Origin of the sequence: Sphingopyxis indica, assembly GCF_032879645.1 — a bacterium.
Lineage (GTDB): Bacteria > Pseudomonadota > Alphaproteobacteria > Sphingomonadales > Sphingomonadaceae > Sphingopyxis > Sphingopyxis indica.
Genome location: NZ_CP076394.1, coordinates 1,683,169 through 1,907,222 on the forward strand (window position 1 = coordinate 1,683,169; position 224,054 = coordinate 1,907,222).

General features: G+C 66.1%; 214 protein-coding genes, 3 tRNA genes and 1 pseudogene (2 of these 218 only partly in view). 116 read left to right on the forward strand and 102 right to left on the reverse strand.

From position 1 onward, the window contains the following. The 5 genes in view from KNJ79_RS07905 to KNJ79_RS07925 are tightly spaced (at most 52 nt apart) and all read right to left on the reverse strand, a layout consistent with a single transcriptional unit that may run on beyond the window. A protein-coding gene (locus KNJ79_RS07905) for a pilus assembly protein CpaE (protein ID WP_089214247.1) crosses the window boundary here: on the reverse strand, positions 1-774 show its 5' portion. It extends 504 nt beyond the left edge of the window; 774 of the gene's 1,278 nt are visible here — the first part of the coding sequence; its start codon is at positions 772-774; the stop codon falls past the left edge of the window. Then, entirely contained in the window at positions 771-1,391 is a 621-nt protein-coding gene (locus KNJ79_RS07910) for a CpaD family pilus assembly protein (protein WP_317153491.1), read from the reverse strand. Before KNJ79_RS07910 ends, KNJ79_RS07905 begins: the two co-directional genes overlap by 4 nt. A gap of 52 nt (positions 1,392-1,443) precedes the next feature. Further along, entirely contained in the window at positions 1,444-2,922 is a 1,479-nt protein-coding gene (locus KNJ79_RS07915; RefSeq protein ID WP_317153492.1) for a type II and III secretion system protein family protein, read from the reverse strand. Position 2,923: 1 nt separating this feature from the next. Beyond that, positions 2,924-3,949: a Flp pilus assembly protein CpaB gene (cpaB, locus tag KNJ79_RS07920; RefSeq protein ID WP_089214250.1), complete on the reverse strand. Its 1,026-nt coding sequence runs from the start codon at positions 3,947-3,949 to the stop codon at positions 2,924-2,926. A gap of 48 nt (positions 3,950-3,997) precedes the next feature. Continuing rightward, positions 3,998-4,486: an A24 family peptidase gene (locus KNJ79_RS07925; RefSeq protein WP_317153493.1), complete on the reverse strand. Its 489-nt coding sequence runs from the start codon at positions 4,484-4,486 to the stop codon at positions 3,998-4,000. A gap of 317 nt (positions 4,487-4,803) precedes the next feature. On the opposite strand from KNJ79_RS07925, the gene KNJ79_RS07930 reads away from it, so the two are divergent. Then, positions 4,804-5,934, forward strand: coding sequence for an NAD(P)/FAD-dependent oxidoreductase (locus KNJ79_RS07930; protein WP_317153494.1), 1,131 nt, complete (start codon positions 4,804-4,806; stop codon positions 5,932-5,934). An 88-nt stretch (positions 5,935-6,022) separates the two neighbouring features. Further along, positions 6,023-6,199, forward strand: coding sequence for a YegP family protein (locus KNJ79_RS07935; RefSeq protein WP_089214252.1), 177 nt, complete (start codon positions 6,023-6,025; stop codon positions 6,197-6,199). A 188-nt stretch (positions 6,200-6,387) separates the two neighbouring features. Here the strand turns inward: KNJ79_RS07935 and rnhA are convergent, their stop codons facing one another. From rnhA to ispH, 3 genes are read right to left on the reverse strand one after another with little or no spacing between them, the layout of a single operon-like run. Continuing rightward, a complete protein-coding gene (gene rnhA / locus KNJ79_RS07940; protein WP_317153495.1) occupies positions 6,388-6,840 on the reverse strand; it encodes a ribonuclease HI in 453 nt (150 codons plus the stop codon). Further along, entirely contained in the window at positions 6,837-7,796 is a 960-nt protein-coding gene (thrB, locus tag KNJ79_RS07945; RefSeq protein ID WP_317153496.1) for a homoserine kinase, read from the reverse strand. The genes rnhA and thrB overlap by 4 nt, the downstream gene beginning before the upstream one ends. Positions 7,797-7,808: 12 nt before the next feature. Further along, positions 7,809-8,792: a 4-hydroxy-3-methylbut-2-enyl diphosphate reductase gene (gene ispH / locus KNJ79_RS07950; protein ID WP_245836437.1), complete on the reverse strand. Its 984-nt coding sequence runs from the start codon at positions 8,790-8,792 to the stop codon at positions 7,809-7,811. Positions 8,793-8,954: 162 nt separating this feature from the next. On the opposite strand from ispH, the gene KNJ79_RS07955 reads away from it, so the two are divergent. The 9 genes from KNJ79_RS07955 (at position 8,955) to tatC (ending at position 16,342) form a co-directional block, all read left to right on the forward strand. Beyond that, positions 8,955-9,593 (forward strand): hypothetical protein, encoded by a 639-nt coding sequence (locus KNJ79_RS07955; protein ID WP_317153497.1) that lies wholly within the window; start codon positions 8,955-8,957, stop codon positions 9,591-9,593. 278 nt (positions 9,594-9,871) lie between these two features. Continuing rightward, positions 9,872-11,599 (forward strand): arginine--tRNA ligase, encoded by a 1,728-nt coding sequence (gene argS / locus KNJ79_RS07960; protein ID WP_317153498.1) that lies wholly within the window; start codon positions 9,872-9,874, stop codon positions 11,597-11,599. Further along, positions 11,599-12,312, forward strand: coding sequence for an SPOR domain-containing protein (locus KNJ79_RS07965; protein WP_317153499.1), 714 nt, complete (start codon positions 11,599-11,601; stop codon positions 12,310-12,312). Before argS ends, KNJ79_RS07965 begins: the two co-directional genes overlap by 1 nt. Positions 12,313-12,420: 108 nt before the next feature. After that, positions 12,421-13,428 carry a beta-N-acetylhexosaminidase gene (gene nagZ, locus KNJ79_RS07970; protein WP_317153500.1) on the forward strand — a complete coding sequence of 336 codons (1,008 nt, stop codon included), beginning with the start codon at positions 12,421-12,423 and terminating at the stop codon, positions 13,426-13,428. 7 nt (positions 13,429-13,435) lie between these two features. Beyond that, a complete protein-coding gene (locus KNJ79_RS07975) occupies positions 13,436-14,212 on the forward strand; it encodes a segregation and condensation protein A (protein ID WP_089214258.1) in 777 nt (258 codons plus the stop codon). Then, positions 14,209-14,808, forward strand: coding sequence for an SMC-Scp complex subunit ScpB (gene scpB, locus KNJ79_RS07980; RefSeq protein ID WP_317153501.1), 600 nt, complete (start codon positions 14,209-14,211; stop codon positions 14,806-14,808). The genes KNJ79_RS07975 and scpB overlap by 4 nt, the downstream gene beginning before the upstream one ends. 69 nt (positions 14,809-14,877) lie before the next feature. Then, positions 14,878-15,123 carry a twin-arginine translocase TatA/TatE family subunit gene (locus KNJ79_RS07985; protein ID WP_089214260.1) on the forward strand — a complete coding sequence of 82 codons (246 nt, stop codon included), beginning with the start codon at positions 14,878-14,880 and terminating at the stop codon, positions 15,121-15,123. 32 nt (positions 15,124-15,155) lie between these two features. Beyond that, complete coding sequence (gene tatB / locus KNJ79_RS07990) at positions 15,156-15,557, forward strand: Sec-independent protein translocase protein TatB (RefSeq protein WP_317153502.1); 402 nt, start codon at positions 15,156-15,158, stop codon at positions 15,555-15,557. Positions 15,558-15,607: 50 nt separating this feature from the next. Next, positions 15,608-16,342, forward strand: coding sequence for a twin-arginine translocase subunit TatC (gene tatC / locus KNJ79_RS07995; protein WP_089214742.1), 735 nt, complete (start codon positions 15,608-15,610; stop codon positions 16,340-16,342). A gap of 390 nt (positions 16,343-16,732) precedes the next feature. On the opposite strand, the gene KNJ79_RS08000 is transcribed toward tatC, so the two are convergent. Together KNJ79_RS08000 and mgtE are read right to left on the reverse strand one after the other, a co-directional pair. Then, the gene (locus tag KNJ79_RS08000; RefSeq protein ID WP_089214262.1) at positions 16,733-16,861 is read right to left on the reverse strand and encodes an entericidin A/B family lipoprotein; all 129 of its coding nucleotides are present in this window, start codon (positions 16,859-16,861) and stop codon (positions 16,733-16,735) included. Between the two features lie 221 nt (positions 16,862-17,082). Continuing rightward, positions 17,083-18,534, reverse strand: a complete 1,452-nt coding sequence (mgtE, locus tag KNJ79_RS08005) for a magnesium transporter (RefSeq protein ID WP_089214263.1) — start codon at positions 18,532-18,534, stop codon at positions 17,083-17,085. A 169-nt stretch (positions 18,535-18,703) separates the two neighbouring features. Between mgtE and KNJ79_RS08010 the strand changes: the two genes are divergently transcribed. Beyond that, a complete protein-coding gene (locus KNJ79_RS08010) occupies positions 18,704-19,153 on the forward strand; it encodes a peptidylprolyl isomerase (protein ID WP_317153503.1) in 450 nt (149 codons plus the stop codon). 47 nt (positions 19,154-19,200) lie between these two features. On the opposite strand, the gene KNJ79_RS08015 is transcribed toward KNJ79_RS08010, so the two are convergent. Continuing rightward, positions 19,201-20,337: an NAD(P)H-dependent flavin oxidoreductase gene (locus KNJ79_RS08015; RefSeq protein ID WP_317153504.1), complete on the reverse strand. Its 1,137-nt coding sequence runs from the start codon at positions 20,335-20,337 to the stop codon at positions 19,201-19,203. A 208-nt stretch (positions 20,338-20,545) separates the two neighbouring features. Here KNJ79_RS08015 and nadC point away from each other — a divergent pair, with 208 nt between their 5' ends. From nadC to KNJ79_RS08030, 3 genes are all read left to right on the forward strand, one after another. Then, positions 20,546-21,391 (forward strand): carboxylating nicotinate-nucleotide diphosphorylase, encoded by an 846-nt coding sequence (gene nadC / locus KNJ79_RS08020; RefSeq protein WP_317153505.1) that lies wholly within the window; start codon positions 20,546-20,548, stop codon positions 21,389-21,391. 10 nt (positions 21,392-21,401) lie between these two features. Beyond that, positions 21,402-22,097, forward strand: coding sequence for a ribonuclease T2 family protein (locus tag KNJ79_RS08025; protein ID WP_317153506.1), 696 nt, complete (start codon positions 21,402-21,404; stop codon positions 22,095-22,097). A gap of 145 nt (positions 22,098-22,242) precedes the next feature. Further along, a complete protein-coding gene (locus KNJ79_RS08030) occupies positions 22,243-22,479 on the forward strand; it encodes a hypothetical protein (protein ID WP_089214267.1) in 237 nt (78 codons plus the stop codon). Between the two features lie 9 nt (positions 22,480-22,488). On the opposite strand, the gene KNJ79_RS08035 is transcribed toward KNJ79_RS08030, so the two are convergent. After that, a complete protein-coding gene (locus tag KNJ79_RS08035; protein WP_317153507.1) occupies positions 22,489-23,784 on the reverse strand; it encodes an MFS transporter in 1,296 nt (431 codons plus the stop codon). Positions 23,785-23,945: 161 nt separating this feature from the next. On the opposite strand from KNJ79_RS08035, the gene pgsA reads away from it, so the two are divergent. Genes pgsA through KNJ79_RS08050 form a run of 3 tightly spaced genes read left to right on the forward strand, consistent with a single transcriptional unit; the run spans position 23,946 to position 25,220 of the window. Then, positions 23,946-24,521 (forward strand): CDP-diacylglycerol--glycerol-3-phosphate 3-phosphatidyltransferase, encoded by a 576-nt coding sequence (gene pgsA / locus KNJ79_RS08040; protein ID WP_089214269.1) that lies wholly within the window; start codon positions 23,946-23,948, stop codon positions 24,519-24,521. Between the two features lie 4 nt (positions 24,522-24,525). Beyond that, positions 24,526-24,783, forward strand: coding sequence for a molybdopterin converting factor subunit 1 (gene moaD, locus KNJ79_RS08045; RefSeq protein ID WP_089214270.1), 258 nt, complete (start codon positions 24,526-24,528; stop codon positions 24,781-24,783). Then, complete coding sequence (locus tag KNJ79_RS08050) at positions 24,780-25,220, forward strand: molybdenum cofactor biosynthesis protein MoaE (protein ID WP_317153508.1); 441 nt, start codon at positions 24,780-24,782, stop codon at positions 25,218-25,220. The genes moaD and KNJ79_RS08050 overlap by 4 nt, the downstream gene beginning before the upstream one ends. Before the next feature lie 89 nt (positions 25,221-25,309). Here the strand turns inward: KNJ79_RS08050 and KNJ79_RS08055 are convergent, their stop codons facing one another. Then, positions 25,310-26,215 (reverse strand): hydrogen peroxide-inducible genes activator, encoded by a 906-nt coding sequence (locus KNJ79_RS08055; protein ID WP_317153509.1) that lies wholly within the window; start codon positions 26,213-26,215, stop codon positions 25,310-25,312. A 102-nt stretch (positions 26,216-26,317) separates the two neighbouring features. On the opposite strand from KNJ79_RS08055, the gene KNJ79_RS08060 reads away from it, so the two are divergent. After that, positions 26,318-26,785 carry an EF-hand domain-containing protein gene (locus KNJ79_RS08060; RefSeq protein ID WP_317153510.1) on the forward strand — a complete coding sequence of 156 codons (468 nt, stop codon included), beginning with the start codon at positions 26,318-26,320 and terminating at the stop codon, positions 26,783-26,785. A gap of 213 nt (positions 26,786-26,998) precedes the next feature. On the opposite strand, the gene trmFO is transcribed toward KNJ79_RS08060, so the two are convergent. Continuing rightward, a complete protein-coding gene (gene trmFO / locus KNJ79_RS08065; RefSeq protein ID WP_317153511.1) occupies positions 26,999-28,345 on the reverse strand; it encodes a methylenetetrahydrofolate--tRNA-(uracil(54)-C(5))-methyltransferase (FADH(2)-oxidizing) TrmFO in 1,347 nt (448 codons plus the stop codon). A gap of 75 nt (positions 28,346-28,420) precedes the next feature. Between trmFO and KNJ79_RS08070 the strand changes: the two genes are divergently transcribed. Beyond that, entirely contained in the window at positions 28,421-29,095 is a 675-nt protein-coding gene (locus tag KNJ79_RS08070) for a lysoplasmalogenase family protein (RefSeq protein WP_317153512.1), read from the forward strand. On the opposite strand, the gene KNJ79_RS08075 is transcribed toward KNJ79_RS08070, so the two are convergent. Continuing rightward, positions 29,092-29,562 carry a host attachment family protein gene (locus KNJ79_RS08075; RefSeq protein WP_317153513.1) on the reverse strand — a complete coding sequence of 157 codons (471 nt, stop codon included), beginning with the start codon at positions 29,560-29,562 and terminating at the stop codon, positions 29,092-29,094. The genes KNJ79_RS08070 and KNJ79_RS08075 overlap by 4 nt on opposite strands. A 153-nt stretch (positions 29,563-29,715) precedes the next feature. Between KNJ79_RS08075 and KNJ79_RS08080 the strand changes: the two genes are divergently transcribed. Continuing rightward, positions 29,716-30,030: a hypothetical protein gene (locus tag KNJ79_RS08080; protein WP_317153514.1), complete on the forward strand. Its 315-nt coding sequence runs from the start codon at positions 29,716-29,718 to the stop codon at positions 30,028-30,030. Between the two features lie 3 nt (positions 30,031-30,033). Here KNJ79_RS08080 and KNJ79_RS08085 read toward each other — a convergent pair whose 3' ends face one another. From KNJ79_RS08085 to KNJ79_RS08105, 5 genes are all read right to left on the reverse strand, one after another. After that, on the reverse strand, positions 30,034-30,894 hold the full coding sequence (locus tag KNJ79_RS08085) for a TauD/TfdA dioxygenase family protein (protein WP_317153515.1): 861 nt from the start codon (positions 30,892-30,894) through the stop codon (positions 30,034-30,036). Positions 30,895-30,965: 71 nt separating this feature from the next. After that, positions 30,966-31,865, reverse strand: coding sequence for a TraB/GumN family protein (locus tag KNJ79_RS08090; RefSeq protein ID WP_317153516.1), 900 nt, complete (start codon positions 31,863-31,865; stop codon positions 30,966-30,968). After that, the gene (locus KNJ79_RS08095; protein WP_317153517.1) at positions 31,862-32,812 is read right to left on the reverse strand and encodes a TraB/GumN family protein; all 951 of its coding nucleotides are present in this window, start codon (positions 32,810-32,812) and stop codon (positions 31,862-31,864) included. The genes KNJ79_RS08090 and KNJ79_RS08095 overlap by 4 nt, the downstream gene beginning before the upstream one ends. A gap of 54 nt (positions 32,813-32,866) precedes the next feature. Next, positions 32,867-33,496, reverse strand: a complete 630-nt coding sequence (locus KNJ79_RS08100; RefSeq protein WP_317153518.1) for a hypothetical protein — start codon at positions 33,494-33,496, stop codon at positions 32,867-32,869. Then, the gene (locus tag KNJ79_RS08105) at positions 33,486-33,701 is read right to left on the reverse strand and encodes a helix-turn-helix transcriptional regulator (protein ID WP_089214746.1); all 216 of its coding nucleotides are present in this window, start codon (positions 33,699-33,701) and stop codon (positions 33,486-33,488) included. Before KNJ79_RS08105 ends, KNJ79_RS08100 begins: the two co-directional genes overlap by 11 nt. A 250-nt stretch (positions 33,702-33,951) precedes the next feature. Between KNJ79_RS08105 and KNJ79_RS08110 the strand changes: the two genes are divergently transcribed. From KNJ79_RS08110 to KNJ79_RS08135, 6 genes are all read left to right on the forward strand, one after another. After that, positions 33,952-34,833, forward strand: coding sequence for a glycine--tRNA ligase subunit alpha (locus KNJ79_RS08110; RefSeq protein ID WP_317153882.1), 882 nt, complete (start codon positions 33,952-33,954; stop codon positions 34,831-34,833). Between the two features lie 116 nt (positions 34,834-34,949). Further along, a complete protein-coding gene (locus tag KNJ79_RS08115; protein WP_317153519.1) occupies positions 34,950-35,300 on the forward strand; it encodes an endonuclease domain-containing protein in 351 nt (116 codons plus the stop codon). Continuing rightward, on the forward strand, positions 35,300-37,600 hold the full coding sequence (gene glyS / locus KNJ79_RS08120) for a glycine--tRNA ligase subunit beta (RefSeq protein WP_317153520.1): 2,301 nt from the start codon (positions 35,300-35,302) through the stop codon (positions 37,598-37,600). The genes KNJ79_RS08115 and glyS overlap by 1 nt, the downstream gene beginning before the upstream one ends. Positions 37,601-37,633: 33 nt before the next feature. Next, the gene (locus KNJ79_RS08125; RefSeq protein ID WP_317153521.1) at positions 37,634-38,095 is read left to right on the forward strand and encodes a hypothetical protein; all 462 of its coding nucleotides are present in this window, start codon (positions 37,634-37,636) and stop codon (positions 38,093-38,095) included. Positions 38,096-38,183: 88 nt separating this feature from the next. Further along, a complete protein-coding gene (gene ppdK / locus KNJ79_RS08130) occupies positions 38,184-40,859 on the forward strand; it encodes a pyruvate, phosphate dikinase (RefSeq protein ID WP_394357158.1) in 2,676 nt (891 codons plus the stop codon). A 52-nt stretch (positions 40,860-40,911) separates the two neighbouring features. Further along, a tRNA-Arg gene (locus KNJ79_RS08135) sits at positions 40,912-40,988 on the forward strand. Here the strand turns inward: KNJ79_RS08135 and cobA (KNJ79_RS08140) are convergent. From cobA (KNJ79_RS08140) to KNJ79_RS08180, 9 genes are all read right to left on the reverse strand, one after another. Continuing rightward, a complete protein-coding gene (gene cobA, locus KNJ79_RS08140) occupies positions 40,944-41,768 on the reverse strand; it encodes a uroporphyrinogen-III C-methyltransferase (protein WP_317153884.1) in 825 nt (274 codons plus the stop codon). The genes KNJ79_RS08135 and cobA (KNJ79_RS08140) overlap by 45 nt on opposite strands. Beyond that, positions 41,758-44,355 carry a molybdopterin-dependent oxidoreductase gene (locus tag KNJ79_RS08145; protein WP_317153522.1) on the reverse strand — a complete coding sequence of 866 codons (2,598 nt, stop codon included), beginning with the start codon at positions 44,353-44,355 and terminating at the stop codon, positions 41,758-41,760. Before KNJ79_RS08145 ends, cobA (KNJ79_RS08140) begins: the two co-directional genes overlap by 11 nt. A gap of 160 nt (positions 44,356-44,515) precedes the next feature. Further along, the gene (gene nirD / locus KNJ79_RS08150) at positions 44,516-44,860 is read right to left on the reverse strand and encodes a nitrite reductase small subunit NirD (RefSeq protein ID WP_317153523.1); all 345 of its coding nucleotides are present in this window, start codon (positions 44,858-44,860) and stop codon (positions 44,516-44,518) included. Further along, positions 44,857-47,334: a nitrite reductase large subunit NirB gene (nirB, locus tag KNJ79_RS08155; RefSeq protein WP_317153524.1), complete on the reverse strand. Its 2,478-nt coding sequence runs from the start codon at positions 47,332-47,334 to the stop codon at positions 44,857-44,859. Before nirB ends, nirD begins: the two co-directional genes overlap by 4 nt. After that, a complete protein-coding gene (locus tag KNJ79_RS08160; protein ID WP_317153525.1) occupies positions 47,334-48,533 on the reverse strand; it encodes a hypothetical protein in 1,200 nt (399 codons plus the stop codon). The genes nirB and KNJ79_RS08160 overlap by 1 nt, the downstream gene beginning before the upstream one ends. A 1-nt stretch (position 48,534) precedes the next feature. Continuing rightward, positions 48,535-49,770 (reverse strand): nitrate/nitrite transporter, encoded by a 1,236-nt coding sequence (locus KNJ79_RS08165; RefSeq protein WP_317153526.1) that lies wholly within the window; start codon positions 49,768-49,770, stop codon positions 48,535-48,537. Positions 49,771-50,028: 258 nt separating this feature from the next. Next, the gene (locus KNJ79_RS08170) at positions 50,029-51,240 is read right to left on the reverse strand and encodes a CmpA/NrtA family ABC transporter substrate-binding protein (protein ID WP_089214288.1); all 1,212 of its coding nucleotides are present in this window, start codon (positions 51,238-51,240) and stop codon (positions 50,029-50,031) included. After that, positions 51,237-51,818, reverse strand: a complete 582-nt coding sequence (locus tag KNJ79_RS08175; protein ID WP_317153527.1) for an ANTAR domain-containing response regulator — start codon at positions 51,816-51,818, stop codon at positions 51,237-51,239. The genes KNJ79_RS08170 and KNJ79_RS08175 overlap by 4 nt, the downstream gene beginning before the upstream one ends. A 56-nt stretch (positions 51,819-51,874) precedes the next feature. After that, positions 51,875-52,990, reverse strand: coding sequence for an SPOR domain-containing protein (locus KNJ79_RS08180; RefSeq protein ID WP_317153528.1), 1,116 nt, complete (start codon positions 52,988-52,990; stop codon positions 51,875-51,877). A 268-nt stretch (positions 52,991-53,258) separates the two neighbouring features. On the opposite strand from KNJ79_RS08180, the gene KNJ79_RS08185 reads away from it, so the two are divergent. The 8 genes from KNJ79_RS08185 (at position 53,259) to KNJ79_RS08220 (ending at position 64,962) form a co-directional block, all read left to right on the forward strand. Next, entirely contained in the window at positions 53,259-53,981 is a 723-nt protein-coding gene (locus KNJ79_RS08185; RefSeq protein ID WP_095386229.1) for a ParA family protein, read from the forward strand. A gap of 14 nt (positions 53,982-53,995) precedes the next feature. Next, on the forward strand, positions 53,996-54,661 hold the full coding sequence (locus KNJ79_RS08190) for a hypothetical protein (protein WP_317153885.1): 666 nt from the start codon (positions 53,996-53,998) through the stop codon (positions 54,659-54,661). A 46-nt stretch (positions 54,662-54,707) separates the two neighbouring features. After that, complete coding sequence (locus KNJ79_RS08195) at positions 54,708-56,093, forward strand: SPOR domain-containing protein (RefSeq protein ID WP_317153886.1); 1,386 nt, start codon at positions 54,708-54,710, stop codon at positions 56,091-56,093. 631 nt (positions 56,094-56,724) lie between these two features. Continuing rightward, a complete protein-coding gene (locus KNJ79_RS08200; protein ID WP_317153529.1) occupies positions 56,725-57,975 on the forward strand; it encodes a lipoprotein-releasing ABC transporter permease subunit in 1,251 nt (416 codons plus the stop codon). Continuing rightward, positions 57,968-58,645, forward strand: a complete 678-nt coding sequence (locus KNJ79_RS08205) for an ABC transporter ATP-binding protein (protein WP_317153530.1) — start codon at positions 57,968-57,970, stop codon at positions 58,643-58,645. The genes KNJ79_RS08200 and KNJ79_RS08205 overlap by 8 nt, the downstream gene beginning before the upstream one ends. An 82-nt stretch (positions 58,646-58,727) precedes the next feature. Beyond that, complete coding sequence (locus KNJ79_RS08210) at positions 58,728-59,204, forward strand: glutathione peroxidase (protein ID WP_317153531.1); 477 nt, start codon at positions 58,728-58,730, stop codon at positions 59,202-59,204. Between the two features lie 65 nt (positions 59,205-59,269). Then, positions 59,270-62,761, forward strand: coding sequence for a DNA polymerase III subunit alpha (gene dnaE, locus KNJ79_RS08215; protein ID WP_317153532.1), 3,492 nt, complete (start codon positions 59,270-59,272; stop codon positions 62,759-62,761). 596 nt (positions 62,762-63,357) lie between these two features. Continuing rightward, on the forward strand, positions 63,358-64,962 hold the full coding sequence (locus tag KNJ79_RS08220; RefSeq protein WP_317153533.1) for a long-chain fatty acid--CoA ligase: 1,605 nt from the start codon (positions 63,358-63,360) through the stop codon (positions 64,960-64,962). Between the two features lie 242 nt (positions 64,963-65,204). On the opposite strand, the gene KNJ79_RS08225 is transcribed toward KNJ79_RS08220, so the two are convergent. The 4 genes from KNJ79_RS08225 to KNJ79_RS08240 form a co-directional block, all read right to left on the reverse strand. Next, on the reverse strand, positions 65,205-66,293 hold the full coding sequence (locus KNJ79_RS08225) for a PA0069 family radical SAM protein (protein ID WP_394357159.1): 1,089 nt from the start codon (positions 66,291-66,293) through the stop codon (positions 65,205-65,207). Between the two features lie 154 nt (positions 66,294-66,447). Then, positions 66,448-66,972: a molybdenum cofactor biosynthesis protein B gene (gene moaB / locus KNJ79_RS08230; protein WP_317153534.1), complete on the reverse strand. Its 525-nt coding sequence runs from the start codon at positions 66,970-66,972 to the stop codon at positions 66,448-66,450. After that, positions 66,962-68,734, reverse strand: a complete 1,773-nt coding sequence (locus KNJ79_RS08235) for a lytic transglycosylase domain-containing protein (protein WP_317153535.1) — start codon at positions 68,732-68,734, stop codon at positions 66,962-66,964. The genes moaB and KNJ79_RS08235 overlap by 11 nt, the downstream gene beginning before the upstream one ends. Before the next feature lie 3 nt (positions 68,735-68,737). Continuing rightward, the gene (locus KNJ79_RS08240; RefSeq protein WP_089214300.1) at positions 68,738-69,523 is read right to left on the reverse strand and encodes a uracil-DNA glycosylase family protein; all 786 of its coding nucleotides are present in this window, start codon (positions 69,521-69,523) and stop codon (positions 68,738-68,740) included. Positions 69,524-69,641: 118 nt separating this feature from the next. Between KNJ79_RS08240 and KNJ79_RS08245 the strand changes: the two genes are divergently transcribed. From KNJ79_RS08245 to KNJ79_RS08280, 8 genes are all read left to right on the forward strand, one after another. Continuing rightward, positions 69,642-71,297, forward strand: coding sequence for an electron transfer flavoprotein-ubiquinone oxidoreductase (locus KNJ79_RS08245; RefSeq protein WP_317153536.1), 1,656 nt, complete (start codon positions 69,642-69,644; stop codon positions 71,295-71,297). Positions 71,298-71,349: 52 nt separating this feature from the next. After that, entirely contained in the window at positions 71,350-72,960 is a 1,611-nt protein-coding gene (locus tag KNJ79_RS08250) for a tetratricopeptide repeat protein (protein WP_317153888.1), read from the forward strand. A 4-nt stretch (positions 72,961-72,964) separates the two neighbouring features. Further along, positions 72,965-73,813, forward strand: a complete 849-nt coding sequence (locus tag KNJ79_RS08255; RefSeq protein ID WP_317153537.1) for a 4-(cytidine 5'-diphospho)-2-C-methyl-D-erythritol kinase — start codon at positions 72,965-72,967, stop codon at positions 73,811-73,813. Next, complete coding sequence (locus tag KNJ79_RS08260; RefSeq protein ID WP_317153538.1) at positions 73,810-74,541, forward strand: N-formylglutamate amidohydrolase; 732 nt, start codon at positions 73,810-73,812, stop codon at positions 74,539-74,541. The genes KNJ79_RS08255 and KNJ79_RS08260 overlap by 4 nt, the downstream gene beginning before the upstream one ends. A gap of 327 nt (positions 74,542-74,868) precedes the next feature. Next, positions 74,869-76,731, forward strand: a complete 1,863-nt coding sequence (gene ilvD / locus KNJ79_RS08265; protein WP_317153539.1) for a dihydroxy-acid dehydratase — start codon at positions 74,869-74,871, stop codon at positions 76,729-76,731. Further along, positions 76,728-77,102 carry a hypothetical protein gene (locus KNJ79_RS08270; RefSeq protein WP_317153540.1) on the forward strand — a complete coding sequence of 125 codons (375 nt, stop codon included), beginning with the start codon at positions 76,728-76,730 and terminating at the stop codon, positions 77,100-77,102. Before ilvD ends, KNJ79_RS08270 begins: the two co-directional genes overlap by 4 nt. Before the next feature lie 36 nt (positions 77,103-77,138). Continuing rightward, entirely contained in the window at positions 77,139-78,485 is a 1,347-nt protein-coding gene (locus KNJ79_RS08275; RefSeq protein WP_317153541.1) for an NAD(P)H-hydrate epimerase, read from the forward strand. Position 78,486: 1 nt separating this feature from the next. Then, positions 78,487-79,686, forward strand: a complete 1,200-nt coding sequence (locus KNJ79_RS08280) for a class I SAM-dependent RNA methyltransferase (protein WP_317153542.1) — start codon at positions 78,487-78,489, stop codon at positions 79,684-79,686. Here the strand turns inward: KNJ79_RS08280 and KNJ79_RS08285 are convergent, their stop codons facing one another. From KNJ79_RS08285 to KNJ79_RS08315, 7 genes are all read right to left on the reverse strand, one after another. After that, on the reverse strand, positions 79,687-80,124 hold the full coding sequence (locus KNJ79_RS08285) for an MAPEG family protein (protein WP_089214306.1): 438 nt from the start codon (positions 80,122-80,124) through the stop codon (positions 79,687-79,689). A gap of 11 nt (positions 80,125-80,135) precedes the next feature. After that, complete coding sequence (locus KNJ79_RS08290; RefSeq protein WP_089214307.1) at positions 80,136-80,564, reverse strand: MAPEG family protein; 429 nt, start codon at positions 80,562-80,564, stop codon at positions 80,136-80,138. Positions 80,565-80,646: 82 nt separating this feature from the next. Then, positions 80,647-81,816 carry a CaiB/BaiF CoA transferase family protein gene (locus KNJ79_RS08295; protein ID WP_317153543.1) on the reverse strand — a complete coding sequence of 390 codons (1,170 nt, stop codon included), beginning with the start codon at positions 81,814-81,816 and terminating at the stop codon, positions 80,647-80,649. A 41-nt stretch (positions 81,817-81,857) separates the two neighbouring features. Then, positions 81,858-83,252, reverse strand: coding sequence for an alpha,alpha-trehalose-phosphate synthase (UDP-forming) (locus KNJ79_RS08300; RefSeq protein WP_317153544.1), 1,395 nt, complete (start codon positions 83,250-83,252; stop codon positions 81,858-81,860). Further along, the gene (locus KNJ79_RS08305) at positions 83,249-85,042 is read right to left on the reverse strand and encodes a glycoside hydrolase family 15 protein (RefSeq protein ID WP_317153545.1); all 1,794 of its coding nucleotides are present in this window, start codon (positions 85,040-85,042) and stop codon (positions 83,249-83,251) included. The genes KNJ79_RS08300 and KNJ79_RS08305 overlap by 4 nt, the downstream gene beginning before the upstream one ends. Further along, on the reverse strand, positions 85,027-85,758 hold the full coding sequence (gene otsB, locus KNJ79_RS08310) for a trehalose-phosphatase (protein WP_317153546.1): 732 nt from the start codon (positions 85,756-85,758) through the stop codon (positions 85,027-85,029). Before otsB ends, KNJ79_RS08305 begins: the two co-directional genes overlap by 16 nt. A 317-nt stretch (positions 85,759-86,075) precedes the next feature. Then, the gene (locus KNJ79_RS08315) at positions 86,076-87,272 is read right to left on the reverse strand and encodes a type III PLP-dependent enzyme (RefSeq protein ID WP_317153547.1); all 1,197 of its coding nucleotides are present in this window, start codon (positions 87,270-87,272) and stop codon (positions 86,076-86,078) included. Positions 87,273-87,502: 230 nt separating this feature from the next. Between KNJ79_RS08315 and KNJ79_RS08320 the strand changes: the two genes are divergently transcribed. Next, a complete protein-coding gene (locus tag KNJ79_RS08320; RefSeq protein WP_317153548.1) occupies positions 87,503-89,161 on the forward strand; it encodes an FAD-dependent oxidoreductase in 1,659 nt (552 codons plus the stop codon). Here KNJ79_RS08320 and KNJ79_RS08325 read toward each other — a convergent pair. The 3 genes from KNJ79_RS08325 to KNJ79_RS08335 all read right to left on the reverse strand — a co-directional run bounded on the left by KNJ79_RS08325 (position 89,142) and on the right by KNJ79_RS08335 (position 91,198). Beyond that, entirely contained in the window at positions 89,142-90,329 is a 1,188-nt protein-coding gene (locus KNJ79_RS08325; RefSeq protein ID WP_317153549.1) for a carboxynorspermidine decarboxylase, read from the reverse strand. The genes KNJ79_RS08320 and KNJ79_RS08325 overlap by 20 nt on opposite strands. Before the next feature lie 18 nt (positions 90,330-90,347). Then, positions 90,348-90,698, reverse strand: a complete 351-nt coding sequence (locus KNJ79_RS08330) for a DMT family protein (protein ID WP_089214314.1) — start codon at positions 90,696-90,698, stop codon at positions 90,348-90,350. A 131-nt stretch (positions 90,699-90,829) separates the two neighbouring features. After that, complete coding sequence (locus tag KNJ79_RS08335; protein WP_089214315.1) at positions 90,830-91,198, reverse strand: PilZ domain-containing protein; 369 nt, start codon at positions 91,196-91,198, stop codon at positions 90,830-90,832. A 106-nt stretch (positions 91,199-91,304) separates the two neighbouring features. Between KNJ79_RS08335 and KNJ79_RS08340 the strand changes: the two genes are divergently transcribed. The 3 genes from KNJ79_RS08340 to KNJ79_RS08350 are packed head-to-tail and all read left to right on the forward strand — an operon-like array spanning position 91,305 to position 93,882. After that, positions 91,305-92,906 (forward strand): lysine--tRNA ligase, encoded by a 1,602-nt coding sequence (locus KNJ79_RS08340; protein ID WP_317153550.1) that lies wholly within the window; start codon positions 91,305-91,307, stop codon positions 92,904-92,906. A gap of 11 nt (positions 92,907-92,917) precedes the next feature. Further along, positions 92,918-93,403, forward strand: a complete 486-nt coding sequence (locus KNJ79_RS08345) for a DUF3291 domain-containing protein (RefSeq protein ID WP_317153551.1) — start codon at positions 92,918-92,920, stop codon at positions 93,401-93,403. After that, on the forward strand, positions 93,400-93,882 hold the full coding sequence (locus KNJ79_RS08350) for an asparaginase domain-containing protein (protein WP_317153552.1): 483 nt from the start codon (positions 93,400-93,402) through the stop codon (positions 93,880-93,882). The genes KNJ79_RS08345 and KNJ79_RS08350 overlap by 4 nt, the downstream gene beginning before the upstream one ends. Before the next feature lie 2 nt (positions 93,883-93,884). Here the strand turns inward: KNJ79_RS08350 and KNJ79_RS08355 are convergent, their stop codons facing one another. Next, positions 93,885-94,913, reverse strand: coding sequence for a fatty acid desaturase family protein (locus KNJ79_RS08355; RefSeq protein WP_317153553.1), 1,029 nt, complete (start codon positions 94,911-94,913; stop codon positions 93,885-93,887). A 167-nt stretch (positions 94,914-95,080) separates the two neighbouring features. Here KNJ79_RS08355 and KNJ79_RS08360 point away from each other — a divergent pair, with 167 nt between their 5' ends. Further along, positions 95,081-97,705, forward strand: a complete 2,625-nt coding sequence (locus KNJ79_RS08360) for an EAL domain-containing protein (RefSeq protein WP_317153554.1) — start codon at positions 95,081-95,083, stop codon at positions 97,703-97,705. 272 nt (positions 97,706-97,977) lie between these two features. Here the strand turns inward: KNJ79_RS08360 and KNJ79_RS08365 are convergent, their stop codons facing one another. From KNJ79_RS08365 to KNJ79_RS08380, 4 genes are all read right to left on the reverse strand, one after another. After that, the gene (locus tag KNJ79_RS08365; protein ID WP_317153555.1) at positions 97,978-99,252 is read right to left on the reverse strand and encodes a metal-dependent hydrolase family protein; all 1,275 of its coding nucleotides are present in this window, start codon (positions 99,250-99,252) and stop codon (positions 97,978-97,980) included. Positions 99,253-99,370: 118 nt separating this feature from the next. Then, positions 99,371-100,252 (reverse strand): RcnB family protein, encoded by an 882-nt coding sequence (locus tag KNJ79_RS08370; RefSeq protein ID WP_317153556.1) that lies wholly within the window; start codon positions 100,250-100,252, stop codon positions 99,371-99,373. A 127-nt stretch (positions 100,253-100,379) separates the two neighbouring features. Then, entirely contained in the window at positions 100,380-100,925 is a 546-nt protein-coding gene (locus KNJ79_RS08375) for a (2Fe-2S)-binding protein (RefSeq protein WP_317153557.1), read from the reverse strand. Between the two features lie 27 nt (positions 100,926-100,952). Further along, on the reverse strand, positions 100,953-101,717 hold the full coding sequence (locus KNJ79_RS08380; RefSeq protein ID WP_317153558.1) for a class II aldolase/adducin family protein: 765 nt from the start codon (positions 101,715-101,717) through the stop codon (positions 100,953-100,955). A gap of 280 nt (positions 101,718-101,997) precedes the next feature. On the opposite strand from KNJ79_RS08380, the gene rpsU reads away from it, so the two are divergent. Beyond that, positions 101,998-102,204, forward strand: coding sequence for a 30S ribosomal protein S21 (rpsU, locus tag KNJ79_RS08385; protein ID WP_003047635.1), 207 nt, complete (start codon positions 101,998-102,000; stop codon positions 102,202-102,204). 379 nt (positions 102,205-102,583) lie between these two features. Beyond that, positions 102,584-103,108 carry an FKBP-type peptidyl-prolyl cis-trans isomerase gene (locus KNJ79_RS08390; protein WP_317153559.1) on the forward strand — a complete coding sequence of 175 codons (525 nt, stop codon included), beginning with the start codon at positions 102,584-102,586 and terminating at the stop codon, positions 103,106-103,108. Between the two features lie 39 nt (positions 103,109-103,147). On the opposite strand, the gene KNJ79_RS08395 is transcribed toward KNJ79_RS08390, so the two are convergent. From KNJ79_RS08395 to pyrE, 5 genes are all read right to left on the reverse strand, one after another. After that, the gene (locus tag KNJ79_RS08395) at positions 103,148-104,251 is read right to left on the reverse strand and encodes an AI-2E family transporter (RefSeq protein ID WP_317153560.1); all 1,104 of its coding nucleotides are present in this window, start codon (positions 104,249-104,251) and stop codon (positions 103,148-103,150) included. Between the two features lie 5 nt (positions 104,252-104,256). Next, positions 104,257-105,117, reverse strand: a complete 861-nt coding sequence (gene lepB / locus KNJ79_RS08400; protein WP_317153561.1) for a signal peptidase I — start codon at positions 105,115-105,117, stop codon at positions 104,257-104,259. Next, positions 105,114-105,518, reverse strand: a complete 405-nt coding sequence (gene acpS, locus KNJ79_RS08405) for a holo-ACP synthase (protein WP_089214760.1) — start codon at positions 105,516-105,518, stop codon at positions 105,114-105,116. Before acpS ends, lepB begins: the two co-directional genes overlap by 4 nt. 160 nt (positions 105,519-105,678) lie before the next feature. Next, positions 105,679-106,425, reverse strand: a complete 747-nt coding sequence (locus KNJ79_RS08410; protein WP_317153562.1) for a pyridoxine 5'-phosphate synthase — start codon at positions 106,423-106,425, stop codon at positions 105,679-105,681. Then, entirely contained in the window at positions 106,422-107,009 is a 588-nt protein-coding gene (gene pyrE / locus KNJ79_RS08415; RefSeq protein WP_317153563.1) for an orotate phosphoribosyltransferase, read from the reverse strand. Before pyrE ends, KNJ79_RS08410 begins: the two co-directional genes overlap by 4 nt. Before the next feature lie 230 nt (positions 107,010-107,239). On the opposite strand from pyrE, the gene coxB reads away from it, so the two are divergent. The 10 genes from coxB (at position 107,240) to KNJ79_RS08465 (ending at position 116,102) form a co-directional block, all read left to right on the forward strand. Then, complete coding sequence (coxB, locus tag KNJ79_RS08420; RefSeq protein WP_317153564.1) at positions 107,240-108,310, forward strand: cytochrome c oxidase subunit II; 1,071 nt, start codon at positions 107,240-107,242, stop codon at positions 108,308-108,310. 19 nt (positions 108,311-108,329) lie between these two features. Further along, entirely contained in the window at positions 108,330-109,994 is a 1,665-nt protein-coding gene (gene ctaD, locus KNJ79_RS08425) for a cytochrome c oxidase subunit I (protein ID WP_089214326.1), read from the forward strand. A gap of 193 nt (positions 109,995-110,187) precedes the next feature. Then, positions 110,188-111,099 (forward strand): heme o synthase, encoded by a 912-nt coding sequence (locus KNJ79_RS08430; protein WP_317153565.1) that lies wholly within the window; start codon positions 110,188-110,190, stop codon positions 111,097-111,099. Next, positions 111,096-111,245 carry a hypothetical protein gene (locus KNJ79_RS08435; protein WP_317153566.1) on the forward strand — a complete coding sequence of 50 codons (150 nt, stop codon included), beginning with the start codon at positions 111,096-111,098 and terminating at the stop codon, positions 111,243-111,245. The genes KNJ79_RS08430 and KNJ79_RS08435 overlap by 4 nt, the downstream gene beginning before the upstream one ends. Then, positions 111,242-111,808, forward strand: a complete 567-nt coding sequence (locus tag KNJ79_RS08440; protein ID WP_317153567.1) for a cytochrome c oxidase assembly protein — start codon at positions 111,242-111,244, stop codon at positions 111,806-111,808. The genes KNJ79_RS08435 and KNJ79_RS08440 overlap by 4 nt, the downstream gene beginning before the upstream one ends. Before the next feature lie 77 nt (positions 111,809-111,885). After that, positions 111,886-112,761 (forward strand): cytochrome c oxidase subunit 3, encoded by an 876-nt coding sequence (locus KNJ79_RS08445; protein WP_089214329.1) that lies wholly within the window; start codon positions 111,886-111,888, stop codon positions 112,759-112,761. A 1-nt stretch (position 112,762) separates the two neighbouring features. Continuing rightward, a complete protein-coding gene (locus KNJ79_RS08450) occupies positions 112,763-113,161 on the forward strand; it encodes a DUF983 domain-containing protein (RefSeq protein WP_317153568.1) in 399 nt (132 codons plus the stop codon). Further along, positions 113,154-113,795 carry an SURF1 family protein gene (locus KNJ79_RS08455; RefSeq protein WP_317153569.1) on the forward strand — a complete coding sequence of 214 codons (642 nt, stop codon included), beginning with the start codon at positions 113,154-113,156 and terminating at the stop codon, positions 113,793-113,795. Before KNJ79_RS08450 ends, KNJ79_RS08455 begins: the two co-directional genes overlap by 8 nt. 26 nt (positions 113,796-113,821) lie before the next feature. Then, positions 113,822-115,219: a threonine synthase gene (gene thrC, locus KNJ79_RS08460; protein WP_317153570.1), complete on the forward strand. Its 1,398-nt coding sequence runs from the start codon at positions 113,822-113,824 to the stop codon at positions 115,217-115,219. After that, positions 115,212-116,102 carry a class I SAM-dependent methyltransferase gene (locus tag KNJ79_RS08465; RefSeq protein WP_317153571.1) on the forward strand — a complete coding sequence of 297 codons (891 nt, stop codon included), beginning with the start codon at positions 115,212-115,214 and terminating at the stop codon, positions 116,100-116,102. Before thrC ends, KNJ79_RS08465 begins: the two co-directional genes overlap by 8 nt. Here the strand turns inward: KNJ79_RS08465 and KNJ79_RS08470 are convergent. Then, on the reverse strand, positions 116,099-117,799 hold the full coding sequence (locus tag KNJ79_RS08470; protein WP_317153572.1) for a sulfatase-like hydrolase/transferase: 1,701 nt from the start codon (positions 117,797-117,799) through the stop codon (positions 116,099-116,101). The two genes, KNJ79_RS08465 and KNJ79_RS08470, sit on opposite strands and share 4 nt — an antisense overlap. A 73-nt stretch (positions 117,800-117,872) precedes the next feature. Continuing rightward, a complete protein-coding gene (locus tag KNJ79_RS08475) occupies positions 117,873-120,218 on the reverse strand; it encodes a TonB-dependent receptor (RefSeq protein WP_317153573.1) in 2,346 nt (781 codons plus the stop codon). Between the two features lie 293 nt (positions 120,219-120,511). Here KNJ79_RS08475 and leuC point away from each other — a divergent pair, with 293 nt between their 5' ends. Continuing rightward, positions 120,512-121,939 (forward strand): 3-isopropylmalate dehydratase large subunit, encoded by a 1,428-nt coding sequence (gene leuC, locus KNJ79_RS08480; protein ID WP_317153574.1) that lies wholly within the window; start codon positions 120,512-120,514, stop codon positions 121,937-121,939. A 178-nt stretch (positions 121,940-122,117) separates the two neighbouring features. On the opposite strand, the gene leuD is transcribed toward leuC, so the two are convergent. Continuing rightward, entirely contained in the window at positions 122,118-122,702 is a 585-nt protein-coding gene (leuD, locus tag KNJ79_RS08485) for a 3-isopropylmalate dehydratase small subunit (RefSeq protein WP_317153575.1), read from the reverse strand. 187 nt (positions 122,703-122,889) lie between these two features. Here leuD and KNJ79_RS08490 point away from each other — a divergent pair, with 187 nt between their 5' ends. Both KNJ79_RS08490 and KNJ79_RS08495 read left to right on the forward strand, forming a co-directional pair. Then, a complete protein-coding gene (locus tag KNJ79_RS08490) occupies positions 122,890-123,396 on the forward strand; it encodes a MarR family winged helix-turn-helix transcriptional regulator (protein WP_089214336.1) in 507 nt (168 codons plus the stop codon). A 71-nt stretch (positions 123,397-123,467) separates the two neighbouring features. After that, entirely contained in the window at positions 123,468-124,043 is a 576-nt protein-coding gene (locus KNJ79_RS08495; protein ID WP_089214337.1) for an NADPH-dependent FMN reductase, read from the forward strand. Here the strand turns inward: KNJ79_RS08495 and KNJ79_RS08500 are convergent. Further along, complete coding sequence (locus tag KNJ79_RS08500) at positions 124,040-124,498, reverse strand: MarR family winged helix-turn-helix transcriptional regulator (RefSeq protein ID WP_317153576.1); 459 nt, start codon at positions 124,496-124,498, stop codon at positions 124,040-124,042. The two genes, KNJ79_RS08495 and KNJ79_RS08500, sit on opposite strands and share 4 nt — an antisense overlap. A 177-nt stretch (positions 124,499-124,675) precedes the next feature. On the opposite strand from KNJ79_RS08500, the gene KNJ79_RS08505 reads away from it, so the two are divergent. The 6 genes from KNJ79_RS08505 (at position 124,676) to KNJ79_RS08530 (ending at position 131,476) form a co-directional block, all read left to right on the forward strand. Next, positions 124,676-126,310 carry a long-chain-fatty-acid--CoA ligase gene (locus KNJ79_RS08505; protein WP_317153577.1) on the forward strand — a complete coding sequence of 545 codons (1,635 nt, stop codon included), beginning with the start codon at positions 124,676-124,678 and terminating at the stop codon, positions 126,308-126,310. A gap of 43 nt (positions 126,311-126,353) precedes the next feature. Further along, positions 126,354-127,481, forward strand: a complete 1,128-nt coding sequence (locus tag KNJ79_RS08510; protein WP_317153578.1) for an alpha/beta hydrolase — start codon at positions 126,354-126,356, stop codon at positions 127,479-127,481. Beyond that, a complete protein-coding gene (locus KNJ79_RS08515) occupies positions 127,482-128,462 on the forward strand; it encodes a phosphotransferase family protein (protein WP_317153579.1) in 981 nt (326 codons plus the stop codon). Further along, positions 128,459-129,757, forward strand: coding sequence for a phosphopyruvate hydratase (eno, locus tag KNJ79_RS08520; protein ID WP_317153580.1), 1,299 nt, complete (start codon positions 128,459-128,461; stop codon positions 129,755-129,757). Before KNJ79_RS08515 ends, eno begins: the two co-directional genes overlap by 4 nt. After that, complete coding sequence (locus tag KNJ79_RS08525) at positions 129,754-130,674, forward strand: NAD(P)-dependent oxidoreductase (protein WP_317153581.1); 921 nt, start codon at positions 129,754-129,756, stop codon at positions 130,672-130,674. The genes eno and KNJ79_RS08525 overlap by 4 nt, the downstream gene beginning before the upstream one ends. A gap of 109 nt (positions 130,675-130,783) precedes the next feature. Next, positions 130,784-131,476, forward strand: a complete 693-nt coding sequence (locus KNJ79_RS08530; protein ID WP_317153582.1) for an alpha/beta fold hydrolase — start codon at positions 130,784-130,786, stop codon at positions 131,474-131,476. A gap of 102 nt (positions 131,477-131,578) precedes the next feature. Here the strand turns inward: KNJ79_RS08530 and KNJ79_RS08535 are convergent, their stop codons facing one another. Beyond that, the gene (locus KNJ79_RS08535) at positions 131,579-132,667 is read right to left on the reverse strand and encodes a 5-methyltetrahydropteroyltriglutamate--homocysteine methyltransferase (RefSeq protein WP_394357160.1); all 1,089 of its coding nucleotides are present in this window, start codon (positions 132,665-132,667) and stop codon (positions 131,579-131,581) included. Positions 132,668-132,718: 51 nt separating this feature from the next. Here KNJ79_RS08535 and KNJ79_RS08540 point away from each other — a divergent pair, with 51 nt between their 5' ends. After that, the gene (locus KNJ79_RS08540; protein WP_317153584.1) at positions 132,719-134,284 is read left to right on the forward strand and encodes a long-chain-fatty-acid--CoA ligase; all 1,566 of its coding nucleotides are present in this window, start codon (positions 132,719-132,721) and stop codon (positions 134,282-134,284) included. Positions 134,285-134,608: 324 nt separating this feature from the next. On the opposite strand, the gene KNJ79_RS08545 is transcribed toward KNJ79_RS08540, so the two are convergent. The 5 genes from KNJ79_RS08545 to KNJ79_RS08565 all read right to left on the reverse strand — a co-directional run bounded on the left by KNJ79_RS08545 (position 134,609) and on the right by KNJ79_RS08565 (position 138,291). Then, positions 134,609-135,202: a VOC family protein gene (locus KNJ79_RS08545; RefSeq protein ID WP_089214347.1), complete on the reverse strand. Its 594-nt coding sequence runs from the start codon at positions 135,200-135,202 to the stop codon at positions 134,609-134,611. A 19-nt stretch (positions 135,203-135,221) separates the two neighbouring features. Further along, a complete protein-coding gene (locus KNJ79_RS08550) occupies positions 135,222-135,845 on the reverse strand; it encodes a glutathione S-transferase family protein (RefSeq protein ID WP_317153585.1) in 624 nt (207 codons plus the stop codon). A gap of 67 nt (positions 135,846-135,912) precedes the next feature. Then, a complete protein-coding gene (locus KNJ79_RS08555; RefSeq protein WP_317153586.1) occupies positions 135,913-136,560 on the reverse strand; it encodes a carboxymuconolactone decarboxylase family protein in 648 nt (215 codons plus the stop codon). 11 nt (positions 136,561-136,571) lie between these two features. Continuing rightward, entirely contained in the window at positions 136,572-136,967 is a 396-nt protein-coding gene (locus tag KNJ79_RS08560; protein WP_317153587.1) for a nuclear transport factor 2 family protein, read from the reverse strand. A 28-nt stretch (positions 136,968-136,995) separates the two neighbouring features. Then, complete coding sequence (locus KNJ79_RS08565) at positions 136,996-138,291, reverse strand: spinster family MFS transporter (protein ID WP_317153588.1); 1,296 nt, start codon at positions 138,289-138,291, stop codon at positions 136,996-136,998. A 108-nt stretch (positions 138,292-138,399) separates the two neighbouring features. Between KNJ79_RS08565 and KNJ79_RS08570 the strand changes: the two genes are divergently transcribed. After that, on the forward strand, positions 138,400-139,167 hold the full coding sequence (locus KNJ79_RS08570) for an SDR family NAD(P)-dependent oxidoreductase (RefSeq protein WP_317153589.1): 768 nt from the start codon (positions 138,400-138,402) through the stop codon (positions 139,165-139,167). 21 nt (positions 139,168-139,188) lie between these two features. Here KNJ79_RS08570 and KNJ79_RS08575 read toward each other — a convergent pair whose 3' ends face one another. After that, positions 139,189-139,920: a glutathione S-transferase N-terminal domain-containing protein gene (locus tag KNJ79_RS08575; protein ID WP_317153590.1), complete on the reverse strand. Its 732-nt coding sequence runs from the start codon at positions 139,918-139,920 to the stop codon at positions 139,189-139,191. Positions 139,921-139,922: 2 nt separating this feature from the next. Beyond that, on the reverse strand, positions 139,923-142,160 hold the full coding sequence (locus tag KNJ79_RS08580; RefSeq protein ID WP_317153591.1) for a TonB-dependent receptor: 2,238 nt from the start codon (positions 142,158-142,160) through the stop codon (positions 139,923-139,925). A gap of 126 nt (positions 142,161-142,286) precedes the next feature. Between KNJ79_RS08580 and KNJ79_RS08585 the strand changes: the two genes are divergently transcribed. The 5 genes from KNJ79_RS08585 (at position 142,287) to KNJ79_RS08605 (ending at position 147,429) form a co-directional block, all read left to right on the forward strand. Beyond that, positions 142,287-142,793, forward strand: coding sequence for a DUF3237 domain-containing protein (locus KNJ79_RS08585; protein ID WP_317153592.1), 507 nt, complete (start codon positions 142,287-142,289; stop codon positions 142,791-142,793). A 111-nt stretch (positions 142,794-142,904) separates the two neighbouring features. Beyond that, positions 142,905-143,327: a preprotein translocase subunit SecG gene (gene secG / locus KNJ79_RS08590; RefSeq protein ID WP_089214354.1), complete on the forward strand. Its 423-nt coding sequence runs from the start codon at positions 142,905-142,907 to the stop codon at positions 143,325-143,327. A 108-nt stretch (positions 143,328-143,435) separates the two neighbouring features. After that, positions 143,436-145,070: a CTP synthase gene (locus KNJ79_RS08595; protein WP_089214355.1), complete on the forward strand. Its 1,635-nt coding sequence runs from the start codon at positions 143,436-143,438 to the stop codon at positions 145,068-145,070. 24 nt (positions 145,071-145,094) lie between these two features. Continuing rightward, positions 145,095-145,778, forward strand: coding sequence for a Crp/Fnr family transcriptional regulator (locus tag KNJ79_RS08600; protein ID WP_089214356.1), 684 nt, complete (start codon positions 145,095-145,097; stop codon positions 145,776-145,778). 52 nt (positions 145,779-145,830) lie between these two features. Further along, on the forward strand, positions 145,831-147,429 hold the full coding sequence (locus tag KNJ79_RS08605; RefSeq protein ID WP_317153593.1) for a peptide chain release factor 3: 1,599 nt from the start codon (positions 145,831-145,833) through the stop codon (positions 147,427-147,429). A 241-nt stretch (positions 147,430-147,670) separates the two neighbouring features. On the opposite strand, the gene dinB is transcribed toward KNJ79_RS08605, so the two are convergent. After that, the gene (gene dinB / locus KNJ79_RS08610) at positions 147,671-148,723 is read right to left on the reverse strand and encodes a DNA polymerase IV (RefSeq protein WP_317153889.1); all 1,053 of its coding nucleotides are present in this window, start codon (positions 148,721-148,723) and stop codon (positions 147,671-147,673) included. A 169-nt stretch (positions 148,724-148,892) separates the two neighbouring features. On the opposite strand from dinB, the gene KNJ79_RS08615 reads away from it, so the two are divergent. From KNJ79_RS08615 to KNJ79_RS08640, 6 genes are all read left to right on the forward strand, one after another. Next, positions 148,893-148,966, forward strand: a tRNA-Gly gene (locus KNJ79_RS08615). A 126-nt stretch (positions 148,967-149,092) separates the two neighbouring features. Beyond that, positions 149,093-150,013 carry an HAD family hydrolase gene (locus KNJ79_RS08620; protein WP_317153594.1) on the forward strand — a complete coding sequence of 307 codons (921 nt, stop codon included), beginning with the start codon at positions 149,093-149,095 and terminating at the stop codon, positions 150,011-150,013. 131 nt (positions 150,014-150,144) lie between these two features. Continuing rightward, complete coding sequence (locus tag KNJ79_RS08625; protein WP_317153595.1) at positions 150,145-151,353, forward strand: hypothetical protein; 1,209 nt, start codon at positions 150,145-150,147, stop codon at positions 151,351-151,353. Between the two features lie 171 nt (positions 151,354-151,524). Continuing rightward, the gene (locus KNJ79_RS08630) at positions 151,525-152,136 is read left to right on the forward strand and encodes an EF-hand domain-containing protein (RefSeq protein WP_317153596.1); all 612 of its coding nucleotides are present in this window, start codon (positions 151,525-151,527) and stop codon (positions 152,134-152,136) included. Between the two features lie 139 nt (positions 152,137-152,275). Continuing rightward, positions 152,276-153,010, forward strand: a complete 735-nt coding sequence (locus tag KNJ79_RS08635) for a response regulator (protein WP_317153597.1) — start codon at positions 152,276-152,278, stop codon at positions 153,008-153,010. Continuing rightward, on the forward strand, positions 153,007-154,350 hold the full coding sequence (locus KNJ79_RS08640) for a sensor histidine kinase (protein ID WP_317153598.1): 1,344 nt from the start codon (positions 153,007-153,009) through the stop codon (positions 154,348-154,350). The genes KNJ79_RS08635 and KNJ79_RS08640 overlap by 4 nt, the downstream gene beginning before the upstream one ends. Here the strand turns inward: KNJ79_RS08640 and KNJ79_RS08645 are convergent. The 7 genes from KNJ79_RS08645 to KNJ79_RS08675 all read right to left on the reverse strand — a co-directional run bounded on the left by KNJ79_RS08645 (position 154,341) and on the right by KNJ79_RS08675 (position 161,066). After that, positions 154,341-155,141: an acyl-CoA thioesterase gene (locus KNJ79_RS08645; RefSeq protein ID WP_317153599.1), complete on the reverse strand. Its 801-nt coding sequence runs from the start codon at positions 155,139-155,141 to the stop codon at positions 154,341-154,343. The genes KNJ79_RS08640 and KNJ79_RS08645 overlap by 10 nt on opposite strands. 7 nt (positions 155,142-155,148) lie before the next feature. Further along, complete coding sequence (locus KNJ79_RS08650; RefSeq protein ID WP_317153600.1) at positions 155,149-156,321, reverse strand: saccharopine dehydrogenase family protein; 1,173 nt, start codon at positions 156,319-156,321, stop codon at positions 155,149-155,151. Between the two features lie 73 nt (positions 156,322-156,394). Continuing rightward, positions 156,395-158,116, reverse strand: a complete 1,722-nt coding sequence (locus KNJ79_RS08655; protein WP_317153601.1) for a cellulase family glycosylhydrolase — start codon at positions 158,114-158,116, stop codon at positions 156,395-156,397. 163 nt (positions 158,117-158,279) lie between these two features. Beyond that, a complete protein-coding gene (dcd, locus tag KNJ79_RS08660; RefSeq protein WP_089214363.1) occupies positions 158,280-158,834 on the reverse strand; it encodes a dCTP deaminase in 555 nt (184 codons plus the stop codon). A 528-nt stretch (positions 158,835-159,362) separates the two neighbouring features. Beyond that, on the reverse strand, positions 159,363-159,818 hold the full coding sequence (locus KNJ79_RS08665) for a cytidine deaminase (protein WP_317153602.1): 456 nt from the start codon (positions 159,816-159,818) through the stop codon (positions 159,363-159,365). Next, positions 159,805-160,536 carry a glycoside hydrolase family 25 protein gene (locus KNJ79_RS08670; protein ID WP_317153603.1) on the reverse strand — a complete coding sequence of 244 codons (732 nt, stop codon included), beginning with the start codon at positions 160,534-160,536 and terminating at the stop codon, positions 159,805-159,807. The genes KNJ79_RS08665 and KNJ79_RS08670 overlap by 14 nt, the downstream gene beginning before the upstream one ends. A gap of 32 nt (positions 160,537-160,568) precedes the next feature. After that, a complete protein-coding gene (locus KNJ79_RS08675) occupies positions 160,569-161,066 on the reverse strand; it encodes a UPF0262 family protein (RefSeq protein ID WP_317153604.1) in 498 nt (165 codons plus the stop codon). A 129-nt stretch (positions 161,067-161,195) separates the two neighbouring features. On the opposite strand from KNJ79_RS08675, the gene KNJ79_RS08680 reads away from it, so the two are divergent. Both KNJ79_RS08680 and KNJ79_RS08685 read left to right on the forward strand, forming a co-directional pair. Further along, positions 161,196-162,707: a replicative DNA helicase gene (locus KNJ79_RS08680; RefSeq protein WP_317153605.1), complete on the forward strand. Its 1,512-nt coding sequence runs from the start codon at positions 161,196-161,198 to the stop codon at positions 162,705-162,707. Positions 162,708-162,821: 114 nt separating this feature from the next. Further along, positions 162,822-163,112 (forward strand): GIY-YIG nuclease family protein, encoded by a 291-nt coding sequence (locus KNJ79_RS08685; protein WP_089214368.1) that lies wholly within the window; start codon positions 162,822-162,824, stop codon positions 163,110-163,112. 282 nt (positions 163,113-163,394) lie between these two features. Here the strand turns inward: KNJ79_RS08685 and KNJ79_RS08690 are convergent, their stop codons facing one another. The 6 genes from KNJ79_RS08690 to astD all read right to left on the reverse strand — a co-directional run bounded on the left by KNJ79_RS08690 (position 163,395) and on the right by astD (position 169,198). Further along, positions 163,395-164,303 (reverse strand): phosphoadenylyl-sulfate reductase, encoded by a 909-nt coding sequence (locus KNJ79_RS08690; RefSeq protein WP_317153606.1) that lies wholly within the window; start codon positions 164,301-164,303, stop codon positions 163,395-163,397. Next, the gene (locus tag KNJ79_RS08695; protein ID WP_089214369.1) at positions 164,296-164,724 is read right to left on the reverse strand and encodes a DUF934 domain-containing protein; all 429 of its coding nucleotides are present in this window, start codon (positions 164,722-164,724) and stop codon (positions 164,296-164,298) included. The genes KNJ79_RS08690 and KNJ79_RS08695 overlap by 8 nt, the downstream gene beginning before the upstream one ends. Continuing rightward, positions 164,717-166,351, reverse strand: a complete 1,635-nt coding sequence (locus tag KNJ79_RS08700) for a nitrite/sulfite reductase (RefSeq protein WP_317153607.1) — start codon at positions 166,349-166,351, stop codon at positions 164,717-164,719. Before KNJ79_RS08700 ends, KNJ79_RS08695 begins: the two co-directional genes overlap by 8 nt. A 117-nt stretch (positions 166,352-166,468) precedes the next feature. Beyond that, a complete protein-coding gene (locus KNJ79_RS08705; RefSeq protein ID WP_089214371.1) occupies positions 166,469-166,765 on the reverse strand; it encodes a DUF2849 domain-containing protein in 297 nt (98 codons plus the stop codon). Next, complete coding sequence (cobA, locus tag KNJ79_RS08710; RefSeq protein WP_317153608.1) at positions 166,753-167,559, reverse strand: uroporphyrinogen-III C-methyltransferase; 807 nt, start codon at positions 167,557-167,559, stop codon at positions 166,753-166,755. Before cobA (KNJ79_RS08710) ends, KNJ79_RS08705 begins: the two co-directional genes overlap by 13 nt. Positions 167,560-167,746: 187 nt before the next feature. Continuing rightward, positions 167,747-169,198, reverse strand: coding sequence for a succinylglutamate-semialdehyde dehydrogenase (gene astD / locus KNJ79_RS08715; protein WP_317153609.1), 1,452 nt, complete (start codon positions 169,196-169,198; stop codon positions 167,747-167,749). 162 nt (positions 169,199-169,360) lie between these two features. Between astD and KNJ79_RS08720 the strand changes: the two genes are divergently transcribed. The 3 genes from KNJ79_RS08720 (at position 169,361) to KNJ79_RS08730 (ending at position 172,956) form a co-directional block, all read left to right on the forward strand. After that, positions 169,361-170,290, forward strand: a complete 930-nt coding sequence (locus tag KNJ79_RS08720) for an alpha/beta fold hydrolase (protein ID WP_089214373.1) — start codon at positions 169,361-169,363, stop codon at positions 170,288-170,290. Next, the gene (locus tag KNJ79_RS08725; RefSeq protein WP_317153610.1) at positions 170,287-171,468 is read left to right on the forward strand and encodes a glycosyltransferase; all 1,182 of its coding nucleotides are present in this window, start codon (positions 170,287-170,289) and stop codon (positions 171,466-171,468) included. The genes KNJ79_RS08720 and KNJ79_RS08725 overlap by 4 nt, the downstream gene beginning before the upstream one ends. Positions 171,469-171,552: 84 nt before the next feature. Next, positions 171,553-172,956 carry an NAD(P)H-dependent flavin oxidoreductase gene (locus KNJ79_RS08730; protein ID WP_089214374.1) on the forward strand — a complete coding sequence of 468 codons (1,404 nt, stop codon included), beginning with the start codon at positions 171,553-171,555 and terminating at the stop codon, positions 172,954-172,956. A gap of 4 nt (positions 172,957-172,960) precedes the next feature. Here KNJ79_RS08730 and KNJ79_RS08735 read toward each other — a convergent pair whose 3' ends face one another. Continuing rightward, complete coding sequence (locus tag KNJ79_RS08735; RefSeq protein WP_317153611.1) at positions 172,961-173,377, reverse strand: hypothetical protein; 417 nt, start codon at positions 173,375-173,377, stop codon at positions 172,961-172,963. Position 173,378: 1 nt separating this feature from the next. After that, complete coding sequence (locus tag KNJ79_RS08740) at positions 173,379-174,377, reverse strand: 2-hydroxyacid dehydrogenase (RefSeq protein WP_089214376.1); 999 nt, start codon at positions 174,375-174,377, stop codon at positions 173,379-173,381. Positions 174,378-174,791: 414 nt separating this feature from the next. On the opposite strand from KNJ79_RS08740, the gene KNJ79_RS08745 reads away from it, so the two are divergent. Beyond that, on the forward strand, positions 174,792-175,289 hold the full coding sequence (locus KNJ79_RS08745) for an SH3 domain-containing protein (protein ID WP_317153612.1): 498 nt from the start codon (positions 174,792-174,794) through the stop codon (positions 175,287-175,289). 60 nt (positions 175,290-175,349) lie between these two features. Here the strand turns inward: KNJ79_RS08745 and KNJ79_RS08750 are convergent, their stop codons facing one another. Next, positions 175,350-175,811 carry an RcnB family protein gene (locus tag KNJ79_RS08750; RefSeq protein ID WP_317153613.1) on the reverse strand — a complete coding sequence of 154 codons (462 nt, stop codon included), beginning with the start codon at positions 175,809-175,811 and terminating at the stop codon, positions 175,350-175,352. Positions 175,812-175,961: 150 nt separating this feature from the next. Next, positions 175,962-177,149: an acetyl-CoA C-acyltransferase gene (locus KNJ79_RS08755; protein ID WP_317153614.1), complete on the reverse strand. Its 1,188-nt coding sequence runs from the start codon at positions 177,147-177,149 to the stop codon at positions 175,962-175,964. Between the two features lie 155 nt (positions 177,150-177,304). On the opposite strand from KNJ79_RS08755, the gene KNJ79_RS08760 reads away from it, so the two are divergent. Both KNJ79_RS08760 and KNJ79_RS08765 read left to right on the forward strand, forming a co-directional pair. Continuing rightward, positions 177,305-178,756 (forward strand): coniferyl aldehyde dehydrogenase, encoded by a 1,452-nt coding sequence (locus tag KNJ79_RS08760; RefSeq protein WP_317153615.1) that lies wholly within the window; start codon positions 177,305-177,307, stop codon positions 178,754-178,756. A gap of 417 nt (positions 178,757-179,173) precedes the next feature. Next, positions 179,174-179,257, forward strand: a tRNA-Leu gene (locus KNJ79_RS08765). A 7-nt stretch (positions 179,258-179,264) separates the two neighbouring features. Here the strand turns inward: KNJ79_RS08765 and KNJ79_RS08770 are convergent. Further along, positions 179,265-179,501, reverse strand: coding sequence for a helix-turn-helix domain-containing protein (locus KNJ79_RS08770; RefSeq protein ID WP_317153616.1), 237 nt, complete (start codon positions 179,499-179,501; stop codon positions 179,265-179,267). Positions 179,502-180,241: 740 nt separating this feature from the next. Here KNJ79_RS08770 and KNJ79_RS08775 point away from each other — a divergent pair. Further along, complete coding sequence (locus KNJ79_RS08775; RefSeq protein ID WP_317153890.1) at positions 180,242-180,937, forward strand: TetR/AcrR family transcriptional regulator; 696 nt, start codon at positions 180,242-180,244, stop codon at positions 180,935-180,937. Here the strand turns inward: KNJ79_RS08775 and KNJ79_RS22505 are convergent. Next, positions 180,824-181,566: pseudogene (locus KNJ79_RS22505) on the reverse strand (IS5 family transposase); the annotation flags it as partial. The gene KNJ79_RS08775 and the pseudogene KNJ79_RS22505 sit on opposite strands and share 114 nt — an antisense overlap. A gap of 73 nt (positions 181,567-181,639) precedes the next feature. Here KNJ79_RS22505 and KNJ79_RS08790 point away from each other — a divergent pair. Next, positions 181,640-181,909, forward strand: coding sequence for a hypothetical protein (locus KNJ79_RS08790; protein ID WP_317153618.1), 270 nt, complete (start codon positions 181,640-181,642; stop codon positions 181,907-181,909). 180 nt (positions 181,910-182,089) lie between these two features. Here the strand turns inward: KNJ79_RS08790 and KNJ79_RS08795 are convergent, their stop codons facing one another. Further along, positions 182,090-183,067: a LysR family transcriptional regulator gene (locus tag KNJ79_RS08795; RefSeq protein ID WP_317153619.1), complete on the reverse strand. Its 978-nt coding sequence runs from the start codon at positions 183,065-183,067 to the stop codon at positions 182,090-182,092. Between the two features lie 156 nt (positions 183,068-183,223). Here KNJ79_RS08795 and KNJ79_RS08800 point away from each other — a divergent pair, with 156 nt between their 5' ends. The 4 genes from KNJ79_RS08800 (at position 183,224) to KNJ79_RS08815 (ending at position 189,367) form a co-directional block, all read left to right on the forward strand. Further along, entirely contained in the window at positions 183,224-184,336 is a 1,113-nt protein-coding gene (locus KNJ79_RS08800; RefSeq protein ID WP_317153620.1) for an HlyD family secretion protein, read from the forward strand. Next, entirely contained in the window at positions 184,333-185,859 is a 1,527-nt protein-coding gene (locus KNJ79_RS08805; RefSeq protein ID WP_317153621.1) for a DHA2 family efflux MFS transporter permease subunit, read from the forward strand. The genes KNJ79_RS08800 and KNJ79_RS08805 overlap by 4 nt, the downstream gene beginning before the upstream one ends. Before the next feature lie 4 nt (positions 185,860-185,863). Further along, complete coding sequence (locus KNJ79_RS08810; protein ID WP_317153622.1) at positions 185,864-187,312, forward strand: efflux transporter outer membrane subunit; 1,449 nt, start codon at positions 185,864-185,866, stop codon at positions 187,310-187,312. Between the two features lie 444 nt (positions 187,313-187,756). Beyond that, positions 187,757-189,367: an FMN-binding glutamate synthase family protein gene (locus tag KNJ79_RS08815; protein ID WP_394357161.1), complete on the forward strand. Its 1,611-nt coding sequence runs from the start codon at positions 187,757-187,759 to the stop codon at positions 189,365-189,367. Positions 189,368-189,458: 91 nt separating this feature from the next. Here the strand turns inward: KNJ79_RS08815 and KNJ79_RS08820 are convergent, their stop codons facing one another. Beyond that, complete coding sequence (locus tag KNJ79_RS08820) at positions 189,459-190,106, reverse strand: TetR/AcrR family transcriptional regulator (protein ID WP_317153623.1); 648 nt, start codon at positions 190,104-190,106, stop codon at positions 189,459-189,461. A 492-nt stretch (positions 190,107-190,598) separates the two neighbouring features. Between KNJ79_RS08820 and KNJ79_RS08825 the strand changes: the two genes are divergently transcribed. The 5 genes from KNJ79_RS08825 (at position 190,599) to KNJ79_RS08845 (ending at position 198,719) form a co-directional block, all read left to right on the forward strand. Then, positions 190,599-191,771, forward strand: coding sequence for an efflux RND transporter periplasmic adaptor subunit (locus KNJ79_RS08825; protein WP_317153624.1), 1,173 nt, complete (start codon positions 190,599-190,601; stop codon positions 191,769-191,771). Between the two features lie 6 nt (positions 191,772-191,777). Continuing rightward, positions 191,778-194,942: an efflux RND transporter permease subunit gene (locus KNJ79_RS08830; protein WP_317153625.1), complete on the forward strand. Its 3,165-nt coding sequence runs from the start codon at positions 191,778-191,780 to the stop codon at positions 194,940-194,942. A 3-nt stretch (positions 194,943-194,945) separates the two neighbouring features. Beyond that, on the forward strand, positions 194,946-196,361 hold the full coding sequence (locus KNJ79_RS08835) for an efflux transporter outer membrane subunit (RefSeq protein ID WP_317153626.1): 1,416 nt from the start codon (positions 194,946-194,948) through the stop codon (positions 196,359-196,361). 229 nt (positions 196,362-196,590) lie between these two features. Then, positions 196,591-197,802 carry an IS256 family transposase gene (locus KNJ79_RS08840; RefSeq protein WP_317153627.1) on the forward strand — a complete coding sequence of 404 codons (1,212 nt, stop codon included), beginning with the start codon at positions 196,591-196,593 and terminating at the stop codon, positions 197,800-197,802. 323 nt (positions 197,803-198,125) lie between these two features. After that, complete coding sequence (locus tag KNJ79_RS08845) at positions 198,126-198,719, forward strand: outer membrane protein (RefSeq protein ID WP_317153628.1); 594 nt, start codon at positions 198,126-198,128, stop codon at positions 198,717-198,719. Between the two features lie 191 nt (positions 198,720-198,910). On the opposite strand, the gene KNJ79_RS08850 is transcribed toward KNJ79_RS08845, so the two are convergent. Continuing rightward, on the reverse strand, positions 198,911-199,474 hold the full coding sequence (locus KNJ79_RS08850) for an AAA family ATPase (protein ID WP_317153629.1): 564 nt from the start codon (positions 199,472-199,474) through the stop codon (positions 198,911-198,913). Positions 199,475-199,768: 294 nt separating this feature from the next. On the opposite strand from KNJ79_RS08850, the gene KNJ79_RS08855 reads away from it, so the two are divergent. The 3 genes from KNJ79_RS08855 (at position 199,769) to KNJ79_RS08865 (ending at position 201,122) form a co-directional block, all read left to right on the forward strand. Beyond that, positions 199,769-200,002 carry an OsmC family protein gene (locus tag KNJ79_RS08855; protein WP_317153630.1) on the forward strand — a complete coding sequence of 78 codons (234 nt, stop codon included), beginning with the start codon at positions 199,769-199,771 and terminating at the stop codon, positions 200,000-200,002. A gap of 25 nt (positions 200,003-200,027) precedes the next feature. Beyond that, positions 200,028-200,474: a MarR family winged helix-turn-helix transcriptional regulator gene (locus tag KNJ79_RS08860; RefSeq protein ID WP_317153631.1), complete on the forward strand. Its 447-nt coding sequence runs from the start codon at positions 200,028-200,030 to the stop codon at positions 200,472-200,474. A gap of 168 nt (positions 200,475-200,642) precedes the next feature. Then, complete coding sequence (locus KNJ79_RS08865) at positions 200,643-201,122, forward strand: glutathione peroxidase (RefSeq protein ID WP_317153632.1); 480 nt, start codon at positions 200,643-200,645, stop codon at positions 201,120-201,122. Between the two features lie 135 nt (positions 201,123-201,257). On the opposite strand, the gene KNJ79_RS08870 is transcribed toward KNJ79_RS08865, so the two are convergent. From KNJ79_RS08870 to KNJ79_RS08890, 5 genes are read right to left on the reverse strand one after another with little or no spacing between them, the layout of a single operon-like run. After that, positions 201,258-202,193, reverse strand: a complete 936-nt coding sequence (locus KNJ79_RS08870; protein ID WP_317153633.1) for a copper resistance protein B — start codon at positions 202,191-202,193, stop codon at positions 201,258-201,260. Then, entirely contained in the window at positions 202,190-203,938 is a 1,749-nt protein-coding gene (locus KNJ79_RS08875; protein ID WP_317153634.1) for a copper resistance system multicopper oxidase, read from the reverse strand. The genes KNJ79_RS08870 and KNJ79_RS08875 overlap by 4 nt, the downstream gene beginning before the upstream one ends. Positions 203,939-203,983: 45 nt before the next feature. Next, on the reverse strand, positions 203,984-204,547 hold the full coding sequence (locus KNJ79_RS08880; RefSeq protein ID WP_317153635.1) for an RNA polymerase sigma factor: 564 nt from the start codon (positions 204,545-204,547) through the stop codon (positions 203,984-203,986). Then, positions 204,544-204,984 carry a periplasmic heavy metal sensor gene (locus tag KNJ79_RS08885; protein ID WP_317153636.1) on the reverse strand — a complete coding sequence of 147 codons (441 nt, stop codon included), beginning with the start codon at positions 204,982-204,984 and terminating at the stop codon, positions 204,544-204,546. Before KNJ79_RS08885 ends, KNJ79_RS08880 begins: the two co-directional genes overlap by 4 nt. Further along, positions 204,981-205,259, reverse strand: coding sequence for a hypothetical protein (locus tag KNJ79_RS08890; RefSeq protein WP_317153637.1), 279 nt, complete (start codon positions 205,257-205,259; stop codon positions 204,981-204,983). The genes KNJ79_RS08885 and KNJ79_RS08890 overlap by 4 nt, the downstream gene beginning before the upstream one ends. 119 nt (positions 205,260-205,378) lie before the next feature. On the opposite strand from KNJ79_RS08890, the gene copC reads away from it, so the two are divergent. Both copC and copD read left to right on the forward strand, forming a co-directional pair. Then, entirely contained in the window at positions 205,379-205,756 is a 378-nt protein-coding gene (gene copC, locus KNJ79_RS08895) for a copper homeostasis periplasmic binding protein CopC (protein ID WP_317153638.1), read from the forward strand. Between the two features lie 4 nt (positions 205,757-205,760). Next, positions 205,761-206,687 carry a copper homeostasis membrane protein CopD gene (copD, locus tag KNJ79_RS08900; protein ID WP_317153639.1) on the forward strand — a complete coding sequence of 309 codons (927 nt, stop codon included), beginning with the start codon at positions 205,761-205,763 and terminating at the stop codon, positions 206,685-206,687. Between the two features lie 15 nt (positions 206,688-206,702). Here copD and ftsH read toward each other — a convergent pair whose 3' ends face one another. Genes ftsH through KNJ79_RS08930 form a run of 6 tightly spaced genes read right to left on the reverse strand, consistent with a single transcriptional unit; the run spans position 206,703 to position 210,812 of the window. Next, complete coding sequence (gene ftsH / locus KNJ79_RS08905) at positions 206,703-208,598, reverse strand: ATP-dependent zinc metalloprotease FtsH (protein WP_317153640.1); 1,896 nt, start codon at positions 208,596-208,598, stop codon at positions 206,703-206,705. A gap of 37 nt (positions 208,599-208,635) precedes the next feature. After that, positions 208,636-208,932, reverse strand: coding sequence for a DUF5676 family membrane protein (locus tag KNJ79_RS08910; RefSeq protein WP_317153641.1), 297 nt, complete (start codon positions 208,930-208,932; stop codon positions 208,636-208,638). Further along, on the reverse strand, positions 208,919-209,242 hold the full coding sequence (locus KNJ79_RS08915; RefSeq protein WP_317153642.1) for a YHS domain-containing protein: 324 nt from the start codon (positions 209,240-209,242) through the stop codon (positions 208,919-208,921). The genes KNJ79_RS08910 and KNJ79_RS08915 overlap by 14 nt, the downstream gene beginning before the upstream one ends. Positions 209,243-209,244: 2 nt before the next feature. Next, positions 209,245-209,850, reverse strand: a complete 606-nt coding sequence (locus KNJ79_RS08920; protein WP_317153643.1) for a Spy/CpxP family protein refolding chaperone — start codon at positions 209,848-209,850, stop codon at positions 209,245-209,247. A gap of 21 nt (positions 209,851-209,871) precedes the next feature. Next, positions 209,872-210,537, reverse strand: coding sequence for a methyltransferase family protein (locus KNJ79_RS08925; RefSeq protein WP_317153644.1), 666 nt, complete (start codon positions 210,535-210,537; stop codon positions 209,872-209,874). Further along, a complete protein-coding gene (locus KNJ79_RS08930; RefSeq protein WP_394357162.1) occupies positions 210,534-210,812 on the reverse strand; it encodes a DUF2933 domain-containing protein in 279 nt (92 codons plus the stop codon). The genes KNJ79_RS08925 and KNJ79_RS08930 overlap by 4 nt, the downstream gene beginning before the upstream one ends. A gap of 141 nt (positions 210,813-210,953) precedes the next feature. Here KNJ79_RS08930 and KNJ79_RS08935 point away from each other — a divergent pair, with 141 nt between their 5' ends. Then, positions 210,954-213,173, forward strand: coding sequence for a copper-transporting P-type ATPase (locus KNJ79_RS08935; protein WP_317153645.1), 2,220 nt, complete (start codon positions 210,954-210,956; stop codon positions 213,171-213,173). A gap of 368 nt (positions 213,174-213,541) precedes the next feature. On the opposite strand, the gene KNJ79_RS08940 is transcribed toward KNJ79_RS08935, so the two are convergent. Further along, entirely contained in the window at positions 213,542-214,120 is a 579-nt protein-coding gene (locus tag KNJ79_RS08940; RefSeq protein WP_317153646.1) for a TetR/AcrR family transcriptional regulator, read from the reverse strand. Between the two features lie 172 nt (positions 214,121-214,292). Here KNJ79_RS08940 and KNJ79_RS08945 point away from each other — a divergent pair, with 172 nt between their 5' ends. Then, positions 214,293-215,021, forward strand: coding sequence for a hypothetical protein (locus KNJ79_RS08945; protein ID WP_317153647.1), 729 nt, complete (start codon positions 214,293-214,295; stop codon positions 215,019-215,021). Between the two features lie 110 nt (positions 215,022-215,131). Here KNJ79_RS08945 and KNJ79_RS08950 read toward each other — a convergent pair whose 3' ends face one another. Both KNJ79_RS08950 and KNJ79_RS08955 read right to left on the reverse strand, forming a co-directional pair. Further along, complete coding sequence (locus KNJ79_RS08950) at positions 215,132-216,124, reverse strand: aldo/keto reductase (RefSeq protein WP_317153648.1); 993 nt, start codon at positions 216,122-216,124, stop codon at positions 215,132-215,134. A 71-nt stretch (positions 216,125-216,195) separates the two neighbouring features. Continuing rightward, the gene (locus KNJ79_RS08955) at positions 216,196-217,221 is read right to left on the reverse strand and encodes an LLM class flavin-dependent oxidoreductase (RefSeq protein ID WP_317153649.1); all 1,026 of its coding nucleotides are present in this window, start codon (positions 217,219-217,221) and stop codon (positions 216,196-216,198) included. A 189-nt stretch (positions 217,222-217,410) separates the two neighbouring features. Between KNJ79_RS08955 and KNJ79_RS08960 the strand changes: the two genes are divergently transcribed. From KNJ79_RS08960 to KNJ79_RS08995, 8 genes are all read left to right on the forward strand, one after another. Then, positions 217,411-218,046: a TetR/AcrR family transcriptional regulator gene (locus KNJ79_RS08960; protein WP_317153650.1), complete on the forward strand. Its 636-nt coding sequence runs from the start codon at positions 217,411-217,413 to the stop codon at positions 218,044-218,046. Continuing rightward, on the forward strand, positions 218,043-218,762 hold the full coding sequence (locus KNJ79_RS08965; protein ID WP_317153651.1) for a dienelactone hydrolase family protein: 720 nt from the start codon (positions 218,043-218,045) through the stop codon (positions 218,760-218,762). Before KNJ79_RS08960 ends, KNJ79_RS08965 begins: the two co-directional genes overlap by 4 nt. A gap of 131 nt (positions 218,763-218,893) precedes the next feature. Next, positions 218,894-219,319, forward strand: a complete 426-nt coding sequence (locus KNJ79_RS08970; protein ID WP_317153652.1) for an organic hydroperoxide resistance protein — start codon at positions 218,894-218,896, stop codon at positions 219,317-219,319. Next, positions 219,291-219,785, forward strand: a complete 495-nt coding sequence (locus KNJ79_RS08975; RefSeq protein WP_317153653.1) for a MarR family winged helix-turn-helix transcriptional regulator — start codon at positions 219,291-219,293, stop codon at positions 219,783-219,785. Before KNJ79_RS08970 ends, KNJ79_RS08975 begins: the two co-directional genes overlap by 29 nt. A 28-nt stretch (positions 219,786-219,813) precedes the next feature. Further along, positions 219,814-220,431 carry a glutathione S-transferase family protein gene (locus tag KNJ79_RS08980; protein WP_317153654.1) on the forward strand — a complete coding sequence of 206 codons (618 nt, stop codon included), beginning with the start codon at positions 219,814-219,816 and terminating at the stop codon, positions 220,429-220,431. A 212-nt stretch (positions 220,432-220,643) separates the two neighbouring features. Beyond that, complete coding sequence (locus KNJ79_RS08985; protein ID WP_317153655.1) at positions 220,644-221,690, forward strand: zinc-dependent alcohol dehydrogenase family protein; 1,047 nt, start codon at positions 220,644-220,646, stop codon at positions 221,688-221,690. A gap of 102 nt (positions 221,691-221,792) precedes the next feature. Continuing rightward, complete coding sequence (locus KNJ79_RS08990; protein ID WP_317153656.1) at positions 221,793-222,878, forward strand: cytochrome-c peroxidase; 1,086 nt, start codon at positions 221,793-221,795, stop codon at positions 222,876-222,878. A gap of 137 nt (positions 222,879-223,015) precedes the next feature. Then, positions 223,016-224,054, forward strand: the start of a protein-coding gene (locus tag KNJ79_RS08995; protein WP_317153657.1) for a cation-translocating P-type ATPase. It continues 1,547 nt past the right edge of the window; the window shows 1,039 of its 2,586 coding nt (coding positions 1-1,039); the start codon lies at positions 223,016-223,018; its stop codon lies off the right edge, out of view.

Sequence of the window (224,054 nt, forward strand, 5' to 3'; positions counted from 1 at the left end):
GCGCAGCTCTTCCTCGAGCTGGAAGAAGGCCGAGCCGTCGGTCATCACCGGCTGGTGGATCGGTGCTTCGGCCGAGAGCAGGCTGAGCCTGTCCGAGGCGCGCACCATCGCGCGCTCGATGAACAGCCCGTCGATGCGGCTCGGATTGTCGATCGCGTCGATCAGCCCGCGGCCGGGCTCGAGGTCGAGCGTCAGCGCGCCGGTGCCGAAGTGGACGTCAAGGTCGAGCAATGCGGTCTGGCGGCCGGCCTGGTCGCTGATCGCCCAGGCGAGCGAGGTCGCGACCATCGAGGCGCCGACGCCGCCGCGCACCCCGACGACCGCCATCATATGGTGCGGCTTGTCGTCGTGGCCGTCGGCGTGTTTCGGCGCCGACAGCATGGCTTGCGCCATGGTCAGCGATTCGCGCACCTGATCGAGCGACAGCGGTTTCAGGAGATAGTCCTGAATGCCGCTCGACAAGAGATCGCGATAGAGGCGGACGTCGTTGACCTGGCCCGCCGCGATGACGACCGTGCCCGGTTCGCATACTTCGGCGAGGGCGTTGATGTCGTTGATCGGATCGCCCGATTCGGACATGTCGACGAACAGGATGTTCGGGCTCGCCGAGACCGAGAGCGACTGGACCGCATTGCGCAGCCCGCCCTTGTGGCATTTTTCGACCGGCCAGCCCATGTCGCCGGCGGCGACGCGGATCAGCTCCAGCGTATCCTCGTCGCAGACGAAGGCGTTGAAGGGTTCACGCAGCCCGGCTGCTTTGAAAGGAGCGTTCACTTGCCGCCTCCACTGCTGGTTTCTTGACTCTTCAGCTCGCCGGCACCCGTCGGCGGCTTTTCGCGATAGGTCTTGATCGCGCGGATCGCGGTGCTCGGGTCCTGGCGATCGGCGCTCGCCCCCTTGATCAGGTCATTGGGGTCGGCGATCATCGCGGCGAGATTGCTGTTCGACGCGCAGCCATAGTTCGACGAGGTCGCATTGTTGAAATTGATCGAATATTTGCTCGACCAGTCGGGGCAGCCGGGGACATAGGCCGAGCTTCGCGTGACCACGACGCGCAGGCTGCCCGCGGGGACGTCGCCGGTAGTGACCGGAACGCCTTCGCTGACGAGCAGGCCGCGGCGCTCGACCATCGAGCGGATCGTCGCCTGTGCCGCGCTGTTGCCATAGGTCGAAGGATCGTCGATCGCGATGCGGTCGCCATAGGCGACGTTCATCGCGTCGAGCCAGCCCTGGAGGCGGCCCTGCTCGCTCGGCGGCAGCTCGCCGTTCGCGGTGGCGACATCGAACTGGTAGATGGCGTTGCGCACGACCGGCTGGTGGACCGATTCGAGGCTGCGGTTGCTGCTCGCGGTGCCGGTGCTGCACCCCGCGAGGGCGGTTGTCAGAGCCACGGCTGTCCAAGTTGCGATATATTTCATCACTTTGCTCCCGAAAAGCCGTGCATCACTGGAGGTTGAAGCCGGGCGAGACCTCGTCGCCGCCGCGCAGGCGGTCGGCGTCGCCGGGCGTCGTTTCGAGCCGCGGCTTCGGTCGTTCGCCGCCGGTGACGCCATCGGCCGACTGGCCGAGGAACAGGCGCGCGGCGTCGTTCGGCGCCAGGAAGGCGTCGGTCGGCAGCTTGATCTGGTCGGCCGAGACCGGCTTGACGAGATAGGGCGTCACGACGATCACCAGTTCGGTTTCGCCGCGGCGGAAGCTGTCCGACTTGAACAGCGTGCCGAGGATCGGAATGTCGCCCGCGCCCGGCATCTTGTCGATCGCGCCGACCGATCGGTTGTTCATCAGCCCGGCGATCATGAAGCTTTCGCCCGAGCCGAGCTCGACGGTGGTTTCGGCGCGCCGCACGGTCAGCGCGGGCACCTGGAAACCGTCGATCTGGATCGCGCCGTCGGTGGTCAGCTCCGATACCTCGGGTCGCACGCGCAGGCTGATGCGGCCGTTCGACAGCACCGTCGGCGTGTAGGCTAGGCTGACGCCATATTTGCGATATTCGATCGTCGTCCCGGCGAAATTGCCGGGGATCGGAACCGGATATTCGCCGCCCGCGAGGAAGTCGGCGGTTTCGCCCGAGAGCGCGGTCAGATTCGGCTGCGCGAGGGTGAGCACCATGCCCGAGCGTTCGCCGAGGTCGAGCGAGGCCATGATGTCCATGCCGAACAGATGGCCGGCCGCGCCGATGCTGTTCGTTCCGTCGGGCTGTGCGAATTCATAGGTCGTCGATCCGTCGGGGCCATAGGTGATCTTGCCCGCGGGACGGCCGCGGAAGACGCTGCCGAGGAAGCCGTTGCCCATCGGACCGTCGCGGTCGCTGGTGAGGATGTTGCCGCTGATCTCCTTGAGCAGCGAACGGTTCACCTCGGCGATGCGGACCTGCAGATTGACCTGCAGCGGCGTTGCCGTGCGCAGGCGCGACATGACCTTGGTCGTGTCGCCGACGAAGGCCTGCACCAGCCGTTCGGCCTCGGCGGCGTCGTCGGGCGACTGGACCGTGCCGGTGAGCAGCACGAAGCCGTTCATCGTGTTCGCCGCGATCTTCGCCTCGGGCATCGCGAGCGAAAGCATCTGGTCGATGGTCTCGATGTTGTTGCCGACGTGCGCGACGGTCGAATAGACGACGCGGCCGCTGGCGTCGGTCGCATAGATGCTGGTTTCGCCCGGCGCCTTGCCGAAGATATAGAGCTGGCGGCTCGAGCGCACCTGGACGTCGGCGACCTTGTCGTCGGCGACGAACAGGTCGGTCATCGCGGCGGGCAGGCTGACGAGGCGGCCGCGGCCGACCGACAGGTCGATGCTGCTGCTCGCATTCTGGGTCGCCTGCGCCGATACCGGTTGCGACGGCGCGGCGGAGAGCGTGGCTGCAACGAGGCCGATGGCCAGGGTGCGCGCGATCGCCGCGGCCTTGAGTGTGGCTTTGCTGTTCATCTTATTTACCCCCAACCGGAACCACGGTGGTCGCGCCGCCGCGGTTCACGCGCACGACCGGCCCCTGCGGAACCCCCACATAGCTGGCCCCCGATGCGCCGGACGCCGCCGCATAATTGGTCGGCTGGCGCGGCGCGGAGACGCGGCCGCTCACCGGAACCCAGAAGCGCGAGACGTCGCCGCCCGTCGTTGCCGACGCGCGGCTCGCGGTCGGGCGCGCAGCGGCGGCGGCGAGCATCTTCTTTTCGTCGGCGCCGTTCGCGGGCACGTCGACGTCGCCCGATGCGATCGCTTCCTCGAGCTCGCCCGCGCTTTCGGCGAGCGGACGCAGTGCGAGCGACAGCGTGCCCATGCTCTGCGCGACCGCGATCTTTTCCGCGATGTCGGGGGTTGCCTCGAGCGTCACCGAACCGAAGGTGCGCACCGGCGTCTTGCCGGTTTCGTCCTCGGCATCGTAGCGCTGGTCGGTCGCGAGCACGCGCACGTTGCGGACGATCGTTTCGGCGGTGAACAGTTCGGAATCGGGATAGGAGCTGCCTTCCTCGACCTTCAGCTTCTGCGACAGCAGCACGTCGACGCGGTCGCCCGGAAAGACGAAGCCGGCGACGCCTTCTTCCTTCGACACCTTGACGGTCACGGCGCGCATACCCGGGCCGAGCGCCGCGGCGAGGAAGCCCCGGTCGTCGGGATGGACGAGCGCACCCTGCGTCAGCGGCTGGCCCGCGGTGATCGGATAGCGCACCACCGTGCCGACGAGGCTGTTCGCATCGGTCTTTTCCTTCAGGAAATAGGCCTGCTCGACCAGCTCCTTCGGCCAGGGCTGAAAGCGGAAGCTGTCCGGGCCGATGATCGTGCCGACCGGCAGCTGCCGGGTCGCGACGAGGATCATGGGACCGGTGATCTCCGGTGCTGCGGCAGCGCGCGCCTGCGGAGCCGAGGCGCCGCGCATCATCTGGTTGACCCCGAACGCCGCACCGATCGCAATGACCAGCGCGCCGACGATCAGCATAATCTTTCGCGTATCCATGACGATTCTTCGCCCTCCTGCACCCACCAGAGACGGCAGTGCTTACCCTCAGGTCGATCCGATAAACTGAAACTGGTTAAGATAGTGTTGGTGAAGCGCCCAAAGTCCGGCGGCCGCAATCGCGACTCCGTAAGGAACCTCGACCGGCGTTTCGCGCGGGCGGATTTTCATGTGAATCAACATGATCGCCGACAATATGCCGCCGGCGACCGCCATCACGGTCAAGGTCGGCATCAACAGCGGCAGCGGGATCCACAGCATCACCGCGCCGATCATCTTGACATCGCCGCCGCCCATCGCGCCGAGCGCGAACAGGGCGACGAAGACCAGAAACACTGCGAGCGCCGCCCCGAGCTGAAGCGGGATATCGGGCCACGCCGCGAGGCCGGTCGCAATCCAGAAGGGGATTGCGAGCAGCGCGATCGCAGCATTCAGCCGGTTCGAAATCGTCCGCGTCCGCACGTCGCTGATCGCGGCGGCGATCATCAGGGCGGCAAGCAGGGCCATCAGGCCGAGGGCGAACGGGCTGGTCTCCATAGGATTTGCTGTAGGGTGGATGGCTTACCAAAGCGTAACCATGTTGGGCGGCGGCGCGTCGGCTTTGGGGTGGGGAGCGGACATAGACCAACCCCTCCTCTTCAGAGAAGGGGCAGCGAGACTTGGGCGCTCTGCGCCCTAGTCGCAGCGGGGTGGTGCATGGCGTCTTGCGCGCTATCGCGCGCCACCACCCCAACCCCTCCTCTGAAGAGGAGGGGCTTAAGAATGTCCGCTACCGCCCGAACTCGGCGGTCGTTCGCGCGAGCACCATCGCCACCCCGCTTGCATTCGCGCCGTCAGGCGATATGCGCCGCGGCATGACCGGCAACCTTCCCTCGACCACCGATGTGCTGATCGTCGGCGCGGGGATCGCGGGGGCGAGCCTTGCGGCGGCGCTCGCGTCCTATCGTTCGGTGCTGATGATCGAGGCCGAGGAGCAGCCGGGCTATCACGCGACCGGGCGCTCGGCGGCTTTCTGGCACGAAAGCTATGGCGGCGCGGGGGTGCAGCCGCTGTCGAGCGCATCCTTTGCGGCGCTCGCCGACCCTGCGGCGGAATTTTCCGAGCGCCCCTTTCTGTCGCCGCGCACCGCGCTGACGATCGGGCGCGCGGCGGATGCCGGGGCGGTCGATGCGTTCGTGGCCGAATTCGCCGCGAAGGGCGTCGAGGTCGCGCGGCTGTCGGGTGCGGCGGTCGCGGACAAGGTGCCCGGACTGCGCCCCGAATGGAGCGAGGCGGCCTATGAACCCGCGTGCAGCGACATCGACGTCGCCGCGCTGCACGCCGCCTATCTGCGCGCGGCGAAGCGCGCTGGGGCGGCGCTCGCGGTGCAGGCGCCGCTGCGCGCCGCGCGCCGCGAGGGGGAGCGCTGGCGGGTCGAGACGGGGCAGGGGACGGTCGAAGCCACGACGATCGTCAACGCCGCCGGGGCGTGGGCCGATCGGGTCGCCGCCGCCTGCGGCATCGCGCCGGTCGGCATTCAGCCTTATCGGCGCACGATGCTGCAGGTGCGGCTGGACGCGCCGGTTCCTGCGGCGCTGCCGCTGGTGCTCGACGTCGGCGGCGGCTTTTATTTCAAGGGCGAGAGCGCGGGCCGCATCTGGCTGACCCCGCATGACGAAACGCCGATGGCGCCGGGCGATGTCGCACCCGACGAGATCGACGTCGCGGTGGCGATCGACCGGCTGCAATCGGCCGTCGACTGGCCGGTTGCGGCGATCGAGCGCAAATGGGCGGGGCTGCGCAGCTTCGCGCCCGACCGGCGCCCGGTGTTCGGCGCCGACCGCCACGAGCCGGCGTTCGTCTGGTGCGCGGGGCAGGGGGGCTTCGGCATCCAGACCTCGCCAGCGATTTCGGCGCTGCTCGCCGCAGAGCTCGGCGCGCCCGCGCCCGGCGGCGCGATCGGCGCGGTCGATCCCATGCCCTATTCGCCGCAGCGCTTCGCCTGATCGGCGAACGGGTTGCGCTATGCGCGCGCCGGCTTAACATGGACCAAGCGCCTGCTTCCCGGGCGCCCGATCTTAGCGGAGGATTGCAATGGCGCATTATTTCGAGATCAAGAAGAACAAGGCGGGCGAGTTCGTCGCCTATTTCAAATATAACAGCGAAACCATCTTCTGGACCGAAGGCTATACGAGCAAGGCCTCGGCGAAAAATGCGATCGAATCGATCAAAACCAACGGGCCGGGTGCCGATACGCGCGAAGCCGAATGATCTAGCGCGACCGGAAACGGGCGATAGGCGACGATCAGCATTTCATAACCTTGTCATTCCCGCGAAAGCGGGAATCCAGAGCGTGCGTCGGCTGACCCCGCACTGGATTCCCGCTTTCGCGGGAATGACAAACAGAGAGTGACGGCCGCTCCCCACCCCATATCGGCCCTTCCGCGTGCCTTTGCGTCCTATCGCCCCCGCGCCGCCGCCAGCGCGGCGTCGCTCGCGAGCTGGTCGGCGAGTTCGTTGTCGCCGTGGCCTGCGTGGCCCTTGACCCACAGCCATTCGATCTGGTGGCGCCCCGCCTCGGCGATCAGGCGCTGCCAGAGGTCGGCGTTGGCGACGGGCTTTTTCGCGGCGGTCTTCCAGCCGTTGCGCTGCCAGCCGTGGACCCATTTGGTGATGCCGTCGCGGACATAGACGCTGTCGGTCGACAGCTCGACGCGGCACGGGCGTTTGAGCGCCGCGAGCGCCTCGATCGCGCCCGTCAGCTCCATGCGGTTGTTCGTCGTCTCGGCCTCGCCGCCCGACAGCGTCTTCACCGCGTCGCCCCAGCGCAGCACCGCGCCCCAGCCGCCGGGGCCGGGGTTACCCTTGCACGCGCCGTCGGTCGCGACGATCACCGTCCGCCCTTCGCTCATACGGCGAACAGAGCCGCGGCATCGTCCGCGCGGTAGCGGCGCAGCCGTTCGAGGAAGGGCGAGGGGTCCTTGCGCGTGACGAGCGCGCCCGCCGGCGTGTGGATCCAGTCGTGCGCGCGGGTGAGGAGAAAGCGCAGCGAGGCGCCGCGCGCGAGCAGCGGCAGCGCGGCGATTTCGGCGTCCGAGAGCGCGACTTCGCCGAGATAGCCGCGCATCAGCGCCGACGCGCGACCCTGATCGCAGCGCTTGCCGTCGTCCGAAAAGCACCAGGAGGCGTGGGTGATCGCGACGTCATAGGCGCGAAAGTCGGTTGCGGCGAAATAGAAGTCGATGAGGCCGGTCACCGTCTCGCCGAGCATCAGCACATTGTCGGGGAACAGGTCGGCGTGGATGACATGGCGCGGCAGGCCGGCGGGCCAATGCGCGTCGAGCCAGTCGAGTTCGGTATCGACCTCGGCCTGGAGACCGGGAAGCACGCTGTCGAGGTCGCCGGCGCCGGCGGCGATCGCGCGCCAGTGATGCTGCCCCATGCTGTTGTCGCGCGCGCCCGAATAGCCGGCGAGCGCGCGGTGCATCGCGCCCAGCGCACCTCCCGCCGCGGCGCACTGGCCGGGGGTCGGATGGGTCAGCGAAATGCCGGGGAGAAACTGGATGACGCACGCCGAGCGGCCGGCGATGCGCTGGATCGCGGCGCCTTCGCGGTCGTGGATCATCGCCGGCACCGCGCAGCCCGCGCGCGCGAGATGGTCGAGCAGATCGACGAAGAAGGGCAGGTCGTCCGCCTTCACCCGCTTTTCATAGAGGGTGAGGATGAAACGCCCGCCCGTGGTTTCGAGCAGGAAATTGCTGTTCTCCACCCCTTCCGCGATGCCCTTGCACGACACAACCGTGCCGATGTCGTAGCGCGCGACGAGCGCGGCGAGTTCGTCGGGATCGACGTGGGTGTAAACGGCCATTTCGCGCGGGTCCTATGCGGCCGGTTCGAGGCCGCGCGGCAGCTTGAACACCATATTTTCCTGAGCGGTCACGACGACCTCCTCGGCGATCGGGCGGTGGGCGGCGATCGCGTCGATCACTTCGCGCACCAGCGTCTCGGGCGCGCTCGCCCCGGCGGTGACGCCGAGCGCCGCGATGCCGGACAGCCATTCGGCGCGGATGTCGGCGCCGCGCTGCACCAGATGCGCGGGGGTGCCGAGCCGTTCGGCGACCTCGACAAGGCGCAGGCTGTTCGAACTGTTCGGCGCGCCGATCACGACGACGAGGTCGCACTGGCCGGCGATCGCCTTCACCGCCTGTTGCCGGTTCGATGTCGCGTAGCAGATATCCTCGCCGCGCGGTCCCTGGATTGCGGGGAAGCGATGCTGCAGCGCCGTCACGATGTCGCGCGTGTCGTCGACCGACAATGTCGTTTGGGTGAGGAACGACAGATTGTCGGGGTCGGCGGGCGCGAGCGCGGCGACATCGTCGACCGATTCGACGAGCGTCATCGCGCCATCGGGTAGCTGGCCGAGCGTGCCGACGACCTCGGGATGACCGGCATGGCCGATGAAGACGATATGGCGCCCGGCATTGTTCGCGCGTTCGGCCTGGCGATGCACCTTCGAGACGAGCGGACAGGTCGCGTCGATATAGTCGAGCCCGCGCGCCTCGGCCTTTGCCGGGACCGCCTTGGGGACGCCGTGGGCGCTGAACACCACGGGGACGCCGTCGGGCACTTGGTCGAGCGATTCGACGAAAATCGCGCCCTTCGCCTTCAGATCGTCGACGACATAGCGGTTGTGGACGATTTCGTGGCGGACATAAACCGGCGCGCCGAAGCGATCGAGCGCCAGCTCGACGATGCGGATCGCGCGATCGACGCCGGCGCAGAAACCGCGCGGCGCGGCGATCAGGACGCGCAGCTCGGTCGAAGCCGTGCCGGGAGCCGGTGCCATCTTTTGCGGAGCGTTCATGATGCGGTGCCCTAGCGCAAGCGGCCGTATTCGGTAAAGCTCCCCGTTGCGCCCCGTTCATCGCACCGATAAGAAGCGGCGCGCATGAGGTGGGACATCCCGCCAAAGCAAAAGGAAAGTCCGATCATCATGAAGCCTGTTTCGCCATCGCCCCGTAAGACAATGACCCTGCTCTGCGGAGCGGCGGTGCTGGCGACGGCTTCGGCGTGCAGCCGCGACAATGAACTCGATATTTCGGCGGGCGTCGGGGTCACCCAGACGCGCAACAAATGTCCGGCGGTCGCGGTGCCGCTGCACACCGGCGACATCACCCTGTTCGACCCGGCGACCAGCCGCGATGCGAGCGCGATCGACGTCGTCGCGACGATCACCAACCTGACCCCGCAGTGCAACGATACCGGAGAGAAAATATACCAGCTCGCCAGTTTCGACGTGGTCGCGATGCGGCGCGAGGCCGGACCGGCGCGCACGGTGACGCTGCCCTATTTCGCGACCGTCGTGCAGGGCGGCACCGCGGTGGTGGCGAAGCGGCTGGGGCAGGTGAGCGTGACTTTCCCCGAAGGCCAGATTCGTGGCACCGGCCACGGCGAGGCGTCGGCCTATGTCGATGCCGCGGCGGCGACGCTGCCCGCCGACATCCAGGAACAGATCATGCGCAAGCGCAAGCCGGGGGACGCCGACGCCGCGGTCGACCCGCTGAGCCTGCCCGAAGTCAAGGCCGCGGTGCAGCGCGCGAGTTTCGAACTGCTCGTGGGCTTTCAGCTGACGCAGGACCAGCTCGAATATAACGTGCGACGATAGACGCGGGGGCGACGCCGCCCTCGCATCCCGTTCGACCCTGCGGCGTCGTGGACGCACGGTTTGCGTCGCCAGCCAGAGCGATTTGCCGGGAATCCGAACTAGCCCGCTTCCCCGAGCGAAGACGAGGGGCCATGCCGAGCGAAGTCGAGGCAGCGACGGTGCGGGTTCTCGCTTCGCTCGAACGAGCCCCTCGTCTTCGCTCGGGGAAGCGGTTTATGTTTCCGGCTCGATGTCTTAAGGCGCGCCCCGACCCGTTGATCCAAGATAGGACCGATCCCGTGACCCTGTTCAGCCGCTTTTCCGATCATATCGACGCCGCGCTCGACGCGCTGGTCGCGCGAGGCGCCCTGCCCGCGGGGCTCGATCGCGGCGCGATCAGCGTCGAACCGCCGCGCGACCCGGCGCACGGCGACATCGCGACCAACGCCGCGATGGTGCTCGCCAAGCCCGCGGGGACGAATCCGCGCGCGCTCGCCGAACTGCTCGTCGCCGAACTGGGCGCGCTTGCCGAGGTGACCGAAGCGTCGGTGGCGGGGCCGGGCTTCATCAACATGCGGCTCGCCGACCAGAGCTGGCGCGACGAGCTGGGACTGATCCACGCCGCCGGGTCCGACTACGGACGCTCGACCATGGGGCAGGGTCGCCGTGTAAACGTCGAATATGTCTCGGCAAATCCGACCGGCCCGATGCACGTCGGCCATTGCCGCGGTGCGGTGGTCGGCGACGCGCTCGCCGCGCTGCTCGAATATGCGGGGCACCGCGTCACGCGCGAATATTATGTCAACGATGCCGGCGCGCAGGTCGATGTGCTCGCGCGCTCGGCGCATCTGCGCTATCGCGAGGCGCTTGGCGAGGATATCGGCGCGATCCCCGAGGGGCTGTATCCCGGCGACTATCTGAAGCCCGTCGGCGAGGCGCTCGCCGCCGAATATGGCGACAAATATGTCGGCGCGCCCGAAAGCGAATGGCTCGTCCCCTTCCGCACGGTCGCGGTCGCGGCGATGATGGACATGATCCGCGCCGACCTCGGCAAGCTCGGCATCCAGCATGCGGTGTTCGCTTCCGAGGCCGAATTGCAGGCGGAGGGCAAGCCCGAGGCGGCGGAAAAATGGCTGCGCGCGCACGACCTCGTCTATGACGGGATGCTCGAGGCGCCGAAGGGCGAGACGCCCGAGGATTGGGAGCCGGTCGAGCTGCCGCTCTTCCGCTCGACGCGGTTCGGCGACGACCAGGACCGACCGATCAGGAAATCGGACGGCAGCTGGACCTATTTCGGCGCCGACCTCGCCTATCATTTCCAGAAGAGCCAGGATGCCGACGAGCTGATCGACATCTGGGGCGCCGACCATGCGGGCACCGTCAAGCGGATCAAGGCCGCCGTCGCGGCGCTGACCGGCGGAAAGACCCGTTTCGACGTCAAGCTGGTGCAGATGGTGCGGCTGCTCAAAAATGGCGAGCCGTTCAAGATGTCGAAGCGCGCGGGCAATTTCGTCACGCTCGCCGACATCGTCGACGAGGTCGGCAAGGATGCTGTGCGCTTCACCATGCTGACGCGCAAGGCCGACGCGCAGATGGATTTCGACTTTGCGAAAGTGGTCGAGGCGTCGCGCGACAATCCGGTTTTCTATGTCCAATATGCCCATGCGCGGATCGCGTCGCTGAAGCGCAAGCTCGCCGAAGCGGGAATGTTCGAGGCGACGCCGGCGCTCGCGCGGCTCGACGCCTATGAGCTGGGACTCGTCAAGCTGCTCGCGCAATTCCCGCGCGTCGTCGAGGCGGCCGCGTCGGCACGCGAGCCGCACCGCATCGCTTTCTATCTCGGCGAGGTCGCCGCGGCCTTCCACGCCTGGTGGAATCTCGGCAACGATCGCCCCGAGGCGCGGGTCATCGTCGCGAATGACGCCGAACTGACTGCAACGCGGCTTTATCTGGCCGACGGAATCGGGCAGATTATCCGCAACGGGCTGCACCTGATGGGGGTCGAGGCGCTCGAGGAGATGCTGTGATGAGCGAGGGGACGCGCGCCGATGAAAACGGCGGTCTGGGGTTCGGGGATGAGGATCGCCTGCCCTGGCTCGAGGCCGCCGACGATTATGACGACGATGGCGAAGTGTCGCCGACGCGGCTGCTCGTGCTCGTGCTCGGCGGCTTGCTGCTGATCGGCGCGGTGCTCGGCGGGCTCTGGTGGCTCCAGAACGGCGGCGCGCGCGGCCGCGGCGAGCTGATCGCCGCCGATGCCGGCGATTACAAGTTCCGGCCCAAGGACGACGCCGCCAAGGTCTTCGAAGGCGAGGGCGATGCGAGCTTCGCGGCGAGCGAAGGCGTCGTCGCGGGCGGCGAGGTCGATCCCGGCCGGATGCCCGAGGAACCGGCGGTGACGCCCGCCGAACGCGCGGCGGCCAAGGCCGAGGCGCCCAAGGCTGTGACCCCAAAGCCGGCGCCGGCGGATAAGCCCGAGGTCGCGCCCGCGGCGAACGACGGCGGCAGCAACGTGATCCAGCTCGGCGCGTTCAGCAGCGAAAGCGCGGCGAACAGCGCATGGGCGAGCCTGTCGAAGCGCTTTGCCTATCTGTCCGAACTCAACCGTTCGGTGGCGCCGACCGAGGTCGGCGGCAACAAGCTCTACCGGTTGCGCGTGTTCGCGGGATCGCCGGCCAACGCTCAGGCCTTGTGCGGAAAATTGCGCGTCGCCGGCGAAAATTGCGTCATCGTCCGCTGATTCGCGTCTGTTCGCCGCAGTTGCATTTGGTGGAGCGGCCACGATATGGCATGTTATGGCCTTTGGTTGCCGCGTGGGGGAGCGCCGACCGATGGAGGTTGACGCACGATGATACCCGCGATTTTCGGCCTGTCGGGTCCGACCCTCACCGACGATGAGCGCGATTTCTTTCGCGACAGCGACCCCGCGGGCTATATTTTGTTCGGCCGCAACATCGAAAATCGCGAGCAGCTTCGCCGCCTGACCGACGAGCTGCGCAGCCTCGACGGGCGGGCGCAGCTGCCGATCCTGATCGACCAGGAGGGCGGGCGCGTCGCGCGGATGAAGGCGCCCGAATGGCCCGCTTTTCCGAGCGGCGCGGCGTTCGACGCGCTCTATGAACGTGCGCCGGCGAGCGCGATCGAGGCGGCGCGGCTCAATGCGATGGCGCTCGCGCTGATGCTCGCCGAGGTCGGGATCACGGTCGACTGCCTGCCTTTGCTCGACGTGCGCCAGCCCGGCGCGAGCGACGTGATCGGCGACCGCGCGCTCGGCAGCGAGCCGATGCGCGTCGCGGCGCTGGGCCGCGCGATCCTCTCGGGATTGCAGGACGGCGGGGTCGTCGGCATCGTCAAGCATATCCCGGGGCACGGGCGCGCGATGCTCGATTCGCACGAGCAATTGCCCGTCGTGTCGGCGACCGATCGCGATTTGCAGACCGATCTCGCGCCCTTTGCGGCGCTGCGCGACGCGGCGATGGCGATGACCTGTCATGTCGTGTTCGAGGCGTGGGATGCCGACCGGCCCGCGACGCTGTCGCCGGTGATCATCGACAGCGTGATCCGCCAGCGTATCGGTTTTCACGGGCTGCTTTTGAGCGACGACCTCGACATGAAGGCGCTGTCGGGCGACGTGCCCGCGCGCGCCGCGGGCGCGGTGGCCGCGGGGTGCGACATCGCGCTCAACTGCTGGGGCAAGATGGACGATATGATCGGCATCGCCTACGCGCTGGACCCGATCCGCGAAATTTCGCTCGCGCGGCTCGAAGGCGCGATGGACCGCATCGCGGGCGCGCACGAGGCGCGCGAATTCGCGACGCTCGTCGACCAGCGCGACGCGCTGCTGGCGATCGCCTGAGCCGCCGATGGACGAGGATCTGCCGCTCGACTTCGAAATTGCCCCGGCGGCGGCAGAGCGCGACGAAGCGCTGCAAATCAGCCTCGAAAGCTGGGAAGGGCCGCTCGACCTGCTGCTGACGCTCGCGCGCGGGCAGAAGGTCGATCTTCGGCAGATTTCGATCCTCGCACTCGTCGAGCAATATCTGGCCTTCATTGCCGAGATGCGCGCGCTGAAGCTCGAGGTAGCGGCCGATTATCTGGTGATGGCGGCGTGGCTCGCTTACCTCAAATCGGCGCTGTTGCTGCCCAAGGACCCCGAGGCCGAGCCGTCGCCCGACGAGCTCGCGCTGCGGCTGCAACTCAGGCTCCAGCGGCTCGCGGCGATGCGCGAGGCGGCGGCGCGGCTCCTCGCGCGCGACCGCCTCGGCCGCGACGTGTTCGCGCGCCCGAAGCCCGAAGGTCTGCACGAGGTTCGCGTGCGGCGCTGGGACGCGAGCCTTTACGACCTTCTCTCGGCCTATGGGCGGGTCAAGCTGCGCACCGAGCCGGTGATCCATATGGTGTCGCGGCGTCCGGTTGTGACGCTCGATGCCGCGCTGCATCATCTCGAGCGGCTGATCGGGGTGAAGCTCGACTGGACCGAACTTTCCGCTTTCCTGCCGTCCGATTACGACGGCCCGCTGCGCCGCTCGGCGATCGCGTCGAGCTTCCTCGCCGCGCTCGAACTCGCGCGGCAGGGGCGGGTCGAGCTGAAACAGGACGGTGCATTCGAACCGCTCTATCTGAAGGCGCCTTCCGCATGACCCCGATCGACGACACCGAACGCGCCATCGAGGCAATGCTGTTCGCGAGCGACGAACCGCTTGACGCACGCCAGGTCGCGGCGCGGCTCGGCGATACGATGACGCCGGGGGACGTCCGCGCGATCATTCAGGCGATCGCCGCGCGCCACGCGGGGAGCGGGATCGAACTCGTCGAGCGCGGCGGGCACTGGCATTTCCAGACCCCTGCCGATCTGGCGCATCTGCTGCGCAGGGAGCGCGACGATCCGCGCAAGCTGTCGCGCGCGGCGTCGGAGGTGCTCGCGATTATCGCCTATCACGAGCCGGTGAGCCGCGCCGAGATCGAGGCGATCCGCGGGGTGCAGACCTCGAAGGGAACGCTCGACGTGCTGATGGAGGCCGAATGGATCGCGCCCGCGGGGCGGCGCGAGGTGCCGGGGCGGCCGCTGATCTATAAGACCACCGACGCTTTTTTGCAGCATTTCGGCCTTACCAGCCGCAAGGATTTGCCGGGAATCGAGGATCTGCGGGCCGCCGGCCTGCTCGACCCGGTCGATCTCGCCTTCGAAGAGGCGATGGGCGAGCTGGAGTTGGTCAAGGACGGCGAAGAAGAATAGTTATTTCGCCAGCTCGCGCGTGCAATCGCGATCGTCTGCCCCTATATGGGCGGCGCAAGGAGATAATTGATGGGTGGTTTGAGCATCTGGCACTGGCTGATCGTCGGGATCCTCGTCCTGCTGCTGTTCGGCAAGGGACGCTTTTCCGACATGATGGGCGACGTCGCCAAGGGTATCAAAAGCTTCAAGAAGGGCATGTCGGAAGACGAGGAGACGCCCCCGTCGCCCGCACCGCGGCAGATCGAGGGGCAGCGTGCGCCGGACGTCCCGCCGGCCGCGACTCCGGCCCCGACCGCCGAGACGGATCGCCGCTGAGCCCCGTTCCGTCCGCAAGCACAGGTTGAAGCATGTTCGATGTCGCGCCGACCGAGTTGCTGCTCGTCGTGGTAGTGGCGCTGGTCGTCATCGGTCCCAAGGATCTGCCCAAGGCGATGCGCTTCGTCGGCAAATGGGTCGGCAAGGCGCGCGGCATGGCGCGCCACTTCCGCGCCGGGCTCGACACGATGATGCGCGAGGCCGAGCTCGAGGAGCTCGAAAAGCAGTGGCGCGAACAGAATGAGGCGATCATGCGCGAATTTCCGCGCATCGACGAGGCCGACAATCCGGCGATGATTCCCGCGACGACCCCGCCGCAGGACAGCAAGCCCGCCGAGGGCGAGGTGCCGGCGGAGGCAAGCGGGGACGAGGCGCCTGCCGAACCCGCGCCCGAAACGCACGCCGTGCCGCCGAAGGACGGGCCGCTGCCGTGACCGACGACACGATAGCAACCACCGAGGACGAGGACGGTGCCGGCGGCAAGATGCCGCTGCTCGACCATCTGATCGAGCTGCGCTCGCGCCTGCTGAAGTCACTGGTCGCGATCGCGCTCTGCTTTGGCGTGTGTCTCTATTTCGCGCGGCCGATTTTCGGCATTCTCGTCCACCCGCTGCTCGCGGCGGGGCAGGGCAAGCTCATCTATACGCAATTGTTCGAGGCCTTTTTCGTCGAGATCAAGGTCGCGCTGTTCGCGGCGATGATGCTCGCCTTTCCGGTGATTGCGAACCAGCTGTGGAAATTCGTCGCGCCCGGCCTCTATCGCAAGGAACGGCGCGCGCTGCTGCCCTTTCTCTTCGCGACGCCGGTGCTGTTCGCGATCGGCGCCTGTTTCGCTTATTTCATCACCGTGCCGCTCGCGCTCAAATTCCTGCTCGGCTATCAGGGCGAGGTCGGCGGAGTGACGCAGGAGGCGCTGCCTTCGGTCGGCAATTATCTGAGCTTCATCATGCAGTTCATCATGGCGTTCGGCATCGCTTTCCTGCTGCCGATCCTGCTGATGCTGATCGAGCGCGCGGGACTGGTATCGCGCGAACAGCTGATTTCGGCGCGCCGCTATATGATCGTCGCCGCCTTCGCGATCGCCGCGGTCGCGACGCCGCCCGACATTTTGAGCCAGTTCCTGCTCGCGGTGCCGCTGATCCTGCTCTACGAAATGTCGATATTCGCCATCTGGTTCACGCGGCGGCGCGAAAAGCGGGTGGCCGAAGCCGCCGAATAGGCGGCCAGGCAGAGGCGATCCTATCCGTTGCGATACGGGTGCATTTCGGACGGGGGAGGACGCCTCCTCTCCTTGCCGTCATGCTGAACTCCTTTGGCGATTATTCCCTTCGCATCCGTATTCCGGATTTCGTCATTGCGAGCGAAGCGAAGCAATCCAGAGTATGCGTAAACCGCTCTGGATTGCTTCGCTTCGCTCGCAATGACGGGGCATATGGATGCAATAGAGATAATCGCCAAACAAGTTCAGCGTGACGAAGACTGTGAGCACTGCCTCCGGTCGAAAGCGCTCGCGTTTTGAAAGACCATGCCCCCCCCAAACAAAACAGGCGCCCGGAGAGGAGCGCCTGTCGAACCTCGCGAAGAGGTATAGGGTAAGAACGTATCGCGATCAGTGAATCGCGTCGCTTCCCGCCTGACCGACCGACTCGATGTCGCGACCGGCACCTTTGACGGTGTTGCAAGCCGTAACCAGAAAGCTTGCCATCAGGGCGAGCAGAATTACGCGGAAACTCGTCATCTTTCACCTCTCACAGGAATTTTTAGCAAAATGGCCCGGCTCGCTTCGAGGGGGGGAGGGAATGCGGGCCGGGCCAATGTTGCTGAGCAGCGCTGCGGGGGGGCGATGACCGCTGCTCGAAGGGGAAACACCTCTGCACGCCGATAAGTTCCCGAAAAAAATTCGAGTGATGCATTTTTTTTGAGAATCTTTTGAATCGCTTGGAATCAGGAGCTTTATTTTCAGAGGCTGGTGAGGCCGCTGGCCACTGCGAGCCCCAGAAAGGCGAGGAAACCCATCGAATCGGTGGTCATCGTCACGAAGATCGAACTGGCGACCGCGGGGTCCTGGTCGAGCCGGTCGAGGAGGAGCGGGATCGCGACTCCGGCGACCCCCGCGACGAAGATATTGACGATCATCGCCGCGGCAATCACCCCGCCGAGTCCGGGATTGGCGAACCAGAGCGCGGTGCCGCTGCCGGCGATCAGCGCGATCGTGCCGCCGTTCAGCAGCGCGATCTTCATTTCGCGCCACACCGCGCGCCAGCTGTTCGAATCGGTGAGCTGGTTCATCGCGAGCGCGCGCACGGTGACCGCCAGCGTCTGCGTTCCCGCATTGCCGCCGACCCCCGCGACGATCGGCATCAGCGCGGCGAGCGCGACCATATGCTCGATCGCGCCGCCGAACAGCCCGACGATCGTCGAGGCGACGAGCGCGGTGCCGAGATTGGCGACGAGCCAGCGCACGCGCGCGCTGTATGTTTCGCGGATCGGCTCGTTTATGTCGCCGTCGCCGGCACCCGACAGGCGGAGGATGTCCTCGCCCGCCTCTTCCTGAATGATGTGGACGATGTCGTCGACCGTGATCATGCCGACGAGCCGCCCCGCCTTGTCGACCACCGCGGCCGAGATCAGCGCATATTTCTGAAAGCGCAGCGCAACCTCTTCCTGATCCATGTCGACCGGGATCAGCGTCTGTTCGCGCTGCATCACGTCGCTGATCGCGATGTCGCGCGGGGTGCGCAATATCCAGCTGAGCTGGCAGGTGCCGATCGGGCGGTGCATCGGATCGACGACGAAGATTTCCCAGAAATCGGGGGTCAGATCCTGATCTTCGCGCAGCCGGTCGATGACGTCGCCGACGGTGACATGTTCGGGCACCGCGACATATTCGCGCTGCATCAGGCGCCCGGCGGTCTCCTCGGGAAAGGAGAGGGCGTCCTGAATCGCCGCGCGGTCCTCGGGGTCGAGCGCGTCGAGGACCGCCTGCTGCTCGTCCTCCTCCATATCCTCGATGATCGCGACGGCGTCGTCGGTATCGAGTTCGGAGGCGATTTCGGCGACCTGTTCGGGCGCGAGCAGGTCGATCAGCCGCTCGCGCACATAATCGTTCATCTCGGCGAGCACGTCGGGCGAGAGGAGGTCGCCGAGCACCGAGGCGAGGAGCGGACGGTCCTCGTCCGAGACGAGTTCGAAGAGGTCGGCGATGTCGGCGGGGTGGAGGCGGCCGACGCGTTCGCGCGCCGCCTCATGCTCGCCGGCTTCGGCAAGGTCGATCACGTCGCGGACGAATTCGGGCTTCAGCCGGTCGTCCTCGTCGAGTTCGGTGTCGGGGGGCGCGGCGTCGCGCTCATGATCGAAATCCTCGTCGACCATAAGCTCTTCGGGGGGCAGGGAATCTTCGCGTTTGTCCATCGCGGACCTCCCTGTCGTGGCCGGCGAACCGGCCTGCTGAACCCACCTCTCCCCTAGTCGTGCCGCCCGGGCTTGGCAACGCTCCGCCGCTCGGCGCGGGCAATTAATGCGTGGCTTTGGCGCCCGGCGCGGCTATGGCACCGGCAAATCCAACCAGAGGAGCTTTCCCATGTCCGACCAGACCCTGACCCTGTCGCTGTCGACGGGCGACGTCGTCATCCGCCTGCGCCCCGACCTCGCGCCCCAGCATGTCGAGCGCATCACCACGCTCGCGAGGGACGGCTTTTACGACGGCGTCATCTTTCACCGCGTGATCGACGGCTTCATGGCGCAGGGCGGCGACCCGACGGGCACCGGCATGGGCGGCAGCCAGCTTCCCGACCTTGCCGCCGAATTCAACAGCGAGCCGCACGTGCGCGGCGTCTGTTCGATGGCGCGCGCGATGAACCCGAACAGCGCGAACAGCCAGTTCTTCATCTGCTTCGACGACGCGCGCTTCCTCGACAATCAATATACCGTCTGGGGCGAGGTGATCGAAGGCATGGAAAATGTCGACGCGCTGCCCAAGGGCGAGCCGCCGGCGAACCCGGGGAAGATCGTGAAAGCGACGGTTTCGTAAAGGGCCGATTACCCCCTCCTCTGAAGAGGAGGGGCTTTATTGTCCGCTCACTCCCCCACAAACCCGTTCAACCGCTCGCAGGCGGCGATCCAGTCTTCCTTGAAGGCCTGAACGACCTGTCCGGCGCCCATTGCCTCGTTCATCAGGCCGACGCCCTGGCCGACCCAATAGGTTGCGAGCGCCTTGGCGCCTTCGTGGCCGCCTTCGGAGAGCTTGTCGACCTTGCGCAGCGCGGGTTCGCTGACCAGCGATTGCAGCGGCATCGGCAGCGGTTTGGGCGCACCCTCGGCTTCCCACGCGTCGGTCCAGGGCGAGCGGAGCTGGCGCGAGGGCTTGCCGGTGCGGCTCTTCGAGCGCACCGTGTCGCGCGCGCTCGCGGCGAGCATCTTGTCTTTCACGACCGGGTTGGTCTCGGCCTCGGCGGTGGTCAGCCAGACCGATCCGCACCAGGCGCCGTGCGCGCCCATCGCCATGGCGGCAGCCATCTGGCGTCCGGTGACGATGCCGCCCGCGGCAAGGATCGGGGTGGCGTCGCCGATCGCGTCGAGCGCCGCGGCGACTTCGGGGACGAGCACCATCGTCGCGACCTCGCCGCAATGGCCCCCCGCTTCGCCGCCCGCGACGACGAGGATGTCGACTCCGGCGCGGACCTGCGCGAGCGCGTGGTCGCGCGTGCCGACGAGCGCCGCGACGGGGACATTATGCCGCTTGCCGAGGTCGAGCATCAGCGGCGGCGGGACGCCGAGCGCGTTGGCGATCAGCTTGATCGGGTGGCGGAAGGCGACTTCGAGCAGCTTGGCCGCGCCTTCCTCGTGCATATTGTCGCCAAAGCTCTGCCGCGCCGCCATCGCGTCGTCGAGCCCTTCGGCATCGACGCCGAATTTTTCGAGCACGCCGGCAGCGAAGCCACGGTGCGTTTCGGGAATCTGCGGCGTGCCCGCAGCGGGCGCCTCGCCCTTGCCCGCGAAGCTGTTGGGGACGATCAGGTCGACGCCATAGGGGCGCCCGCCGATATGGCCGTCGATCCACGCCAGCTCTTCCTCGAGCCGCTCGGGCGGCAGTGCGGCGGCGCCGAACACACCCATGCCGCCCGCCTTCGACACCGCGACAACGACGTCGCGGCAGTGCGAAAAGGCGAGCAGCGGAAATTCGATGCCGAGCATGGCACAGATGGGCGATTGCATAGTTCGTCTCCCGTTTCCCCAGCTCGTCATTGCGAACCCGGCAAAGCCGGGTGAAGCAATCCAGAGCGGTTTACGCGCACTCTGGATTGCCGCGTCGTCTTCGGCTCCTCGCAACGACGAAGGCTGGGCTTGTTTCGGCAGCCATGTCAGCGACAGTTGACGTAAACGTCAAGTTGATTTGCGCCGGCCAGCCTTTATCGCGGGGGCCATGACCGACTTCACGCTTCCGGGCTTCGATCTCGACGCCTTCGTCCGCGCCACGCTTGCCGAGGATCTCGGCAGCGGCGGCGATATCACGTCGCTGGCGGTGATCCCCGCCGATGCGCGGTTCGAGGGGGTGATGGACAGCCGCGACGCGATCACCGTCGCGGGGCTGCCGATCGCCGAGCGTTTCTTTCGCGCGCTCGACCCGGCGATGGCGATCGAGATTTTGGTCGAGGAAGGCGAGGGGGTGGCCGCAGGCACCGACCTGATGCGCCTGTCGGGCAATGCGCGCGCGATGCTGACCGCCGAACGCTCGGCGCTCAACACGGTGCAGCATCTGTCGGGAATCGCGACGCTGACGCGCCGCTATGTCGACGCGCTGGGCGGCGCGGCGACCCTGCTCGACACGCGCAAGACGATTCCGGGTCTGCGCGTTCTGGAAAAATATGCGACGCGGATGGGCGGCGCGACCAATCACCGCATGGGGCTTTGGGACGCGGCGATGATCAAGGACAATCATGTCGCGGTCGCAGGATCGGTCGAGGAAGCCGCGCGGCGCGCGGTCGCGGCGGGGATCGAGACTATCATCGTAGAGGTCGACCGCGTCGATCAGGTCGAACCCGCGCTCGGTGCCGGGGCGACGCATCTGCTGCTCGACAATATGGGGCTCGACGATCTGCGCGCCTCGGTCGCCATCGTCGCGGGCCGCGTGCCGGTCGAAGCGTCGGGCGGCGTGACGCTCGAGACGATCGGCGCGATCGGGGCTACGGGCGTGACCTATGTTTCGGTCGGACGATTGACGCAATCGGCGCCGGCCGCCGACATCGGGCTCGATTTTGCGCTGGCCTAGCCTCGCCGCATTGGCGCTGCTGCTTGCGCCCACCGCCGCCCACGCGCAGGCGCTGGCGTGCAAGGCGCCCGAGCGGATGCCGGTGCCGCGCACCGAAAAGCCGCCGCGCGGCGAATCGGCGCGCAAGACGAAGATCGGCGGCTATCTGCTCGCCATGAGCTGGTCGCCGCAGCATTGCGCGAGCGTGCGCGATCCGAAGGGTGCGCGCGATCGCTTCCAATGTTCGGGCGAGGATGGTCGCTTCGGCTGGGTGCTGCACGGGCTATGGCCCGAGGCCGACGGCCCCGCCTATCCGCAGTGGTGCCGTCCGGCGAAGATCGTTCCCGCGCCGGTGCTGCGGCAGCATATGTGCATGACGCCGTCGGCGCAGCTGTTGCAGCACGAATGGGCGAAGCACGGCACCTGCATGAGTCCGCATCCCGCCGCTTATTTCCGCGCCGCCGAAATATTGTTCGGCGCGGTGCGCTTTCCCGACATGAAGGCGCTCGCGGCGTCGCCGCAGACCGCCGGGTCGATCCGCCGCGCCTTTGCCGAGGTCAATCCGGGCGTCGCGGCGCCGATGATCGCGGTCGCGGTCGACCGCAAGGGCTGGCTCGACGAAGTGCGCCTGTGTCTCGGCGCGCGGATGCGGCCGCAGCGCTGCAAGCCCTTTCAGGCCGGCGCCGGCGATCGCCGCCCCGTCCGGGTGCGCCCGATGCCGCGTTAGAGCAGTTTTCGACCAATCACGGTGACCCAGATTGGTCGAAAACTGCTCTAAGCCGCCCCGCGCCAGGCGTCCCGCACCGGGACAGCCGCCGCATTAACGATTTTCTAACCTTACCACTTCGTAAAGACGCGCCTAGCTTTGGGGCATGGATGGACTCGACCCCGAAGACCGCGTCGACATTCGTGGACTGATACGCGCGCACGGCGCCCGCCAGCTCGCGATCGCCCGGCTGAGCGCCCCCGCCGACTGGGCCGGCGAACTCCGCCGCAAACTCGCCGAAGAGCGAAAGCCGCAGCCGATGTTCGCGAGTAGCAGCGACATCCGCCTGTTCGCCGAGAGTTTCGCGATCTTCTTTACCGCGACGATGATGTTTTTGCTCTGACCGCGGGCGTCAATCGCAGGCGCGGTGGAGCTGGACCGCGAGCCAGGCCGAGATCACGCACATCACGGCGCTCATCAACAGCTGGTCGACGACGCCGATGCCGGCGATGCTGAGCCCGAGCGCGAGCAGCGAGCCCGCGACCATCGCGCCCGAATTGACGATATTGTTCGCCGCGACCGTGCGCGCGGTCTGGTCCTTCGGCACCGTCGTGGTGAGGAAGGCATAGAGCGGCACCACGAACATGCCGCCGCTGACCGCGATGCCGAGCAGCGCCGCGAGCAACGGGACGACGTCGGCGTGGCCCAGAAAGCCGCCGATGCCGTACATCGCGCCCGTCGGGTCATGCTCCCAGCCGCGGCATACCCAATAGAAGGCAAGCACGAACAGCCCCATCACGATCACGCTCGCGGGGCTGTAGCGCGCCGACACTTCGCCCTTGAGCAGCCGGTTGACCGCGACCGAGCCGATCGCGATCCCGATCGAAAAGACCGCGAGGAACAGGCTCGCGACGCTCTTGTCGGCGTGGAGGATATTCTTGACGAGCGGGGGGAACTGGATGAACAGCACCGCGCCGATCGTCCAGAAGAAGCTGATCGACAGGATTGCGAGATAGAGGCGCGGAATGTGCATCGTCGCGCGGACGAGCGTGATCGACGAACGGATGATGTGCCAGTCGATTCCCGTTTCTTCATGCTCGGGCGGCGCGGGGGGAACCTGCCGGCCGGTCCAATAGCCCGCAGCGGCGACGAGGACGACGCCGAGCGCCGCCCATTCGACGTCGATCACGCCCGCGAGAATGGTCCCGGCGAGGATGGCGATATAGGTTCCCGCCTCGACCAGCCCGGTGCCCGCGAGCACCTCATCCTTGTGCAGATGCTGCGGCAGAATCGCATATTTGATCGGGCCGAAGAAGGTCGAATGGACGCCCATCGCGAACAGCGCGAGCATCATCAGCGGGATCGCGGCCAGATGCACCGCCCAGCCCATCCACGCGAGAATCAGTCCCCCGCCGCCGACGAGCATGATCAATATCTCGCAGAATTTGATGATGCGGATGATCCGCGCCTTGTCGCGCGTGTCGGCGAGCTGTCCCGAAAGCGCCGACAGCAGGAAGAAGGGCAGGATGAAGAGCGCGGTCGCGACGGCGCTGAACAGCGTTTCCGAAGCCTCGTCGTTGAAGACGCCATAGACCACGAACAGCACCATCGCATTCTTGAACAGATTGTCGTTGAACGCGCCGAGAAGCTGGGTGACGAACAGCGGCAGGAAGCGGCGGCGGCCCAGCAGCGAAAAGGAGCCGGTCATCCGCGGTCCACTCGGTTCAGATACATTCGGTCACCATGCTAGGCTGAAGGTCCATGGACCCTAAGGCAATTCGGTTGTCGCCCGGGGGGCTTATCGGCTAGGGCAGATGGGGTCAAAGCCCATTTGGGGCCAAAAATGCCGCATCGCGGGAATCAGGGGTCATGCTGAGCCTTCCGAATATTTTGACGCTGTCGCGAATCCTGGCGGTGCCGATCCTGCTCTTCCTCCTTTGGCCCGGCGCGGTGGAGAGCCCGGGGCACCAGCCGCTGCCGATCGACTATGCCGTCGCCTTTGCGCTTTACTGCCTGATGGGGATTACCGATTATTTCGACGGCTATGTCGCGCGCGCGCGCGGCACCGTGTCGCGGCTCGGCATCTTTCTCGACCCGATCGCCGACAAGATCATGATCGCGGCGGTGATCCTGCTGCTCGTCTTCACGCGCGACATTGACGGCTGGCATGTGATTGCCGCACTGGTCATTCTGCTGCGCGAGATCATCGTGTCGGGCCTGCGCGAATTCCTCGCGACCTTGCAGGTCTCGATGCCGGTGACGCAGCTTGCCAAATGGAAGACGACCTTTCAGCTCGTCGCGTTCGGTGCGCTGATCCTCGCAGGCGCGCTGCCCGCGATGGCGTGGATCAAGACCGTCGGCCTCGCCTCGCTGTGGGGCGCGGCGGTGCTGACGCTGGTCACCGGCTGGGACTATCTGCGCGTCGGCCTGAAACATATGGATTGATCCGATGGCGCTCGAAATCGTCTATTTCGCCTGGGTCCGCGAGCGCATGGGGATGGCGGCGGAAACGGTCGAGCTGCCGGCGGGGGTCGCGACGGTCGGCGATCTGGTGCGCTGGCTCGCGGCGCGCGACGAACGCGGCGCGCGCGCCTTTGCCGAGCCGCAGCGGATACGCGCGGCGATGGGCGGCGCGATGGTCGGGCCCGATGCGGCGATCGGCGATGCCGGCGAGGTCGCGCTGTTCCCGCCGGTGACGGGCGGATGATCCGCGTTTCGGTCGGGGCGGCGGCGATCGACGTCGCGGCCGAATATGCCGCGCACGACTCCGGCGGGCATGGTGCGAGCGCGAGCTTCGTCGGGCGCGTGCGCGGCGACGGCGGGCTGGTCGAACTGTTCCTCGAACATCATCCGCGGCTCACCGAGCGCGGGCTGGTCGCGCTCGCCGGCGAGGCGGCGGCGCGCTGGAACCTTGCCGCGCTGACGCTGATCCACCGCGTCGGTGCGATGGTGCCGGGCGACACGATCGTTCTTGTCCTCGCGAGCAGCCGCCACCGCGCCGAGGCGCTGGCGGCGTGCGAATTTCTGATCGACCGGCTGAAGACCGACGTGATGCTGTGGAAGCGCGAGACCTTCGCGGACGGGCGCGTGGTCTGGGTCGAGGAACGCGGCAGCGACCGCGCGCGGGCCGAGCGGTGGGACTGAACCTCCCGTCATTGCGAGCGAAGCGAAGCAATCCAGAGTGGTTTGCGCTACGCTGGATTGCTTCGCTTCGCTCGCAATGACGAGCTTTGCTAATTCGCCCGATGCTTCCTGAAAATATCGGCGAGCATTTTGAATTCGTCGGCGCGCGGGCTGCCCTTGCGCCAGACGAGCGCGATCGTGCGCCAGTCATGGTCCGAATCGAGCGGGCGCGTGTCGATGTCGGTATGATCGAGGATGCCCGCCTCGATCGCCATTTGCGGCAGCATGGTGATGCCGAGGCCGTTGTCGACCATCTGGACGAGCGTGTGGAGCGAGGTGCCCATCATCCGCGCCCCGGCGCGCAGCTCGGGACGGTTGCACGCCGCGAGCGCATGATCCTTCAGGCAATGCCCATCCTCGAGCATCAGCATCTGCGCGGGATCGAGCTGGTCGGCGCTGACCATCGCGGGCAGGTCTTCGGATTGCTCGCCGGGAAAGGCGACAAAGAGCGCGTCGTCGAACAGATTTTCGGCCTCGACGTCGCCGCACGCATAGGGAAGCGCGAGGAGCACGCAGTCGACCTGGCCGTGGTGGAGCGATTCGCACGCCTGCGCACTCGGCTCTTCGCGCAGGAAGAGCTTGAGCGACGGGCGCTCCTTGCGCAGCCGCGGCAAGAGGTCGGGGAGGAGGAAGGGGGCGATCGTCGGGATCACGCTCATACGCAGTTCGCCGACGAGCGGCGCGGCGGCGGCCGCCGCCATGTCGGCAAGCTCCTCGGCCTCGCGCAGCACGCGATGCGCCTTTTCGACGATCGCATTGCCGAGCGTCGTGAAGCGCACGACCCGCCGCGTGCGCTCGACGAGCGTCTGGCCGAGTAATGTCTCAAGCTCGCGGATGCCCGCCGACAAGGTCGACTGGGTGACGTTGCACGCATCGGCGGCGCGGCCGAAATGACCATGTTCGTGCAGCGCGACGAGATATTGCATCTGCTTCAGGGACGGGAGGTAGTTGTGCATTGATCGGATATAGCAATCATACGGGTGTATTTGAATAACCCCGTCGATAAGAATCTTGGCGGAAGCCCACCACGCATGTAACGTCACACGAAGGGGGGCGATATGGCGGTTTCGCGATTTCTGATCGGCGGCGTGGCAAGCGCGCTGCTGCTGACCGGCGGCGTGTTCCTGTGGCAGGGTCTGAGCCGCGATGCCGAGGTGCGCGCGATGCCCGAACCGCCGCCCGCCTTGCCCGAAATCCCGGTCGCGGGGGCGAATGCGCCGAAGCGCGGGGCGCCGCCGCCCGAGCTTCCCGAGGCCAGGGCCGAGACGCGCGAGGAGCGGCGCTTCAACCGCTATGACCGCGACCGCAACGAGCGGATCAGCCGCGTCGAGATGCTGTCGACGCGCACCGCGGCCTTTCGCAAGCTCGACAAGAATGGCGACAATCTGCTGAGCTTCGAGGAATGGGCGGTGACGACGAGCGACCGCTTTGCGGGCGCCGACACCGACAAGTCGGGCGACCTGACCCGCGCCGAGTTTGCAACGACTGCGCCGAAGCGGACGGTTAAGCCGAAGTGTAGCTGTTGAGGAAGTGGGGCTCGGGCGGAGTGGCTGGAAACGACCGATAGCGACGATCGGCATTTCATAACCTTGTCATTCCCGCGAAAGCGGGAATCCAGAGCGTGCGTCGGCTGGCTCCACACTGGATTCTCGCTTTCGCGGGAATGACAAAGAGAGAGGGAGGGCCGCTCTCCGCCCCAAAACGGCCGTCCGAGGCGTGCCGGCCCCGGCAGCCCACCCCTAGGCCGCCACCCCGTCCGCGACCCTCGCCCATTCCGCGAGCGCCCGACCCGCGCGCTGCGTGTAGCCCAGCTTGCGATCCTTTTTGCGGACATCGTCGGCGAGCGGGGGAAAGAGGCCGAAATTGACGTTCATCGGCTGATAGCTCGCGGCGTCGGCGCCGCCGGTGATGTGGCCGAGCAGCGCGCCGAGGGCGGTTTCGGGCGGCGGCGGGGGCAGGGGGCGGCCCGCGAGTTCGGCGGCGGCGAAGCGCGCGGCGACGAGGCCGATCGCGGCGCTTTCGACATAGCCTTCGCAGCCGGTGATCTGACCCGCAAAGCGGATATGCGGCGCCGATTTGAGGCGGAGCTGCTCGTCGAGCAATTCGGGCGAGCGGATGAAGCTGTTGCGGTGGAGCCCGCCGAGCCGCGCGAACTCGGCCTTTTCGAGGCCGGGGATGGTGCGGAACAGCTCGACCTGCGCGCCGTGCTTCAGCTTGGTCTGGAAACCGACCATGTTCCACAATGTCCCGAGCGCATTATCCTGCCGCAGCTGGACGACCGCATAGGGCCAGCGCCCGGTGCGCGGATTGTCGAGGCCGACGCCCTTCATCGGCCCGAAGCGCAGCGTTTCGACCCCGCGCTCGGCCATCACCTCGATCGGCATGCAGCCCTCGAAATAGGGGGTGTCCTTTTCCCAGTCCTTGAAGTCGGTCTTTTCGCCGTCGATCAGGCCTTGGACAAAAGCGTGATATTGGTCCTTGTCCATCGGGCAGTTGATATAATCCTTGCCGTCGCCGATCGGCCCGACCTTGTCCCAGCGGCTCGCCATCCACGCGACGTCCATGTCGATGCTGTCGCGATAGACGATCGGCGCGATGGCGTCGAAAAAGGCGAGCGAATCCTTGCCCGTCGCGGCGCCGATGCTCTCTGCAAGGCTTGCGGCGGTGAGGGGGCCGGTGGCGACGATCGTCAGGCCCTCGGCGGGCAGCGTGTCGATGCGTTCGCGCACGATGGTGACGTTGGGGTGCTCGGCGAGCGCGCGGGTGACGCCGCCCGAGAAGAGGTCGCGGTCGACCGCGAGCGCCGAGCCCGCGGGCACCTTGGTCGCGTCGGCCTCGCGCATGATCAGCGAGCCGAGCGTCCGCATCTCGCGGTGGAGAAGGCCGACGGCATTGCTGTCGCCGTCGTCGCTGCGAAAGCTGTTCGAGCAGACCATCTCGGCGAGCGTGTCGCCCTGATGCGCCGGGGTGCTGTCGCCGCCGCCGCGCATTTCGGACAGGCGCACGCGAAAGCCCGCTTCGGCAAGCTGCCACGCGGCCTCGGACCCCGCGAGCCCGCCGCCGATGATATGGATGTCGTGCGTCATTTACCCTAACCGTTGACTTGCGCTTGATCCGCCGCGCACTAGGCCGGTTGCAGGCAAGATGCAAAGGGGCGGTGGATGAGCGGGGATCGCAATTGGGATAGGGCGCGCTGGTTGTGGCCGCTCGCGCTGGTCGGCGGGATCAGTTTTTTCGCGGCGGTGCTGGGGCGATGGGACGGCCCGGCGATCTGGGCGTGGAAGGCGAGCGGCGTCGGCCTGCTCGCGCTGTGGGCGGCGGCCAATGCACGGGGGCGCTTCGGCTGGATGATCGCCGTGGTGATGGCGCTCGGCGCGCTCGGCGACTGGCTGCTCGACGCAGCCGGGATGATGGCGGGGGCGACGGCCTTTGCCGCGGGGCATCTGGTCGCGATCGCGCTCTACCTCGGCAACCGGCGGCCGCGGCTCGGTGGGTCGCAGATGTTGCTCGCCCTCGTCACCGTGCCGCTCGCGCTGCTGATCGCTTGGGGGCTGACGCGCGGGGTCGAGGGCAGCGGCGCGGCGATCGGCTATACCGCAGTGGTCGCGGCGATGGCGGCGAGTGCGTGGGTCAGCCGCTTTCCGCGCTATCGCACCGGCATCGGCGCGATGCTGTTCCTTGCGAGCGACCTGTTCATCTTTGCCGGCGAAGGCGGCGCGCTGTCGCACGACATCACGCGCTGGCTCGTCTGGCCGCTCTACTTCACCGGACAGGCGCTGATCGCATGGGGCGTCGTCGCGACGTTGAGCCGCGAAGCTGTTGCGCCGGTCAGCTAGCCGCCGCCCGAGGGCGGCGCGGCGTCGCCCGCCAGCAGCGCCTCGATATCGGCAACCGGGCGGTCGGTCATCTCCTTGACATGCTCGCCGGCGATACGGCTGGAGGCTTCCTTGTGCCACAGCGGGCGCAATTCGCCCATCGTGCGCGCGGGCGCGACAATGACGAGCTGCTCGAAATCTCCGCGCAGCGCCATTGCGTTGACCTTTTCGGCGAGGTCGCGGGCGAAGCGGTCTTCCTCCTGCTGGTGGAAGTCGGGTTCCTCCATCGTATCCTGAAAGCTGCCCGTTCCGCTGGGGCGCCCCGAACGGCCCGCGGGTCCGGTCTTGATCTCGCGATCCATGCGGTCCTCGCGCTCGCGGTGACTCGCGGTGCGCAAGTCGATCTGGCCAGTATCGCCGTGGTTGCGCAGGAACAGCGCCTTGCGGCCGTCGGCGACGACAACGAGCGCGTCGTGTTTGAGGGACATGGTAGAACTCCTTCCTGGGGAAGAGAACGCACGGGTGCCGCGCGAAGTTTCGCACGTCATGGGCCGCGGGAACTCGCGTTACCGGTCGCAATTTCCGATTCGGCGGCTGTCGTGATAAGTTGGAAAAACCGGGACCGAACCGAGGAGAAGTCCATGAAAGCCAGAGCCTTGATCCTGCTGGGTGCCATGATGACGACCGGCACGACGGCTACCGCCTTGCCGGTGCCGCCGCCCTATATGGCGCCCAAGAAGGCCAACGCCGAGCAGATCAACCAGACCTACCGGAACAAGCTGCAAGCGCTGCGCGGCGAGGTGATCGAAACGCAGGCCCGCGACGGCGGCATGCTTACCGAAGCGCACCGCGCCGAGCTGCAGGACAAGCTCGACCGCATCCATGCCGGTTTTCGTCGCGAAGTCCGGGATGTCGATGTCTTTTCGGTTTCCGCCGACGGCAGGCGCCGCCGGTAAAGATCAAGCCGTGCCCGGTGCTTCCTGCCCCCACGCGGCGATCGTCGTGCGGTGGAGCAGGCGGTCGTGGCCGTCATAGCCGCCGGTCGCGCGGTGCAGCACCGAGCGATTGTCCCACATCACGAGCATGTTCGGCTCCCACGCATGGCTGTAGCGGAATTCGGCGCGGCCCTGCCATTGCAGCAATTCGTAGAGCAGGGGCAGCGCTTCGGTGTCGTCCATTCCCTCGATACCGATGATATAGCCCGCGCAGCCGAACAGCCCTTCGCGGCCGGTTTCGGGATGCGCGCGGATCAGCGGATGGCGCTGCGTCGCCATCGCTTCGTCGCCCGAGCGGATATCCATGCTGCGCCCCTTGTCCTTGGCGCCGTACATGCCCGAGGGCGCATAGCCGCCGCGTGCGCTGTGGATCGCCTGCCTGCCTTCAATGCGCGCGCGCAGGGCATCCGGCATCGCGTCGAGCGCGGCGTGCTGGTTCGCGAATTCGGTGTTGCCGCCGACGGGCGGGATGGTGATGCCGAAGAGGCAGGTGCCCGCGGGCGGCCGCGCCTGAAAGCTCCAGTCGCTGTGCCAGTTTTCGGCGAAGAGCGGCGCGATCTCGTCGGCGCGGCGCCGGACCGCGATGACGTGGCGGCGGCCGGGGATCGGCGCGATGAAAGGATCGTCGCCGAAGTCCCCGAAATAGCGCGTAAAACGCTCAAGATCGTCGTCGCTCATCGCTTGATCGGGGAAGGCGAGGACATGGTGATCGAGCCATGCGGCGCGCAGTTCGGCAACGGTTTCGGGCGCGAGCGGTCGCGTGAGGTCGAGCCCGGTCACACGCGCGCCGCACGCCTGTCCGCTCGGGATGATCGTCAGCGTCATCGCGCGATGCTGCGCCGAAGGGGAGGGGGCGTCAATGGGTGGCGGGAATTGCGCGGCGCAGGTTCCCGCGTTTATTGAACGCGCGTCACGGTCAGCCCTTCGGATTCCAGTAGCGCGGGAACGCCGTCCTTGCCGACCAGATGGCCCGCGCCAACCGCGACCAGCACGGTGCCGGGGGAGGCCATGCGCCGCAAAATCCAATGGCTCCATGCCCGGTTCCGGTCGGTAATGACCGCCTTGCGCGCCGCGGGGACCGCATCGACATCCTCGTTGATCAGCGCCTCGAGCGTGGCGGTGTCGCCGCGCCGCCAGGCGCCGGTCAGCGCGCGGATGTCGGCGACCGCGCTGCCCGCGTCCTCGGCGGCGCGGGTGAGCAGCGCGCGCTGCGTCGCCGGATCGAGCGTCTCGAACAGCATGAGCTGGCTGTGCGCGGTTTCGAGTCCGGCGACCGGTTTTCCCGCGGCCCGAAAGCGCGCGGTCAGTCCCGCTTCGACGCCCGCGGCGGGCGACAGCGCGGCTTGCTCTGCGGCGCGCTGTCCCATCAGCACCATCACCGCCCAATCGTCGAGCGCATCGGCGTCGAAAGCGCCGCCGCCCGCCTCGAACGCCCGATAGGCGGCAAGCGCGGCGGGCGGCAAGCGCTCGGCGATTGCGAGCGGCGCCTGACGCGGGGCGAGCTGCTGAAATTCCTTGCCCGCTTCGGCCAGCTGGTCGGGGGCGAGTTCGAGTACCAGTTCGTCGGCCCGATCGACCGCGCGGGCGACCTTGCCGCGATCCCAGTCGGTGCCGGGGGGCAGCGCGTGCATCGTGCCCAGAATGTAGATTTGCGTGTCGTCGTCCGCCGCGAGCCACATCGCGGGCTGGGCCTCGACCGTTGCTTGCGGGTTGCCGCACGCGGCGAGCAGGCACGCCGAAAGGGCCGCCGCGATGCGGCGACCCCGGCGCCCGGTTCGGACCTTTGCTTCGATCAATAGTCGACCCGCGTGACGGTGAGCCCGCGTTCCTTCAGATAGTCCTGAACGCTATGTTCGCCCGCCAGATGTCCCGCGCCGACCGCGACGAACACCGTGCCGGGTTCGGCCATTCGCGCCTGCAGCTGCTCCGCCCAGGCGGCATTGCGGTCGAAGAGCAGCCTTTTGGCCAGATCGGGGGTCGCTTCCATATTCTCGTTCATCGTCTGCGCGAGGCCGTCGGGATCGCCCTTGCTCCACTGATCGACCAGCGTGTCGAGCGTCGGGCCGATCTTGTCGATGTCCTTGACCACCGCATTGAGGAAGGCGACCTGCGAAAATTCGGGGAGCGTGTCGAAAAAGCCGAGCTGCTGCTCGATCGTCTCGAGCCCCTCGATCGGCTTGCCTTCCGCCTTCGCGCGTCCGGTCAGCTGCTTCTCGGCGCCCTGTTCGGGATCGAAGCCGAGCTTCATCAGCGGCAGCGTCGAGAGCGTCACCGCCGCGAACCAGGGTTCGAACTGGTCGAACTGTGCCGGCGGAACCCCGACCTTGGTCATCGCGGCCTGATAGGCGGCGCGGTCGTCGGGCGCGAGGCGCGACGACAGCGTCTTGCCGTCCTGCGCCATTGCCAGCGGGATCATCGTCTGCGCCATCGCCGCCTGATCCTCGGGCAGGACGATTTCGAGCATCAGCTCATCGGACTTGTCGAACGCATCCTTCACCGCCTCGTCGAACCAGCTGAGGCCGGGTTTGAGGACATGGACGGTGCCGAACAGATAAATGGTCGTGTCGTCATCCTTCACCACCCACAGCGCCGGATCGGCGTCGACGCCCTCCGCAACTGCGGGAGCCGCGACCTCCTGCGCCGGCTCGACCGCCATCGCGGCATTGCCGCCTGGGAACAGCGCGCATTGGGCGAGCGGAATGACCGCACAGGTCGCGGCGAGGGTGCGGAGGATCTTTTTCATCACGGGGAGCCTTTCCTTGGTTGGTTCGATCATTGGGAGCGAAGCGCGGCGCGATCAACGAAATTTGAGCCAGAGATAGACGAGGCTGTTCACGACGAGCGAGACGAGGAACAACAGCATCACATCGGGTTCGGGAGCGATCCCCGCGCGGTGGAGCGCCCACCAGGCGGGCGCGGGAAAGACGAAGGCGTACCAGCCCGCGAGCCCAGCCCACAGCCATGCGCGTTGTTCATGGTCGTCGATCGCGCGGTGATAGAAAAACATGCCTGCCGCGAGTCCGACGACCCAGAGGATCGACGCGCCGATCGCGAAGGCGGGGCTGAACGCGTCCGCGCGCATCGCTTCGAAAGGCCCCTGATCGTGTGGCAATTGAACCGAAAACCAGGCGCCGACGATGCCGCCGATCAGCGCGAGCAGGGCAATAGCCAGCCCATAGCGCCGTTTGCGCGCCGACCATTGCCGCCAGTTGGCGCGGTGGTGGCGGGCATAGAGCGTGAAGGCTGCCCCGCAAAAGGCCAGCGCGACGAGCGGACCCAGCCACACGGGCAGCGGCGTGCCGCCCCGAATGGCGATGGCGTCGCTATAGCCAGCGAAGGCGCCGATGATGAACCCGGTCGCGATGACGATCGCGGTCGCCCAGCCGATGATCGAAACCATTCCGCGGTCGCGCGCGTCATCCGGCATCGTCGTTTCCCTTGTAGCCATCGTCGAAAATCTCCTCGATCGGCATGTCGAACAGCCGCGCGAGCCTGAAGGCGAGCGGCAGCGACGGGTCGTATTTCCCCGTCTCGATCGCGTTGACCGCCTGCCGCGACACGTCGAGCCGGTCGGCCAGCTCGGCCTGGCTCCAGCCATGCATCGCCCGCAGCACTTTCAGCTTGTTGTTCACGCATAGGTCCGTCATGCAACCCTGACGATATGTCAGCTGTTATTGACTAAATGTCAGGATTCGCTGACTGTGTCAACAAGACCTTACATCGCGGCCCTTCAATCGCGCGCTCCGGGCCTGCCCGGCGCCGCACAAGCCTTGACCCTGCGCCGCCGCTGCGCCACAGGCGGCGGCACTTGTTGCACCTGCGAAGTGAGGGCGAAAAGGCGTGGCCGAAGCGGCGGAAAAGAAACCCCTGAGCTTTCAGGACATGATCCTGACGCTGCACGCCTATTGGAGCGCGCGCGGCTGCGCGATCCTTCAGCCCTATGACATGCGGGTCGGGGCCGGCACCTTTCACCCTGCGACGACCTTGCGCAGCCTTGGCCCCGAGCCGTGGAACGTCGCCTATGTCCAGCCGAGCCGCCGCCCGACAGACGGCCGCTATGGCGAGAATCCGAACCGGCTCCAGCATTATTACCAATATCAGGTGATATTGAAGCCGTCGCCCGCCGACCTGCAGGACCAGTATCTCGGCAGCCTCGCCGCGATCGGTATCGACCCGCTGCTCCACGACATCCGCTTCGTCGAGGATGATTGGGAATCGCCGACGCTCGGTGCGTGGGGCCTCGGATGGGAAGTCTGGTGCGACGGGATGGAGGTCACCCAGTTCACCTATTTCCAGCAGATGGGCGGCTTCGACTGCAAACCCGTCGCGGGCGAGCTGACCTATGGGCTCGAACGGCTTGCCATGTATATTCAGGGCGTCGACAATGTGTATGACCTGCGCTTCTCCGACCCCGTCGGCGACGTGCCGGGTGTGAGCTATGGCGACGTGTTCCTTGAAAACGAACGGCAATTTTCGAAATGGAATTTCGAGGTCGCAGATACCGACAGCCTCTTCGCGGGCTTCAAGGCGGCCGAGGCCGAGTGCCAGCGCGCGATCGGTGCGGGCGTGCCGCTCGCCGCCTATGACCAGGCGATCGAGGCGAGCCACCTCTTCAACCTCTTGCAAGCGCGCGGCGTGATCAGCGTGCAGGAACGCGCCAATTACATGGCGCGCGTCCGCGATCTCGCGAAGGGCAGCTGCAAGGCGTGGATCGACAGCCAGTCGGAGCGGTGGGCCACGAATTATCCGGGGTGGACGCTGTGATGGCCGTCCAAAATCCTCCCCGGAACGGGGAGGGGGACCACGCGAAGCGTGGTGGAGGGGGCTCGCGAGGCCTGCGACGCCCGCCGGTCCATGCAGCGCGGAGGCTTCGCCGCGAAATGACTCTCCCCGAGGTGTTGCTGTGGCAAGAACTTCGCGGGCAAAAACTCGGCATGAAATTCCGCCGCCAGCACCCCGTTGGACCCTATGTTGCCGACTTTTGCTGCATGGCCGCCAAGCTGATCGTTGAAATCGATGGCGAGGCCCATAATCGCGGGGCGAATCCCGTTCGTGACGCAGCGCGCGATGCGTTCCTGTCGGCGCAAGGATTTGAAATTGTCCGCTTCGCAGCGAAGGATGTACTGGAAAATATGGATGGCGTAGTCGCGCTGCTGCGGTCGAAGGCCGAGAACCCCCTCCACCACGCCTTCGGCGCGGTCCCCCTCCCCGCAAGCGGGGAGGAACTCTGATGACCGACTTCCTGCTCGAACTTCGCAGCGAAGAAATCCCCGCGCGGATGCAGGCCGGCGCGCGTGCCGAGCTTGAAAAGCTGTTCCGCGCGCAGCTGGGCGCGGCGGGCATCGACGTGGGCGAACTCACCATCTGGTCGACGCCGCGCCGCCTTGCGTTGATCGCTAAAGGGCTGCCCGACGCCACCGCGGCGGTCAGCGAGGAACTGAAAGGCCCGCGTACCAGCGCGCCGCCGCAGGCGCTCGAAGGTTTCCTGCGCAAGACCGGGCTCACGCAGGACCAGCTTGAGGACCGCGACGGCGTGTGGTTTGCGGTGATCGACAAACCCGGTCGCGCGACCGCCGATGTGCTCGCCGAGGCGATTCCCGCGATCGTTCGCGGCTTTGCCTGGCCCAAGTCGATGCGCTGGGGCCGCGAAAGCCAAAGCAGCGAAAGCCTGCGCTGGGTGCGCCCGCTGTCGGGCATTGTCGCGCTGTTCGGCGAGGAGCTGATCGCGTGCGAGGTCGGCGGGATTGCGGCGGGCTTCGCGACGCGCGGCCATCGCTTTCACTGTCCGGGCGAGATCACGATCGGATCGGCGGCCGACTATGCCGACAAGCTGCGCGCGTGCCACGTCATCGTCGACCATGAAGAGCGCGCGGCGATCATCCGTGACGGCGCCGCGAAGGCCGCGGCCGATGCAGGGTTGAGCCTCGTCGCCGACGAGGGGCTGGTGATCGAGAATGCGGGCCTGACCGAATGGCCGGTGCCGCTGCTCGGCCGCTTCGACAAGGCGTTTCTGGAGGTGCCGCCCGAGGTAATCCAGCTCACCGCGCGGGTGAACCAGAAATATTTCGTCGTCACCGGCGCCGATGGCAAGCTCGCCAACGGCTTCGTCTGCACCGCGAACATCGCCGCGAGCGACGGCGGGGCGGAGATTGTCGCGGGCAACCGCAAGGTGCTGGCGGCGCGGCTGTCCGATGCGCGCTTCTTCTGGGAGCAGGACCAGAAAAAGACGCTCGCGGAGCACGCCGAGAAGCTGAAGAATATCACCTTCCACGAGAAGCTGGGCACGGTCGCCGACAAGGTCGAGCGCGTTGCGAAGCTCGCGCGCTGGCTGGTCGAAGAGGGGATCGTCGCCGATTCACCCCGCCCCTTCAGGGGAGGGGCCGGGGGTGGGGCCTCTCGTCCTGACGCGGCGCAGGCCGACAGGCCCCACCCCAACCCCTCCCCTGAAGGGGAGGGGCTTTCGCTCGCCGACCAGGCCGAGCTCGCGGCACGGCTGTGCAAGGCCGATCTCGTCACCGAAATGGTCGGCGAATTCCCCGAATTGCAGGGCCTGATGGGCGGCTATTACGCCCGCGCCGAAGGGTTGCCCGATGCCGTCGCCGACGCGATCCGCGATCATTACAAGCCGGTCGGGCAGGGCGATGAGGTGCCGACGGCGCCGGTGACGGTGGCTGTGGCGTTGGCGGATAAGTTGGATAGCCTCGCTGGCTTTTTTATGAAGTCGCTTCGTCCGAGCGGCTCGAAGGATCCGTTTGCGCTTCGTCGAAGTACACTCGGGCAATTGGCCATGGTTTTCGAAAATGGCCTGCGCGGCGATCTAACGGTGTGGCTTCTGAAAGCTCGCGAGCTTTATCTTACGCAGGGCATCGAAGACGAATACCCCGACGCACCCATTGGCGAAACTCCGCGAGATACCATCGCGGACACGTTGAAGCGGAGTTACTTGGGGCATTTGAAAGACTTTGTTTTGGACCGTCTCAAGGTCCAGCAGCGCGAAGCCGGCGTCCGCCACGACCTGATCGACGCGGTGTTCGCGCTCGGGGGCGAAGATGATCTCGTCCGCCTCCTCGCCCGCGTGAAGGCGTTGCAGGCGTTTATGGCGAGCGATGACGGCGCCAACTTGCTCGCGGGATACAAGCGTGCGGCGAATATCTTGAAGCAGGCGGGTGAGGAGTCCCCCTCCCGCTTGCGGGAGGGGCTAGGGGAGGGCATGTCGAATGCCGCTTCCCATGAAACAGGCTCTCCCCCGCCCCCTCCCGCAAGCGGGAGGGGAGAATTGGATCCCGCGGAAGCCACTCTCCTCGCCGCGCTCGACGCCGCCGAGCCGGCCGCCGCCGCGGCGGTCGCCGAGGAGCGCTTCACCGACGCCATGGCTGCGCTCGCCAGCTTGCGCTCGGCTGTAGACGCCTTTTTCGACGGCGTGATGGTCAATGATCCCGATCCGGCGGTGCGCGCCTTTCGCCTCGGCCTGCTTGCGCGATTCCGTGATGCGGTGCACAGCGTCGCCGATTTCTCGAAGATAGAGGGTTAGGGTCCGTCCATCATCCAAAGGGGGAATGGCGCCATGAACAATACTCATCTCATCTGGATTTTCGCGCTGGGCTTTCCGCTGTTTTTCGTCGCGATGTGGCTTTTCATCGCCCGCATCCTGTCGTGGGCCGGCTGGTCGAAGTTCCTGCCCGCATTCGCCTGGGACCGGCCGGTCCCCGACCATGTGCGCCGTCATTCGCTGGCAACGATGGTCATCGGCCGCTTTCCGGGCGGCGTCAGCTATCGCAACGCGGTGAGCGTCTGGATCGACGAGCGCGGTTTCTATCTGCGGCCGATGATCCTTTTCCGCCTGTTCCACCCGTTGCTGCACATCGGCTGGGACCAGGTCGCCTCGATCGAGCCGCGCAAGACGCTGTGGATCAAGGCGCATCAGCTGAGCTTCCGTCGCGACGTGCCGATGTTGACCTTCGGCGGGTCGGCGGGGCAGTCGCTCTTCGACGCGTGGCAGGCGCGAAATGGAGGCAGGCCAGGCTGACCCCGCTAAAGCAAAACTGAATCGACCAAATGCGATTGCATACCTATTCCCCCGCCAACCCTCCTCCCCGGGGCAGCAGGAGCAAGACATGACGACGGCCACGCAGACGAATATGGTGCATCTGTTCGGCGGCGACGCGACCACCAGGGAGCGCGCCAAGGAATTGCTGGGCGGCAAGGGCGCGAATCTGGCCGAAATGGCCTCGATCGGCCTGCCGGTGCCGCCGGGCTTTACGATCACCACCGACGTCTGCACCGCTTATTATGCGAATGGCGAAGCCTTTCCCGCCGGACTGGCCGAGGAAGTCGCGAGCGGGATCGCGCATATCGAGGGGATCACCGGGCGCAAGTTCGGTGACGCGGCCGATCCGCTGCTCGTTTCGGTGCGTTCGGGCGCGCGCGTGTCGATGCCGGGGATGATGGACACGGTGCTCAACCTCGGGCTCAACGACGCGACCGTCGCCGGGCTCGCGGAGACCTCGGGCGATCCGCGCTTCGCGTGGGACAGCTATCGCCGTTTCATCCAGATGTATGCCGATGTGGTGATGGGCCTCGACCATGCCGCGTTCGAGGAAGCGCTCGAAATCGCGAAGGAAGACAAGGGCTTCTTCCTCGATACCGAGATGGCGGCCGAAGACTGGCAGGCGCTGGTGATCGAATATCAGGCGATTGTCGCGCGCGAGACCGGCGCGCCCTTTCCGCAGGAGCCCAAGGATCAGCTGTGGGGCGCGATCGGCGCGGTTTTTGCGAGCTGGGAAAGCGACCGCGCGAAAGTCTATCGCCGGCTGAACAGCATCCCCGGCGAATGGGGCACCGCGGTCAATGTCCAGGCGATGGTGTTCGGCAATATGGGCGACACCTCGGCGACGGGGGTGGCGTTCACGCGCGACCCCGCGACCGGCGAGCGCGCGTGGTACGGCGAATGGCTGGTCAACGCGCAGGGCGAGGACGTCGTCGCGGGCATCCGCACCCCGCAATATCTGACAAAGATCGCGCGCGAAAAGGCGGGGGCGAAGCCGCTGTCGATGGAAGAGGCGATGCCCGAAACCTTCGCCGAGCTCGGCGCGGTCTTCGACACGCTCGAGAGCCACTATCGCGACATGCAGGACATCGAGTTCACCGTCGAGCGCGGCAAGCTGTGGATGCTCCAGACGCGATCGGGCAAGCGGACCGCGAAGGCGGCGCTGCGGATCGCGGTCGAGATGGCGGCCGAGGGGCTGATTACGGAGGAAGAGGCCGTCGGCCGCGTCGACCCCGGCGCGCTCGACCAGCTGCTCCATCCGACGCTCGATCCGGCGGCGCCGCGCGACGTGCTGACCAAGGGGCTCCCCGCGAGTCCCGGCGCGGCGTCGGGCAAGATCATGTTCGACGCTGACAGCGCGGAAAAGGCCGCGGGCATGGGCGAGGCGGTGATCCTCGTCCGCGTCGAAACCAGCCCCGAGGATATTCACGGCATGCACGCAGCGAAGGGCATTTTGACCGCGCGCGGCGGGATGACCAGCCACGCGGCGGTGGTTGCGCGCGGCATGGGGCGCCCGTGCGTTTCGGGCGCGGGCGGGCTGGCGATCGACGGCGCGGCGCGCGTGCTGCGCGTCGGCGGACGCGAGCTCAAGGAAGGCGAGATCATCACGCTCGACGGCTCGACGGGCGAGGTGATGGCGGGCGAGGTGCCGACCTTGCAGCCCGAACTCGTCGGCGATTTCGGCACGCTTATGGAGTGGGCCGACAAGGTGCGCCGGATGAAGGTGCGCACCAATGCCGAAACCCCCGCCGACGCGCAGGTCGCGCGCGATTTCGGCGCCGAGGGGATCGGGCTGTGCCGCACCGAGCATATGTTCTTCGACGCCGCGCGCATCACCGCGGTGCGCGAGATGATCCTTGCCGAAAGCGAGGCCGGCCGCCGCGCCGCGCTCGCCAGGCTGCTCCCCGAACAGCGCGGCGATTTTGCCGCGATTTTCCGCGTGATGGCGGGCCTGCCGGTCACCATCCGCCTGCTCGACCCGCCGCTGCACGAATTCCTGCCGACGCGCGAAGAGGATTTCGCCGATGTCGCGGCGGCGGCGGGGGTCGGGATCGAGACGCTGAAGGCGCGCGCGAACGAGCTCCATGAATTCAACCCGATGCTCGGCCATCGCGGCTGCCGCCTCGGCGTCACCTATCCCGAAATCTATGAGATGCAGGCGCGCGCGATCTTTGAGGCGGCGTGCGACGTCGCTGCCGAAACCGGCGCGGCGCCGATCCCCGAGGTGATGATCCCGCTGGTCGCGACGCGCCGCGAATTCGACCTGATGAAAGCCATCGTCGACAAGGCGGCGACGGCGGTGTTCGCCGAAAAGGGGCGCGAGATCGCCTATCTTGTCGGCACGATGATCGAGCTGCCGCGCGCCGCTCTGATGGCGGGCGAGATAGCGCAGGGCGCCGAATTCTTCAGCTTCGGCACCAACGACCTCACGCAGACGACGATCGGCATCAGCCGCGACGACGCCGGGCGCTTTCTGACCCAATATGTCGACAAGGGGATCTTCGTCACCGATCCCTTCGTCAGCCTGGATGTCGAGGGGGTCGGCCAGCTGATCGAACTGGCGGCGGAGCGCGGGCGCGCGACGCGTCCGGGCATCAAGCTGGGCATCTGCGGCGAGCATGGCGGCGACGCGCCGAGCATCCATTTCTGCGAGAAAACCGGGCTCGATTATGTCAGCGCCTCGCCCTATCGCGTGCCGATCGCGCGGCTGGCGGCGGCGCAGGCGGCGCTGGCGAAAAAATAGGTGAAAAGGGGGTTGCGCGCCTTCGCCTCGCGGCCTAAAGGCGCCTCTCCACGCACCCGTAGCTCAGCTGGATAGAGCACCAGACTACGAATCTGGGGGTCGGACGTTCGAATCGTTCCGGGTGCGCCATTCCCCTTCGACCGCGATTTTCAGCCCGTTTTGGACGGGAGCCTCGCCCTTGCGCAGCGCTTCGCCGACCAGGATGAGCGTCGGCGCATCGTCGGCGAGCGCGCGCGTCGCGAGCGCCAGGAGGTCGAGCCGCGTGCTCAGATGCTTTTCGTCCGGCAAGCTGACGTTGCACGCGATGAGCACCGGGGTTGTTGCGGGCATTCCGGCGCCGATCAGCCCCTTCGCGATCGCGCCCGCCGCGTCGCGGCCCATATAGAAGGCGAGCGTCGTTCCGGCACTCGCAAGCGAGCCCCAGTCGAGGTCGAGCGCGGCGCCGCGGCGGCTGTGCGCGGTAACGAAGCGCACGTCGCGCGCGACCCCGCGCAGCGACAGCGACACGCCCGCCGAGGCCGCGGCGGCGCTCGCGGCGGTGATGCCGGGACAGATGTATACGGGGTGGCCGGCCAATCGCAGCGCCGTTATTTCCTCGGCGGCGCGGCCGAAGAGCGAGGGGTCGCCGCCCTTGAGGCGCACGACGCGCTTGCCCGACGCGGCGGCTTCGACGAGCAGCGCGTCGATCGTGCGCTGATCCTTCGAATGGCGGCCGGACCGCTTGCCGACGCTCACCCGCTCGGCGTGCGGCGGGACGAGCGCGAGGACGCCCGGACCGACGAGCGCGTCGTAGAAGACGATCTCGGCCCGTTCGATCAGCCGCACGGCCTTCATCGTCAGCAGGTCGGGATCGCCGGGCCCGGCGCCGACGAGCCAGACGGTGCCGGGCGCGAAATCGTCAGGCGGCATGGCTTTTCTCCTCGCTCAATATGCGCGCGAGCGCGGGGCGGCACGAGCCGCAGTTCGTCCCAGCGCCGATCGCCGCGCCGATCGCGGCTACGTCGGTCAGGCTCTGATCGCGGATCGCGGCGGCGATCGTCTTCAATCCGATATCGAAGCAGACGCAGACGATCGGCCCGCGGTCGGCCGCCGCCCCCGGCGCGCGGCCGGCGAGCAGGGTGGGCGCGACGTCGGGCGCGGCGAGCTGGGCAATCAGCCAGTCGCGCGGGGGCAGTTCGCCGGTTTCGGTGACGAAGAGCGCGGCGGCGAGCCGGCCGCTGGCGACGATCGCGATCCGGCGGGTGCCGCGCGCGCGATCCTCGGCCTCGATCCGCTCGCCCTTGGGCAGCGTCGCTTCGAGGCTTTTGAGGTCGCCGTCGCCCGCAAGCTCCCATAGCGTGCCCGACGGCACCGCAACGCGCGTCGCCCACAGGCAGCCGGGACGCTCGGCGGGGTCGTGGTTCAGCAGCAGGAAGCCGCGCCAGCGCGGGCTCACCGCCTCGATGCGCGCGGGAGTGCGCTTGAAGCCCGGCTGGCCCGAATGCGGATCGACGAGCGGGCGGGGGAGGAGGCCGGTGCGCCCGCCGCTCGCGGTGCGGTCGGTCCAGTGGATCGGCACGAACAATTCGCCGCGCCGCTGCCCTTCGGCAAAGGCGACGCGGTAGAGGCTCTCGCCCTGCGGCGTCGCGACGCGCGCGAGCCCGCCGTCGGCGAGGTCCCATTGCTCGCCGTCGCGCGGATGCACCTCGACCAGCGGTTCGGCGCGATGCCGCGCGAGCTTCGGCGCAAGGCCGGTGCGCGTCATCGTGTGCCACTGGTCGCGGTAACGCCCGCTGTTGAGCGTCAGCGGCCATTTTTCGAGCGGGGCGGGGAGGGGCTTTTGCGCGACCGGCACGAGCCGCGCGCGCCCGTCGTCGGTCGGAAAGCGCCCGTCAGCGAACATCGCGTCGCCGCCCCAGCGAAAGGGCTGCATATCGTCATAGGCGGCATTGCCGCCCTGCGCCGCGCCGGGGAGCGCGAAAAGGCGCGCGCCGTCATTGTCATAGGTCGACAGGCGGCAATGCTCGCGCCAGATGTCGGCGGCGCGGTCATAGGCAAAGGCATTCTTCCACCCCATCCGCCGCGCGACCTCCTTGACGATCCACCAGTCGGGCATCGCCTCGCCGGGCAGCGGAAACAGCGCGCGCTGGCGGCTGATCGTGCGGTCGCTGTTGGTGACCGTCCCGTCCTTCTCGCCCCACGCCGCGGCGGGCAGGCGGACGTGCGCGAAGGCGCCGGTGTCGGTCTTTTCGATGACGTCGCTGACGACGACGAAAGGGCAGGCCGCCAGCGCCTCGCGCACCCGGTTCGCGTCGGGCATCGACACGGCGGGGTTGGTCGCCATCACCCACAGCGCCTTGATCCGGCCTTCGCCGACCGCGCGGAACAGGTCGACGGCCTTGAGGCCGGGCTTTTCGGCGATCGCCGGCGCGGCCCAGAAGCGCTGAACGCGTGCGCGGGCTTCGGGGCCGAAGTCCATATGCGCCGCGAGGGTCGAGGCAAGGCCGCCGACCTCGCGCCCGCCCATCGCATTGGGCTGGCCGGTGATCGAAAAGGGGGCGGCGCCCGGCTTGCCGATCCGGCCCGTCGCGAGGTGGAGGTTGAGGATCGCGTTCACCTGATCGGTGCCGCTCGTCGATTGGTTGATCCCCTGACTGAACAGGGTGACGGTGCGCGGCGTAGCGGCGAACAGCTCATAGAAGCGCCTGAGGTCGGCGGCGTCGACGTCGCACGTCTTCGCCACCGACCACAGATCGCTCCCCTCTCCAAGCTGGTCCCAGAAATCCTCCGGCGCCGCGACATGTGCCGCGAGCCACGCCTCGTCGAGCGCGCCCGCGTCGCGGCAGTGCTGCAAGAGGCCGTTCATCAGGGCGACGTCGCTCCCTGGGCGGATCGCGAGGTGAAGGTCGGCCTCTTCGGCGGTCTCGGTGCGGCGCGGGTCGATGACGACGAGCTTCGCGCCCGCTTCGCAGCGCGCCCGGATGCGCTGATAGACGATCGGGTGGCACCAGGCGGTGTTGCTGCCGACGAGGACGAACAGGTCGGCGACGTCGAGGTCGTCATAGGTCGCGGGCACAACATCCTCGCCAAAGCCGCGGATATGCCCCGCGACCGCGCTCGACATGCAGAGCCGCGAATTGGTGTCGATATTGGCGCTGCCGATGAAGCCTTTCATCAGCTTGTTGGCGACATAATAATCCTCGGTGAGCAATTGTCCCGAGACATAGAAGGCGACGCTGTTCGGTCCGTGGCGCGCGATGGTTTCCTTGAACTTGCGCGCGACAAGGTCGAGCGCCTTGTCCCAGCTTGCGCGCTTGGCGCCGATCATCGGATGGAGCAGGCGGCCTTCGAGGCCGACGGTCTCGCCGAGATGTGTTCCCTTCGAGCAGAGGCGGCCGCGATTGGCGGGATGATCGGGGTCGCCCGCGATCTCGACTGTCCGCTCGCCCGTCACCGTCGCGCGGATGCCGCAGCCGACGCCGCAATAGGCGCAGGTGGTGCGAATGGCGGTCATCATTCCCCTCCCTGAAAGGGAGGGGTTAGGGGTGGGTTGCGTTGATCGGGGCTCGATGCCCCGATCAACGCGTTCTTGCAGAAGAAAAGAGCCTCGCTATCGCTGCTACCCACCCCCAGCCCCTCCCTTTCAGGGAGGGGAGAAGCATGGAAGCGCCGCGGCCTCACGCCGCCGCCTTCAGCACGCTCGCGCGGCAGATCAGCACGCGGCCGCCGTCGATCTTGACCGGCACCGTGGGGGTGCAGCCCTTGTCCTCGCCCAGCGCCTCGCCGGTGGTCAGGCTGATCCGCCAATTGTGCAGCGGGCAGGCGACCGCGCCGCCGTGGACGATCCCCTGGCTCAGCCGCCCCTGCTTGTGCGGGCAGCGGTCGAGCAGCGCGAAGACCTTGCCCTCGGCAGTGCGGAAGACCGCGATGTCGTCGCCGTCCGCGACCTGCACGGTGCGGCTGCCGCGCACGGGGATCTGGTCGACCCAGCCGATGTCGAGCCATTCTGCCACGGTCGTCATGCGAGTTCCTCCTGCGGGGTGAAGCGCGCCATCGGCGCATGATGTTCGGCCTCGGCGCCCTCGGCGCGCTGCGCCCAGGGGTCGTCCTGTGAAAAGCTCTGCGAATAGAGGAAGCGCGCGCGCAGCGCCTCGCGGCCCGCCGGGTCGTCGAGCAGCCTTGCCTTCACATAGTCGAGCCCGACGCGCTCGATCCACGGCGCGGTGCGTTCGAGATAGCGCGCCTCCTCGCGATAGAGCTGGATGAAGGCGGCGCAATAATCGAGCGCCTCCTGCTCGGTCGCGACCTTGCAGAGCAGGTCGGTCGCGCGGACATGGATGCCGCCGTTGCCGCCGACGTGCAGCTCGTAGCCGCTGTCGACGCAGACGACGCCGAAATCCTTGATCGTCGCCTCGGCGCAATTGCGCGGGCAGCCCGACACGGCGATCTTGAACTTGTGCGGCATCCAGCTGCCCCAGCTCATCCGCTCGATCTTGACGCCGAGCCCGGTCGAATCCTGCGTGCCGAAGCGGCACCATTCGGACCCGACGCAGGTTTTCACGGTGCGCAGCGCCTTGCCATAGGCGTGGCCCGACACCATGCCGGCGGCATTGAGGTCGGCCCACACCGCGGGCAGATCCTCTTTCTTGATCCCGAAGATGTCGAGCCGCTGGCCGCCGGTGACCTTGACCATCGGCGCGTTGTATTTCTCGACCACATCGGCGATTGCGCGCAGCTCGGTCGGGTTGGTCAGCCCGCCCCACATGCGCGGGACGACCGAATAGGTGCCGTCCTTCTGGATATTGGCGTGGAGCCGCTCGTTGACGAAACGGCTCTGCTGGTCGTCCTCATATTCGCCGGGCAGCGCGCAGAGCAGATAGTAGTTGAGCGCCGGGCGGCACGAGGAGCAGCCGTCGGGGGTCGTCCAGTGCAGCTTCTGCATCACCTCCGGGATCGAGCGCATGGCCTGCGCGACGATCTCGCGCCGCACGTCGTCGTGGCCGAAGCTGGTGCAGCCGCACAGCGTCTTCGGCCCCGACTGCACCTCGTCGCCGAGCGTCAGCGCGAGCAGATTTTCGACGAGACCGGTGCAGCTGCCGCAGCTCGCCGACGCCTTGCAGCTGCCGCGCACCGCGTCGAGGCTGTGCGCGCCCTTGGCGATGCACGAAACGACCTGGCCCTTGGTGACGCCGTTGCAGCCGCAGATCTCGGCATCGTCCGAGAGCGCCGCAACGGCGGCCTTAGGGTCCGCTTGCCCACCCCCGGAGGCAAAGGCCTGACCGAAGATCAGCACGTCGCGAAGCGGCGCGACATCCTCCTGCTTCTTGAGCAGGTCGAAATACCAGCTGCCGTCGGCGGTATCGCCATAAAGCACCGCGCCGACGATGCGGTCGTTCTTGAGCACCACGCGCTTGTAGATTCCGCGCGCCGCGTCGCGCAGCACGATGTCCTCGCAATCGTCGCCGCCCGAAAAATCGCCCGCCGAAAAGACGTCGATCCCCGACACCTTGAGCTTGGTCGAGGTCACCGAGCCGCGATAGCCCGACGGCTGTTCGACGAGCCCGTCGGCAAGGCTGCGGCACATATCCCACAGCGGCGCGACGAGGCCGTAGACCTGCCCGTCATGCTCGACGCATTCGCCGACCGCGAGGATGTTCGGGTCGCTCGTTACCATGTTATCATCGACCTGGATGCCGCGCCCGACCGCGAGCCCCGCGTCGCGGGCGAGCGCCACCGAAGGCCGGATGCCGACCGCCATGACGACGAGGTCGGCGGGGATCAGCGTCCCGTCCTTGAGCCGCACCCCCTCGACCTTGCCGTCGCCGACGATCGCTTCGGTGTCGGCGCCGGTCAGGATCGTCTGGCCGCGCGCCTCGAGCGCCTGCTTGAGCAGCCAGCCCGCGGCTTCGTCGAGCTGGCGTTCCATCAGCGTCGGCATCAGGTGCAGCACCGTGATCTTCATGCCGCGCAAGGACAGCCCGTGCGCAGCTTCGAGCCCGAGCAGCCCGCCGCCGATCACCACGGCGCTGCCCCCCTTTTCGGCCGCCGTGAGCATCGTATCGACATCGTCCATGTCGCGAAAGCTGATCACGCCGGGCAGGTCGTTGCCGGGCACGGGGATGATGAACGGATCGGATCCCGTCGCGATCAGCAGCCGGTCATAGGCTTCGGTCACGCCGCCGCGCGTCGTCACCGTTTTCGCGGCGCGGTCGATCGCGATCACCGGATCGCCCGCGACGAGTGCGATGCCGTTCGCGGCATACCAGTCGGCATCGTTGATCACGATGTCGTCGAAGCTCTTGTCGCCCGCGAGCACCGGGGAGAGCATGATGCGGTTGTAATTGACCCGCGGTTCGGCGCCGAAGATCGTCACGCGATAGCGGGCCGCATCGCGCGCGAGCAGCTCCTCGACCGCGCGGCAGCCGGCCATGCCGTTGCCGATGACGACCAGATGCTCGCGCGTGTCGGCGTCGGGGGAAAGGGGGCGATGTTCCATCAAAGCGTCCAATCGAGTTGCAGCCAGATTTTGTCGGTATCGGTGGCGAAGCCGTCGGCGCGGTAGCGCGCGTAGCGTGCCGAGGCGGCGAGCTTGCCGCGCTTCGCGCTGGCGACGAGGTCGATCTCGTCGCCATAGGGGCGGCTCGCACGATCGCTGCGGAAGTCGTGATACACCGCCTGCAGCGTCACCGCGTCGAACGGGCCGAGCGCCTTCCAGCGCCAGCCCGCGCTCGCATAAAGGTCGCGCACGCCGTCGGGCGGCGTGGTCAGGAACTTGTCGGCCCAGCCCTGGAATTTGAAACCCGTCGCGAGCGGGGTCTGAAAGCTGGTGAAGGCAGCGCCGTCGCTCGCGCCGAGGATTTCATAGCCCGCGCCGAGCTGCGGGCCGCCGAAATCGACGCCGGCATCGGCGAGCCAATAGTCGGCGGCATAATCATTGGGGTTGCGGTGCCAGTCCGACTGGCGCGCGTAGGAAAATTGCCAGCTCAGCTTCGTCTTGCCGAGCGGCCGTGCGCCCGCAAGGCGGACGCCGTAGCTCTGGCTCGACAGCCGGAAACCCTGCACCGCGGCTTCGTCCTGATCGACCAGATAGGCGAAAGTGCTGAGCGTGCCCGCCGGGGTGGCGACGCCGATATTGGCGAAGAGATTGTCGCCCGACACCGCCTGCTGCCGCGCCCCGGCGCCGTCGATGCCCCAGATGGTGCGGACGCTCCAGACATAGGCGAGGTCGGCCTTCACCCCCGCGACCGGCGTGATTTCGGCGCGCAGCGCGTCGAAGCTCTGGCCGTTCTGGCGAAAACCGACGCCGCCGACGAAGCGCTCGTCGTCGAAGCCGAGCCGCTGCCGTCCGGCGGTGATTGCGAACCCAGGCGCGGCGTAGCGAAGCTGCGCGCGGGTGAGGGCGATATTGTCGGGATCGGCGATCAGCGGCTGCGTCGCGGGGCCGTGCAGTCCGTCGTCATAATCGTCGACGATCGCCAGATTGCCCTGGCTCTCGACCAGCGCCGACCAGCGGCCGGCCTTCGCCTCGACCCCGGCGCGGATGCGGAGCGTGAGCGCGTCGGATGCGGCATCGAGGCCGTCTTGCTCGACGCTTTCATAGCGGAGCCGCGCTTCGCCGAGCGGGGCGAGGGTGATCGCCTGCGCGTGGGCGGCGGCCGGCGCCAGCGCCGCGAGGAGGAGCAGCGTGCGCGCCATGTCAGATCCGCACGCCTTCGGCCGCGCCCCAGGTCGCGCGCCATTGCCCCTTGACGAACATCAACGCCGCGAGCGCGACGACCGCGAGCCCGGCGAAGATGTAGAAGCCCGGTGCGAAGCTGCCCGTCCACTGTTTCGCGAAGCCGAGCGACGAAGCGAGATAGAAGCCGCCGACGCCGCCCGCCATGCCGACGAGGCCGGTCATGATCCCGATCTCGGCCGAAAAGCGCTGCGGGACGAGCTGGAAGACCGACCCATTGCCGACCCCGAGCGCGAGCATCGCGATCAGGAACAGGCCCATGGCGGCCGGCAGCGCGGCGGCCTGCGGCACCCCGGCAAGCGCGAGCGCGGCGACGACGAAGACGATCATCAGCGCGCGGACGCCGCCGACCCGGTCGGCGAGCGCGCCGCCGAGCGGACGCACGAGCGATCCGGTGAAGACGCAGGCGGCGGTGCAATAGCCCGCGACCACCGGGGTCAGGCCGAACTGGTCGGTGAAATAGATGGGGAGCGAGGCGGCGAGTCCGACGAAGCCGCCGAAGGTCACCGAATAAAAGCCCATCAGCCACCAGGCATCAGCGCTCTTGAGCGGCTGAAAATAATCGACCAGCCGCTTCGGCGCCGGCGCGTTCGGCGCATCTTTGGCCATGAAGAGATAGAGGACGAACACGATCGTCAGCGGGATGCAGGCGAGGCCGAGCACCGCGGTCCAGCCGAAGAGCTTGGCGAGCGTCGGCGCGAAGAGCGCTGCGAGCACCGTGCCCGAATTGCCCATGCCGGCAAGCCCCATCGCCTTGCCCTGATGCTCGGGCGGATACCAGCGGCTTGCGAGCGGCAGCGCGATCGCGAAGCTCGCCCCGGCAAAGCCCAGGACCACGCCGAGCGCGAGCGTCCCCGCGAAGCTGTCGATACCCGAAAGCCAGGCGGTGAACAGGCCCGCGATGACGATCGCCTGGCTGATCGCCCCGGCGCGCTTCGGGCCGATCCGGTCGACGAGCAGCCCGTTGACGACGCGCAGCAGCGCGCCTGCAAGCGTCGGCACCGCGACCATCAGCCCCTTTTGCGCGGGCGACAGCCCCAGTTCCTGCGCGATCGTCGGCGCGAGCGGGCCGAGGACGACCCACACCATGAAAGCGAGATCGAAATAGAGAAAGGCGGCCACCAGCGTCGGCCAGTGGCCGCTCGCCCAGAAACCCGATTTCGGCGCCGTATCCGCGCCCGTCCTGATCGTCGACATCGTCCGTCCCTTCGTGTGACGGGCAATAAAAAAGCCGCCAGGACGGCGGCCTCGTGCGGGCGCGTCCTGACGGCTTCATTGCCTGTTGGAGTGCGGGAAAAGGCTTCCCGCCTGCCTGCGCGCCGGCCCCTCCGTTGGAGCCGCTGCCGCATTATCCTGCCCCGGCATCGTCGCCGAGTGACATTAAGGTGCCCGATTCGCGCGCGTCGCGCAACTATTTATTTCGCAGGTGCAGCATAAAAGGGCGCGGCTGGAAACTCAGGGCAATTCCGAGAGATAGCCTGGAATGTCGTCGGGATCGAAGGCGCGATGGTCGAAAAAGCGGTCGCTGCCGAGCATCAGCCGGCCCTGCGTCGATCCCGCGCCGATCGGTTCGGCGAGCCCGCCCTCGAGTTTCGAGCTCGCCCCGGGCAGCGGCGCCCCCGATCCTGCGAGCGCGGCGCGATAGATGTCGGGACGGAACACCGCCGATGCCGTCGCGGCGTCGGCCGGCGAAAAGGCGAGGTGATCCCAGCGCACGAGCTGCGAATAGAGCCACGCGGCCTGGCTGCGCCACGGGAAATTCGCCGCCTCGCGATACTGGAACATGAAGTCGGGATAATGGACAGGCGCGCCGCCGGGGACGAGGCGGATGCGGTCGGTGATCGCGCGCAATATCGCCTCGCGCGGGGCATCGAGATATTCGCGCCGCGCCAATATGTCGGCGCTCTCCTCGGCGGTTCCGGGCTCGACGAAGCGGGCGGCCGCGGCGTGCAGCGCGCGCACCAGCGCCTCGACCGCGCTGCGGCGCGTTTCGACGACGTCGCTGCGCACGGCGAGGACCTTCTCGACTCCGCGCCGCCAGATCTGAGCGGTGGCGAGCGCGATATGGCCGGCGCCGCGATCGACCGCGATCGAATTCCACGGCTCGCCGACGCAAATGCCGTCGACCTCGCCCGCGGCGAGCGCGTCGGCCGCGAAGGGCGGGCTGGTAACGACGATCTCGACATCGGCATCGGGTTGGATGCCGACCCCCGCGAGCCAGTAGCGGAGCATGTAATTGTGGCTCGAATAGCGGTGGACGACCCCGAAGCGCAACGGATTGCCTGCCGCCTTGCGCGCGGCCGCGACGCGCTTCAGCGCCGCGCCGACCGCGGCGGGATCGCCGAGTGTCTCGCCGAGCCCGACCTCGATCGCGAGCGCGCTCGAAAAAGTCACCGCATTGCCGTTGAGGCCGAGCACGAAGGGCACCGCGAGCGACACCGCGGGCCGGTCGCGGCCGAGCGCGGTCGCGATCGCGAGCGGCGCGATCAGGTGCGCGGCGTCGGTGTGACCATAGAGCAGCCGGTCGCGCACCGTCGCCCAGGTCATGTCGCGCACCAACTCGATCGCGACGCCCTCGCGCGCCGCGAAGCCCAGTTCGTGCGCCAGGATCGGCAGCGCCGCATCGACGAGCGGCAGAAAGCCGATGCGGAAAGTCTCGCCGGTCATGCCCCATCTCCCATCAGCGCTTCGCTGGTCAGGATCGCCTCGGCGATTTCGGCGATCCGGCGGTTACTGCGCATCGCCTGCCCGCGCAGCAGCGCATAGGCGGCGGGTTCGTCGATGCCGCGCCGCTTCATCAATATCGTCTTGGCGCGGTCGATCGTCGCGCGTTCGGCGAGCGCGCTCTTCGCCTCGTCGAGTTCGCGCTGGAGCCGCGAAAAAGCCTGAAAGCGGCGCACGGCGAGGTCGATCACCGGCTTGATTCGCTGCTTCGACAAGCCATCGACGACATAGGCCGACACGCCCGCGTCGATCGCCGCGCCGGTCGCCTCGGCATCGCTCTGATCGACGAACATCGCGATCGGCCGTGCGAGCGCGCGCGACATGGCGAAGAAATCCTCGAGCAGGTCGCGGCCCGGATTTTCGAGGTTGACCAGCACCACCTCGGGCTGCGCCGCCTCGATCTGCGCGACCAGCGGGCCGGCAGGGTCGATGACGACAAGATCGTCGAGGCCAGCCTCGCGCAAGCCATCCGAAATGATGGCGGCGCGCGTCGTGCTGGTGTCGATGATCGCGATCCTCATGGCTCGCGCCATAAGGTGCTCGAACGATTTCGCCTAGAGCCCTGACGGCCGCCTGCCTATTTATCGACGACGAGGCAGGGCTGGCCGCCCTTTTGCATCGTGGCGCAGAAATCCACGGCTTGCGCCTTGCCGGCAAAGCCACCCGCCTGAAGCCGGGTCAGCTTCGCGCTCTTGACCAGAAGCGGCTCGCGGCTCGCGACCGAGGGATATTTGGCGGCGAGGCGTTTCCACAGGTTGCGCGCGTTCGCTTCGACGCCGAAAGCGCCGAGCTGGGCGCGCCACGGGCTGGCGGGCGCGTTCGTTGCGACTTTTGCCGGGGCCGCTGCCGTCGGAACTGGAGTCTGGACGGGAGCGCTCTTGGCGGGCAGCGGACCGCTGGCGGGCGGCGCGGGATAGCTCGTTCCCGGTGTGGCCGGTTTTGCGGCATCCGCGCTCGCCACCTTGGCGGCGGCGGTCGCCTCGGAAGCGGCATCGGCCGCCGCCTGTGCTGCGGGAGAGAGCGGGGCCGACGGCGCTACTGGCACCGGCTTGATGGCCGACGACGCGGGTTTGGGCGCTGCAGGCGTCGCGGCGGTCGTCGCGGCGAGGCGCGCGCGCTGCTCGCTTTTCTCCATTTCGGGGAGCATCGCGAGGCCGCGCTGGCGCTGTTCGAGCGGGATGAGCCCGTCGAGCTGCGCGAGCCGCGCCGATGCGATCTGCAATCCCGCATCGCTCGCGCGCTTGGTCAACGCATAGGCGAGCGGCCAGTTTTCGGCGGCGAGGTCGCCATTGAAATGCGCCGTGCCGAGGACATATTGCGCGCGCGGTTCGCCGCGCGCCGCCGACGCCTCGATATAGGGCATCGCCTCCTGCCGGCGGCCAGCGGTGAACAGGACGAGGCCCAGATTGTCCTCGGCCTGCAAATGACCCTGTTTCGCGGCGCGGCGATACCAGCTTTCGGCCTGCGCCAGATCGGCGGGAACGCCGCGGCCGAGCTTGTAGGCCTGGCCGAGATTGAACTGCGCATCGGGGTCCCCGGCGAGCGCCAGCGGCCGCCACTCGGCGACGGCGCTCTGATAGTCGCCCTTTTGCCAGGCATCGACGCCGGCCTTCACATCCGCCAGCGCGGGTGCGGCAAGCGCGGCCGCTGCCGCGGCGGAGAGGATGAAAGAGGCGGTGCGGAACGAACGCATGGCTATCTCCAATGACGGGCGTCGCCCCGGCCGGACCCGGGAGCGATCGGCAGTCCCCGCGGCTCCCTAAACGCATAATGGCTAACAGGCTGTTATCGAAAGCCGAGGGTGACGTCGATTTCGGTCCATTATGGGACAAGTCCGTCCTAACGGCGCGTTTACCATGGACGTGGGGAATCCGTTCACGCTCTTTTTATCATCGTTAACTCAATTTTAGCGGCCTGCGTGCCACTTCTCCCGGCGAATTTGGATTTTCAGGGGGACAGTCGTGCGCGTTCTGGCATTGGCTTCACAAAAGGGCGGGTCGGGTAAAACGACCCTTTCGGGCCACCTCGCGGTACAGGCCCAACTCGCCGGCGCTGGCCCGGTCGTGCTTATCGACATCGACCCGCAGGGATCGCTCGCCGACTGGTGGAACGAGCGCGAGACCGATCTTCCCGCTTTCGCGCAGACCACGGTCGCGCGGCTTGCCTCCGACCTCGAAATCCTGCGCCAGCAAGGCTTCAAGCTCGCGGTCATCGACACGCCCCCCGCGATCACCATGGCGATCCAGAGCGTGATCAGCGTCGCCGAACTGATCGTCGTGCCGACGCGGCCGAGCCCGCACGACCTGCGCGCCGTCGGCGCCACCGTCGACCTCTGCGAGCGCGCCGGAAAGCCGCTCGTCTTTGTCGTCAATGCGGCGACGCCCAAGGCCAAGATCACCAGCGAGGCCGCGGTCGCGCTGTCGCAGCACGGCACCGTCGCGCCGGTCACCCTGCACCATCGCACCGACTATGCCGCGTCGATGATCGACGGGCGCACGGTGATGGAGGTCGATCCGAACGGACGATCGGCCGACGAAATCCGGCAATTGTGGACCTATATGAACGACCGGCTCGAAAAGAATTTCCGCCGCACCGTCTTCGCATCGCCGCTGCCGACCCAGGGCAATTACGGCGCCGTTCGTCCGATGGGCGGGGGCTTCGGCCGCCGCATCGCCGGCCAGTAAGGGGAGGGAAGATGATGGGCGAACCCAAACCTCTCGCATCGCTGAGCGCCGGTCTTCTGGCTCGCAAGGGCGGCGCGCGGCCCGCCATGCGCCGCCAGCCGCTCGGCAGCGGCCCCGGACCGCTCGCGGGAGCCGGCTATGACGACCTCGGCTGGAACGACATGGGCTATGACGTCGATCCTGATCAGTCGGAACCGGCGCACCTCGTCGACCTGAAGCCGCTGATGCCGGGGTCGGTGCTGGCGCACAATCTTTCCGCCGAACAGGCGGTCGACGACAGCTTCGAACCCGAACTCGCGCGCGACGTGACCGAGGCCGAACCGGTCGCGGCCCGGGAAGAGCCGTTCGTTTCCGAAGCGCCGCCGGTGCCCGAAGTCGTTCGCCAGCAGGAATCGCTGATCGACCGCGTCGCCGCGGTGGCGCGCGAAGTCGAGCGGCGCCCTGTGCAGAAAGCCAAGGCACCGCGGTCCGTCCGCGCCCGCGAAAAGGCCGCCTTCACGCTGCGCCTCGACGCCGAGCGCCATTTGCGCCTGCGCCTCGCAAGCGCGGTGACCGGCCGGTCGGCCCAGCATATCCTGACCGATCTGCTCGACGACTATCTCGCCGCTTTGCCCGAAATCGACGCGATGGCGAGCCGCTTGCCGGCGACGCGTCCGGTGCGCCACGCGGCAAAGGGCTGATCGGGCGCCGCACGAAGCGCCGATGTCACAAGGGGGGACCTTGACGATGAATCGCAACCTGCTGACCAAAATCGCCGTTTCGGGCTTCGTGATCGGCATCGCCGCCACGGGCTGCAGCATGAACAAGATCGCCATGGCGCCGTCGGACACGCTCGGCAAGCCGCAGACCGCGTCCAGATCGGCCGACAGGGCGCGCGAGGCGCTCGAGGAGGGCAAGGTCAGCAAGGCGGTCGCGCACGCCGAAGCTGCCGTTTCGGCCAGCCCGCGCGATGGCCATTATCGCGCGCTGCTGGGTCAGGCCTATCTGGGCGACGGCCGTTTCGCATCGGCCGCAACCGCGCTCGGCGAGGCGATGAAACTCGGCGCCGGCGACAGCAACACGGTGATCGCGCTCGCGCTCGCCAATATCGCGCAGGGCAAGCCCGCCGCGGCGGTCGAGCTGCTCAAAAGCCACAGCGACATTGTGCCGGCATCGGACGCCGGTCTCGCGCTGGCGCTCGCGGGCGACACGCAGTCGGCGATCTACGTTCTCACCGGCGCCGCGCGCCAGCCGGGGGCCGACGCCCGCACGCGCCAGAATCTCGCGCTTGCCTTCGCCCTGTCGGGGCGCTGGGCGCAGGCGCGCGTCCTCGCGTCGCAGGACCTGCCGCTCGACAAGCTCGAAGGCCGCATGGCCGAATGGTCGAAACTCGCCGGGCAACCCAGACCCGAAATGCGCGTCGCCAGCCTGATCGGCACCGAGGTTCGGGCCGATTCCGGTATGCCGGTGCGCCTCGCGCTCAGCAATTTTCCGGCCGACACGCAAATGGCCGCCGCCGAAGCGCCCGTTCAGGTCGCGAGCGCCGACCCCGCGCCGGTCGAAAGCTTCGCGCCGCCGCCGCCGGTCCAGCTTGCAAGCGCCGGCGACAGCGCGATCCGCACGGTCGAACTGCCGATGCCGCGGCGCGACGCGAGCGGGGTCGTGCCGGTGACCGAATTGCCGGCGCCCGCGCCGGTGATCCGCGCCGAATCGGAAAACTACCGCCACGCTCCGCGCGTCGCGGGCGCAAATGAAAGCGCCCTGGTCGCGCGCAAGGCCTCCGAACTCGCCGCGCGGATCACGCCGCAGCTGTTCAATGCGAAGGCGCCGTCGGGCTGGGCGGTCCAGCTCGGCGCCTATGACAGCCTGGCGGTCGCCAAGGAAAAATGGGGCGCGATCCAGAAGCGCAACCGCACGCTCGCAGCCTTCCCGGGCGCGAGCTATGCCGCGGACGTCAAGGGCCGCACCTTCTATCGCCTGACGGTCAACGGCCTGAAGAGCCGCGCCGATGCGCTGAGCCTGTGCGACGAGCTGAAGGCCGTGGGGCAGGCGTGTTTCGTGCGCGAAATGGGCGGCGACGAGGCGATCCAGTGGGCGGCCAAAGCCGGCCCGGTGCGCCTCGCCTCGCGCTGAGCGGGTCGTTCGAGGAACAAGGGAGGGCGCGGCTCGCGGGCCGCGCCTTTTCTTTGGGATTGAGCGGCGTGGCGGCTTCCGGGCGGGAGGGGTCGTTCATAAGCCCCTCCTCTTCAGAGGAGGGGTTGGGGGTGGTGGCGCGCGGCAGCGCGCAAAACGTCTAGCACCACCCCGCTGCGACTAGCGAGCAAGCTCGCAAGTCTCGCTGCCCCTCCTCTGAAGAGGAGGGGTTTTGTCCGACGTCCGCTAACCACCCCGATCCAGACATTCGTGAAGCGGCGGCATCGCCCCGAATCACAACGCCCGGGCCTCGTTGCCGAGACCCGGGCGCCTGTGACGAACGTCGCCATCCCCCTATATGCAGGCCAGGCGAATGGCCTGCACTCCCTGGAGCCGGGCCTTTGGGCCGCGTTGAACCAGAACCCTAGGGCTAGGGCGAAGGATGCACTTTGTCACCCTTTGGGACGCGCGTCGTGATCCTTTTGCCGCGCCCTGTGGCGGATCGGCAACATAATCTGCGAATCATTCGCAACAGGCACTTCTTCGCCGCCGCCATTGCCAGCGCCGTATCACGCCCCTAAAGCGGGCGCATGTGTCACCATGCACGCGTTCTGAAGGACCGGCCGACCCGATGATTCTGCGTCCTTACGAACGGGCCATCTTCAAACGCTATATGCTGCCGCAGCGCGGCGAAGGGTTCATCTTCGTCGCCGCCGCCTTCAGCTTCATCGCGGTAACGCTGGGCGTCGCCGCGCTCGTCATCGTGATGAGCGTGATGAACGGCGTGCGGTCGGACCTGTTCGACAAGATCGTCGGATTGAACGGCCATGCCGTCGTGCAGGGCTTCGGCGGCCGTCTCGACGATTGGCGCGACGTGCTGAAGGAAGCGAAGGCGACCCCTGGCGTCACTTCGGCGACCCCGATCATCGAACAGCCGCTGCTCGCGACGTCGAACGGCCGCGTCGAGGGCATATTGGTGCGTGGGATGCTCGTTCCCGACATTCGTAGCAACAATACGCTCAACGCCAAGGTGTTGCAGGGCAGCCTCGATACGCTTTCGCCCGGCTCAGGCAATGTCGCGATCGGCAGCGAACTGGCGCGCAACCTGGGCGCGCAGGTCGGGTCGACGATCAGCATCATCAATCCCTCGGGCCGCTCGACCCCCTTCGGCACCACCTATCGCGAGATCGCCTATCGCGTGTCGGCGGTGTTCGAGATCGGCGTCTATGACTTCGACAAGGCCTATGTGGTCATGCCGATGGAGGATGCGCAGCTGCTTTTGCTGTCGGGCGACCAGGTCGGGATGATCGAGGTGCAGACGACCGACCCCGACAAGGTCGGCGCGATATTGGAGCCGCTGCGCGAAAAGGTCGCGGCGCAGGCGGTGATTTCGGACTGGCGGTCGATGAACAGCAGCCTGTTCGAAGCGCTGTCGGTCGAGCGCGTCGCGATGTTCGTGATTCTGTCGCTGATCGTGCTCGTCGCGGCGTTCAACATCGTGTCGTCGCTCATCATGCTGGTGCGCGCCAAGACGCGCGACATGGCGATCCTGCGCACGATGGGGGCGCCGCGCGATTCGGTGCTGCGCATTTTCATGGCGATCGGCCTGTCGATCGGGATCGCGGGCACCGCGGTCGGCATGGTCATCGGCTTTTCGCTGCTCTATTTCCGGCAGGGCGTGCTGCGCGGGGCCGAATTCGTCACCGGCCAGCCGTTGTGGGACCCGTCGATCCGCTTCCTCGCCGAGCTGCCGTCGAAGCCCGACCCGTTCGAGATCGTCGGCATCGCGGTGATGGCGGTCGTGTTCAGCTTCCTCGCGACGCTCTATCCCGCGTTCAAGGCGGCGAACACCGATCCGGTGCAGGTGCTGCGCTATGACTGACGCGACGCTCGAACTCACCGGCCTCAAGCGCAGCTTTACCCAGGCCGGAGTGCGGATCGACGTGCTGCGCGGGATCGACGCGGTGCTGAAGCGCGGCGAGATCGTCGCGCTGCTCGGTCCGTCGGGATCGGGCAAATCGACGATGCTGCAAGCCGTCGGCCTGCTCGAAGGCGGCTTCGAAGGCACGATCCGCATCGACGGCGAGGACGTCACGCGGCTGGGGCAGGGCGAGCGGACGAAGACGCGGCGCGAAAAAATCGGTTTCGTCTATCAATTCCATCACTTGCTGCCCGACTTTAATGCGATCGAGAATGTGGTCTTGCCGCAGCTGATCCGTGGCGCCGGGCAGGCCGAGGCCGAGGAGCGCGCCGCCGACCTGCTCGGCCGGCTAGGTCTCGCCGAGCGGCTGCATCACAAGCCGAGCAAGCTGTCGGGCGGCGAGCAGCAGCGCGTCGCGGTGGCGCGCGCGCTCGCGAACCGGCCGCTGCTGGTGCTCGCCGACGAGCCGACCGGCAACCTCGACGAACATACCGCCGACCGCGTGTTCGAGCAGTTCATCAAGCTGGTGCGCGATCATGGCTCGGCGGCGCTCGTCGCGACGCACAATGAGCGGCTCGCGGCGAAGATGGACCGCGTGTGGCGCTTGCACGAAGGGCGCATCGAGGCGTAGGCTGCCTCCTAAGGTCTGTCATCCCGGCCTTCGCCGGGATGACGATTGGATGTAGCCGGCCTTGCGTTGGGGAGAAAATGTCATGGCCCTCTACGATCTTTCGGCCAAGCTGCCCGGCGGCGGCGCGCAATCGCTGGCGGATTATCGCGGCAAGGTGCTGCTGATCGTCAACACCGCGTCGAAATGCGGCTTTACCCCGCAATATGAAGGGCTGGAGGCGCTTTATCGCGACTATAAGGATCGCGGTTTCGAAATCCTCGCTTTCCCGTGCAACCAGTTCGGCGCGCAGGAGCCGGGCGATGCCGAGGAAATCAAGAATTTCTGCTCGCTGACCTATGACGTCAGCTTTCCCCTGATGGCCAAGATCGACGTCAACGGCGACGATGCTGATCCGATCTTCAAGCATCTGAAGAAGGAAAAGAGCGGATTGCTCGGTAGCGCGATCAAATGGAATTTCACCAAATTCCTGGTCGACCGCGACGGCAAGGTCGTCTCGCGCCACGCGCCAACGACCAAGCCTGAGCAGCTCAGGAAAGAGATTGAGGAATTGCTGGGCTAGCCGCCAATGACGATTTTGTGAAACGAGCCATGGTCGAATCGCAGGCATCGCGTTAGCGTCCCTCCATGGCCTACTGCCCCTTCGTTCCGCTTCGCGTCTTTTCCAGCTACACGATGCTCGAAGGGGCGATCGACCCCAAAGCCATTGCAAAGGCTGCGCGCGAGCGGGGGTTTCCGGCGGTCGCGGTCGCCGACCGTAACGGGCTCTATGGCGTCATGGCCTTTGGCGAGGCGTGCAGGGCTGCCGGGGTGCAGCCGATCGTCGGCGCCTTCCTCAGCATCGCGCGGCCGGGGCAGCGGCTGGCCAACGGCGCGCCGCTGATCGACTGGCTCGCACTCTATGCGCAGGACGAGGCGGGCTATAATAATCTCTGCGCGCTCGTCTCGGCAGCGCACCTCGACCGGCCGATCGAGCAGGAGCCGCATGTCGCGCTGTCGGCGCTTGCGGGCAGGACCGACGGGCTGATCTGCCTGACCGGCGGCGGCGAGGGCGCGCTCGCGCGGCTGCTCGCCGACGAGCAGAAGACCGCGGCCGATGATTATGTCGAGCAACTCGAAGCCTTGTTCGGCGGACGGCTCTATATTGAACTCTCGCGGCGCGGCGACGCCACCGAAAAGGCGGCCGAGGCGGCGCTGATCGACCTGGCCTATGCGCGCGCGCTGCCGCTGGTCGCGACCAATCCCGCCAATTTCGTCGAACCGCAATTCCACCCCGCGCACGATGCGATGCTGTGCATCGCGCAGTCGGCCTATGTCGAAAGCGAAGACCGGCGCGCCTCGAATCCCGAGGCGTGGCTGAAACCCGCCGAGGCGATGGAAGATGCCTTTTCCGACCTGCCCGAAGCGATCCGCAACACGCTCGTCATCGCGCAGCGCTGCGCCTTCATGGCGCCGAAGCGCAAGCCGATCCTGCCGAGCCTCGCGGGCGACCGCGAGGGCGAAGCAGCACAGCTCAAGGCTGACGCCCACGCCGGGCTCGAGGCGCGGCTCGCGCTCTATGAGGGGCTGACCGCCGAGGAGCGGCAGGCCTATGTCGAGCGGCTCGATTTCGAGATCGACGTCATCACCCAGATGGGTTTTCCGGGCTATTTCCTGATCGTCGCCGATTTCATCAAATGGGCGAAGGCGCACGATATTCCGGTGGGGCCGGGGCGCGGGTCGGGCGCGGGCAGCGTCGTCGCCTGGGCGCTGACGATCACCGACCTCGATCCGCTCAAGCTCGGCCTGCTGTTCGAGCGCTTCCTCAATCCCGAGCGCGTGTCGATGCCCGACTTCGACATCGACTTCTGCGAAACGCGGCGCGGCGAGGTAATCCGTTATGTGCAGGAAAAATACGGCCGCGATACGGTCGCGCAGATCATCACCTTCGGAAAGCTGAAGGCGCGCGCGGTCCTGAAGGATACCGGCCGCGTGCTCCAGATGAGCTATGGCCAGGTCGACCGGCTCGCGAAGCTGGTGCCCAATCATCCCACCGATCCCTGGACGCTCGAGCGCGCGTTGAACGGCGTTTCGGAGCTGATGACCGAATATAAGCAGGACGACGGGGTGCGCCGGCTGTTCGACATGGCGCGCCAGTTGGAAGGTCTGCCGCGGCACAGTTCGACCCACGCGGCCGGCGTGGTGATCGGCGACCGCCCGCTCGACCAGCTCGTCCCGCTCTATCGCGACCCGCGCTCGGACATGCCGGTGACGCAGTTCGATATGAAGTTCGTCGAGACCGCGGGGCTGGTCAAATTCGACTTCCTCGGCCTCAAGACGCTTTCGGTGCTCAAGGAAGCGCGGCGATTGCTCGCGCTGCGCGGCATCGACGTCGATCTTGACACGCTCGCGTGGGACGACCCGGGCGTATACGAACTGCTCCAGCGCGGCGACACGGTCGGCGTGTTCCAGCTCGAATCCGAAGGGATGCGGCGCACGCTGTCGGCGGTGAAGCCGACCAATTTCGGCGACATCATCGCGCTCGTCGCGCTCTATCGCCCGGGGCCGATGGACAATATTCCGCTGTTCGGCGCGCGCAAGAACGGGCGCGAGCCGATCGCCTATCCGCACCCGCTGCTCGAAGGCATCCTCGCCGAAACCTATGGCATTTTCGTCTATCAGGAACAGGTGATGCAGGCGGCGCAGATCCTGGCGGGCTACAGCCTCGGCGGCGCCGACCTGCTCCGTCGCGCGATGGGCAAGAAGATCCAGGCGGAGATGGACGCGCAGCGCGAAACCTTTGTGAAGGGTTGCGGCGAACATAATGGAATCGAGGCGAAAAAAGCGAATGAGCTGTTCGACTTGATCGACAAGTTCGCGGGCTATGGCTTCAACAAGAGCCATGCTGCGGCCTATGCGCTGCTCGCTTATCAGACCGCGTGGCTGAAGGCGCATCATCCGCATGAATTTTTCGCAGCCTCGATGTCGTTCGACAGCCACCAGACCGACAAGCTGTCGATCTTCATCGACGATATGCGGCGGCTCGACATCGCGGTCGCGCCGCCGTCGGTGAACGAGAGCGAGGCCGATTTCGCAGTGAGCCAGACCGATGAAGGACTCGCGGTGCGCTACGCGCTCGGCGCGCTCAAGGGCGTCGGCGAGAAAGCGATGGAAGCACTCGTCGCCGAACGGCGCGCGCGCGGCGATTTCGCGAGCCTCGACGATTTCGCGAGCCGCATCGACCCGAAACTGCTCAACCGCCGCCAGATCGAGGCACTTGCCGCCGCGGGGGCCTTCGACGCGATCGAGCCCGACCGGCCGCGCGCCTTTGCCGGCGCCGAGGCGCTGCTCGCCTGCGCGAACAGTTCGGCGCACGAGCGATCGACCGGGCAGGGCGGATTGTTCGGCGGCGACGTCGACCTCGCACCCGTGCTCCAGCTTCCCGCGGCCGAACCGTGGACGCTCGCCGATCGGATGACCCGTGAGAAGGAGGCATTCGGCTTTTATTTCTCCGCGCACCCGGTCGAGCAATATGAGGCCATCCTCGCGGCGCGCGGCGCGCGCACCTATGGCGACATCTGCGAAAATGTCGAAATGACGCCGGGCACGCGCGTCCCGATGACGATGGCGGCGATGGTCGAAAGCGCGCGCGCGCGCGTCTCGCAGCGCGGCAATCGCTTCCTCAACCTGACGCTGTCGGACCGCAGCGGCCAATTCCAGTCGAGCTGCTTCGACGAGGGTGCGGGCAAGATTTTGGAAGCGCTCGCGGCCGAGGGCGGCTGCGCGCTGCTGTCGGTCGAACTCGACTTGCTCGAAGGTGAGGAAACGCCGCGCGTCACGGTGCGCGGTGCGCAGTCGCTCGCCGACATCGCGGCGAGTGCCGCGCTGCAATTGACGTGCCGCGTCGAACAGGCAAGCGCGGTCGCCGAAATGGCGGCGCTGCTCGAACGGCGCGACGATGCGCGCGGGCGTGTGATCCTGACCACCGACGATCCCGACACGGGCGAAGCGATCCGCATCCACCTCGGCCGCACTTTCGCGCTTGGCCCCGACGTCGTCGACCGGCTGCGGCTGGTCGCCGGGCTGATCGATCCGTCGCTGTCGCTCCATACCCCGCGCGATTTCCGGGTTCGAAGCTGAACAGCACCGCCTGCAAAAGCCGAGGCATGGTGGCGGGCTTCGGGCGGGAGGGGGCATAACAAATCCTCCCCGCTTGCGGGGAGGGGGACCGCCGAAGGCGGTGGAGGGGGTTGTCGTCCTGAGGCAGCGCCTGCGCGAGGACGCCACCCCCCTCCGTTAGCCCTGCGGGCTGCCACCTCCCCGCGAGCGGGGAGGATCGTAACGCTCTCCCAAGCGGGCATCGCCTTCAAAAAAGCCTTTCCTACATTATCCGGCTGTGCCAGCCTTCACCCGGCTCTTTCATCTGGTGGATAAAAGCGGTCGCTGCCTAGTTCGCGCGTGCGGCCGCGGCGAGGCGCGCGCGATGCGTTCGGCAATCCTCCCGGTCCAGATCGGGGGACGCAATGGGCTGACCTTTCCTGAACTTTGGAACCCGGGCCGCGACGACGAAAGACGGCATGACGGATATCCACCCCGAAGCTGCCATTGCCAGCCGGGTTTCAATCGGCATGCTTCGCCAAAGGGGGAAATTCGTTCCCGACGGAGAAAGCTTTGCCCCTTGCGTCCGCGGCACCGACCACCCTATCCACAAGCCAAACAACAAAGAGGATGCCGATATGGGAATGCAGGGCCAGCCGCTGCTCGTCACCAGCCTGATCGACCACGCCGCGCGCGAACATGCCGGGCGCGAGATCGTGACGCGCTGGGCCGATGGCAGCATGACGCGATCGACCTGGGGTGAGGTAGGCACCGATGCGCGGCGTTTCGCCGCCGCGCTCACGAAACTCGGGATGAAGAAGGGGGACCGGATCGCGACGCTCGCGATGAACCACGGCCACCATCTCGTCAGCTGGTACGGCACCGCCGGGATGGGCGGGGTGCTGCACACGGTGAACCCGCGCCTGTTCGACGAACAGCTCGTCTATATCATCAACCATGCCGGGGACCGGATGCTCTTCTTCGACGCGGCCTTTCTGCCGATCGTCGAGCGACTGCGCGACCAGCTCCCCACCGTCGAACATTTCGTGCTGTTCGACGCGCCGGCGCGCGAGGGCTACCTCTCCTACCGCGATCTGGTCGAGGCCGAGGACGGGCGCTTCGAATGGGTCGAACTCGACGAGAACGATCCGGTCGGTCTCTGCTACACCAGCGGGACGACCGGCAATCCGAAGGGCGTGCTCTATGAGCATCGCTCGAACGTCATTCACGCGATCACCGAAATTCAGCCCGACGTTTTCGACCTGTCGAACCGCGCCGTGGTGCTGCCGATCGTGCCGATGTTCCATGCGAACAGCTGGGGCGTGCCCTATGCCGCGGCGACCGTGGGGGCAAAGCTCGTCTTTTCGGCAACCAACGACGCGCAGGTGCTCTGCGACCTGATGCACGATGAAGGGGTGACGCACAGTGCGGGCGTCCCGACGGTGTGGATCGCGATGTTCGCGCATATGGACGCGACGGGGATCGGTTACGGCAAGCTCAGGCGCGTGATCATCGGCGGCTCGGCGGCGCCGCGCGCGATGATCGAGCGCTTCATGCGGGCCGGCATCGACGTCGGCCATGCGTGGGGCATGACCGAAACCAGCCCGATCGGGACGATGGGCAAGCGCCCGTGGAACTGGGACGATATGAGCTTCGACGAACAGGTCGACATGGTCTGCCGCCAGGGCTGCCCGCCCTTCGGCGTCGAGCTGCGCATCGTCGATGACGAGGGCAGCGAACTGCCGCGCGACGGCCGGACGAGCGGGCGATTGCAGATCCGCGGGCCGTGGATCATCCGCCGCTATTTCCGCGCCGATGAAGATGCGGTCGATGAGGGCGACTGGTTCGACACCGGCGACGTGTCGGTGATCCACCCCGACGGCGTGATGCAGATCACCGACCGCGCCAAGGACGTCATCAAGTCCGGCGGCGAATGGATCAGCTCGATCGAACTCGAAAATGCCGCGGTCGGCGCGCCGGGGGTTCAGGAAGCCGCAGCGGTCGGCGTCTATCACCCCAAATGGGACGAGCGGCCGATTCTGCTGATCGTCAAGAAACCCGGCGCCGATGTCGGCGAGGCGGACATCCTCGATTATCTGAAGGACAAGGTCGCGAAATGGTGGCTGCCCGACGAAATCGTCTTCGTCGACGAGCTGCCGCACACCGCGACGGGCAAGATTCTGAAGCGCCAGATCAGGGATGATTACAAGGATTACAGGCTGAAGTCGTTGGCGGAGGCTTGAACCACCCGTCGCCCCAGCGAAAGCTGGGGCCGCTAGAGCATGATCCTCTTTCATTGAAACGCGTATGCTCCCGCGAAGGCGGGAGCCCATCTGCTGCTGGTGCCAGCTTGAACCGGCCGGAGATGGGTCCCCGCCTTTGCGGGGACACACGCCCATTGCAAGCGCTCCACTCAAAGTTGATCGCGCTCTATCGTTTCAGCACGATACCAGCGGCCCCCGCCTTCTCGGGGGCGACGGGGTTTTCAGAACAACGCCATCTGCCCATCGCGTTCGGGCGGCCGGAACAGGTCGCAGCGCAGCGGCGGGAAGCTGCGGTCCATGCCATGTTCGCGCGCGGCGCGCTTGACGCGTTGGCGGATCAGCTGCGGCCAGATGCCGTGGCCTTTCATGCGGCTGAAGAAGTTCGGATCATTGTCGCGGCCGCCGCGAATGTCCTGCACCATATGCATCACCTTCGCGGCGCGGTCGGGGTAATGCGCGTCGAGCCAGGCGCGGAAGAGCGGCGCGACCTCGAACGGCAGGCGCATCAGGATATAGGACGCGCGGATTGCGCCGGCCCCGGCGGCGGCGGCCATGATCGCCTCTATCTCGTGATCGGTGATCGCGGGGATGATCGGGGAGATGTTCACCTGCGTCGGCACCCCCGCGTCGATCAGCTTCCGTATCGCGGCGAGGCGGCGCTGCGGATGCGGCGCGCGCGGCTCGAGCGTGCGCGCGACCTTCGGGTCGAGCGTCGTGACCGAGATCGCGACGCCGACCAGATTGTCGCGCGCCATGTCGGCGAGCAGGTCGATGTCGCGCAGCAGCCGGTCGGACTTGGTCGTGATGAGCAGCGGGTGTCGCGTCTCGGCGAGCACCTCGACGATCCCGCGCGTGACGCGCCATTCGCGCTCGATCGGCTGATAGCCGTCGGTGTTGGTCCCGATCGCCAGCGGCGCTGGTTTGTAGCCCCGCTTCGCCAGTTCCTGCCGCAAGAGTTTCGCGGCATCGGGCTTGGCGAACAGCCGGCTTTCGAAATCGAGCCCCGGTGACAGGTCGTGAAAGGCGTGCGTCGGCCGGGCGAAGCAATAGATGCAGCCATGTTCGCAGCCGCGATAGGGGTTGATCGAACGATCGAAGCCGATGTCTGGCGACTGGTTGCGCGCGATGATCGTTTTGGGATGCTCGACCGTCACCGTCGTGCGCAGCGGCGGCGCGGCGCCGTCTATCTCTTCGGCCGCGTCGAGCCAGTCGCCGTCGGCGGCGCGGTCGAGCGAGCCGGTGCGCGTCGGACGCGGATTCGCCGGCGCGCCGCGGCCGGCGATCGGGGGCAGGGGCTTGGCGGGGTCCACCGGCGCAGGATAGCGCGACGATGGGAACAAATAAAGAACAAATCCGGAATTCGGCTCTTGTTCCCTCGTCATGCCGGACTTGATCCGGCATCCATTCTACTGGCGTCGATGGACCCCGGATCCAGTCCGGGGCGACGAGCAGAGTATGCGCGGCCTATTCCATCAGTCGCGGCATCAGTTCGACGAAATTGCACGGCCGGTGCCGGCTGTCGAGCTGGGTCGCGAGAATGCCTTCCCATGCATCCTTCACCGCGCCGGTCGAGCCGGGCAGTGCGAAGATATAGGTGCCGCGCGCGACGACGGCACAGGCGCGCGACTGGATCGTCGAGGTGCCGATCGTTCGATAGCTGAGCCAGCGGAACAACTCGCCGAAGCCCGGAATATCCTTGCCGTCGAGGCGGCGCAGCGCCTCGGGCGTCACGTCGCGGCCGGTGAGGCCGGTGCCGCCGGTGGTGATGACCGCATCGACTTGCGCGTCGTCGATCCAGTTGTGGAGGCGCGAGACGATCAGGTCGATCTCGTCGCGGATGATCGCGCGCGCGGCGAGGATATGACCGGCGCCGGTCAGCAGCGCTTCGAGCGCGTCGCCGGACGTGTCCTCGGCCGCGCTGCGGCTGTCGGAAATGGTCAGAAGCGCTATGCGGACCGGCTTGAACGTCCGGCTTTCGTCAATCGGCATGGCCGAGGCCGCCCACCGCGGTCAGCCGGATGCGGTCCTTGCCGTCGGGAAAGCGCGGCCATTTCCCCTGCGCGAGCGCGGCGCGGCTGTCCGACGGCTTGCCCTGCTGCGCCTCGTACATCCAATAGTTGCGCAGCACGGTGCCGACATAGCCGCGCGTTTCCCAATAGGGGATCGATTCCATATAGAGCAGCGGGTCGTTATTGTCGTGAACCTCGGTCTCCCAGCGCGCGACGGGCGCGGGGCCGGCGTTATAGGCGGCGATGACCTTGGGCAGCAGGCCGCCGGTGGCCGACTCGCGGCTCAGATATTGCAGATAGCGCTGGCCGAGGTCCATGTTGACCTCGGGCGTCTTGAGGTCGCTGAGCGCGGCCTTGATCTTGTCGCCGTCCCAGCGCGCGATGTCGCCCGCGGTGCCGGGCCGCACCTGCATCAACCCATAGGCGCCGGCGGGGCTGACCGCCGCACGCTGGAAGCGCGATTCCTGCAAGGTATGCGCGAAGACGAGCGCCGGGTCGACCTTCCAGCCGCCGGCGGGCTGCCAGTTCGGCTGCGGATAGCGCGTCGAGGCGGCGAGGCGGCGGCCCTGCGGCGTGTTGTGCGCGAGCCAGAGCTGCGTTTCGGGCAGGCTCAGCGCTTCGGAAATGCCGATCAACTGCTCGTGCTGCCGCGGATCGCCGATTTTCGCCTGATGGCGTAGCGCTTCGCCGGCATAGCCGTCCTCGCCGATCTCGGCGAGCGCCATCGCGGCGCGGACGTTTGGTTGTTTCTCGAGCGCGCGCCATGCGCTGCGGTCGGGGCGCAGGTCCTCGCGCTGGCTCTTCGGCTCTTCGCCGAGCGTTTCGAGCGCGAGCAGGCCATAGAGGGTTTCCTGATTCGCCGCGGCGGCGCGCAGGCGCGGCTGGACGAGTTCGGGTTGTCCGACCGCGATCGCGGCGCGCGCCGACCAATAATAGCCCGCGGCGCGGAGTTCGCTGTCGGGGGCTTCGCGCGCGACGCGGTCGAAGGCGAGGAGGGCGCCGCGATAGTCGCCGGTGCGCCACGAGGCGAGCCCTTCGACCCACGCGCCCTGCGTCGCCCAGGCGCCGCGCCCGCCGGTGCAGTCGCGCGCGAGGCGCAGCGCATTGGCGTCGTCATTCTCGATATAATAGGACCAGGCGACCTTTTGCGTCCATTCGGCGCGCGCCGCGGGGCTGAGCTTGTCGATCACCCTGTTGAGCAGCGCCTCGGCGCCCGCGGGATCGTCGTTCTTGATCCGGTCGGGAATGCTGCTGGCGAGCCCCGCAGCGAAGGGATCGCTGACCGTGTCGGCGCCGAGCCGGCGCGGCGCGCTGCCCGACCAGCTGAGCGAGACTTCGGGCGGCAGCGACGGCAAGTCGGTCGCGCCGCGGCGGGTCGCAAGGCGGCCGAGCTGCGCCGCCTGCGGTAGCCACGGCGAGCGTGACAGGATCGGCATCAGGTCCGAAACTTCGGCGCGCGGGCTGTTCGCGGCGAGCCAATATTCGGCGCGCAGGAAATCGTCGAGCGGTCCGTCGTCATCGGCGCCCGCGAGGAGCGCCTGTGCCTCGGCCCAGCGCTCGCCGCGGATCGCCGCGAGCACCTGCGAATAATATTGCTTCTGTTTCGATGAGAGGATGTCGGGAACGGTCTGTGCCGCGGATGCCATGCCGGGCGCGCCGGCGTCGGCGGCCATCGCCGGCGCTGCGACGGCCGCAGCGGCAAGGAAAAGCGAGGCGGTCAAGGCCATGGTCGGTTTCAACATCGGTCAACGTCCCCGGTTGAACAGTTTCAGGCTATCCCAGGCGGCTGCCTTGTGCGCCGGCCGGGCGAGCAGCATCGCGGGGCTCGCGACCGCCACCGCCGCCATCTTGCCGCCCTGATGGTTAATTTCGAGTAACCTTCCGCGCGCATCGGGGAGGGCAAGGCCCGCCGCCATCCGCACGATGTCCCCGCCGATCAGCAGCAGGCGGCCGGGCCGCGCGAGCGTCAGATGATGCCAGAGCAGGCGGTCGAGCGCCTCGACATCGGCCGCGTCGCAGCGTCCTCCCGGCGGCCGCGTGACGGCAAGGCTCGCGAGATAGCATTCGCCGCGCGTCGTGCCGATCGCGTGCAGCATCGCGTCGAGAAGCTGCCCCGCCGGCCCGGCGAACAGAGCGCCGTCGCGCTGGTCGTCGATTTCGGGCCATGCGGTGAGCAGCATCAGCGGCGCGCCCGGATCGCCAACGGGGAGCACGCGGCGCGCGTCCCATTGGCTGCCCGGAACGTCGGGATGTTCGGCGAGCCAGCTTTGGAACGCTGACCAGTCGGCCGGCATCTCGACCGGGCCTTTGGTTTCGGGAACGTCGGCGGGAGCCTGGCGTTGCAGGGCTGCGGGAAGGGGCGGCGGTTCGGCTTCGGCGGGTGCCACGGGCCGTGCTTTCGTCGCTGCATCGTTCGCCGCGGGCGGCGTCAGCCACCCCGCCGGCGCCTCGCCGACGAGCGCATCGACGCCCGCAAGCGACCACCAGTCGCAATAGCTTTGCGCCAGCAAGGCTGTATTTTGCCCACCCATCAATTTGTTTGAGACAGGAGTTGACGGATACGTCAATTGGCGGGCATCGCTTTTCGTGACAAAATGAGCGCCGGTTGCGGTGAATGATCGGCGCGGGGACGGCAGAAAGGTATTTTCGGTGAGCGAACGGGAATCGATGCCCTATGACGTGGTCATCGTCGGCGCGGGTCCGGCGGGGCTGTCGGCGGCGATCCGCATCAAGCAGCTTGCGAACGAAGCGGGCACCGACGTGTCGGTGTGCATCCTCGAAAAGGGGTCCGAAGTCGGCGCGCACATCCTGTCGGGCGCGGTGATCGACCCCAAGGCGCTCGACGAGCTGCTGCCCGAGTGGCGCGAGTCCGGCTGTCCGCTCGCCGAAGTGCCGGTGAACGATAATCAGCACTGGATTCTGACGAAAAAGAAGAAATTCGGCCTGCCCGAATTCATTTCGCCGGGCTTCATGCACAACAAGGGGACCTATACCGGCAGCCTCGGCAATCTCTGCCGCTGGCTCGCCGAGCAGGCCGAGGGGCTGGGGGTCGAAATCTTCCCCGGATTCCCGGCCGCCGAAATCCTCTATAATGACGACGGCTCGGTGAAGGGCGTCGCGACCGGCGATATGGGCGTCGCGCGCGACGGCAGCCACAAGCCGGACTATGCCCCGGGCCTCGAACTCCATGCGAAATATACCCTCTTTGGCGAAGGCGCGCGCGGCCACCTGACCAAGCAATTGAAGCCGCAGTTCGCGCTCGACGCTGATTGCGAGCCGCAGGTTTACGGCCTCGGCGTCAAGGAATTGTGGGACATCGACCCCGCCAACCATGCGCCGGGCCGCGTGATCCACACGCAGGGCTGGCCGCTCGACGAAAATGCCAATGGCGGCGGCTTCCTCTATCATCAGGCGAACGGACAGGTGGCGCTCGGCTTCGTGACCTGGCTCAACTATCGCAACCCGCATATCTCCCCCTTTCAGGAGATGCAGAAGTGGAAGACGCACCCCGAAATCGCGAAGATATTGAAGGGCGGCAAGCGCGTTTCCTATGGCGCGCGCGCGATCAGCGACGGCGGCTGGCAGTCGGTGCCGAAGCTCGCCTTTCCGGGCGGCGCGTTGATCGGCGACAGCGCCGGTTTCCTGAACGTGCCGCGCATCAAGGGCACGCACACGTCGATGAAATCGGGGATGATGGCGGCCGAGGCGGCCTATGCCGCGGTGACGGCGGGGCGCGCGGGCGACACGCTCGACGCCTATCAGGCGGCCTATGACGCGAGCTGGGTCAAAAAAGAGCTGAGCGTCGTGCGCAACGTGCTGCCGCTCGTCGAGAAATATGGCGACCTGGCGGGCACGATCCTGTCGGGCATGACGATGTGGGCCGAGACGCTGGGCATCCGTATGCCGTTCACGATGAAGCATCATCCCGACAACACCACGCTCTATCGCGCCGAGATGATGCCGAAGCCCGACTATCCGAAGCCCGACGGCGTGCTGACCTTCGATCGTCTCTCGTCGGTGTTCCTCTCGAACACCAATCACGAGGAAGACCAGCCCTGCCACCTTCAGCTCAAGGACCCGTCGATCCCGGTCGAATATAATCTGCCGCTCTATGACGAGCCCGCGCAGCGCTATTGCCCGGCGGGGGTGTATGAGATCGTCGGTGAGGAGGAGGGCGAGCCCAAGTTCGTCATCAACGCGCAGAATTGCGTCCATTGCAAGACCTGCGACATCAAGGACCCGACCCAGAATATCAACTGGGTCACTCCCGAAGGCGGCGGAGGCCCCAATTATCCGAACATGTAGGACCGTCCGCGCCGCCGCGATCCTGACGCTCGCCGTCGCGCTGTTGCCCGCGGTGCCGGCACGGGCCGCCGACGACGTCGAGGCGGCGCTCGACGCGTTCGTGCGCGCGCGGCTTGCCGAGGAGGCGGGCGAGCCCGCCGCCGCGCTGTCGGCGCTGACCGCCGTGTCGAGCCACGCGCCCGGCCTGCCGGGGCTGCACGGCCGCATGCTCGAACAGGCGATCGAGGCGGGCGATTTCGCCGCGGCGCGCAGCGCGGCCGCCACGCTTTGGGACGACGGCAACCGCCGCTTCGACGCGCAGCTCGTGCTGATCGTCGACGCGCTGCGCCGCTCGGACTGGAAGGCGGTGCGCAGCTATCTCGCCGCGCGGCAGGACAAGGCCGGGGTCGATGTCATTTCGAAGCTGATCGACCCGGCGATCGCGGCTTGGATTGACGTGGGGTCGCGTGAAAAACGGCCCGAACGCTGGCTGCTCGCGGCCTTTCCCGCCGCACGGCCCCAACCGGCATTGCAGCTCGAAGCCGTGCTGGTCGAACTCGCGGCGCGCCGGACCGACGAAGCGGTGCGGCATCTCGATACCATCGGGCTCACCGACCGGTCGAGCCAGCTCGTCGCGCTGCGCGTCGCCGCTTCGCTCGACAAGATCGGTGAAGGCGAGGCCGCACGGCGGCTGCGCGCGCGCATCGCGCTCGCGGCGGGCGAACGCGAGGACCCGCTGCTGCTGCTCCCCGACCAGCCGATATCGACCCCGCGCGCCGGTGTCGCGCACTGGCTCGGCCTGCTCGCCGACGGCATTGCGCGCACCCCGAACGGCAGCCCTTCGGTGCCGCTGCTCTTTGCGCGCGCCGCCTGGTGGCTGAACGACAGCGACTGGCAGGTGCGTGCGACGCTGGTCGAGGCGCTCGAACGCAACGAGCAGCCGGGCGATGCGCTCGCGCTGCTGCCCGGCGATGCGTCGTTGCCGCCGGCCCTTCTCATGCGCCGCGCCGAACTCCTCCTCGATGCGGGCGACGAGGCTGAGGCGCTGCGGCTCGCCGAAAGCGCGGTCGCGGATGCCGACGCGCCGCGCAGCCTGCTGATCCGCTTCGCCGATCTCGCGCGCCAGTCGGACGATCGCGCCGCTGCGGCGCGGGCCTATGCGCGGCTCGAAGCGGCGCTCGGCGACGACGACAGGGACCGCGACCTGCGCGCGACGGTCCTGATCGCCGAGGCCGACCTTGCGCTACAGGCCGACGATTGGGACAAGGCCGAACCGCTGATCGAAAAGGCGGTGGCGTTGCGGCCGAACGATCCGGCGATCCTCAACTTCGCGGGCTATTCGGCGCTCGAGCGGCGCCGCAACGTCGACGCCTCGCTCGCGCGGATCGAGGCGGCGTGGAAACAGGCGCCGCAGAACCCCAGCATCACCGACTCGCTCGGCTGGGCCTATTTCCTGACCGGACGCGTCGACGAAGCGGTGCCGCTGCTCGAACGGGCGCAGCGCGGTGATCCCGAAAATGCCGTGATCGTCGAGCATCTGGGCGATGCCTATTGGAAAAGCGGGCGGAAATTTTCGGCGCGCTATGTCTGGCGCGCCGCGGCGCTCGTCGCCGACGCCGATATGGCGACGCGGATCGAGACCAAGCTGCGCGACGGGCTGAGCCCCGCGACCGTCGCCCCCTGAGCGGGTGACGGCAGTGGAAGAGACCGGCTGGGCCAAGATCAACCTCGCGCTGCACGTCCGCGGGCGGCGCAGCGACGGCTATCACGACATCGAGACGCTCTTCGCCTTTGTCGATGCGGGCGACGCGATCGTGGCCGAGGTAGCCGATGCCGACAGGCTGGCGATCGACGGCGAATTTGCCGAAGGATTGAACGCGGGGGCCGATAATCTGGTGTTGCGAACGCTGGCATTGCTGCGCGAGCGCTATGGCACTGCCCGCGTGCCGCCGCTCGCCGTCCGGCTGACCAAGGCGCTCCCTGTCGCGGCGGGCATCGGCGGCGGGTCGGCCGACGCCGCGGCGACGGCGCGGCTCGTCCGCCGCCATTTTCTGCCCGAGATTGGCGATGCGACGCTGGCGCGGGTGGTGAGCCCGCTCGGCGCCGACATCGCCGCTTGTGTCGCGAGCGAGACGTGCCTCGGCGTCGGGACGGGAGACGACCTTAGCCCGGTGCCCGAACTGGCGCTCGAAGATACGCCGGTGCTGCTCGTCAATCCCCGCGCGCCGGTCGCGACCGGGCCGGTATTCGCGGCGTGGGATGGGGTCGATCGCGGGCCGCTGTTCACCGGTGCCGACCTGCGCGCGCAGCTTTTCGCGGCGCGCAACGACCTGCAGCGCCCCGCGATCGCCGGCTGTCCGGTGATCGCCGATGTGCTGACCGAACTCGGCGGCCTGCGTCCGTGGCTCGCGCGCATGTCGGGGTCGGGCGCGACCTGCTTTGCCTTGTTCGACGCCGCTGCCGAACGCGACGCCGCGGCGCTCCACTTGCGCGAGCGTCGCCCCGAATGGTGGCAGATGAGCGGGCGGCTGCGGTGAGCGAAGCGTGGCGCGACCTCGGGACGCCGCGCGCCGGCGGCGTTCTTCTGATCGGCGACCATGCCTCGGCGCATGTGCCCGCGGACATCGACCTCGGCATCGACGCGGCCTTGCTGCGCGAGCATATCGCGATCGACATCGGCGTCGCCGAGGTCGCGGCGCTGCTCGTCGAGGGCGGCGCAGTCGATGCCGCGCTCCTCGGCGGCGTCTCGCGTCTCGTCGTCGATTGCAACCGCGAAGAGCACGCGCCGGGGGTGATCCCGATCGCCAGCGACGGCCATGCGATCCCGGGCAATGCGCTCGATCATGCGGGCCGCGAGGCGCGGATCGCGCGTTTTTTCCGCCCCTATCACGATCATATCGCGGCGGTGATCGCGGCGGCGCGGCCCGCGATGATCCTTTCGCTCCACAGCTTCACTCCGCACCTTGCGAGCGATCCGGCGCAGGAGAGGCCGTGGCAGGTCGGCGTGCTCTACAACGCCGACGCGCGGCTCGCGGCGCCGGCGATCGCCGCGCTCGAAGCCGAAGGGCTGACCGTCGGCGACCAGCTTCCCTATTCGGGCAAGCTGCTCAACGCGACGATGAACCGCCACGCCGAGGCGAACGATATTCCCTATGTCGGGATCGAGATGCGCCAGGATCTGGTCGCCGACGCGGCCGGCCAAACACGCTTTGCTGAGTGGCTGGCGCGCATGTGCGAAAAACTGGTTCGGGCAGAAATCACATAAATAGATTCGCGCAGAGGCGCAGAGATCGCAGAGAAGGAAGACGGATAACAGGTTCACGCGGAGACGCGGAGGCGCGGAGAGGAAGCGCCGGGCCGATAGCCCCATTCCATATCGACGTTGCGCCACGGCGCGGCATAGGATGAGAAAGGCCGCTTCGCGGCAAGCGCCCTCTCTCCGCGTCTCCGCGTGAAATCATTTTATCCTTCTTCTCTGCGATCTCTGCGCCTCTGCGCGAAACAATTATTGCGCGCGCGCCGTTGAATCTGCCCGCCTTGCCGTGTAGAGCGACCCTCAATATCCGTAATATTATTATCAGGAACTCTCCAAATGCCTTCTTATCGTTCACGCACCACGACCCATGGCCGCAATATGGCGGGCGCGCGCGGGTTGTGGCGCGCGACGGGAATGAAGGACGAGGATTTCGGCAAGCCGATCGTCGCGGTGGTCAACAGCTTCACCCAGTTCGTCCCCGGCCACGTCCATTTGAAAGACCTTGGCCAGATGGTCGCGCGCGAGATTGAGGCGGCGGGCGGGGTCGCCAAGGAATTCAACACGATCGCGGTCGACGACGGCATCGCGATGGGCCACGACGGGATGCTCTATTCGCTGCCGAGCCGCGACCTGATCGCGGACAGCGTCGAATATATGGTCAATGCGCATTGCGCCGACGCGATGATCTGTATCTCCAACTGCGACAAGATCACCCCCGGCATGTTGATGGCAGCGCTGCGCATCAACATTCCGGCCGTGTTCGTCTCGGGCGGGCCGATGGAGGCGGGCAAGGTCGTGCTCAAGGGCAAGGAGGTCGCGCTCGATCTGGTCGATGCGATGGTCGCCGCCGCCGACGAACATTATAGCGACGAGGAGGTCGCCGCGGTCGAGCGTTCGGCCTGCCCGACCTGCGGCTCTTGCTCGGGCATGTTCACCGCCAATTCGATGAACTGCCTGACCGAAGCGCTGGGCCTGTCGCTGCCGGGCAACGGCTCGACGCTCGCGACGCACGCCGACCGCAAGGCACTGTTTCTGCGCGCGGGCAATATGATCGTCGAGATGTGCCGCCGCCATTATGAGGAAGGCGACGACCGCGTGCTGCCGCGCACGATCGCGAGCTTCGAGGCGTTCGAAAATGCGATGAGCCTCGACATCGCGATGGGCGGATCGACCAACACTGTGCTCCACCTGCTCGCTGCTGCCCATGAAGCGGGTGTCGATTTCACCATGGCGGACATCGACCGGCTGTCGCGCCGCGTCCCCTGTCTCTCGAAAGTCGCGCCGGCAAAGAGCGACGTGCATATGGAGGACGTCCACCGCGCCGGCGGGATCATGGCGATCCTCGGCGAACTCGAACGCGCGGGGTTGCTCCACGCGCATTTGCCGACGGTGCACAGCGCAACGCTCGGCGATGCGCTCAACAAATGGGATATCGCTCGCACCAACGATCCCGCGGTGCAGAAATTCTTCATGGCGGCGCCTGGCGGCGTGCCGACGCAGACCGCGTTCAGCCAGGAGCGGCGCTGGGATACGCTCGACCTCGACCGGGAGGGCGGGGTGATCCGCTCGGCCGACCATGCCTTCAGCAAGGACGGCGGGCTCGCGGTGCTGTCGGGCAATATCGCCCTCGACGGCTGCATCGTGAAGACCGCGGGGGTCGACGATTCGATCCTGCAATTCACCGGCCCGGCGAAGGTGTTCGAAAGCCAGGACGCGGCGGTCGCGGGAATCCTGACCGGGCAGGTCGCGGCGGGCGACGTCGTCGTGATCCGTTACGAAGGGCCGAAGGGCGGACCGGGGATGCAGGAAATGCTCTATCCGACGAGCTATCTGAAGTCGAAGGGGCTCGGGGCGGCCTGCGCGCTGATCACCGACGGGCGCTTTTCGGGCGGGACGTCGGGGCTGTCGATCGGCCATGTCTCACCCGAAGCCGCCGAGGGCGGGGCGATCGGGCTGGTCGAGGACGGCGACCTCATCAAGATCGACATTCCGGCCCGCACGATCGACCTGATCGTCTCCGATGCCGAGCTTGCGGCGCGGCGCGCGGCGATGGAAGCGAAGGGCGAGGCCGCATGGCACCCCGACAAGCCGCGCGCGCGCAAGGTTTCGGTAGCACTTCAGGCCTATGCCGCGATGACGACGAGCGCCGCGCGCGGCGCGGTGCGCGACCTGTCGCAACTGAAAGGCACGCGGGGATGAAGGTCAAGGGGGGCGGGGCGCTGATGCCGCTGTTGCTGCTTTCGGGCTGCAACGCGTCCTCCGACGCCGAATCGGGCCAGTCCGGTGAAACCGCATTGAGCGGCCGTATCGACTGCGCGCTCGAAGGCGCGCCCGATTTCGGCCGCAACTGCACCCTCGACGAAATGAAAAGCGCCGACGGGACCGTGCTCGTCGTCGGGCGTGCCGACAGCGGTTATCGCCGCCTTGCAATCGCGACCGGCGGGCGCGGCGTGGTCGCGGCGGACGGGTCCGAACCCGCGAAGGTGACCGTCATCGGCGACGGAATGATCGAGGTAGCGGTCGGCAAGGACCGCTATCGCCTGCCAGCGAACACCGGCGGCGCGAACTGACGCGACTTTTGGCGTTGCCGTGCTAGGGTAGGCGCCATGTCCGTCCCCGCCGACGCCCCGATCCTGACCAGCGAGGCGATGCGCGCCGCCGAGGCGGCGTGCGCGGCAGGCGGCACCTCGCTCGCCGAGCTGATGGAGCGGGCGGGCGCGGCGGTCGCCGATCTGGCGTGGCGGATGGCGGCGGGGGCGCCGGTGCTGGTCCTCTGCGGTCCCGGCAATAATGGCGGCGACGGCTATGTCGCGGCGCGCCGGCTTGCCGAGCGCGGCGCGAGCGTGCGGGTCGCGGCGCTCGCCGAGCCGAAGACCGATCTGGCGCGCGCTGCACGCGCGCGATGGACGGGCGGCGTGGAGGCGCTGACCGACGAAATGGCGCCCGCGCCGCTGATCGTCGATGCGCTGTTCGGCGTCGGGCTGACACGCCCGCTCGGCGACGAGCTGGCGGAGCGGCTGCGGCGCTTTGCGGGGCGGCGCGTGCTCGCGGTCGATGTGCCGAGCGGGGTCGATGCCGATGGCGGCCGGGACTGGACGCCGCCGCTGCCCGCCGACATCACGCTGGCGCTCGGCGCGCTCAAGCCCGCGCATGTGCTGCTCCCGGCCGCACCCTATTGCGGGCGCACCTTGCTCGCCGGGATCGGGATCGCGGCCGATCGGGGAATGACGACATTGCCGCGCTTCGTCGGCGAAGCCCCGGACGCATCGACGCACAAGTTCAGCCGCGGCATGGTGCTCGTCCGCGCGGGACCGATGCCGGGGGCGGCGGGACTTGCGGCCGCGGCGGCGCTGCGTGCCGGAGCGGGCTATGTCGTGCTGAGCGGCGCGGCGCGTGCGCCGTTCTCGGCGGTCATTGCCGAGGACGGCGAGGGCTATGCCGGGCGGCTCGACGATGCGCGGCTCGGCGCGGTCGTCGTCGGTCCCGGCTATCCCGCGGGTGCGGCGCTCGATCGTGACGTCAAGGCGGCGCTCGCAAGCGGCAAGCCGCTCGTGCTCGACGCGGCGGCGATCGCATCGGCGCTGCCGAAGCTGGGCGGCATGACGGCGATACTGACCCCGCACGAGGGCGAGTTCGCGCGCGCCTTTCCCGATTTCGGCGGCAGCAAGATCGAACGCGCGCGGGCGGCGGCGGAGCGCAGCGGAGCGGTGGTGATCTACAAGGGCGCCGACACGATCGTTGCGGCGCCCGACGGGCGCGTCGCTGCGGCGTGGCCGGGCTGTGCGTGGCTCGCGACGGCGGGGACGGGCGATGTGCTGGCGGGCGCATGCGGTGCGATGCTGGCACGCGGTCGCGATCCCTTCGACGCCGCGGTTGCGGCGGTGGGCTGGCATATTGTGCGCGCGCAGGCTATCGGCCCCGGCCTGGTGGCCGACGATCTGATAAGGGACTGACATGAACGACGCCGCGCTGATCGAGCGTATCGCCGCGCGCGGTGACGGCGTGACCGCCGACGGGCGCCATGTCGCGGGCGGGGTGCCCGGCGACCGGCTCGCGGCCGACGGCACGCTGGTGCCCGGCCCCAATCGCGCCGAGCCGGTGTGCCGCCATTTCGGCAAATGCGGCGGCTGTCAGCTCCAGCATGTCGCCGAAGCCGCGCTTGCCGATTTCGTGCGCGACCGCGTCGTTGGCGCGCTTGCGGCGCAGCAGGTGGTCGCGAGCGAAGTGCTGCCCGCGCTGCTTTCACCGCCCCGAAGCCGGCGCCGCGCGGCGCTGACCGCGATTCGGGCGGGCAAGCAGGTCGCGCTCGGCTTCAACGCCGCGCAGAGCAATCAGATCGTCGACATGCGCGAATGCGCGCTGCTGCTTCCCGACCTGTTTTCGCTCGTCGCGCCGATCCGCACCTTGCTCGCCGCCATCGCGCCGCAGCGGCGGCCGGTGAAGATCAAGCTCCAGATGCTCGACCAGGGCGCCGAGGTCCTGCTCGAGGGCGTGCGCGCCGACGGGCTCGACGCGGCGATGGCGCTGCAGGACTTCGCAGGGGCGCACGCGCTTGCCCGCCTCGCGATCGACCAGGGCGACGGGCTCGAAACCGTGTGGCAGCCCGAGCCGCCGACGGTGCGCTTCGATGGAATCGCCGTCGAAGTCCCGCCTTTCGCTTTTCTGCAACCGACCGCCGCGGGGCAGGCGGCGCTGGTCGAGGCGGTCGCGTGCGCAATCGGCGATACCGGCGCGGTCGCGGACCTGTTCGCGGGGGTCGGCACCTTTGCCTTGTCGGTGCAGGCAGGGCGCAAAGTCTATGCGGCGGAGGGCGCACGCGATGCGGTTCTCGCGCTCACCAGCGCCGCCAATCGCGCGCGTGCGCTCGTCGCGACCGAGCATCGCGACCTGTTCCGCCGGCCGCTGATCCCCGCCGAACTCGACCGCTTCGGCGCGGTGATCCTCGACCCGCCGCGCGCGGGTGCCGAGGAGCAGGTGAAGCAGCTCGCCGCGTCCGCCGTGCCGGTGGTCGCCTATGTCAGCTGCAACCCGGCAAGTTTCGCGCGCGATGCCAAGGCGCTCGTCGCGGGCGGCTATGCGCTCGACTGGGTACAGCCGGTAGGCCAGTTCCGCTGGTCGACCCATGTGGAACTAGCCGCACGTTTCAGCCGCTGATCAGTGGAGCACGAAACCCATGAAGGCGTGCAGGCAGAGCGCGATCAGCGCGAGGCTGGCGAGCGCGAACACCAGAAAGCGCCACATGACGCGGTTCACCGTTGCCTGGATCAGGCTGTGGACGATGCGCAGACCGACATAGGCCCAGGCGATCTGCGCGTTGAGCCCGCCGCCCATGCCGCCGACCGCGAGCGCGATCGCGACGGCGTAGAAAACCGTCGGCTGCTCCATCAGATGATTATAGTTGTGCGCCTTCCACTGCACTTCCGCCGGCAATATATCGTCGAGGCTCTTGCCGGTCCCGCCGACCATCTTTGCCGCGTCGAGCTTGGCGCGTTGCATTGCGGGAATGCGGGTCGCATACATCCACAGCCACATCACCATCGACCAGAGCGCGAGCGTCGCGACCGGCCCCAGAATCGCATTCGTATCGGTCATTTTCCCCTCCCTCAACCGAGTGTCGCGATGACCGCGAGCACCGAAAGCGCGAACAGGCACAAGCTGTAGAGCGCGAAGATCGCGAAGCGCACCGGGATGCGGTTCACCGTCGCCTGCCAAAGACTGTGGACGATGCGCAGCGCGACATAGGCCCAGGCGATCCAGCGCGTGTAGCCGACGTCGCCGCCCGACAGGTGCAGGAAGACGATCACCGCATAGAAAAGCGTCGGCTGTTCGAGCAGGTGGGTATAATTGTGCGACTTCCAGTTGACCTCGGGCGGCAGCAAGGTTTCGAGGTCGATGCCGCGGCCGCCGGGCCGTGCCTTGATGTCGATCCCGGCTTTGGCCATCGCCGGAAACCGCGTCGCCGCCATCCAGCCGAGCATGATCAGCGTCCAGAGCGCGAGCACTGCACCGGGCGCGAGAATATTATCGGACATAGCTTCCCCCTTTTCGTCGCGGCATTGTCGTAGCGAGGCCGCCTGGAGCCGATGCTAGCCGCGCGCCGCGACTTTGCAATGGCTAAGCCCGCTTCCTTCTCCCCGCTTCGAGTTCGGCACGAATCGCCTCGCCGTCGCCGTCGATCCGCGGCGCAAAGCCGAGGTCGCGGGGCGGCGCGGCGCCATATCTGACCGGCGGCTGCATCTCGTCGAAGGCGCCGACGTCGGGATGGTCGCGGCGGCGGAAATAGCCCGTCGCGACCAGATGCGGGTCGTCCTTGATCGCGTCGAGATCGCGCGCCGCCATTGCGGGTATGTCGTTGGCGGCGAACAGCGCCAGCCATTCGGCCGTGGTTTTCGCCGGCGTCTTGCGCGCAATCTCCGAATAGATGAGCGGCATATGCTCGCCCTTGGCCTTCGCCGCTTCATAGTCCGGCGTTTCGAGCAGCTCCGCGCTGCCGAGCAGGGTCATCAGGCGCAAGGTCGATTCGGGCGTATAGGGCACGATCGCCACATAGCCGTCGGCGGTGGGGAAGGGCTGGCGCGCCGGGTCGAGCTGGCGCGGATAGCCCGCCGGGCCGAGCGGCGGGGCGAGCGTCGCGTCGCGCAGATGCTCGGTGAGCATGAACGAGGCGAAACATTCGAACATCGGCACTTCGACCTGTTGCCCCTCGCCGGTGCGCAGCTTGTGGACGAGCGCCGCGAGGATCGCCTGCGCGCCGAACTGGCCCGCGATCTTGTCGGCGATCAGCGACGGAAAATAGCGCGGCCGAGGGTCGCCGTCGACGCGCGGCAGCAGGCTGGTCGTCGCGGTCGCCGCCTGGATCACATCGTCATAGGCCTGAAGGTCGGCGTAGGGGCCGTCCTGCCCGAAACCGGTGCCGTGGACATAGATGATGTCGTTTTTCAGCGCCTTGCAGCTTTCATAGTCGAAGCCGAGCCGCGCGATCGCCTTGCCGCGCACATTGTGGAAAAAGACGTCGGCCGAGGCGATCAGGTCGCGCAGCACCGCGGCGTCGGCTTCATCCTTGAGGTCGAGCGCGATCGACCGCTTGCCGCGGTTCACGGTGAGATGGATCGATCCCATCGTCGGGTCGGGCACGCCGCTTCCCAGATAGCGCGAAACGTCACCGAGCCCCGGCGTTTCGACCTTGATTACCTCGGCGCCGAGGTCGGCGAGCATCTGGGTCGCATAGGGGCCGAAAATGACGGTGGTGAGGTCGACGATGCGGATACCGGAAAGCATGGCCATGCGCCGGTTTCACCGAATGGGTCGCATCATGCAACCTAAAATCACATGTGGTGAAACGGCGGGGCGGCGAGCAGGGCGATGAAATCCTCGGCCCAGCCGATGACGTCGTGGTCGCGCACGACGGCGTTAAGCTTTTCCCAGCGCGCGCGCCGCTCTTCGACCGGCATGTGAAGCGCGGTCCACAGCGCGCGTGCGACATCCTCGGCGCTGTGCGAATTGACGAGCAGCGCGTCGCTCATCTGCTCGGCGGCGCCGGCAAAGCGCGACAGGATCAGGACGCCCGGGTCCTCGGGGTCCTGCGCCGCGACATATTCCTTGGCGACGAGGTTCATCCCGTCGCGCATCGGCGTCACCAGCCCGATCCGCGCCGCGCGGTAGAAGCCGAAAAGCTCCGCCCGGCCGAAGCCGCGGTTGACGTAGCGGATCGGGACCAGGTCGACGTCCGAATGGGCGCCGTTGAACTGCCCGGTCTTCTGCTCCAGCGTCGCGCGGATTTCCTGATAGGACCGCACATCCTCGCGCGAAGGGGGTGCGATCTGCACATAGAGCAGCCGGTTGACCATATCCTCGTGCGTGGTGAACAGCCGTTCCATCGCGTCGATGCGCTCGGGCAGACCCTTGCTGTAGTCGAGCCGGTCGACGCCGATCACGACCGACCGGTTGCGCGCGCTTCCGGCGAGGCGTTCATAGGCGCGCTGCGCAGTCTGCGTGCCGCGGAACGCCATGAATTCCTTGTAGTCGATGCCGATCGGAAAGGCGCGAGCAACGGCGACATGCCCGTCGAGCTGCACGGTGCCGCTGTCTTCGTCGACGTCGGCTTGCAGTTCCTTGCGGCAATAATGGAGGAAGCTTTCGAGCCACTCGGTCGACTGGAACCCGATCACGTCATAGTGGAGCATCGCGCGGACTAGGCGCTCGTGATAGGGCAGCGAGACGAGCAGGCGCGTCGGCGGCCAGGGAATGTGCAGGAACAGGCCGAGGCGGTTCTTCAGCCCATGCGCGCGCAGCCGTTCGCCGAGCGGCAGGAAATGATAGTCCTGCACCCAGACGAGATCCTCTTCCTCGACGAGCGGGACGAGGCTGTTCGCGAATTGCTCGTTGACCCGCTCATAGCCGCGTCCGAACTCGGTTTCATATTCGGCGAGGTCGATGCGGTAGTGAAAGAGCGGCCAGAGCGTGCGGTTCGCATAGCCATTGTAATATTCGTCGACGTCGTGCGGCTCGAGGTCGATCGTCGCTGTGGTGAAGCCGTCGGCGCGCTGCATGGTGAGCTGGCCGGTGAAGCGCGCGACCTCATTCCCCGACCAGCCGAACCAGATGCCGCCATGCTTGCGCAGCGCGCCGTTCATCGCGACCGCAAGCCCGCCCTGCGCGCCCGCCGCGCCGCGCCCTTTGGTGACCGAAACCCGGTTCGAGACGACGATCAGGCGGCTCATCGAACCGTGTCCCAGCTGCGCGACAGGAGCCCCGCGCAATTGATGATGCCGACCAGCGAATAGGTCTGCGGGAAATTCCCCCACAGCTCGCCATTGTCGAAGTCGAGATCCTCGGACAGCAGGCCCGATGGCGTGCGGTGCGCGAGCATCGTTTCGAACAATTCGCGCGCCTCGCCGGAGCGCCCGCACAGATGCAGCGCTTCGATCAGCCAGAAGGTGCAGATGTTGAAGGCGGTTTCGGGCTGGCCGAAATCATCCTCGCTATCGTAGCGCAGCATATGCTCGCCGCGCCGCAGCGCCCTTTCGATCGCGGCAAAGGTCGATTGGAAGCGTGGGTCGTCGGCGCGGATGAAGCGCAGCTCGACCATCTGGAGCAGGCTCGCGTCGAGATGCGCATGGCCGAAGGCGGCGCCATAATGGCCTTGCTCTTCGTTCCACGCCTCGCGCTCGATCCTGGCGCGGATCTTGGCGGCACGGTCGTTCCAGACCTTGACGCGGTCGCGGCGTCCGATGCGCGCCGCGACATTGCCCAGCCGGTCGCACGCCGCCCAGCTCATCACCGCCGAATAGGTGTGGACGAGCTGGCGGGTGCGAAACTCCCACAGCCCCGCGTCGGGCTGATCGTGCATTTTCCACGCGACCTCGCCGACGCTCTCAAGGCTTTCGAAATCGCGCTCGTCGGCCATGCGGAACAGGCGCTGGTCGAAAAACCCCTGCACCGTCGGCAGGACGATCTGGCCATAGGCGTCGTGCTGAACCTGCGTCCAGGCGGCGTTGCCCTTGCGCACCGGGCCCATGCCCCGATAGCCGGCGAGGCTTTCGGCGACGCTCTCGTCGAGTTCGGTGACGCCCATCACCGAATAGAGCGGCTGGATCTGTCCGCCCGCCGCGCGATCGACGATGTTGCGCAGATAGGCGAGATATTTTTCGAGCACGTCGAGCGCGCCGAGCCGGTTGAGCGCCTGGACGGTATAATAGGCGTCGCGGATCCAGCAGAAGCGATAGTCCCAGTTGCGGCCGCTGTCGGGCGCTTCGGGGATCGAGGTGGTGAGCGCGGCGACGATCGCTCCGGTTTCCTCGTGCTGGCAGAGTTTCAGCGTGATCGCGGCGCGGATCACCGCGTCCTGCCAGTCCATCGGCGTAGCGAGGCCGCGCGACCAGCTGCGCCAGTAAAGGTCGGTGGCCTCCTCCATCCCGCGCAGCACCTGTTCGACATTGCCGGTGAAGGGCTCGTCGGGGCCGAGGAAAAAGTGCAGATCCTGTTCGACGCGAAAGGCGTGGCCTTCCATCACATAGCCGACCGGCGCATCGGTGGTCAGCCGCAGCGGCTGATTGCCGATCAGATAGCGGATATGGTTGGTCCCGCGCGTCGTCGGCGCGACCTCGGCGCCATAGTCGCGCATCGGCACCAGCTTCATCTCGAGCCGCGGACTGCCGGCGACGGGCCGGACGATGCGTGCAAAGGCGACGGGGCGGAACATGCGGCCCGACCGTTCGAAGCGCGGGCAGAAATCGACGATGTCGACCGCGCTGCCATCCTCGGCCTCGAGCCGCGTGACGAGGATCGGCGTATTGCGGCGATAGGCGGCGGTCGCCCTGACCTGTCCGGCGAGGCGAAAGCGCCACATCCCCTCCTGCTGCCGGTCGCCGCCCAGCAGCGCGCAAAAGACCGGATCGCCGTCGACGCGCGGAACGCAGCCCCAGACGAAGCCCGCCTCGCCATCGATCAGCGCGCTGACCTGGCAATTGCCGATCGGCCAGAGCGCGAGCGAGCTCACAGGGTCAGCCATTGATGCACCGCTTCCGGGTCCGCGAGGAGATAATGGGCTGCGGTCGGTCGCGGCGCGCCGACGAGGATTCCGAAACCGCCCGTCGCGGCGACGGCGGCGAAGCCGTCCTCGTCGGTCGCATCGTCGCCGACGAACAGGGGAAGCGCGCCGGCGAAGGGCGGCGCAGCCATCAGCCGGGTCACTGCGGCTCCCTTGTTCGCGCTCTTCGGGCCAAGTTCGACCACCATCTTGCCGCGGCGTGCGGCAAGCCCTTCGCGTGCTGCCATGTCGTCCATGACCTGTAATACCGCCGGGGCGGCTTCGGGTTCCTGCCGGTAATGGACCGCGATGCCGTGCGGCTTGGTTTCGATGAGCAATCGCGGCCATTCGGAAGCGAGTGCCGCGATGTCGGCGTGGCTTGCACTCGACAGGATCGCCTCGGGCTCGGCAGCCTCGCCGATCTCGGCGCCGTGCGAGCCGACCATCAGCACGTCGAGCGCGCCGAGGTGCGACTGGATATCGGCGATCGCGCGGCCGCTGACGATCGCGATGCGGCCATCGAGCATGCGATGCAGCGCATCGAGCTGGGCAGGGACGCCGTCGGGGACGTGGATGCCTTCGGGCGTGTCGGCGATCTCGACGAGCGTTCCGTCGAAATCGAGAAACAGCGCGACCGCACGCCCCGCCGCGAGCTCGGCGAGCGGCGGCGGTGTCGGGAGGTCGATAATTTTGTGCATTGCGGCAAAGGCTAGGGGCGGCGACCCGATGGGTCAAGCGTTCGCCTGTGCGGTGGCGATTGTGCGCAGGCGACGGTTTTGGGTTGGTTAGCTGTCATTCGACCAAACCCCTCCTCTTCAGAGGAGGGGCAGCGAGACTTGGGCGCTTGCGCCCTAGTCGCAGCGGGGTGGTGCTCGAAGTCTTGCGCGCTGTCGCGCGCCACCACCGGCGTCGGGTGAACAGTCCCCCGGACTGTTCAGGTCGGTCCGGGGGACCGACCGACCCGACACCCCCCTCCTCTAAAGAGGAGGGGCTTGGAAGGTTTGCAGCCGCCCGCTCAGAACAGCTTGGTCACCGTTGCCGTGCGGCGTTCGGGTTCGTCGACTTCGCCGGTGTAGAGGCTCGCCATCGGCTCGTCCTCGACGATGTGGATTTCCTCGGCGCCGAAGCCGTTGAACTTGGTCCGCATCGCGCAGCCATAGGCGCCCAGCATGCCGACCTCGATGAAGTCGCCCGGCTTGACGTCGGCGGGCAGGTAGAAGGGGCCTGCCATATGGTCGAGGTCGTCGCAGGTCGGGCCATAGAAGCTGTAGGCGACGAGTTCGGCCTCGCTCTCGGGCTCGCGCAGCAGCGCGACCGGGAAGCGCCAGCCGACGTGCGCGGCGTCGAACAGCGCGCCATAGGCGCCGTCGTTGATATAGAGTTCCTGATCGCGGCGCTTTTCGACGCGCACGACGAGCGAGCTATACTCGGCCGAAAGCGCGCGGCCGGGTTCGCACCAAAGCTCGGCCGAATAGCTGATCGGCAGGCTTTCGAAGCTGCGGTGGATCGTCTCGAAATAGGCGTCGAGCGGCGGGGGCTCCATGCCGGGATAGGACGACGGAAAGCCGCCGCCGACGTCGACGATGTCGACCGTGACCGACGCCGCGACGATCGCGGCGCGGACACGCTCCATCGCCTGCGCATAGGCGTGCGGGGTCATCGCCTGGCTGCCGACGTGGAAGCAGATGCCGAGCGCGTCGGATGCCTGACGCGTCGCCATGAGCAGCTCGGTCACATCCTCGGGCTCGGCGCCGAACTTGGCGGCGAGGCTGAGCTTCGAATGATCGGACGAAACGCGAAGGCGCACGAGCAGGTTGAGATCCTCGGCGCCCTCGGTCGCGCGGACGATCTTCTGAAGCTCGTCCATCGTGTCGAGCGAGAAGGTGCGCACGCCATGCTTCCAATAGGCTTCGGAAATGGCCTCCTCGGCCTTGACCGGATGCATGAAGCAAAGGGTGGCTTCGGGAAGCGCGCGCGCGACCAGCCGCACCTCGGCGATCGAGGCGACGTCATAATGAGTCACACCGCTGTCCCAAAGCACGCGCAGAAGGTCGGGCGAGGGATTCGCCTTCACCGCATACATGGTCGTGCCGGGAAATCGCTCGATGAAGAAACGCGCTGCGCGCCGCGCGGCATGCGGGCGGACAAGCGTAACAGGTTCGATCGGCGAAAGTGCCTGAATCAGCCCGTGGGCGCTATGTTTCTGGTGCAATTCAAGGGACCCCCAAAGGTAAAGTTAAACGACAAGGGCTGCCTTGCGGTTATTGGAAGTCCCCCTGGGGCAGCGAGGGGCGCATATATGGGCGGGAGGCCGACGTGTAAAGACCCTGTCCCACGGTTTTTTGCGGGCGCGCGTCGGCTTGCGCCGATCCCGGCAAAGGCTAGAAAAGGCGGATAGCGGCGCCGACCACGGCGCGGCGGAGCGACAAGGAAATTGTCCACATGACCTCTCCCGCCGATGTGAATCATACCTTTACCGACGCCGAACTCGACGAATTGGCTGCCTGGGGCACCGTCGAGTCGCACCGCGCGGGCGAACTGCTGATCGTCGACGGCACGATGGCGCCCGATTGCATCGTCACGCTGTCGGGCGAGGTGCATATCTTCGCAAACTCCGACGCCGGGCCGAAACGGGTCGGCTGGATGGAGCGCGGGCAGTTTGCGGGCGACCTGTCGGTGCTCACCGGCCAGCGCCACCTGTCGCGCGTCGAAATGGGGGTCGAGGGCGCGATATTGCGGATCCCGCACGCACGCTTCCAGCAGCTGATCGCCGCCAATTCGCATTATTCGGATATTTTCGTGCGCATCTTCGCGGCGCGGCGCGAATTCAGCAACCGCCGCGGTTTTGCCGCCGTGATCGTGATCGGCAGCGCGCGCGATCGCAGCGTCTATGCGCTGCGCGACCTGCTCGCCAAGCATGGCGTCGCGCACCGCTGGTTCGACCCCGCCGACGGGCCGGTCGCCGCGCACCTGCTCGCCGAGCGCGGGATCGACGATGCGCAATTGCCGGTGGCGATCCTCGGCGCGGCGGATGTGCTCGTGCAGCCGACGCCCGAGCAGCTCGCCGCCGGGCTGGGGCTCGACCTGCTGCCCGATGGCGCGACCGCCGACGTGATCGTTGTCGGCAGCGGCCCCGGCGGGCTCGCGGCGGCGGTCTATGCCGCGTCCGAGGGGCTGACGGTGATCGCGATCGACTCGCTGGCGCCGGGCGGGCAGGCGGGCACCTCGTCGAAAATCGAGAATTACCTCGGCTTTCCGACCGGAATCTCGGGGAATGAACTCGCGCGGCGCGCGACGGTGCAGGCGCAGAAATTCGGTGCGCGGCTCGTCGCGCCGGTGCGGGCGAGCGCGATCGAACGCGACGCCGACGCCTATTGCCTGAGCCTCGCCGACGGCCGGCGGCTGCGCAGCCGCGCGGTGGTGATCGCGAGCGGCGCGCAATATCAGCGGCTGCCGATCGACGGGATCGAAGCCTATGAAGGGCGCGGTATCTTCTATGGCGCGACGCCGATGGAGGCGCAGCTATGCAGCGACGCCGAGGTCACCGTGGTCGGCGCGGGCAATTCGGCGGGGCAGGGCGCGATCTATCTCGCGAGCTTTGCGAAGAAGGTCCATGTCATCTTCCGCCGCGCGAGCCTGCGCGAGACGATGTCCGAATATCTGGTCAAGCGGCTGGAGGAGCATCCGAATATCGCGATCATTCCGTCGACCGACGTCACCGCGCTGCACGGTGCGGAGGGGCTCGAGGGGCTGACCTACCGCTGCCGCGAAACCGGATCGGAGGGGCATTGCGATTGCCGCTTCCTGTTCCTGTTCATCGGTGCGCGCCCGAACACCGGCTGGCTGCCGAAGGAAATGGTGTGCGACGAACGTGGCTTCGTGAAGACCGGCACCGACATCGCCCCGCTCGAACTCGTGCGCGCGGGCTGGTCGCTCGATCGGATGCCGAGCCGCTACGAAACGAGCTGGCCGCGCATCTATGCCGTCGGCGACGTGCGCAAGGGATCGGTCAAGCGCGTCGCCTCATCGGTCGGCGAGGGCTCGGTGGTCGTGAGCGACATTCACGCGGCGCTGGCGGAAATCAGCTCAGCCGCGTCTTGAAATCCTCATAGCCGAAACGCCGGATCTCGCGCAGATCGTCGGTCTCGCTGTCCCACAGCCAGATCGACGGCAGCGGCACGCCGTTGAATGTATTGGTTTTGACCATCGAATAATGCGCCTGGTCGAGAAAGGCGAAGCGCTGGCCGATGCGCGCGCCACCGGGCAGGCGATAATCGCCGATCACGTCGCCGGCAAGGCATGAGGGGCCGCCGAGGCGGGTCGGCGGGCCCTCGCCCGCCTCGCCGAGCATCGCGGGGCGATAGGGGGCCTCGATCACGTCGGGCATGTGGCATGTCGCGCTGATGTCGGCGATGCCGATGGGCATGCCATTGTCGAACAGGTCGAGTATTTCGCCGACGAGGATGCCGGCGTCGAGCGCGACCGCCTCGCCCGGCTCGATCATCACCTCGCAGCCGGTTTCGGCGCGCACGCGCTTCAGAAAGGCGATCAGGTCGCCCGTCTGATAATCGGCGCGCGTGACATGGTGGCCGCCGCCGAAATTGATCCACTTGAGCTGGCGGAAGAAGGGGCGGAGCGTCGGCTGCACCGCCTTCCAGGTGCGTTCGAGCGGCGGGAAATCCTGCTCGCACAGGCTGTGCATGTGGATGCCGTCGACGCCCTCCAGATGCTCGGGGAGCAGCTGCGTGACCGGGAAGCCGAGCCGGCTGCACGGCGCCGCCGGGTCATATTTCGCGACCTCGCCCTCGCTGTGCATCGGGTTGATGCGCAGCCCGATGTCGAACGCCTCGCCCTGCGCGCGCAGGCGACCCAGCAGCGGGCGGAAGCGCGCAAGCTGTCCGGGCGAATTGAAGATCAGATGGTCCGACAGCCGCGCGATGTCGGGCAGGTCCGCTTCCTTGTAGCCCGCGCAATAGGTCGCGACCTCCTTGTCGCCATTGGGGCCGCCATATTCCTCGCGCCCCAGCCGCGCTTCATAGAGGCCCGAGGCGCAGACGCCGTCGAGATATTCGGCGACCGTATCGCCCAGCGACCACATCGAGAAGGCCTTGAGCGCTGCAAGCACGCGCGCGCCCGATGCATCGCCGATGCGGCGCAGCACGGCGAGGTTCGCGCGTATCTTCGCCGCGTCGACGACGAAGGCGGGCGAGGGGACGCGGGTAAGGTCGAAATGGGCAAAGGCCCCGGGATCGCCGGCTCTGGTTTCCATCGGTCGAATATCCTGTCGTCAGGCCGCGATCGGCCCCTTGAAGATGAAGAATGCGCCCGCTGCGATCAGCGAGAAGCCGATGAGGTGGTTCACCGTCAGCTTTTCGCCGAGCCAGAAGACCGCGAAGCCCGCAAAGATGATGAGCGTGATGACTTCCTGCAAGGTCTTGAGTTCGGCGGCGCTATAGACGCCGTAGCCGATGCGGTTTGCCGGCACCGCGAGGCAATATTCGAAGAAGGCCAGGCCCCATGCCAGCAGTACCGCGAGCCAGATCGGGCGCGAAAGGTCGCCGAGATGTCCGTACCAGGCAAAGGTCATGAAGATGTTGGAGACGAAGAGGAGGCCGATGGGCAGGAAATAGGCGGTCATTGTCCACGGGTCCCTTAATTTTTACGTCATCCCGGCCTTTGCGGGAATGACGAAGATGGGATGCAGAATATTGCTTGTTGATCGTATCTTGCCCGTCGTAACCTCGGACAGCGGCGGCGACTGGCGCAAATTCAGTTCAACCCGCGGCGCCCGAAGCCGGTGTGGCGCTGGCTGAGGAAAATCCGTGCCGGGCCGCTCGGCGTTGCCTCGCGGGCGGCTTCGAGCGCGCGGAACAGCGGGCCGTGCGTCAATTCATAGGGGAAGCGCACCCCCATGCGGTCATATTCCGACCACATCACCACGGCATAGACGATCTGCCCGCCATAGTGGATTTCACAGCGCGACCGTTCGGGCAGGCTGGCGCCGTCGATGCGCGCGCCGCCTTCGGACAGGTCGGTGATGCGGCCGCCGATATGGTTGAGGACGCCGTTGACGATCACGTCGAGGTCGACGGCGGTGCGCTTATGCTCGCGCGGGCGGCGGGGCGGTGAGCTGGTCATGGCCGAAGTTTGCCGCAACATGGTAAATATTCCGGTAACGGTCGCCCCGCACGGGCCGGCACTTTTGCCTTTCGATTCGGTCGCGCTTGCCGCTATGGGCGCATTCATGACCGACTTGCATCTTCATCCTTCGCTGCGCGAACCGGCGCAAACGTCCAAGGCCTGGCCGTTCGAGGAAGCGCGCAAGCTGGTCAAACGCTATCCGCAAGGCAAGCCCGGCGGCGAGGCGGTGCTGTTCGAGACCGGCTATGGTCCGTCGGGGCTGCCGCACATCGGCACCTTCAACGAAGTGCTGCGCACGACGATGGTCCGCCGTGCCTATGAAACGCTCACCGGCGGCGCGCCGACGCGGCTTGTCGCGTTCAGCGACGATATGGACGGTCTGCGCAAGGTTCCCGACAATGTGCCGCAGCAGGACATGCTGCGCGAGCACCTGGGCAAGCCGCTGACCGCGATCCCCGATCCGTTCGGCAAGTTCGAGAGTTTCGCGCATCATAACAATGCGATGCTGCGCGAGTTTCTCGACCGCTTCGGCTTCGATTATGAATTCGTCAGCTCGACCGAACGCTATCGCTCGGGCGCGTTCGACGAGGCGCTGAAGAATGTCCTGCGCCATAATCAGGACATTCTCGACATCATGCTGCCGACGCTGCGCGCCGAACGCGCCGCGACCTATTCGCCGATCCTGCCGGTCAGCCCGAAGTCGGGTATCGTGCTGCAGGTGCCGGTGATCGTCGTCGATGCCGATGCGGGGCTCGTGTCCTTCGAGGACGAGGGCGAGACGATCACGCATTGTATCTTCTCGGGTGGCGCCAAGCTGCAATGGAAGGTCGACTGGGCAATGCGCTGGGTCGCGCTCGGCGTCGATTACGAGATGTACGGCAAGGATCTGACCGACAGCGGCATCCAGTCGGGCAAGATCGCCAAGGCGCTCGGCGGCCGCAAGCCCGAGGGGCTGATCTACGAAATGTTCCTCGACGAAAAGGGCGAGAAGATTTCGAAGTCGAAGGGCAACGGCCTGTCGATCGAGCAATGGCTGAGCTATGGCAGCGAGGAAAGCCTCGCTTTTTACGCCTATCGCGAGCCCAAGGCCGCGAAGCAGCTCCATATCGGCGTCATCCCGAAGGCGGTCGACGAATATCTGCAGATGCGCGGGAGCTATCCGGCGCAGGAGCCCGACAAGAAGCTCGGCAACCCCGTGCATCACGTCCATGTCGCGCGCGGCGAGCAGGTTCCCGATGCGGTGCTGCCGGTGACTTACGGCCTGCTCCTCAATCTTGTCGCGGTGATGGGCGCCGACGCGTCGAAGGAGCAGATCTGGCGCTATCTCGGCCAATATGTCGCGGGTGCCGATGCGGCGACCTGGCCCGAACTCGACCGGCTGATCGACAATGCGATGGCCTATAACCGCGACTATGTGGCGCCGACGCTGAAGCGGCGCAAGCCGGTGGGCGGCGAGGTCGCGGCGCTCAAGGAACTCGACGACAAGCTCGCGGCGCTGCCCGCCGATGCCTCGGCCGACGACATCCAGAATATCGTCTATGAAATCGGCAAGAACGACGCCTATGGCTTTGAAAATCTGCGCGACTGGTTCCGGGCGCTTTATGAGACGCTGCTCGGGTCGAGCGCCGGGCCGCGCATGGGCAGCTTCATCGCGCTGTTCGGGATCGACAACACGCGGCGGCTGATCGCCGAGGCACTGGCATGAAGGAGGATGGCATGGCAGGCTTTGAACTCGCACAGATCAATATCGCGCGCTTTCGGCTGCCTCCGGAGCATGTCGCCAACCGCGATTTCATGGATGCGCTCGATCATGTGAACGCGGTGGCCGAGGCGAGCGACGGCTTTATCTGGCGTCTGACGGGCGATGGCAATGACGCGACCGACGTGCCCGTCACCGACGATCCGCACCTTATCGCGAATATGTCGGTGTGGCGTGATCTCGATGCGCTCGCCGCCTTTGTCTATCGTCGGCCCGATCACCTTGCGGTCATGAAGCGACGCAAGGAGTGGTTCGACAATATCGGCGTTTACCAGGTGCTTTGGTGGGTGCCCGCGGGACATCGTCCGTCCGTCGCCGAGGGGATGGCGCGGATTGCGATGCTGGAGGCAAAGGGGCCGACGGCCGAAGCCTTTACCTTCAAGCGGCCGTTCCCGGCGCCCGACGGCACGGCGGCGGTGCCGGTGCAGGACGAATGCGCGTGATCGAAATCTTCACCACGGGCGGCACGATCGACAAAGTCTATTTCGACGCGCTTTCGGAGTTTCAGATCGGCCCGGCGGCGATTCCCGACATGTTGCGCGAGAATAATGTCCTCGTCCCGCACCGCGTGACGCAGCTGATGCGCAAGGACAGCCTCGAACTGGACGACGCCGACCGCGAGGCGATCCGCGCCGCCGTCGCGGCGAGCGATGCCGCGCACATCCTTGTCACCCACGGCACCGACACGATGGTGACGACGGGCCGCGTGCTTCAGTCGATCCCCGGCAAGACGATCGTGATGACCGGCGCGATGCAGCCGGCATCGGTGCGCGCGAGCGACGCCGAATTCAACGTCGGCTTCGCGCTCGCGGCGGTCCAGACGCTGCCGGCGGGCGTCTATGTCGCGATGAACGGGATGATCTTCGACCCCGCGACGACGGTGAAGGACCGCGCGGGCGCGCGCTTCGTCGCTGAAAGCTGAGGCTAAGCTTTCGCCGTCACCTGCCGCAGCACCGCGGCATAACCCGGCGCGATCGTCATCGCGTCATGCTTGCCCGCACGGCCGAGCGCGGCGTGGACTTGCGGCAGGCGATAGCAAGGCACCCCCATGAACAGATGGTGCTCGGCGTGATAATTCACCCAATATGGAGCGACCGTCGCGCGCTCCAGCCAGTTCGCGCGGGTCGTGCGCGCATGGGTGAAGGGATCGTCGCTGCCCGTCGTCGTGCAGGCATGTTCGGCGATGTTGCGGACGCGCAGGTAGAGCTGGAATGTGGTGGCCATCGCCGCGATCCAGAGCAGCCACGGCGTCCAGCCGTAAAGCGCGAGCGAGGCTGCGAGCAGCACCGCCTGCACGAGCAGGAAGCGCCCGACCGCGCGCGTCACCGCCATCGCGCCCGCAAGATCGGCGGTGGGTGACGTCATGCCGTCGTCGGACTGCTTGTTGAACGGCGTGCCCGCGCGCGTGCCGCCGCGCCTGTCCGCCGCCTCGCCGCGCAGCATCGCCTTGAGGCCGATCCAGGCATAGCCGAATTGCGCGCGGCGCTGCTTGACGAAGGTCTGGCCGGTCAGGTCGCGCACGACCTTGCGCCACAGGCTCGCGCGGGTGGTGGGGAAGGGCTTCGACAGCGACAGGTCGGGGTCTTCGGCCTGCTGCGTATATTTGTGGTGCTGCAGATGATAGGTGCGATAGGCGATCAGGTCCGACCCGGTCGCCGCGCCGGTGAGCCACTGGCCGAGGAAATTGTTGATTTTCCGGTTCGGATGCAGCGCGCCGTGCGCCGCGTCGTGCATCAGGATGGCAAGGCCCAGCTGCCGTCCGCCGACGAAAATGACTGCAAGCAGCCAGACGAGCGGGTTCTGCGACCAGGCCGCGACGCCCAGCAGCACGGCCGTGACGATCCACGCATGCGCGACGAGCCAGATGCCGCGCCAGGGCGAAGCGCGAGTGATCGCCGCCCATTCGGAACGGTCGAAAAAGCGGTCGGGCGGCAAGAGGCGAACGGCGGGCATAACACAGCATAACAAGTTGCGATGCGAAACCAAAGTCCTTCCGTTTTGGCACAGCTTCGGCGCAAATGAACGCGCCCGCATAAGGATTTGGAAACCCCTTTCTGAGAGGGCTCCAACCCAGTCCAAAGCAGCAGGAACGGCGGATTTTGGGGAGTAAGGAGGCGATATTGCGCTCGTTGGCGCGCTCGACGAGCGGGGAGGAATCGCTGTTCGGTTCACCCGGTCTGGTCGCCCGGCTGATCCGCGTCGCCCAGCTCTGGCATTATGTGCTCGTCGGCCGTACGCTCGCCTTTTTCGCCTTCGCCTTCTTCCCCGGCCTTGCGGGCTTTCTGCAAACCGGCTGGTATGCGCCGGTGCTCGGCGCCGGCATAGCGTGCGACGTGGCCCTGACGGTGATCGGACAGGCGATGCGAATGCCGCGCGGACGATTGCTCAGGCATCCGCGCCGGATCGCGGCGACCGCGATGATCCTCGTTGCGCTCGGCAGCCTGCTCGGCTCCACGGCGCTGTTCGCGGCGGTCGCGGTGCCCGACGAACGGCTGGTCTTCGGCGCCTTTACCGCGATCCATCTTGGCGCGATCCTCGTCGCCGCTTCGGCCTCGTCGATCGCGCGCCCGGCCTTTTTCGCCTTTGCCGGCGCGACCGCTCTTGGCGGCGCGATCGGGGTCGCATCGTGGCCCTTTGCGATCGCGGCGCTCATATTCCTCGCCTTGCTGATGGTGATGATGCGCGAAGACATAAGGCATCAGCGCCGCGCGACGCGCAATGCTCGCATCGTCGTCAGCGAGCAGCAGCGCGCGCTCAATCTGGTGCGCGATTTCGAACGCGCTGGGCGCGGCTGGTTCTGGGAAACCGATCGCTATGGCCAACTCGTCTATATTTCGCCGACGATCGCGGCGAAGCTCGATCGGCCGCTTGCCGACCTGCTCGGCCGGCCGTTCACCGACCTGATCCGCAAGCGCGTCGGCAGGGATGAAAGCGAGGAGCGGACGCTCGGCTTCAGCCTGTCGTCGCGGACGCCGTTCAAGGAGTTGACTGTGCAGGCGGCGGTGCCCGGGGAGGAGCGCTGGTGGTCGATTTCGGGTCAGCCGATCAGCAACGAATATGGCAATTTTCAGGGGTTTCGCGGCAGCGGCACCGACCTGACCGAAAAGAAGAAGTCGGAGCGCGCGATCAACCAGCTCGCGCGCTACGATACGCTCACCGGCCTCGCCAACCGGTTGCAGATCACCGACCTGCTCGAGCGCGCACTAAAGAACCACATCGGCCAGCCGCAACCCTGCGCGCTGCTGCTGCTCGACCTCGACCGCTTCAAGGCGGTGAACGACACGCTCGGCCATCCGGTCGGCGACCAGCTTCTCCAGCAGGCGGCGGCGCGGCTCACCCAGATCATCGGCGACAAGGGGCAGGTCGGGCGGCTCGGCGGCGACGAGTTCCAGATCGTGCTGCCGCAAATCACCCAGCCCGAAAAGCTGGCGAGCATCGCCAATGCGATCATTCTGAGCCTCGCAAAACCCTTCGCCATCGAGGGCGAACAGGTGCGTATCGGCTCGTCGGTCGGCATTGCGGTGTCGAGCGGCGCGGGCGTCGGCGCTTCGGCGCTGGTGCGCAACGCCGACCTTGCCCTCTATGCGGCAAAGGATGCGGGACGCGGCGTCTATCGCTTCTATGCCGACGCGATGCACAATCAGGCGAGCGAGCGCAAGGCGATCGAAGATGCGCTGCGCGACGCGCTCGCGAAAGACGAGCTGACTTTGCTCTATCAGCCGATCGTCGATGTCGCGCGCGAGAAGATCACGGGCTTCGAGGCGCTGATCCGCTGGCGACGCGGCGACGGCAAGGTCGTCAGCCCTTCGAAGTTCATCCCCATCGCCGAGGAATCGAACCTGATCGTCCCGATCGGCGAATGGATCATCCGCACGGCATGCGACGCGGTGGCGCGCATCGGCCCCGGCTACCGCGTCGCGGTCAACGTCTCGCCGCGCCAGTTCGCCAACGAAAAGCTGCCCGCGACGATCATGAGCGCGGTATCGGCATCGCGGATCGAGCCCGCACAGCTGGAGCTCGAGATCACCGAGGGCGTGTTCCTCGACGAGAGCCCGGAAAATCTGGCGATGTTCCAGCGGCTGAAGCGCACCGGCGTGCGCCTCGCGCTCGACGATTTCGGCACCGGCTATTCGGCGCTCGGCTATCTGAAGAAGGCGCCGTTCGACAAGATCAAGATCGACCAGAGCTTCGTCCTCGGCGCCGCCGACAAGAGCAGCATGAACGCCGCAATCATCTCGTCGATCGTCGGCCTCGCGACCGCGCTCGACATGGAGACGACCGCCGAGGGGGTCGAGACCCACGACGACCTCGCGCTGGTCCGGGGGCTGGGGTGCAGCCATGTCCAGGGCTATATCTATGGCAAGCCGATGGACCTGGACGAGATTCTCGCGCTGATCGGCGAGAAGGACGGGCATGTCGTCGCGCGCGGCTACAAGAGCGCGCGGGCGCCGCGGCGGCATATCTTGCGGACGATCGAGGTGGCGAGCGGCGGTCACAATTATGAGGCGCTCGTCCGCAACGTGTCGACCGGCGGCGCGCTGATCGAAGGATTGTGGAACGTGCCCGAAGATACGCCGCTGACCCTCGCGTTCGGCGACGGGCTGCGGATCGAAGCGCGCGTGCGCTGGTCGAACGGCAACCGCGTCGGGGTGCAGTTCGCCAGGGCGATCGAGCTCGAAACACTGATCGGCAAAGGCGGGGCAGGGCGGGCGGCGGCCCGGCCCGCAGTCGGCCGCGCCGCCTGACCCTAGAGCAGTTTTCGACCAATCTGGGTCGTCGTGATTGCGCCAGACAGCCCGCTGGCGAGGCGTCGGCGTGCGGCAGGGGCTGGTTGCCCCTGCAAGCGACGCAACGCTGTCCAGCGGGCTGTCTGGCGCAACCGCCCGGCGGCGGGCCGGTTTTGGCCCATCGCAGCGTCGCTCGTCGCGCACGATGTCCCGCATCGCACGGCTCCTCGCTTCTCGCGCTGGGCCAAAATCGGCTCCGTCCCGGCGACCCAGATTGGTCGAAAACTGCTCTAGTCGGCGATCCGGCCGCGCGCCATCACCCAGTCGACCTTTTCGAGCGCCGTCACGTCGGACAGCGGATCGCCCGATACCGCGATGATGTCCGCCGACAGGCCGGGGGCGAGGCGGCCGACCTCATCCTCCATCGACAGCAGGCGCGCGGCGACGGTGGTCGCGCTCGCCAGCGCTTCGCGCGGGGTCAGCCCCGCCTTCACCAGCAGCGCGAATTCGCCGGCATTGCGGCCGTGCTCGAACACGCCCGCATCGGTGCCGAAAGCGATCGGAACGCCGAGCGCCTTGGCCTTGCCGACCGCTTGCCCGACCGTGCCCAGCGTCATGCGCACCTTTTCCTCGACCGTCGGCGTATAGATCCCCTTGCCGAGCCGCTCGCGCACCCCCTCGAACGCCATCAGCGTCGGGACGAGGTAGGTGCCCTTCGCCTTCATAACCTTGAGCGCCGCGTCGTCGGCGAAGGTGCCGTGCTCGATGCTGTCGATCCCCGCGGCCGACGCCGCTTCGATGCCGCGCGCGCCATGCGCGTGGGCCATCACCTTGAGCCCCAGCGAATGCGCGGTCTGGGCGATGCTTTCCATCTCGGCATCGGTGAAGTGGGCGCCGAGGCCGCGGCCCTGCTGCGACAGGACGCCGCCGGTCGCGGTGATCTTGATGACGTCGGCGCCCGCGCGCGAGGCCTTGCGGACCTTTTCGGCGCACTCGACCGCGCCGGTGCAGCTATAGCCCTGGTCGAGCACCGCGTGGATGTCTTCGCGAAAGCCGGTGACGTCGCCGTGTCCGCCGACGATCGAAAGCGACGGGCCGGCCGCAATGATCCGCGGTCCTTCGACGAATCCTTCGGCGGTGCCGCGCCGCAGCGCGAAGGCGGTATATTGCGCCGACCCGGCTTCGCGGACCGTGGTAAAGCCGGCCCTGAGCGTCAGGCGCGCATTCTTGGTGCCGACCACCACACCCCATTCGTCGGGCTCCACCGCTTCGCTGCGAAAATCGCCGCCGGGGTCGCCGGTCAGATGGACGTGGAGGTCGATCAGGCCGGGCAGCACGGTCTTGTCGCCAAGGTCGACGATTTCGGCGCCTGCCGGCGCTTCGGCGCGGCCGGCGGTGATCGAGGTGATGCGGTCGTCGGTAACGACGATCGTCGAGGGGCCCTGCACCCCCTTGTCGGCGTCGGCGATCAGTTTTCCGGCATAGATGACGGTGGTCTTGGCGCTCGCGGCGCCGCCCGTCGCCAGGGCGAGGGCCGCCGCGACGAGCATGGTGATCTTGCGCATATCGCTCCCCTTTTTCTGCGCATGATCGTGGCGCGGCGGGGCGGGGAGGGCAAGTCCATAAAAGAAGGGCCGGCATGACGCCGGCCCTTCAGTGTGCTTCCGGTAACCGAAAGGAATATTACCAGAAGAAATCGTAGATCACGTCGACCACCCGGCCCGAATAGATGTCGACGAGCAACGCGTCGTCATAATAGCGGACCCAGCGATAATTGCCGTAGGCGGGCGGCAGGCGATAATACCAGGGATCGTTGATCCAGTAGCGCTGGCCATAGAAGAGCGAACCCAGGGTGAAGCCGATGCTGAAACGCCGATAGCCATAGTGCGGATAGGGCGAATAATAGCGCGGCAGGCGGTAATAGCTGCGATGCACGTTGCGGTAGCTGCGCCAGTCATAGCGCCGGTCGTGGCGCCAGTCGCGGTTCCAGCCGCGCGAACGGTCGCCGCGATAGCGATAGTCGTTGCGGTTCCGGTCCCACCGATAATCGTTGCGCCGGTCGTTGCGGTTCCAGTTGCGGCTATCGTTGTGGTTCCGGTCATTACGGTTCCAATTGCGGCGGTCGTAGCGGTCACGGTCATTGTTGTGGCCGCGATCGTCGCGATTCCAGTTGCGACTGTCGCCACGGCCGCGGTCGTTGCGGTTCCACTGCTCGCGCTGGCTGCGATTGCGGTCGTAGCCACCATGGCGCCTGTCGTTGCCGGCTCGCTCGCCGCGGCCGCGATACGCGCTGGTCGATTGCGGCCGCGAAACCGCTCGGCGCTCCACATTCCGCTGCGCCTGCGGCCGTTCGACGCGGCGCTGCTGATAGTGCGGGCGCGACGCGGGGCGGCTGCGTGCTTCGTTACGCTGCGGGCTGCGCTGCTGGTGGCTCGCGCCCGAGCCGCGGTGGCCGCGGTCGCCGCGCTGCGCCGAATGCGCCGGGCTGTCGGGACGCGCAAAGGCGGGGCCGAGCGGCGTCAGGATCGTCGCTGCCATCAGCAGCCCGCCGAACATCTTCTTCATCAGATCGTCTCCAATTCGGGTCCCGTTCGCTGGCACGCCAGCCGGGAAGATAAAGCGAGTCTTACCGATGACGAAATGAGTCGGTGCTGAACCGCGATGTTGCCTTTCGTTCAGCTTTGGTGCGCGATCAGGAGTCCGGGGACGGGTGCAGCGCGGGGACGGCGCGCGCGGCGTCCTCGGGCCGGATGCCGGGGGGCGGCGCGGCGGCAATCCGTTCCTCGCCGCGCAACACGCGCCCGGCGCGGCGGATCGCGGCGCGGATGCGCGGATAGGTGCCGCAGCGGCAGATGTTGGTCATCGCGGCGTCGATCTCGGCATCGCTCGGGCTGCTGTTGCCGCGCAGCAGCACCGCCGCGGCCATGATCATCCCCGACTGGCAGAAACCGCATTGCGGCACCTGTTCGGCGACCCACGCCTGTTGCACCGGATGGCTGCGGTCGCGCGACAGGCCCTCGATCGTCGTCACCAGCCGCCCCTCGCACTCGGCGATGGTGACCAGGCAGCTGCGAATCGCCTCGCCGTCGATATCGACGGTGCAGGCGCCGCAGTCGCCCGTTCCGCAGCCATATTTTGTGCCGGTCAGGTTCGATGCGTCGCGAAGCGCCCACAGCAGCGGCGTGTCGGGGTCCATGCGATATTCGACCGGACGGTCGTTGACCGAGAATTTCGTCATAGCGGCCTTCGTAGCGCCGCCGCCGGATTAGTCACGCCAGCTCGTGTCGAGCTTGTCGACCTTGCGCACCATCGCGTCGAATTCGGCGCGGCCGGCACCACCGGGGATCTGTGCCTGATACAGGTCGCGCTGGTGCACCTTGACGACATCGTCGCCGATCAGGATCGGCTTGCCCATGCTCATCGTCGCGAGCTGGATTTCGCATGCACGCTGGAGCGCCCAATATTTGATGAAGGCTTCGGGGAGCGTCCTGCCCATCACGACCGGTCCATGATTCCGCAGCATCAGGATGCGCTTGTCGCCCAGATTTTCGAGCAATCGCTCGCCTTCCTCTTCACGGACGGTCACGCCCTCGAAGTCGTGATAGCCGATCTGGCCCATATAGTTGCACGCATAGAAGTTGGTCGGCTGAAGCCCGCCCTCGAGCGAGCAGACCGCCATCGTCGCGGTCGTGTGCGTGTGGATGATCGCGTGCGCATCGGGCAACTCGCGGTGGAACAGGCTGTGCTGGACGAAGCCCGCCTTGTTGACGTGCCAAGGATTGTCTTCGTCGACCTTGTTGCCGTCGATGTCGATCTTGATCAGCGTCGATGCCGTGACCTCGCTGAAATGCATGCCATAGGGGTTGATCAGATAGCTGCCGTCCTCGTCCGGCACCTTCACCGTGATGTGGTTGAAGATCATCTCGTCCCAGCCCATCATCGCGAAGATTCGATAGCAGGCGGCCAGTTCCTGCCGCGCCGTCCATTCGGCTTCGCTATATTTGCTGTTGCGCTTGAGCTGGGTTGCCATGGCCTTGATCCTCTTCACCTGTCGGTTTCGTCCTGCTACCTATGCCACAGAGCGAGGGGGCGGCACAATCCCGCGAGGGTCGCCGCCGGTCGTCGATGCGGCACGGACGCGGTTCGTCGCGCGGGGGCTTGCATTTCGGCGCGAATCCCGCTAGTGGCGCTGCAACGGAACGTCGCGCTTTCGCGGCGCTCTTTTTATTGCCCGAATATTGATGGTCTTGGGCGATCGGGGATTTTCCCGAAACCAAGGCTGCCGGAACGAACAGGAGACGACACGGCATATGCAGATCATCGTTCGCGACAACAACGTCGACCAGGCCCTTCGCGCGCTCAAGAAGAAGCTGCAGCGCGAGGGCGTGTATCGCGAAATGAAGCTGCGCCGTCACTACGAGAAGCCGAGCGAAAAGCGTGCGCGCGAACGCGCCGCCGCCGTCCGCCGCGCCCGCAAGATGGAGCGCAAGCGGATGGAACGCGACGGGATCAAGTAAGACCGTCTTCCCGTTCGGGATCCTGATTCGAAAAGAGGGCGCTGCGGCAACGCGGCGCCCTTTTTCGTTGGGAACGACGGGTTTCGGGCGGGAGGGGTCGTTCATAAGCCCCTCCTCTTCAGAGGAGGGGTTGGGGGTGGTGGCGCGCGATAGCGCGCAAGACGTCTAGCACCACCCCGCTGCGACTAGCGAGCAAGCTCGCAAGTCTCGCTGCCCCTCCTCTGAAGAGGAGGGGTTTTGTCCGACGTCCGCTCCCCACCCCAAAGCCGTCGCCTCTCCCACTCCCCGCGCACATTTGCCTCTGGACCCTTCCACGTCGCTCCGCCTATAGGCGGCGCCGACATTCGCGCCCGGTGGCGCCAGGGAAGGATCAGCGACGATGAGTGTGACGACGGTTCCATTGCGCCCGGTGAGCAAGGGCGGGCTGTGGCTGCTTTGGATCGGCCTCGCGGCGCTGGTCGCGCTGGCGGTGGGCGTCGCCTGGTGCCAGACGATCGAGCGCGGCACGACCGTCGAGGTCGTCAAGCCCGGCGAAGGCCCGAGCCCGACCGACGAGGACATGGTCCTGATCAAATATACCGGCAAGCTGGCCGACGGCACGGTGTTCGACCAGCAGGAACAGGCGCCGCTGCCGGTCGCCGGCTCGGTCCCCGGCTTTTCGAAGGCGCTCAAGCAGATGCAGCGCGGCGGCAAATACAAGATCGTGATCCCGCCCGAAGAGGGCTATGGCGATCAGGCCGCGGGTCCGATCCCGCCGAACAGCACGCTCTATTTCGATGTCGAACTGATCGACTTCCGCAACGCCGCTGAAGTGCGCGCGATGATGCAGCAGATGCAGCAGATGCAGATGCAGGGCGGCCCCGGTGGTCCGGGCGGCCCGCCGCCGGGCGCACCGCAGCCATAGCCATGCCGTCGCCCCGCCTCCGCTGGGGCGACGCTTCGATCAGAGGCTCGCCGCCGTTTTTCGTTTGGGCTTGCCCGCGGCGTTGCGCTCGGCCTCGCGTTCGAGCGCGACCTTGGTCATCGCGACGAGCGGGTCGGCGAGGAACAGGCCGAGGATGCCGAGCAGCGTGCCGAGCAATATCTGCGCGCCGAGAACGAGCGCGGGGGCGAGATCGACCGTCTGCTTCGCGACCATCGGCACGATGACATAGCCGTCGATCGTCTGGACGGCGAAATAAATGACGATCGCCCAAAGGCCGGTGTCGGTCCCCGCCGAAAAACCGACAAGGACAAGCAGCACGCCCGACACGATCGCGCCGATGTTGGGAATGAAGGCGAGCAGGCCGGTGAGGAGCCCCATCAGGGCTGCCATCGGAATGCCGACGGCGAGGCAGGCGAGCCAGGTCCCGACCCCTTCGACCGCCATGCCGAGCAGCCGCCCCGCCATCAGCCGGCGCAGGGTAAAGCCCATGCGCGCGGTGGTGAGATAGAAGTCCTTGCGCGCGCTCACCGGCAGCATCCACGCGACACCGCGTTCGTAGAGCCGCGGTTCGATTGCGAGGAAAAGGCCGAGCACCATAATCATCACGAGGCTGGTCAGCGCGCCGACCACCGTGCCGAGCGCCGCGGTCACGCGACCGACGGTGCCCGCAAGATTGTCGGTGATCGTCTTGGTATCGAGCTGGAGATTGCCCATCCCGTGATCGCTCGCCCACGCCGCCACGCGGTCGATCTGCGCCATCACGACCCGTTGCAGCGTCGCGGCCTGATCGGCGATCTGCGAGCCCGCGAACAGGATCGTCCACAACAGAAAGGCGGTCAGGCACAGGCAGACGATCAACAGCCGCCAGCCGCGCCCGATCGGCAGCGCGCGGCCGAGCAGGCGCGTGCCCCCGTCGAGCATCGCCGCCACGACGATTCCCGCAAAGATCAGCAGGATCGGCTGGATCAGCACGATGCACGCGCCGATCAACAGCGCGAGGCCGAGCCAGACGCTCGCCTTGACGAGTTCGGTGCGGACGAGCTGATTGCGGATTTCGGCCGGGCCGGGCGCCTGGCTGTCCGGCCTTCGGCGCGATCCTGCCGTTTCCCCCGTTTCCGCCATACCCGTCACTCCCTGTTGACGACCGCCTCTTCACGCGGCGGATGAAGATCGGTTCCGGCGCGGCCCGACCGCAGCCCGCGAATCCAGCTCAATGGGTTGTACCATTGGGTCGTGCCGTCGGTCGAAAAGCTGATGATTTCGGCGCGGCCGGCGATCGCCTCGAAGGGGACCGGGCCGCCGAGTCCTTTCATCGCGACGGGGACGCGGCTGTCGGCGCTGCCGTCGCGGTTGTCGCCCATCAGGAACAGATGATCGGCGGGGACGGTGATCGGCCCATAATCGTCGGTCGCATAGCCGGGGCCCATGTCGATCGTGTCGAAGGTCGCGCCGCCGGGCAGCGTTTCGCGCACCACGGGCAGTTCGAGCATCATGCGCCCGTCGTCGCCGCGCCGCACGAAGCGATAGAGGCTCGAATCGGGGCCGGGCAGATTGGCATCGACGGGGATCGACAGCATCGGCTGCACCTCGCGCTTGATCGGCTTGCCGTTGATGATCAGCGCGCCGCCGCGCAGTTCGATCGTATCGCCTGGCAGTCCGATGACGCGCTTGATATAGTCGATGCGCGTGTCGGGATGTTCGAGCACGACGATATCGCCGCGCTGCGGCAGCCTGCCGAACAGCCGGCCTTGCATCCTGGGTGCGAGATGAAAGCTCACCGAGGCATAGGACCAGCCATAGGGATATTTGCTGACGATCAGCCGGTCGCCGTTGCGCAAGGTCGGCATCATTGAATCCGACGGGATATAGAAGGGCTTGGCGACGCAGCTGTGAATCCCGAGCACGAGCAGCAGGATCACGATGATGTCACGGATGAACTTGCCCCAGCTGCCGTCGTCGGCAGCGCGCTTTCGTTTCTTCGCCATCATTCGTCCCGTATCGCTTCGATGATGACGAAGGCCTGCGCCCACGGATGATCGTCGGTCAGCGTCAAATGGATTTGCGCGCGGTGCCCCGCCGGGAGCATCGCCGCGAGCCGCTCGGCCGCGCCGCCGGTGAGCGCGAGCGTCGGGGCGCCCGAGGGGGCGTTGACGACGCCGATGTCCTTCATGAACACGCCGCGCTTGAAGCCCGTGCCGACGGCTTTCGAGAAAGCCTCCTTGGCCGCGAAGCGCTTGGCATAGGTGCCGGCGCGGGTGAAGGGGCGCCGCGCCGCCTTCGCACGCTCGATCTCGGTGAAGACGCGCATCTCGAAGCGTTCGCCGAAGCGCGCGAGCGACGCCTCGATGCGCTCGATGCTGCACAGGTCGGAGCCGAGGCCGATGATCATGACGGCCCCCACAGGCCGTCATTGCGAGGAGCCGAAGGCGACGCGGCAATCCAGAGCGGCGCAAGGCCGCCTCTGGATTGCTTCGCTCGCGCCACGCGCGAGTTTATCCTGAGCGCCTGCAAGGCAGTCGAAGGGCTCGCAATGACGAAATTCTTGCCCACTAGCCCCGCGCCTCGTCCATCAACACCCGCATCCGGCGCACAGCGTCTTCCAGCCCCGTGAAGATCGCCTCGCCGATCAGATAATGGCCGATGTTGAGTTCGGCGAGTTGCGGGATCGCGGCGACGGGGATGACATTGTCATAGGTCAGGCCATGCCCCGCGTGCGGTTCGATGCCGTTCTTCCACGCGAGCGCCGCCGCATCGGCGAGGCGGCGCAGTTCGGCGGCGCGGGCTTCGCCCTCCGCATGGGCGTAGCGGCCGGTGTGAAATTCGACCACCGGCGCCTTCAGCCGCATCGCCGCCTCGATCTGGCGCGCATCGGGCTCGATGAACAGGCTGACGCGGATGCCCGCCTCGGAGAGGCGCGCGACGATCGGGGCGAGATGATTATGCTGCCCCGCGGCGTCGAGCCCGCCCTCGGTCGTGCGTTCCTCGCGCTTTTCGGGGACGATACAGGCGGCGTGCGGGGCATGGCGCAGCGCGATTGCGAGCATTTCCTCTGTCGCCGCCATTTCGAGATTGAGCGGCAGGTCCGTCGCGGCCTGGATGCGCGCGAGGTCGTCGTCGCGGATATGGCGCCGGTCCTCGCGCAGATGCGCGGTGATTCCGTCGCCGCCGACCGCGGCGACGATCTCGGCGGCGCGCACCGGATCGGGATGCTCGCCGCCGCGCGCGTTGCGGATCGTCGCGACATGGTCGATGTTGACGCCGAGCCGCAGGCGGTGTGGGGAAGGGGAGGCGGTCAAGCCGTCTGGCTCCGGCTTCCGGGCTTGACCGCGGGCGTGTCCGCAAGATGGCCGGGCAGTTCGTCCGGCGCATAGGTCGGGAAGTTGATCGCGACGAGCGGATAGAAGGGCACACCGAGGTCGACGCTGCCCGCCGAGCGATCGACGAGCGCGACTTCGGCCAGCACCTCGCCGCCCGCGGCGCGCACCGCATCCATCGCCTCGCGCGACGAAAGGCCGGTCGTGACGACATCCTCGACCATCAGCACTTTCGCGCCATTTTCGATCTCGAAGCCGCGGCGCAGCTCGAAAGTGCCGGTCGGGCGCTCGACGAAGATCGCCGGCTTGCCGAGCGCGCGGCCCATTTCGTGCCCGATGATCACCCCGCCCATCGCGGGCGAGACGACGAGGTCGATCGCATGGCGAAGATCGCGCGGCAGCTTGCCTGCGAGCGCGACGGCGAGGCGCCCGGCGCGCTCGGTGTCCATCAGCACGCGCGCGCACTGCAGATAATATTCGCTGTGGCGGCCCGAGGAGAGCAGGAAATGTCCGTGCAGCAGCGCGTCGGCGGCGCGGAACTCGGCCAGGATTTCGTCGTCGGTCATGGGAGAAGCGTTCTTTTTCCATTGCATCGCCGCGGTCAGCGACAGGGGTCGGGCAGGGCAAATTTGCCCGCTGCAAAATAGTGTTAGAGATGCTTGAGGCAAGCGGCAAGCGGGTCTATAGCCCCCGCGAGATTCAGCCCGTCCGCGCGGCGCCGAGACGATTGTCCGGCATCCTGAGGGGTGGGTTGGGGGATCGATAAAGACAACAGGCAACGGGCGGCACAATCCTTATGAAGAGCTTGAAAACCCTTGTAATTGCGGCAGCTTTATCGCTGGGCGCGGTGGGCGCGGGCCATGCGCAGGCCCCGGCCGAAGCGCCGGCGGCGACGGCCTCGGCGACTCCGGCTCCGGCAACCGACGCCGCGACGCAGGCTGCGGCCGATGCAGCGGCTCCGGCGGGCGACGCGACCTATGTGCCGATGAAGCCGGCCCCCGGCGTCGGGCAGCCGGTCGATGCGGGGATCAACTTCCAGGCGCAGGAAAGCCCGATCGGCGAACAGGCCTATTGGTTCAGCCATGTGGTGCTGCTGCCGATCATCACCGTGATTTCGCTCTTCGTCCTCGGCCTGCTGCTCTGGGTGATCGTCCGCTACCGTGCCAAGGCCAATCCGGTTCCGTCGAAAACGACGCACAACACCTTCATCGAAATCATCTGGACCGCGATCCCGGTCTTGATCCTCGCGGTGATCGCGGTGCCGTCGATCCGCCTGCTCGCGGCGCAATATGAACCGCCCAAGAAGGACGCGCTGACGATCAAGGTCACCGGTTATCAATGGTATTGGGGCTATGCCTATCCCGACCAGGGCATCGGCGAATATGTCTCGAAGATGCTGACCGAGGAACAGGCGAAGGCGTCGGGCGAGCCCTATCACCTCGCCGTTGACAATCGCATGGTCGTCCCCGTCGGCCAGCAGGTGAAGCTGATCATCACCGGCGCCGACGTGATCCACAGCTTTGCGGTCCCTGCGCTGTGGACCAAGATGGACGCGGTTCCGGGGCGCGCCAACGAAACGACCTTCACCGTCAATAAGCCCGGCGTCTATTACGGCCAGTGCTCGGAGCTTTGCGGCGTCGATCACGGCTATATGCCGATCGCGGTCGAGGCGCTGCCGATGGACAAGTGGAAGGCATGGGTCCGCTCGAAGGGCGGCAACCCCGATGGCGCCGAGGCTGCGGCTCCCGCTGCGGCGCAACCCGCTCCCGAAGGCCCGATTGCGGCCGTCCGCACCACCGCGCCCGCCGAAACGCCCGATACGGCGGCTGGCGACGCGCCCGCCGCTTCGCCGGCGACGACGAACTGATAAGCCGAGGGCCAGAATAATGACCGATATCGCAGCGACTGCACCGATCCATGCCGACCATGCGCATGACGATCACGATCACAAGCCGGGCTTTTTCGTCCGCTGGTTCATGTCGACGAACCACAAGGACATCGGCACCCTCTATCTGATCTTCGCGATCATCGCCGGCATCGTCGGCGGCGTGCTTTCGGGCATGATGCGCCTCGAACTCGCCGAACCCGGCATCCAGTATCTCCAGGGCTGGGCGCAGTTCATGGGCGGCGCGGGCGACGAGGTCGCGGGCAAGCATTTCTGGAACGTGATGATCACGGCGCACGGCCTGATCATGGTCTTCTTCATGGTCATGCCGGCGATGATCGGCGGTTTCGGCAACTGGTTCGTGCCGCTGATGATCGGCGCGCCCGACATGGCGTTCCCGCGCATGAACAACGTCAGCTTCTGGCTGACCGCGGTCGCCTTCGTCATGCTCGTCGGCTCGATGTTCGTGCCCGGCGGCAGCGGCAACGGCGCCGGCACCGGCTGGACCGTCTATGCCCCGCTGTCGACCAGCGGCTCGGCAGGTCCGGCGGTCGACATGGCGATCTTCTCGCTCCACCTAGCGGGTGCGGCGTCGATCCTTGGCGCGATCAACTTCATCACCACCATCTTCAACATGCGCGCGCCGGGCATGACCCTGCACAAGATGCCGCTGTTCGTCTGGTCGGTGCTCGTCACCGCCTTCCTGCTGCTGCTCGCGCTGCCGGTGCTCGCCGCGGCGATCACGATGCTGATCACCGACCGCAACTTCGGCACCACCTTCTATGATGCGACGGGCGGCGGCGATCCGGTGCTCTACCAGCACCTCTTCTGGTTCTTCGGCCATCCCGAAGTCTATATCATGATCCTGCCGGGTTTCGGCATCGTCAGCCAGATCATCTCGACCTTCAGCCGCAAGCCGGTGTTCGGCTATCTCGGCATGGCCTATGCGATGGTCGCGATCGGCGTCGTCGGCTTCATCGTGTGGGCGCACCACATGTTCACCGTCGGCATGAGCGTGAACCTCAAAATGTATTTCACCGCCGCGACGATGGTCATCGCGGTCCCGACAGGGATCAAGATCTTCAGCTGGATCGCGACGATGTGGGGCGGCTCGATCAGCTTCAAGACGCCGATGGTCTGGGCGATCGGCTTCATCTTCATGTTCACCGTCGGCGGCGTCACCGGCGTCGTGCTCGCCAACGGCGGCGTCGATACCGCGCTTCACGACACCTATTATGTCGTGGCGCATTTCCACTATGTGCTCTCGCTCGGCGCGGTCTTCTCGCTGTTCGCGGGCTTCTATTACTGGTTCCCGAAGATGTCGGGCCGGATGTACAGCGAGGTCCTGGGCCAGCTGCACTTCTGGATCTTCTTCATCGGCGTGAACGTCCTGTTCTTCCCCCAGCACTTCCTGGGCCAGCAGGGCATGCCGCGCCGCTATCCCGACTATGCGGAAGCCTATGCCTATTGGCACCTGATCTCGTCCTATGGTTATGCGATCATGGCGGTCGGGATGGTCTTCTTCTTCGTGAACGTGATCTATTCGCTGGTCGCGGGCAAGAAGGCGGTCGACAATCCGTGGGGCGAAGGCGCGACGACGCTCGAATGGACGCTGTCGAGCCCGCCGCCGTTCCACCAGTTCAACGAACTGCCGCGGATCGCGTGATGATTTTCGCCTGTCAGGCGGTGCCCTCTGCCGACAAGCGGCAGGGGGCACCGCCTCTCAAGCGGGTCGAAGCATGGCAAACTCACCAAATTCGTCATTGCGAGCGAAGCGAAGCAATCCAGTGTGGCGTAGACGGCTCTGGATTGCTTCGCTTCGCTCGCAATGACGCTCCAAAGGCTATAAGAACACCATCATGGCGCAGAGCCTGACCCATGGCGCAATGACGCTTCCGGCCGACTGGCGCGACCTGTTCGCGCTCACCAAGCCGCGCGTAATGTCGCTCGTCGTCTTCACAGCGCTGTGCGGGCTGCTCGCGGCGCCGGGGCCTATGCATCCGGTGCTTGCCTTTTCCTCGATCCTCGCGATTGCCTTGGGTGCTGGGGCATCGGGCGCGCTCAACCAATGGTATGAGGCGGGTCTCGACGCAAAGATGAAGCGGACCGCGAACCGGCCGCTTCCCGCGGGCCGTCTCGACCCGCAGACCGCGCTCCATTTCGGGGTCGGGCTCGCTGCCTTTTCGGTCTTTCTGATGCTGTTCGCTGCCAATTGGCAGGCGGCGGCGCTGCTCGCCGTCTCGATCCTCTTCTACGTCCTCGTCTATACGATGTGGCTCAAACCGCGCACCCCGCAGAACATCGTGATCGGCGGCGCGGCGGGGGCGTTTCCGCCGCTGATCGGCTGGGTCGCCGCGACGGGCACGATCGCGCCGCTGCCGGTGCTGCTCTTCCTGTTGATCTTCTTGTGGACGCCGCCGCATTTCTGGGCGCTCGCGCTCTTCGTGCGCTCGGACTATGCCGCTGCGGGGATTCCGATGATGCCGGTCGTCGCGGGCGAGCGCGCGACGCGGCGCCAGATCCTCTTTTACGCAATCATCATGGCGGCCGCCGCGATCGCGCCCTGGGTGCTTGGGCTTGCCGGCGCGCTCTATGGCTGGACGGCGGTGCTGCTGTCGGCGGCCTTCGTGCTGCTGTCGGTGCCGGTGGGGCTGCGCACGGCGGGCGAGGGCGACCGGATGCAGCCCGAAAAGCGGCTCTTTGCCTTTTCGATCGCCTATCTCTTCATCCTGTTCGGCGCCGTGGTGGCCGACCATCTGTGGCCGCTATGACCGACGAACCGACGCCCGAGCCCTTCGACGAAGCCGAATATCGCCGGCGCCAGCGCAGCCGCGCCAATCTGATGGGCTGGATTCTGGCCGGTCTGGCTTTCCTCTTCTTCTTCATTACGGTGGCGCGCATGGTGGTGCCAAAATGACGAGCGACGCGATCCGCAGGAAGAACAAGCGCCTTGCGCTCGTCGCCGCTACGATCGCGGTGGCGATGGTCGGCCTGGGTTTCGCGGCGGTTCCGCTCTACAATCTCTTTTGCCGCGTCACCGGCTATGGCGGGACGACGCAGCGCTATGATCCGGTCGCCGCCGCCGAAGAGCCGAAGGTCCTCAGCGATACGGTGTCGGTGCGCTTCGACGCCAATGTGTCGCCGAAGCTGCCGTGGAAATTCTATCCCGAACATCCGCGCGACACGGTGACGATCGGCGCGCGCGACATGACGATCTTCATCGCCAGGAATGAATCGTCGCGGCCGATCACGGGCACCGCGGCCTTCAACGTCACTCCCGACCAGGCTGGGAAATATTTCACGAAGATCCAGTGCTTCTGCTTCACCCAGCAGACGCTGCAACCGGGCGAGCAGGTGCGGATGCCGGTGCTTTTCTTCGTCGACCCCAAGATCAAGGAGGATGTCGACGCGCGCGACATTCAGGAAATCACGCTTAGCTATACCTTCTACCCTGTGGACGACGGGAAAAAGGCGAGCTAAGGCCGCGAGCAACAGAGTCTAACAGGCCGGCTGGCGATGGGGAATCGCCGAGCTGGGGCAAATACGGGAACTGCGAAATGGCCGGTGCCAAACATCATGACTATCACCTGGTAAACCCCAGCGTCTGGCCGCTCATCGGCTCGGTCGCGGCGCTCGTCATGTTCTTCGGGCTGGTGATGGCGATGCACGCCGACCATTTCGGCGGCGTCGGCAAATGGGTGCTCGGCCTCGGCTTCGCGGGCGTGATCCTGACCTTCTTCCAATGGTGGGGCGATGTGATCAAGGAAGCGCATGCCGGCGATCATACGCCGGTGGTGCAGCTCCATATGCGCTATGGCATGATCCTGTTCATCGCATCCGAAGTGATGTTCTTCGTCGGCTGGTTCTGGGCGTGGTTCGATTTCTCGCTCTTTCCGGTGCCGGTCGAGATCGTCGACGGCGCGGTGACCTCGCTCTTCGGACAGGACGGCGCGGCCGCGATCACCCAGTGGCCGCCGGCCGGCATCCACGTCATCGACGCTTTCTCGCTGCCGCTGCTCAACACGCTGATCCTGCTCTGTTCGGGCACGACGATCACCTGGGCGCACCACGCGCTGATCCACGGCGATCGCGAGGGGCTGAAGAAGGGCCTGTGGGCGACGATCATCCTCGGCGCGGTCTTCTCGGCGATCCAGGCCTATGAATATGCGCACGCGCCCTTCCCGTTCGGCACGATCAACTATACCTCGGCCTTCTTCATGGCGACGGGCTTTCACGGCTTCCACGTCCTCGTCGGCACGATCTTCCTGATCGTCTGCCTCGTCCGCGCCTATAAGGGCCACTTCACGCCGCAGCAGCATTTCGGGTTCGAAGCCGCGGCCTGGTATTGGCATTTCGTCGACGTCGTGTGGCTGTTCCTCTTCATCATCGTCTATGTCTGGGGCGGCTGGGGCGCGCCGGTCGCCGCGCACTGATTTGACGCACGATAACGACATTGAGAAGGGGCAGCCGCCGGTCGGGCGCGCTGCCCTTTTCGGTCTGTGCCCGCAGTGCGGCGCGCAGACGCTGTTTGCAGGGCTGGCGAAGTTTGCGCCGCGCTGCCGGGTGTGCGGACTCGATTTCGAAAGCTACAATGTCGGCGACGGACCCGCGGCTTTCCTGACGATGATTATCGGCGCGCTGATCGTCGTCGCCGCGATTCTCGTCGATTTCGCCTTCGAGCCGCCCTTCTGGGTCCATGTCATCCTGTGGGTGCCGATTACCGCCGCCGCGGTTGTCTATGGCCTGCGCATCGCCAAGGCCGCGCTGCTCGCGAGCGAGCATCAGCGGCAGGCGGCCGAAGGACGGCGCGCCGACGACGAGCCCCATGACTGAGCCTGCCTTTCTGCCGCGCCGCTGGCCGCTGGTGCCGACGCTGCTCGTCGCGCTGGCGGTGCTGATCATGGTCGCGCTCGGCGTCTGGCAGCTTCAGCGCAAGGGCGAGAAGGAAGCGCTGATCGCGCTCTACGAACGCAATCGCGCGATGTCGGCGACGGTCGCCTATCCCGCTCTTGCCCCGGTCCCCGACGCGATGCTGTTTCGCAAGAGCAGCGTGACCTGCCTCGAGCCGGTGCGCTGGCTCCCGCGCAGCGGTGCCGCGCGGGAAGGGGGGAGCGGCATCCGCATGATCGCCGACTGCCGGACCGGCGCCGAAGGGCCGGGCGCGCTCGTCGACATGGGCATCGCCGACGACTTCACGCCGCCCGCGTGGAAGGGCGGCACGGTGCAGGGAACGATCGTCCCCGGTCCCGAGCAGCCGAGCCTGATCGAGCGGCTGACGGGGCGCGCGGTGCCGGCGCGGCCGATGCTCGTCGCCGACACGCCCGCGCCGGGCCTGCGCGCGAGCGCGGTGCCGAGCGGTGCCGACGTGCCGAACAATCATCTCGCCTATGCCGTGCAATGGTTCCTGTTCGCGGCGATCGCGGTGGTGATCTACATATTGGCGCTACGCCGCCGCTTGCAGCGCTGACGCCGCGCCGCTAGGCGCATTGCGTCATGGACTATATCAGCACGCGCGGCTCTGCGCCGACCCTCGATTTTCGTGCCGCCACCCTCGCCGGACTGGCGAGCGACGGCGGGCTCTATGTCCCGGCCGCTTGGCCGCGGCTCGGCACCGACGACATCCGGGCGCTCGCCGGGCTCGATTATGTCGAAACCGCGGTGCGGATCATGGCGCCTTTCGTCGCCGGCGTATTGTCCGAGGACGAACTGCGTGCGCTGTGCAGGGCCGCCTATGGCCGCTTCAGCCACGATGCGGTGACGCCGCTTGTCCAGCTCGATCATCGTCACTGGCTGCTCGAGCTGTTCCACGGTCCGACGCTGGCGTTCAAGGATGTCGCGCTGCAACTGCTCGGCCAGCTGTTCGAAACCTTCCTCGCCGGCGGCGACCGCGACATCACGATCGTCGGCGCGACCTCCGGCGACACCGGGTCGGCGGCGATCGAGGCGGTCGCGGGGCGCGAGCATATCCGCATCTTCATGCTGCATCCCGAAGGCCGCGTCAGCGACGTCCAGCGGCGCCAGATGACGACGGTGCTCGCGCCGAACGTCCATAATATCGCGATCGACGGCAGCTTCGACGATGCACAGGCGATGGTGAAGCGCCTGTTCGGCGACGAGGAGGCGCGGAACCGGGTCACGCTGTCGGCGGTGAACAGCATCAACTGGGCGCGGCTGATGGCGCAGATCGTCTATTATTTCTACGCCGGCGTCCGTCTCGGCGCGCCCGATCGCGCGATCGCCTTCAGCGTGCCGACGGGCAATTTCGGCGACGTCTTTGCGGGCTATGTCGCGGCGCAGATGGGGCTGCCCGTGGCAAAGCTCGTCGTCGCGACCAACGTCAACGACATCCTCCACCGCGCGCTGACCCGCGGCGATTACAGCGCGGGCAGCGTCACGCCGACCGCGACGCCGAGCATGGACATTCAGGTCAGCAGCAATTTCGAGCGGTTGCTCTTTGACCTGTCGGGGCGCGACGGCGGCGCGATCACGCGGATGATGGCCGAGTTCGATGCCAGCCGCGCCATGTCGATCCCCGAGGACATGCTCGCGGGCGCCCGGCGCCTGTTTTCGAGCGCGCGGATCGACGGCGACGAAATGGCGCTCGCGCTGCGCTGGGCGCAGGAGCGCGGGGGCCAGCTCATCGACCCGCACAGCGCGGTCGGGCTCGCCGCGGCGCGCGCGCTCGAGATCGACGCCGACGTGCCGGTCGTCACGCTCGCGACCGCGCATCCGGCGAAATTCCCCGATGCGGTCGAGCGCGCGAGCGGCGTGCGCCCGCCGCTGCCCGCGCGGCTCGGCAATCTTTTCGACCGCGAAGAGCGCTATGAAAAGCTGCCCGGCGACTATGATGCGGTGAAGGCCTATATCCTCGCCGAAGCGGCCCGTGGCTGATCTGCCGCCCCTAAGGACGCTCGTCGGTGAGGGGTGGGACGATTACGGGCTGATCGACAGCGGCGGCGGGCGCAAGCTCGAACGCTATGGCGCCTATCGCTTCATCCGGCCCGAACCGCAGGCGATGTGGGAGCCCGCGCTCTCCGCGAGCGAATGGGAGGCAGCCGACGGCGAGTTCGTTCCCGCGTCGGACGAGGATGGCGGCGGGCGCTGGTATTTCCATAAGCCCGTGCCCGCCGAAGGCTGGCCGCTCGGCTGGCGCGAGACGCGCTTTACGGCAAGTTGCACGCCGTTCCGGCATTTGGGCTTTTTTCCCGATATGGCGCCGGTATGGGACTGGTTGCGCGAAAGGGTTGCGGACACGCCCGATCCCGCCTTTCTGAACCTGTTCGGCTATACCGGCGTTGGAAGCCAGGCGCTCGCGGCGGCGGGCGCTGCGGTCACGCATGTCGATGCGTCGAAGAAATCGGTGGCGCAGGCGCGCGAGAATGCCGAGCTTGCAGGGCTCGCCGACAGGCCGATCCGCTGGATCGTCGACGACGCCGGCAAGTTCACCGCACGCGAGGTGCGGCGCGGACGGCGTTACGACGCGATCCTGCTCGACCCGCCGAAATTCGGACGCGGGCCGAATAATGAACGCTGGCAGATCGAGGAGGGGCTCGCGCCGCTACTCGCCGATTGCGGGCAATTGCTCGACGCCGACAGCCGCGCGCTGTTTCTGACCGTCTATGCGGTGCGCATGTCGGCGCTGGCGATCGGCGAATTGCTGTCGCAGACGCTGGCGCACCTGCCGGGCACGGTCGAGTGCGGCGAGCTTGCGGTGCGTGAAGAGGCGCGGGGATTGCTGCTCCCCACCGCCATCTTCGCGCGCTGGAGCTGTTAGGCCGGCTGGTTATACATCTCGGTCGGCCCCGGATATTCGCGGCCGTCGTCGACCCCGATCTCGCGCGCGATCAGCGCGTTCGTCTGCTTGTTGAGCTTCATCACCGTCGCCTTGTGCTTCGGATCGAGCGCGAGATTGACGATTTCGCCGGGGTCGGCGTGGGTGTCGTAGAGTTCGAGGTCGTTCATCGCCGTCAGCGTCTGCCAGTCGGTCGGCATATGATGATGCGCCGGGGCGAAGTAGCGGGCAAACTTGTAACGCCCATCGTGGACACCACGGTGAAGGCGCCGCTTGCTGAGGTCGAAACGCTTCGAATAATCGGGTTCGCCCGAAGCGAGGGTCGCTGAACGATCCTTCGTCGGTTCCCAATAATGGACGACGGCATAGTCGAAGAGATGCCCCTGACGATCGCGCTCGGTCTTTGTGGTCGGCGAGGACAGCAGGCTCGACACGTCGATGCCGGGAAGGCCGGGGAAGCGGCTCGCCTGTTCGTCCGCCGACAGGCCCGCGAGGCTCATCAGCGTCGGAGCGATGTCGATCGCGCCCATCAGCCCCTTGGTCGTGCGCCCGCCCGCGAAATCGGGGTGAGCGATGATCATCGGAATGTTGGTTTCCTCGCGATACATCGTCGCGCCCTTCTGACGCATCCCGTGCGCGCCGGCGCGCTCGCCATGGTCGCTGGTATAGATGATGATCGTATTGTCGATCTGGCCGCTCTCCTTGAGCGCCCAGAGCAATTGCCCGAGCCGCCGGTCGACGTCGCGCAGGCAATTGTAATAATAGTTGATGAAGCGGTGCCAGCTTTCCTCGTCGTCGTGGCGCATGATGCCGTAGAAGAGATCGTTGAGTCGCACGATCGCGCGATGCGCCTCGGGCTTGGTCGAAAGGTCGTCCTTGTAGAAGCTCGCCGGCAGGTCGAACTTGTTGTCGACCTCGTAGAGCGGATCGCCGGGCTCGCGGCGGAGCGGTCCCAATATGTTCGGATCGGGACGGCTTTCGGCCTGCTTGCCCGTCGCGTCATAGAACATGATGTCGTGCGGATTGACGAGGCCGACGACCTGGAACCACGGCTTGCCGCCCGCCTTGTCGCGCCGCGCATAGTCGAAGATCGCGCGCGCCGCGTCGCCCGCGACGAACATGTCGGCCTTATAGCCGTCCCATGTCAGCCCGACTTCCTCGCCGTCGAAGCCGTAATCGTGGAAGCCGTATTTCTCCATCGCATTTTCGGTGGTCGGATAGATGCCGCCGGGAATGCGCGTCCAGTTGCGTTCGAAATTGATGCGGCTCAAATGCCACTTGCCCTTGTAGCTCGTATAATAACCCGCGGCCTGCATCATGTGGCCGAGCGTCGGCATATCCTCGGCCGCGACGGGATAGGGGGCGTTGTCGCTGTTGAGGAACAGCCCCGTCTGCTGGGTGTGATGCCCCTGAAAGATCGTCGAGCGCGACGGCGTGCAGGGGGTGGTATGGACGTGGTAATTTTCGACGAGCAGCCCGCGTTCGAGCAGTTCGCGGTGTGCCGGCAGCTTTTCGAGCAGGCCGGCGGGATAGCTCGCCATGCTCTGTTCCTGATCGGTGACGATCATCAGCACATTATAGGGCTTGCCGTTCTTCGCGAGCGCCGGCCCCCCGATCCCCGCGACGGCGAGCGCCCCCATGCCCCCGACGAATGTCCGGCGATCGACGTCCCAACCCATTTCACTCTCCCGGTTGACGGCTGTTTCAATGGAAAGCCCGCGGCGCAGCGTAGCGCGCCGCGGGCGGATCGCGTCAGAATTTGAACGCGACGTCCACCCCGAATTCGCGCGGCGGCTGATAATATTGCTGGATCGGCGTCGCGCCGGCGGAGATCGCACCCGAGATCACGTCCTGATCGGTCAGGTTCGATCCATAGAGGGTGACCTTCCACCGGTCGTCGACCCCCGCGACCGCGATGCTCGCGTTCACCAGCATCACCTCGTTGCGATAATAGCCGGGATCGTTGCTGCGGCCCCAGGTGTTGAAGCGCGCCGAATAGCGGCCGTCGGCGTGGAGCCTCACCTCGCCGAAGCCGGTCGGGATCGCATAGTCGGCCGACAGGCTGCCGCTCCATTTCGGCGCATTGGCGAGCTCGAGATAGGTCGAATCGGTCGGCACCGCGAAGGTGCCGTTGGGCGTGCCGTTGATCAGGATCGGCATCGCCGGGGCGCACTGGCCGGGCTCGGGCGAGCCGTCGGTGAACACCCCGTCGGTGTCGGCGCAGAAATCGGTGTAGCGGGCGTGGAGATAGGCGAGGTTGGCGCCGAAGGTCAGGCCCGGCGCAGGGCGCAGCAGCGTCTCGACCTCGAACCCGTAAATCTTTGCGGCGGCGACGTTGGTGGTGATATTTTCCGGCCGCACCGCACCCATCCTGGTCACGGCGCTTTGCAGGTCGCGGTAATTGTTGACGAAACCCGCGACGTTAAGGCGAAGCAGGCGGTCGAACAGATCGGTCTTCGCGCCGACCTCGAACGCATTCACATGTTCGGGGTTATAGGGGCCGATATTCTCCGGGATCGTGCCGCGCGAATTATAGCCGCCCGCCTTATAGCCCTGCGAATAATTGGCGTAGAGCATCGCGTCGCGCGACAGCTTATATTCCACCGTCAGGCGCGGGGTGAATTCGGACCAGCTGTTCTCGAGGCTGCTCTCGAATGACGAGCGCTGGATACCGCCGATCAGCACCTGCGTTGCGATGTCGTATTTCTTGCGGTCGTGGCTGTAGCGGCCGCCGACCGACAGCGTCAGCCGCTCGGTCGGGTGCGCGTTGACGAGCGCGAAGAGCGCGTAACTTTCGGTGTCCTGATGAAGCTGCGCGAGCGTCGTCGTGGTCGGGTTCGCCAGCACCGTGTTGAACTGGCGCCATTTATCGGCCTGATAATAGGCGCCGACCACGAAATCGACCGGCTCGTCCTCGGGTGAGACATAGCGCAGCTCGGCGCTCTTCGATTCACCCGAAAAGTCGCGGGTGACGTCGAGGCCCGGGACTGGCGTAATCAACCCGTCGAAATCGCCGCGCGTGATATAGGTCAGGTGACGATAGCCGAGCACTGCCGCGATGCTGCCATAGCCGACGTCGAGGTTCGAATTCCACGACCCGCCATAGGTTTCGGTGTTGGCATAGGGATCGAAGGGCACGGCCGACTTGCGAATGTCGGTCTTCACCTCGTCGGGCAGGAGGTCCCAATTGGGGTCGCCATTGTCGAGGACGTGCGGAGCGGGCCCCGTGGTCTTCTGCTTCAGCCAGTCGACGACGACGGTCGAGGTGAACGGCCCGCCCTTGTCATAATCGAGCGCGCCGCGCACCGATTTGACGTTCGCGGTGTTGAGCCTGTTTCCGGTGACGACGTTGCGGCTGTAGCCGTTATAATCGCGGAAATTGACCGCGATCTTGGCGGCGAGCGCGTCGTCGGCGAAGCGGCCGCTATTGATCTTGCCGCGGAACTGCTTGAGCCCGTTCGAGCCGGCGGTCAGCCGCACCTCGCCGCCGAAATCGTCGGCCGGGCGCGACGTGACGACGTTGATCGTGCCGGCGAGGTTGTTCTTGCCGAACAGCACGCCCTGCGGACCTTTGAGCACCTCGATGCGCTCGACGTCGAACAGGTCGAGCATCGTGCTCGACACGAAGGGAATATAGACGCCGTCGATGATCGTGCTGACCTTGGGGTCGGCGTTGGGATCGGGGTCGGACGTGCTCATGCCGCGGATCGCGATCATCGGCACATTGGCGACGAGGCCCTGCGTCTGGAGCACGACATTGGGCGCAATGCCGTTGAGGCTGGTGATGTTGGTGCTGCCGCTCGCCTCGACCATCTCGCTGTTGAACGCGGCGATCGCGATCGGGACGTCCTGCACGCTTTCGCTGCGGCGCTGCGCGGTGACCACGATGTCGCCGCCATGGGGCGAGGCTTCGGCCGCCGCCGGGACGTCCCCGGCGGGGGCCGCGTCGGTCGTCTGGGCCTGTGCGGGGCTCGCGGTCAGGGCGATCGCGCCCGCCGAAGCCAAGAGAAATCCGGTCTTCATCCTGTCCTCCCAAACCGGCCGCACGCCATCGGCTTCCCGCGCGCGCGTCGTCGCGGCGGAAATGCGCTTAGCCATCCGGCCCTATTTTCTTTCGGGAGTGAGCCGCCTGGCGGCCTGTGCCTTTCGCGTCCGGCGCGTGCGGGATTGTCCCTTGTCGTGCGCATCCGGCGGACTGAGTCGTCTCGCTCCCGGGGCATTTCGTAGCACAGCGAAAAAATACTTCAACTACTAAGTATATTTCGCCGGCGGTGCTCATTCGCGCTTGCGCGCCGAACCTCTCTCTCGATATAAGTTAGAACTCTAAGTATTTTGAAAAAGTCCGAATCGGCTCGTTGGGGGCGCTTCGGAACGCGACGGGGGAGCGCCCGATGACGGCGGCGGCACGCACTTTATACGACAAGATCTGGGACGCGCATGTGGTGGCGGAGGACGAGGGCGAGACCCTGCTCTATGTCGACCTGCACCTGCTGCACGAGGTGACGTCGCCGCAGGCCTTCGCCGCGCTTGCTGCGGCGGGGCGCGCGGTGCGCCGGCCCGAGCGCGCGCTGGCATTGTCCGATCATAATGTCCCGACCGAAGGGCAGGCGGCTGGCCCCGAAGCGGTGGCCGACGATCAGGCGCGTGCGCAGCTCGAGGCGCTGGCGATGAATGCCGACCGCTTCGGCATCGAGCGTTTCGCCATGGGCGATCGGCGCAACGGCATCGTCCATGTCGTCGGCCCCGAACAGGGGCGCTCGCAGCCCGGGATGACGATCGTGTGCGGTGATAGCCACACTTCGACGCATGGCGCTTTCGGTGCGCTCGCCTTCGGGATCGGCACCAGCGAGGTCGAGCATGTGCTCGCGACCCAGACGATCCGCCAGCGCCGGTCGCGCAATATGCGCATCGTCGTTGACGGCGCGCTGCCGGCGGATGTTTCGGCAAAGGATCTGGCACTTCACATCCTCGCCACGCTGGGCGTCGACGGGGCGACGGGGCATGTCGTCGAATATGCGGGCGAGGCGATCCGCGCGCTGTCGATGGAAGGGCGCATGACGCTCTGCAACCTCAGCATCGAAATGGGGGCGCGGGCCGGGCTGATCGCGCCCGACGAAACGACCCTTGCCTATCTCGAAGGGCGGCCCGCGTCGCCCGCCGGCGCGGACTGGGACGCGGCGGTGCGGCGCTGGGGGCAGCTTGCGAGCGACGAGGGGGCGTCTTTCGACCATGAACTCTGGCTCGACGCGGCGGCGGTGCGGCCGATGGTGAGCTGGGGCACCGATCCGTCGCAGGTCGTCGCGATCGACGGGACGGTTCCCGACCCGGCCGCGCTCGCGGGCGCCGACGCGCGCACCGCGGCCGAGCGGGCGCTCGCCTATATGGACCTGACTCCGGGCGCGCCGATTGCCGGGACGCGGCTCGACCGGGTGTTCATCGGCAGCTGCACCAACAGCCGGATCGAGGATCTGCGGACCGCGGCTGCGGTGGCGAGCGGACGAAAGGTTGCGGGTCACGTCCGCGCGATGGTCGTTCCGGGGTCGGGGCTCGTCAGGCGGCAGGCCGAGGAGGAGGGGCTCGACCGGATTTTCCGCGACGCCGGCTTCGACTGGCGCGAGCCGGGATGTTCGCTGTGCGTCGGGATGAATCCCGACCGGCTGAACCCGGGCGAGCGCTGCGCCTCGACCTCGAACCGCAATTTCGAGAATCGCCAGGGGCGCGGCGGGCGCACCCATTTGATGAGCCCGGCGCTGGCGGCGGCGAGCGCGATTGCGGGGTGTATCGCCGATCCGTCGGGGCTCGATGCGAATGGGACATAGAAGGCGTCTGGAATCGAGCCGTTTCCAGCCGTCGCCGCGGCGAAAGCTGGGGGCGCCATCCTCTCGTCACAGCAGCAAAAGGCCAGGCCGACAGCGGCCCCAGCTTTCGCTGCGGCGACGGTTCATGGTTGGGAAGTCAGTCTGCTCCCCACCCCAAATCACGCCGAATCCGAACCCTCTAACACCCCTCTTCGAACCGCGCGATCGCGTCGTTGTGGCGCAGCGTGCGGCCGATGTCGTCGAGGCCTTCGAGCAGGACGCGCCGGTCGTCGGGGTCGATCGCGAATGCCAGCGTCTCGCCCGAAACGAGGCGAATCGTTTGCATCTCGAGGTCGACCTCGATCGGCGCATATTGCGACCGCTCGACGTCGCGACGAAGCCCCTCGCATATGGCGTCGGGCAGGCGGATCAGCAGCAGCCCGTTCTTGCGCGCATTGCCCGCGAAAATATCGCCGAAGCTCGGCGCGATGATGCAGCGGATGCCGAAATCGGTCAGCGCCCAGGCGGCGTGCTCGCGCGACGATCCGCAGGCGAAATTGCGGTCGGCGATCAGGATTTGCGCTGCCCGGCATATGGGGTGGTTGAGGATGAAGTCGGGCCGTTCGCGGCCGTCTTCGGCATAGCGCAGCTCCTGGAACAGATGCCTGCCGAGCCCGTCTTTCGTCAGCGCCTTCATGTAGCGCGCGGGAATGATCATGTCGGTATCGACATTGGCGAGCGGCAAGGGGGCGGCCGGCGCGCGGACGCGGGTGAATTTCTGCACTGGCGGGGCATTCCTGCAATTAACTTAGTATCCTAAGTATGTGGTCGACGCGCATTTGTCCAATGCAAACGCCGCGTTACGCGGCGTTTGCATACGAAAGGAGGTTGCCGCCTGATTCTTCGGGCTCTAAGATTTACAGGGCGGAGGTCAAAGAGGCTGCCGCCGAGCGTGTGGCAGGGGAACGAGTTTGGCCAAGGCAAAACAAAGCTATCGGCATCCGGCCGAATATTACACCAATCCGGACAACAGCATCGGCTATCTGGCGCGCATCGTCTTTCGGTCCTTTTCGCGGCTGCTCGAGCGCAAGACGCTCGAATATGACGTGTCGGCCGGACAATGGCGCTTTCTGCGCCAGCTCTGGCGCGAAGACGGCATCACCCAGCGCGAGCTTTCGGAGCGTGTCGGGATGCGCGAGCCGACCACCGTCGTCGCGCTGAAAGGGCTGGAGAAGGCCGGGCTGATCACGCGCAAGAAGACGGCGGAGGATCGCCGCAAGACCTTCATCTATCTGACCCCGCATGCAAAAAAGCTCGAACTGGTGCTCGCGCCGATGAACGCGGAGATCCACGAGGTCGCGACGCGCGGCATGACCGACGCCGAGGTCGAGACGCTGCAGGCGCTGATGCGCCGGGTCATCGACAATCTGGCCGAAGAGACGCGCGAACTCGCAGTGCTGTCCGAAATCAAGGCTTGATCGCGGCGACGCGGCGTTGCAGGAGCGTCCCGAACAGGTTAGCATTCTAATCATTGGTTCGGAGAGACTCTATGACCAGCATTGCCGTGATCGCCGGCAGCACGCGCGAGGGAAGCTATAACCGGGCGCTCGCCCGCCTCGCGGCGGCGCGGCTCGAAGCGCATGGCGCGGCGGTGACCATGGTCGATCTCGACGCATTCGATCTGCCGATCTATTCGGATCATCTCGAAAAGACCGCCTTTCCCGCCGATGCGCTGGCGCTCAAGGAACTGCTCGCGGCGCAGGACGGGCTGCTGATCGTCTCGCCCGAATATAATGGATCGGTGCCGGCGCTGCTCAAAAATGCGATCGACTGGGCCTCGCGTCCCACGGGCGATGAAGGACTCGTCGCGCTGACCGCCTTTCGCGGCAAGGCGGCGGCGATCATGTCGGCGTCGATCAGCCCTTTCGGCGGGCTGCGCGGGCTGATGCATCTGCGGCAGATATTGACGACGATCCAGATGCTCGTGATCCCCGAGCAGGTGCTCGTGCCGCTCGCACATGCGGGGTTCGAAGAGGACGGCAGCCTGAAGGAAGCGCTGCCCGCCTCGCTCGTCGATATGACGGCGGCGCGGCTGGTCAAGGTCGCGGGGGTGCTCGCCGCCTAACCGCCGCGCGCTTTGGCGGGTTCCGCCTTTCGCGCGATATTCTCGCCCCAATCGGCCTCGAGCGTTTCGAGCAGCGCGGCGAAGCGGTCGTGGCCGAGCTTGTCGGCAAGCTGCTCGGCAAGCTCGTCCATCGCCTGCTGCGCATCGCGGCGCATCCGGGCGCCGAGGTCGGTCAGCGAGGCTATCATGTGGCGCCGGTCGGTCGGATCGACCTCGAGCTGAAGGATGCCGAGCTCGACGAGCTGGCCGATCGTGCTGTGGATCGCCTGGCGCGACACGCCGAGGTTGCGCGCAATGTCCGACGGGCGCACGATGCCGCTGACGATATTGGTCATCACCATCGATTGCGGCCGGCTGACGTCGGGCCACCCGCGGTCGTGAAGCCGCGCCTGCAGCCCTTCGTCGAGCCAGCAGAAGCGTTGGAAAAGCGCGATAATGAGTTGATTGGTCCGCATGACGCTGTCGCGATAAGCCCCTGACGTCGGGCCGGGTGCCGACCTGCGCAACGCTAGAAGAAGGGGGGAAGCGAGGCAAGGCGCGGCGCTCTTGCAAAGTCAAAATGCTTAGCATACTATCTTTCTGACGGGAGAGCCGCTATCGGCCGCAGGCAAGCAAGGGAGAGGCGCGTCGTCATGGACGGATTGATGCAGAATGTGCCGCTGACGGTCGACCGCATCCTCGACCATGCCGCGGCGTGGCACGGAGCCCGCGAAATCGTGTCGCGCGATGCCGAAGGACGGGTGGCCCGCTCGACCTATGCCGAGGTTCATGCCGATGCGAAACGCGTGTCGAATGCGCTCGCGGCCGAGGGCATCAAGCCCGGCGACCGGGTCGCGACGATGGCGTGGAACGGCGCCCGGCACCTCGCCGCCTGGTACGGCGCCGCCGGAATGGGCGCGGTGCTGCACACGCTCAACCCGCGGCTGTTCCTCGAACAGATCGCCTATATCGCGAACCATGCCGAGGACCGATTGCTGATCGCCGATCCGGCGGTCGCCGACCTGGTCGAGGAGCTGTTGCCGCAGGTGCCGTCGATCGAGAAGGTGATCTTTTTCTGCGACCGCGCTTCGCTGCCGAAGACCAGCTTCGATGCGGTTGCGTTCGACGACTGGATCGCCGGGCATTCGGCCGAATATGCTTGGGGCGGCTTCGACGAAAATGCTGCATGCGGGCTGTGCTACACCAGCGGCACGACGGGCAATCCGAAGGGCGTGCTCTATTCGCACCGCTCGAACTATATCCATGCGCTGATGACGTTGCAGCGCGACGCGCTCGCGCTGTCGGCGCGCGACACGGTGCTGCTCGTCGTGCCGATGTATCACGCCAATGCGTGGGGCGTCGTCTATTCGGCGCCGGCGGTCGGCGCGAAGCTCGTGCTGCCGGGGCAGCGAATGGACGGCGAATCCATCTATAATCTGATCGAGGCGGAGGGCGTCACTTACTCGGCGGCGGTTCCGACGGTGTGGCAGATGCTGCTGCAATATATGCAGGACAATGGCAAGCGCTTCACCACGCTCGAACGCGTGACGATCGGCGGTTCGGCCTGCCCCGAATCGCTGATCCGCACCTTCCGTGACGATTATGGCGTCGACGTCATCCAGGGCTGGGGGATGACCGAAACCTCGCCGCTCGGTACCGTATCGGTGCCGCACGCCTCGGTCGCCGCGAAGTCGGATGCCGAACAGATGGCCTATAAGCTCAAGCAGGGGCGGCTGCTCTGCGGGCTGGAAATGAAGCTGGTCGATGATGCCGGCAACCGTCTGCCGCACGACGGCAGGACGCCGGGTCGGCTGATGATCAAGGGGCCGACGATCGCGCGCGGCTATTTCGGCGGCGAGGGCGGCGACGTGCTCGACGCCGAGGGCTTTTTCGACACCGGCGACGTCAGCACGATCGACGGCGAAGGCTATATGCAGATCACCGACCGCGCGAAGGATGTCGTCAAATCGGGCGGCGAATGGATCAGCTCGATCGAGATCGAAAATATCGCGACGGGTCACGAGGCGGTCGCGATTGCAGCGGTGGTGGGCGTGTCGCATCCGAAATGGGACGAGCGGCCGATCCTGCTGTGCCAGCTCAAGGACGGCGCGAGCGCCTGCGCCGACGATCTCAGGGCCTATCTCGACGGCAAGATCGCCAAATGGTGGATGCCCGACGACATCATCTTCGTCGAAGAAATCCCGCTCGGCCCGACCGGCAAGATCGACAAGAAGGCGATCCGCGTCGGGCTGGAGGGCTATGAGCTGCCGTTCGAGGCGAGCCGCTGACATGGTCCCCGATGATGAAATACTGCAAGCAGGAGAGAGACTGATGGACCCGAACGGGATCGAAGGGCTGGACGCGCAATTCATCGGCCGCGTGTCGCCGACCGCACCGCGGATTCAGGCGGGCGGACACCCGTGCCAAGGCATCTATTGGACCGAAAGCGGCAAGCGCCCGAAGGTCGCGATCATCGCGACGCACTATAATGTCGATTTCTCCGAACATTATATCGCGCCCTGGTTCGCGCGGCAGGGGTTTGGCTTTCTCGGCTGGAACACGCGCTATCGCGGCATGGAGGACCAGTTCCTGCTCGAACATGCGATTCTCGACATCGGCGTCGGCATGAAGTGGCTGAAGGAAGAAGCCGGCGTCGAGGCGATCGTCATCCTCGGCAATTCGGGCGGCGGCTCGCTGATGGGCGCCTATCAGGCCGAAGCGATCGCGCCGACCCTGACCGACCGCCTTCCGCCCGCGGGGCAGGACGCGCTGGCTGAGCTCGTCAAGGGCGACCTCTATATCAGCTTCAACGCGCACCAGGGACGGCCCGAGGTGCTGACCGACTGGATGGACGCGTCGGTGATCGACGAGAATGATCCGACGCTGACCGACCCCCAACTCGACCCCTTCAACCCCGACAATGGCCCGCCCTATTCGGACGCGTTCATCGCGAAATATCGCGCCGCACAGCGCGCGCGCAACCAGCGGATCACCGACTGGGCGAAGGCAGAACTCGTGCGCCTTAACGCGGCGGGCATTCCCGACCGCATCTTTCCGATGTTCCGCTGCTGGGGCGACATCCGCTGCGTCGATCCGGCGATCGACCCGTCGGACCGCAAGCCCAACTGGTGCTATCGCGGCGACCCCGCGGTCGCCAACCGCACCCCGAGCATCGGGCGCGCGAACACGATTAAGACGTGGCTCAACATGTGGAGCCTCGAAACCTCGCCGTGCCAGGGGCAGCCGCACCTTGCGAAGCACGACACGCCGGCGCTCGTCGTCCAGGGAACGGCCGACACCGGCGTCTTCCCGAGCGATGCCCGCAAGATCTTCGATTTCCTCGGTTCGGCCGACAAGCAACTCGAACTGATCAAGGGCGCGCATTATTTCGAGGATTCGATCGAAGAGCGCCGGAACGCCGCCGATCTGGTCGGCGCGTGGATCAGGGAGAAGCTGTAAGTGGAAACGGCGGGTGCCGCCATCATCGACGATCTGCGCGGCGCCGGGCTGTCCGTCGCGAAGGGCGCGGTGCCCGAGCCGCTGACCGGTGGCGTGTCGTGCGACGTGTGGAAGGTCGCGACGGTGGACGGCCCGGTCGTGGTCAAGCGCCCGCTCGAGCAGCTTCGCGTCGCCGCCGACTGGCACGCGCCGGTCGAGCGCGGCGCGAGCGAGGTGCGCTGGCTGCGCCGCGCGCGCGCGGTCGATCCGCGCATGGTGCCCGAAGTGCTCGCCGAACTGCCCGGCTATGGCTTTGCGATGCGCTTCCTCCCCGGCGCGCCGGTATGGAAGGACGAACTGATCGCTGGGCGCGTCGATGCCGGTTTTGCCGCGGCGGTCGGCGCGCGGATCGCCGCGGTGCATGCTGCGACGGCGAATAGCACCCCCGACCGCGAAGCCTTTCCGACCGACGCGATGTTTCGCGCGCTGCGCGTCGATCCCTTCCTGCTCCATGTCGCCGAGCATGATGCCGAACTTGCGCCGGCGCTCCGCGCGCTCGCCGAGGATCTGTCGGACCGCAAGATCGCGCTCGTCCACGGCGACGTCAGTCCGAAAAATATCCTCGTCGCCGCCGACGGCCCGGTGTTCCTCGACGCCGAATGCGCCGTCTATGGCGACCCGGCCTTCGATCTGGCTTTCTGTACGACGCACCTGTTGTTGAAGGCGGTGTGGCTCGGCGATGCGCGGCTGCGCGAAGCGGCAACGGCGATGGTTGCCGCCTATCGCGAAGGCATCGGCTGGGAAGAGGCCGCAGGCTTGCTGCTTCGCGCCGGAAAGCTCACCGCCGCGCTGCTGCTCGCGCGCGTCGAGGGCAAGTCGCCCGCACCCTATCTGACCGATCCCGAGCATCGGCGCATCGTCCGCGACCAGGCGCGCGCGCTGCTTTTGACGCCCGCAGCGCTCGATGCGCTCGTCGCCAACTGGAAAAGGACTTTGAAATGACTTCGCGTATCGTCTCCGTCACCGGCCGCCAGCTCTGGGATTCGCGCGGGCGGCCCACGGTCGAGGCCGAGGTCGCGCTCGAATCGGGCGCAGTCGGTCGCGCGATCGCGCCGGCGGGTGCGTCGCGCGGCGCGCATGAAGCGATCGACCTGCGTGACGGTGGCACGGCGTTCGGCGGCTTCGGCGTCAATGGCGCGGTCGCGGGGATCGGCGCCGAGATTGCCGGCGCTATCGCGGGCATGGACGCGCGCGACCAGGCGGTGGTCGACAAGGCACTGTGCGACCTCGACGGGACGCTGAACAAGGCGCGGCTCGGCGCCAATGCCGTCGTCGCGGTGTCGATGGCGGTGCTCCATGCCGCTGCATCGGACGCACGCGAGCCCTTGTGGCGCTATCTGGCGGGCGGAAAGGCGGTGCGCATCCCGCTTCCCGAAATCCAGATTTTCGGCGGTGGCGCGCACGCCGGTCGGCGCACCGACGTGCAGGATTTCATGGTGATGTGCCCCAATGCCGGCAGTTTCCGCCGCGCGCTCGAGATCACGGGTGACGTTTATCGCGCGGCGGGCCGGTTGATGGAGGTGAAGGGGCCGCTGTCGGGGGTCGCCGACGAGGGGGGCTGGTGGCCCAATTTCGCGTCGAACGAGGACGCGCTCGATACGCTGACGCAGGCGATCGAGGCGAGCGGACATCGCGCCGGTGAGGATGTCTTCATCTCGCTCGACATCGCGGCGAACGAGTTCGGCGACGCGTCGGGTTACCGCCTCGCGCTCGACGACCGGCGCCTGTCGGGCGAGGACATGGCGGCGCGGATCGTCGAATGGGCGGGGCGCTATCCGATCCTGTCGATCGAGGACCCGGCGGGACAGGACGACTGGGCGACGATGGCGGCGGTGACCGCAGCGATCGGCGAGCGGGTGCAGATCATCGGCGACGATGTGCTCGTCACCGACGCGGCGCGGGTCGCGCGCGCGGGCGAGGCGGCGGTGTGCAATGCGGCGCTGATCAAGGTCAACCAGGTCGGCACGGTGACCGAGGCGAAGGCGGCGCTCGACGCCGCCGCGCAGCGCGGCTGGGGTACGATCGTGTCGGCGCGTTCGGGCGAGAGCGAGGACGTCACCATCGCACATCTCGCGACCGGCTGGGACGCGGGGCAATTGAAGGTCGGCAGCTTCACCCGTTCCGAGCGGATGGCGAAGTGGAACGAGATGCTGCGGATCGAGGAAGCGATGGGCGCCGACGCGGAGTTCGCGGGCTTCTCGGCCTTTGCCGGATCGATCGGGCGGGTGGCGGCATGATCGTCCTCCACGCCCGCCCAAGCCCCGGCTTTCGCGAGGCCGTCGATGCGATCTTCGGCGCCGGCACGGTCGTCCATGTCGACGAGGCAGCCCCGCTCGACGCGGTGGCTTCCGAAATTACCGCACTATTGCATGTGCTGACGCCGGTGACGGCGGAGTTCATCGCGTCGGCGCCCGAGCTCAGGTTGATCCAGAAGCTCGGTGTCGGAGTGAATACGATCGCGCTCGACGCGGCGCGCGAGGCGGGGGTCGCGGTATGCAACATGCCCGGCACCAACAGCCAGGCGGTCGCCGAAATGGCGCTGTCGCTGATGATGGCGGTGTTGCGCCGCACCTGCTTCTTCGACGCGCGCACCCGCGCGGGCGAGGGATGGGCCGCCGATCCGTCCGAACTCGATGCGGTCGGCGAGATTGCGGGGCGCACCGTCGGGCTGGTCGGCTTCGGCAATTCGGCGCAGCGGCTGGCACCGGTGCTCGCGGCGCTGGGGGCGAAAATCGTCTATACGGCGCGCAGCGAAAAGGCGTTGCCCTATCAGTATTTGCCGCTCGATCGCTTGCTTGCGCAGAGCGACATCGTGTCGCTCCACATGCCGCTCACCGACGAGACGCGCGGGGCGATCGACCCGTTCGCGATGAAGAAGGGGGCGGTGCTGGTGAACAGCGCGCGCGGCGAGCTGGTCGACGAGGCCGCACTCGTGCGTGCTCTCTCCACGGGGCATTTGCGCGGCGCGGGGCTCGACGTGTTCGGCGAGGAGCCGCTGCCGCGCGGCAATCCGCTGCTCGGCCTGCCGAACGTCGTGCTCGCACCGCATATCGCGTGGCTGACGCCCGAAACGCTCGTCCGCAGCCTGACGGTCGCGCACGAAAATATCCGCCGGCTCGAGGCGGGCGAACCCTTGTTGCATCGGGTGGTATAAAATGATGTTCCGTCATTGCGAGCGAAGCGAAGCAATCCAGCCTGCGCGTAAACCGCTCTGGATTGCTTCGCTTCGCTCGCAATGACGAGCAAGCTAGGAATTTCTGATCATGACTCTCCCCATCGTCCTCGTCACCGGCCAGCTTTTGACCGAAGCCGTATGGCAACCGCTGCTCGACGCGTGGGGCGACCGCGAGGTGATCGTCGCCGATAATCGCAGCGACGACAGGATCGAGGGTTTCGCGCAGCGCCTGCTCGACGATGCGCCGCCGAAATTCGCGCTCGTCGCGCACGCGATGGGCGGCTTCGTCGCCTTCGAGGTGATGCGCCGCGCGCCCGAGCGCGTCGCGAAGCTCGCGCTGATTTCGACGCTCGCCTCGGCCGACGGCCCGGCCCAGACCGCGCGGCGGCAGGGCTATATCGACCTCGTGGAAAATGGTCGTTTCGATCAGGTGGTCGAGGAGCGCATCCCGATCCTGTTCCCCGAGGAAAAGCGCGGCGACGCGGCGCTGCTCGGCCTGGCTCGGCGAATGGCGGCAGAGACCGGCGCCGAAACCTTCCTCGCGCAGCAGCGCGCAATCATGGCCCGCATCGACAGCCGCCCGCGGCTCGGCGAAATTGCCGTGCCGACCTTGCTGATCTGGGGCGAGAAGGACGGCATCACGAGCCGTGCGCACCATGAGGAGATTTTGGAAGCGATCACGGGAGCGCGGTTGGAGGTGATCGCGGGGGCAGGGCATCTGCCGACCGTCGAGGCGCCCGAGGCCGTGGTGCCGCTGCTGACGGAATTCGTCGATCAATAATTTCCTGTCATTCCCGCGAAAGCGGGAATCCAGAGCGTGCGCCGGTTGACCCGGCCCTGGATCCCCGCTTTCGCGGAGATGACAAATTTATTGAAGCTTCGATTATTTCAGCTCCGCGCGCACCAGCGCCGCTCCGTCGACCATCGCCTTCAGCTTCGCCAGGCTATGCGCGCGGCTGTGATATTTCATGCCGCAGTCGGGGGCGATCCACAGCCGCTCGGCATCGACATGGCGTAGCGCCTCGCGGATGCGGCCCGCGACGACCTCGGGGGTTTCGACTTCGGGGATCGACAGGTCGAGAACACCGTACATGATCGTTTTGGTCGGCAATTCGGCGAGGATCGCGGGGTCGAGCCCGGGTTGCGCCGCCTCGATCGAGATCACGTCGATGTCCGACGCTTCGAGTTCGGCGAGGAAATCATAAGCCTTGGGCTTGGGCCCCGTCGCGCCCGCGCCATGATGGACCATCGCATAGCCGAAGCAGATGTGGAGCGCGGTCGTGCCCTCGACGCCGTCGAGTGCGCGGTTGATCGCCTCGATCGCATAGGCCTGCGCTGCATCGGCACGCGCCTGGAGATAGGGTTCGTCGAGCTGGACGACATCGACTCCCGCCGCGAACAGGTCCTTGACCTCGGCATTGACCGCGTCGGCATAGTCCATCGCGAGCGCCCGTGCGTCGGGATAATAGCCGTTTTCGGCTTGCTGCGTCATCGTGAAGGGGCCGGGCAGGGTGAGCTTGACCGGCTTCGTCGAATGGCGGCGGAGGAAGGTCGCATCCTGCGCCTCGATCGGAGCGACGCGGCGGATTGGGCCGGAGACGAGCGGCACCGGATTCGCATTGCCGGTGCGGTCGATCGCGGTGCCGTGCCTTTCGGTGTCGATGCCCGACAGCGCGGTCGCGAGGCGGTTCGAATAGCTTTCGCGGCGCATCTCGCCGTCGCCGACGATGTCGATGCCGACCTCTTCCTGATCGCGTATCGCCATCAGGGTCGCGGCTTCCTGCGCCTCGGCGAGCCACGGCGCAGGGATGCGCCACAGCGTTTCGGCGCGCACGCGCGGCGGCAGGCTGGCCTTCAGCCGCTCGCGGTCGATCAGCCAGTCGGGTTGGGGATAGCTTCCGACGATCGTCGTGGGCAATATGGGATGGTCGAACACGGCTGATCCTCTTGCATTTTGGGGCTGGTCAAACATTTGCTTAGTATTCTATCTAATTCAAGATCAAACTGAGGTTGGGAGAGCGAAATGATCGATCTGGACGCCATAAGGACGCTGGCCGACATCCCGGCGGCGCAGGCGAAAAAGCGGGGAAATGCCGTCGCGGTGAAATTCGGCGTGCGCGAAACGAGCTTTGCCGAGCTCGACGCGCGCTCGAACCGTGTCGCCCATGCACTGATCGCGTCGGGGGTGGGACCGGGCGACCGGGTATCGGTGCTAACCAGGAACCATGACGCCTGGTATCCGCTCTTCTTCGGCACCGCGCGGGCGCGCGGCTGCCTCGCGCCGATCAACTGCCGTCTCGCGCCGGGTGAGGTCGCCTTCATCCTCGGCGATGCGGCGCCGAAGCTGCTTTTCGTTGGCGAGGACTTCTTCGACTGCGCGCTCGCGGCGGTGGCCGATCTCGACAGCAAGCCGCGCCTGATCGCGCTCTATGGCACGCATCCCGCGTTCGAACCGTTCGACGCATGGCTGGCGGATGCCCCGGCGACGACGCCCGCCGACACGCCGCAACTTTCCGACGACGTGCTCCAGCTCTACACGAGCGGCACGACCGGGCGGCCGAAGGGCGTCGTCCTCGCCAACAAAAATTACCGCCGCTTCCTCGAAATGGCGACCGAGGTCGATGGCTTCGCCTATGGCGAGGACGAGACGGTGATGATCGTGATGCCGCTGTTCCACGTCGCGGGAACGAACGTCAGCTTCTCGGGGCTGGCGCAGGGCGGGCGGCTGGTGCTCGTCAAGGATTTCGCTGCCGGCGATGCGATCCGTATGATGACCGACGAGCGCGTCGCGCACGCCTTCCTCGCGCCCGCTATGATCCAGATGATGTTGCAGCAGCCCGAGGCGGAGGCGGGTGATTATTCTGAGCTCCGCTCGATCGCCTATGGCGCCTCGCCGATCGCCGAGGATGTGCTGCGGCGCGCGCGCGCGACCTTTGGCTGCGACTTCGTGCAATTTTACGGCATGACCGAAAGTTCGGGCGGCGGCTCCTATCTGTCGCCCGCGGCGCATGATTTGCCGGGCAAGCTGACCTCGTGCGGCCAGCCATGGCCGCAGACCGAGATGGCGATCCTTGGTGGCGACGGGCAGGTGCTCGCCGACGGCGAGATTGGCGAGATCGCGATTCGCGGCGACATCGTGATGAAGGAATATTGGAACCGCGCCGAGGCGACCGCGGGCACGGTGGTCGAGGGCTGGTTGCGCACCGGCGACGTTGGCTATCGCGACGCCGACGGCTTCTATTTCGTCCACGACCGGATCAAGGACATGATCGTGTCGGGCGGCGAGAATGTCTATCCGGCCGAGGTCGAAAGCGCGATCATGGGCTGTCCGGGCGTTGCCGACGTCGCGGTGATCGGAGTCCCCGACGACAAATGGGGCGAGGCGGTGAAGGCGCTGGTCGTTCCCGCCGCGGGGGCTAGCGTCGAACCCGCCGCCGTGATCGCCTGGGCGCGCGAGCGCATCGCGGCCTACAAGGCGCCGAAGAGCGTCGAGATTATCGACGCCCTGCCGCGAAATCCGTCGGGCAAGGTTCTGCGCCGCGAACTGCGCGCCCCCTATTGGGAAGGGCGTGAGCGGGCGGTGGGGTAGGGGGCTTGGAAAAAGTCTGCTTTGGGGTGAGATGCGGACGTTCGGGCGGCGGCATCATAATCACCCCAAATATGCACATATTCCGTTCGTCATATGCACATATTCCGTTCGTCATCCCGGACTTGATCCGGGATCCATTCTTCCAACGTTGCGCCTAGTGGACCCCGGATCAAGTCCGGGGCGACGATAATCAATAGGGCAGCTTTCGGTCGCAAGCAGCCATTATATTCCATTGGCTCGAATGACCGCCTTCGCCCGAATCCCGTCACCAAAAAAAAGCCCGGCGCGGACGCCGGGCTCTCAGGTCTTTCTCGAGAGGAGAAATTATTCCGCCGGAACCGGGGTGCGGCCGGTGATCATGCCCTCGGCCTTGGTGCCGTCGGCGCGGACGGGGTCGTGCGCGACGTCGCTTTCGTCGAACACCTTGGTCCACGCGGCGAACTCGAGGCACACGCCGTCGGGGTCGAAGAAATAGACCGAGCGCACGAAGACGTCGTCGTTCACTTCGTCCGACGACTGCGTCGGCGAATTGTCGTGGTTCAGGATCTTGGTGACCTTGACGCCCTTTTCGACGAGCCGGTTGTAATATTCATCGAAGCGTTCGGCGGGAACGTTGATCGCGATATGATTCATCGACCCGTGCGCCGACATGAAATTGCCCTGCGTCGGCAGCGCTTCGGGCGCCGAAATGCCGGGGACGGCCTCGGGCGCGCCCTTGAACCAGAAGAAGGCGAGGCTGTCGCCGTTGCCGATGTCGAAGAAGAAATGCTGGCCGCGGCCGCCGGGAAGGTCGATCGTCTTGGTCAGCGGCATGCCGAGCAGGTCGCGGTAGAATTCGACCGTTCTCGCCATGTCCTTGCACACCAGCGCGAGGTGGTTGACCCCGCAAAATTCGAATTCCTTGTTCGCTTCTGCCATCGTCCGTCTCCTTTGCGTCTTAGCCGGGATTGGCGCTCGGCCGGGCCTTCATGCCTTCGAACCAGCGCAGTATATTCCTGTTCGCGGGGTCGAGCGGCTGACCGACGCCCGCGCCGAAATCGAGGAAGGCGAAGAGCATGATGTCGGCAAGCGTCAGCCGGTCGCCTGCGATATAGTCGCGGCCGGCGATCAGCGGGTCGAGCCATTTGAGCCCGTCCTGCGCGACCGCCTTCAACCCCGCCGCGGCTTCGGGAAGGCAGCGCATCCGCGGTTCGAACAGCGGCAGGCCTTCGGCGAAGCGGAAGCCGTTGGTCAGCGGCTCGCAGATCTTGAGGTCGACGCGGCGCGTCCACATGCGGGTTTTCGCGCGCTCCTCCGCCGTCGTGCCGATGAGCGCCGGGTCGGGGAAGCGTTCCTCGAGATATTCGCAGATCGCCGTAATCTCGGTGAGCACCGAGCCGTCGTCGAGTTCGAGCGCCGGCGTCTGCCCCGCGGGATTGACCTCGCTGTTATAGGGTGCGCGCCGGTTCTCGCCGCCGCGCAGATCGACCTCGACCTGCGGCAGTTCGATTCCCTTTTCCGCCATGAATATCGTCACGACGCGGGGATTGGGGCCGACCGAATTATAGAATTTCATGGCCATCCTCTCGGTGATCCTTCTATCGGATCGAACGCGAACTGTCAATTAGATTGACGGTTTGAGTCTATCCTCATTCGGACTTCGATCGCGGCGCGCTCAGGAAGTCGGCGGCATCGAAGCCTTCGGGCGCCGCGACCTCGACGATCGGGTCTTCGCGTGCGTCATATTCCATGCGCAAGGCGCGGGTGATCACCGCATGCATGTCGTAGAGGCAGGTGATGTAAGTGAATTCGAAAATCTGCTCGTCGGTCCAGAAGCTCTTGAGCTTGTCGAACACTTCGGTCGGAACGCGCCCGCCCGCCAGGCTCAGGCAGTCGGCATAGGCGAGTACCGCGCGCTCCTGATCGTTATAGCATTCGGCGACCGTCCAATAAGGAACCGCCGCAATTTTCTCCTCGCTGACGCCGAGGCCGCGCAGCGACTTGCAATGCTGCGAAAAGACGAACTGGCTGCCCTTCACCCAGCCGGCGCGCGTCTGGCCGAGCTCGCGCAGCACCGGGTCGATCGAGCGCGCGGGGTTGCGATAGACGGCGAAGCCGTCGACCGCATGTTTGAAGATGTCGGGCGACAGCGCGTAGACGGTCCACCAGTCGCCGGGCGTGCCGGTCGCGGTGCCGGGCTCGGCCACCGGATCGCGGTCGCCGAACAGGCGCTGGTAATAGGCGAGGACGGTTTCGTCGGTGACGTCGGCGCGGGGCACCTGGCGCAACACGGGCATATCTTTACTCCTCAGGCGTCGGCATATTTGCGAAAGGCGGCGACGTGGGCGCTATCGAAATATTCGTCGAGGCGGGTGATCCTGCCGTCCTTGACCGCACAGACGATCGCGCAGGGCAGGCGCACCTCGACCTCGTCCTGCACGCGCTTTCCCTTCAGCACATGCTGCTGGACGAAGCCGCCGGGAAAGGTGATCAGCCGGCGGTCGGCATATTCGCGATCCTTGATCCGCGCGACCATGCCGGTCAGCGTCTGTGCGGTCTGCGCGGGCGTGACGATCTTTTCGTCGGTGTTGTGCCAGATCGCGGCGTCGGGGGCGAAGCTGCTTTGCATGGTTTCGATGTCGCCCGCCTCGATCGCGTCGAAAAAGCGCGTCGCCATCGCGCGGATGTCGTCCTGTTCGGTCATATGCCTTTCTCCCTTGGCCTGCTGCCGTTCATTCGGCGAAATCCTTTTCGAGATGGCGCGTCATCGCATATTGCGCGAGGCCAGCGGCGAGCGCGAAGGGCAGGATCGTCATCAGCGCCCAGCGCAGGCTGTCGTCGCCATGCACAGGCTTGAGCGCGTCGCTGACCATGCCGATGAAGAGCGGGCCGAGGCCGAGGCCGACGATGTTGAACATCAGCATCAGCACCGCGGCCGCGGTCGCGCGGCTGCGCGGCGGGGTCAGGTTCTGGACCAGCGCGAGCGCCGGCGCGACATAGGCGGTGCAGGCGGCCATCGGGACGAGCATCAGCGCCAGCGAAACCTGCCAGCTGCCCGCGAGCAGCGCAGCGGCGAAGGTCGGGATCAGGATCGCGGTCGCCAGCGCCGGAATCGTCCCATAGGCGCGCGGCGATCGCTTCGCGGCACGGCTGACGAGCCAGCCGCCGCCCAAAATACCAATGCCGAACGTGATGCCCGCGGCGGGTGCGAACCAGGTCGCCATCGCGTCGAGGGGCATCCCCTGCGTCCGCATCAGGAAAGCGGGAATCCAGTTGAGCATGCCATAGCTGACGAAGGCGGCGAGCCCGCTGCCGATCATCACCATGCGCAGCGAGCGGCGGCGGACGAACATCGCGAGGCTCTGGCCGAAGGGTAGCGCTTCGTCGGCGGGCCTGCCCGTGTCCATCGCGCCGCGCGCGGGCTCGCGCACCAGCCAGATGAGTAGCGGCGCGACGACGATGCCGACGATGCCGATGACCAGAAAGGCATGGCGCCAGCCGATGTGCGCCGCCGCCCACGCGCCGAAGGCGGCGCCGACGAAGACGCCGAACGGGCCGTTCAGCGTGAACAGGCCGATCGCGAGCGGGCGCCGGTCGGGGGGATAGAGATCGGCGATCACCGAAAGCGAGGGCGCGGTGCCGCCCGCCTCGCCCGCGCCGACGCCGAAGCGCATCAGTGCGAGCTGCCAGAAATTCGACACCAGCCCGCAAGCGGCGGTGAAGCCGCTCCACACGATGCAGGCGATGCCGATCAGTTTCACACGGTTCCAGCGGTCGGCGATCATCGCGACCGGCACCCCCATCGCGGCATAGAAGAGTGCGAAGGCAAGGCCGGTGAGCAGGCCGAATTGCGTGTCGCTGAACCGCATGTCGGCGCGGATCGGTTCGACGAGCACCGACAGGAGCTGGCGGTCGACGAAGTTGATCGTGCCGACGAGGAACAGCATCGCCAGCGCGACGCCGCGCCGCGCGGTCATGGCGCGGCCGGACGGCGCGGCGCCCGCTTCGATCGCGGTGGCTTGCGTCATGGCTCTCCCCAAATTGGTGCGATTCTCGTTCCTCGGAAATGCTTAGGTATTTAAGTTTATCTGTCAATGTGCTTTACGATGGGACGCAAACCAAGATGGGAGAGTGCGATGAAGATCAAGGGAAAGCGCGCGATCGTGACCGGGGCAGCAGGCGGCATCGGCCGCGCGACCGCGGTGCTGCTCGCGGCGCGCGGCGTGGCCGAGATCGCGCTGGTCGATGTCAAGGAAGAGGCGCTTGCCGAAACCGCGCACCTCGTCGAAGCGGAGGGTGCCCGCGCGACGGCGCACGCGCTCGACCTCTCCGACATCCCGGCGACCGAAGCCTGGTTCAAGGCGCATGGCGATGTCGACATATTGCACAATAATGCGGGCGTCGTATCGAGCCTGCCGCAATTCCCCGATGTCGATGCGGCGCGGGTCCGGTGGATCGTCGATGTCAATCTGACCTCGCTGGTCGCGGCGACGCAGATCGCGGTGCAGGCGATGAAGGCGCGCGGGGGCGGGGTGATCGTCAACACCGTATCGACGGTCGCGCTCGGCACCGGATTCTACGACGCGATGTATGCGACGACCAAGGCGGCGGTGATGATGTTCACGCGCTGCTGCGCGCCCCTGAAGGACGAATGCAATGTCCGTGTCGCGGGGATGCTGCCGGGGCTCGTCGCAACGCCGATCCTCGACACCACGGGCGCGGGCGGCAAGTCCGAGTGGATGAAGCAGGTGCTCGCGAACAACGAGGCGTGCGAACCCGAGGATATTGCCGCCGGCGTGATCCGGCTGATCGAGGACGACGGGCTGGCGGGCGGCGACTGGGTTGCCGTCCGGCGGCTCGAGGGCAGGATCGACTATCAGTGGGGCCACGCCGACACCGTTTGAGGCGCCGCCCCCGCCAGGCGGTCAGCGCGTCGGCGCGGCGAGCATATTCTGGCCGAACAGGTTCGACCATTGCTCTTCGGTCAGCACCGGGCGCGCGCTCGACAGGTTGGCGGCATTTTTGACGCCGGTTCCGGCGATGACCGCGGGACGCTCGGCGATCCGTTCGAACCACGCCGCGACGGCGGGGAAATCTTCGAGCGAAAGGCCGATCGCGCCAGTCGCGCGCGCCCATGGCCACGTCGCAATGTCGGCGACGCTATACTCCTCGGCCAGATAGTCGGCTTCGCGCAGGCGGCCATCGAGAACGTGGAGCAGCCGGATCGTCTCGTTGCGATAGCGTTCGACGGGATAGCCCTGTCCCTCGGGCGCGTAGCGGATGAAATGATGCGCCTGTCCCTGCATCGGGCCGAAACTGGCCATCTGCCACATCAGCCATTGCTGCGCCTGACTGCGGCGGCGTGGATTTTCGGGAAGCAATTGTCGCGATTTCTCCGCCAGATAGAGCAGGATCGCGCCGCTCTCGAACACCGGCAGCGGCGCGCCGCCGCCGATGGGATCGTGATCGACGATCGCGGGCAGCCGCCCGTTCGGGTTGATGCGGCGATATTCGGGCGTCAGATGGTCGCCCGCGAGCACGTCCATCTTGAGCAACCGGTGGGGCAGTCCGGTCTCCTCGAGCATGATCGAGACTTTGTGGCCGTTGGGGGTCGGGGTGAAATAGACGTCGATCATCGCGGCCGCACCAGTGGGCATCGTCAGAATTTGAACCCGGCCTCGACCGAGATGTTGCGCGCCGGTTCCAGGTAGAGGATCGCGCGCGACACCGAGGTAATCGGGAAGGGCAGGCGGAAGGCGCTTCCCGTCGTGAGTTCGTTGGTCAGATTCTTGCCGACGAGCGCGAGATGCCAGCGTTCGTCCCGATCCGAGAGCTGAACGCGCAGGTCGAGCTTCACATAGCCCTTCTGCAAGCCGTAGATCGGGCTCTGGTCGTCGGAGTCGAAATATTTCGACCGGCCCGCGGCGACGCCGGTGATGTCGAGTTTCAGGTCGTTCGCAAATTCGATGCGGCCGTGCGCGGTGACGCTGCCGGTCCATTTCGACGTATAGGCAGGGCTGTAACCGGCGAGGTTGTTGGTCGCCGGGGTGCAGGTCGCGGGCTGCGACGCAAGGCAGGCCGCGCCAGGATAATCGTCATATTTGATATCCTGATAGGCACCCGAGGCGGTGATGTCGAAATTGCGGAAGGGGAAAAGGCTGAGCGATCCCTCAATGCCCTTCGACGTCGCGCTTGCTGCATTGCCGGTCAGATAGCTCGACGACGCGGGCTGATAGACCGACACCTGCAGATCCTTGAACTGCGTCTTGTAGACCGACAGGTTCGCGACGACCGCGCCGCCCGCCAGCGTCGACTTGATACCCGCTTCATAGTTGGTCGAGCGTTCGGGCTCGAAGGTGAAGGTGGCGTCGGTGGTGCCGAGCGTGTTCGATACGAAGCCGCCCGACTTCGACCCGCGGCCATAGGTCGCATAGAGCATCACCTGCCGCGCGATGTCATATTGCAGTGTGATCGAAGGATCGACATTGCCTTCGCTGATCGAACCCTCGGCGCTCGAAATCGGACGGATCGCGAACGGACCATAGACGAGGTGCGAGGCGAAGCTGCCGTCCTTGCTCGTGTGCGTATAACGCAGGCTGCCGATCGCCCGGAAGGCGTCGGTGATGTTCAGCGTGCCCTGGCCGAACACCGACCAGCTTTCGGCCTTTTGCTTGAACCGGCTGTCGATGCGGCCGAAATAGGGGCTGCCGAACAGATCCTCGATGTCGAAGCCCTGGAGCTGATCGAGCCTGTAGTTCGAATGGTCGTAATAGACGCCGGCGATGAACTCGAAGGTGCGGCCCGTCGGCGACAGGATGCGCAGTTCCTGCGAGAATTGGTCGAAGCGTTCGGGGAAGCTGTTGTAAACCGAATTGTTGGTTACCGCGCCGCCGCTGTTCGGGATCGTCTGGTCGAAACCGTTGACGATATTGGCGTTGAACCAGCTGTAGCCGGTCACCGAGGTCAGCGTATAATCGCCGAGCGCGATATTGCCGGTGCCCGACAGCATGACCGACTCGGTCTGCGTTCCCTCGTCGCCGAGCGCCGAGCGTTCGAGGTAGCGGTTGGTGTGCGGGTCCTGCGGGCTGTCGAGCGGACTCGACACGGTGATGCCGCCGATCACGTCCTTGTTCGCATATTCGGCCTTCACCGTATAATCGAAGTCGGTCGAAGGTTCCCATCTGAGCGTCAGGCGCGCGAGCTGCTGGCGGATTTCGGGATCGTCGTGATCGGTCGCGCGATTATAGATATAGCCGTCCTGTTGGACGATCTTGTACGCGAGACGCGCGCTCAGCGTCTCGCTGATCGGTCCCGAAACATAGCCCGAGACGTCGACGCCTTTCTGGTCGAAATTATAGAGCGCGGTAAACTCGCCTTCGGGCGTGCTCGTCGGGCCGGCCGACACGACGCTGACGGCGCCCGCAGCGGTGTTCTTGCCGAACAAGGCGCCCTGCGGGCCGCGCAGTACCTCGACGCGCTGAAGGTCGAAGAAGGGCGCCTGCGCCTGGCGCGAGCGGCCGGCATAGACGCCGTCGACATAGAGCGAGACCGACTGGTCGAAGGCGAAATTGGCCGGTGGCGAGCCGAAGCCGCGAATATAGATGACGTCATTGCCCGCGGTCGACTGAACGAAGACGTTCGGGGTGTAGTTCATCACCGATTTGATGTCGTTCGAGTTGAAGTCGGCGAGCTTTTGCCCGCTGACCACTTCCATCGAGATCGGCACGTCCTGCAGGCTCTGCTCGCGCTTTTGCGCGGTGACGATGATCTCGTTGGCATTGTCTTGCTGCGCGAGCGGTGCGTCCGCCGCGGCGTCCTGCGCCATCGCCGGGGCGGCCGCCATCAGCATCGCGCCCGTCGCGGCGCCCGACAGCAGAATCCTGTTCAGAGCCTTCATCTGGAACCCTCCCTATCCTTATGGTGTCGGCGTTACCGGGATGCGGGTCCCGATCCGTCAATCTGATTGACCCTTAGTATACTAATGGTTTTATGCTGTCCATAGCATTGGAAGGGGATTCGCAAGATGGACGATGAAAAATTTGGTGGCCCGGCCGCTGCTCTCGCGAGCCGCTATCTTTGCACGGTCGAGTTCGAAGTCGGCGGCGGAATCGTGGCGCTCGGCGCATCGCCCTTCGGCGATCACCGGCTCGGCTATATCAGCGGCGGGCGGTTTTTCGGGCCGCGAATCAATGGTGTGGTCCTGCCGGGCGGCGGCAATTGGTCGCGCGGCGGACGGCTCGGCGACGCGGCTTCGGTCGGCACCTTCGATGCGCGCGCGGTGTGGCAGACCGACGATGGCGAGCTCATCTATCTCTCCTACACGGGGCGCAGCGTGATCCCCGACGACGTCCGGGCGACTTTCGCCGATCCAGGCCGGCCCGACGCGGACCCGTCGCGCTATTATCTGCGAATCGCCCCCGTTTTCGAAACCGCGAGCGCCGAATATGGCTGGCTCAACGGTCTCCTGGCGGTCGGCGTCGGCGAACGCACCGATTTCGGGGTGCGCCACGTCCTCCACGAAATTCTTTGATGTCCGCGTCGGCGACGTCCGAAGCGCTTCGCGCTTGAAGCCGCGCGCCTTCGTCTCTATGTGCCCCGCGAGCGCGGTCCGTTTTAGGGGCCGCACAGCTTTTCGGGAAATATGATGTCCAGTCTCTTCACCTTCCTGCTCGTCGTCCAGGCCGTGATCGCGGCGGCGATGATCGGCGTCATCCTGATGCAGAAGTCGGAAGGCGGCGGCCTGGGCGTCGGCGGCAGCCCGGCGGGCCTGCTTTCGGCGCGCGGTGCGGCGGACTTCATGACCCGCGCGACGACTGTCCTCGCGACGCTGTTCGTCGGCCTCTCGATCGTGCTCGCGGCGATGGCCTCGGTCGGGCGCAGCGGTTCGACGATCGACACGTCGCTGTCGAAGACCGCGCAGCAGCAGTCGGGCAGCGCGAGCGGCTCGCTCACCGGCGCGGCACCGGCGCAGGCACCGGCAAGCGACGATCCGCTCGCCGCCGCAGCAGCGGCGGCGAACCAGCCCGCTGAGGCGCCGGCAGAGAGCGCTCCCGCAAAGCAATAGGCCGGCGGCTCGCACCTTCGGCTCCACCCCGCGCGGCAGAAAATATTTCGCCGCATGTGATTCGACGGCTTGCGCCGTCACCCTCCTATTGAGTAAGTCTTTCCTCCCATGGCGCGGTTCATTTTCATCACCGGCGGCGTGGTCTCCTCCCTTGGCAAAGGTCTGATGGCGGCAAGCCTCGCGGCCCTGTTGCAGGCGCGGGGATTTCGCGTGCGCATTCGCAAGTTCGATCCCTATCTGAACGTCGATCCGGGGACGATGTCGCCCTATCAGCACGGCGAGGTCTATGTGACCGACGATGGCGCCGAAACTGACCTCGACCTGGGCCATTACGAGCGCTTCACCGGTGTCGCGGCGCGGCAGAGCGACAATGTCACGTCGGGCCGCATCTATCAGCAGATCATCACCAAGGAACGCCGCGGCGACTATCTGGGCGCGACGGTGCAGGTGATCCCGCACGTCACCGACGCGATCAAGGAATTCGCGCAGGCCGACACCGACGACCTCGATTTCGTGCTGTGCGAGATCGGCGGGACGGTCGGCGACATCGAATCCTTGCCCTTCATCGAGGCGATCCGCCAGCTGAGGAACGAGATCGGGCGCGAAAATTCGGTCTCGGTCCACGTCACTTTGGTCCCCTATATCGCCGCCGCGGGCGAGCTGAAGACCAAGCCGACGCAGCACAGCGTGCGCGAGCTCGCCTCGCTGGGCGTCCAGCCCGACATCCTGCTCTGCCGCTGCGAAAAGCCGCTGCCCGACAGCGAGCGCGCGAAAATCGCGCAATTCTGCAATGTGCGCAAGGAAGCGGTGATCCCGGCGCTCGACGCCGATTCGATCTATTCGGTGCCGGTGCAATATCATGGCGAGGGGCTGGACAGCGAGGTGCTGCGCGCCTTCGGCATTCACGATGCGCCCGATCCCGACCTGACGCGCTGGTACGACATCATGGACCGCAAGCGGCATCCCGAGGGCGAGGTGACGATCGGCGTCGTCGGCAAATATGTCTCGCTGCCCGACGCCTACAAGAGCCTCAACGAAGCGCTCGTTCACGGCGGCATGGCGAACCGGGTCAAGGTCAACATCCGCTGGCTCGACGCCGAGATGTTCGAAAAGGGCGAGGAGGATCTTGTCGCCAAGCTCGAACCGATGCACGGCATCCTGGTCCCCGGCGGCTTCGGCGAGCGCGGGTCCGAAGGCAAGATCGCGAGCGTCAAATTCGCGCGCGAACGCGGCGTGCCCTTCCTCGGTATCTGCCTCGGCATGCAGATGGCGTGCATCGAGGCGGCGCGCAACACGAGCGGCATCGCCGACGCATCGAGCACCGAATTCGGCCCGACCGACGAGCCGGTCGTCGGCCTGATCACCGAATGGATGAGCGACGAGGGACTGCAAAAGCGCGGCGCCGATACCGATCTCGGCGGTACGATGCGCCTCGGCGCCTATGAAGCGAAGCTGTCGCCGAACAGCCATGTCGCGAGCATCTATGGGGCGAACGACATCAGCGAGCGTCACCGGCACCGCTACGAGGTCAACGGCGCCTATCGCGACCGGCTGGAAAAAGGCGGCCTGGCCTTTTCAGGCCTGTCGCCCGATGGCATGTTGCCCGAAATCGTCGAGCGGCCCGACCACCCCTGGTTCATCGGGGTGCAGTTCCATCCCGAACTGAAGTCGAAGCCGTTCGATCCGCATCCGCTGTTCAAGGGGTTCGTCGAGGCGGCGGTGAAGCAGAGCCGGCTGGTCTAGCCGGAAAAAAGGGGCTGTGGGGACATGGATTTCGCGAAACTCGCCGCGCTTCAGGACCCCGACAGCATCTTTTCCGGGCTCGGCCCCGCCGATTGGGACGACATCGCGGCGCGCGCGGTGCAGATCAGCTTCAAGCGCGGCAAGGAATTGCTCGTCCAGGGCGAACCCGGCGACAGCCTGCTCATCCTGACCGAAGGCAGCGCGCGCGTGTCGATGCTGACCGCGAACGGACGCGAGATCGTCCTCGCCTATGCCGAGCCGGGCGCGGTGCTCGGCGAAATCGCGCTGCTCGACGGCGGCGAACGCACCGCATCGGTGATCGCGACGAGCGCGGGGAGCGCGCTCCAGCTCGGGCGCAACGCGATGCGCGATTTTGCTGCGAGCCATCCCGAATTCGCCTGGTCGCTGATGGGGCAGCTCGCGCGGCGGCTGCGCACCGCCGACCAGACGATCGAAAGCGACCGCGCCTATGCCTCGGGCCCGCGGCTCGCGCGCTATCTGAAGCGCCTGCTGCGCAAGGACGTCGAAACCGCGCAGCGCGTCGAGCTCAGCCAGACCGAGCTCGGCAATTTCGCGGGCATGAGCCGCGAACATATCAATCGCCAGCTGCGCGCGTGGGAGGAATCGGGGGTGATCGCGCTCGAACAGGGCCGCGTGCGTGTGCTGGACCCCGACATGCTCGAGGATATCAGCGAAAGCGAGGGGTGAGGGGGGGGCAGACCCTTCCCACGCCGTCTGCCACCTGCTAGGCGCCCGCGCCATGTCCAGCACGCACCCAGACCGCCGCACCTTCGCCATCATCTCTCACCCCGACGCGGGCAAGACGACCTTGACCGAGAAACTGCTCGTCGCGGGCGGCGCGATCCATATGGCCGGCGAAGTGAAGGCGCGCGGGGCCGCGCGGCGCGCGCGCTCCGACTGGATGAAGATCGAGCAGCAGCGCGGCATCTCGGTCACATCCTCCGTGATGACCTTCGAGCACGCCGGGCTGATCTTCAACCTGCTCGACACGCCGGGGCACGAGGATTTCAGCGAGGATACCTATCGCACGCTCACCGCGGTCGACAGCGCGGTGATGGTGATCGACGCCGCGAAGGGTATCGAGCCGCAGACGCTGAAGCTGTTCGAGGTGTGCCGCCTACGCTCGGTGCCGATCCTCACCTTCGTCAACAAGGTCGACCGCGAAGGCCTGCCGCCGTTCGAACTGCTCGACGAGGTTGCCGACCGGCTTGCGCTCGACGTCTGTCCGATGAACTGGCCCGCGGGCATGGGCGGGACGTTCGAGGGGATTTACGACCTCGTCGATCCGGCGCTGATGCTGCCCGACAAGGCCGATGCGTCGCGCATGTATGCCGGCGAGCGGCTGCCGGTCGCGGGGCTTGACGATCCGGCGCTCGCCGCGAAGCTGTCGCCCGGCGCGCTCGCGCATCTCAAGGAGGAAACTGAACTCGCGTCGGCCTGTTATGCGCCCTTCGACGTCGCGGCCTATCGGAACGGCGACCTGACGCCCGTTTATTTCGGCTCGGCGCTCAAGGAATTCGGGGTCGAGGATCTGCTGAACGCGCTCGCGGCGCACGCGCCGGGTCCGCAGCCGCAGCCGGCCGAGCCGGCGCCGGTCGACCCGGACGACGCCGCCGTGACCGGCTTCGTTTTCAAGGTGCAAGCGAACATGAACCCCGCGCACCGCGACCGCATCGCCTTCATGCGGCTGTGCTCGGGCAAGTTCGAGCGCGGGATGCGGCTGACGCAGGGCGGGACGGGGAAGGCGATCGCGATCAGCCGCCCGATGCTCTTCCTCGCGCAGGACCGTGAGATGGCCGAGGAAGCATGGCCCGGCGACATCATCGGCATTCCGAACCACGGCACCTTGCGCGTCGGCGACACGCTGTCCGAGCGCAGCGACGTCACGATCACCGGCCTGCCGAACTTCGCGCCCGAAATCCTGCGCCGCGTCGCGCTCGTCGATCCGACCAAGACCAAGCAACTGAGGAAGGCGCTCGACGACATGGCCGAGGAGGGGATCATCCAGGTCTTCTATCCCGAAATAGGCGCCAATATGATCGTGGGTGTCGTCGGCCAGCTCCAGCTGGACGTGCTCATCAGTCGGCTCGAGGCCGAATATAAGGTCGAGGCCAAGCTCGAGGCGAGCCCGTGGGATACCGCGCGCTGGATCGCGAGCGACGATCCGGCGGCGCTGAAGGCGTTTCAGGCCGACCACCGCGGTGCGGCCGCGACCGACCGCGATGGCGCGCCGGTGTTCATGGCGAAGGATGCGTGGGAAGTCGGCTATGTGACCCAGCGCCACCCCGCCATTCGCTTCACCGCGACCAAGGAGCGGCGGTTCGCGGCGGTTGATTGATCGCCATCCCGGCTTTCGCCAAGATGGCCGGTTGATCGGAACTCGCACAAAGCCACGAAGCCACAAAGATTCCCTCTTTGTCGTTCGTGCTGAGCTTGTCGAAGCACCGTCCTTCTTGTGGCGTCAAAGAAAGAGCGGCCCCCTTCGACTGCCTGCCAAGGCAGGCGCTCAGGACAGGCTTCGACAAGCTCAGGGCGAACGGATTTTTGCGAGTCTTTGTGGCTTCGTGGCTTTGTGCGAATCAAATCAAACTCAACAGATCGGCCCGCTCCGCCGCTTCTCCCTCATCCTCTTCGCCCTCGAACCTGCTCAGCGTCACCCCCAGCAGCCTGATACCCTGTTCGACGGGGAGCAGCGGCGCGAGGATCGCTTCGCCGGCCGCAAGCAGGCCCGCGCCGTCCTTGATCGCGAACGGCACCGATTTCGCGCGCGTGATCGTCTTGAAATCGGCGTAGCGCAGCTTGAGCGTCACCGTCCTCCCGCGCGCGTGCCTTTTCGCGGCGCGGTCCCAAACGACGGTGCAGACATGCGCGAGCGCCTCGCGGATTTCGGTATCGGTGACGAGGTCGTTGAAGAAGGTCCGTTCGCCGCCGAGCGATTTGAGCGGCCGGTTCGACTTGACCCGCCGATGGTCGATCCCGCGCGCGAGATTGTGGAGCCATTCGGCGCCGTTGCCGAAATGCGCCGCGAGCCAGCCCATGTCCTTCGCGGCGAGATCGGCACCCGAATAGATGCCGAGTCCTTCCATCTTCGCCGCGGTCACCGGGCCTATGCCGTGGAAGCGGCGGATCGACAGCGTCTGGACAAAGGCGGCGCCCTTGCCCGGCGGGATGATTGTCAGCCCGTCGGGCTTGTTCTGGTCCGACGCGAGCTTGGCGATGAACTTGTTGTAGGACACGCCCGCCGAGGCGGTGAGGCCGGTTTCGGCGAGAATGCGGCGGCGGATCGCCTTCGCCGCCGCGGTCGCGCTGCCGAGCGCCGCCTTGTCGCGCGTGACGTCGAGATAGGCTTCGTCGAGCGAGAGCGGCTCGACCTCGTCGGCATAGTCGCGGAAGATCGCGCGGATCTGATGCGAGATGTCGCGATAGACCTCGAAACGTGGCGGCACGAAAATAAGCTCGGGGCACTGGCGCTTCGCAGTAATGCTCGGCATCGCCGACCGCACGCCGAACTTGCGCGCCTCATAGGAGGCCGCGGCAACGACGCCGCGCCGCGACGAGCCCCCGACCGCGACCGGACGACCGCGCAAGCTGCGGTCGTCGCGCTGCTCGACCGATGCGTAAAAGGCGTCCATATCGACATGGATGATCTTGCGGACCGGTGCGTCCGCCGCGACTCCATCGCCTGATCCATCGTCCGTCACGCGCGCGAAATAGCATGTTGCCACGATGTTCTCAATCGCGCCCGCGCGTTCCGCTTGACGCTGGCGCGCCAAAATGGCAATCGCCGCCAGCCTTGGAGACGCGGGTATAGCATAGTGGTAATGCTCTAGCCTTCCAAGCTAGCTAGGCGGGTTCGATTCCCGCTACCCGCTCCAGGCTCTTTCTTCCAAATGCGCTTCGATGTCGGGGATTTCCCCGATGGGCGCCTCGCCGCGCGTTGCTATCCTCGTTGCAAGGGTGCCGGTGGCCGGTGCCTCGGCGCAGGGAAGAGGCATTTGTTCATGGCAAAAGATCCGCTGCCGTCGTGGCGCGCCGGCAAGGTGAAATCGGCGATTCTCGACTTCGTGGCCCGCGTGACCGATCCGGGCGGCGCGGACTTCGTTCCCGCTCCGCAGCGCGTCGCGGCCTTCGACAATGACGGGACGCTGTGGTGCGAGCAGCCCTTTCTGCCGCAATTCTATTTCGCAAGCGAGCGGCTCGATGCGCTCGTAAAGCGCGAGCCCGAACTCGCCGGTCGGGTGCCCTTCAAACCTTATGTCGAGCGCGACCTGCCCGCGATCAAGCAATTGGGAAAGCGCGGGCTGCTCGAAGTGGTCGCGGCGGTGCATGGCGGAACGACGGTCGACGAGTTTGCGGCCATTGCGCGCGAATGGCTGGGCCGTGCGACCAATCCCAAGCTCGGGCGCCGCTTCGTCGATCTGGTCTATGTGCCCCAGCTCGAACTGCTCGACTATCTGCGTGCGAACGGCTTCAAATGCTTTATCGTGTCGGGCGGCGGCATCGACCTGATCCGTGGCTTTGCCGAAAATGTTTACGGCATTCCGCCCGAGCAGGTGGTCGGGTCGAGCGAGCGGCTTCATTTCGAAATGCGTGGCGACAAGGGCGTGATCGTCAAGGAAGCGGCACTCGCCAGCTTCGACGACCGTGAGGTCAAGCCCGTCAATATCGCGCTCCATATCGGGCGGCGGCCCATCCTCGTCTTCGGCAATTCCGACGGCGACCTTGCGATGATGCGCTATGCGCTGTCGGGGGAAGGGGCGAGCCTTGCGCTGCTGCTCCACCACGACGATGCGACGCGCGAATTCGAATATGATCGCGATTATGTGATAAGCCCGCTGTCGGAAGCGCTGGAGAAGGCGGGCGACTATGGAATCACGCTCGTGAGCATGAAGGGCGACTGGGATCGCGTGTTTGCCGGGTAAGGCGCGTGCCGGTCGATGGCGCGATCCATCTGGCCTCGGCAATTTCCCGCCCGCGATCATCGCCATCTGCGCAGGGCATCTCAGCATTAGGCCCGATTGCCGCTCGCCCGGCGGAGCGTAAGCCGGTGCTCATGAGCGATACGCAGCCCGCCGGCACGCCCGATCCCGACCGATGGTCGGCCTTGGCCGACTATCACGGGCTTTTCGCAGGCGGTCCGCCCCGGCGCCTGACGGCGCTCGCTGCTTTGCCGGTGCCGATATGCCGCACCGGCGGCAGCAGGCTGTTGCTCGTGCTGATGCTGGGATGGGTCCCGCTCGCCCTGTTGACCATGCTTGCCCCGGGCGTGCGGACGGCTGCGGAGAGCTTCGCACATGATTTCGGGGCGCACGCCCGGCTGGCGATCGCCGCGCCGCTGCTGGTACTGGGATATTCGGTCTGCGCGAGCCGGCTGGGACTGATCGCGGTCCACTTCCTGCATTCGGGCCTGCTCGACGAGGAGGCGGAGACGCGGTTCGTCTCGGCACTCGCGGCGATCCGCGCGCGGATCGATTCGCTCTGGGCCGAAGGTGCGACGGTCCTGATCGCCTATGCCGCCGTGGGCGCGCTCTATCTGGGCGACGCATCGTTGTTCATGCAGTCGGCGTGGCAGCGCGGCGCGGGCGGCGCGGGGCTGTCGCTCGCCGGCTGGTGGAACCTGCTCGTCGCGATGCCGCTGCTCGTCGTGCTGTTCCTCGGCTGGATCTGGCGCATCGCGCTCTGGACGCACTTCCTGCGGATCGTTGCCGGGCTCGACCTGCGGCTGAACGCGGCGCATCCCGATCAGGCGGCGGGGCTCGGCTTTCTGACCCAGTCGGTGCGGGCTTTTGCGGTGCTCGCCATGGCGCTCGGCGCGGTCTCGGCCGGACGTTTCGCGCAGGTCTATGCGGCGGGCGAAACGACGCAATACACCAACGGGCTGTTGATCGGCGGCACCGTGGCGCTGTCGCTGCTGCTGTTCATCGGCCCGCTCACTGTCTTTTCCGCGCCGCTGATGCGGTGCTGGCGCAATGGCACGATGGCCTATGGGGCGCTCGCGTGCGAACTCGGACGCCAGTTCGAGAACCGATGGTTCGCGCCCGCCCGCAAGACCGGTGCCGACATCCTCGGCGAACCCGATTTCTCGGCCGCCGCCGATCTCTATGGCACCGTGTCGAACGTCTATGCGATGCGCTTCCTGCCCGTCGATTTGCGCAGCGTGCTGATGCTGCTCGGCGCGGCTTTGCTGCCCTTCGTCCCCGCGATGTTCCTGTCGCTGCCGCTCGGCGTCGTCCTCGGCGAACTCAAGGGGCTGCTCTTCTGACGCGGAACCTTCGCAAGACGCTTTCGCCGGCATGAACGGCGAGCTTCTTTTGCGACAATTTGCGACAAATTTTCGCCAGCGCGGCAAGGGCGTGGGACAAACGCCCCCTAGAACGCCTTCATCGGAACCCCGATATGGATTTCGGGAGTCTCGCGACAAGGAGTTCGTGACGTGAAAAAGAAGATCAGCTTTCTGACCCTGGGCGCCGCGTTGATCGCCGTGCCTGTGCTCGCCGCCCAGGACGGCAAGATGGGCGATGCCGACGGCAACGGCGTGCTGACCCGCGCCGAGGCACAGGCGCATGCAACCGAGAAGTTCGCAAGGATGGACGCCAATGGCGACGGCAAGCTCGACCAGAGCGACCGCGAGGCCAAGCGTGCCGAAATGCATGCGAAGATGTTCGAGCGGCTCGACGCCGACAAGGACGGCAGCATCAGCAAGGCCGAATGGGACCAGCGGGCCGCCGACCGCGAGGCGAAGCGCGACGGCTGGCGCGGCAAGCGCATGGCGGCCGCCGACGGCGAACGCGGCATGCGCGGCCATCATGGCATGCGCGGCGGACATCACGGGATGAGCGGTGGCCGTGACATGATGATGAAGGCCGATACCGACGGCGACAAGGCGATCAGTCAGGCCGAGTTCCAGACCGCGGCGCTCGCGCGGTTCGACGCCGCGGACACGAACAAGGATGGTCAGGTGACCGCCGAGGAACGCCGGGCGGCGCGCGACGCGATGCGCGCCCAGTGGAAGGCGAAGCGCGCCGCAGCGCCCGACGCCAACTGATCGGCAGGCAGGCGGCGGCACGGGCAGGCTTCTCCCCCTCCTCCCTGGCATTGCCTTTGCCGCCGCGGCCTGTCAGCACGGTCTCGCCCATCGGCCCCCGGCCGGTGGGCGAACCACCGTTTGAGGCAGACGATCGACGATGACCGACAGCGACACGCCCCGCATCCTGCTGATCGACGATGAACCGTCGATCCGCGAGCCGCTGTCCGAATATCTCGAAAGCCAGGGCTTTGCGGTGAGCGATGCCGCGAGCGCCGCCGAGGCGCGTTCGGTGCTGCGCGCGAAAAGCATCGACCTTGTCGTCAGCGACATCATGATGCCGGGCGAGGACGGGCTGTCGCTGACGCGCCATCTGCGCGAGACGAGCAATGTCCCCGTGATCCTGCTGACCGCGCGGGCCGAGGATACCGAGCGGATCATCGGGCTGGAGATCGGCGCCGACGATTATGTCGTCAAACCCTTCAATCCGCGCGAACTCGTCGCGCGCATCCGCACCGTGCTGCGTCGGACGCAGGCGAACGGGCGCGCGATCGACAATGGCGGCACCAGCTATGCCTTCGGGCCGTGGGTGCTGCGCGAGGTCGAGCGCGTGCTCGTCGATGCAGAGGGCCATGAGGTCGCACTCTCATCGGGTGAATATCATCTGCTCCACGCGCTCGTGCGCCATCCGCGGCAGGTGATGAGCCGCGACCGGCTGCTCGACATGGTGCGCGGGCGCGAGGCCGACATCTTCGATCGCGCGATCGACAATCTGGTGAGCCGCCTGCGCAAGAAGATCGAGGACGATCCCGCGCATCCGCATTATGTGAAGACCGTGTGGGGCGGCGGCTACACGCTGGCGTGCGAGGTCCGGCGGCTGGGACCGGCGTCATGAAGCTGCGCCTGTGGCCGCGCAGTCTGGTCGGCCAGTTGATCTTCGCCGTCGCGGTCACGCTGTTCGTCGCGCAAGCGATCAATTTCGCCCTGCTTGTGCGCGGACAGAATCAGCAGATACTCGCGCATGGCGGGGGCATGGCGGTCGCGCGCATCGTCGATGCGATCGAGCGCGACCGGCGCGGCGAGCACGAGGCCGACGAACACGACCATCGCGGCCCGCGCGAGCGGATTCAGAAGCTGCGCATCTCGACGATGCCGCCGCGCCTGCCGCCCGCCGCGGTGCCGCGGGCGGACCTTGCCGACTATGTCGCCGGCTTGATGGCCGAAGCCGATGTGCACGCCGATGCGATCGAGGCGTGGGCCTTGCCCCCGCGCGGGCGGTTGCAACGGCCGGGCTTTCCCGGGCAGACGGTCGTCGTCGTCGCGAAGGTCGGTGGCCGTTATTATGCGGTGCGCAGCCGCCTGCCGGTGGGCGGCGACCGGCTGCCGCGCTTCCTGATCTGGCAGACGCTGACGCTTTATCTGCTGCTGCTCGTCCCGATCCTGTTCATTGCCTGGCGCGCGGCGCGGCCCTTGCGCGATCTCGCGCGTGCCGCCCGCGCCAGCCCCGCGCTGCGCGACACGCCGCCGCTCGAGGAAGAGGGGCCGTCGGATGTGCGCGACCTGATCGCCGCGTTCAACGCCTATCGCGGGCGGATCGCGGCAATGCTCGCCGACAAGGACCGGATGCTCGGCGCGGTCGGTCACGACCTCCGGACCCCGCTCGCGAGCCTGCGCGTCCGCGTCGAGCAGGTCGAGGACGACCGGCTGCGCGACAAGATGATCGCGTCGATCGAGGAAATGACCGCGATGCTGACCGATATATTGGCGCTGGCGCGCGCGGGGTCGGGAACCGAAGCGGCCGAGCCGGTGGCGCTGCGCGCGCTCGTCGGCGATCTCGCCGCCGATTATCGGGAACGCGGCAAGGACGTCGGCGTTGCCGAGGCTGCCGATGCCGTGGTGATGGCGCGTCCGATGCTGTTGCGGCGCGCGCTGCGCAATCTGATCGACAATGCCGTCGCCTATGGCGCGCGCGCGCGGCTCGCGGTCATGCGCGACGCCGATGCGGTGCGGATCGTCGTATCCGATGACGGGCCGGGGCTCAGCGAGGCGCAGATCGCGGCGCTGGTCGAACCCTTTGCGCGCGGTGAGGAATCGCGCAATCGCGCGACCGGCGGCGCTGGGCTGGGCCTGTCGATCGCGCGCGAAATTGCGGAGGGGGAGGGCGGCAGCCTCATGTTGTCCAACCGGCCCGGCGGCGGGCTAGATGCGGCGGTCGCGCTGCCGCGTCACGCGTAGATCGCGATCCCCTGGCTGCCGCTCATCACCGGTTCGCCGGCGCGGTTCCAGATCATCATGTCCTGCACCGAAAAGCCGCCGCGCGCATAGCCGGTCTTCGCCGACAGCAGCCACCAGCCGTCGTCGGTGGTGGGCGTTCCCGTCAGCATGTTCACCGTCCAGTTCATCGAGCTGATCGGCCCGAATTCGGTGAACAGCGCCATCGCAGCCGGGGGCAGCGCGTCACCCATCGCGAGCAGCGCGACCATCGGATGACAGGCGGGTTCTTCGACGAAGCGCACCCAGGTCAGATATTCGCCGACCTCGCTCTTCCAGTCGAAGCGCGGCCCGCTGGTCGGGCGCATGTCGAAATGGCGTGTGAAGCTCGGCCGCACCTTATGCTCGGGCACCGGCTTCAGCGTGCCGGGATCGGGGGCATCGGGCATGGTCAGGCGGTTGTGGTCGAGATGGCTCTGCCGGTCGGGCGAAAAGGCAAAGAGCGCCGCGGTGCCGAAGCCCATGTCGCTCGATACGCCCGCATCGACGAACAGGCTCGATTTCGACTGGCGCAGCACGCGCGTGTCAACCGAGCAGTCGCCGCCCACCGGGCCGACGAAGCTGATCTGGGCATAGCGCAGCGGGGTTTCGGTCGGATGCAGCGCCATCGTCGCCGCGAGCGCGACCGCCGAGCTGATCCCGCCATAGGCAGTGCGGCCCTGCATCCAGCCTTCGTCGATATGGGCGCTCGCCTGGCCGTCTTCGGTGCGCAGCGTCGCGAGCAGCGCGTCGAGCGCGCTGGGAGAGGTGGTCATCCCGTTGTTAGTCCTCGATCTGGAAAGTCAGTCCGGCATGTTCGGTCAGCCGGTCAATGAGCGCCTGCCCGAGCAGCGCGCCCGGCGTCCAGATGCCGCCGACGCCCTCGTTGCCGAGCAGCGCCATCCCGGTCTCGGCGAGCATCTTCGACGTCGAGCCATAGCCGGGGTCGCGGTCGCCCTGCACACTGGCGCGGATCGTCGTTCCGTCGGGATATTCGCCGATGAAGAGGATGTCGTAAAAGCCTTGCTCGCGCTCTTCCTTGCTCGGCCCTTCGCCGGGCTTGAGCTTCGATTCGCCGAACGGGTTCGCCTTTGCCATCGCTTCGGCCATCGCCTTTCCGGCGTCGCCGATCGTCGTCATCACCATTTCGTCATAGACCAGATCCTCGCCCCACGGGTGGCCGAGCAGATAGTTGGTGCGGTGGACATTCTTGGTGTTGATGGGCGCCATCACGAAGGGCGCGGTCCAGGTGCCCGTCGCATGGTCATATTCGGGGATCAGCCCGGTCGGCTGATGCGGGCCTTCGAAGCCGGGGGTCAGCGCGAAGGAGGATTTGAGCAGCAGCGCGAGCGACGGATTCTTGGCGACGGCCTTCAGCGTTTCGGTGAGGCTGGCGATCGTGCCGCCCGACGCACCGCCCTGCATCTTGCGGACGCGGCCCTTGACGCGCGGTGCAGGCTTGCCGTGGCGCTTGACCGCCTCGGCCTGCAGGAACAGCACACCGAGGTCGAAGGGAATCGAATCGAAGCCGCAGGAAAAGGTGATGCGTGCGCCCGACGCCTTCGCCTGGTCCTGATGCGCGTCGATCATTTCGCGCATCCAGCCGGGCTCGCCGCACAGATCGGCATAAGCGGTGCCGGCCTTCGCACAGGCCTCGACGAGCGCGCCGCCGTAGAGCTGATAGGGGCCGACGGTGGTCAGCACCACGCGCGTGCGGTGCGCCATCATGTCGAGGCTCGCCGGATCGCTCGCATCGGCGACGACGAGCGGCGTGTCGGCCGGCGCGCCGATCAGGTCGCGGACCTCGGAAAGCTTGTCGAGGCTGCGCCCCGCCATCGCCCATTTCGGCGCATCGGCACGTCCGGCATAGTGCTGCGCCAGATATTCGGCGACGAGGCGCCCGGTGAAGCCGGTCGCACCATAGACGATGATGTCATATTCGCGGGCCTGCGCCATTGCATCCTCCCATTTACGTAAACGTCAACCGAAGGCTAGCGCAGCGCGGGTGGGTTGCCAAGCCGATAGCGCGTCAGCGCGGAACGAGGGTCAGGCTTTCGACCTGGCAATCGCGGCAATCGACCGCGCGCAGCACGAGCGGCGCCGAGCCGCCCGCCAGCGCGACGTCGGGGACGGTCAGCTCTTGCCACCTATCCCCGCCCGCCAGCGCGACCTCGCGCTCGCCGAGCGCCAATCTCCCGCCCCTTGCCGAACGTGCGCGGATGGTCACGGCAATGCGTCCGCCCTTCGCCGCGTCGATGCTGTAGCGCATCCATTCGCCGGTGACGAAATCGGTGACATGGGGCGCACCGTCCGCCGCGCGCGCGATGTCGACGCCGTCGTTGCGATAGGTGGCGCCGTTGTTCCACGGCGTCCGCTCGCCGCCGGTCGCGACATGATAATTGGCGTCGACCGTGTCGGCATAGGCGACGCCCGCGGGGCCGAGGTCGTAATCGGCGGCGCGGACAACGAGCGGGCCGTCGGTCAGCCGGTGCGGCGCAAAGGCGCGCGCGCTTTCATCGTGCGGCTGGCGCATCATCGCGTCGATCACGTCGGGGTGCGGGATATTCCTGTCGAAGCGGCTGTTTTCGGCGAGCTGCATCATCGCGGCAAAGGCGGCGTCGGCGCCGGGTTTCGGTCCCTTGCCGGTCATCCATGCGACGATGGCGGCCCAGCCCGCGCCGGGGTCGATTTCGAGCGGCTGGTTGAAGCCGATTTTCTTGAGCGGCCAGAAGGCCCAGCCGATGCCTTGACCTTCGACGAGCGCGATCGCGTCGCGGAACCAGACATTGCCGTTCTCGCCCGATTCGCCGAGCCAGATCGGGCGGCCATAGCTTTCGCGCAGCGCGACGATGCCGGCGATGCTCGCGGCGTCGTTGCGGTTCCAATATTTGTGGAAGCTCAGCGCCATATTGGCGTCCCACGCGGGCGGCAGCCCCTTGTAATTATTGCCCCAGCAATTGCCCTCGACGATCAGCATATGGTTGGCGTCGACCGCGCGAATCGCCGCGGTGATGCGCCGCTGGAGCGCCCAGACCGGCTTGTTTTCGGTTTCGTTGCAGCCATTACCCTTGCCGGGGGTTGCGAAGCTCCAGTTCGGCTCGTTGATCAGGTCGTAACCGCCGATCCACGGCTCGTCCTTGTAGCGCGCGGCGAGCTTCGCCCACAGCGCGACGGTCTTGCGCTGGTTTTCCTCGCTCTCCCACAGCGAGGGCTTTGCGGGATCGCGGTCGGAAATGGCAAGGTCGTTGCCCTGTCCGCCCGGCGCGGCGTGGAGGTCGAGGATCAGATAGATATGGTGCGCCTTGCTCCATGCGAGCAGGCGGTCGATGCGCTCGAAGCCCTCTTCGAGCCATGTGTCCTCGCCGGCGCGCGGCTCGGCGTCAACGGGCAGGGTGAGCTGGTTGAAATGGACCGGCAGCCGCACCGAATTGAAGCCCCACGCCGCCATCGCCGCGATGTCCGCCTCGGTCGTGTGATTGTCGAGCCACGCGCGATAGAAGGTCGCGGTGCGCTCCTCGCCGACCAGCTCGACGAGCTTTGCGCGGATGCGGTGCTGCTGCCCGATCTCGCCGAGCCGCAGCATATAGCCTTCCTGCAGCATCCAGCCGCCGAGCCCCATGCCGCGCAGGATCACGGCCTCGCCGCTGCCGTCGACGATTTGCGTGCCCTCGGCGCGGAGGAAGCCATCGGCGCGGGCGGCAGTGGTGGAAAGCAGCGCCGTCAGCGCCAGCACGATCGCGCGAAGTTTCACATCCTCGTCCCCCGTCCTGATTTATGGGAACGTTATCAAACTTTCGTGCCGAGACAAGCAATCCGTCATTGCGAGGAGCCGAAGGCGACGCGGCAATCCAGCGCGGTTTACGCAACTCTGGATTGCTTCGCTTCGCTCGCAATGACGATGATTGGTGGCACCGCTACAGCTTCGGCAGCGTCACGCCCTTCTGCCCCATATATTTGCCCGCGCGATCGGCGTAGCTCGTCTCGCACGGCTCGTTGCCCTGCAGGAAGAGGAACTGACACGCGCCTTCGTTGGCGTAGATTTTGGCGGGCAGGGGGGTGGTGTTCGAAAATTCGAGCGTCACATGGCCTTCCCAGCCGGGCTCGAGCGGGGTGACGTTCACGATGATGCCGCAGCGCGCATAGGTCGACTTGCCGAGGCAGATGACGAGGACGTCGCGCGGGATGCGGAAATATTCGACAGTGCGCGCCAGCGCGAAGCTGTTCGGCGGGATGATGCAGCAGTCGGTCTTGCGGTCGACGAAGCTGTTCGAAGCGAAATCCTTGGGATCGACGACCGCGCTGTCGACATTGGTGAAGATCTTGAACTCGTCGGCAACGCGCGCGTCATAGCCGTAGGAGGAGAGGCCGTAGCTGATGCAGCCGTCGCGGCGCTGCGCCTCGACGAACGGTTCGATCATGCCCTGCGTCTGGGCGGCTTCGCGAATCCAGCGGTCGGAAAGAATGGCCATGCATGTCTCTTGTCGGCGCGCGGCGCGATGCGCAAGCGGTCTATGGAAGGGCGAGCCTTTCCATGGATCGTCACCCTGAAGTTGCTTGGCGATTGCCCCGCTCGCATCGCTGATCTCGTCATTGCGAGCGAAGCGAAGCAATCCAGAGCGGTTTACGCTACTCTGGATTGCTTCGCTTCGCTCGCAATGACGGAGTGAGGGGGCCTACGAATATCCAGGGAATAATCGCCAAGTTGCTTCGGGGACCAAGGCCTTGCCTGTCCTTCGGTGCCGCGCCTTTTTGTTTCGCGCAAAGACGCAAAGCCACGAAGACGTCGCGCCGGCCGCGAAGCGGCTTTCCCTTGCAATCCTGTGGCCGTCCGCACCGTTGACGGGGAAATGCACCTGTCGGCCCAAGCCTTCTTCTTCGTGGCTTTGCGTCTTTGCGCGAAAAGCAACTGGTGCCATCCTGGCTGGATAGCGCCGGGCCATGGATGCTGGAGTCGGGGCCAAACGAGTTCAGCATGGCAAGGAAGGATATGGGCCGCCTCAGTCGATCAGACCCAGATCCTTCGGTCCGAAAGCTGCCGGCAAGAGTTCACTCAACCGATAGCTCTGCACCGCGCTGCCGTCGCCCGACGCGCAATGAACCAGAATATCGGTCTGTGACCGCTGGGCGGCTTCGTTCAATATCTGGCGGCAGCGGCCGCACGGGTGGACCGGATCGGCGCCGAGCAAGGCGTCGCCATCGGGGCGCCCGCCGACGATCGCGACCGCGGCGAGTTCGCCGATCCAGCCTTCGTTGGCGATTTTCGCCACCGCCGCCGTCTCGGCGCACAGCGTCAGGCCATAGCTCGCATTCTCGACATTGGCGCCGGTCACGACGTCGCCATTTTTCAGCAGCAGCGCCGCGCCGACGTGATAGCCCGAATAGGGCGCATAGGCGCGCTTCGCCGCGTCGCGCGCGGCCTCGATCAGCGCGTCGCGCTCGTCATTCCTGTTCATCGCTCATTCCTTCGGGGCGGACGACGTTCCAGCCGACGGTGCCTTCAGCGCCGGGCAATCGCATATAGTCGTTCGCCTGCCACATCGCCCAGGGGTGGGCACCATAGTCGGGCGGGAAAAAGTCGCGGCGCAGCCAGGTCGTGCGCGCGATGCCGCGCGTCACCTTGTAATCGGTCTCGAAATTGGGGCCGGGCGCGATCAGGCTGCGCTTGCCCATATGCGCCTCGATCTGCGCGAGGAAGGTCGCAAGCTCGCTGAGCAGCAGCGCGCGCGTCGGGCGGTCGGGGCAGCGATCGTCATAGTCGAGCCAGACGACGGGGGGCAGCGCGTCGGCGCGCCGCGGCACGTGGCGGATGAAATTCGCCGCCTGGTCGGTCGCGAGCTGGCACAGGCTATAGCGGTGGATTGGCCCGATGCGCATCCCCGCCTCGCGCGCGGCGGCCATGTTGCGCGCATAGCCTGCATCGACGCCGTCCGCGCCGTCGGTCGCAAAAATATAGGCGAAATCGGCGCCAGCGGCCTTGATCGACCCCCAATGCACCGCGCCATTGCCCGCGTCGATCGTCACCCCTTGCAGCGGAAATTTGGTGCGCGGCGGCGTCCAGCGCGCTGCCCACCAGAGCGCGAGGCCCACCGCGAGGAGGAGGAGCGCGGCCAGCGCGGCGAGGCGGCGGAGCCAGCGCGCGACCCTGCCGCGCCAATCCGCCCCCGCTCCCATGCGCCTCGACAATGTCGCCCCCATCGCCATCGTCAGCTCTTGATATGCAAAACGCAGATCAGCGTGAAGAGCCGCCGTGCGGTGTCGAAATCGACCGCGATCTTGCCGTCGAGCCGGTCCATCAGCATCTCCGCAGCCTCGTTGTGCAACCCGCGCCGCGCCATGTCGACCGTTTCGATCTGCTGCGCGGTCGAGGTTTTGATTGCCTGATAATAGCTGTCGCAGATCGCGAAATAGTCGCGGATCGGGCGGCGGAAACGCCCGAGGCCGAGGATGATCGCTTCGAGCGGCGAGCCATCTTCGCGAGCGATTTCAAAGACCAACCGGCCGTCCTCGACACGCAGCTTGAGCCGGTAGGGTCCGGCATAGCCGTCGTCGTGGCCGCGCTGGGGGACGAACTTGTTATCCTCGAGCAGGTCGAAGATCGCGACGCGGCGTTCCTGTTCAACGTCGGGATTGCGCCAGACGATCGAGCTTTCGTCGAGGTCGACCGAAATGATGCGCTGCTTCGAGGGATCGGCTTCGACCATGGTTCCGGCTTCTACCGGGCGCGTCGCGAAGGGCAAGGGGGCGAGTTATCCCCGATCTGTCCACAGGGGCGGTCCCGTCCGCGCGATCGCGGTTGCGCCGTCGCCGCGCTCGGCGCATGATGCGCGACCATGTCTGAAATCGCTCGCCTGCCCACCCCGGCCAACCCCGGGGACGACCGCCAATTGCCCCGCAATATCGAAGCCGAGGCCGCCTTTCTGGGTGCGATTCTGATCGACAATCGAGTCGTCGAGGATCTGCCGGTGCAGCTGACGGCGGCGCATTTCTTCGAGCCGCTGCACGGGCGCATCTTTGCCCAGACGATGGCACTGATCGAACGCAACAGCATTGCGACCCCGGTGACGCTCAAACCCTATTTCGAGGCCGACGAGGCGATGAAGGCGGTCGGCGGGGTCGGCTATCTCGCGCAGCTGACCGGCAGCGGCGCGGGGCTGATCGGCGCGCGCGACTTCGCGCGGCAGATTTACGATCTCGCGCTGCTGCGCGAACTCGTCGATGTCGGCCGCACGATGGTCGAAGGCGCGCTCGACACGAGCGAGAGCGTCGATCCGCAGGCGCAGATCGAGGAGGCCGAAACGGCGCTCTACCGCGTCGCGGGGGGCGAGGCCGAAATGGGATCGGTCAAGAGCTTCAACACCGCGAGCCTGACCGCGCTCCAGGCTGCCGAGCGAGCGCTCAATTCGGGCGGGCACCTGTCGGGTATCACCACGGGCATCGGCAGCGTGAACGCCAAGATCGGCGGCATGCACAATTCGGACCTGATGATCCTCGCCGGCCGTCCCGGCATGGGCAAGACCTCGCTCGCGACCAACATCGCCTATAATGCCGCCGAACGCTTCCGCCGCGACGAGGAGGACGGGATCCCGCCCGAAAAGAATATGGGCGCGAAGGTCGCCTTCTTCAGCCTCGAAATGTCGGCCGACCAGCTGGCGACGCGCGTGCTCGCCGAGCAATCGGGGGTGTCGGGCGAGGCACTGCGCATGGGCAAGATCAGCAAGGAGCAGTTCCAGCAGCTCTCGCGCGCCGCGCAGCAGCTCCAGACGCTGCCGCTCTACATCGACGATACGCCCGGCCTGACGATCGCGAGCCTGCGCACCCGCGCACGCCGGCTCCAGCGCCGCCACGGCATCGGCTTCATCATCGTCGACTATCTCCAGCTGTTGCAGGGGTCGTCGCGCAGCGGCGACAATCGTGTGCAGGAGATTTCCGAAATATCGCGTGGTTTGAAGACGTTGGCGAAAGAACTTAATGTGCCGGTGATGGCGCTGTCGCAGCTCAGCCGCCAGGTCGAAAGCCGCGAGGACAAGCGCCCCCAGCTCTCCGACCTGCGCGAATCGGGCTCGATCGAGCAGGATGCCGATATGGTTCTCTTCGTGTTCCGCGAGGATTATTATGTCGCCGCGCGCGAGCCCAAGCGGCCCGTCGAGGGCGACGACGTCAAGATTCACGCCGCGCACGAGGAATGGGCGGCGGAAATGGAGCGCGTCTTCGGCCTCGCCGAGCTGATCGTCGCCAAGTCACGTCACGGCTCGACCGGCAAGGTGCGCCTGCACTTCGACGCGAAGACGACGAAGTTCAGCGACCTCGCCGACGAGAGCCAGGCCTATGCGGATTATGAGTGAGGTCCCTATTGCCCCGTCGCCCCAGCGAAAGCTGGGGCCGCTATCGGCCTGAATGAACGCCAGCGATCCCAGCTTTCGCTGGGATGACGAAACAGAGTCTGCTACGCTATTCGGATGCGGCGGGGCGGGTACGTCTATATCATGACCAACAAGCCGCGCGGCGTGCTCTATATCGGCGTGACGGCGATTATTGAAGCGCGCACTTTCCAGCATCGGAGCGGAAGCGGCTCGGCTTTCTGCCGGAAATATGGATTGGACAAGCTTGTGCTCGTCGAAACCTATCCGACGATCGAGGAAGCCATTGCCCGCGAAAAGGCGATGAAAGCCTGGAAACGGCAGTGGAAGATCGAATTGATCGAAGCAAGCAATCCCGGCTGGGATGATCTGATCCCGCATATTCTCTAGAGCAAATTGCGCGAAATCTGAATCATCCGCATCCCCGAGCGAAGACGAGGGGCTCGTTCGAGCGGAGCGAGAACCGCAGCGTCGCAGCCTCGACTTCGCTCGGCACAGCCCCTCGTCTTCGCTCGGGGAAACGGTGCAGATTTCCGGCACGATGCTCTAATCATTATCCGAGCCGTCCCAATCGTCATCCCAGCGCAAGCTGGGATCGCCCGCGTCCTGTCAGAACGATAGCGGCCCCAGCTTTCGCTGGGGCGACGTCTTCCTTTTCTATTCAGGCCTTGCCTAAAACGCCGGATCGTTCGCCGGGTCGTCGCCCAGCGGCGTCACCACCTCGTGGATACCGCATTCGGTCTTGTCCCAGCCGCGCCAGCGGCCCGCACGCGGGTCTTCGCCGGGCTTGACCTTCGAGGTGCAGGGCGAGCAGCCGATCGACGGGTAACCCTCGGCTTCGAGCGGATGGCGCGGCAGGTCGTGCGCTTCGAAATAGGCGTCGAGCATGTCGCGCGTCCAGTTGGCGAGCGGGTTGAATTTCAGCCGGCCCGTGTTGCCGTCGAGCTCGAAGCGCGGCAGGCCCTGCCGGGTCGACGACTGGAATCCCTTGCGCCCCGTAATCGAGGTGTCGAAATCGGTCAGCGCCTTTTCGAGCGGCTTCACCTTGCGGATTTCGCAGCAGCCGTCGGGGTCGTAGGACCAGCGCAGCCCCGTCTCGTCCTTTTTTGCAAGTTCCTCGGGGTCGGGCGTCACATTGACGAGGTTGAGGCCGAGCCGTTGCGTCAGCTCGTCGCGATACGCCAGCGTTTCGGGGAAATGCTTGCCCGTTTCGAGGAACAGCACCGGAATATCGGGCGCGACCTGTGTGACGAGGTGGAGCAGCACCGCGCTTTCGGCGCCGAAACTCGACACGATCGCGGTTTCGCCGATCAGCCCCGCGCCGAACACGCTCGCGACCGCCTCGGCTGCGTCCTGGCCGCGGAACAGATTATTGAGGCGGATGACGTCGGCCTGCGTGAAGCGCGGCGCGACGTCGATCCGGTCGCGGGTCCGGTCCGCGCGCCCTTCTTGCCCTTCGCCCTGAGGAGCCGTTGAGCTTGTCGAAACGGCGTCTCGAAGGGCTTCGCGCGGTGCTTCGAGACGGGCCTTCGACCAGCTCAGTCCCTCCTCAGCACGAACGGATTTTCTGAAATCAGCCATGCCTCAGCTTCCAGATCGGCACCGCGCCGTCGGCTGCGTGCTGATAGACATAGTCGTAGCGGCTGAGCGCCGCGTCGACGTCGGCGCGACCCAGCGGCGCCTGCGGGGCGAAGCTGTCGAAGCCGCAGCGGCGCATGAAGAAGATGAGGTCGACGAGGATGTCGCCCTCGGCGCGGATTTCGCCGTCATAGCCCGCCTCACGCAGCACGCGCGCGGTCGAGAAGCCGCGGCCGTCGCGAAAGCGCGGGAAGCCGACTTCGACCAGCTTGACGCGGCCGAGGTGCGGGATCAGACGGCGCGGATCGTCGCCCGCCTCGATCCGCACGGCACTTGCGCTCGTCTGCTCGATAAAAGCGTCGAGCGTGACCGCGGGCTCTTCGACCGGGTCGTCGTTGCGGAAACGCAGGGCTGCCTCAGCCATAAATAGCCTCCTTGAAGGGGTCCATGCCGACGCGGCGATAGGTGTCGAGGAAGCGCTCGCCGTCGGTGCGCAGCTCGCGATAACGCTCGATCGTGCGCTCGACGGCATCGACGATGCCTTCCTCGTCGAAGCCGGGGCCGGTGATCTTGGCCTGCGACGTGTCTTCGGCGCCCGAGCCGCCGAGCAGCAGCTGGTAGTTTTCGGTGCCCTTGCGGTCGACGCCGAGGATGCCGATCTGGCCCGCGTGGTGGTGGCCGCAGGCGTTGATGCAGCCCGAAATCTTGATCTTCAGCTCGCCGATGTCGCGCTGGCGCTCGGTGTCGGCGAAACGCTGCGCAATTTTCTGCGCGATCGGGATCGAGCGTGCATTGGCGAGGCTGCAATAATCGAGGCCGGGGCAGGCGATGATGTCGGTGACGAGATCGAGGTTCGCATCGGCGAGCCCCGCGGCGTCGAGCGCCTGCCAGATCGCGTAGAGATCGGCCTTGCGGACGTGCGGCAGCACGAGATTCTGCGCGTGCGTCGCGCGGATCTCGTCGAAGCTGTAGCGTTCGGCAAGGTCGGCGACGCGCTCCATCTGCTCGGCCGAAATATCGCCGGGAATGCCGCCGACGGGCTTCAGGCTGATGTTCGCGATGGCATAGCCCGGCGCCTTGTGCGCGATAACCTGCCGGTCGACCCACAATGCGAAGTCGGGGTCCGAAAGGTCGATGTCGTCGGACAGGCCGGTCTCGAACGGCGGCGGCGCGAAAAAGGCGGCGATGCGGTCGTATTCGGCCTGCGGAAAGTCGGTGCCGAGCGTCAGGAAATGTTCGAACTGCTCTTCAACCTGACGGCGGAATTCCTCTTCGCCAAGGTCGTGGACGAGGATCTTCATCCGCTGCTTGTGGATATTGTCGCGTCGCGCGTGCATGTTCCACACGCGCAGGATCGCCTGCAGATAGGAGAAGATCTGGCTCGAAGGCAGGAAGTCGCGGATCTTGTATGCGATGAAGGGGGTGCGCCCCATGCCGCCGCCCGCATAGACTTCGAAGCCTTCCTCGCCCGCTTCGTTGCGGACGATGCGCAGCGCGCAGTCGTGCCAGCGCAGCGCCGCACGGTCTTCCTTCGAGGAAATCACCGCGATCTTGAACTTGCGCGGCAGATAGCTGAATTCGGGGTGGAAGGTCGTCGCCTGACGCAAAAGCTCGGCCCATGGGCGCGGGTCGCAGATTTCGTCGGCGGCGGCGCCGGCATATTGGTCGGCGGAGATGTTGCGGATGCTCTCGCCGCTCGTCTGGATCGCGTGCATCTCGACCGTCGCCAGCTCGGCGAGCAGGTCGGGCGCTTCCTCCAGCTTAATCCAGTTATACTGGATATTCTGGCGCGTCGTGAAATGGCCATAGCCGCGATCATATTTGCGCGCGATGTCGGCGAGCTTGCGCATCTGGCGCGAATTGAAGGTGCCATAGGGGATGGCGACGCGCAGCATATAGGCGTGAAGCTGAAGATAGAGGCCGTTCTTGAGCCTGAGCGGCTTGAACTGGTCCTCGGTCAGCTCGCCGGCGATGCGGCGGCGGGTCTGGTCGCGGAAATCCTCGACGCGGGCGTCGACCATCGCCTGATCGTAACGGTCATATTCATACATGTCAGTTCTCGTCAAAAGCTGCCGTTCGTCCTCGAAGGACGTTGGGAGATGCTTCGAGACGCCATTTCGACAAGCTCAATGGCTCCTCAGCACGAACGGGAAAAGGGCGGCCGGCCATCAGATCACCCAGTCGCCGGCAGCGGGGTCGGCAGGTTTCAATGTCAGGTCGGGGCGCACGGTCGGGCCGAGCGCGCGGATGCGGTCCTTGATATGCGCGGGGCGCGGGCCGCCGGGGGTCGGCGTGCCGTCGATGATATAGGGGGTGTTGACGCGGCGCGCGCCTTCCTCCGCCTGCAATATCGCCTCGCCGGCCTCGCCGACGTCGGCGGCATCCTCGACGTGAAGCGACCAGTCGCGTCCCGTCCACCAGATGACCGCGCCGCTCTTCAGATCGTTGCCGGTCAGAAGTCGCATGAAAAATCCCTTATCGAAGAAAAGGCGCCGGGAGCGCCGAGACAGTCGAGCGCGTCGGCTCGCGCGGCGACCTTGCCGACGATGATCAGCGCGGGGCTCTGCACCTTTTCGCGCGCGACGAGGTCGCCGAGGTCGGCGAGCAAGGTGCGCAGCACGCGCGCATCGGCGCTCGTGCCGCGCTCGACAACCGCAACGGGGAGGCCGGGGGACACGCCGTCGGCGATCAGCTTGTCGGCGATGGCGGGGGCGGTCGCGAGGCCCATGTAGATGACGAGCGTGCGGCCATGGCCCGCGAGCCCCGACCAGTCCTGATCGGTCAGATCCTTGCACTGGCCCGCGACGAAGCTGACCGCGCTCGCATCCTCGCGGTGCGTGAGCGGCAGGCCGGCCTGCGCCGCGCAGCCCGCGGCGGCGGTGATGCCGGGGACGACTTCGCATGCGATGCCCGCCTCGCGCGCCGCGTCGAGCTCTTCGCCGCCGCGGCCGAAAATGAAGGGATCGCCGCCCTTCAGCCGCACCACCTGCTTGCCGGCGCGCGTTTCGCGAACGAGCAGGTCGTTGATGCTCTCCTGCTTCATCGTGTGGCGGCTGCGCTGCTTGGCAACGCTGATCCGTTCGACACGCGCGGGGATCAGCGCGAGCACGCCTTCGCCGACCAAGCCGTCGTGGACGATCAGGTCGGCGCTCTCGATCAGCCGCGCCGCGCGCAGCGTCAACAGGTCGGGGTCGCCGGGGCCGGCGCCGACGAGCCACAGCTTGCCCGCGGACGGGAGAGGGGCAGGGGCTTTTGTCATGGCGCCAAAATGGTTCGGCGGCGAAGGAAACGCAAAGCAGCCTTTTTTGGATGGGGTGAAGGTAAATTTGGGGGGATAGGCGAACGACCCATCTCCTCTCGTCATTGCGAGCGGAGCGAAGCAATCCAGGGCGGCCTCGCGAAGCTCTGGATTGCCGCGCGGCTTCGCCGCTCGCAATGACGGAGCGCTATAGAAAGCCCTTGCGCACGAGCTTCGGCGCGTCGTCGTCGCTCTCGCGCAGCCCGACCCCGATCGAGGCGCGCAGCGCGTCGCTTTCGGAGCTGGCGACCGGATAGGCGCAATAGTCGGCGGCGTAAAAGGCGCTCGGGCGGTGGTTGCCCGACAGGCCAATGCCGCCGAAGGGCGCCGCCGATGAGGCGCCGTTGGTCGGGCGGTTCCAGTTGACCACGCCGGCGCGCGCATTGGCCCAGAACTGGTCGTAGAGCTGGGGCGTGCCGCCGATCAGCGCCGCAGACAGGCCGAAAGCGGTGTTGTTCGCCTCGGCGATCGCCGCCTCGAAGCTCTCGACGCGGACGAGCTGGAGCAGCGGCCCGAACAGTTCGATGTCGGGGCGTTCGGGCATCGCCGTCACGTCGATGATGCCGGGGGTCAGGAAGGGGCGGTCGGCGATCGGCCGCGTCATGTGGCGGATCACCTGGCCGCCGTTCGACATCAGAATCAGGAAACTTTCGGTGAGGCCGTCGGCCGCCTCATTGTCGATCACCGGCCCCATATAGGGTGCGGGGTCGGCGTGCGGATGGTCGACGATCAGGCGGTTCGTCAGGTTGCGCACCTCGTCGATCAGCGCTTCGGCCACCGTTTGCCGGACGATCAGGCGCCGCGCATTGGTGCAGCGCTGCCCCGCGCTCAGAAAGGCCGACTGGACGACGAGCATCGCGGCGGTACGAATGTCGGGCGTGTCCCAGACGACGATGGGATTGTTACCGCCCATTTCGAGCGCGAGGATCTTGCCCGGGCGGTCGGCGAACTGGCGGTTGAGCGCGACGCCGGTGCGCGCCGACCCGGTGAAGAGCAGGCCGTCGATGCCGTCATGCCCCGCGAGCGCCTTGCCCTGGTCGGGGCCGCCGATGACGAGCCGCAGCACCTCTTCGGGAACACCCGCACTATGGAATAGCTGGGCGAGCTTCGCGCCGACCGCGGGGGTCTTTTCCGATGGCTTGAAAATGACCGAATTGCCCGCGAGCAGTGCCGGGACGATGTGGCCGTTCGGCAGGTGCGCGGGGAAATTATACGGGCCGAGCACCGCGAGCGCGCCGTGCGGCTTGTGGCGCACAGCGTGGCGCAGGCCCATCGCGCCCTCGATGCGGCGGTTCGGCGTCCGCTCGGCATAGGCCTTTACCGAAATATCGACCTTGGCCGCTACCGATTCGACCTCGGTGCGCGCTTCCCACAGCGGCTTGCCCGTTTCGCGCGCGATCAGGTCGGCGAAGCTTTCGGCATCCGCCTTCACGCGATCGGCAAAGCGCCGCAGCGTTTCGGCGCGATAGGCCAGCGGCTTCGCGGCCCAGCCGGGCCACGCTTGCCGCGCGGCGGCGACTTCGGCGTCGACGTCGCTGATGCGGCCGCGCCACAATTCGGCACCGGTCGCCGGTTCGTAGGAGATCAATTCTTCGCTCATCGCCGCAACCGTCCGCCACACGGAAATGCGCCGATCGGCGGGACACGGGCATCTGTCGCTGGCTGGAGCATCCCGGGGCTCTTATCGACGAAAGGCGGGCGCGGCAACCGTCTGACGGCGCTGCGAAGGACTGCTTGCGCCGCGCGCCGGGGTTGGCGATAGATGCGCGCAAGACAGGCGAAAAAAGGGGGATGGCCCATTTCGGTCAAGGACGAGATCAGCCGCGACTGGAGCGACCATTATTGGTGGTCGGCCGATGGCGTTCGGCTGCACGCGCGCGTCTATGACGGGCCGGAGGAGGCCGCCGCGGCGCCGCCCATTCTCTGTATGCCCGGCCTCGCGCGCAATGTCCGCGATTTCGAGGATTTGGCGCCGCACGTCGCCCGGCATCGCAGGACGATCGTGATCGAGTTTCGCGGGCGCGGCGAAAGCGCCTTTGCGAAGGACCCGATGACCTATGTGCCGCTCACCTATGTGCAGGACGTCGTGCCGCTCCTCGACGAACTGGGGATCGACCGCTTCGCCACCATCGGCACCTCGCTCGGCGGTCTCGTGTCGATGCTGATGGCGGCGAGCATGGCGGGGCGGCTGGCCGGCGCGGTGCTCAACGACGTCGGACCCGAACTCGAAAAGGCCGGGCTCGAGCGCATCCGCGACTATATCGGTGCGGGCGGCAGCCAGCCGACCTGGGTGCACGCGGCGCGCGCCTTTGCCGAACTCAACGGCGCCATCTATCCGGGTTACGGTATCCACGACTGGCTGCGGCTGACCAAGCGCACACACCGGCTGACCCCAGAGGGGCGCATCGTCACCGACTACGACAAGCAGATCGCGGCGCCGCTGCGGCTCGCCGGCGACGAGCAGGGGATCGACCTCTGGCCCGCCTATCGCGCGCTCGGCGACGTGCCGGTGCTGATCCTGCGCGGCGCGCTCTCCGACATATTGGCGGCGGGCGCGGCGCGAAAAATGGCCGACGCGCTTCCGAACGCGCGGCTCGTCGAGGTGCCGGGGGTCGGCCATGCGCCGACGCTGGACGAGGCCGAGGCGCGCGCGGCGATCGACGCCTGGATGGCGGAGCTTCCGGCCGCGTGAGCGCTCGCAACGAAGCCCGGTCTCGCTGGCCGATCCGGATACTCCATCTTCATTCGAGCTTTTCGCTCGGCGGCAAGGAGGCGCGCGCGGTTCGCCTGATGAACCTGATGGGCGATCGGGCGCGTCACACGATCCTGTCCGCCGTGCCGGGAGCGCTCGGCGCGCGCGCGGCGATTGATCCCGCGATCACCGTCGATTTTCCCTCCGACGCACCGGAACTGCACGGCAAGCCCTCGCTTGCTCGCTATCGCGACCTGGCGCGCTATTTCTGCGACTTCGATCTGGTGCTGAGCTATAATTGGGGCGCGATGGACGGGGTGATGGCGCGCCGTATCCATGGATCGCGTTGGCCGGGCGCCATGCCCGATCTGATCCACCATGAGGACGGCTTCAACGAGGATGAGAGTGTCCGGCGCGACTGGAAGCGGAGCCTGTTCCGCCGCGCCGCGCTGCCGACGGCTGCGGCGGTCGTGGTGCCATCGACGGTGCTCCAGCGCATCGCCGCCCGCGAATGGGGCGCCGGAAAGCGCACCCGCCTGATCCGCAACGGCATCGACGTTGCCGCCTATGCTGCCCCGCCGAGCATTGCGATCCCCGGCTTTCGGCGCCGCGAGGGCGAGGTGGTGATCGGCACGGTAGCGGGCTTGCGCAAGGTCAAGGATCTGCCGCGCCTCGTGCGCGCGGTCGCGGCGCTGCCCGCCAATGTCCGGCTGGTGATCGTCGGCGAGGGGCCGGAGCGCGATGCGATCCGCACCGAGGCCGCGGCGTGTGGCATCGCCGATCGCCTCGTTCTGCCCGGCTTCATGGCCGAGCCGGCGCGCTGGATCGGGCATTTCGACCTGCTCGCCCTGTCGTCGCGCAGCGAGCAGGCGCCGATCGCGGTGATCGAGGCGATGGCGGCGGGACTCCCCGTGGTCAGCCCGAATGTCGGCGACGTCGCGGCTATGGTGTCAAAGGCCAACCGGCCCTTCGTTGCGGCCGCCGAGGCCGGGTTTCGCGCCGCGCTGGCGCGCATGGCCGAAGACCGGGCGCTGCGGTGCGCGGTCGGCGCCGATAATCGGCGCGTTGCCGCCCAACGCTTCGACGAATCAATCATGGTCGCGGCCTACGAAAATCTCTATAGTTTATCCTTGGAAGGTTACAGCCCGTTCAGCGGGCACCGGACAGGGATTGATTGACAAGGGGCGCCGTCTTCCGCTTACGGAAACGGAAATCGGGGACCGGCAGCGTGCTGCGCGCCGGCGGAGAGAAAGAGGTTTACAGTGTTCAAAGGTTTGAAGCCCATCGTTTACGGCGGCCGTGAAGTGTGGCCGCTCGTCGAGGGCGGGAAGGGCGTGTCGGCGACCAACCACGCGTCGAGCGGCGCATGGGCCGCTGCGGGCGGGATCGGCACCGTTTCGGCGGTCAACGCCGACAGCTATGACGCCGAAGGCAAGATCATCCCGCAAATCTATCGCGCGCTCACGCGCAAGGAGCGGCATCAGGAACTGGTCGCCTATGCGATCGACGGCGCGGTCGAGCAGGTCAGGCGTGCGCACGACATCGCCGGCGGCAAGGGCGCGATCAACATCAATGTCCTGTGGGAAATGGGCGGCGCGCAGCAGGTTCTCGAAGGCGTGCTCGAACGCGCCAAGGGTCTCGTCACCGGCGTCACCTGCGGCGCGGGCATGCCCTACAAGCTCAGCGAGATCGCGGCGCGCCACAATGTCCATTATCTGCCGATCATCTCGTCGGCGCGCGCTTTCCGCGCGCTGTGGAAGCGCGCCTATCACAAGGTCGCGCATCTGATGGCGGCGGTGGTCTATGAAGACCCGTGGCTCGCGGGCGGACACAATGGCCTGTCGAATGCCGAGGACCCGTTGAAGCCCGAAGATCCCTATCCGCGCGTCAAGGCGCTGCGCGACACGATGCGCGCCGAAGGCATCGCCGACGAGGTGCCGATCGTGATGGCGGGCGGCGTCTGGTATCTGCGCGACTGGGAAGACTGGATCGACAATCCGGAGCTCGGCCAGATCGCCTTTCAATATGGCACGCGCCCGCTGCTGACGCGGGAAAGCCCGATTCCGCAGGACTGGAAGGACCGGCTGCGCACGCTCGACGAAGGCGATGTGCTGCTCCACCGTTTTTCGCCGACGGGCTTTTACTCGAGCGCGGTGCGCAACCCCTTCCTGCGCGACCTCGAAGCGCGGTCGGAGCGCCAGATTCCCTATTCGAAACAGGAAGCCGGCGACCATGTCGTCCAGCTCGACGTCGGGGTGAAGGGCAGGAATTTCTGGGTCACGCCGCACGACCGCGACCGCGCGCGCGACTGGTTCGCCGAAGGCTATACCGAAGCGCTCAAGACCCCCGACAATACGGTGGTCTTCGTCACCGAAAGCGACCGCGACATGATCCGCAAGGACCAGGCCGACTGCATGGGCTGCCTGTCGCACTGCGGCTTTTCGGCGTGGAAGGACCATGACGATTATTCGACCGGCTACCTCGCCGACCCGCGCAGCTTCTGCATCCAGAAAACGCTGCAGGACATCGCGCACGGCGGCGACGTCGAACAGAATCTGATGTTCGCGGGCCACGCCGCGTTCAACTTCAAGACCGATCCCTTTTATTCGAACAATTTCACGCCGACGGTGAAGGAGCTGGTCGACCGGATTCTGACGGGGGATTGATCGGTTACACGCAGTCGCCGAAGCTGGGCGGGCCGTCGCGGGCAAGCAGCTCGTCGACGGCTTTGTCGAGATCGGCGGCGGGCATTGCCCTGAAGTGATCGTACATCATGGCGGCGTCGCCTTCACAGATATAGGAACGATCTTCGCTGTCGAGGTTCTGGCTTGCCTTGAACTTTGAAAGCGTGTCCGGAGTGCCGCTGGTATTGCGAATGATGTAGGCGTCGAACTTGTCGCTCAGGATCGCAAGGCGCGCCTGAAAATCGGCATCCAGCCCAGCTCGGCACATTTTGCCGGTCTTTTCGGCAAAATAGACGAATGTTCCAAGGCAAAGGACGCCTCGCCCGGGCGGTTGTTCGGGTGGAGCCGCCGAGACGAAAGCTGCACTGGCGGCAAGCGCAACAATGGTTTTGAACGCACGCACGTCAGACCCACCCCTCCAGCACCTGGTCGGGCGGGCGGTGGCCGTCGGCCCAGGCGCGGATGTTGGCGATGACCTTTTCGCCCGATGCCTCGCGTCCCTCGATCGTCGCCGAGGCGAGGTGGGGGAGCAGCACGGCATTGTCGAGGGCGAGCAAATCGGGGTCGACGTCGGGCTCGCGCGCATAAACGTCGAGGCCCGCGCCCGCGATGCGCCTGGCTTTCAGCGCCGCGATCAGCGCCTTTTCATCGACGATCTCGCCGCGCGCGGTGTTGATCAGATAGGCGCTCGGCTTCATCGCCGCGATGCGCCTGGCATTCACCATCTCGTGCGTTTCGCTGGTGTGCGGGCAGTGGATCGTCACCACGTCGCTGATCCTGAGCAGCGTGTCGAGGCTCGCATGATAGCTCGCGCCGAGTTCCTCCTCGATCGCTTCGGGCAGGCGCTTTCTGTTGTGATAGTGGATCGACAGGCCAAAGGCGCGCGCGCGCCGCGCGACCGCGAGGCCGATGCGCCCCATGCCGACGATGCCAAGCAATTTTCCGCCGACGCGGTGGCCGAGCATCGCGCTCGGCGCCCAGCCCTGCCAATTCCCCGATCGCATCAGCTTCTCACCCTCGGCCAAGCGGCGCGGGACGCTGAGGATCAGCGCCATCGTCATGTCGGCCGTATCCTCGGTAAAGACGCCGGGGGTGTTCGCGACCATGATCCCCTTCTCCCGTGCCGCAGCGAGGTCGATATGATCGACCCCGGCGCCGAAATTGGCGATCAGTTTGAGCCGGTCGCCCGCCGCTTCGATGATCTCCGCGTCGATCCGGTCGGTCACCGTGGGGACGAGGACGTCGCAGTCGCGCACCGCTGTCTTGAGTTCTTCGGTCGAGAAGGCGTGGTCGTGCGCCGACAGCACCGCGTCGAACAATTCGGCCATGCGGCCTTCGACATGGGGCATCAGCTGGCGGGTGACGATGACGCGCGGGCGTTTCGGGCGAGGAGAGTCGGGCATGGCCGCCGATAGAGCGCGCGCCGCGCGGGGGGTCAAGAGGCCGGGGTGAGGACCTGTTAATTGCACGTTCGAGGTTTGAAGCGATTTTGTTCGGTGCGAGGAGGCAAGGCGTAGGAATATGTCGATATTTCAAGGCTTGCCAACGAAGCAATGGACAAAGCCTGTCCCCGCGAAGGCGGGGATCGGCCAAATCCCGAAGGGACGCCGAAATGGCTTCGATCTCGCCTCCGCGCGGTCTTGCGGGCAGAACCACTACCCGCTGCGCCCGCGCGGAGGCGATATCTTCGCCATTTCGACGCCTCGAACATGCAATTAACAGGTCCTGACCCCAAGTCGCGACAAGCCTGTGGACGATCGGCCGCCGCACTGCTGCGACCGGTTGAAAAGGCGCGCGGATTTTGACAAGGCGGTGGCATGAAAATCCGCCATTTGCTCGCTGTCATTGTGGCCGTCGCCGCTATCGGTCCGGGCATCGTCGTGGCGGTCGCGCGCTATGCGCCGGCGGCGGCACAGGCATCGGACGAGGTGCAATTGCCCTATTGGGCGTCGATCAGCGTCGATCGCGCGCGGATGCGGAAGGGGCCGTCGATGGACGTGCCGGTTTTGTGGGAATATCGGCGCAAGGATCTGCCCGTGAAAGTGATCGCGCGCCACGATCTGTGGCGCAAGGTCGAGGATCCCGACGGCGCGCAGGGGTGGATGGCGGCGCGCCTGCTCAGCCGCACGCGCACCGCGATCGTCACCGGCGAAATCCGCCCGATGCGCGAATCGCCGACGCCCGGCGCCGCGGTCGCCTATCGCGCCGAACCCGGCGTCGTCGGCCGGATCACCGACTGCAAGGACGGCTGGTGCCGCTTCAACGTCGGCGGCCGCAAGGGCTGGATCGAAACCGGCCATATCTGGGGCGACTGATTTGACGAGGGCCGGGCGCTTGTCCGCCCGGCCTTTGCTCTGTTTCGAGTCCTCTGCGGATCAGAAGAAACCGCGATGCATGCGTACAACCGCACCGCTGCGCAGGTTGACGAGCAGCAGGTCGTTATAGTGGCGAACATAGGTCAGCCCGGCGCCCGCGCGCGGAAGGTGCCAGCGTGCGTCATAGGCCAGGCGATAGGCGGGCGCATAATAGCGCGTGCCCAGCCGGGTTCCGACCGCGAAGCTGCGATAGCGGAACGGCGCGTGCCAATTGGCGTAGCGGCGGTCGCGGCGCCAGTCGCGCGCGTCTTCGCGATATTCCTGACGCGCGCCGCGCAATTCGCGATGTTCTTCGCGGACGTCGCGCCGGTCGCCATAGCGAACTGCCTGCCGGACGTCGCGTTTTTCCTGACGAATGTCCTGCCGGTCGCGGCGCAGTTCGCCGGGCGAGGTCGCGGCCGAGGCCGCCGCCGGGATCATCATGGCGGCGATCAGGCCGGCGGTGAGAAATTTGCTCTTCATGTGCCATTCCTTGTCTTGCCGTCAGGGGGAGGGGATCTGCCCGATGACAGGAGAAGGATTAGGCGAGCGCGCTTGAACCGGTCCGGAATGCCGCGTTTAGTTTCAGGACATTAGTGTCGCAAAATGTCGCGGTTGAGCGTCGACGGTTCGTCAGACCAGCTCGATCGCCACCGCGGTCGCTTCGCCGCCGCCGATGCACAGGCTGGCGATGCCACGCTTCTTGCCGCGGTTCTGCAGCGCCGCGATCAGCGTCGCGATGATGCGCGTGCCGCTCGCGCCGATCGGATGGCCGAGCGCGGTCGCGCCGCCGTTGACGTTGATCCTGTCGTGCGGGATGCCGAGGTCGTGCATCGCGAACATTGCGACGCAGGCAAAGGCTTCGTTGACCTCGAACAGGTCGACGTCGCCGATCGACCAACCGGCCTTTGCCAGCACCTTGTTGATCGCGCCGATCGGGGCGACGGTGAAGTCCTTGGGTTCCTGCGCGTGCGCGGCGTGCGCGACGAGCTTTGCCACCGGCTTTGCGCCCTTCTTTTCGGCGACCGACTGGCGGGTCAGCACGACGGCGGCGGCGCCGTCGGAGATCGACGAGCTGGTCGCGGCGGTGATCGTGCCATCCTTGGCAAAAGCGGGGCGCAGCGTCGGGATCTTGTCGGGATTGCCCTTGCCTGGCTGTTCGTCGGTATCGACTACGACCTCGCCCTTGCGGGTGGTCAGCGTGACCGGGGTGATTTCGGCGGCAAAGGCGCCGTCGGCGATCGCGGCCTGCGCGCGGCGCAGCGATTCGATCGCATAATCGTCCTGCGCCTGGCGGCTGAGCTGATAGGCATCGGCGGTGTCCTGCGCGAACGTCCCCATCGCGCGGCCGGCGTCATAAGCATCCTCCAGCCCGTCGAGGAACATATGGTCATAGGCGGTGTCGTGGCCGATGCGCGCGCCCGAGCGATGCTTCTTGAGCAGATAGGGCGCGTTGGTCATCGACTCCATGCCGCCCGCGACGGCGAGGTCGATGCTGCCCGCGGCGAGCGCCTCGGCGCCCATGATGACGGTCTGCATCCCCGATCCGCAGACCTTGTTCACGGTCGTCGCCTGCACCGACTTGGGCAGGCCGGCCTTGATCGCCGCCTGCCGCGCCGGCGCCTGGCCGAGCCCTGCGGGAAGCACGCAGCCCATATAGATGCGCTCGATATCGTCGCCGGCAACGCCCGCGCGCTCGACCGCCGCCTTGACCGCGGTGGCGCCGAGATCGGTCGCGCTCGCATCCGACAAGGCGCCCTGCATACCGCCCATCGGGGTGCGGGCATAGGAAAGGAAAACGACGGGATCGGTGGCGGTCATGGGACGAGACTCCGTAGGGAAAGACAGTTCGGCGGCCCGATTAGCGGAAATGCTGCAACCGCGAAAGGGGGAGGGGCAAGATGGGAGGGCGGGTTTCATCTTGCAACGTGCCGCGGCCCATGGTCAAACATGCGAAGCAGATGAGGGGAAGAGCCATGGCAACGGTCGCGGTCGATATTGCAGACGAAACGCAGCGGATGGACGCGGTGCTCCGCGCCCAGCGCGCGAGCTTCACCGCCGCCATGCCCGAAAGCCTCGCGGTGCGAACCGATCGCATCGACCGCGCGATCGCGATGCTCGTCGATCATGCCGAGGATTTCGCGAAGGCAGTGAGCGAGGATTTCGGGCATCGCAGCCGCGACCAGACGCTGATGACCGACATCCTGCCCTCGGTCAGCGCGCTCAAACATGCGAAGAAGCATATGGCGAGCTGGGCGAAGGGCGAGAAAAGGAAGCCGACTTTCCCGCTCGGTCTGCTCGGCGCGAAGGCCGAGGTCGTCTATCAGCCGAAAGGCGTCGTCGGCGTCGTTGCCCCGTGGAACTTCCCCGTAGGCATGGTCTTCGTGCCGATGGCGGGCATCCTCGCTGCGGGCAATCGCGCGATGATCAAGCCCAGCGAGTTTACGGAGAATGTGTCAGCGCTGATGGCGCGGCTCGTCGCCGACTATTTCGACGAGAGCGAGATGGCGGTGTTTACCGGCGGCCCCGAGGTCGGGATCGCCTTTTCGAAGCTCGCCTTCGACCATCTGATCTTCACCGGCGCGACGAGCGTCGGCAGGCATATCATGCGCGCCGCCGCCGATAATCTGGTGCCGGTGACGCTCGAACTCGGCGGCAAGTCGCCGACCTTCATCGGGCGCAGCGCCGACAAGGCGCTCGCGGGGCAGCGCGTCGCGATGGGCAAGCTGATGAACGCGGGCCAGATCTGCCTCGCGCCCGACTATCTGCTCGTCGCCGCGGATCAGGAAGAGGAGGTGATCGAGAGCGTGAGCAAGGGGGCGGCGTCGCTCTATCCGACGCTGCTCGCCAACGACGATTACACCTCGGTCGTCAACACGCGTAATTACGACCGCTTGCAGGGCTATCTGGCCGATGCGCGCGACAAGGGTGCCGAGGTGATCGAGGTCAACCCGGGGCAAGAGGATTTCGCGAGTTCGAACGGCCACAAGATGCCGCTCCACATCGTTCGCAACCCGACCGACGACATGAAAGTGATGCAGGAGGAGATTTTCGGTCCCGTTCTGCCGGTCAAGACCTACAAGACGATCGACGACGCAATCGACTATGTGAACGCGCATGATCGTCCGCTCGGCCTCTATTATTTCGGCCAGAACAAGAGCGAGGAGGAGCGGGTGCTGACGCGCACGATCTCGGGCGGCGTGACGGTCAACGACGTGCTCTTCCACAATGCGATGGAGGATCTGCCTTTCGGCGGCATCGGGCCGTCGGGGATGGGCAATTATCACGGGATCGACGGCTTCCGCACCTTCAGCCACGCGCGCGCCGTCTATCGCCAGCCGAAGCTCGATGTTGCGGGGCTCGCGGGCTTCAAGCCGCCCTATGGCAAGGCGACGGCGAAGACGCTGGCGAAAGAACTCAAGAAATAACTTGGCAAACGGCGGCGTCCCGGCTTATCGGGGCGCCCGTCCACGGGCCCCTGTGGTGAAATTGGTAGACGCGCTCGACTCAAAAAGCCGTGTTGCGACGGCGCGTTCGTTCTACACGGTGAAAGGAGTTTTGTTTAGTTTTCAGTCTCTTAAATGGGGTAACTGCCGGACCTAAAAATCGTCTGGTTTCGTGCTAGGAGCCACATAGGAGCCGGTAGAAATCTAGCTATGGCGAACTCGATCGTACCTCGGGGCTCGCTCCGTCTGAGAGACGAGCAAAACGCCCTTCCAGCGAGCCAGGCGAATGCGTAGCGTAGGGTCGAGCGAGTGAAGGCTTTGCCGCAACGAACGCTCGGCGGGTTCATGGATCTGGAGAATGATCTTCGACAGATCTATAAAGTAATTGAAGTCCACGTCGCGGGCGTGGCGAAATGGTAGACGCAGTGGATTCAAAATCCACCGGAGAAGTCCATGTCGGTTCGAGTCCGACCGCCCGCACCATATCCATCTATCTTAGATCATATTTCGTAGTCTTGAAGTCACTTGTGCTATCAAATGTTCGTTTATTTGCCCATTCCTGTAGATCGTGCTGATCGTAGAGCACTCTACGGCCAAATTTCTTGAAAGGTGGTCCCCCACCCACGACGCGCTGCTTTTCAAGGGTTCTTGGTGATAGCCTCAGGAAGGCGGCTGCCTCTTTGTTGTTGAGGTACACTGGACCATTCGCTGGTTGAAAGTCTGTCACCTGGGCCTCGTCCGACTACGCTTCAGCCACGGCCCGCCTATCGTGACCAGCTAACCGTATCCGATCGGACAACCCTCGAAAACGCCCAGGGCACTGAAGTGCCGATTGCGCCAAAGATAGCCTGTGTGTGTCCAAAAGCGTCCTTATGGCAAGAACCCGGCCCCAAATCGCTGAGCGGCGAGAGGTCATTGTTCGACGTCCGCGCTGGCGTTGCACCGTCCGTAATCCCATCGATGAGAGGGCTCGCCGAAACCATGCCGGTTGACCCAGCCCGCGTCTGTCGCCTAATCTCTCAACGCCAATGCCTCGGGGATGCGGCGGCGCATCTCAGTCGATACGGAGGGCCTGCTGCTTCGGGCGCCGACGCATTCTGCGGATTTGCAGGACACGGACGACGGCCCCTTGCTCATGGCGAGCCTATTCGGCCCTATCCCCACCTGTTCAAGCTCTACGTCGATGGCGGCTACCAGGGCCCGGCCATCCAAGCCACCGTTCGTAAGATCCTCCGGCCGTTCGGCGTCGAGATCGTCAAGCGCTCCGATCCCGCCTAGTGCTTTCCCTTCGTTCACGGGCCATATAAGCATGGACTGGAGCGCAACGAGGCAGGATTGTCAAACAGGTTGAGACGGAAGAATGGAGGGTGCGAAGGAGCGGAAATGAGTCAGGTTTCAAGAAAATATGCGAACGGAGAGGCGCCACGGGAAAGGATCATCAACGCCGCCCGCACATTGTTCGGAGCCATGGGTTTCCATGGAACGACGACGGACAAGCTCGCGACCGCGGCGTCGGTCAGCGTCGGCCAGATCTACCGGCTATTCGCCGCGAAGGACGATATCGTTGTGGCGATCGTCGAAGAGAATGTTCGCGCCCGTGTGGCGGAGATGCACGAGATTTTCGAAGCAGTGGAGCGCGGCGAGCTTTCGATGTTCGAAGCGATCAAGGCGATCGCCAGAACCTCGCTGGAAAATTCCGACGCTGGCTTGTCCTATGAGATTCTGGCCGAAGCCTGCCGGAACCGATCCGTCGCGGAGCGGCTCGAGACGCTGACCGGCTTCTACCGTGACGGTGTGCGGCGCCTGGCTGCACAGGCGCGGCCGGATGTCTCGCCTGCGGAGCTGGATGCCTATGTCGATATCATGATGGCCTGCTTCATTGGCCTCGGCCATCGCTCGGCCATCTCGCCGAGCATCGACATCGACGCGACGAGCGACAGCACCGCCTGCGTGATGATGCGCGCACTGGGCCTAGGCGGCGTGGACAAATTTGAGCCAGTATCTGGCGGTGGCGAGATGGACCATTCCGAGGAAGCTGTTGGCAAGCTGGTCATAGCGCGTGGCGATGGCGCGGTTGATCTTGAGGTGGCCGAACATACGCTCGATGCGGTTGCGCTGCTTGTAGAGTGTGCGGTCGTGCTCGATTTTCACGCGGCGGTTTGATCGCCCAGGAATGACGGCCTCGATCTTCCGTTTGGCAAGGTCAGAGCGGATGGCATCGGCATCGTAGCCCTTGTCGGCAAGCAGGGCATCCGGGGCGCGCTCGGGCAGTCCGATCAGGGCATCATAGGCTTTGCAATCTGCCGCCTCGCCGACCGTCAGATGGAAGGCGAGCGGTCGACCAAGGGCATCAGCCAGGCAGTGAAGCTTACTGGTGAACCCGCCCCGCGAGCGGCCAAGAGCGCGTCGATGAGTCCCCCTTTTCCGCCCGCTGCCGAGACGTGGGCGCGGACCGTGGTGCTGTCGATGCTGTAGTGGCCGCTGTCTGCCATGATCTCGGCCAGCGTCACCGCAACGGTCTCCCAGACCCCGGCTTCACTCCATCGCCGGAACCGCCGATAAATCGTGTTCCAACTACCATATTTGGGCGGCACATCGCGCCACGGAGCGCCACACCGGAGCCGCCAGAGGATGCCGTTGACGATTGAGCGATTCTGCTCGGGCGGCCTGCCGCGACCACGGTTCTCAGGCTCGATGGGCAACAGGCCCTTCAGAACGCGCCATTCTGCTTCAGTGAGATCGCCCCGGTTCAAGCCTGCCTCCAAAAAGCAGCCTTGAATCAATCCTCGCACACCTCGTCAATCATTTCGGCTTCCCCGTCAGCCCTGTTTCCCGATAGGTTCGCAAGACCCGGAGCATCGACACATGTATCGCATCACTTTGGAATGCCATGATGTTCCCCCAGCAGCGGGAGACGAAGCGGCGCGCGACATCACCGAAGCGTTTCAGCTTCACTATCCGCATGAACACAACGTCAGTTGCACCTTTGTGGACGGCAAGCTGAGGTTGGTCGCCGAAAACGATTATGACCCCGAAGGGCTCAATCTGATGGACGAGTTCTCGGACAACATCTGCGCATACGTCGAGCCCTTCGACGGCGACCTCAAGCTGGTGAGCGTAGAAACGCTTCGCTGAATTTGTCCACGCCGCCTAGCGAAACCAGGCTGAGCGCGACCGCTCCGGTGCAAGCTCGCCGAACCCCACGCGTTGGCGGTCGTTCGAGCGCCTGCCATCCCCAAATCGTGCATACTGGTGGAACATTCAGCGCAAGGCGCGAACTCCATCCTGACGGAGCTATGGAATGATTGTTCACTCTCACCGCCGCATAGGCTTGGACAATCGTATTTCTCCGCGCGATTTTCCATCTCGCTTACTCTTATCGATGGCATCCCGAACTCGCGCGCGAAGCCATCCCAATCCATCGTCCGCACGTTGTCTGGCGTGCCAGATCATCACCATCTGGTAGGACAGGTCCTCGCTGATCCAGTCGAGGATCATGGCGCGGTTCTCGGCAATGGCCAAAGCTGCAACCTTTTCCGGTACCAGCGCGATGAGATCGGTTCGCGCAACGAGCGCGACGGCAGTCTGCGATTCATAGACGGTGATACGATTGCGACTGGAAGCGGGCGCTCTCCGCTCGAACTCGCCCGGCGATGCCGGCGCGTCCTCGTCCGGCTTGCTCGCGATTTCGAACGGTCTCGTGGGTACGACGATGATCCGTTTTGCGTCGTCGATCCGATTCAGAGGGACACGTTCCCGCAAAAGCGGATTGCTGGACGACGCGATCCAGACCATCTTCTCCTGGTAGAGCGGTTCGACGACGATGCGGCTCGGTGCTTCGATGGAGGTGCCGAGCGCCAGATCGATCTCCCCATGGTCGAGCTCTTGGACGAGCGTTTCGCCAAGGGGGACAAGCCGCAAGGACACACCGGGCGCCTCCAGCCTGAGTTGCTCGACCAGAACGGGAATGATCAGCGTGCAAAAATAGGCGCCCGCCCCGACAGTGAAGTGCCGTTCTGCCGTCGCCGGTTCAAAGGCGGTGGGAGATAGCGCGTTGCGGAAGTGAAGGAGCCCCCTTCGGACATCGGCCGCCATTTCTTCCGCGCGCGCGGTCGGCTGCAGCCCGCTTTGCGAACGAACGAACAGCACGTCGTTCAAAGCCGTACGCAGACGCGCGAGCGCATGGCTGACCGCCGATTGGGTCAATCCGAGATGGTCTGCAGCGCGCGTGACGCTGCGGTGCTGCATGAGGGCGTCGAAGATGCGGAGAAGGTTGAGGTCGAGGCTGGTCATGAATGATGTGCATATCATATCCCCCCAATCGTCACTCGACTTATGTTGCACCTGCGATATTTCGGAGCGATCGCTCCGCATGCCGCGCGGACGTCCGAATATCGAAAGTGCGAGATGGTTTTGGAGAATGACGCGGGCAGCCCTGACGATATCGTCATGGAGGATCCCGATCTCCTGACGGGTGCGTCGTTGCCGATGCGTGAGGAAAATGCACCGTCAGCCCGGGAGAAATGGCGCGGGCCACTGCTGATCGCTGCCATTGTCCTCGCGCTGGCCGCGGGGCTATTCTTTTATTTGCGTGGCGGGCGCTACGAGACGACCGACAATGCCTCGTTCCAATCGGGGCTGGTGTCGATCGCCGCAAGAGTCAGCGGACAGGCGATCGCGGTCGAAGTCCATGACAACCAGCATGTCCGCGCAGGCCAGGTGCTGTTCCGGATCGATCCCGCTCCTTACCAGACGGCGGTGGACGAAGCCGAAGCCGCGCTCGCCAATGCGCGGACGCAGGTCGACGCGCTGCGCGCGAACTACAGGCAAGGCCGGTCGGAATTGGGCGCGGCGCGGGACCAGCTCACCTACGCTTCGCGGGAGGCCGCTCGCCAGAAGGCGCTGCTCGGTGAAGGAATTTCCTCGCAAAACCAGTATGATCAGGCCATTTTGGCGCAGCGAACCGCAGGGCAGGCCATCACGACGGCGCGAGAGCACAATGCCGGCATCGAGGCCAACCTCTCCGGCAAAGTCGACGGCCCGATCGACCAACAGCCGCTGGTGAAGAGCGCGCGCGCCGCGCTCGACCGGGCGCGGCTCAATCTCGGTTACACGGTGATCCGGGCTCCCCAGGACGGCGTCGTCACCAAGGTGAACCAGCTCCAGGTCGGCAACTATGTTTCGGCCTCGAAGCCGGTGTTCAGCCTGGCGGCGACGCACATCTGGGTCGAGGCGAATTTCAAGGAGAACCAGCTCGATCACATGCGGATCGGCCAACCGGCAAGCTTCAAGGTCGACGCCTTCCCGAGCCTCCATCTCACCGGCAGGGTCGCTAGCTTCAGCCCCGGCACGGGGAACAGCTTTTCGCTGCTGCCGCCGGAGAACGCCACCGGCAATTGGGTGAAGGTGGTGCAGCGCCTGCCGGTCGAGTTCGAGATCGACGCTATTCCGGCCGATGTCCCCCTGCATGCCGGGCTGAGCGTCGAGGTGACGGTCGATACGGGGCACCGCCGCCACTTGTTCGGAGGCGAAACCGCAGCGCCAGCGCGGACAACAAAATGACCGACGCCTATCCCGAGCCGGGCGTGCGGCGGCTCATCACTTTCTCGGCGATGGCGGCGACGATGATGAACACGCTCGATGGCACCATCGCCAATGTCGCCCTGCCGCACATCCAGGGCAGCGTCTCCGCCTCGGCCGACGAGATCACCTGGGTTCTGACTTCCTATATCGTCGCGGCCGCCATCTTCACGCCGCTTACCGGCTGGCTGGCGGGACGCTTCGGGCGCAAGCGCCTGATGCTCTGCTCGATCGTCGGGTTCACCCTCGCGTCGGGCTTGTGCGGCATCGCTACCAATCTCGACGAGCTTGTCGGATTCCGCCTGCTGCAAGGTATATTCGGGGCGGCATTGGTCCCGATGAGCCAGGCTATCCTGCTCGATATCAATCCACCCGAGCGGCATGGACCGGCCATGTCGATCTGGACGATGGGGGCAGTCCTCGGTCCCATTGCCGGACCGGCGCTGGGTGGCTGGCTCACCGACAATCTCACCTGGCGCTGGGTATTCTTCATCAACCTGCCGGTCGGGGTTCTCGCCTTTCTCGGCCTGTCCGCGTTCCTGTCCGAGACGAAAGCATCCGCGGCGGTGAAGCTCGATCTGTTCGGCTTTGCGATGCTGGGGCTGGCTATCGGCTCGCTGCAGCTCATGCTCGACCGCGGTCAGACGAAGGACTGGTTCTCGAGCCTCGAGATCTGCATCGAAGGGGCCGGTGCGCTGCTGTTCGCCTGTCTCTTCGTGATCCATACCCTGACCGCGAGAAGGCCCTTCGTAGACCTTGCGCTGTTTGCAGACCGCAATTTCACGCTGAGCTCGATCATGGGTTTCTTCATGGGCGTGCTGATCTTCTCGGTGCTCTCCCTGCTCCCGCCCTTGCTCGAGAGCTTGATGGGCTATCCGGTCGTCCTCACCGGCCTGGTGACGGCGCCAAGGGGGCTGGGCTCGCTCGTCGCGATGAGCATGGCCGGCCGCTTGACCAACCGCTTCGACCCGCGTCTGCTGGTCCTCATTGGTTTCCTCCTCAGCGCCTGGTCCGCCTATCGAATGGCGGGCTTCTCGCTCGGAATGGACGAGTCGCTGGTAGCTACTTCCGGATTCGTCCAGGGGCTGGGAACGGGCCTCATCTTCGTTCCGCTTTCGACGATGGCTTTCGGCACGCTCGACCCGAAGTATCGGAACGAGGGCGCGGCGATGTTCACGCTCATCCGCAACATCGGTTCGGCGGTCGGCATCTCGGTGCTGCAGGCGATGACCGTCCGCAACACGGCGGTCGTCCATTCCCGGCTGGTCGAGGCGGTGCGGCCCGACAATCCCGTGTTGGCGCAGACGTCGCCCGGCTTCGACTTCGCCGTGCCGTTCCAGGTGGCGCGGATGAATGCCGAGATCACCCGTCAGGCCTCGATGGTCGCCTATGTCGACGGTTTCTGGTTCCTGTTCATCCTCACCGTCGCCGCCATCCCGATGCTGCTGTTCATGCGCAAGCCGCGCCGCGCCGCAGGTGACGAACTCGCGCTGCATATGGACTGACCCCATGCGTTTCCTTGCTCTCCTCCTCACCGCGACAACGCTGGCCGGCTGCGCCGTCGGACCCGACTTCCAGCGGCCACAAGCGCCCGCTATCGGCACCTATCAGCCGCCCGACGAACAGGTGTTGCCATCCACCGGTCAGCCGGTTGCGATCGCCGGAGCGGGCCCCACGCAACGCTGGTGGGAAGCGTTCGGCTCGCCCGAACTCGATGCGTTGGTCGACAGCGCGATTGCGCACAACCATAGTCTGGCGGCGAGCAATGCCGCGCTCGCGGCTGCGCGCGCGGAATGGCGCGCGGTCGCGGGAGGCCGCCTGCCGCAGGTCGATGCCAATGTCCGCATCGAGCAGGAGCAGGTAAATCTTTCGGCCTTCGGCTTCTCTCCTTCTCCAGCGCTCGGGCTGAACGGCAATCCCGAGTTCCATCTCTACTCGGTCGGCGGCGGCATCAGCTACGATCTCGACCTGTTCGGGGGCATCCGCCGGCAGGCGGAGGAAAGCGCCGCCCGTGCCGAGGCGCAACTGCGCCAGACCGAAGCCGCCCACCTCACGCTTGCCGGGCAGGTGGTCAATCAGGTGCTTGCGATTGCCGCGATCCGTGCCCGGATCGCCACGGCGCAAGCGATTCTCGCCGACGACGAACGCAACCTCGATCTCACCCGCACACGGCAGCAGGGCGGCGAGGGCACGCTGGTCGAGGTGTTCAACGCGCAGAGCCAATATACCGCCGATCGCGGGGCGCTGCCGCCGCTCGAGCAGCAGCTCGCCGAGGCAAGGCATCTGCTGGCGACACTCGTCGGCGTGGCGCCCTCCGAACTCGGCGCCACCGACTTCGATCTCGAACGCTTCGCTCTCCCAGCAAGCGTGCCGGTGGCGCTGCCCTCGGAGCTCGTCCATCGTCGCCCGGACATTCTCCAGGCCGAGGCGGAGCTGCATGCCGCAACCGCCGCGATCGGCGTGGCGACGGCTCGCCTCTATCCCGACATCACTCTCGGCGCGACGCTGACCCAGGGTGCGCCGGCGGTCGACAGCCTGATCAAGAATGCGTTCCGCGGCTACGACGTCTTCGCCGGGCTTACCGCCCCCATCTTCCACGGCGGCAGACTCAAGGCGGAGCGCGCTGCGGCGATCGACCGCGCCCATGCGGCCAACGCCAGCTACCAGCAGACCGTGCTCTCCGCCTTCGAGCAGGTCGCCAATCTGCTGTCCGCGCTCCAGACCGATGCCCGGTCGCTCGACATGCAACGCGACGCGGTCGCAGTCGCACGGCGGTCGCTCGGGCTGTCCCGCCGCAGCTTCGAGGTCGGCAACAGCGGCGTCCTGCAGGTTCTCGATTCCGAGCGGCTCTACCAGCGCGCCAGCGCCGATCTCGTCGACGCGCGTACCCGCCAGTATCTCAATGTCGCCAGGCTTTATGTCGCGACTGCGGGAGGATGGACGCAGACGCCGTCCTGAGGGGAGCGAAACACCAGATGTGAAGAGACAGCGTGCGGCAAAGAGGCAGATCGATCATCCATCCGGCGAGATTGCGCGCGGGAGAAGACATCGACTTATTTTCAAACCCAAGGCAGCGACCCCTGCGGCGCTGGACGCCACCACCCAGATCGCTACCGCCGCGGCTGGCGAGCACCTCTGTGACGAACTCCGGCAGATCGCGATCAGTGTTCCTGAGAAAGGCTTCGGCATTCCCTGTGCGACCTTCCCAGGCTTCACCATCCGCACGGAAAGGTCGAGCGCCATGCGATCCGGTGCGAGACCGCGAAAGCGCCAGCTGTGTGCCCGTGCCAGGCGCATCTTCTCCATCATCCGGAGCGATGCAAGGCGTCTCTCCGCCGGTTATTCCATCGAGGTAGAATGCGTATGCATATCAGCAGATTCACCGCTTTCGCCATCTGTGCCATGGCTGCGGTGCTTCTCGTTTCCTTGGCGTTCCGTGATCCCTGGTTCTGGCTTCCCGCATCGGTCGTCATATTGCTGGTCCTGCTGGGTATCCGCGACCTTCTGCAGCCCTTGCACTCGATCCAGCGCAATTATCCGGTCATCGGGCATGTCCGCTGGTTCGTCGAGCTGATCCGGCCCGAACTGCGGCAATATCTGTTCGAGGCCGACGAGGAAGCCGCGCCATTCTCGCGCTCGCAGCGCTCCCTCGTCTATCGGCGTGCCAAGGGGGAGCCGGGTGATCAGGCGTTTGGAACGCTGCTCGACGTCTACCGCGACGGCTACGAGTTCATCAGTCATTCGACGCGGCCCGCGCCAGTCGCCGATCCCGCCGCCTTCCGGATCACGATTGGGGGCGATCAATGCGTCAGGCCCTATTCCGCGTCGATCTTCAACATCTCCGCCATGAGCTTCGGATCGCTGTCGGCCAATGCGATCCGCGCGCTCAACCGCGGAGCCCGGATGGGGGGCTTCTATCACGACACCGGCGAAGGCAGCATCAGCTCCTACCACCGCGAGGAGGGCGGCGACATCGTCTGGGAAGTCGCAAGCGGCTATTTCGGCTGTCGCGACGCAGACGGGAATTTCGACTCGGATCGCTTCGCCGCCCAGGCAGCGGAAGATCAGGTCAAGATGATCGAGATCAAGCTCAGCCAGGGCGCCAAGCCCGGCCATGGCGGCGTCCTGCCGGCGGCCAAGGTGACGCCCGAGATCGCCGCGACACGCGGCGTGGCGATCGGACAGGACTGCATTTCGCCTGCCCGTCACAGCGCGTTCTCGACACCGCTCGAACTCATGACGTTCATCGCCCGGCTGCGCGCATTGTCGGGCGGCAAGCCCATCGGCTTCAAGCTGTGCATCGGCCACCCCTGGGAGTTCATGGGGATGGTCAAGGCGATGCTGGAAACCGGCATCCATCCCGATTTCATCGTCGTCGACGGCGCGGAGGGTGGGACCGGGGCCGCGCCGGTGGAATTCAGCGATCATCTGGGCGTGCCGATGCGTGAAGGATTGCTGTTCGTACACAACGTCCTGACAGGCGCCGGCATCCGCGAGCGGATCAGGATCGGCGCCGCGGGACGGATCGTGAGCGCATTCGACATTGCGAGCGTGCTGGCGATCGGAGCGGACTGGGTCAATGCCGCGCGCGGCTTCATGTTCGCGCTGGGATGCGTGCAATCGCTCTCATGCAACACCAATCGCTGCCCGACGGGTGTCGCCACGCAGGACCGTCTGCGCCAGCGCGCCCTCGTCGTGCCCGACAAGGCGGAGCGCGTCAGGCGCTTCCATGCCAGGACCCTTTCCGCGCTGGCCGACATGCTCGCGGCCGCTGGTCTCAGCCATCCTTCCGAATTGCGGCCACGCCATCTTGTGCGGCGCGTCAGTCTGACGGAAATTCGCCAGTTTGCCCAGATCCATACGTTTCTGAGCCCGGGTGCGTTGATCAATGGCGCGTGCGAGGATGGCTTCTACCGTCAGACCTGGGATCAGGCCCGTGCCGATAGCTTCGATGGTCTCGCGTTTACAGAATTGACTCCTGTGCCCCTGCCAGCGCGACGCGTGCCGGCCTGATCAGCGATCGTGGAAAACGGGAATTTCGAGGAGGGGGCACAGGCCGCATCGCAGCGAGCATTTCAGGACGCCGACAATCAAGTCATGGCTGTCAGTCGCGGTCGGTATGGGGCGCGTCGCTCGTTTTCTTGCCGCCTCTCTTCGATCGCCCGGGACCGGGTACCGGGATGGCAGCGAGCGCAAATTCCATCATCGCGATCAGGTCAGGCCGCTTCGTTCCGGATTTTGCGCGTAGCGCTATGCCGTCGCAAAAGGTGGCCAGATAACGCGAAAGGGCGGCGCAGTCGGTTTCCTCGGGAAGCTCGCCTTCATCTCGCGCGCGGACCAGGCGCTCAACGAGCATCTGCTCGAATTCATCTCGCCATTGCTCGAGGTTGATACGGATGGCCTCTCTTTCGCAGGCGCATCCTCCTAATTCCAGGACGATGAGGGAGCCCGGCGGTGTATCGGAACCTGTGACCGCGCCTATGACGCCCCGGACCAGCTGTCTGACCGACTCGTGTGCCGTCCGCGCTTGCAATGCTTGGGAAACAAAACCGAGGTAGTGCCGGGCAAAGTGGTCCACGGCACGCTGGAACAGCTGCTCCTTGTTCCCGAAGGCCCTGTAAAGACTAGGCTTCGAAAAGCCGACAGCTGTTTCAATATCAGCGAAGCTGGTGCCCTCATACCCTCGTTCCCAGAATTGCCGGGTGATGATATCGAGCGCTTCATCGCAATCAAATTCTCGCGGACGACCCATCACTATTCGCCGATTCCGCATACTGCCGGCCCGCGGCCGAGCATTTCCATAGCGCTGTCTGGGGTGCCTGGAAGAGCACCGGATTCCCCCAATCTCATCGGTACGCGCGCGGAAAGGGAGTCAGAACGAGGGCCAGCCGGCGGCATGAGATGTATCGTCATGGTGATTTCGTCTCTGGGCTCTGACCCCGGCAAGCAGAGCGATGTGTCGGTTGCGAAGAGTTCTCCTGCCTGGAATGAGCGCTCACTACGGATTGAACTTGCAGTCTGTTGACCCTTGGGTCAAGCGGGCGCTGCTCTGTTCCATGCCGCAGACTATCCGTTTTTTGCCCGGTTTCCGGCTCCATGCGACCACCTGCATGCCTGTTCGATGCGAGGCCCGCCATCGCGGAGAGGCAAAGCCCATTGCCAAGCTCGAAAGCCTGTCCTATTGCGTTGCAGCATTGGGAATGAGCGCTCACTCTCATTCGTCATCAACGCCAGGAAGCTGCGAATGTTTCAACCCGGGTTGTCCAGGACTACGCTCATTCTGTCTTTTCTCTGGCTGGCCGGCTGCAGTGTATCCGAGCCGCCCAAGGCGCCGCCGCCGGACGTCGGCATCGTGGTGTTGAAGAGCGAGCCCGCGGTGCTGACGAGCGAGTTGCCCGGCCGTATCGTCGCCGCCGAGACCTCGGAGGTGCGCCCGCAGGTGAACGGCGTGATCCGCCGGCGGCTGTTCGAGGAGGGCGCGGTCGTCCGGGCTGGACAGGTCCTTTATGAGATCGAGGATGCGCCTTATCGCGCGGCGCTCGGCAGCGCCCGCGGCGGTCTTGCCCGTGCCCAGGCGGCGATCGATGCCACGCGGCTCCAGGCCGAACGCTATCGCGATCTGGTCGGTATCAACGCCGTCAGCCGGCAGGAGGCCGACAACGCCAGGGCTTCCGCCGCGCAGGCGCGCGCCGACGTCACCGCGCAGCGCGCCGCCGTCGATGCCGCCCAGGTCAATCTCGGCTTCACCCGCGTGCGCGCGCCGATCACGGGACGGATCGGCCGGTCGCTGTTCACGCCGGGCGCTCTCGTCCAGGCGGGGCAGGCGCAGCCGCTGGCGACCATCCAGCGCACCGACACGGTCTTTGTCGACGTCACCCAAGCGGCTTCCGAAATCCTCGATCTCCGCGACGCCATGCGGGCAGGCGGGCTTATTCGCGACCACGACAGCGCCCGCGTCACCTTGCTGCTGCCCAACGGCAAGACCTATCCCCTCGAGGGCAAGCTGCAATTCTCGGAAATCACAGCGGACCCCTCGACAGGCGCGGTCACATTGCGGGCGACCTTTCCCAATCCCGATGGAGCACTGCTTCCCGGGCTCTATGTGCGCGCCCAATTGGTCGACGGGGTCAGGCAGCAGGCCATTCTCGCGCCGCAGCAGGGGGTCTTCCGCGACGAGCGGGGGCGTGCGCTCGCGCTGGTGGTGGGGCCAGGCAACAAGGTCGAGCAGCGGACCCTCACGGCCGACCGTGCCATCGGCAATCGCTGGGTGATCACGGCGGGCCTTCGCACCGGAGACAGGCTGATCGTCGAGGGACGGCAACGCGCCACTCTTGGTGAGGCCGTGACTCCCAAGAGTTGGACGCCTTCCCCAAAACCATCCGGCGCCCCCGCGGCACCGGCCAATTCGGGGAAGTGACGCGCGATGTCCCGTTTCTTCATCGATCGCCCGATCTTTGCCTGGGTCCTGGCCATCATCGCGATGCTGGCCGGTACGCTCGCCATTCGTGCTCTCCCCATCGCCCAATTCCCGACAATCGCGCCGCCCGTCATCAAGATCAGCACGCTCTATCCCGGAGCCGACGCGAAGACGCTCAACGATTCGACCACGGCGGTGATCGAGCAGCAGCTCAAGGGCATCGATCATATGCGCTACTTTCGCTCGACGAGCGATTCGGCGGGGAATCTCGCGACCAACGTCACCTTCGAGCAAGGCACCGATCCCGACACCGCGCAGGTCCAGGTGCAGAACAAGGTACAGCAGGCCATGGCGCTGCTGCCGCGCGAGGTGCAGCAGCAGGGCGTCAAGGTCGAGAAGAGTTCATCGGCGTTTGCCCTGATCGTCACGCTGCGCTCGGCCGACGGCAGCCACGACCAGACGGACCTTGGCGACCTCATGGGCTCCAAGCTTCAGGATCCGATCAGCCGGATCACCGGTGTCGGCACCACCCAGATCATCGGCACGCAATATGCGATGCGAGTGTGGGTCGATCCGATCAAGCTCGCCAACCTGCAACTCACCTTCGGCGACGTCAAAAGCGCCATCCTCAAGCAGAATGCCCAGGTATCGGCAGGTGAAATCGGCAACCTGCCGGCGAGGCCCGGCCAGGCGCTCAATGTGACGGTGTCGGCGCAGTCGCGTCTGGAGAGGCCCGAACAGTTCCGCGCCATCCTGCTCAGGACCAATCCGGACGGATCGACCGTCAAGCTCAGCGATGTCGCCGAGGTGGAAATCGGTGGCGAACTCTACAACTTCGATGCCCGCGTCAACGGCAAGCCGGCCGTCGGCCTCACGATCACCCTGGCCGCGGGCGCGAACGCGCTCGATACGATCACGGCGGTCAAGGCCGAGATCGGCAGGCTGTCGAAGGAACTGCCGCCCGACATCCGGATCGACTATCCCTATGACATCACACCCTTCGTCCGGCTTTCCATCGAAGAGGTCGTGCATACGCTCGTCGAGGCGGTCGTGCTCGTCTTCTTCGTCATGCTGCTGTTCCTGCAGAACTTCCGGGCGACGCTCATTCCGACCATCGCCGTGCCGGTGGTTCTGCTGGGCACCTTCGCCGTGCTGCTCGCGCTCGGCTATTCGATCAACAGCCTGACTCTGTTCGGCATGGTGCTCGCCATCGGCCTCCTGGTCGACGACGCCATCGTCGTGGTGGAGAATGTCGAACGGCTGATCCAGGAGGAAGGCCTGTCGCCGGTCGAGGCCGCGCGCAGGTCCATGGACGAACTCAGCGGAGCGCTCGTCGGCATCGGCGTGGTGATTTCGGCAGTTTTCCTGCCGATGGCCTTCTTCGGCGGCTCGGCGGGCATCATCTACCGCCAGTTCTCGATCACGATCGTCACCGCCATGGCGCTCTCCGTGATCGTTGCGCTCGTGTTCACGCCTTCGCTGTGCGCGACGATCCTCAAGCCGTCGGACGGCACGCACCATGAACGCAAGGGCTTCTTCGGCTGGTTCAACCGTCTCTTCGATCGCGGTATCGAACGCTACGGAGAGGGCGTTCGCACGGTAAATCGCAACTGGAAGCGGTCGATGCTGGTCTATGGACTGGTCATTGCTGTCCTGGGCGTGCTTTTCGCGCGTCTGCCGGGCGGTTTCCTGCCGGACGAGGACCAGGGGATGATGATGGCCCAGGTGGTTCTGCCCACCGGCGCCACCATGGAGCAGACCGCCGAAGTCGTGCACCAGGTCGAGAACGCGTTCCTGGTCGGCGAAAAGGCCAATGTCGAGACGGTGTTCAGCGTCGCCGGCTTCGACGGTATCGGGCAGGGCCAGAATGTCGCTGCGGCCTTCCTCAAGCTGCGCGATTGGGATGAGCGCTCGGGCAAGGACAATACCTCATCCGGCATTGCCAACCGCGTCAATCAGGCCCTCGCGAAAATTCGCGGCGGGACGGCGATCGCGTTCATTCCGCCGGCGGTCTTCGAACTGGGCAATGCGACCGGCTTCAACCTCCAGCTCACCGATGTCGGCGGCGTCGGTCATGACCGGCTGATCGCCGCGCGCAACAAGCTCCTCGAACTGGCCCGCAAGGACCCGATGCTGACACAGGTCCGTCCGAGCGGCCTCGATGATGTGTCGCAGCTCAAGCTGCATGTCGATCAGGCGCGGGCAGGGGCTCTGGGTCTCGACCAGGGCGATGTCAACGACGCGCTCGCGACCGCGCTCGGCGGAAGCTACGTCAACGATTTCCTCGACCGGGGCCGCGTGAAGAAGGTGATGGTCCAGGCCGATGCCGCGTTCCGCGGCAGCCCGAACGACATCGGCAGGATCTATGTGCGCGGCTCCTCCGGCCAGATGGCGCCCCTGTCCGCCATTTCGGATACGAGCTGGGGCTTCGGCCCCGCTCGCCTCGAGCGCTACAATGGCCGTCCCGCTATCGAAATCCTCGGCGCTCCGGCGCCGGGCCACAGCACCGGCGCTGCCATGAAACGCATGGAGGAGCTGGCCAGGAAGCTTCCCGCAGGTATCGGCCTTGAATGGAGCGCAATTTCCTATGAGGAACGTCTCGCCGGGGGACAGGCGGGCGCGCTCTATGCCCTTTCGATTCTCATCGTCTTCCTTGCGCTCGCCGCGCTTTACGAGAGCTGGTCAGTGCCCTTCGCCGTCATCCTGGTGGTGCCGATCGGCGCCGTCGGTGCGCTGCTCGCGGCCTGGCTGACGGGTCTCGCCAACGACATCTACATGCAGGTGGGGCTGATCACGACCATCGGTGTCGCCTCGAAGAACGCGATCCTGATCGTCGAGTTCGCCGAGGAAAGGATGCGTTCGGGGCTCGACGCCGCCACGGCGGCCTTTGAAGCTGCCAGGCTGCGCCTGCGGCCGATCCTGATGACATCGCTCGCCTTCGGCTTCGGCGTGCTCCCGCTCGCCCTGTCCAGTGGCGCGGGGTCGGGCGGGCAGAATGCTATTGGCCGCAGCGTGGTCGGCGGCATGTTCACCGCCACCGCGCTCGCTATCTTCTTCGTGCCCCTGTTCTTCTATCTGGTGAAACGTCTCTTCCGTCAGGATCGGACAGATCGAGACGCAGGGGATACGGGCGCCGCCTCGACACCGGCCATCGCATCGGTGGAGGCCTGAGCCATGAACAAACAACACATCCTCCTCGCGGCGCTTCTGAGCGCCAGCCTTGGCGGCTGCATGGCCCCGAAATATGTCCGGCCCGCGCTGCCCGTGCCAGATGCGCTACCCGCGCAGGGAGGGGAAGCGGTCGCCCCCAATCCCGCCGACCTCGCCTGGCGGGCGTTCTTCACCGATCTGCGGCTGCGAAACATTATCCAGCTTGCGCTCGACAACAATCGCGACCTGCGGGTGGCTCTGGCCAATGTGGAGCAGGCCCGCGCCCTCTACCGCGTGCAGCGGGCGGACCTGCTGCCGACGATCGGGGTCAATGGCAATGCGACCTATCAGAACTATCCGGGCGGCGTATCGGGTGCCGGCGGCGCGGGAGGAGGAACCGTCCTTGGCGGCCGCAACGACATCTATACCGCGAGCGTCGGCGTCTCTGCGTGGGAGATCGACCTGTTCGGCCGGATCAGGAATCTGAGCAAGGCGGCGCTCGAGCAGTATTTTGCGTCCGTCGAGAACCGGAACGCCGCGCAGGTGGCGCTGATCGCCGAGGTCGCGACGGCCTGGCTGACTCTCGCCACCGACCAGGAACGGCTGCGGATCGCGCGGGATACCGAAAAGGCGTTCGGAGAGACGCTCGCTCTCACCAGGGCGCGCTTCGCCAAGGGCATCGCCTCCGAACTCGAGGTGCGCCAGGCCCAGACGAGCTATGATCAGGCGCGTTCGGATATCGCCGAAGGCGTCACGCGCGTCGATCAGGCGCGCAACGCGCTCAATCTCCTCGCCGGCACGACGGTCGGCACCGAACTCCTCCCGGCAAACCTGCCCGATGCGGGCACGACGGTCGCACAGCTCCCAGCGGACCTTCCGTCCGAGGTCTTGCTTCGCCGTCCGGACATCGCCGCGGCGGAGCATCAGCTTCGGGCGGCCAACGCCAATATCGGCGCAGCGCGCGCGGCCTTCTTTCCCCGGATATCGCTGACCGCGGCGTTCGGCACGATCAGCCTCGGCCTCTCCAACCTGTTCGGCAATGGCAGCGACTATTGGTCGGTCGCGCCGAGCGCTTCGGTTCCGATCTTCGATTTCGGGCGGAACCAGGGAAATCTCCGCTACGCCGAGGCCACGCGTGATGTGATGGTCGCTCAGTACGAGCGATCGATCCAGACCGGCTTTCGCGAAGTGGCCGACGCGCTGGCGCGGCGCGGGACGATCGACAACCAGCTCGAGGCTCAGGCATCGCTGCGCGAGGCGGCGGCCGTAGCTTACCGGCTGTCGGACGCGCGGTTCCGCTCGGGCATCGATCCGTTTCTCACCACGCTCGACTCCCAGCGCACGCTCTACAGCGCGGAGCAAAGCCTGCTGGCCACACGCTTCGTTCGCGAGAGCAACGCCGTGGAATTGTACAGGGCACTCGGCGGCGGATTGATGTGATTGCGGGTACCGAATGCCTCCCATGTCCGGTCTCGAGCGGGGGATAGCTCGTGGATAAAAAGTTTCACTCCTAGTGTCCGCGCTCGTGGTGTAATTTCCGGTGTAGATTGAGGCGATCGCATGGGGTGGGGCATGCCCCACCCCATGCGATTTCGATCTCGGTGGCCACCGGGCTCATCGGTAAGGTGGAGTTACCACACTTCACACGCCCACCGAGGAGTTGATCCCGATGACCGACGACAGACTACCGCTTGCCGAACTGATGGCGAAGACCGGCGATGGAGATTTCCTGCGCACGATCGCCGAGAGCGTATTGCAGATCATCATGGAGGCCGATGTTGATGGCCTGGTCGGCGCCGGCCGGCACGAGCGTTCCGGCGATCGCACGACCTGGCGCAATGGCTATCGCGACCGCAGCCTCGACACCCGGCTCGGCACGCTCAACCTCAAGATCCCCAAGCTGCGGACCGGAGCCTACTTTCCCGGCTTTCTGGAACCGAGGAAGACCGTCGAGAAGGCGCTGGTCGCGGTGATCCAGGAGGCGTGGATCGCCGGCGTCAGCACCCGGCGCGTCGATGAGCTGGTGCAGGCGATGGGCATGACCGGCATCTCAAAGTCCTCGGTGTCCAAGCTCTGCAAGGACATCGACGAGCGCGTCCACGCCTTCCTCAAGCGGCCGCTCGCCGGTGACTGGCCCTACCTCTGGCTCGATGCCACCTACCTCAAGGTGCGCGAGGGCGGACGGATCGTCAGTGTCGCCGCTATAATCGCCGTCGCCGTCAATACCGAGGGCAAGCGCGAGATCGTCGGCCTCCACATCGGCCCCTCCGAAGCCGAGGTGTTCTGGTCCGACTTCCTCAAGGACTTAGCCCGCCGCGGGCTGACTGGCGTGAAGCTGGTCATCTCCGATGCCCACGAGGGCCTCAAGGCGGCGATCACCCGCGTGCTCAGCGCCACCTGGCAGCGCTGCCGCGTCCACTTCATGCGCAATGCCCTGGCCTACGTGCCCAAGGGCCAGAACACCGTCGTTGCCGCTGCCATCCGCCAGGTCTTTCTCCAGCCCGACCATGCCGCCGCGACACAGGTCTGGCGCCAGGTCGCCGACCAGTTGCGCACCCGCTGGCCGAAGCTCGGCGCCTGCATGGACGATGCCGAGCACGACGTGCTCGCCTACATGACCTTCCCCGAGCAGCACCGGGTCAAACTCCACAGCACCAATCCGCTGGAACGCCTGAACAAGGAAGTGAAGCGCCGCGCCGATGTCGTCGGCATCTTCCCCAACGAGGACAGCATCATCCGCCTCGTCGGCGCCGTCCTGCTCGAGCAGAACGACGAATACCAACTCCAGCACCGCTACATGCAGATCGAGGGCATGGTCGCCCTTGCCACACCAATGATCGAGGAGGTTCAGCCGCTACAGATTACACCCAAGGCCGCCTGAAAATGCAGCCCATTGGCCACACCCGATTTTACACCACATTGACGGACGCGACCGTTTCACTGAGCGAGGGATCAGTGGTGGCCTTTGCTGGACGATGCACGCCAAGCGCACTTTTCGATTGATGACTACGGTGCCGTTGATCGTCCGGTAGCACAACATTCATATCCCGATCCGATTCAAGGGGATCGGTGCCAGCAACAACGGCGCGCACGCAGAAACTTGTCTGTCCGTCCCCTTGATGGTCCTCACGGCGCTTCCTATCTTGTGGGTGAGAGTGAGCGCTCATTCTCAAGATAGGAAGCGCAGGAATGAGGAAAACACAAATGAGAAAACTGTCTGCAGCCGTTGCGGTTCTGGCCTTCGCCACGAGCGCCCTGCCAGCTTCGGCCCAGGTGTTCCAAGGGCCCTATGTGGGTGGGCAGGTGGGCTGGAACCATGACAAGGTCGGGCGAGCCGATACCGACGTCGGCCCCATCGAAATTCGGAATTCGAGGGACAGTTTCACCGGTGGCGCCTTCGTCGGTTACAACCAGACGGTTGCGCCGCACGTGGTGCTCGGCCTGGAAGGGGGCTTCGAAATCGGCGCCAATGACGCTGTCCGTCGTGGCGGCGCGGTCATCGATCCCGACTACACATTCGATGTTTCGGCCAGGGCGGGCTATCTCATGGACGAGCGTTCCTTGATCTACATCCGGGGCGGCTATGAAAACAGCCGAGCGTCCGTGCGGACGATCGGAGTAAATGGCCCCATAAGAGATCACGACAATTTCGACGGTTGGAGCGTTGGGGGCGGTGTAGAGCGAGCCCTCACCGACAGGCTCTCTGCCCGGATCGAATACCGCTATAGTGATCTCGGCAGCAGTGGCGAGACTTTCGATCGTCACAAGGCGCTAGTGGGCGTCGCCTATCATTTCTGATGCGTTAGCCGCGCGGCGTCATATGCCCTATATGGCGCCGCCGGACGCAATCGCGCAAAATGGCTGACGGGCAAGCGACCCGCCGAAGCGCGGCTGCCTGCAGCAGGTTGCTGGCGAGAAGCTGTTTGCTGGGGTAATTGCCCGCCGCATCGTCTTTCTCTGGGTTGATGCCGGAGACACAGGCTTCGGTGTCAACCGATCTGCGCACGCACGAATTCGGCGCGAGCGGCAACGCTGGCCTTGGGAAGTTCAATCAGCGTATAGCCAAGCTCGCGATAGACGATGACCATAGCCTCGTAAGTGCGATGCGCGGTTTCCTCATCTTGCTTGCGTTCGGCATCTTGAGTGTAGATTTCCGGCCAAGGCGGGGCGACGAAGACGCGCGGGTTGTAGCGAAATGATTTCGCGGCCCGCTGGATATGAGACCGCACATTCAGGCCCTCGAACCGAAGATAGCCCAGGACGTCTGGCACGCCGCGATCGAAGATGACCGGTTCAGAACCATCCCGCTGCAGCGCCGCGTGATAGGATCGCATGTCCCAGGAGAGCATGAGTTCGGCGAATAGCGCTCGATCCCGCCACGGCAATGCCGGACCGCCTATGGCGATCTGATCCTGAATGATGCCTCGGCCGGCTTCGATCGAGCGTGCGAAGCCGTGACCTTCAAGATGATCTAGCAGCGTGCTCTTACCCGAGCCGGGGCCGCCTGTGAGGACATAGAAATCTCGTGATGATGGATGCAATGAAACCTCCATGGAGCAGCAAGGGAGCGCGCCAACGGCATCCCCGTGATCGTGCCAAGGAAGAGTTGCTCTCGCAGGCGCTTGCGCGGGCCGGAGCGCGGGCGGCACTGCATCCGATTGGATGCATCAATGGGATTGGAAAGGGGGAGCAGTGGGACTTGGCCAACGAAGCGGCGGCAGCAAATCCATAATGAAAAATCGCCGATGCAGGTAAGGCTTGGTAGCTCAGCCTCAGCGGCGATTATCCATTGTATGCTATCAAATTGTGTGAAATAGTATTGATCTGAGCATCTGGCAGGGGAGTCCATGAGCACGCTCAATTCCGCCCACGTTACCGCCATCGGCGACCGCACCGGCATCGTCGGGATGGCGCCCGATGGCAATGGGAGCTTCGGCTCGTCGGTGACGCTCGAGGCGACGATCACCGACCCTGACCATATGACGGCCGAGGCGATCGTGGACGAGCCGCATCGGGTCTGCCTCTATTCCAATGCGGTGCACGGCAATGTCGACGTCGCCCCCCGCCTTGCCGTCAACTGAGCAGACCGGCGTGGATCGGCCGGATATGGACGAGGACCTGCTCGATCTCGATCGGCAGGTCTGCTTCCCGCTTTATGCCGCCTCCAATCTGCTGACCCGCCTGTACCGGCCGGTGCTCGCGGAGATCGGCCTCACCTATCCGCAATATCTCGTCATGCTGGTGCTGTGGAAGGAGGCGCCCCTGACGGTCGGGTCGCTGGGCGATCGTCTCCATCTCGACAGCGGCACGCTCACGCCGTTGCTCAAGCGGATGGAGTTGGCGGACCTGGTCACCCGCACCCGCGACGTTGAAGACGAACGGCGCGTGCTGATCGATCTGACACCCAGGGGGCGTGCCCTGCGCGCTGATGCCCGCGACGTGCCCGCCACGCTCGCTGCCGGGCTCGACATGCGGCCGGAGGATGTCGGCGAACTGCGCAGCCGGGTGCAGGCGCTGGTCGCTGCGCTGTGTAGGGCGGGGACGGGCCAATGATCCTCGATCGACCTTCAGGAGAATGCGGATAGGCGGGCGAGAAAGCACGAGCCCACAGTTCCGATGGCAGAGATCCTTCCATCTCTCGATAGTTTCCGAAAGGTGACAGGATATCACGATCTCATTTTTCGGAATCTCGACGAATTCAGCAAGGGAAAGACCCGGTCAATGGACGACATCTACAGTTTCACCGTCAAGGCTGCGGATGGCGGCGAGGTGCCGCTGACCCAATATCGCGGACAGGTGTTGCTGATTGTCAATACGGCCAGCAAGTGCGGGTTTACGCCTCAGTATGAAGGGCTTGAAGCGCTACATCGTGACCTTCAGGCTCGCGGTCTCATCGTGCTCGGCTTCCCTTGCAACCAGTTTGGTGGTCAGGAACCCGGCGACGCCGCGGAGATCGCGAACTTCTGCAAACTTAACTACGATGTCGAATTCCCGCTGTTTGCCAAGATCGAGGTCAATGGGCCGAAAGCAAGCCCGCTCTACGAGTGGTTGAAGACGCAGGCACCCGGCGTTCTCGGCAGCAAGTCAATCAAGTGGAACTTCACCAAATTTCTGATCGATCGCGAGGGCCGTGTCGTTGGCCGCTTCGCTCCGACAACCAAGCCAGAGGCGCTGCGCGGTGAGATCGAGAGACTTCTGTGACCGGATGATAGACGAGCCGTCCCTATCAGTTGAATGGTATTTTCAGCGACATCTCTTGCCGTGCACTCGCGCGACTAACGGCCAATTGCCGATCAGCACAGCATCTATAGTAGCTCAAGCAGGAACCCGGTTACTTCAGAACCAGAACCTGACGCCAGCGACGAGGGCGGTGGTATCGATATCGTCGCCGGCCAGCCGAGCGAGCCGGGCGGTGCTCCCTATCCTGCGCTCCCAGGAGACGCCGACATAGGGCGCGAACTCGCGGCGGATCTCGTAGCGCAGGCGCAGGCCCAGCTCGACATTGGACAGGCCCGCGCCAATCTTGTTCTCCGGCACGTCCTGCGCGGCGAAGTTGAGCTCGGCGCGCGGTTGGAGGACGAGGCGCTGTGTGATGCGCTGGTCGTAATAGCTTTCGATCCGCGCGAGCAGGTCGCCCTTGTTCGACAGGAAGAGGGCGGCCTCGGTCTCGAACCAATAGGGCGCGAGCCCTTCGACGCCAACGGTCGCATAGGTCCGCGCCGGCCCGGGCTCGAAATCCTGCCGCACGCCCAGCTGCAGGTTCCAGTAGGGATCGAGCGCGCGCGAATAGAGCGCCTGCAGCTCGGCCGCCTCGATCTTGTCGTGGAATGCGCCTTCGCCCTCGCTCTTGATCACCAGACGGTTGAGATCCCCGCCGAACCAGCCTTGGCCCACCCAGCGATAACCGTCACGGCCCTTGCGCGCCTGATATTCGGCGAGGTTGAACATGACCTTGTGGTAGGTCATTCCGCCATGCGTGCCCATCAGGCGCGCTTCCGCCGCAGCCATCGCGTCGGCGCCGTAGAACCGGTCGGCGCTGCGGTCCTGCGCGATCGGCGGGGGCGGCGCGTTCCCCGCCGGCAGGTCGGTTCCGCTCGCCGCCGGCGACGCGCCCTCGATTGCCGGCGTGGCGTGGTCCTGATGCTCGGTCGGTTTGCCCTGGCGCATGTCCATGCCGGGCATCGCCGACATGTCGTGGCCGGGATCGGTCTGCGCGACGGCCGGCGCTGCGATCGCGATCAGAGGGAGGCCGAGGAGACGCAGCGCCTTCATGCCGGTGCTCCCGCGAACGGGCGGACCTGAACGACGCGCATCATCCCGGCGAGCATGTGGAAGAACATGTGGCAGTGGAACGCCCAGTCGCCGGGCGCCGCGGTCACGTCCCAGCTGACCTTGCCGCCGGGCGCTACGTTGATCGTATGCTTGCGCGGCGCATGTTCGCCATGCCCGGTGACCAGCTCGAAAAAATGGCCGTGGAGATGGATCGGATGGGCCATCATCGTGTCGTTGACGAGCGTCACCCGAACCCGCTCGCCGGCACGCATCGGGATCGGCTCATGCGCCTCGGACATCGTCCTGCCGTCCATCGACCACATGTAGCGCTCCATGTTGCCGGTCAGATGGACCTGGATCTCGCGGGCCGGCGCGCGCACGTCGGGATTGGCCTCGAGCGCGACCAGGTCGCGATAGACCAGCGCCTTGTGGCCGGCATCGGCGAGCCCCTGGCCCGGCTCTCCGGTGCGGTCGACCGGCATCGGCGCGATCGTCTGCACGCCGGGGCCGAGCAGGACCGACGGGGCGTTGGCCGGATCGCGCATCTTCATGCTGCCATGCGCCATGGCCGGCATCGCGCCGTCGGGCTTGCTGAGGTCGATGCCGCCGCCCACCATGGCCATGCCGGACATGTCCATCCCCATGTCCTTCATCGTCGCGACCGGCCTCGGACGGAGCGGCGGCACCGCGGCGATCATGCCTGCCCGCGGCGCGAGCGTGGCGCGCGCCATGCCCGATCGGTCGACCGCTTCGCCGACGATCGTGTAGGCGCGCTCGGCCGGCGGGGTCACGATCACGTCGTAGGTCTCGCCCGGCGCGAACTGGAATTCGTCGACCTCGACCGGGCGCACCGCCTGGCCGTCGGCATGGACGACCATGAGCTTGAGACCGGGAATGCGGACGTTGAAGATCGTCATGCCCGCGGCATTGACGAAGCGCAGCCGGACCCGCTCGCCGGGCCTGAACAGCGCCGTCCAGTTATCCCGAGGGCCGTGCCCGTTGACGACATAGGTGAACACCGATCCGGTCACGTCGGAGATGTCGGTGGGATCCATCCGCATCGCGCCCCAGCGCAGACGCTCGGCGAGCGGCTGATCCCTGCCCGCGAGCAGGCCCGCGAGCGTCTGGCGCTGGCGGTTGAAATAGCCGGGCTCCTGCTTGAGCTTCCTGTAGATGCTGAGCGGATGCATCCGGCCATGATCGGACAGCATGATCACATGCTCGCGGTCCGCCCTGACGGGGTCTTCGCCGGCGGGAGCGATGACGATGGGGCCATAGAGGCCCATGAGCTCCTGCAGCCCCGAATGGCTATGATACCAGTAGGTGCCGGACTGCTCGATCGGGAAGTCATAGGTGAAGGTCGAGCGCGGTCCGATCCCCGGGAAGGACACGCCCGGTACGCCGTCCATCTGGGTCGGCACCAGCATGCCGTGCCAGTGGAGCGAGGTCTCCTCGTCAAGGTCGTTGGTGACGCGCAGGCGCACGCGCTGGCCTGCGCGCAGCCGCAGCAGCGGCGCCGGGACCGTCCCGTTGATGCCGGTGGCGCGCGCGCTGCGTCCGTCGACCATGAGCGTCTGCCCGGCGATGCGCAGGGCAATGTCCGCGCCGGCCAACTCCGGGATCGGGTCGGTCGTGCCGGCCGAGACCGGCTGCGCCCAGGCCGGCAGCCAGCCGGCCGCGATGCTGCCACCTGCGACGGCCGCGGCCCGCAGCAATGTCCGGCGGTCGATAGGCGATGACGGCATGGGATGTCCCTGTTGAAGCTCCGGCCTGAATACGCAGCCCGTCGCTCAATCCCTCAGCAGTTCGGCCAATTTGGCGCGCGCCCGATGCAGCCTGGTCTCGACGGCCTTCTGGCTGACCCCCAGCACTTCGGCGGTCTCGGCTTGCGACAGGCCTTCGATCGTTCTCAGCATCAGCGCCTCCTTCAGCCGCGCGGGAAGCGCGGCAACCGCGTCCAGGGTGCGGCGGAGCTCCTGGGCGTCGGCGAGCTGGGTCTCGGGCGACACCTGATCGGCGGCAACCTCGGCCGCCGCATCGATCGGCAGCGCAAAGGACAGCATGCGCCGGACGGCGCGGCGGCGCGCCCAATCGTGGCACTTGTTGATCGCGATGCGCGCGATCCACAGACGGAATGGTCGAGACCCGTCATAGCGGTCGAGCGCCGCGAAGGCCGAGATGAAGCAGGCCTGCGTCACGTCGAGGGCGGCGTCGGCGTCGCCGATCTGACCGCGCACCAGCCGATAGACCGAATCGCGATGGCGCCGCATCAGTTCGCCATAAGCCGGCTGCCGCCCGGCGCATGCCAATGCGGCCAGCTCGCCGTCCGAGCAGGCGGCGAGATCGAGGCTCACCGCTCGTTGGCCGTCAATGCTTTCACAACCGCCCGGTCGAACCGCGCCGCCTGATCCGGGCGGAGCACGCCGCGCATCGCGAAAACGTGCTCGAGCGTTTCTTTCTGGAGCTCGCCCATGGTCTGGTGCGAACGATCGACCGCGGCCTGGACGGCCGGCCCATAGCCATGTTCAGCCTCGATCGCATCGGCGAGGCGCGCATTGTCGGCACGTAGCTGCAGCTCCAGCGCCTGCTTGCGGATCGCGAACCGCGCCTCGATGGCCTGGATGCGCGCCTTTTGGCCGGGGTCGAGATCGAGTTGTCGGTGCAGCAGGCTGTGCAGCTCGGTTTCGACCGGCGCCTGTCGCGCCACATAAGCGCGGCCGACGAGGACGCCCGCGATCGCCGCCGCGAAGGCGATGAGCGCGATCAGCAGCAGCCGGCGCCAGTCCCTCATTCGCTCGCGCCCAGCAGGGTCGACGGGGCAAGCGCCGGGGGAGCGCCGAACGGCGCGATGTCGGCAGCGCCAACGGGAGCGGACGGAAGCAGGGCGCTCGCGAACCCGAGTGTCAGCGCCACCGTTGCGGCAAAACCGAACATTGCGCCGGAGATGGTGCTGCGGATGGCGGGCCGGACGGCGAGTGCCGCCAGGACCGATCCGTCGATCGCCGACAGGCCAGGATGCACGGGAAGGTCGCGAAGGCGCGCGAGCGCCGCTTCGACATCTGTCATCGGGGTCGTTCTCCTCAATGCCTCCTTTACGCGCTGGCCGGACAAATCCCTCACAGGAAGACATGAGGGCTGGGTCCGCGTGCTGCGTATGGAGGCATAGGAACTGAAAGGACGCCCCCATGCACGCATTCCGTCTCGCCGCCGTCGCTGCAGTGCTCGCGACCGCCACGCCGGCGTTCGCCCATCCGAAGCTGCTGGCTTCGACCCCCGCCCCGGAGGCCATAGTGAGCAACGTCACCCAGGCGACGCTCAGCTTCAACGAAAGCCTGATGGCGCCTCTATCCGGGATCGACCTTGCGATGACGAGCATGCCGGGAATGGCCCATCACGAGCCGATGAAGATCAGCGGCTTCCAGACTTCGGTCGGCGCCGACGGAAAGACGCTGACCGCGACATTTCCTCGCCCGCTGCCGGCCGGGACCTATCAGCTCGATTGGCATGCGGTGGCGGCCGATACCCATCGCGTTACGGGAAGCGTGACCTTCACCGTGCGCTAGACCGATGGAAGCCTTGCCCATCATCGCGGTGCGTTGGGCGCTTTATGGTGATCTCGGGCTGTTGTTTGGCATGCCGCTATTCGGTCTCTATGCCCTGAGAGGCCGGGAACGGGAGACCGAGCCGGCGGAACGGGCAGTTTATGCTGCGCTGGCCATCGCGGGGTTCCTGCTCAGCGCGCTCGGCTTCGCGCTGACGGCCGCTGCGATGAGCGGTACGACGCTAGCCCATCTCGATCCGGCGATTCTGGCGATGCTGCTTCGGCAGACCAGCCTCGGTTGGGCATGGCTCGGCAGGATGGTCGCGCTGGCGCTCGCGCTCGGCGTATCGGCGTGGCGACCGATCCCTGCCGGCGCGCGCTTTGTGGCGCTGGCCGCGTGTGGCGGCTTCGCCGTCTCGACGCTCGCCTGGTTCGGACATGGCGCCGCGAGCGAAGGCGCGCCAGGCTATATCCATCTCGGCGCCGACATCGTCCACCTGCTCGCTGCATCCGCCTGGATCGGCGCGCTGGCGATGCTGCTGGTGCTGGTGGGGTCCGGCGTCTCCTCATCGCATCGGCGCGTCATGGCGGCACATGACGCGCTCGCGAGCTTCAGCACGATCGGCACGATGCTCGTCGGCCTGATCATCGCGACGGGCGTGATCAATGGTGCCTTCCTGGTCGGAGCCGACGCCATCACCCTACTGGGGCGTTCGCTCTACGGCCGGCTCCTGCTCGCCAAGCTGATGGCGTTTGCGGCCATGCTGGGGTGCGCCGCGCTCAACCGCTTCCGCCTGACGCCGCGCCTTGCGGAGGCAAGCGGCCAACCTGCGATCGCCGACGCGCTGGCCGCCCTTCGCCGCAGCATCGCGATCGAAACCGTGCTGGCCATACTGGTTCTGGCCCTCGTCGGCTGGCTCGGCACATTGGAGCCGCCTCTGCCCGCGTCCTGAGGGCGCTAGCGTCGCTCAAGCTGCTTGCGTTGTCTCCAGGGACGCGCCGGTGGCGCCATAAGCCGCGAGCGCATTGGTGGGCCGCAGGCGTGTCGCGAGGAGCCGGAGATCGTCGGCGACCAGCGTTTCCTTCGCGAGCAGTTCCTTGGCGCTCGTCTCGAGCAGGTCGCGATTGCGCTCCAGGACGGCGCGCGCGGCCTGAAATGCCTGGTCGATGAGCTTGCGCACGGCCTCGTCGATCGCCTCGGCGGTGCCGTCGCCGTAATTCTTGGGGCGCCACGCCGGCGTTTGGCCGACGAGGAAGCTCCCGGTCTCGGGCTCATAGGCGACTTGGCCGAGCTCCGCCGTCATGCCGAAGCGCACGACCATGTCGCGCGCAATGTCGGTCGCGCGCTGGAGATCGTCGGCCGCGCCGGTCGAAACGTCGCCGAATATCAGGTCCTCGGCGGCGCGACCGCCGAGCAAAGCGGCCATGCGGCTCTGCAGCTCGCTCCGGCTGATCAGGAACCGGTCTTCGGTCGGACGCTGCAGCGTGTAGCCGAGCGCCGCGATGCCGCGCGGGATGATCGAGACCTTCTGCACCGGATCGGTGCCGGGCAGGCTCATCGCGACCAGCGCATGACCGATTTCATGGTGCGCGACGATCGCCCGCTCATGCGAACTGAGCACCCGGCTCTTCTTCTCGATGCCGGCGACGATCCGCTCGAAGGCCTGGGTGAAGTCGTCGAGCGATGCGGCCTGGGCCCCCCGGCGGGTCGCGACCAGGGCGGCTTCGTTCACGAGGTTGGCGAGGTCGGCGCCGGTGAAGCCCGGCGTCATCGCTGCCACCGCATCCAGATCGAGATCGGGCGCCGCCTGGATCTTCTTCAGGTGGACCTGCAGCACGTCGATCCGGCCTTTCTTGTCGGGGCGGTCGACCAGCACCTGACGATCGAAGCGTCCCGCGCGAAGCAGCGCCGGATCGAGGACTTCGGGCCGGTTGGTCGCGGCGAGCACGACGATACCGGCGCTCGGATCGAAGCCATCCATCTCGGCGAGCAGCTGATTGAGCGTCTGCTCCTTCTCGTCATGTCCGCCGCCCGGCATGTCGATGCCGCGGGCACGGCCGAGCGCGTCGAGCTCGTCGATGAACAGGATTGCCGGGGCCTGCTTGCGGGCCTGCTCGAAGAGGTCGCGCACCCGCGCGGCGCCGACGCCCACGAACATCTCGACGAACTCCGATCCGGTGATCGAGAAGAAGGGCACGCCCGCTTCGCCCGCGACGGCACGGGCGAGCAGCGTTTTGCCCGTGCCTGGCGGCCCGACGAGCAGCACGCCCTTGGGGATACGCGCGCCCAGCCGGCCATAGGTTCCGGGATCGCGCAGGAAGCCGATGATCTCGGTCAGCTCCTGCTTGGCTTCGTCTACCCCCGCCACATCGCTGAAGGTCACCTTCACGTTGGTTTCCGAGTAGACCTTGGCGCGGCTGCGTCCGATTCCCATCAGCCCGCCGGCAGCGCCGCCCTGCATCGGCCGCAGCAGGAACATCCACATCAGACCGAATCCGACGATGGGCAAGAGCCAGGACAGTATCTGCGCGAGAAAGCCGGGCGGCGGCTCGCCTTCGAACTTGATGCCGCGCTGCTGCAATTCGGCGGCGGTCGCCGGATCGACGCGGACGGTCGAAAAATGCTCGGGCTCGCCCTTCTTGACGGGGGGCTTGTAGGAACCGGTGATCCTGGTCGGCCCGACGACGAGATCGGTCACCGCGCTGCGTGCCACGAGCGATTGATATTCGCTGAACGGGATCGTCTTGATATGGCCCTGGCCGGCCCAGAGGTCCTGGATGATCAGGACCGCGAACATCATGGCCACGAAATAGGTGATGTCGAATCGCGACAATCCCTTTCGCCTGCCGTCCCCCTTGTTCATGCGTCCTCCGGTCTATCGTGATCGGCGCAGCTGGGCATCAGCCGCGCCGCGACGCGAAGAAGTTGTAAAGCGGCACGAACACCAGCGTCACATACCAGCCCCAGGCGAAGCTCTCGGCCAGTCCCAGGAAAAAGGTCTTCCAGCTGAGCAGATCGAAGCCCGGCAGAACGATCGCAAGCGACGAATGGCTGATCGGCAGCTGCGGGAAGAGCAGATAGCCAATGATGCAAAACGTATAGGAAATCGCGAGGAACGAACTCAGGCTGAGCCCGAAGATGACGAGCGGGATCAGCTGATGAACCGGAGCCTGCCGGTGGGTGTCATGCTGCGCCATACTGTCCTTCGATCCTGTCGTTCGCGACATCTCGGTGGGCAAAGCTGGCTGGCGATGCCTCGAAGGTGTCGCGGCATGCCTGCGAGCAGAAGTAATAAGCGCGCCCTTCGAACAGGCTCGATTTCGCGGTCGAGGTCTGAACGATCGTGCCGCACACCGGATCGCGCGCCTCGGAAGGGGCGCGAAGGCGGTCTCCGTCACCGCCGTGGGAATGGTCACGATGGTGCCCCATCATGTGCGCACCGCAGCCGAACCGCATCATCAGGAAGAACAGCAGTCCCCAAAAGAGCAGATTGCCTATGGTCTGCATGGCTATTGCCCGATCATCCCGCCCGCGGGCATCCGGGCCATCATGCTGCCGTGCGGGACCAGCAAGCTGTCCGCCTTCTGCTTCTGCTCGGGAGACAGAGCCGCATAGAGCTGAGCGAGTGCCGGACGCAGTCGGCGCAGATCGTCGCGCATCGATGCCAGCATCCGGTCGTGCCGGTCGAGCTGGTCGACAGGGGAGAGACGGGCGCCGCCGGCCGGCGGCGCCATCATCGTCTGGCGGGCATGGTCCATGTTCGCGGCACTCGCACGCAACGCATCTGCATAGGCGGTCCAGACAGCCGCTTGGGCTGGCGTGATGCCGAGTTCGCCGCGCACACGGCCCAGATGCTCGTCGATATGCTGCGACATGCTCATGTCGCCGCCCATCATTCCGCCCATCGCCATGCCGCTGCCGCCCATCATTCCGGACTGGCCGCCCATCGGCGTCGTGCTCGGCGTCGTCGTGCCCGGCGTTGCTGTCGCAGCCGGTGTCGATGCGGTGTTGGCAGGATGGTGGCCGGCATGCGGGTCCTGGGCGCGCGCGGCCAGCGGCGCCGCGATCATCATCAGCGTCGCGGCGGACGCGAGCATTTGGTGCGGACGAGTCATTGTCGGGGCTCCCCTTTCAAATCAGCGGATGGAATGGCGCGCGCCGCCGCGACCGCCGAGGCGCGGGATGAAAGCCGGCACGTCCTGCATGTAGCGGCGATAGTCGTCGCCGAATTCGCGCAACGCATCCCGCTCCTCGTGACCCGCCAGGCGGACGTACATCACCACCAGCACCGGGAACATCGCCAGCGTCAGCAGCGTCGGCCACTGCAGCAGGAAGCCCAGCATGACGAGGATGAAGCCGTCATATTGCGGGTGGCGGACCCTTGCGTAGATTCCCGTGGTCGCGAGCCGGTGCTTCTGCTGTGCGGCGTGAAGCGGCGCCCAGCCGGCGGAGATCAGCCAGAAGCCGGCGCCGATCAGGACGAAGCTGGCGATGTGGAACGGCCCGAAATGCGGGTTGACCCGCCAGCCGAACATCATCTCGAGCAGATGGCCCGCATCATGCGAGAACCAGTCCACGCCCGGAAAACGCGACTGGAGCCAGCCGGACAGCAGATAGATCGTCAGCGGAAATCCGTACATCTCGGCGAAGAGAGCGACCAGAAAGGCGCTGAATGCGCTGAAGCTTCGCCAGTCGCGCCTGGTCTGCGGCTTGAAGAAGCTGAACGCGAAAAGGATGAAGACCGCCGCGTTGACGATCACCAGTCCCCAAAGCCCGTAGGCGGACCCGTCATTGTGGTTCATGGCCGCGTTCTCCGGCCCGATTGAGATGAGGGATCGGCGTCGGTGCCGGCGTCCGAAGAGTCGTCGCCGCCGTGGCGATGGCCATGATGCATGAACAGGTGCATCAACGGGCAGCTCAACAGGAGAAGGAAGGGCAGAACACCAAAGAGATGCGCGCGATGCTCCGCGAGCAGATAGAAGCCTGCGACGATCAGAAAGCCGATCAGGATAATATTGGCGCGGTGCGGCGCATTCCTGTCGTCGTCATGCGGCATATCGGTTTCGCCAAGGATCATGATGACACCCTCCTCGCGAATCCTATCTATCGGGACGGCAGTCACCGCACTTTACGTATTGATACCAAGTGCGGGTTAGGGTGCTTGAGCCTAGCACGGCGTTAGACCCCATATGGTGAGGCGTCAGGAAGGATTGTCGCCATGACGCACGCCGAACATGCCCATCATCACCGCCCTGCAGGCGCGTCCGTCGGCCCAGAGGGTCATGTCGGATCGGTGCCAGCCCGGGAGCCCGAGGCGGCGACGGGCATGCTCTGGACCTGCCCAATGCACCCGGAGATCCGGCTCGATCGGCCGGGCAACTGCCCGATCTGCGGCATGACGCTCGAGCCGGTGGCGGTAACGGCCGAGGCCGGGTCGAGCCCGGAACTGGCCGACATGACCCGGCGTTTCTGGGTCGGCCTCGTTCTGGCGCTGCCCGTGCTGGTCCTGGAGATGGGCGGGCATATCTTTCCCGCGCTGCATCACATCGTGCCGATGCGGGTCTCGACCTGGATCCAGCTCGTGCTGGCAACGCCGGTCGTGCTGTGGGCGGGATGGCCGTTCTTCGAGCGCGGCTGGCAATCGCTCAGGACGCGCAGGCTCAACATGTTCACCCTGATAGCGATGGGCACGGGGATCGCCTGGGCCTACAGCATGGTCGCCGCTATTGCGCCGGGGGTGTTCCCGCCGGCCTTCCGCGCGGCCGACGGCACGGTCGCGATCTATTTCGAGGCAGCGGCGGTGATCACCGTGCTGGTATTGCTCGGACAGGTGCTGGAATTGCGCGCCCGCGAGCGAACCTCTGGTGCGATCAAGGCGTTGCTCAATCTCGCGCCCAAGACCGCGCGCCGGATCGGCGCGGACGGCACGGACGCGGAGGTCGGCCTCGACCAGATCGTGGTGGGCGATCGCCTGCGCGTGCGCCCGGGCGAGAAGGTTCCGGTCGACGGCCTGGTCGAGGACGGACGCTCCTCGCTCGACGAGTCGATGGTGACCGGCGAGTCCATGCCCGTCACCAAGACGCTCGGCGACAAGGTGATCGGCGGCACCCTCAATCAGACCGGCGCTCTCATCATCCGCGCCGACAAGGTCGGAAGCGACACGATGCTCGCGCGGATCGTGCAGATGGTCGCCGAGGCGCAGCGCTCGCGCGCGCCGATCCAGCGCGTGGCCGACCAAGTCTCGGGCTGGTTCGTGCCGGCGGTGCTGGCGATCGCGGTGCTTGCCTTCGCGGGCTGGGCGATCTGGGGTCCCGAACCGCGTTTCGCCTATGGCCTCGTGGCCGCGGTCGCGGTGCTGATCATCGCCTGCCCTTGCGCGCTGGGGCTCGCGACCCCCATGTCGATCATGGTCGGGGTCGGCCGCGGCGCGGGCTTTGGCGTCCTGATCAAGAATGCCGAGGCGCTCGAGCGCATGGAGAAGATCGACACGCTCGTCGTCGACAAGACTGGCACGCTGACCGAGGGGCATCCGTCGGTCACCCGGATCGTCGCCGGCACCGGCTTCGACGAAGAAGGGGTGCTGCGGCTGGCCGCCGCAGTCGAGCGCGCCTCCGAGCATCCGCTGGCGCGCGCCATCGTCGAGGCCGCGGGTGCGCGCAAGATCGCGATTCCCGAAGTCACGGACTTCGATTCACCGACCGGCAAGGGCGCGCTGGGCACCGTCGAGGGGAAGCGGGTGCTGCTCGGCAACACTGCCTTCCTCAAGGAACATGGCGTCGAAACGGCGCCGCTGGCGGCACAGGCCGATGAGATGCGCCGCGACGGCGCCACGGCGATCTTCGCCGGGATCGATGGCGTCGCCGCCGGCATCCTCGCGATCGCCGACCCGATCAAGCAGACCACGCCCGAGGCCCTCGCGGCTCTGCGCCACGAGGGCGTTCGCGTCGTGATGCTGACCGGCGACAACCGGACGACCGCCGAGGCGGTGGCGCGGAGGCTCGGCATCGACGAGGTGGAGGCCGAGGTGCTTCCCGACCAGAAGAGCGCGGTGGTGGAGCGCCTGAAGCGCGAGGGCCGGACTGTCGCGATGGCCGGCGACGGGGTCAACGATGCCCCCGCGCTCGCCGCCGCCGAGGTCGGGATCGCGATGGGTTCGGGCACCGACGTTGCGATCGAGAGCGCGGGCGTCACCCTGCTCAAGGGCGACTTGACGGGCATCGTCCGCGCCCGCCGGCTCAGCCAGGCGACGATGTCGAACATCCGCCAGAACCTGGTGTTCGCGTTCATCTACAACGCCGCCGGCATTCCGGTCGCCGCTGGCCTGCTCTATCCGCTGTTCGGCCTCCTCCTCTCGCCGATGATCGCCGCGGCGGCGATGGCGCTCTCCTCGGTGAGCGTGATCGGCAACGCGCTGCGGCTGCGCGTGGTGCGGCTATGAGCGCGGCGGAGCCCTTCGACAGGCGGGTGATAGACCATGAGGCCTCGCGTCTGCTCGTCGCGGCGCCCGACCGGTTGTTCGCCCATCTCGGCGACCAGACCCGGCTCGCGCCCATATGGCCGAGCCTTCGACGATGACAGGCGGCGGCACCTTGACCTACGCCGCCGCAAAATCGCTACGTTGAGGGCGCGAAGCAGCCAAGATAACGGGGTGGCGTAGCCGCGGCAGAGTTTGCGTATCGAACGGCGACATATGGGAGGCCGTGAGCGATGAAGATGAGAACTACTTCTACGCTATATCCCTCTAGAATAAGATTAAGAAAACGGCTCTAGTCGATTGGAATAACAGCGACTCTTGGCGATTCTTCACTACGGCTTCTCCGCTGGCTCGGCCCCGAGGACAAGGTTGGCGATCAGATCGCTCAGATCGTCGTCCTTAAGCGATTGCTGTTGGGGTTCAGCGACAATGCCGCCAATCCCATAGATCAGCAGGCGGGCTCGCGCATCCTCGACACACGTAGAGTCGCGAGCGAGAACCGCGGCCAACCGATCGACGAGGCGATCCACCTTTTCGGACAGTTCAGCTCGCAGAGCAAGCCGGTCGAAAAATACGGAGCTTATGACGTCCCGATGTTTGACCGCAAAGTCGGCATAGAAGACACGGCCCGCCTCGGCACGTTCCTTGCGCGGCAAGGCCATGAGCCGGACCGCGGCATCTTCTGCGTCTGTGAAAACAGGCTCCATCAAAGCTTCGATGATATCGTCGCGGGACTTGAAATGGTGGTAGATGGCCGCCTTCGACACGCCCAGGCGGTCGGCGATCATCTGCAATGAGGTCCCGGCGAACCGGTTCACCCTGAACAGATCGGCCGCGGCCTGCAGCAGGCGCTCGCGCCCGCCGCGCGTCCGCTTTTTCGCCTCAAGGTCGGGATCGGTTTGGGCCATCATTGCACTCTACCAAAAACTTGACGGTCGGTAAGTTCGCGGATAACTTACCGACCGTCAAGTTTGATTGGAGCTCGGCAATCTGTCGCATGTGCGGCCGCCTCATCGCCGTGACCGGCCGCTTGCGAGCGATCAGCCGTCTCGGAGAACATCAGAGAAAGGCAGAAGGTAGGCCATGGGAACCAATGCCACAGTTCAACGCCTGTGCGCCTGGGCTGGCGTTCTGGCCAACATACTCTGGATAGCCGGAGAGATCCCGTTCACGCACTGGTGGGCGCCGCATTCGCCCGCATGGGGACCTGCCGAGGTCGTCCAGCTCTTCCAGACCAATACGACGGCGATCAAGATCGGGCTGATCCTGTTCGGTTTCGGCGGAGCGCTCTACCTTCCATGGACCGCGGTGATATCGGTGCAGTTGAAGCGGATCGAAGGCCCGAACAGCCCGCTCACCTACATCAACCTCGGGCTTGGAGCGGTGTTCGTCTGGGTGTTCCTGATCCCCTGGGTGCTATGGCAGACGATTGCGTTTCGCGCGTCGACGGCTTCTCCGGAGATCTTGTGGATACTGGATGACCTCGCCTGGATCACCAATCTGAGCCCGGTCAACGTCGTCTTCATCCAGGGGATCGCCATCACGCTCGCGGTACTCCTCGATAAGCGGCAGGAACCCATCTTTCCCCGCTGGTTCGGATGGTTCACGCTGGTGTCCGTCATCCTGTTCCTTCCGGGATCGTTCAGCCCCTTGTTCGAAAGCGGGCCGATTGCATGGGACGGCCTGCTTTCGTTCTGGATCCCGTTCCCTGCCTATGTGCTGTGGATGTCCGTCACGACGGCCATGCTCCTCAAGGCGATCCGGCGCCAGGAACTCGAGGAAGCCGGCAGCGCGAAGCTGACGCAAGCATAGGAGGTTAGCGGCAGTATCGCTGCCCTTGCGGTAGATGGTCGCAATCGCAAGGGCTGCACAGCTTGCTCAGCTTTCCCGGGAGGGCGCGCCCCTGGACGGACGACGCGCTCTCAAAGATTGACGGCGGAGAGACCTTGCTCGTCATAGCGCCCGCCCTCGATCGGATGGGCGGCAACCGCATTCTCTATCGCCTGAATGTCGGCTGCGCCAAGCGACACATCGGCGGCCGCGATATTCTCCTCGAGCCGCGCGCGCTTGCGTGTGCCCGGGATCGGCACGATCCATGGTTTCTTCGCCAGCAGCCAGGCGAGGGCGAGCTGGCCGGACGTTACGTTCCTTGCCTGCGCGATATCCTTGAGGGCTTCGACGAGCGCGACATTCTTCTGCAGGGCCTCGGCGCGGAAACGCGGGTTGGTCCCCCGGAAATCGTCGTCGGCGAATTTGGTGTCGGCCCCGAACGCGCCGGTTAGAAAGCCGCGTCCCAGCGGGCTGTAGGCGACGAAACCGATCCCGAGCTCTTCGACGAGCGCCAGGATTTCCGTCTCCGGTTCGCGCGACCAGAGCGAATATTCGCTTTGCAGCGCGGCCACGGGGTGGACCGCATGCGCTTTCCGGATCGTCCCGGCGCCCGCTTCGGAAAGGCCAAAATGCTTGACCTTGCCAACCTTGACCAGTTCGGCGACGGCGCCGGCGACGTCCTCGATCGGCACGGTGGGATCGACCCGGTGCTGGTAGAACAGGTCGATATGGTCGGTCCGCAGCCGCTTCAGCGCCGCGTCGGCCACCTCCTTGATATGTTCGGGGCGGCTGTCGGTTCCCTGCGGCCACGGACTGGTCGGATTGATCCTGAACCCGAACTTGGTGGCGATGACGACCTTGTCGCGCACGGGCGCAAGCGCCTCGCCGACCAAATCCTCGTTCGCGAACGGCCCATAGACCTCGGCGGTGTCGAAGAAGGTGACGCCAAGCTCGACGGCGTCGCGCAGGAGCGCGATCATGTCGCCGCGCTCGCCCGGCGCGCCGTAGGCCCAGGTCATGCCCATGCAGCCGAGACCGATCGCGGAAACTTCGAGACCGGATTTCCCAAGAATACGTCTTTTCATCTCATTCTCCTTTCCAGGAATGTGAAGATTGCGGCTGTCCTCAGCCGTTGCCGGAATGCCGGCACATATCGTCAGGAGCCCATAGCGGCCTCGGACTCGACCTCTGCCGCAGCCCGGATGCCGGCGGCTCGTGCGATCAGTTCGAAGGAGCGCAGCCGCGCGCCGTGGTCGTAGACATCGGACACGACGATGAGCTCGTCGGCACCGGTTTCCTCCGCCAGCGCCGCGATGCCCGCCCGGACCGTCTCGGGCGAGCCGACAATGGAGCGAGCAAGCATGCGCGCGGCCTGCGCCTTCTCGACCGGCGACCAGTAAGTCTCGATGTCGTCGATCGGAGGCCGGCTCAGGCCCCTGGCGCCGCGGAAGATGTCGGCGAAGGACATTTGCTGCGTGGTGGCGAGGCGGCAGGCCAGCACGTCGGTGTCGGCGGCGATAATATTGACTCCGACCATGGCATAGGGCCGGTCGAGCTGCGCGGACGGCTTGAAGCGGCTGCGATAGATTTCGAGCGCCGGCATCAGCAGGTCCGGCGCGAAATGGGACGCGAAAGCATAGGGCAGGCCGAGCTCGGCGGCGAGCATCGCGCCGAAATGGCTCGACCCCAGGATCCACAGCGGCACGTTAGTCCCCGCCGCCGGCACCGCCTGGATGCGCTGGTCGGGGCCGGCGGGTGCGAGGAACGCCTGCAACTCAAGCACGTCCTGCGGGAAATGCTCCGCCGACTCGGGCGTGCGGCGCAGGGCCCGCAAGGTCAGCTGATCAGTGCCGGGCGCACGCCCGAGGCCGAGGTCGATGCGGTCAGGGAACAGCCGCGCGAGGGTGCCGAACTGCTCGGCGATCACATAGGGCGCGTGGTTGGGCAGCATGATGCCGCCCGCGCCGACCCGGATTCTGCGAGTACCTGCGGCGATATGGGCCAGGACGATCGCGGTCGCAGCGCTGGCGATGCCGGGCATGTTGTGGTGCTCGGCCACCCAGATGCGACGATAGCCCCATTGCTCGGCATCTGCGGCAAGATCACGCGCATTGTCGAGCGCGCCGCGCGCGTCTGTTTCTTCGGTGACCCGGACGAGCTCCAGGATAGATAATGCTGTCATGTCTCGCTCCCGGAATGGGCAAAGGGGCAGGCGTTCCACCGGCGCAATAGCGTTCTGCCCGACAGAAAGCGGAGACAACCTCCATTTCGCTTGACGCTATATGGAGGCTGCCTCCATATAGCGTCAAGCGAGGTTTGGGCTCACGGACATCGACAACAGCTGGGAGCGGCGACTCTGGCGACGGATGAATTGAACGGGGAGGGCGCCGGTCTGCGGGCCGATGCGCGGCGCAACCGCCACCGCGTCCTCAGCACGGCAATGCGGCACTTTGCGTTGCACGGCATCGGCGCTTCGCTGGAGGACATCGCACGGGAAGCCGGCGTCGGCGCCGGCACGCTTTACCGCCATTTCCCCTCGCGCGAGGCCCTGCTCGCGGCCGCCTTGCGCAAGCGGCAAGCCGAACTGCTGTCCCAATCGGAAGAGGCTCGGCAGATCGAGAACCCCGATGCCGCGCTGGCCGTGTGGATCGCGGCGTTGCAGGACTATCTGCGCAGCTTCAACGGCTTGCCCGCACCCGTACTCGAGGCGGTCAAGGAACGGGCCTCTCCGCTCGCGCTATCCTGCGAACAACTTGCCACCATCACGGGCGAATTCCTTACGCGGGCGCAGGAGCACGGCAGCGCGCGCCGATCGGTGATGGCCAACGACCTGTTCCTGAGCGTGATCGGCATCGCCTGGGTTCTCGACCGCGCCGAAGCCTGCGGCACGACCCCTCATGTGGTGAACGAGATTTTCGCGCATGGCTATCTTGAAGGCGCCGGTTCGGAAACCGAAACCCGAGAGACTCCGTCATTCGAAATGAAGCAGACGAGGAGGATGACATGATCGCAAAATCCTTGGCTTATGAAGCCGATGGCCTGGCCATGAGGGGGGAGTTCTTCGCGGCAGACGGCCAGGCAGGCCCGGTGCCCGGTGTTCTCGTTTTTCCCGAAGCGTTCGGGCTCGGCGATCACGCCATCTCGCGTGCGAAGCGGCTGGCCGAAATGGGCTATGCGGCGCTTGCCTGCGATCTGCACGGGCAGCAGCGCCGCTATTCGGACATCGGGGAAGTCATGGGCCTGCTCGGGCCGCTCCTGGCCGCGCCCGAGCGCATAAGGGCCCGCGCGAGCGCGGCGCTGGCCACGCTGACCGCGCAGGATGGCGTCGACGGGGACAGGATCGCCGCGATCGGCTTTTGTCTCGGCGGCACGATGGCGCTGGAACTGGCGCGCGCCGGCTCGGGCATCCGTGCGGCGGTGGGTTTTCACAGCGGTCTTTCAACCGCCTCGCCGCAGGACGCAATCAACATCACCGGCAAGGTGCTGGTCTGCATCGGAGCCGACGATCCGGCGATACCTGCCGAGCAGCGCGCGGCTTTCGAGGACGAGATGCGGCAGGGCAAGGTCGATTGGCAGATGCACCTCTACGGCGACGTCGTGCACAGCTTCACGGATCCCGAAGCGGATAGCCGGGGAAACATCGAGGCCTTTCGCTATGACGCCGATGCCGACGCGCGCTCGTGGAACGCGATGACATTACTTTTCGACGAGGCTTTCAGGTGATGCGATCCGTCTCTCTCGCATCCTGACGAGGGTGATGCCTCGGGCAGGATCTCGTGAAGGCAAAATAGATTGCACACAATATAATTGATCGCTATCAGATTGACGACTCGCTAATCTGAAAGGATCGAACCATGAGCGCTCTCTATTCAACCCGTGTCACCGCCATCGGCGGCCGCAGCGGCACCATCACCAGCGATGACGGCCTCCTCGATCTCCCGCTGGCGCTGCCCAAGGAACTCGGCGGCAAGGGAGGGGCCACCAATCCCGAACAGCTGTTCGCCGCCGGATATGCCGCCTGCTTCGAGAATGCGGTGATCCATGTGACCCGCAACAAGGACGCGAAGGTCAAGGACGACGATATTGTCGTGATCGGCACCGTCGGGATGGAGCCTAATGGCAGCGGCGGCTTCGCGCTGACGGTTGGGCTCGACGTTACGATCACCGGCCTCGATCAGGCGGCGGCCGAGGAGGTGGTCGAAGCGGCGCATCAAGTCTGCCCCTATTCCAACGCCGTCCGTGGCAATGTCGATGTCGCCATCTCCGTCAGCGTCAACTGAGGGGCCGGGTTGGCCGGCTCAGGAAGAGGACCTGCTCGATCTCGATCGGCAGGTCTGCTTTCCGCTCTATGCCGCCTCCAACCTGCTGACCCGTCTCTACCGTCCGGTGCTGGCGGAGATCGGCCTCACCTATCCGCAGTATCTGGTGATGCTGGTGCTCTGGAAGGAGACGCCCCAGACCGTCGGATCGCTGGGCGACCGCCTCTATCTCGACAGCGGCACGCTGACGCCGCTGCTCAAGCGGATGGAGCTGGCCGGCCTCATCACCCGAACCCGTGACGTCGGGGACGAGCGGCGCGTCCTCATCGACCTGACACCCAAGGGACGGAATCTGCGCGCGGCAGCCAGCAAGGTTCCTGCGACGCTCGCCGCCGGCCTCGAGATGGAGCCGGAAGATGTCGTCGAGCTACGCAGCCGCGTCCAGGCGTTGGTCGGCGCGCTGCGCGGGGTCGAGACACCTGGATAGCCGTCACTCAAAACGAAGGAGACACAGGATGCTTACAGTTCATCATCTGGGAATTTCGCAGTCGGACCGTATCGTCTGGCTTTGCGAGGAACTCGAACTCCCCTACGATCTGGTGCGCTACGAGCGCGACGCGGAAACGCGGCTGGCACCGGCGGAATACAAGGCCCTGCATCCCGCCGGCACCGCCCCGGTCATTACCGACGGTGATCTCGTGCTCGCCGAGTCCGGCGCCATCATCGACTACATTGTGGCGCGCCATGGCGACGGTCGTCTCACGGTCAAGGCCGCAGACCCTGCCTTCGCCCGCTATCTCTACTGGTATCATTTCGCCAACGGCTCGCTGATGCCCAGCATGATGATGCTGATGGCCGAGGGCGCCGCGGCGGAAACGATGCGCGTGCGCGCCGAGCGTGGGCTCGGGGCCCTCGACAACCATTTCGCCCAGGGCCATGTCTGGCTGGCCGGGGACGCTTTCACCGTCGCCGACATCATGATCGCCTTCCCGCTCACCACCATGCGCATGTTCGTTCCGGTCGATTTCGCGCCCTATGCGAACATCCGAAACTACCTCCAGCGCCTCACCGCCAGGCCCGCCTTCCAGCGCGCCATGGCCAAGGCCGACCCGGGGCTCGTTCTGGATTTGTGAACGGGCTGGGATAGCCAGGCTCAAGATTCTGACGCCGCGTGCCTGTCCAGCAAATTGCGCGAGGCAACAGGCGCAAGCGGTTTGCTGGATGCCGGACCGCAGCAACCCGGACAGAAACGTCGGATGGGAAGAATTCGATGTCTTTCTCCCTGTTCAGGGAGCGACGGCATCGATCATTCGCAAGATATTCGCAAAAAGCCGGAGAACATTGAATGAAAGCTCTCGTTTATCAGGGACCCGGGAAGAAGGACTGGGTCGAGAAGGCGAAGCCCGGCATCGACAAGCCGACCGACGTCATCGTGCGCATTACCAGGACCACGATCTGCGGCACCGACCTGCATATTCTGAAGGGCGACGTGCCTGCCGTCACCGAAGGGCGCACGTTGGGCCACGAGGGCGTGGGCATCGTCGAAGAGGTTGGCGGCGCGGTTCGCAACTTCAAGCCCGGCGACGCGGTGCTCATCTCCTGCGTCACATCATGCGGCGCCTGCCCGAACTGCAAGCGCCAGCTCTATGCCCATTGCTCCGACGGCGGCTGGATCCTCGGCCACAGGATCGACGGCACGCAGGCGGAATATGTCCGCATTCCGCACGGCGACAATTCGCTCTATCCCATCCCCGCCGGTGCCGACGAGGAAGCGCTGGTCATGCTGTCGGATATCATGCCCACCGGCCTTGAAATCGGGGTGCAGGCGGGAAGGGTCAAACCAGGTGACACAATCGCGATCGTCGGCGCCGGCCCGGTCGGAATGTCGGTGCTGCTGACATCGCAATTCTATTCGCCCGGGCGGATCGTCATGATCGACATGGACCCGGCGCGGCTCGAGCTTGCGCGCCAGTTCGGCGCGACCGATACGATCGAGGTCGGTGCGGAAGATGCGATCGCCCGCGTTCTGGAACTGACCGGCGGTCTGGGCGTGGATGTCGCCATCGAGGCCGTTGGCGTGCCCGCGACTTTCGACATCTGCCAGAAGATCGTGGCGGCCGGCGGCAATATCGCCAATGTGGGCGTCCATGGAAAGCCGGTGCAGCTCCACATCGAAGAACTGTGGATCAAGAATATCAATATCGCCATGGGCCTGGTCTGCACCAGCAGCACGCCCATGCTGCTCAATACGCTGCAATCGGGCAAGGTGAACCCCGCCAGACTGGTGACCCACCGCTTCCCTCTGAACGACATCGTCAAGGCTTATGATGTCTTCGGTAACGCGGCCCGAGAAAAGGCGATGAAAGTGATATTGCAAGCAGCAGTCGCTTAGTGGCCAACGTGCTTTCGTTTTGCTGAATAGCCTCCCGTCAGGCTTTGGTCAGGTTGAGTAGCTAGGTCCAATGCAGTGCTCAACCGCCCAAAGGGTGTCGAGATGCGTCTCCTGTCACTATTCGCAGCGAGCGGTGCCCTGGTTCTTGCCGCTTGCAGCGGTGAGACCCCAAAAAACGACGCCAGCGGCACCGAAGCTGCCATGGTGCCGGCGAGCGAGGAACTGATGGGCAGCGCCCGGCAGGTCTTCAAGCCGCTTCCATCCAATCAAAGCCTGCCTCAAGGCGATGTGGCGACCCCCGAAAAGATCGCGCTTGGCGCGATGCTCTATTTCGATCCGCGGCTGTCCGCCAGCCATGCGATCAGCTGTGCGTCCTGCCACAGCATGGGGCTGGGCGGCGCAGATGCGCAACCGACGTCGATCGGCCATCATTGGCAGCACGGCGGCCGCAATGCGCCCACGGTCTTCAATGCGGCGTTCAATATGGCTCAGTTCTGGGACGGCCGTGCCCGCGACCTCACCGATCAGGCCGGCGGTCCGATGGTCAATCCCGTCGAGATGGCTTCCGCGGCGCCCCATGTCATCGAGCAGCTTAAGGGGATTCCTGGTTATCGTGACGCCTTCGGCAGCGCTTTCCCCGGCGACGTTGATCCGATCAGCCTTCCTCATGCGCAGGCGGCGATTGCGGCATTCGAACTGACGCTGGTCACGCCCAACGCGCCCTTCGACCGATATCTCCGGGGCGATGCCGCAGCGCTCAGCGTCACGCAAAAGGCAGGTCTCAAGCTCTTCATGGACAAGGGCTGCACCACTTGTCACAACGGCATGAATATCGGCGGTAACATGTATGCGAAGTTCGGCGTGGCCCAGGCACCCGGGCCCGATCTGCTGCCGCGGGGCGACCTTGGCCGCTTTACGATCACGAAGCAGGAGTCGGACAGATATGCCTTCAAGGTGCCGACCCTGCGCAACATCGCGCTAACGGCGCCCTATTTCCATACGGGCAAGGTCTGGGATCTCAGGGAAGCGATCGCCGTGATGGCGAGATCCCAACTGGGCACGACCTTGTCGCAGGACGAGGTCACGAAAATCGAGGCGTTCCTGCAAAGCTTGACCGGCGATCAGCCGAAAATCGTCCTGCCGGCGCTTCCGCCGAGTGTCGGAACGACCCCGCGCCCGGAAAATTGATGCCTCCGGAGGTGGGCATCCGGCGACATTGGTATAGCCTGACACAGAGAGCCGGCCGGAAGTCTGTCATCAGCCGTTCCAGATAGTGCGCTGGATGAAGATGCCCGGAATGATCGGCCGCATGCGAAGGAAGGGCAGTGACAGGTTTCGCCGGGCAGGAGTGTTCCAGATCATCTGACGGCGGTCTTTCCTCGGCCGAGGCCGCGGCGCTGCTGGCGAGCGAAGGGCCGAACGAGCTGCCACGCGCTGGCCGCCGGTCGCCATTCCGGATCGTCGTGGAAGTCGTGCGCGAGCCCATGCTTGCGCTTCTACTCGCGGGCGGATTGACCTATTTCCTCCTTGGCGACCCGGCCGAAGCCTTGATCCTTCTCGCTTTTGCGACCTTCTCCATCCTGGTCACGGTGGTTCAGGAGTCGCGCACGGAACATGTGCTCGAGGCGTTGCGCGACCTTTCATCGCCTCGCGCGCTCGTCATCCGGGATGGCACGCGCCAACGGATCGCGGGCCGCGAAGTCGTGCGCAGCGATCTTCTCGTGCTGGAGCAAGGCGATCGCGTGGCGGCGGATGGCCTTTTGCTCAAGGTCGACGACCTTCAGTTGGACGAGTCGCTGCTGACGGGAGAAGCCCTGCCGGTCGGCAAGCGCGTCGCGACGGCTGCGGACGGGGAGGCGGCCGGCCGGCCGGGAGGGGAGGGCCAGCCCTTCGTCTATTCCGGCTCGCTGGTGACCCGCGGCGCGGCGATCGCCCGCGTCGTCGCGACGGGCGAGCGGAGCGAGATGGGCCGGATCGGACTGGCGCTCGCCACGCTCGACGCCGAGCCGCCCCGGCTGCAGCGGGAAACCGCACGCGTGGTGCGTCTTTGCGCGGTCGGCGGCGGTGCGGTCGCCTGCCTCGTCGTCCTGCTTTTCGGCTTGTTGCGGGGTGGATGGATCGAGGCGTTGCTCGCGGGAATCGCGATCGGCATGTCCATGCTGCCGGAAGAATTCCCGGTGGTGCTCACCATCTTCCTGGCGATGGGCGCGTGGCGGATCGCTCGCGCTAATGTCCTTACCCGCAAGGCGGCCGCCATCGAGACGCTGGGATCGGCTACCGTGCTGTGCACGGACAAGACCGGGACATTGACCGAGAACCGGATGGCCGTGACCCGGCTCTGGCTGCCGTCCGGGGAAAGCGCGG

What these genes read in the sequence shown, in the direction of transcription:
- KNJ79_RS08445 (WP_089214329.1), top strand. Translation starts at nt 111,886, where the DNA reads ATGGCCGGTGCCAAACATCATGACTATCACCTGGTAAACCCCAGCGTC.
- KNJ79_RS08205 (WP_317153530.1), top strand. Translation starts at nt 57,968, where the DNA reads ATGACTGACGCGACGCTCGAACTCACCGGCCTCAAGCGCAGCTTTACC.
- KNJ79_RS07935 (WP_089214252.1), top strand. Translation starts at nt 6,023, where the DNA reads ATGGCGCATTATTTCGAGATCAAGAAGAACAAGGCGGGCGAGTTCGTC.
- KNJ79_RS08885 (WP_317153636.1), bottom strand. Translation starts at nt 204,984, where the DNA reads ATGAGGGACTGGCGCCGGCTGCTGCTGATCGCGCTCATCGCCTTCGCG.
- KNJ79_RS08060 (WP_317153510.1), top strand. Translation starts at nt 26,318, where the DNA reads ATGGCGGTTTCGCGATTTCTGATCGGCGGCGTGGCAAGCGCGCTGCTG.
- KNJ79_RS08920 (WP_317153643.1), bottom strand. Translation starts at nt 209,850, where the DNA reads ATGACTCGTCCGCACCAAATGCTCGCGTCCGCCGCGACGCTGATGATG.
- KNJ79_RS08940 (WP_317153646.1), bottom strand. Translation starts at nt 214,120, where the DNA reads ATGATGGCCCAAACCGATCCCGACCTTGAGGCGAAAAAGCGGACGCGC.
- KNJ79_RS08380 (WP_317153558.1), bottom strand. Translation starts at nt 101,717, where the DNA reads ATGGCAACCCAGCTCAAGCGCAACAGCAAATATAGCGAAGCCGAATGG.
- KNJ79_RS08605 (WP_317153593.1), top strand. Translation starts at nt 145,831, where the DNA reads ATGTCCAGCACGCACCCAGACCGCCGCACCTTCGCCATCATCTCTCAC.
- KNJ79_RS08855 (WP_317153630.1), top strand. Translation starts at nt 199,769, where the DNA reads ATGAGCACGCTCAATTCCGCCCACGTTACCGCCATCGGCGACCGCACC.
- KNJ79_RS08555 (WP_317153586.1), bottom strand. Translation starts at nt 136,560, where the DNA reads ATGCCCGTGTTGCGCCAGGTGCCCCGCGCCGACGTCACCGACGAAACC.
- KNJ79_RS08675 (WP_317153604.1), bottom strand. Translation starts at nt 161,066, where the DNA reads ATGGTCGAAGCCGATCCCTCGAAGCAGCGCATCATTTCGGTCGACCTC.
- KNJ79_RS08950 (WP_317153648.1), bottom strand. Translation starts at nt 216,124, where the DNA reads ATGAAAAGACGTATTCTTGGGAAATCCGGTCTCGAAGTTTCCGCGATC.
- KNJ79_RS08745 (WP_317153612.1), top strand. Translation starts at nt 174,792, where the DNA reads ATGAAAATCCGCCATTTGCTCGCTGTCATTGTGGCCGTCGCCGCTATC.
- KNJ79_RS08340 (WP_317153550.1), top strand. Translation starts at nt 91,305, where the DNA reads ATGACCGACTTGCATCTTCATCCTTCGCTGCGCGAACCGGCGCAAACG.
- leuC (WP_317153574.1), top strand. Translation starts at nt 120,512, where the DNA reads ATGACGGCGGCGGCACGCACTTTATACGACAAGATCTGGGACGCGCAT.
- KNJ79_RS08115 (WP_317153519.1), top strand. Translation starts at nt 34,950, where the DNA reads ATGACTCTCCCCGAGGTGTTGCTGTGGCAAGAACTTCGCGGGCAAAAA.
- KNJ79_RS08505 (WP_317153577.1), top strand. Translation starts at nt 124,676, where the DNA reads ATGGACGGATTGATGCAGAATGTGCCGCTGACGGTCGACCGCATCCTC.
- cpaB (WP_089214250.1), bottom strand. Translation starts at nt 3,949, where the DNA reads ATGGATACGCGAAAGATTATGCTGATCGTCGGCGCGCTGGTCATTGCG.
- lepB (WP_317153561.1), bottom strand. Translation starts at nt 105,117, where the DNA reads ATGATGGCGAAGAAACGAAAGCGCGCTGCCGACGACGGCAGCTGGGGC.
- KNJ79_RS08085 (WP_317153515.1), bottom strand. Translation starts at nt 30,894, where the DNA reads ATGACGCTGACGATCATCCCGAGCGGACAGGCGTGCGGCGCGCGTGTG.
- KNJ79_RS08170 (WP_089214288.1), bottom strand. Translation starts at nt 51,240, where the DNA reads ATGACCGGCGAGACTTTCCGCATCGGCTTTCTGCCGCTCGTCGATGCG.
- secG (WP_089214354.1), top strand. Translation starts at nt 142,905, where the DNA reads ATGATGTCCAGTCTCTTCACCTTCCTGCTCGTCGTCCAGGCCGTGATC.
- KNJ79_RS08860 (WP_317153631.1), top strand. Translation starts at nt 200,028, where the DNA reads ATGGACGAGGACCTGCTCGATCTCGATCGGCAGGTCTGCTTCCCGCTT.
- KNJ79_RS08030 (WP_089214267.1), top strand. Translation starts at nt 22,243, where the DNA reads ATGGATGGACTCGACCCCGAAGACCGCGTCGACATTCGTGGACTGATA.
- KNJ79_RS08365 (WP_317153555.1), bottom strand. Translation starts at nt 99,252, where the DNA reads ATGCGCAAGATCACCATGCTCGTCGCGGCGGCCCTCGCCCTGGCGACG.
- KNJ79_RS08720 (WP_089214373.1), top strand. Translation starts at nt 169,361, where the DNA reads ATGCGCGCAAGACAGGCGAAAAAAGGGGGATGGCCCATTTCGGTCAAG.
- KNJ79_RS08965 (WP_317153651.1), top strand. Translation starts at nt 218,043, where the DNA reads ATGATCGCAAAATCCTTGGCTTATGAAGCCGATGGCCTGGCCATGAGG.
- KNJ79_RS08585 (WP_317153592.1), top strand. Translation starts at nt 142,287, where the DNA reads ATGGACGATGAAAAATTTGGTGGCCCGGCCGCTGCTCTCGCGAGCCGC.
- KNJ79_RS08370 (WP_317153556.1), bottom strand. Translation starts at nt 100,252, where the DNA reads ATGAAGAAGATGTTCGGCGGGCTGCTGATGGCAGCGACGATCCTGACG.
- KNJ79_RS08695 (WP_089214369.1), bottom strand. Translation starts at nt 164,724, where the DNA reads ATGGCTGAGGCAGCCCTGCGTTTCCGCAACGACGACCCGGTCGAAGAG.
- cobA (WP_317153884.1), bottom strand. Translation starts at nt 41,768, where the DNA reads ATGCCGCCTGACGATTTCGCGCCCGGCACCGTCTGGCTCGTCGGCGCC.
- KNJ79_RS07930 (WP_317153494.1), top strand. Translation starts at nt 4,804, where the DNA reads ATGACCGGCAACCTTCCCTCGACCACCGATGTGCTGATCGTCGGCGCG.
- coxB (WP_317153564.1), top strand. Translation starts at nt 107,240, where the DNA reads ATGAAGAGCTTGAAAACCCTTGTAATTGCGGCAGCTTTATCGCTGGGC.
- KNJ79_RS08530 (WP_317153582.1), top strand. Translation starts at nt 130,784, where the DNA reads ATGACTCTCCCCATCGTCCTCGTCACCGGCCAGCTTTTGACCGAAGCC.
- KNJ79_RS08325 (WP_317153549.1), bottom strand. Translation starts at nt 90,329, where the DNA reads ATGGAAACCAGAGCCGGCGATCCCGGGGCCTTTGCCCATTTCGACCTT.
- KNJ79_RS08100 (WP_317153518.1), bottom strand. Translation starts at nt 33,496, where the DNA reads ATGCCGGATGACGCGCGCGACCGCGGAATGGTTTCGATCATCGGCTGG.
- otsB (WP_317153546.1), bottom strand. Translation starts at nt 85,758, where the DNA reads ATGCACAAAATTATCGACCTCCCGACACCGCCGCCGCTCGCCGAGCTC.
- ftsH (WP_317153640.1), bottom strand. Translation starts at nt 208,598, where the DNA reads ATGAACAAGGGGGACGGCAGGCGAAAGGGATTGTCGCGATTCGACATC.
- KNJ79_RS08430 (WP_317153565.1), top strand. Translation starts at nt 110,188, where the DNA reads ATGGCGCAGAGCCTGACCCATGGCGCAATGACGCTTCCGGCCGACTGG.
- KNJ79_RS08165 (WP_317153526.1), bottom strand. Translation starts at nt 49,770, where the DNA reads ATGTCGACGATCAGGACGGGCGCGGATACGGCGCCGAAATCGGGTTTC.
- KNJ79_RS08335 (WP_089214315.1), bottom strand. Translation starts at nt 91,198, where the DNA reads ATGACCAGCTCACCGCCCCGCCGCCCGCGCGAGCATAAGCGCACCGCC.
- nadC (WP_317153505.1), top strand. Translation starts at nt 20,546, where the DNA reads ATGACCGACTTCACGCTTCCGGGCTTCGATCTCGACGCCTTCGTCCGC.
- KNJ79_RS08375 (WP_317153557.1), bottom strand. Translation starts at nt 100,925, where the DNA reads ATGACGAAATTCTCGGTCAACGACCGTCCGGTCGAATATCGCATGGAC.
- KNJ79_RS08690 (WP_317153606.1), bottom strand. Translation starts at nt 164,303, where the DNA reads ATGGCTGATTTCAGAAAATCCGTTCGTGCTGAGGAGGGACTGAGCTGG.
- KNJ79_RS08455 (WP_317153569.1), top strand. Translation starts at nt 113,154, where the DNA reads ATGACTGAGCCTGCCTTTCTGCCGCGCCGCTGGCCGCTGGTGCCGACG.
- KNJ79_RS08495 (WP_089214337.1), top strand. Translation starts at nt 123,468, where the DNA reads ATGACCAGCATTGCCGTGATCGCCGGCAGCACGCGCGAGGGAAGCTAT.
- tatB (WP_317153502.1), top strand. Translation starts at nt 15,156, where the DNA reads ATGTTCGATGTCGCGCCGACCGAGTTGCTGCTCGTCGTGGTAGTGGCG.
- KNJ79_RS08700 (WP_317153607.1), bottom strand. Translation starts at nt 166,351, where the DNA reads ATGTATGAATATGACCGTTACGATCAGGCGATGGTCGACGCCCGCGTC.
- KNJ79_RS08835 (WP_317153626.1), top strand. Translation starts at nt 194,946, where the DNA reads ATGAACAAACAACACATCCTCCTCGCGGCGCTTCTGAGCGCCAGCCTT.
- KNJ79_RS08875 (WP_317153634.1), bottom strand. Translation starts at nt 203,938, where the DNA reads ATGCCGTCATCGCCTATCGACCGCCGGACATTGCTGCGGGCCGCGGCC.
- KNJ79_RS08870 (WP_317153633.1), bottom strand. Translation starts at nt 202,193, where the DNA reads ATGAAGGCGCTGCGTCTCCTCGGCCTCCCTCTGATCGCGATCGCAGCG.
- KNJ79_RS08805 (WP_317153621.1), top strand. Translation starts at nt 184,333, where the DNA reads ATGACCGACGCCTATCCCGAGCCGGGCGTGCGGCGGCTCATCACTTTC.
- KNJ79_RS08175 (WP_317153527.1), bottom strand. Translation starts at nt 51,818, where the DNA reads ATGAGGATCGCGATCATCGACACCAGCACGACGCGCGCCGCCATCATT.
- KNJ79_RS08970 (WP_317153652.1), top strand. Translation starts at nt 218,894, where the DNA reads ATGAGCGCTCTCTATTCAACCCGTGTCACCGCCATCGGCGGCCGCAGC.
- rnhA (WP_317153495.1), bottom strand. Translation starts at nt 6,840, where the DNA reads ATGAGCGAAGGGCGGACGGTGATCGTCGCGACCGACGGCGCGTGCAAG.
- dnaE (WP_317153532.1), top strand. Translation starts at nt 59,270, where the DNA reads ATGGCCTACTGCCCCTTCGTTCCGCTTCGCGTCTTTTCCAGCTACACG.
- KNJ79_RS08890 (WP_317153637.1), bottom strand. Translation starts at nt 205,259, where the DNA reads ATGACAGATGTCGAAGCGGCGCTCGCGCGCCTTCGCGACCTTCCCGTG.
- acpS (WP_089214760.1), bottom strand. Translation starts at nt 105,518, where the DNA reads ATGATCATCGGCCTCGGCTCCGACCTGTGCAGCATCGAGCGCATCGAG.
- KNJ79_RS08625 (WP_317153595.1), top strand. Translation starts at nt 150,145, where the DNA reads ATGAGCGATACGCAGCCCGCCGGCACGCCCGATCCCGACCGATGGTCG.
- KNJ79_RS08665 (WP_317153602.1), bottom strand. Translation starts at nt 159,818, where the DNA reads ATGAACAGGAATGACGAGCGCGACGCGCTGATCGAGGCCGCGCGCGAC.
- KNJ79_RS08180 (WP_317153528.1), bottom strand. Translation starts at nt 52,990, where the DNA reads ATGCGTTCGTTCCGCACCGCCTCTTTCATCCTCTCCGCCGCGGCAGCG.
- KNJ79_RS08755 (WP_317153614.1), bottom strand. Translation starts at nt 177,149, where the DNA reads ATGACCGCCACCGATCCCGTCGTTTTCCTTTCCTATGCCCGCACCCCG.
- cobA (WP_317153608.1), bottom strand. Translation starts at nt 167,559, where the DNA reads ATGACAAAAGCCCCTGCCCCTCTCCCGTCCGCGGGCAAGCTGTGGCTC.
- KNJ79_RS08015 (WP_317153504.1), bottom strand. Translation starts at nt 20,337, where the DNA reads ATGCAATCGCCCATCTGTGCCATGCTCGGCATCGAATTTCCGCTGCTC.
- ppdK (WP_394357158.1), top strand. Translation starts at nt 38,184, where the DNA reads ATGACGACGGCCACGCAGACGAATATGGTGCATCTGTTCGGCGGCGAC.
- KNJ79_RS07985 (WP_089214260.1), top strand. Translation starts at nt 14,878, where the DNA reads ATGGGTGGTTTGAGCATCTGGCACTGGCTGATCGTCGGGATCCTCGTC.
- KNJ79_RS08525 (WP_317153581.1), top strand. Translation starts at nt 129,754, where the DNA reads ATGATCGTCCTCCACGCCCGCCCAAGCCCCGGCTTTCGCGAGGCCGTC.
- KNJ79_RS08845 (WP_317153628.1), top strand. Translation starts at nt 198,126, where the DNA reads ATGAGAAAACTGTCTGCAGCCGTTGCGGTTCTGGCCTTCGCCACGAGC.
- KNJ79_RS08635 (WP_317153597.1), top strand. Translation starts at nt 152,276, where the DNA reads ATGACCGACAGCGACACGCCCCGCATCCTGCTGATCGACGATGAACCG.
- KNJ79_RS08110 (WP_317153882.1), top strand. Translation starts at nt 33,952, where the DNA reads ATGATCCTGACGCTGCACGCCTATTGGAGCGCGCGCGGCTGCGCGATC.
- KNJ79_RS08685 (WP_089214368.1), top strand. Translation starts at nt 162,822, where the DNA reads ATGCGGCGGGGCGGGTACGTCTATATCATGACCAACAAGCCGCGCGGC.
- KNJ79_RS08650 (WP_317153600.1), bottom strand. Translation starts at nt 156,321, where the DNA reads ATGGCGCAGGCCCGCGAATATGACATCATCGTCTATGGTGCGACCGGC.
- KNJ79_RS08195 (WP_317153886.1), top strand. Translation starts at nt 54,708, where the DNA reads ATGAATCGCAACCTGCTGACCAAAATCGCCGTTTCGGGCTTCGTGATC.
- KNJ79_RS08990 (WP_317153656.1), top strand. Translation starts at nt 221,793, where the DNA reads ATGCGTCTCCTGTCACTATTCGCAGCGAGCGGTGCCCTGGTTCTTGCC.
- KNJ79_RS08145 (WP_317153522.1), bottom strand. Translation starts at nt 44,355, where the DNA reads ATGATGACCGCCATTCGCACCACCTGCGCCTATTGCGGCGTCGGCTGC.
- KNJ79_RS08435 (WP_317153566.1), top strand. Translation starts at nt 111,096, where the DNA reads ATGACCGACGAACCGACGCCCGAGCCCTTCGACGAAGCCGAATATCGC.
- KNJ79_RS08475 (WP_317153573.1), bottom strand. Translation starts at nt 120,218, where the DNA reads ATGGCTAAGCGCATTTCCGCCGCGACGACGCGCGCGCGGGAAGCCGAT.
- KNJ79_RS08680 (WP_317153605.1), top strand. Translation starts at nt 161,196, where the DNA reads ATGTCTGAAATCGCTCGCCTGCCCACCCCGGCCAACCCCGGGGACGAC.
- KNJ79_RS08330 (WP_089214314.1), bottom strand. Translation starts at nt 90,698, where the DNA reads ATGACCGCCTATTTCCTGCCCATCGGCCTCCTCTTCGTCTCCAACATC.
- KNJ79_RS07915 (WP_317153492.1), bottom strand. Translation starts at nt 2,922, where the DNA reads ATGAACAGCAAAGCCACACTCAAGGCCGCGGCGATCGCGCGCACCCTG.
- KNJ79_RS08865 (WP_317153632.1), top strand. Translation starts at nt 200,643, where the DNA reads ATGGACGACATCTACAGTTTCACCGTCAAGGCTGCGGATGGCGGCGAG.
- KNJ79_RS08760 (WP_317153615.1), top strand. Translation starts at nt 177,305, where the DNA reads ATGGCAACGGTCGCGGTCGATATTGCAGACGAAACGCAGCGGATGGAC.
- trmFO (WP_317153511.1), bottom strand. Translation starts at nt 28,345, where the DNA reads ATGACGCACGACATCCATATCATCGGCGGCGGGCTCGCGGGGTCCGAG.
- mgtE (WP_089214263.1), bottom strand. Translation starts at nt 18,534, where the DNA reads ATGGACAAACGCGAAGATTCCCTGCCCCCCGAAGAGCTTATGGTCGAC.
- KNJ79_RS08510 (WP_317153578.1), top strand. Translation starts at nt 126,354, where the DNA reads ATGGACCCGAACGGGATCGAAGGGCTGGACGCGCAATTCATCGGCCGC.
- thrB (WP_317153496.1), bottom strand. Translation starts at nt 7,796, where the DNA reads ATGGCCGTTTACACCCACGTCGATCCCGACGAACTCGCCGCGCTCGTC.
- KNJ79_RS08540 (WP_317153584.1), top strand. Translation starts at nt 132,719, where the DNA reads ATGATCGATCTGGACGCCATAAGGACGCTGGCCGACATCCCGGCGGCG.
- KNJ79_RS07925 (WP_317153493.1), bottom strand. Translation starts at nt 4,486, where the DNA reads ATGGAGACCAGCCCGTTCGCCCTCGGCCTGATGGCCCTGCTTGCCGCC.
- KNJ79_RS07955 (WP_317153497.1), top strand. Translation starts at nt 8,955, where the DNA reads ATGACCCTGCTCTGCGGAGCGGCGGTGCTGGCGACGGCTTCGGCGTGC.
- KNJ79_RS08945 (WP_317153647.1), top strand. Translation starts at nt 214,293, where the DNA reads ATGGGAACCAATGCCACAGTTCAACGCCTGTGCGCCTGGGCTGGCGTT.
- glyS (WP_317153520.1), top strand. Translation starts at nt 35,300, where the DNA reads ATGACCGACTTCCTGCTCGAACTTCGCAGCGAAGAAATCCCCGCGCGG.
- KNJ79_RS08935 (WP_317153645.1), top strand. Translation starts at nt 210,954, where the DNA reads ATGACGCACGCCGAACATGCCCATCATCACCGCCCTGCAGGCGCGTCC.
- moaB (WP_317153534.1), bottom strand. Translation starts at nt 66,972, where the DNA reads ATGCCGATTGACGAAAGCCGGACGTTCAAGCCGGTCCGCATAGCGCTT.
- KNJ79_RS08190 (WP_317153885.1), top strand. Translation starts at nt 53,996, where the DNA reads ATGGGCGAACCCAAACCTCTCGCATCGCTGAGCGCCGGTCTTCTGGCT.
- KNJ79_RS08775 (WP_317153890.1), top strand. Translation starts at nt 180,242, where the DNA reads ATGGGTTTCCATGGAACGACGACGGACAAGCTCGCGACCGCGGCGTCG.
- KNJ79_RS08285 (WP_089214306.1), bottom strand. Translation starts at nt 80,124, where the DNA reads ATGACCGATACGAATGCGATTCTGGGGCCGGTCGCGACGCTCGCGCTC.
- KNJ79_RS08565 (WP_317153588.1), bottom strand. Translation starts at nt 138,291, where the DNA reads ATGACGCAAGCCACCGCGATCGAAGCGGGCGCCGCGCCGTCCGGCCGC.
- KNJ79_RS08800 (WP_317153620.1), top strand. Translation starts at nt 183,224, where the DNA reads ATGGAGGATCCCGATCTCCTGACGGGTGCGTCGTTGCCGATGCGTGAG.
- KNJ79_RS08600 (WP_089214356.1), top strand. Translation starts at nt 145,095, where the DNA reads ATGGATTTCGCGAAACTCGCCGCGCTTCAGGACCCCGACAGCATCTTT.
- KNJ79_RS08440 (WP_317153567.1), top strand. Translation starts at nt 111,242, where the DNA reads ATGACGAGCGACGCGATCCGCAGGAAGAACAAGCGCCTTGCGCTCGTC.
- pyrE (WP_317153563.1), bottom strand. Translation starts at nt 107,009, where the DNA reads ATGACCGACGACGAAATCCTGGCCGAGTTCCGCGCCGCCGACGCGCTG.
- KNJ79_RS08915 (WP_317153642.1), bottom strand. Translation starts at nt 209,242, where the DNA reads ATGCAGACCATAGGCAATCTGCTCTTTTGGGGACTGCTGTTCTTCCTG.
- KNJ79_RS08470 (WP_317153572.1), bottom strand. Translation starts at nt 117,799, where the DNA reads ATGGGTTGGGACGTCGATCGCCGGACATTCGTCGGGGGCATGGGGGCG.
- KNJ79_RS08705 (WP_089214371.1), bottom strand. Translation starts at nt 166,765, where the DNA reads ATGCGACTTCTGACCGGCAACGATCTGAAGAGCGGCGCGGTCATCTGG.
- KNJ79_RS08820 (WP_317153623.1), bottom strand. Translation starts at nt 190,106, where the DNA reads ATGGGTCGTCCGCGAGAATTTGATTGCGATGAAGCGCTCGATATCATC.
- KNJ79_RS07965 (WP_317153499.1), top strand. Translation starts at nt 11,599, where the DNA reads ATGAGCGAGGGGACGCGCGCCGATGAAAACGGCGGTCTGGGGTTCGGG.
- KNJ79_RS08825 (WP_317153624.1), top strand. Translation starts at nt 190,599, where the DNA reads ATGTTTCAACCCGGGTTGTCCAGGACTACGCTCATTCTGTCTTTTCTC.
- KNJ79_RS08500 (WP_317153576.1), bottom strand. Translation starts at nt 124,498, where the DNA reads ATGCGGACCAATCAACTCATTATCGCGCTTTTCCAACGCTTCTGCTGG.
- rpsU (WP_003047635.1), top strand. Translation starts at nt 101,998, where the DNA reads ATGCAGATCATCGTTCGCGACAACAACGTCGACCAGGCCCTTCGCGCG.
- KNJ79_RS08560 (WP_317153587.1), bottom strand. Translation starts at nt 136,967, where the DNA reads ATGACCGAACAGGACGACATCCGCGCGATGGCGACGCGCTTTTTCGAC.
- dcd (WP_089214363.1), bottom strand. Translation starts at nt 158,834, where the DNA reads ATGGCCATTCTTTCCGACCGCTGGATTCGCGAAGCCGCCCAGACGCAG.
- eno (WP_317153580.1), top strand. Translation starts at nt 128,459, where the DNA reads ATGACTTCGCGTATCGTCTCCGTCACCGGCCGCCAGCTCTGGGATTCG.
- KNJ79_RS08080 (WP_317153514.1), top strand. Translation starts at nt 29,716, where the DNA reads ATGAAAGCCAGAGCCTTGATCCTGCTGGGTGCCATGATGACGACCGGC.
- KNJ79_RS08980 (WP_317153654.1), top strand. Translation starts at nt 219,814, where the DNA reads ATGCTTACAGTTCATCATCTGGGAATTTCGCAGTCGGACCGTATCGTC.
- KNJ79_RS08235 (WP_317153535.1), bottom strand. Translation starts at nt 68,734, where the DNA reads ATGTTGAAACCGACCATGGCCTTGACCGCCTCGCTTTTCCTTGCCGCT.
- KNJ79_RS08810 (WP_317153622.1), top strand. Translation starts at nt 185,864, where the DNA reads ATGCGTTTCCTTGCTCTCCTCCTCACCGCGACAACGCTGGCCGGCTGC.
- KNJ79_RS08550 (WP_317153585.1), bottom strand. Translation starts at nt 135,845, where the DNA reads ATGGCCATGAAATTCTATAATTCGGTCGGCCCCAATCCCCGCGTCGTG.
- KNJ79_RS08975 (WP_317153653.1), top strand. Translation starts at nt 219,291, where the DNA reads ATGTCGCCATCTCCGTCAGCGTCAACTGAGGGGCCGGGTTGGCCGGCT.
- KNJ79_RS08095 (WP_317153517.1), bottom strand. Translation starts at nt 32,812, where the DNA reads ATGAAAAAGATCCTCCGCACCCTCGCCGCGACCTGTGCGGTCATTCCG.
- tatC (WP_089214742.1), top strand. Translation starts at nt 15,608, where the DNA reads ATGCCGCTGCTCGACCATCTGATCGAGCTGCGCTCGCGCCTGCTGAAG.
- KNJ79_RS08850 (WP_317153629.1), bottom strand. Translation starts at nt 199,474, where the DNA reads ATGGAGGTTTCATTGCATCCATCATCACGAGATTTCTATGTCCTCACA.
- KNJ79_RS08795 (WP_317153619.1), bottom strand. Translation starts at nt 183,067, where the DNA reads ATGACCAGCCTCGACCTCAACCTTCTCCGCATCTTCGACGCCCTCATG.
- KNJ79_RS08160 (WP_317153525.1), bottom strand. Translation starts at nt 48,533, where the DNA reads ATGGCGCGCACGCTGCTCCTCCTCGCGGCGCTGGCGCCGGCCGCCGCC.
- KNJ79_RS08985 (WP_317153655.1), top strand. Translation starts at nt 220,644, where the DNA reads ATGAAAGCTCTCGTTTATCAGGGACCCGGGAAGAAGGACTGGGTCGAG.
- KNJ79_RS08830 (WP_317153625.1), top strand. Translation starts at nt 191,778, where the DNA reads ATGTCCCGTTTCTTCATCGATCGCCCGATCTTTGCCTGGGTCCTGGCC.
- KNJ79_RS08545 (WP_089214347.1), bottom strand. Translation starts at nt 135,202, where the DNA reads ATGGCAGAAGCGAACAAGGAATTCGAATTTTGCGGGGTCAACCACCTC.
- KNJ79_RS08395 (WP_317153560.1), bottom strand. Translation starts at nt 104,251, where the DNA reads ATGGCGGAAACGGGGGAAACGGCAGGATCGCGCCGAAGGCCGGACAGC.
- KNJ79_RS08535 (WP_394357160.1), bottom strand. Translation starts at nt 132,667, where the DNA reads ATGTTTGACCAGCCCCAAAATGCAAGAGGATCAGCCGTGTTCGACCAT.
- KNJ79_RS08035 (WP_317153507.1), bottom strand. Translation starts at nt 23,784, where the DNA reads ATGACCGGCTCCTTTTCGCTGCTGGGCCGCCGCCGCTTCCTGCCGCTG.
- KNJ79_RS08345 (WP_317153551.1), top strand. Translation starts at nt 92,918, where the DNA reads ATGGCAGGCTTTGAACTCGCACAGATCAATATCGCGCGCTTTCGGCTG.
- ilvD (WP_317153539.1), top strand. Translation starts at nt 74,869, where the DNA reads ATGCCTTCTTATCGTTCACGCACCACGACCCATGGCCGCAATATGGCG.
- KNJ79_RS08290 (WP_089214307.1), bottom strand. Translation starts at nt 80,564, where the DNA reads ATGTCCGATAATATTCTCGCGCCCGGTGCAGTGCTCGCGCTCTGGACG.
- KNJ79_RS08740 (WP_089214376.1), bottom strand. Translation starts at nt 174,377, where the DNA reads ATGCCCGACTCTCCTCGCCCGAAACGCCCGCGCGTCATCGTCACCCGC.
- thrC (WP_317153570.1), top strand. Translation starts at nt 113,822, where the DNA reads ATGGACTATATCAGCACGCGCGGCTCTGCGCCGACCCTCGATTTTCGT.
- copC (WP_317153638.1), top strand. Translation starts at nt 205,379, where the DNA reads ATGCACGCATTCCGTCTCGCCGCCGTCGCTGCAGTGCTCGCGACCGCC.
- KNJ79_RS08930 (WP_394357162.1), bottom strand. Translation starts at nt 210,812, where the DNA reads ATGATCCTTGGCGAAACCGATATGCCGCATGACGACGACAGGAATGCG.
- KNJ79_RS08275 (WP_317153541.1), top strand. Translation starts at nt 77,139, where the DNA reads ATGTCCGTCCCCGCCGACGCCCCGATCCTGACCAGCGAGGCGATGCGC.
- KNJ79_RS08075 (WP_317153513.1), bottom strand. Translation starts at nt 29,562, where the DNA reads ATGTCCCTCAAACACGACGCGCTCGTTGTCGTCGCCGACGGCCGCAAG.
- scpB (WP_317153501.1), top strand. Translation starts at nt 14,209, where the DNA reads ATGACCCCGATCGACGACACCGAACGCGCCATCGAGGCAATGCTGTTC.
- nirD (WP_317153523.1), bottom strand. Translation starts at nt 44,860, where the DNA reads ATGACGACCGTGGCAGAATGGCTCGACATCGGCTGGGTCGACCAGATC.
- ctaD (WP_089214326.1), top strand. Translation starts at nt 108,330, where the DNA reads ATGACCGATATCGCAGCGACTGCACCGATCCATGCCGACCATGCGCAT.
- KNJ79_RS08570 (WP_317153589.1), top strand. Translation starts at nt 138,400, where the DNA reads ATGAAGATCAAGGGAAAGCGCGCGATCGTGACCGGGGCAGCAGGCGGC.
- moaD (WP_089214270.1), top strand. Translation starts at nt 24,526, where the DNA reads ATGGCGCTCGAAATCGTCTATTTCGCCTGGGTCCGCGAGCGCATGGGG.
- nirB (WP_317153524.1), bottom strand. Translation starts at nt 47,334, where the DNA reads ATGGAACATCGCCCCCTTTCCCCCGACGCCGACACGCGCGAGCATCTG.
- ispH (WP_245836437.1), bottom strand. Translation starts at nt 8,792, where the DNA reads ATGAACGCTCCGCAAAAGATGGCACCGGCTCCCGGCACGGCTTCGACC.
- KNJ79_RS08240 (WP_089214300.1), bottom strand. Translation starts at nt 69,523, where the DNA reads ATGGGTGGGCAAAATACAGCCTTGCTGGCGCAAAGCTATTGCGACTGG.
- KNJ79_RS08670 (WP_317153603.1), bottom strand. Translation starts at nt 160,536, where the DNA reads ATGGGAGCGGGGGCGGATTGGCGCGGCAGGGTCGCGCGCTGGCTCCGC.
- KNJ79_RS08355 (WP_317153553.1), bottom strand. Translation starts at nt 94,913, where the DNA reads ATGCCCGCCGTTCGCCTCTTGCCGCCCGACCGCTTTTTCGACCGTTCC.
- pgsA (WP_089214269.1), top strand. Translation starts at nt 23,946, where the DNA reads ATGCTGAGCCTTCCGAATATTTTGACGCTGTCGCGAATCCTGGCGGTG.
- KNJ79_RS08790 (WP_317153618.1), top strand. Translation starts at nt 181,640, where the DNA reads ATGTATCGCATCACTTTGGAATGCCATGATGTTCCCCCAGCAGCGGGA.
- KNJ79_RS08645 (WP_317153599.1), bottom strand. Translation starts at nt 155,141, where the DNA reads ATGACCACCTCTCCCAGCGCGCTCGACGCGCTGCTCGCGACGCTGCGC.
- KNJ79_RS08815 (WP_394357161.1), top strand. Translation starts at nt 187,757, where the DNA reads ATGGCTGCGGTGCTTCTCGTTTCCTTGGCGTTCCGTGATCCCTGGTTC.
- KNJ79_RS08125 (WP_317153521.1), top strand. Translation starts at nt 37,634, where the DNA reads ATGAACAATACTCATCTCATCTGGATTTTCGCGCTGGGCTTTCCGCTG.
- KNJ79_RS08390 (WP_317153559.1), top strand. Translation starts at nt 102,584, where the DNA reads ATGAGTGTGACGACGGTTCCATTGCGCCCGGTGAGCAAGGGCGGGCTG.
- KNJ79_RS08575 (WP_317153590.1), bottom strand. Translation starts at nt 139,920, where the DNA reads ATGCCCACTGGTGCGGCCGCGATGATCGACGTCTATTTCACCCCGACC.
- dinB (WP_317153889.1), bottom strand. Translation starts at nt 148,723, where the DNA reads ATGGACGCCTTTTACGCATCGGTCGAGCAGCGCGACGACCGCAGCTTG.
- nagZ (WP_317153500.1), top strand. Translation starts at nt 12,421, where the DNA reads ATGATACCCGCGATTTTCGGCCTGTCGGGTCCGACCCTCACCGACGAT.
- KNJ79_RS08050 (WP_317153508.1), top strand. Translation starts at nt 24,780, where the DNA reads ATGATCCGCGTTTCGGTCGGGGCGGCGGCGATCGACGTCGCGGCCGAA.
- copD (WP_317153639.1), top strand. Translation starts at nt 205,761, where the DNA reads ATGGAAGCCTTGCCCATCATCGCGGTGCGTTGGGCGCTTTATGGTGAT.
- KNJ79_RS08010 (WP_317153503.1), top strand. Translation starts at nt 18,704, where the DNA reads ATGTCCGACCAGACCCTGACCCTGTCGCTGTCGACGGGCGACGTCGTC.
- KNJ79_RS08580 (WP_317153591.1), bottom strand. Translation starts at nt 142,160, where the DNA reads ATGAAGGCTCTGAACAGGATTCTGCTGTCGGGCGCCGCGACGGGCGCG.
- KNJ79_RS08210 (WP_317153531.1), top strand. Translation starts at nt 58,728, where the DNA reads ATGGCCCTCTACGATCTTTCGGCCAAGCTGCCCGGCGGCGGCGCGCAA.
- KNJ79_RS08595 (WP_089214355.1), top strand. Translation starts at nt 143,436, where the DNA reads ATGGCGCGGTTCATTTTCATCACCGGCGGCGTGGTCTCCTCCCTTGGC.
- KNJ79_RS08070 (WP_317153512.1), top strand. Translation starts at nt 28,421, where the DNA reads ATGAGCGGGGATCGCAATTGGGATAGGGCGCGCTGGTTGTGGCCGCTC.
- KNJ79_RS08955 (WP_317153649.1), bottom strand. Translation starts at nt 217,221, where the DNA reads ATGACAGCATTATCTATCCTGGAGCTCGTCCGGGTCACCGAAGAAACA.
- KNJ79_RS08200 (WP_317153529.1), top strand. Translation starts at nt 56,725, where the DNA reads ATGATTCTGCGTCCTTACGAACGGGCCATCTTCAAACGCTATATGCTG.
- KNJ79_RS07975 (WP_089214258.1), top strand. Translation starts at nt 13,436, where the DNA reads ATGGACGAGGATCTGCCGCTCGACTTCGAAATTGCCCCGGCGGCGGCA.
- KNJ79_RS08280 (WP_317153542.1), top strand. Translation starts at nt 78,487, where the DNA reads ATGAACGACGCCGCGCTGATCGAGCGTATCGCCGCGCGCGGTGACGGC.
- KNJ79_RS08640 (WP_317153598.1), top strand. Translation starts at nt 153,007, where the DNA reads ATGAAGCTGCGCCTGTGGCCGCGCAGTCTGGTCGGCCAGTTGATCTTC.
- KNJ79_RS08750 (WP_317153613.1), bottom strand. Translation starts at nt 175,811, where the DNA reads ATGAAGAGCAAATTTCTCACCGCCGGCCTGATCGCCGCCATGATGATC.
- KNJ79_RS08300 (WP_317153544.1), bottom strand. Translation starts at nt 83,252, where the DNA reads ATGAGCCGCCTGATCGTCGTCTCGAACCGGGTTTCGGTCACCAAAGGG.
- KNJ79_RS08910 (WP_317153641.1), bottom strand. Translation starts at nt 208,932, where the DNA reads ATGGCGCAGCATGACACCCACCGGCAGGCTCCGGTTCATCAGCTGATC.
- KNJ79_RS08000 (WP_089214262.1), bottom strand. Translation starts at nt 16,861, where the DNA reads ATGACGAGTTTCCGCGTAATTCTGCTCGCCCTGATGGCAAGCTTTCTG.
- KNJ79_RS08320 (WP_317153548.1), top strand. Translation starts at nt 87,503, where the DNA reads ATGACCTCTCCCGCCGATGTGAATCATACCTTTACCGACGCCGAACTC.
- KNJ79_RS08620 (WP_317153594.1), top strand. Translation starts at nt 149,093, where the DNA reads ATGGCAAAAGATCCGCTGCCGTCGTGGCGCGCCGGCAAGGTGAAATCG.
- KNJ79_RS08270 (WP_317153540.1), top strand. Translation starts at nt 76,728, where the DNA reads ATGAAGGTCAAGGGGGGCGGGGCGCTGATGCCGCTGTTGCTGCTTTCG.
- astD (WP_317153609.1), bottom strand. Translation starts at nt 169,198, where the DNA reads ATGAGCGAAGAATTGATCTCCTACGAACCGGCGACCGGTGCCGAATTG.
- KNJ79_RS08925 (WP_317153644.1), bottom strand. Translation starts at nt 210,537, where the DNA reads ATGAACCACAATGACGGGTCCGCCTACGGGCTTTGGGGACTGGTGATC.
- KNJ79_RS08295 (WP_317153543.1), bottom strand. Translation starts at nt 81,816, where the DNA reads ATGGCCATGCTTTCCGGTATCCGCATCGTCGACCTCACCACCGTCATT.
- KNJ79_RS08055 (WP_317153509.1), bottom strand. Translation starts at nt 26,215, where the DNA reads ATGCACAACTACCTCCCGTCCCTGAAGCAGATGCAATATCTCGTCGCG.
- KNJ79_RS08305 (WP_317153545.1), bottom strand. Translation starts at nt 85,042, where the DNA reads ATGGCTGACCCTGTGAGCTCGCTCGCGCTCTGGCCGATCGGCAATTGC.
- KNJ79_RS08840 (WP_317153627.1), top strand. Translation starts at nt 196,591, where the DNA reads ATGACCGACGACAGACTACCGCTTGCCGAACTGATGGCGAAGACCGGC.
- KNJ79_RS08220 (WP_317153533.1), top strand. Translation starts at nt 63,358, where the DNA reads ATGGGAATGCAGGGCCAGCCGCTGCTCGTCACCAGCCTGATCGACCAC.